The organism is Leifsonia sp. 1010 (assembly GCF_031455295.1).
GTDB lineage: Bacteria > Actinomycetota > Actinomycetes > Actinomycetales > Microbacteriaceae > Leifsonia.
The window spans coordinates 1,455,230-1,680,389 of record NZ_JAVDSL010000001.1; the positions used below are offsets into that span (position 1 = coordinate 1,455,230).

Here is a 225,160-nt window from a genome sequence, read left to right on the forward strand (position 1 = left end):
GCGCCGGCATCCGACCGAGTGGATGTTCCCCAACCTCGACCTGACCATCCACCTGTTCGCCCAACCCACAGGGGAGTGGGTCGGACTCGACACAACGGTCACCTGGGGATCGAGGGGCCAGGGCCTCACCAGCACGGTGCTCCACGACGTCTCCGGCCCGGTCGGACGGGCGGAGCAGATCCTCACCGTCCGGCCGTTGGCCGGGCGCACGCAGCGCCCCTGACATTGCCAACAGTGCCGCGAAGGGATAACGTGAGCGGCGCTCAAATGCAATGGCCCAGCGGCCGATCGCATCCATCAGCTTCACAAGGAGACCCACACGTGAGTGATTCCACCCTCCCCCCGAGTTACCCTGCCTCGTCGTCGCCGGCCCCCGCCGCAGGCGGGCCGGTCACCCCTCCGCAGCAGGTCAACACCGCGTTCTGGCTGTACATCGCCGGCGCGGCCTTGAGCCTCATCTCGCTCATCGTCTCGCTCGCGACGATCGGTTCGCTGAAGGAGGCGATCCAGCGTCAGCTCGTCGCGCAGGGGCAGCAGGTGCCGGACGGCGCCGTGGACGCCGGCGTAGCGGTCTCCGTCACGCTCACGGTCATCATCGGCATCCTCTTCATCGCCGCCTACGTGCTCTTCGCGTACTTCATGCGCCGCGGTGCGAACTGGGCGCGCATCGTCCTGCTCGTCGTGACCGTGCTGTCGCTGTTCGACATCCTCGGCGGCTTCGGCACCGGCGCCGCCCGCTTCGTGGTCGGCGTCATCGCCACCATCCTGATCTTCCTGAAGCCCGCGAACGACTACTTCCGCGAGGTCAAGGCGCGCAAGCTGCCGCGGGCCTGACCGCCGCTGCTCCGAAGGGCCCGGCGGGACGCGCTCACACGCTCCCGCCGGGCCCTTCGCCGTTCGCAGCACGTTACGGCGCCGCTCGTGCGGCGGTCGCTAGAGTCGACGGATGAACCGCACCGACCGGCTGTACGCCATCGTGGAGGCGCTGCGCGCCGTGGCGCCGCGTCCGCTCAGCGCGCGTCGGCTGGCCGAGCGGTTCGAGGTCAGCACCCGCACCATCGAGCGCGATCTGTCGTCTCTGCAGCAGACCGGCGTCCCCGTCTGGGCGGAACCCGGCCGGACCGGCGGTTACTGCCTCGACCCCGCGCACACGCTCCCTCCGCTGGGCCTGACGGTCGAGGAGGCGCTCGCCGTCACGATCGGGCTCGGGATGCTCGCGTCCAGCCCGTTCGGAGCCGAAGCGTCAGCGGCGCTCGGCAAAGTGCTGGCGGTGATGGACGGCAGCAGGGCCGAGGAGACGCGGGCTCTCGCGGCGCGCGTCCACCTGCTCCAGGGCGACCCGCCCGCGCCTGCGCCCGACGGGTTCTCAGACGTCCTGCGCGCCGGGACGGTGCTCCGCCTCCGCTACCGCGATCGTGCGGGCGCTCTGACGGAACGCGAGGTCGAGCCGCAGGGATACGTCGGCCGGGACGGGACCTGGTACCTGATCGCCTGGTGCCGCACGCGCGGCGCCATCCGGGCTTTCCGCGGCGATCGGATCGTCGCCGCCGAGCCGACGGGCGAGAGGCCGCCGCGGCGGGAGCTCACGGCCGCAAACCTCGACATCCCGTACGGAGACCTGCGCCCGGTGTTCCAGCCCTGATCCGGAAACACCGACAGGACGTTGTCGCCGGCGCGCGCGACCATGGATCTGCGCGGGCGGACGGCCCGCGCGGAGAGGTTCACCATGGCTTTCAGCTCGATCAGGATCATCACGCACGACGTCGATCGACTCGTGCGGTTCTACGAACTCGTCACCGGGAACACGGCGTCGCGCCCCGCCCCGGTCTTCGCCGAGTTTCGGGAGGGGAACGTGGCGCTCGCCATCGCCGACGTCGCGACGGTCGCCATGCTCGGCGATGACGCTCCCCGGCCGTCCAGCGGCGGACCCGCCATCGTCGAGTTCGAGGTCGACGACGTCGACGGCGAGTTCGGCCGGCTGCGGGACGCGCTCACCGACGTCGTGCTGGAGCCGACGACGATGCCGTGGGGCAACCGCTCCACGCTGTTCCGCGACCCGGACGGCACGCTCGTCAACCTGTTCTCGCGCCCGCAACCCGCTCCCTGAGCGAGGCACGTGGCAACGCGCTGTCACCGACGGCGGCCGCGCACCTTTCCGTGAAGCCGCATCAGCCGCGGGACGACCAGGTAGACGGCCGTCGGCACGACGATGAGGGTGAGGACGAATGCGCGCAGGATCGGGTGCCAGTCCTCGGCGAACGGCGCGATGGCGTAGAAGCCGAGTGTGACCAGCGGGAAGATGGCGATCCAGGTGATCAGCGCCCGGACGTGGATGGACGGCGGCGGTGCCGAAGGCGGGATGTGTGTCGGTGCCGTCGCGGGCTGAGACATGGTCTGGGGTCCTCTCGATTCGGGTCATGCGGTCGAGGACCACGATGTCAGCGCGGTCAACCCGCGACCGTGATTCGTTGCCGAAACAGGAACAGGCTGGTTGGATGACCGGATGAGCATCTCCCAGCGCATCGCGCGCGAATTGGGCAGCATTCCGTCCCGGCTGCGCCACGCCCGTCAGAAGCAGGACATGACGCTGGAGGAGCTCGCGCAGGCGACGGGAATCTCCAAGAGCACCCTCTCGCGGCTGGAATCCGGCCAGCGCAAGCCCAGTCTGGAACTGCTGCTGCCGGTCGTCGCCGCACTCGCGATCTCGCTGGATGACATCGTCAACGCCCCGACGATCGCCGACCCGCGCGTGCAGCGGAAGGCGAGCCACGCGGACGGCCGCGAGCTCACCCGCCTCTCGCAGCCGCACAGTGAGCCGCAGGCGTTCAAGATCGTCATCCCGGCCACCGAGCGGGAGCCCGCACTGCGCACCCACGACGGGTTCGAGTGGATCTACGTGCTCGACGGGCGACTCCGGGTCGTCCTGGGTGAGCACGACATCGTGATGGGTCCCGGCGAGGCCGCCGAGTTCGATACCAGGAATCCGCACTGGTTCGGTTCGGCGGGCAGCGGGCCGGTCGAGATCCTCAGCATGTTCGGCAAGAACGGCGAGCGGATCCATCTCCGGGCCCGCTCGCGAGGGGCGGCATCGACAGCGCCCGCTGACAAGCCCGCCCGCTAGGGGCGGTCCGCCTCTCTTGTGCGCTGCGGCCGCGGGGACTGTAATGACCGCAGCGGGGTTGTCACTCGAAGGAGAGAACGATGGACGACACTCAGGGATCCCGCGTCGCGCTGGTGACAGGCGGCTCCGGGGGCATCGGCCGAGCGACGGCGGAGCGCCTGGCGCGCGACGGGATGGCCGTCGCCGTCCATTACGCGGGCAACAGGCGACGGGCCGATGACATCGTCGCCGGCATCACCGCCGCCGGTGCGCGGGCGGTGGCCGTCGGCGGCGACGTAGCCAGCGAAGAGGAGATGGTCGCGGCCTTCGATGCCGTGGAGGCCGAGTTCGGCGGGATCGACGTGGTGGTGAACACAGCCGGGATCATGCTGCTCGGACCGCTCGAGTCCTTCAGCCTCGACGACCTCGACAGGATGCACCGCACGAACATTCGGGGGACGTTCGTGGTCTCGCAGCAGGCGGTGCGCCGCGTGCGGTCCGGCGGGGCGATCATCAACTTCTCCACCTCGGTGTCGAAGCTGCAGTTCCCGGGGTACACGGCCTACGCGGCCAGCAAGGGGGCGGTGAACGCGATGACCCTCATCCTGGCTCGCGAGATGCGAGGAAGGGATGTGACGGTCAACGCGATCGCGCCCGGCCCGACCGCCACCGATCTCTTCCTGGACGGCAAGAGCCAGGAGCAGATCGACGCGCTCGCGGCGGTGCCTCCCCTGGAGCGCCTGGGGACGCCGGAGGACATCGCCGAGGCGGTGGCGTTCCTCGCCGGTCCGGGGCGCTGGGTGAACGGCCAGATCATCTACGTCAATGGTGGAGCCATCTGACGCGACGATCCGCCGCCCACCCTGCGCCCACCCCGAGCCCGCGCGCCTACGGGAGGGCGACCACCTTGCCGCGCAGTGCGCCGGCGGCGGCCTGCTCGTGGATGCTCCGGAGCTCCGCAAGCGGCACCCGCTGGGCGACATCGACCCGGAGTTCACCGCTGTCCACAAGCGAGACCAGCTCGGCGAGCTGCGCCGCGTCGCTCCGCACGAAGACGACCACGCTGCGGACGTTGCGCTCCGCGTCGTCGGGGGCGGGCATCCACGCGGTCGTGCTGACCACCACGCCGCCGTCGCGCACCCGCGCGACGAGGGCGGCGAACTCGGTGGGCTCCAGCGGCGCCAGGTTGAGGAGGGCGTCGACCGGTTCGGCGACCGCGTCGAGCACCGAGTGCGTGGTGTGGTCGATGACCTCATCCGCCCCTGCCTCGCGGACGGCCGAGCTGCTGCGCGGGCTCGCCGTCGCGATGACGTACGCGCCGGCGCGCTTGGCGAGCTGCACGGCGTATCCGCCGACGGTCCCGCCCGCGCCCGTGATGAGGATGCGCTGGCCGGACTCGAGTCCCGCGTCGTCGAACAGCGCCTGCCACGCGGTCAGGGCGACCGAGGGGACCCCGGCCGCGTCGGCCAAGGGGATGGAGTGGGGGGCCCGGGCGAGCACCTCGGCGGGCGCGATGGCGTATTCCGCCGCTGAGCCGTCGGCGGTCATCGGCAGGAACCCGACGACCTCGTCGCCGACCGTGAGACCGTCGACGCCCGCGCCCACCGCGTCGACCGTTCCGGAAACGTCATAGCCGGGGATGTGCGGCAGCGTGATCGGGATGGGCAGGCTGCCCGCGCGGATGCCGTTGTCCGCGGGATTGAACCCCGAGCCGGCGACGCGGAGCCGCACCTCGCCCGCGCCGGGGACGGGGAGTTCGGCATCCTCGTAGCGGAGTACGTCCGGTCCGCCGGCCTCGTGGAAACGGATTGCCTTCATGGTCATGTCTTCCTCTCAGGATGGTCGCGGCACCCGTCCTCGGCGTCGCACTTCCATCAAGCGGAGGAAATCATCCGTTTATTCCCGAGTATCGGAAGAGATCCCGCGCAGGAAGATCGCCCGCTGCTCCTCGGCGGCCCGCGGCCAATCGGGGACGTTCGACATCGGCTGCGCGAGCATCGCCCCGAAACGAACCACGGTGCCGGCGTCGACCTCCGGCCGAACGGTGCCGTCCGCGTGCCCGCGCGCGACGATGGCGGCCATCGTCTGCTGCATCCGGCCGCGCAGCTCGGCCGACTCCGTCCCCTCGGTCATCGGGCCGCCGTGGAGGGGGAGCACCAGTTGCTCGCGGTGCTCGAACGACTGCCTCAGGAAGCGGGCGATCGCATCCAGTCCCGTCTCGCCCGACGCGAGCGCGTCCTCCGCTTCGGCGAGGATGAGGCGGTAGGCGCGCACGGCCATCGCCTCCAGCAGCGCCTCCCGGTTGGGGTAGCGGCGGTACAGCGTGCCGATTCCGACACCGGCGTCGGCCGCGATCTTCTCGAGCGGGACGAACCTGCCCTCGGCCAGCCCGGAGCGGATGGCCGCCGCGATCAGACGGTCGGCGTTCTCGGCCGCATCCCTCCTCAGCTTCTTCGGCTCGCTTCCCGCCATGACCTGCCCTCGGATCCACTCGACGTCGTCGCCCCACGATAGTTGCTCGGGGGCCGTCGAGCGGGGGCGTCAGACCCGCCCGGCGAACCGGTAGCGGAAACCCGTGCCCGTGCCCGCGGTCACGACCACGTCGTAGTAGCCCCACTGGTCGACCGGCCAGTCGATCGAACGGGATCCGCGCGGCGGCACCGTGACCTGCTCGGCATGGTCGGTGAAGTCGTTTCCCACCAGCCGGAACCGCACGGCGGCGCCACCGTCGTTCGTCAGGGTGAGGCGGAGGCTGCGCGACCCGATCGCTCCCACCGCGGCCGTCGCATGCGGGATGCCGATGTCGCGGCGGTCCCCACGCACGACCGTGCCGGCGAAGCGGCGCAGGAACCGGTCGGGGCCGTACACGCTGAAGTCGTAGAGGCCATCGGTCGCCGACGCGTCCCACACCCAGTCCGCCGTCGCACCGGCCGCCAGCGTGTGCGGGTCGGCCTGGAAGGGCAGCGCCACGTTCGGGAACACCTGGTGATTGACGCCCACCGTGCCCTGGTTGCGCATGGTCAGCGTGACCCGGCCGCTCGTGCGGTCGACCGCGACGTCTGCACTCTGCCGGTAGGGGAGCGTCCGGTGGCGGGGCGCGCCCGCATCCTGTCCCGGCATGGACTGGGCGCCGACCGGCGGCACGGCGACGGGCGGCTTGCTGCGGTCGGCGTCCGCCGCGGCGACCAGCTGCTGGGTCTGCGCGAGGCCGGGCACGACGTCCGTGCCCGGGATGCTGAAGTCGGGATGCGCGAAGTCGAAGCAGCTCAGCAGGTCGCCCGAGACGGTCCGCCGCCACTGCGAGATGTTGGGCTCGGTCACCCCGGTGATCGCCTCCAGGAAGCGGATGACCGAGGTGTGGTCCGAGGTCTGCGAGTTGACCCATCCACCGCGCGACCACGGCGAGACGACCGTGAGCGGCACCCGGGAGCCGAACCCGATGGGCAGGCCGTTGACGAACTCGTCCGCGGTCCCCGCCTCCGGGAACGGCGGCAGCACGTGGTCGAAGTAGCCGTCGTTCTCGTCGTAGTTGATGAGCAGGACGGTCGAGGCCCAGGTCTCCGGATTGCTGAACAGCGCCTGCACGACGGCGTTCGTGTAGTGCGCGCCGTAGTCGGGGCTGGCCGACGGGTGCTCGCACCAGCCGTACGGGGCGACGACGTACGAGACGGTAGGGAGCGAGTTCGTCGCGCAGTCCCGGCCGAAGTCGGACAGCAGGTAGGTGACGTCCAGGCCGCGCCCGGAGTCGGCCTTCCAGCCGTCGTGCAGCCCGCCGTTGAGCGCGAGCTGCCGGGTCGCCGGATCGGAGGAGGCGAGGGCGTCGTGGTACTGCTGGAACAGCCAGAGCGGGTTGTCGCCGTAGTCGCCGACGTACGGGTGGCTGCCGCTGTCGCCGACCTCGTCGTTGGCGTAGGTCTTCCAGCTCACGCCCGCCGCCTGAAGCCGTTCGGCGTAGGTGCCCCAGCGGTACACCGGGTTGTAGTCGGCCGGGTTGTCGATGGCCGGGCCGCCGAGACCGCCCGCCGGGTTGATCATCCCGGACCACTGGTACAGGCGGTTGGGCGTCGTCGGGCCGTTGAGCGAGCAGTGGTAGTCGTCGCACACGGTGAAGGCGCTGGCGAGGGCGTGCTGGTAGGGGATGTCGTCGCGGGTGAAGTAGCCCATGGTCTGCTCGCCCTTGGCGGCGACCCAGCGGTTCCAGGCGCCCTTGTTCCACGCGGTGTGCCCGCCGCTCCAACTGTGGTCGAGTCCGCCCGCGTTCTGCGAGTTGTACTTCGTCGAGTCCATGCGGAACGGCAGCATCACCTGCCCGTCGGCACGGGATGCATCCGGCTGGTGGAAGATGTCCCCGCCTCCGGGGTACTCCAGGATCTGCTTGTCGCCGAACCCGCGGACGCCCGGGAGGGTGCCGTAGTAGTGGTCGAACGACCGGTTCTCCTGCATCAGCACCACCACGTGCTTGATGTCTTTGTAGGTGCCGGTGAGTTTCGCGGCCGCGGCCGCGGGGAGGGCGGCCCGCCCGGCGGTTCCGTAGGCGACGCCGGCCATGATCGCCGCCGCACCGCCGAGGAGGAGGGTCCGGCGGCTCACTCCGCGCGGAACCGAGCTGACGTACGCGGCATGCTCGTCGAGCGGCGGCGCCGCGTCGAACGTGACATCGGGCGCGTGGCGCTCCGGCTTGGATCGGCTCATGGGTTCGCTTCCTCCGGGTGTGCGTTCGGTTCTGCTGCTGCGATGCCGGAGGGAGTGGATGCGTCCATCCGGCGGCGGATCAGGATGGTCAGGGCGCCGATCACGACGGCCGCCATCGCGAGGCCGGCCATCACCAGGCCGAGCACGTCGCCGGTGCGGGCCAGCGCTCCGGGCAGACCGGTGTGCGGGGCGGCGGCGCTCGTGCCCGGGTCGGATGGGCCGGCTCCGCCCCCGCTGCCCGCACCGCCCCCGCCGGCCGGGGGCGCTGCCAGCACGATGGTCGCCTCCACCGCCGCCCGATCCGACACCCAGCGGTTGGCGTTCGACGGCGACGCCTGCGGGAACCCGTCGATGACGAGGTTGGCGTCCTGCACGGTCATCGCGCCGGCGACGAAGGCGTAGTCGAGCCGGTCGAGGAGGGCGGGTCGTGCCGCCGCCGCACTCACCGTGCCGCCGAGGATACCGGCCGTCGCACCGGGGTCGGCGGCGGTGTCCGTCCGGGCCGTGCGGAACGCATCCACCAGGCCGGCCGCGTGGAGCTCCGACGTCACGGGCCACGCCACCGCGCCCGCTCCGCAGTTCGCTGCCGAGGGCGCGCCGGCCCAGTCGAGGTCCGACGGCGACTCCAGGTCGCCGAGCAGCAGCAGCCGGCCCTCCGGCGCCGAGGCATGAGCGGCGCCCGCGGCCCGGGCGATGGCCTGCGCCTGCGCATACCGTGCGCTCGCCTTCTCGGCGGAGACGGCGGCCGCTGCACCCTCGGTGCAGACCGCTGCCCGGTCGGGGCCGCCGGCGTCCAGGGCGACATCCCACACCGGCAGATCCGACCCGCTGACGGCGGCCGACACCGCGAGGACGGCCGCGGCCGGCGCGGGAAGCGCGGTCAGAGGGAAGGGCGCGATCACGGCGAGGCCGGTCGGGTCTTCGACCACGTTCCAGCCCAGCCGCTGCGCCACCGCGGTGGCGTTGCCGCCGGTCTCCTGCAGCGCGACCAGGTCGAAGCGGTTGACGAGCACCGACCGCGCCAGCTTGCCGACGGCGTCGTCGACGTGAGTTCCGCCATCCCACATGCTCAGCGTCGCGGCGTGCACGGCCTGCGGCGCACCGGGTTCGCTGATCGGCAGCTCGATCGTCAGGGTCGCGGTCAGGCCACCGGCCTCGGTGGCGAGCACCGTCAGCAACGGGGTCTGCGCCGGGATGGACGCAGGCGTCGTGCCCGTCACCGTCCCGTCGGGCGCGACCGCGAGCCAGTCCGGGCCGCCCTGCGCGGTGAACGCGGCCGCCGCGGGAGCCGCGCCGCGCACGCCGGTCCACATCCCGGCGATGGAGAAGCGCACCGCCGTCGACGGCGCGGTGGCGGGCCGGACGATGTCGTCGGTGAGGAAGTGGTCGACAGTCGGTTCGGTGGACCCGGTGAGCGGCGGTTCGGCCTTCAGGGCGAACGTGATGGGCGGTGCCAGGTTCACATAGCCGTCGTCGTAGAGCAGCACGGCCGCGACGGTGTGGCCGCCGGTGAGCGCCCCCGCCGGGATCGTGACCGTCCCCGACGTCGCGTTCGGCACGTACGCCCAGGTCGTCGATGCTCCGTGCGAGGCGCCGCCGCTCGGCGCCGTTGCGGGATCGTCGTAGATCCCGATCCAGTTCTTCGCGTTGGGCGTGGCGGTGGTGAACGAGAAGGTCAGCGGCTTCCCGGCCATCGGATCCTGTGTGAGAAGCGTCAGCGTCCCGCTGTCGGTCGGTCCGGAGGCCGCTGCGGCGAGCCGGAAGACGACGGGCTGCGCGAGCCAGGTGTAGCCGTCGTCGGCGAGCAGGTACGCGATCACGTCGTGACCCGACGTGAGTGCGCCCGCCGGGATGGTGACGGTGCCGGAGGTGCCGGAGACGTACGACCACGCCGTCGAGCCGGCTCCGGGGTAGGTCTGGTTCAGCGGGGATTTCTTGGGGTCGTTGTAGATGGCGACCCAGTCGGTGCCGGAGGCGTTCGCGTCACCGGTGGCGTACGAGAACGTCAGGTCGCCGCCGACCCGCGGGGTCGCCGTCGTGAGGGCGAGCGAACCCCCGGTGGCGTACCCGACGTGGAAGGTGACGGGCTGCGCGAGCCAGGTGTAGCCGTCCGCGTACAGGAAGTACGCGACGAGGTCGTGGCCGGGGGTGAGCCCCGTGCTCGCGACCGTGACCGATCCGCTGGAGGCCGCCGTCGTCGCGCTGACGTAGGCCCAGTCGGTCGAGGAGCCGTGGCTCTTCTCATCGGTCGGGCCGGTGGCCGGGTCGTTGTACACGGCGACCCAGTTCTTCGTGTTCGGCTTGTCCGTCGTGTAAGAGAACGTGAGCGGATCGCCGGGCGCCGGGGTGGTGTTCGTGAGCGTCAGGGTCCCGTTCGGAGCGGGCGCCGCGGCGGCCGGCTGGGCGACGACGCCGAGGGCGGCCGTCACGGCGACGACGGCGCCGATGAGGGCTGCGGCGACGGCCGACCGAGTGATCCTGCGCACGGGTGCTCCTTCGGGTGAGGCCGCGGGCGGGGCGGGATCCCGAACCCGCACCGCGCCCGTCGGCACAGGTCATCACCCAACCGACCGCAGCGGTCGCGCACCCTGCGGGCTCGCGACGTACGGGTGAACGCACGTCGAACCGGAGCCGTCCACCTGGCACCGTCTGCGCACTCAGCAGCGGGGCGTAGGGGCACGGACACGCGGGATGGCCGGGGAAGCGATCAGACTGGCTTGTACAAGTGATTGCGCCCGGGCGGCAGCACACGACCAGGATGAGCGGAAGGACCGAACATGCCGACGCTGTATCGAGAGATCGCCGAAGACCTGGGCGCCCGCATCCTCCAGGGCGAGTTCGGCGCGGGCACCTCGCTGCCGTCCGAGAACCGGCTGGCGGAGACCTACGGCGTCGCCCGCGGCACCGTGCGGCGCGCGCTCGCCCTGTTGCGCGCCCGGGGCGACCTGACCTCGCGCCAGGGCTCGTCCTGGATCGTCGCCGCGGCGCGTCAGGGTCAGGAGTTCGACGAGCTGCGCTCCTTCGCCCAGTGGGCGCGGAGCAGGGGGATGACGCCGGGCGGCCAGGTGATGTCACTCCAGACCGCGCCCGCCCCTGTCGCCGAACGCCGACGCCTCCACCTCGACGAGGGGGACGAGGTGCTGCGGGTGGTCCGCCTCCGCACGCTCGACGGTCGGCGCGTGATGCTCGAGCGGACCACGTACGCCACCTGGATGATCCCGATCATCCAGTCGCTCTCGCCGCGCGAGGCGTCGGTCGTGCAGGTGCTCTTCGACCGCTTCGGGATCGTCACAGGCCAGGCCGACAACACGCTGGACGCGACCGCCGCGACGAGCGAGGACGCGCAGCTGCTCGGTGTGCGCCGCTCATCCCCGCTGCTGCGGCTGCGCCGGGAGAGCTCCGACGCGGGAGGCCGCCCGATCGAGTACGGCGAGGACCGCTATGTCCCCGGGACGGTCGCCTTCCAGGTGCACACCCGGCTCACCGCCGCGGCCATGCGGCGGATGGGCGGCTGAGCCTGCCGAGGCTTTGCGATGGTTTCCTGGCGAGGCCGGTGCTACGCTTTCGGCGTCCGTGCAGCAGATCGAGGAGGTGATACCCATGAGCGAAACGACGTGGGTGCTCTTCTCTGAGGACACGGTCGGGCGATAGGTCGTCCGGGAGCGCCCTTCAGGCACTCCACGAAAGGCACGACCATGCACTTCGACTTCACTTCAGCACCACACCTCGTCGACGGCGTCACCGAGCGCCGCTTCACCCTCGGCGGAATCCCGGGCATCCTGTGGACGCCCGCCTCCGCATCGCCCTCTGCACCCGTCCCGCTGATCCTGCTGGGGCATCCCGGCGGTGTCGAGCAGATGTACCCGCGCCTGGCCGGGCGGGCGCGACAGGCCGCGGCCGACGGCTTCGCCTCGCTCACCATCGAGCTGCCCGGAACGGGTGACCGACCGCCGTCGGCGGTGACGGAGGAGGCGCGCGCCGAGCTCCGTCGCACGCTGGCCGCGGGGGAGCCGGTCGGCCCGGACCTCGTCGACCGGCTCGTCCTCCCGCTCGTCGAGGGGGCTGTCCCGGAATGGCGGTCGGCGGTGGATGCGGCGCTCGCGCTGCCGGAGATCGGCGGCCCGGTCGGGTACTCCGGCGGCTTCATCTCCGTCGGCGTCCGGCTGGCGCTCACCGAACCACGGGTGGTCGCGGCCGGCCTCTTCGCCGGCAGCTACATCCCGTCCGTCATCCAGGAGGAGGCGCGGCAGGTCACCATCCCGCTGCACGTGCTCCTGCAGTGGGATGATGAGGGCAACGACCGGCAGGCGGCGCTCGACCTGTTCGACGCGTTCGGCTCGGCGGAGAAGACGTTGCAGGCGAACCTCGGCGGCCACCGCGGAGTCCCCGCGTTCGCCGGCGAGGATGCGGCACGGTTCTTCGCCCGGCACCTGCGCTGACGAAACGGGCCACCCGTCGCACGGCGGGTGGCCCGGTCCGTCGCGTCGGCGGACGCTACGACTGGAGCCACTCCAGCAGGTCGGCGTTGATCGTCTCCGCCTGCGTGGTCGGCATCCCGTGCGGGAAGCCCGGGTACGACTTCAGCGTGCCGTTCTGCACGAGCTTCGCCGACAGGGGGCCCGAGTCGGCGTAGGGCACGATCTGGTCGTCCTCGCCGTGCATGACGAGCACCGGCACCGAGATCTTCTTGAGATCCTCGGTGAAGTCCGTCTGCGAGAACGCGACGATCCCGTCGTAGTGCGCCTTCGCGCCGCCCATCATGCCCTGGCGCCACCAGTTCTCGATGATCGCCTCGGACGACTCCACGCCGGGGCGGTTGAAGCCGTAGAACGGGCCCGACGGCAGTGCCCGGTAGAACTCCGACCGGTTCTTGGCGAGCTGCGCCTGCAGGTCGTCGAAGACGCTCTTCGGCAGACCCCCGGGGTTGTTCTCGGTCTGCACCATGATCGGCGGGACGGCGCTGATCAGCACCGCCCGGGCGACCCGGTCCTCGCCGTAGGTGGCGATGTAGTGCGCGACCTCGCCGCCGCCGGTTGAGTGGCCGACGTGGATGGCGTCGTGAAGGTCGAGCGCCTCGACCACGGCGCGCAGGTCGGCGGCGTAGTGGTCCATGTCGTGCCCGTCGCCGGTCTGCGTGGAACGCCCGTGCCCGCGGCGGTCATGGGCCACGACGCGGTAGCCGTGCTGCAGGAAGAACAGCAGCTGCGTGTCCCAGTCGTCGGCCGACAGCGGCCAGCCGTGGCTGAAGACGATGGGTTGACCGGTTCCCCAGTCCTTGTAGTAGATCTCGATGCCGTCTGACGTGGTGACAGTGCCCATGGTTCCCTCCGGGAGTGGCGAAGCGGGGTGCTGTGGGAACGGTGCTGCGGAACGGTCGGCGCTCTCTCAACCTAGCTGCCGAACGGGACGGATCGCCAGGGGGGTCACGCGGGTACCGTGGCGGGCGTGCAGACCTTCCTGCCCTATCCATCCTTCGCCCGGAGCGTCCGCGTGCTCGACCGCGCGCGTATGGGGAAGCAGCGCGTCGAGGCGCTGCAGGTGCTGCGCGCGATCACTGTGCCCGGGTACGGCTGGCGCCACCATCCCGTCGCGAAGATGTGGCGCGGATACCTCCCCGCTCTGACGAAGTACGCGCTCGAGTCGACGGACGCGTGGATCGAGCTGGGGCACGCCGACACCGTGCGGCCGCAGGTGCTGGCGTTCGCGCCGGAGGTCGAGGCGCTGTCGCAGGAGGACCTGGAGCTGCCGCCCTGGATCGGCGACCCGGAGTTCCACCGCAGTCATCAGTCCAACCTCGTCCGCAAGGATGCTGAGTTCTATGGGCCGCTCTTTCCGGGAGTGCCGGACGACCTGCCCTACGTCTGGCCGGGTCCGACGCGGGAGTAGTCGACGCGACCGGCTTCGAATCGGTTCGATTCCCCTCTCCGTGTGAGAATTGACACGGCGAACGGCTGGAGGGGCGATGGCGGCGACGATCCGGGATGTGGCACGGGTCGCGGGGGTGACCCCGAGCACGGTGTCGTACGCGCTGTCGGGCAAGCGCGCCATCTCCGAGGAGACGCGGGAGCGCATCCAGCGTGCCATCGTCGAGCTCGATTTCACGCCCAACGCCGGCGCCCGCGCCCTCGCGCTCTCGCAGACGAACGTGCTCGGGCTGTTCCTGCAGTTCCAGGAGGACGAGTTCGCACCTGCGATGCTGCAGTACGTGCTACCGGTATCGACGACGGCCCGCAATCACGGGTTCGACCTGCTGATGGTGACCGACCCGGACGTGGATGCGGCCATCCGCCGCACGACGTCGTCGGCCATGGTCGACGGGGTGGTCCTCCTCGACGTCACCTACGACGACCCGCGTCTGGAGCCGCTGCGGCAGACGCGTCAGCCCGCCGCCCTCATCGGCTACGCGAAGAACGCCGAGGGCTTCGATGCTGTGGACCTCGACTTCGGCGAGGCGGCACGGAACGCTCTCGATCACCTGCACGGACTCGGGCACAGGGAGGTCGTGCTCGTCACCCCGCCGCGGCACGTGTCGGAGCGCGGCGGCTCGTACGCCTGGCGGTTCAGCGATGCGGCGGCGGAGCGGGCCGCCCGCCACGGCATGCAGCTGCACATCGTGGAGGGCGAGTCGCGCCAGCCGGCTCTCGGGCAGGCCGTCATGGCCGCGCTCGACCGGTATCCGTCCGCGACGGCTCTCGTGGTGCACAACGACGCAACGATCGCCGCCCTGCCCTCGCTGCTGCACGAGCGCGGGATCTCGGTGCCGGACGACCTCTCCGTCGTCGGCATGTTCTCCGCCGAGTTCGGGACGGCGTTCTCGCTGCCGTACACCTCCGTCGACACGCGTCCGGAGCTGCTGGGGGAGTGGGCGGTGTCCCGCCTCGTGGAGCGCATCGCCGATCCCGAGGGCGCTGAGGCGCCGCAGGTGCGGCTGATCGAGCCGGGCTTCGTCGACTGGGGCAGCACGCGCGCGGTCTGAGCCGCATCCCGTCCCCTCCCGCCGCGCACATTCGTGCCGAATGTGCGCTTCGCGCGCCCCTTTCCGCACATTCGTGCCGAAACCCCGCCCCCGTCGTTCCTAACGATTTGCGCCAAATCTCGGTTATGGCGGCGGCTTTCCCGCGATTTGCGCCAAATCTTGCCGGGGCGCGGGGTGTCGAAGCGGTTCGGAAGCGTGACGGATCGGCCCCAGAGAGGGGGTGAGACGGCGGGTCGGGAGGCGGAATCGAGGGGTTTGAGTGGCGAATCGTGCCGTAGCGAAGCGGTTCGACTTGTGTCGCACGCCCGAGCGCGCTATCTTCATCGAAGCGGTTCGACAGCAGTGGAACCGGGGTCTTCCCGATGGAGCGAAGGAGGGGCGCGATGGCCGTCACCATCACCGACGTGGCACGTGCAGCGGGCGTCTCCACGAGCACCGTCTCATACGCCCTCTCCGGCAAGCGCTCGATCTCTCCGGACACCCGCCGCCGCATCGACGAGGCCATCACGAACCTCGGATTCATCGTCAACGCCGGCGCCCGCGCACTCGCCACCTCGCAGACGATGGTCATCGGCCTGCTCACCCAGTTCCACGCCGACGAGTTCGCCCCCGCCATGCTGGAGTACATCCTCCCGGTGTCCGACACGGCCCGCGAGCTCGGCTACGACATCCTGCTCGTCACGGAACTCGACAGCGTCGCCGCCCTGCGCCGGGTCACCAGCTCCGGGATGGTCGACGGCGTCGTGCTGCTCGACGTCGTCCACGAAGACCCGCGCCTCGCCACCCTCCGTGACGCCGCGCAGCCCGGAGCCCTGGTCGGCCTCCCGAAGCACACCGAGGGCCTTGATGTCTTCGACCTCGACTTCGGCGAGTCCGCCCGCATGCTGGTCGACCACCTGTACGCGCGCGGACACCGCGAGATCATCGTCGTGTCGCCCCCGCTCCACGTCTTCGAGCGCGGCGGCGCCTACGGCTGGCGGTTCCGGGATGCGGCCCTCGAGCGCGCCGCCCGTTACGGCCTGCAGATGCACCCGTACTACGGCGAGGCGCGGCAGCCCGAGATCGGCCGGAGCATCAACGCCATGCTCGACGCCCGGCCCACCGCCACCGCGCTCATCGTCCACAACGACGCGACGATCGCGGCGCTGCCCTCGGTGCTCACCGCGCGCGGCGTCAGCACGCCCGACGACCTCTCGGTCGTCAGCCTCTACGCGAAGGACTTCGGCCGAGCGTTCTCCCTGCCGTACACGGCAGTCGAGAGCTCACCCGATGAGCTGGGCCGCTCCGCGGTCCGGCAGCTCGTCCGGCGGATCACCTCCCCCGATCTCGCCGGTCCGGCGGTGACGAGATTCGTCGCCCCCGAAATAACCGACCGTGGGAGCACCCGATGAACCGCCCCACGCAGCACGCTCAGCGCCCCCGGCCGGACTCGCCCCAGTGCACGATTCAAGGAGGAATACTGTGATCACCAAGAAGACCTCGCGCCTGCTCGGCGCAGCGGTCGTCGCCGCGGCGGTCGTCGCCGGCGTCGCCGCCTGCTCGGGCTCGGGCTCCGGCTCGAGCGGAAGCGCCGGAGGAACCTACACGTTCTGGGACCCGTACCCGCAGTTCGACGCATCGGCCGACTGGACGAAGCTCGTCGAGCAGTGCGGAACGGAGGCTGGAGTCACCGTGAAGCGCACCGGCTACGACACCAGCGACCTGACCAACAAGGCGCTGCTCGCGGGGCAGCAGGGCAGCTCGCCCGACCTGCTGCTCGTCGACAACCCGGTCGTCTCGACGCTGGCCGAGGCCGGCATCCTGACCACCACGTCGGAGAACAAGCTCGACACGTCCGACATCCAGAAGAACATCCTGGCCGCCGGTCAGCTGGACGGGAAGACGTACGGCGTGCCGATCGGGGCCAACACCCTGGCGCTCTACTACAACAAGGCCGTGCTGTCGGCCGCCGGTGTGGACGCGAGCTCGATCAAGGACTGGTCGACGCTCACCGACGCTCTCGCCAAGGTCACCGCCGCCGGCAAGAAGGGCATCACCTTCTCGGCGATCGGGACGGAGGAGGGCAGCTTCCAGTTCCTCCCCTGGTTCTGGGGCTCCGGCGCCGACCTGAAGAAGCTGGATTCGGACAAGGCCGAACAGGCGCTCGCGCTGTGGACGGACTGGGTGAAGAAGGGGTACGCCCCCAACTCGGTCATCAACAACACGCAGACGACGTCGTGGCAGGAGTTCGCCACCGGCGACTTCGCGTTCGGTGAGAACGGGACCTGGCAGCTGGGCAACGTGAAGAAGGCCGGGATCGACTACGGCATCCTCAGCATCCCGGCGATGGACGGGGGAGCGGCTCCCGCTCCGACCGGCGGCGAGTTCATGACGCTGCCCGTCCAGAAGGACACCGCCCGCTACGCCACCTCGAAGAAGATCGCCGAGTGCCTCACCAGCACCAAGAGCTTCGTGAAGACCGACACCACGCTCTCCTACATCGCCCCCACGGAGGCGGCGCAGAAGGAGCAGGTCGCCGCGAACCCGGAGCTGCAGCCGTGGGTCGACGCCGTCGCCGCGGCGAAGGGCCGCACCAGCGACAACCTCGGAACGAAGTACCCGAAGATCTCCAAGGAGCTCTGGACCGCGGTCCAGAACGCCCTCAGCGGAGCGCAGTCGCCCGCGGACGCCCTGAAGGCGGCCCAGACGGCAGCGGCCGCAGCCACCAAGTAACCCGAGCACGACCAGCAACGCAACTGAGGAAACACCGATGACGACAACTCAGACAGCGTCGCGCGGCACGGCCACGGACGCGGGTGGGACGGTGCGAGCCGCCGTCCCACCCGCGCCCCGGCGCCGGCGCAGGCGCGGCTCGTGGACGGCGTGGGCGTTCCTCGCCCCCGTCGTGATCTACCTGGTCGTGTTCTACGCGTGGCCGCTCTACCGCAACGTCGAGCTCAGCGTCCGCGACTACACCGTCCGGTCGTTCGTGATGGGCGACGCCCCGTTCGTCGGCTTCGACAACTACATCAAGGTGCTGCAGGATCCGACCTTCGGGCCGGCGTTCTGGCACACCGCCGTCTTCACCCTGGTCTCGATCGCGTTCCAGTTCACGATCGGGCTGGCGCTGGCGGTCTTCTTCCACCAGAACTTCCGCCTCTCGGCAACGCTGCGCGCCCTCTTCCTGGTGCCGTGGCTGCTCCCGCTGATCGTCTCCGCCTCCACCTGGTCGTGGATGCTGAACAGCGACTCCGGCGTCGTCAACGCGGCGCTCGAAGCGTTCGGCCTCCCCGGGATCAACTGGCTGACCTCGCCGGACTGGGCGCTGACCAGCGTCATCATCGCGAACATCTGGATCGGCATCCCCTTCAACCTGGTCATCCTCTATTCGGGCCTGCAGAACATCCCGCAGGAGCTGTACGAGGCGGCGTCGATCGACGGGGCCAACGGGTGGCAGCGCTTCTGGCGCGTGACGTTCCCTCTGCTTCGCCCGGTGTCGGCGATCACCCTGCTGCTCGGGCTGATCTACACGCTCAAGGTGTTCGACATCATCTGGATCATGACGCGCGGCGGCCCCGGGACGGCGTCCACGACGTTCGCGACCTGGTCGTACCAGCTCGGGTTCGCCTCGACCCTGCCGGACTTCAGCCCGGCGGCGGCGGTCGGCAACATGCTGATCATCCTCGCGCTCGTCTTCGGCTTCGTGTACATCCGCACCCAGAGGAAGCAGGACCTCGCATGAACGGCAAGCGGCCCTGGTGGAAGACCGTCGTCGGCGTCGTGCTGACGCTGGTGATGCTCTTTCCCGTCTACTGGATGATCAACGTCTCGCTGACCCCGACGAGCCTGATGCGGAAGAGCCCGCCGGACCTGTTCCCCATCCACGCCACGTTCGAGGGCTACCAGGCCGTGCTCGACCAGCAGCTGCCGTACCTCGGCACGAGCCTGCTGGTGGGTCTCGGCACCGTGATCCTCACGGTCGCGATCTCGGCTCCCGCCGCTTACTCGCTGGCGAAGCTGCGTCCGCGCGGCCGCGGCGTGCTCAACTTCCTGCTGCTCATCGCGCAGATGATCCCGGGGATCATCATGGCGATGGGGTTCTACGCGATCTACCTCAACCTCGGCATCCTGAACACGCTGTGGGGCCTGATCATCGCGGACTCGACGCTGGCCGTGCCGTTCGGTGTGCTGATCTTCAGCGCATTCATGTCCGGCATCCCCGACGAGCTGATGAACGCCGCGAAGATCGACGGCGCGAGCACGTGGCGCACATTCCGCTCGATCGTTCTGCCGGTGAGCCGCAACTCCATCGTCACGGTGTCGCTGTTCGCGTTCCTCTGGGCGTGGTCCGACTTCGTGTTCTCGTCGACGCTGAACAGCGGCGGCGCGCTGCAGACGATCACGCTCGGCATCTACAAGTACATCGGCAACAACAACCAGGAGTGGAACGCCATCATGGCGACCGCCGTGGTCGCGTCGGTGCCCGCCGCCGTGCTGCTGGTGCTGGCGCAGCGCTACGTCGCCGCTGGCGTCACAGCCGGAGCCGTGAAGGACTGACCGTGACGAACCTCAGCACCATCATGTCGACCGACGTCGCCGTCGATCTGGCCGAGATCCCGTTCTCCTCGCGAGGCAGCTGGCTCGACATCTCGCCCGTCGTCGGCACCCACCGGGTCGCAGATGATCTCCATCTCGTCAGTCACGTCACCGGGATGCACGCCGTCCTGCGGCTCACGCCGGACGCGCGCGACGCTGCCGCGGCGCGCGTCGAGGCCACCGCATCCCGCGTCGCCTGGACGGCGGGCGACGGGCTCGTGGAGGCCGTGTTCGAGCATCCCGGAGCCGTACGCTTCCGCGGCCGGGGGCTCGGGATGCGGTTCTCCGCCTCCGACGACTTGACCCCGTTCACCGGCGGCTACCTGTTCACCGACCCGGTCGACGGCGCCATCACGCTGACCAGCTACGAGACCGGCCGGCGCTACCGGTTCACGGTCCTGACCGGTTCGGCGCGGGTCGTCGGCGACGGGCTGCTCGGCAGCGGAGCCCGGGAGGTCGCGTTCGGTGCGGACGACCCGTGGGAGGTCCGGCTGGAGCAGACCGAGGCGGGCCTCCGTCCACTCGATGCCACCACATCCTTCGACGACCTGGTGCGGCACCGCCGGGCGGAGTTCGCCGCATACTGCTCCGGGCTGCTGGCCGGGACGGAGGCGACGCCGACCGCCGTGAAGGCCGCGTACGTGCTCTGGTCGGCCACCGTCGGGCCCGGCGGCTTCGTCGGTCGCGAGGCGGTGCTCATGTCGAAGCACTGGATGGACAAGGTCTGGTCGTGGGACCACTGCTTCAACGCCCTCGCCCTCGCACCGCTCGACGCCGAGGCCGCCCTCGACCAGTTCCTCCTGCCCTTCGACCATCAGGACGCGGGCGGAGCGCTGCCCGACTCGGTCACGCACTCCGAGGTGCTCTACAACTTCGTCAAGCCGCCCATCCACGGCTGGGCGTTCCGGCTCCTGCGCGAGCGCGTCTCAACGCCCTTCGACGACGGCGCCCTGCGCCTGGTGTACCGGAGGCTCTCGGCGTGGACGCGGTTCTGGCTCGACAGCCGCCGCGCACCCGGTCACGCGCTCCCGTACTACCAGCACGGCAACGACAGCGGGTGGGACAACTCCACCCTGTTCGACCGGGATCGCGTGGTCGAGTCGCCCGACCTCGCCGCGTTCCTCATCCTGCAGCTGGATGAGCTGGGCCGTCTCGCGGTCGAGCTCGGAGAGTCCGCGACCGAGTGGGAGGAGGAGCGCATCGCGATCGAGCGGGCGCTGTTCGACCAGCTGTGGGCGGGCGACCACTTCGTCGCCCGATCGGTCGCCTCCGGGCGGCCGTCCACCTCCACGAGCCTGCTCGGCACGCTGCCGATCGTGCTCGGAGACCGCCTTCCCGCCGACATCGCGTCCGCGCTCGCCGCCGCCGTCGAGGCCCACCTCACACCGTGGGGACCGGCGACCGAACTGCCCGGCTCGCCGCACTACACCGCCGACGGCTACTGGCGCGGACCGGTCTGGGCGCCGAGCACCCACCTCATCGTCGACGGCCTGCGCCGCGCCGGACACGGCGAGCTGGCCGACCGGGTCGCGGACGCCTTCCTCGCCGCCTGCGAGCGCTCCGGATTCGCCGAGAACTTCGACGCGCTGACCGGCGACGGCCTGCGCGACCGCGCCTACACCTGGACGGCCGCGGTCTACCTGCTGCTCGCCGCCCGCCGATCCTCGGGAGAACGATGACCCTCACCTCGACCGCCCTGCTCACGGGAGGACCGGTGGTCCCCTCCCGCAGCCTCCTCCGGCCGCTCGGACCGGACGAGGTCCGGATCTCGGGCGGGTTCTGGGCCGACAAGCAGCAGCTGAACGCGACCGTCATCCTCGACCACTGCGAGACGTGGATGGAGCGGATCGGCTGGATCGGCAACTTCGACCGTGCCGCCGCGGGCACGGTCGCCGAGCACCACGACGGGATCGAGTTCGTCGACTCGGAGGTCTACAAGCTGCTCGAGGCGATGGCCTGGGAGCTCGGCCGTCGTCCCGATGCGGGGCTCGAGGCTCGCTACTCGGCCCTGGTCGCCCGGGTGGCCGCTGCGCAGGAACCCGACGGCTACCTGCACACCGCGTTCGGGCGTCCGGGTCAGCGTCCGCGATACAGCGACCTCGAGTGGGGGCACGAACTGTACTGTTTCGGTCACCTCCTCCAGGCCGCTGTCGCGCGTGCCAGGAGCGGACATCCCGACGACGTGCTCGTCCGGACCGCCCGGCGGCTGGCCGACCACGTCGAGCGCGAGTTCGGCGAGGGCGGCCGCGATGCGATATGCGGTCACCCGGAGATCGAGCCGGCGCTGGTCGAGCTGGGCCGTGCCCTCGGTGAGCAGCGCTACATCGAGCTGGCGCGCATCTTCGTGGAGCGCCGCGGCCGGAGGACCCTCGCCACGACCCTGTTCCAGGGCAGCGACTACTTCCTCGACGACGTGCCGGTGCGCGATGCGACGGTGCTGCGCGGGCATGCGGTCCGTGCCGCGTACTTCACGGCGGGTGCGGCTGACGTCGCTGTCGAGACCGGCGACGACGGCCTTCTCGCCGCGGTGAAGAACCAATGGCGGCGAACGGTCGCGCACCGCACCTACCTCACGGGCGGCATCGGCTCGCACCACCAGAACGAGGAGTTCGGCGCCGACGACGAGCTGCCGCCGGACCGCGCCTACGCCGAGACCTGTGCCGCCATCGGCTCCGTCATGGTCAGCTGGCGCCTGCTCCTGCAGACCGCCGACCCGGCTCACGCCGACCTCATCGAACGGACCCTCCTCAACGCGGTGCTCGTCTCTCCCCGCGAGGACGGCCGCGCGTTCTATTACGCCAACACTCTGCACCAGCGCGAGCTGGCGTCGGAGACGCACGACGACGAGCTGAGCGAGCGCGCAGAGGCGAACCTCCGCGCGCCCTGGTTCGAGGTGTCCTGCTGCCCGACGAACGTCGCCCGCACGCTCGCGAGCGTGGGCGCCTACTTCGCGACGGCCGACGACGACGGCGTTCAACTCCACCAGTATGCGGATCTGGACGTGGACACGGCCCTCCCGGACGGCAGGCACGTCGCGCTCGCCGTGCGCACCGGATACCCCTTCGACGGTCGAGTGGTCGTCTCGGTGGCAGAAGCGGCGGACTTCACCCTGAGCCTGCGCATCCCCGCCTGGTCCCGTGGCCGGGCGCGAGCGACCCTGAACGGCGAACCCCTCCCGGTCGACGGCGACACCCTCCGTCTGCGGCGCGCCTTCGCGCAAGGGGACGAGCTGGTGCTCGACCTCGACACCTCCCCGCGGTTCACCGTCGCGCCCGACGCGGTCGACGCGGTGCGCGGGACCGTCGCGGTCGAGCGCGGACCTCTCGTCCTCTGCCTCGAGTCGGTCGATCTCCCCGAGACGGCAGCGTTCGACCGCGTCAGGATCGACACGGGAACGGCGCCGGTTTCCAGCGCGGACGGTGCGTCCGTGCGGCTGATCGTGGAAGATGGGCGCAACGACGACCTCGACGCCGCCGACCGCGTCCCCACCGACGGCTGGCCGTACCTCCGCCTCGACTCCGCCGTGACCGCCCGGTCGGGCCAGGCGGTCACGGCGGGCCTCATCCCCTACGCCCACTGGGCGAACCGCGGACCGAGCCTGATGCGGGTGTGGATCCCCGCCGCAGGCTGACGACGCTCGGCTGCCGGCGAGTCATCGGGGCCGGCAGCCGAGTCCCTCTCACCCGGGTTCCGGATTTCCTTCGGACCCGGTGCATCCGATCGCCCCTCTTCAGCCGAATGAACCCGTGGGAGCACACACGGTTCTTCCGCGAAGACGAAGGGGTTCATCATGACGAGGACTCGGAAGTGGCGGATCGGCATCGCCATCGGCGCGGCGCTGGCCCTGATCGGCGTGGCGGCGCCCGCGAACGCGGCACCGCATCCATCCACCTGGCGCCCGTTCGGCATCTCACAGGTGTCGGTCTTCCACGGCGTCCCCGCGACGCCGGTGGACGTGTACGTGAACGGCCTGCGTGTGCTGAACGACTTCCAGCCCGGCACGTTCGCCGGCCCTTACCTGCTGCCGTCGGGCACCTACCGCCTGGCGATCACGGCGGCGGACGCCCGTAACGACCGGAATCCCGTCATCGGACCGCTGACGGTCTCGTTCGCGCGGAACACCAGCTACACGGTCGCAGCGCACCTCACGCCGGCCGGGGCGCCGACGGCGAGCGTCTTCACGAACGACCTGTCCGTCTCGCCGTCCGGCACCGGCCGGCTGATCGTGCGGCACACGGCGGCCGCTCCTGCGGTGGATGTGCTCGCCGGTGGTGCTCCGGTGATCACCGGGCTGACCAATCCCAACCAGGCGGCACTGGTGCTTCCCGCGGGCACGGTGAATGCGTCGGTGGCGCTCGCCGGAACGACGGCCCCGGTCATCGGGCCGGCGGCGGTCCCGGTGACGGCCAAGACCGACACGATCGTCTACGCCTGGGGGAGCGCCAGCGCGGGCACGCTGACGGTCGCCGTCCAGACGCTGCGGCAGGGACGCCTGTTCGACGTCCCGTGGATGCTGCATCGCTGATCGTCGAGGAGGAAGCTGTGCGAGTCGTGGAGGCCCACATCACTGCGACGGTGCACGAGTTCTTCTCCCAGCAGTGGGTCCTTCTTCTCGCCGGCCGCGTGACCACGCGCGGCCGGCGGGAGTTCCGGAGCCGGCTCACCGGCCCGGTCGCCCTGAAGGAGGGCAGCGCGCTCGACGTGAGCGCGCTGCCCGAGCGCGACGTTCACGCCCTGCTCGTCGCCCGCGGGGCGCCCGACACCTGCGTCCTGGTCAAGGACGGACTCGTGGAGGACGAGATCACGACCCTCTCCTCCGCCCTGCACCGCGTCTTCCTCTCCCGGGAGGGCGCGCTCATCTCGTGCATCCCCGGGCGCCTGGGCTTCCTGCAGTCCGACGGCGGCCGCACCCGGCTGCTGCTGGGCGCGGGACGCTCGACCGCGGCCGCCGCACCCGGCACCTCACAGAAACCACCCCAGTAGGAGAAATCATGTCTGCAGCCACCGCGGACGACATCGCGGCCGCACTCGGCGACCTCGCCGTCCGTCTCCCCGCCGCGCCGACCATCGAGCAGCTGGCTCCGATCGTCGCCCGCCTCAGCCGCCGTGAGCGCGCCGTGCTCGCGCTCGTGTTCGAGCGGCTGGCGGAGGAGCCGGGCGCGGAGCGGCTGAGCGCGTGATCGCTCGGTCGGCGGTGCGCTCCGTCAGCCAGACGTCGTTCCGAGGCGGACCGCTCTCGTCACGCCAGGGGCGGCCTCAGGTCGCGGAGCAGGCGCCCGATCCGCTGCCCGATCTCGGCCGGGTTCGCGGGGGAGGGGGCCGCCGCCGCCTCCGCCATGTACCGGAACGTCCCGGCGAGCATGTGGCTGACCAGCGCTGCCTGGTCGGCCAGATCGACGGGGTCGGCGTCGGGGCTCTCGTTCTCGAGCCGCAGCCGGAGGATCTCTGCCAGTTCGGACTGGATGGTTCCGAATTGCTCGAGTTGGCGCGCGACCAAGTCGGGGTGGCTCCCGACCGCGCGGAGCCGCGCGGCGCGGTCCGCGTCATCTGCCACCGCCGGTAGCGCGATCAGGCTCAGTGCCGACGGGAGCAGCGGCCCGCGTTCGATGATGAAGCGCCGGGCACGGCCCTGGTCGACGCGCGGGCCGTCCGTGCCGATGACGGCCGCATCCTTCGTCTTGAAATGGTTGAAGAAGGTGCGCTGCGAGATGCCGGCCCTCTCGCAGATCATGTCGACCGTGACGGCGTCGTAGCCCCGCTCGTTGACGAGGGCCACAGCGGCGGACTCGATGGCCGCCGTCGTCTCGGCGCGATTGCGGCGCCGCGCTCCGTCAGCGGTCGACATGGTCCTCCCGGTGTCCTACTCGTAGCGTAGCGAGTCGATCGGGTTCTGCCGGGCGGCTCGACGCGCAGGGAGGACGCCGGCCAGGAACGCGATGAGCATGATCGCGACGACCACGACGAGGACGGACTCCGGCCGGAACAGCAGGAGCGTGAGCCCGGGCAGCTGCGACAGCGGACCGGCCGCCGCGGCGGCGCTGATCCCGCTGCCGAGGAGGATCGCCACGACCGCCCCGAGCGCGCTGCCCAGCAGCCCGATGACGACGGCCTCGACGCTGAACAGGGCGAATACCCTCCGGCTCGGCATCCCCAGGGCTTTCATGAGCCCGATTTCTCGGGTGCGCTCCTGTACACCCATGAACAGGGTGTTCACGATCCCGAAGGCGGCGGCGATCAGGGCCACCACGGCGAAAGCGTTCAGCACGCCGATGATGCCGTTGATGACGGTCTGGATGGTGCCCAGCTGGTCCGCGATCGTCTGGCCGCTGAATCCCGCGTCCGCGAGTTCGTCCTTCAGGTCGTCGATTCGCTGCGCGTCAGGGTTTCCGTCGAGGTAGGCGATGGCGAGCGGATACCCGGCGCGGGTGTCCAGGCCGGCCCGCTGGGAGGTGACGAGGGCGTCAAGGAGGGCGTTGTTCGCGCCCGCGCCGCTGGCGAGCAGGCTGGTGCGAGCCACGCCGACGATCGTCGCGATGACCGTCTGAGGCCTGCCCATCGCGTCGGTCAGGCCGAGGGTGACCTCGGTACCGACGGCGTCGGCGGCCGACTTCAGGCCCAGCGGCTCCAGATACGACTCGGGCAGCACCAGCTGATGCGCGGAGGCGTTCTGATCAAGCTGGTCCCCGGCGGCGAGATCGGCCCGGGTGATGGACGAGGTGGGATTGATCGAGAGCTGGTACCGGTCGCCGTCGGCGGCCGCGATGTAGTCGACCGCGACACTCTGGATCGGGGCGACCCGCTCGATGCCGTCGATCTTCCCGATCGCGGCCACATCGGCGTCCGAGAGCGTGCCGCCGCTCGCTCCGAGCGGGTTCGGAGCACCGCCTGCGGCGGCCGCCGCGCCCCCCGCCTCCGGGTCGTACTTCTGCGGTCCGGTGCCCGTGGGTGCGGATCGCTGGACGAGGAGGACGTCCTGAGAGCCGAGCGACGCCAGCTGCTTGGTGACGTAGTCGGAGACCCCCGAACCGAGCGCCGTGGTCAGGGTGAGGGTGAACGCGCCGACGAAGAGCGACAGCACGGTGAGGATCGCCCGCGTCTTGGTCCGGAAGACGTTGCGCGCCGCTGTCCGGATGAGTTCGCCCGTTCTCATGCCGCCACCTCCGCGGCGATGCGGCCATCGGTGATGGTCACCCGGCGGTCGCATCGCGCCGCCAGGTCATCGTCGTGGGTGACGAGCACGAGGGTGATCCCGTCCGTCTCCCGCGACGACAGCAGTAAATCCTCCACGTGGGCTCCGGTGGTGCTGTCGAGGTTGCCGGTCGGTTCGTCGGCGAAGATGACGCTGGGATCTCCGACGAGAGCGCGGGCGATGACCACGCGCTGCTTCTGCCCTCCGGAAAGCGCCGTTGCCGCATTCTTCGCTTTGTCGGCGAGGTCGAGACGCTCGAGAACCTCCATCCCGCGCCGGGCTCGCTCCTTCCGCGATACCCCGCGGATCGCCAGCGGCAACGTCACGTTCTCGAGGACGGTCAGGTTCGGAATGAGGAAGAACTGCTGGAACACGAAGCCGAACCGTTCGTTCCGGAGGTTGTCGAGTTCCCGCCTTCCCAGGTGCGACGCGGGCCGACCATCGATGAGCATCTCCCCGTCGTCCGGACGATCCAGTAAGGCGAGCAGGTGCATCAGAGTCGACTTGCCCGACCCGCTCCTGCCGACGATCGCCACGCTCTCTCCCGGAGCGATGTCCAGATCCACTCCGCGCAGCGCCTCGAACCGGCTCTCTCCGGTCCCGTAGGTCTTCGAGAGACCCTTGGCGCTCAAGATCGCTTCCACCAGCACACCTCCATTTGTCGTTAGTGCAGTCACTGTAACATATGGTGCAGTGACTGCACATGACGCCCTATGGAGGCGCACGCCTCACGGCGCGATCGGGGTCCCCGTCACGATCACGTTGTTGCGGTAGTGGCCGGTGGAGTCGTCGAAGACGCCGCCGCAGGTGATGAGCACGAGCTTCGCCGGGCCGGTCTCGACGAAGAAGTCCTTCAGCGACCCGGGCGCCTTCTGCGGCTGGGCGACGCCGTCGACCCGGAAGCTGCGAGGGCCGGAGTCGCCGGTGAGCACGACCTCCGCGCCGGGCGCCACGTCCTTGAGGCGGCTGAACGGCCCGATGCCGTCCCAGGCATCCACGTGGGCGACGACCACGATCGAGCCCGTCGTGGCGGATACGCCTGACGAGTAGCGGTACCAACCGGCGGTGTGCGATTCGGACGGAATGGTGACGTCGCCCGTCGGATCGAGACCGACGGGGACGACCGGCATATCGATGCCGAGCGACGCGACAGCGACGCGCGCGGGCGGCTGCTCCGGCGCGACGGGCGGAGCCGACCGGGTGTCGATGGTCGTGCGCGGGATGTCGGGCGTCGGGGACGACGCAGCGGGCGGCGACGAAGTGGGGCCGACGCTCGGAGCCGTCGGCGTCGGTGCAACGCTCGCGCCTGTCGTGCACCCCGTGAGCACCACCAACGCGAGGGCGGCACCGAACACGGCGGCCGCCCTCGCGTGGGCTGTGGTGTGGGGACTCATCCCCGGGTGGACTCCGCACGGGTGCGGCGGACGACGAGACCGGCCGTGACGGCGGCCGTCAGCAGGAGCGCGATGGCGCCGACCCACAGCGCGGTCTGCTCCGACTGGGCTGCCTGGTCTGCACGGAACGCGGCACCGGTGGTGCCGGCCTGCACGCCGTTCGGCGGCGTCCCCAGGCCGTCGATGGTCTGGACCATCAGCGCCAGGTTCTTGTCGGTGGCGCTGCCGTAGGCGTAGACGATCGTGTTCGTTCCGTCGGCGATCGTCACGTCGGCCGGGCCGATCAGGGCGGGCTCGGTCGTTCCCGCGGCCGTCACCGAAGCGGAGACGGTGGATGCGGGCAGGTCGAGCTTCGCCTCGTTCGGGTTGGTCAGGTTGCTGACGACGGCCTTCCCTCCCGCGACGACGTCGACCGCGGGTGCGGCGGCGACGTGGCGGACGGTCAGACGGCCCTGCCCGGCAGCCGTGGCGGACATGTCGTTCGTGAACAACGTGGCCGTCGGCTTGCCCGACGCGTCGAGGTGGGCGACCGCCGAGTAGTTGCCTCCCGCCGCGAGCGGCAGGTCGACCGGGCCGATCACCGGGCTGTCCGTCGCCGAGGCGGCGCCCACCTTGGTGATCGAGACGCTGTAGGTCCCGGCCGGCAGGGTCAGCGGACCGGCCATCGTGCCCGGCTGGAAGTTCTTGATCGTGTCGGTGCCGTTCACCCACACGTCGACGGGCGTGCCGGGCACTCCGTGGATCACAGAGAGCTGGACGTCCGACTCGGCAGCCGTGGCGGGGGCGGCGCTCACCGCGAACGCGAGCGCGGCGATCACCACGGCCGAAGCGGAAACTGCTCTGATCTTCATCGATCCTCCTAGGGATGTCGGACGCGGGATCGCGTCGCATGCCCATACATTCCGGGCGGAGGGCGAATCGGATGCACCTCATCCCGATTCCCGGAGGAAATGGAGGAAACGGCGGCAGCGGACCTGGCCCGGTCAGCGTGCCGCGGACAGGGTTCCCCGGACGATGCTGTCGCCCGAGTGCGCCGGATCGCCGTTGAGCGGCTGCTGCGAGATGTCGACGACCGGATAGTCAGCCGCCGCGATGTTGGGCGGCATCACGAAGCGACCGGTGCCGCCATCCAACAGGCCCACACTGATCGACTTGGTGAGGTCGCTGTTCATCAGCCACACCTCGCGGTAAGCGGTGCCGGGGGAGTGCACGGCCGGGGAGTCCAGTTCGACCGCCAGGACCGTCGTGCCGTCGGGCTCTCGCTCCATGGTGGCCTGACCGTTGGAGGTCGACCACGCGGGCAGCCCGGCCAGCGTGGCCTGCGCCTCCACCTGGGGCGCCGGACGGATGAACACGACGAGAGCCACAGCGACGGCGACGAGCGCGACCGCCGCCGCGGAGACCAGGTACGGCCAGCGACGACGGCCGCCGCGTCCCCGGCGGCGCGGGGCGACATCCCGCGTCGGGGAAGCATCAGCCCGAGTGCCCGAAGGGATGCCGTCGTCGACCGCGACGGTGGAGGTCGCGGGCGGGTCGAGTGTCAGCTGCGCGCTGATGTTCTCCCACACGCGGGGAGCGGGCTCCTGAAGGGCGAAGTCGACCGGGCCGTTCTCACGCGCCGCACGCGTCACGCGCGTGAGGCGCTCCAGCTCCGTCCGGCACTCCGGGCAGGTCATCACGTGGTCGACGTCTCGCGCATCGATGTCCGTCTCGCCGAGGGCGAGCATGGCGAGGACGTCCGGGTCGCTATGCGTCATCCGCGTCCTCCAACCGTGCCCGCAGCCGGAGAAGGCTGCGCCGGATATGACTCTTGACCGTACCCAACGGAAGGTCGAGTTTCGCCGCGATCTGGGTATGGGTCAGCCGATCGTAGAAGGCGAGCCGCATGATCTGCTGCGCCACCGGCTCCAGCTGGTCGAGCTCCTGGCTCATGGCGACGCTGTCGGCGATCTCATCCGTCCAGCTCAGCGACTGGAGGTACACGCTCTCCATGAACGCCTCCAATTCGCGCTGCCGTTTCGCCCGCGCCTCGTAGGCGTCGACGATCTTGTGGCGGGTGATCGCCATCAGCCAGGTGCTGAGCTTCGCGCGCTCCGGATCGAAACCCGCGCGGCCCTGCCAGGCGGCGACGAACACCTGCTGCGTCACGTCCTCCGCGTCGGAGACGTTGCCGAGCGAGCGCAGCGCGAGCGTGTAGACCAGCCGTCCCCAGCGCTGGTACAACAGCTCGATCGCGGACACATCGCCGGCGTGCAGTGCGCCGACGAGTGAACGCTCCGTGTCATCCACGCAGTCATCATCGCTCGCAGGTCCTCAGAAAGCGAGCAAACGGCGGCTTTCTGGCGAAAAACGCCTCAGCGCCGTGCGCGTCTGGCCGCGCGGTTCCTCGCGAGCACCCAGCCGACGACCCCGCCGATCAGGAAGACGAGCACCACCAGCAGCCAGGTCGGCACCTGCACCTGCGTCCACAGCACGAAGATGGTCGCGCGATCGCCGCCGACGAGGTTCTGCACGGCGACGATCACCAGCAGCAGGATGAGCACGATCGCCAGCCACTTGCGTTTCAGGAACCGCGTCAGACGGTTCTCGTCATCCCGACCCGTGTTCCCCGCGCTGCTCATCCGGTCAGTATGGCGGCGGGGAGGGGCGGGTCGCCAGGGGCGTCAGTGCCGTGTGACGTTCTCGTTGACCCAGTCGCGCAGGTGGGCCAGCGGGGCACCGGCGCTCCGGCCGAGCGGGGTGAGGGAGTACTCGACGCGGGGTGGGACCTCGGCGAACACCGTGCGGTCGACCAGGCCCGCATCCCCCAAGCGCTTCAGCGTCGCCGACAGCACCTTCGGGCTGACGCCCTGCAGGTCGCGCTTGAGCTCGCCGAACCGGCGAGGCCCATCCTCCAGCGCGCCGATCGCCAGCGCCGTCCACTTGTTGGCGAGCAGGTCGAGCATCTCGCGGCACGGGCAGGCGGCGGCATAGACGTCGTTACGGTCGCAGGTGTCGGTATGGGCCGGGGCGAGGGGAGCTGCTGCGAGCGTCATGGCAGGGAGTATACGGGACGGTAACCAAAGGGAAGTGGCCTCCCACCTGCGCTTTCATGGTTACCTCGGGGTAACCAGGTGCCCTTGCGGGTAACCACATTGCTTCCCGGATGCTGATCGCATGACTTCCAACGACGTCCGCGCGGTCGTCCAGACCGGCGCGCTCCCCACCTCAGATTCCCGCAGCCTGGTCGACACCCGCATCCCCGCGCCCGAACCCCGCCCGCATGACCTGATCGTCGAGGTCACCGCCGTCTCGGTCAACCCGGTGGATGTGAAACTGCGGGGTGGGGCCGCCCCGGCCGGCGGACAGCGGGTGCTCGGCTTCGATGCGGCGGGCACAGTGCGCGCGGTCGGCAGTGACGTGACCCTGTTCCAGCCCGGAGACCACGTCTACTATGCCGGCGCCATCGACCGGCCGGGCAGCAACGCCGCCCTCCAGGCCGTCGACGAGCGGATCGTCGGCCGCCGCCCCGCCAGCCTGACCGCCGCACACGCGGCCGCCCTCCCGCTCACCGCCCTCACCGCGTGGGAGGCCCTGTTCGACAAGCTCCGCATCGACGAAGCGGCGACGGGGACGCTCCTCGTCGTGGGCGGAGCGGGTGGTGTCGGGTCGATGGCCATCCAGCTCGCGCGCGCCCTGCGGCCGGGCGTCCGCATCGTCGCCACCGCATCCCGACCGGAGAGCGACGCCTGGGTGCGTGATCTGGGCGCCCACGACGTCGTCGACCACCACGGCGATCTCGCCGCGCAGGTGCTCGCGACCGAGCCGGACGGAATCGAGTGGATTCTGACCACCAACTCCATCGGGCAGCTGCCGGTCTACGAGCGGATGCTGCGGCCGTTCGGTGAGATCGTCGCGATCGACGACCCCTCGCACCTCGATGTGGTGTCGCTGAAGTCGAAGGCATTGACCTGGCATTGGGAGTTCATGTTCGCGCGCTCACTTCACCAGGCGCCCGACCTCATTCGTCAGCACGAGATCCTCGACGCGATCACCGAACTGGTCGACACCGGCCGGCTGCGTTCGACCGCGACCACCGTGCTCCACCCGATCGACGCCGAGACCCTCCGACAGGCGCACGCGCTCGTCGAGAGCGGCCGTGTCATCGGCAAAGTCGTCCTCACGGACGAAGACGCCTGACTCCCTCTCCTCCTCCAACCCTGCAACGAAAGGAACACCCATGTCCATCACCCTGTCCCAGGCTCAGCGCATCATCGCCGCCGCCGACGCCAAGGCCGCCGAGCTCGGCGTGCCGTCGTCGTTCACCGTGCTCGACACGGGTGCGCGGATGGTCGCCTCGGTGCGTCAGGACGGCGCGCCGCTCGTCTCGATCGAGTCGAGCTTCGCGAAGGCCCGCACCACGATCTTCTTCGGAGGTGCGGCTTCCGGCGACCTCGCCGGGGCCGTGCAGCCGGGTGCGCCGCTGTTCACCCTGGGTGACGCGAGCGTCGAGCAGCTCACCTTCATCGCCGGTGGCGTGCCGATCGTGGATGCGGCGGGCGGCCTGATCGGCGCCCTCGGCTCCGGCGGTGGTACGCCCGAGCAGGATCTGGAGATCGCGACCGCGGCAGTGGCGGCGATCTGACGCCCGGCCGACGCGGCTAGCCTCGACCTGTGGATGAGGAAGAGGCGCTCGCCGGGGGAAACGCCGGCGGCACGGTGGTGCGCATCGGCGGCACCGTCCGCAAGCCGTGGACGGCGGCGACCTCGAGCGTCGTGTCGTTCGTGGAGCACCTGCGCGGGGCCGGTGTGGATGCGCCGGCCCCGCTAGGTCGCGACGACGAGGGGCGGCAGGTCCAGGAGTTCGTGCCGGGCCGTCTGGCGATGGATGCGGACCCGCTCTCCCTGTCCGAGTTGCGTCGGGTCGGGGCGATAGTCCGCTCCATCCACGACGCGAGTGCCGGGTTCGTCCCGCCGCCGGATGCGGTCTGGGAGACGGCGATCCCTGCACCGGGCGGCGACCTGGTCTGCCACAACGACCTGGCTCCCTGGAACCTCATTGTGGGCGACCGCTGGGTCTTCATCGACTGGGACGCCTCCGGCCCCAGCACCCGCCTCTGGGATCTGGCCTACGCGGCCCAGGCGTTCACGCTGAACGACCCGGCCCGCGCCCCCGGGGACTCCGCCCGGGCACTCGCGGCATTCGTCGACGGTTACGGCGCCGACGAGAGCCTGCGCGATGACCTCCCGACCGAGATGGGCCGCAGGACCCAGGCGATGTACGACCTGCTCCACTCGTCGAACCGCGCAGGTCGGGAACCGTGGGCGTCGATGTACGAGACCGGGCACGGAGCGCACTGGCAGGCGGTCACCCGCTACGTGACCGCGCACCGCGACATATGGGCACGCGCCCTGTAAAACCGGGGCGAGATTCGTGGGGGGGGGGGGGGGGGGGGGGGGGGGGGGCCGCGAACGGCACCCAACAACCCCCGGGGGCGGGGGGGGGGGGGGGCGGCGGCCCCCCCCCCCCCCTACCGCCGCCCCCCCCCTCCCACCCCGGGGGGCTGTGTCGCCCTTTGGTCGCCCCACCCCCCCCACACCCCCCAACCCCCCCCACGAATCTCGCGGGAGGTCAGGGTGCGGGGGCGAACCGCTCCACGCCCGCGACGCGCAGCAGGTCGAGCTTGGCCGCATCCTCGCTGCCGGGCACCGCGGTGTAGACGACGATGCGGAGGTCGCCGTCGGGCACGGTGAGCACGTCGCAGTCGACGGTGATCGGCCCGACGATCGTCTCGGTCATCGTCTTGCGGCTGGAGCGGTGCGCGGCCACGCGTGCGGTGGCCCAGCGGCGCTCGAAGTCGGGGGATGCGTCCCGCAGCCGCGCGATCAGACGGGCGAGGTCGCGGTCGGCCGGGTAGCGTCCGTGCGCCTGCCGGAGCTCCGCGACCAGGTCGGCGGAGAACTCCTCGGCGTGCACGTCGTCGAACTCGACGCCGGAATGGCCGTGCGTGAAGTGCCGCCACACCAGGTTGCGGTCGAGTCCCGTGACCTCCGACGGATCCTTCAGCAGCGCGGCCCACAGCTGGTTCCAGACGAGGAAGTCCCACGACGCCGTGAACACCGCGAGCGGCACATCCCCGATCCGGTCGAGGATGCGCTGTACGCCCGGCGTGAGATGCCTCGGGATGCTGCCCGCCGGCGACGACGCCGCACCGGCCACGCGGAACAGGTGGTCGCGTTCCTCGGCCGAGAGGCGGAGCGCGCGGGCGAGCGCGCTGAGGAGCTGCGGCGACGGATTCGTCGCGCGGCCCTGCTCCAGGCGCACGATGTAGTCGACGCTCACCCCGGCGAGCGCGGCGAGCTCTTCCCGGCGCAGCCCCGGCGTCCGTCTACCCGGGCCGGCCGGCAGCCCCACCTCGGCCGGGTCGACGCGGTCGCGCCACGACCGCAGCACCGCCGCGAACTCGCTCATGGCCTCATCGTACGTCCGGTGACGTGCCCGACCCTGGTACTGCCGGTACCCCCGAAGGCCGGTGCCTGGGCATCCCCGCGGCCGGAGCGCAGGATCGAGGACATGACGACGACACTGATCACAGGAGCCAACCGCAGCCTCGGCCTCGAGACCGCCCGCCGGCTCATCGAGGCGGGGCACACGGTCTACGCCGGGATGCGCGACATCGCGACGGGGGAGGAAGCGCGGGCGCTGGGTGCCATCCCGCTGGCCCTCGATGTCACCGACCAGGCCAGCGTGGATGCGGCGGTCGCCTCGCTGCCCGAATTGGATGTGCTGGTCAACAACGCCGGCGTGCTCGGCGGCCTGCGACAGGGCGCCGACGACCTCGACATCGAGGCGATGCGGCAGACGCTCGACACGAACGTCGTCGGCGTCGCCCGGGTGACCCAGGCCTGCCTCCCCTTGCTGCGCCGCTCGGCGGCGCCGGTCATCGTGAACGTCGCCTCGGGGGTGGGCTGGCCGCGGTGGCTGTCGACACCCGGGCACGACGAGCACCCCGTGCTCGGCATCGCCTACGCGGCATCCAAGGCGGCGGTCATCGCGCTCACGGTGCAGTACGCCAAGGGCCTGCCCGGCTTCCGGGTGAACGCAAGCGACCCGGGCTACACCGCCACGGAGTTCAACGGCTTCAGCGGGCACCAGACCGTACGGGAGGGGACCGACGCCACGGTCATGCTCGCCACCCTCGGGCCGGACGGCCCCACCGGCGAGTTCCACAGCCGCTCGGGGCGCATCGAGTACTGACCGGGCGGGGCCTCCGCGCGGTGTGGCTACACTTCATTCCATGAAACGCGCCACCATCTACGATGTGGCACGCCACGCGGGGGTCTCGCACCAGACTGTCACCCGGTTCCTCAACGGCTTCGAGGGGATCCGCCCGGCGACGCGCGAGAAGGTCCAGACCGCGATCGACGAACTGAACTACCGGCCGAACGGCGCCGCCCGCTGGCTGCGCTCCCGCCAGTCCAACCGCATCGGCATCCTCGCCCACCGGATGGAGCTCTCCGGGCCCGGCCGCATCATCGCCGGGGCCACGACCGCGGCGCGGAGCCGCGGCTATGTGCTCGATATCGCGTCCATGGACGGGGAGGACGCCGACTCGGTCGACGCCGCACTGGATGTGGTGATGGAGCACCAGATCGCCGGGGTCTTCGCGACGGCGCAGACGGACGTGGTCCGGGAGGCCGTCGCGAACCGTGGGCTCGACGTCCCGATCTCGATCGACTCGGGGGAGGGGCTCTCGTCCTCCGGCGCCAACCCGCGCGCGCATCCCGGTCGCCTCGCGGCGGCGCATCTCGCCGATCTCGGGCATCGCCGCGTCGCCTTCGTGAACGGGCCGGGTGTCTGGATCGCAGCGGGGGAGCGCCGCAGCGGCTTCTTCGCTGTCGCCGCTGAGCGGGGCCTCGACGTCGTGTGGGAGTACGAGGGCGACTGGTCCGCCGAGGCAGGCTATCGCGCCGCGCAGCAGCTGCCCGACGGCGTGACCGCGGTCGCCCTCGCGAACGACAGCATGGCGATCGGCCTGATCTTCGGGCTGGCCGAGCGCGGCCTGCGTGTGCCGGAGGACGTGAGCGTGATCGGGATGGACGACGCGCCGGAGTCGCGCTTCCACCTGCCGTCGCTGTCGACCATCCGCCTGGATTTCGAGGGCGAGGGCGCCTACCTGATGAACGTCCTGATCGCGAAGATCGAGGGCGGCGACGTGGCCGATGTGCCGGGATACCGCCTGCCGGAGCTGGTGCGGAGGGGCTCGACGGCCGAGGCGCGGACGGCCGGAAGGTAACCATCCGGTCTCGGTGGTTGTGCCCCGGGCACCGGTCTGTGTAGCATCGCGACCAGGTCATGTTGTCGACAACATCCGGACCATCCAAGTCCAAATGTTGTCGACAACACGCAAGCAAAGACGCGGAAGGTCGACGATGACGCAGAACCCCCCGTTCCCCGGTGTGCTCTTCGGAGCCGCCTACTACGCCGAGTACCAGCAGGAGGGGACGCTCGATCGCGACCTCGACCTGATGTCGGAGGCGGGGTTCACCGTCATCCGGGTCGGCGAGTCGGTGTGGTCCACCTGGGAGCCGCGGAACGGCGAGTTCGACCTCGACTGGTTGCAGCCGGTGCTCGACGGAGCCCACGCCCGCGGCATCGCGGTCATCCTCGGGACGCCGACCTACGCCATCCCGCCGTGGCTGCAGACGCTCCACCCGGAGATCGCGGCGATCGACGGGCGCGGGCACGCCATCGGCTGGGGAGCACGCCAGGAGATGGACCAGTCGTCGACCGTCTACCGCTGGTACGCCGAGCGCATCATCCGGAAGGTCGTCGCCCGCTACGCCGACCACCCGGCCGTGATCGGCTACCAGGTCGACAACGAGCCGGGCAACAACCTCCCGCACAACGAGTCGACCTTCCAGGCGTTCGTCTCCTGGCTCCGGAGGCGTTACGGCACCGTCGAGCGCCTCAACGACGAGTGGGGGCTCGTCTACTGGTCGCACCGCATCGCCGAGTGGTCGGAGCTGTGGCGCCCGGGTGGAAACCTCATGCCGCAGTACCAGCTGGAATGGCGCCGGTTCCAGGGCGAGCAGGCCACCGACCTCATCGCGTGGCAGGCCGAGATCGTGCGCGAATACGCCAGGGACGACCAGTTCGTGACGACCTGCATCTCCTACTCCCGGCCGCAGATCTCCGACGACGAGCTCGTCTCCTCCCTCGACATCACCGCGGGCAACCCGTATTACCTGATGCAGGACGGCCTCTCGGCCGACGTCGACCTCCCGCGTCGTGCGGAGTGGTGGCACACGGGTCCATGGGCGCTGTTCCAGTGGGGCGACCGCGCCTTCTCGTCGGCGCAGGAGCGGTTCCTCGTCACCGAGACCAACGCCCAGTCGATCGGCGGACCGTGGCAGAACCAGCCGCCGTTCCCCGGCCAGATCAAGCAGGCCGCGTACGCCCTGATCAGCCGCGGCGCCCGGATGATCGAGTACTGGCACTGGCACACCCTCCACTTCGGGGTGGAGACCTACTGGGGCGGGGTCCTCCCGCACAGCCAGGTTCCCGGCCGCATCTACCGGGAGGTGGCCGACCTGGGCGCGAGCCTGGGACGGCTGGGCGACTCCCTCGACGGCTTCCTCCCGGATGCGGACGTGCTCATGCTGCACTCCACCGACACCAAGTGGTCGTTCGAGACGTATCCGCCGCTCGCGACGGACGACGGCGGACCGGACAGCGCCTCCTACGGCCGCATCGCCGACGTCTTCTACCGCGGCTTCAGCGAGGTCGGCGCGCAGGTGCGGGTGCAGCACACGCGGCAGTTCGTGCAGCGGTCCGCGGCCGAACTCGTCGCCGAGCATCCGATCCTCGTCGCGGCCGCCGAGTACGTCGCCGACGACGCGACCCTGGATGCGCTCCGCGCCTACGCCGAAGCGGGCGGCCACCTCGTGCTGGGCATCCGGACCGGATACGGCGACGAGCTCGCCCGCGCCCGGCGGGCCGTCGCACCCGACCGGCTGCACGACGCAGCCGGCGTCTGGTACGACGAGTACAGCAACCTCGCCGAGCCGCTGGCGGTCACCGCATCCGATGAGGGCTTCGACCTCGAGCCGGGCGCGCAGGCGACGGCCTGGGTCGACGTGCTCACCGTGGAGGCGGCCACCACGCTCGTGTCGTACGAGCCCACCGAGCTCGGAGCCGACGCCGCCATCACGACCACGCCGTTCGGCGCGGGGCGCGTGACCTATGTCGGAACGGTCCCCAATCGCGAGCTCGCCCGCAGCCTCGCCCGCTGGCTCGTGCCCGAGACCGCCGCCGCGCGCTGGCGGACCGCTTCGCCGGTCACCGTCAACACCGGGCGCGCCGGCGACCACGACGTCGCCTTCGTGCACAACTGGTCCGCGGCCGAGCACGTCGTCACCGTGCCGGCGGACAGCATCCACCTGGACACCGGCGAGCGGTTCGCCGCCGGTTCCCGTTTCACCCTCGAACCGCGCGGCGTCGCCGTGTTCGAGGTCGCCGGTTCACAGGCGTGACCGGAACACCAAGAGAAAGAGAACGCTCATGAGGAAGAAAGCACCGAGAACAGCAGTGGCGCTGGGCACCGGCCTCCTGGCCGTCGCCCTCGCGCTGACCGGCTGCACCGGGGGTGGGGGCGGCACCGCCGACAACACCAAGCCGGTTTCGCAGTCCGACATCGACAAGGCGATGAAGACGCCGACCACCCTCACCTTCTGGACGTGGGTGCCCGATATCAAGAACGAGGTCGCGCTGTTCGAGAAGAAGTACCCCGCGATCAAGGTCAAGGTCGAGAACGTCGGCCAGGGAGCTCCGCACTACCAGAAGCTGCGCACGGCACTGAAGGCGGGCAAGGGCGCCCCGGATGTCGCGCAGATCGAGTTCCAGTACATCTCGTCGTTCACCGTCACCGACAGCCTCCTGAACCTCGCGCCGTACGGCGCGAACGACCTCGGCGACCAGTACGTGCCGTGGGTGTGGAACCAGGTGAAGCAGAACAACGGCGTCTACGCCGTGCCGCAGGACTCGGGCCCAATGGGCAACCTGTACCGCAAGGACATCCTCGACAAGGCCGGCGTCACGACTCCGCCGACCACGTGGGAGGAGTACGCGACCGACGCCGCGGCCGTGAAGGAGAAGACCGGCGTCTACATGTCGAACCTCGCGTCCAGCCAGGCCGGTCAGATGCTCGGTCTCCTCTGGCAGGCCGGCGTGAAGCCGTTCGGCTACGACGGGAAGAAGGGCGTCACGGTCGACGTCAATAGCGACGAGGCCAAGAAGGTGGCCTCGTATTGGCAGGGCCTCATCCAGAAGGGATATGTCTCCACCGATCCCGACTTCACCGACAGCTGGTACCAGGGGCTCGCCAACGGCAAGTACGCCGGCTGGCTGACCGCGGCGTGGGCTCCGGTGTTCCTCCAGGGCACTGCGGCCAAGACCTCCGGGTTGTGGCGTGCCGCCGAGCTGCCGCAGACGCCGGGAGCGAAGCCGGCCTCCGGCAACTGGGGAGGGTCCTCCGACGCGGTCCTGAAGACCACGAAGAACCCGATCGCGGCGTACGAGCTGGCCAAGTTCATCAACAACGACCCGGAGTCGACGCTGATGTTCGCCAACAAGCAGTTCCTGTTCCCGACGCTGAACTCCACGCTGAAGGATCCGGCGTTCGTCGACCAGAAGGCCGAGTTCTACGGCGGCCAGGAGGTCAACAAGCTGTTCGCGAACATCTCCACCACCGTCGACACCAAGTTCGACTGGCTGCCCTACATGGACTACGCCTACTCGAGCTACACCGAGACGATGGGCAAAGCTCTCGCCGCGAAGGGCGATCTCTCCGCCGGGCTCGACGCCTGGCAGAAGGCGCTCGTCAGCTACGGGACCCAGCAGGGCTTCTCCGTCAACAAGTAGGGCTCCGGGCCGGCGGTGGATGCGCATCCGCCGCCGGCCCGCACCCTCGGCTCGAACAAGGGAGTTCACCATGACCCAGTCCGTCGCACCCGGCCGGGTGCGCACGCGCGAGCACACGGAGAAGCGTCCGCGGAGGAACGCGAACCAGCGGCGGCTGAACATCGCCGCCTACCTGTTCGTGGCGCCCTTCATGATCGTCTTCATCGTCATGCTGCTGCTGCCGCTGTTCTACTCCGGCTACCTCAGCCTCTTCACGACGCAGCTGATCGGCGGTCAGACCTTCGCCGGCTTCGCCAACTACGTCCGGGCGTTCACCGACCCGGACTTTCTCGCGGGTGTGGGGCGCATGGCGCTCTTCCTCGTCATCCAGGTGCCGATCATGCTGGCACTGTCGCTGTTCTTCGCCCTCGCGCTCGACAGCGGACGCGTGCGCGGATCGGTCGCCCTCCGGCTCCTGATCTTCCTGCCGTTCGCCGTCCCCGGCGTGGTCGCGACGCTGATGTGGGGCTACCTGTACGGCAACGACTTCGGCCCGATCGCCCAGCTGTTCCGTGCGGTCGGCCTCGGTGCCCCCGACCTGCTGAGCGATCAGAACATGCTCGGCTCGATGATGAACATCGTCACGTGGGCCTTCGTCGGCTACAACATGATCATCATGTACGCGGCGCTCCGCTCGATCCCGACGGAGCTGTTCGAGGCGGCCGAGATCGACGGCGCCAGCCAGTGGCGGGTGGCGTGGAGCATCAAGATCCCCGGGATCCGGCCCGCGATCATCCTGACGGTGATCTTCTCGATCATCGGGACGTTCCAGCTGTTCAACGAGCCGAGCCTCCTGCACGCGCTCGCGCCGAACGTCATCGACAACGGCTACACGCCCAACTACTACGCGTACAACCTGGCGTTCACGAACCAGGACGTCAACTACGCCGCCGCCATCGCCTTCCTGCTCGGTCTGGTGATCGCGATCGTGTCGTACGTCGTCCAGCTCTCGACGCAGCGGAAGGAGGCCCGCAATGACTGAGACCGCCACCGGCAGCCCGCTGCCCGCCGTCGACGACGCATCGCCGCGTCGCCGGACCGCGCGCCGCGGCGCACGCGCCTACAACCGGGAGACGCAGCGCAGCACCCTGCTCACCGTGATGCTCTGGATCTGCGCGCTGTACTTCGTGCTCCCGATCGTCTGGCTGTTCATCGCATCGACGAAGAGCAACGCCGACCTGTTCACCACGTTCGGCTTCGCCTTCGGGCGCACCTTCGAGCTGTTCACCAATATCGGCGCGGTGTTCACGGCGCAGAACGGCATCTACCTGCACTGGGCGATCAACACGCTCGTCTACGCGCTGGTGAGCGCGGTCGGCGCCTCGCTGCTCGCGACCATGGCCGGGTACGCCTTCGCGAAGTACCGCTTCCCGGGATCCGTTCTGATGTTCAGCGTGGTGCTCGGCGCGATCATGATCCCGCTGACCGCTCTGGCCCTCCCGACCTACCTGATGTTCAGCCAGATCGGCATCACGAACACCCCGGCCGCGGTCATCGTGCCGTCGCTGGTCAGCCCGTTCGGCGTGTTCCTCATGCGGGTTTACGCGGCGGACGCCATCCCAGACTCCATGATCGAGGCCGGTCGGGTGGATGGGGCGGGCGAGTTCCGCATCTTCTGGCAGGTCGGTCTCCGCCTCCTCGGACCGGGCATCGTCACGGTGTTCCTGTTCGCGCTGGTCGGCACCTGGAACAACTACTTCCTGCCGCTGATCATGCTGAACAGCTCCGAGCTCTACCCGCTGACGGTGGGGCTCGCCCAGCAGCAGGCGACGAGCGCGGCGGGCGGGGGATCGCAGGCGCTGTTCTCCGTCGTCATCACGGGTTCGCTCGTGTCGATCATCCCTCTGGTCATCGCGTTCCTGTTCCTGCAGCGATACTGGACGACCGGACTAGCGAGCGGGAGTGTCAAAGAGTGAGTGGATTCTGGTACGGCGGCGACTACAACCCCGAGCAGTGGCCGGAGGAGGTGTGGCGCGAGGACGTGCGCCTGATGGACCGGGCGGGCGTGAACCTCGCGTCGGTCGGCATCTTCTCGTGGGCGCGCATCGAACCGAGGGACGGCGAGTTCGACTTCGCCTGGCTGGATGAGGTGCTCGACCTGCTGCACGCGGGCGGAGTGCGCGTCGACCTGGCCACGGCCACGGCCTCGCCTCCGCCGTGGTTGGCGCTGAAGCATCCCGAGATGCTGCCGGTGACCGTCGACGGCGTCACGCTCTCGTCGGGGAGCAGGCAGGCGTACTGCCCCAGCTCGCCGGTGTATCGCCGCTACGCCGCGCGGCTGGTCGAGCGGATCGTCGAACGCTACGCCGACCATCCCGCGCTCTCGCTGTGGCACGTCAACAACGAGTACGGCTGCCACGTCAGCCACTGCTACTGCGACGCGTCGGCCGCGGCGTTCCGGGTCTGGCTGGAGGAGAAGTACGGCACGATCGAGGCGCTCAACGACGCGTGGGGAACGGCCTTCTGGTCGCAGCACTACGCCGGCTTCGACGAGATCCTCCCGCCGCGCGCCGCGCCGACCTTCAAGAACCCGACCCAGGTGCTCGACTTCGACCGTTTCAGCTCGGACGAGCTGCTGGCCTGCTTCCGGGCCGAGGCGGCCATCATCCGCGCCCGGTCGGACGTGCCGATCACGACCAATTTCATGGGCTTCTTCAAGCCGGCCGACTACTGGACGTGGGCGCAGGAGGTCGACATCGTCTCCGACGACTCGTACCCCGACCCCGCCGATCCGCTCGCCCCGGCGTACGGGGCGATGCAGCGCGACCTGATGCGCTCCCTCGGCGGCGGCGCGCCCTGGCTGCTGATGGAGCAGTCACCCGGCGCGGTGAACTGGCGCGAGCGGAACGCCGCGAAGCTGCCCGGGCAGATGCGCGCCTGGTCGTACCAGAGCGTTGCGCGCGGAGCCGACGGCATCCTCTTCTTCCAGTGGCGGCAGGCGGTCGCGGGCGCGGAGAAGTTCCACGCCGGGATGCTGCCCCACGGGGGCACGGACACCCGCGTCTTCCGCGAGGTCGAGCAGCTCGGTGCCGAACTGGCGACGCTGTCGTCGGTCGACGGCCTGCTCGGGCAACCCGTCCCCGCACAGGTCGCCATCGTCTTCGACTGGGACTCCTGGTGGGCGATCGAGCAGAAGGCGTCGCCGACCACCATCTCGTACCTCGCCGACGTCCTGGGCTGGCACATCGCCCTGTCGGCGGCGGGCGTGACGGTGGACTTCGTCCAGGCCACGGGCGACCTGTCCGGCTATCGGGCCGTGGTCGTCCCGTCGCTGTTCGTCGCGAGCGACGCCCAGCTGGAGGCGCTCGACGCGTACGCGGCGGGCGGCGGATCGCTCGTCGTCGGGTACCTCACCGGCATCCTCGACCCCGACCTCCACGTGCGCACCGGCGGATACCTCGGAGTGCTTCGCGAGACGCTCGGCCTCTGGGTGGAGGAGTTCGCCCCGCCCGCCGCGCCGGACCTCGCCGCGCTCGGCGGTGGCGAGCCGCCCGCCGTCGGCGTCCGCGGCGAGCGCATCGGCGGCCGGGCCTCCGCGTCGCTCTGGTCGGAGTACGTGCGCGTCGATTCGGCCGACGTGGAGGCGGTCTTCGACGGCGGAGCGCCGGACGGGCATCCGGCGGTGACCCGTCACGCCCGTGGTTCCGGGCAGGCCTGGTACGTCGCCACTCGTCTGGACGCCGAACCGCTCGGGCTGCTGCTGGAGTCCATCCTCGCCGAGGCCGGTGTGGAGCGGCTGCCGCGCATCCCGGGCGTGGAGTTCGTCCGCCGCGGCGCGTTCCTCGCCGCGATCAATCACGGTCAGGAGCCGGTGGCGCTCGACCTGCCCGGCACCGACGTCCTCACGGGAGGGTCGGCGGCCGGTCTGCGACTGGAGCCGCAGGGGGTGGCGCTCATCCGGGAGGAGTGAGTCAGCTCGTCGCGACGGCGCCGAGCGTTCCCGGGGCGAGGCCGAGCGTCCACTCGGCGACGTCGGCGACGAAGTGCACGTGCGCCGGGTGGGTGAGGTCGTCGGTGCTGTTCACGTACGAGCCGCCGCCGTCGACCGCGATGAGGATGCGGATGCTCGCCGCCTCCGGGTCGACGGCGGCGAAGTCGCCGGACGCGACGCCGTCCTCGATGATCGCGCGCAGGCGGGCGCGGTCGAGCGAATCCTGCTCTTGCAGGGTGGCCTCGAGGCTCGGGATGAAGCGCGACAGGTGCCGGGCGTTGAGCCACAGGCGGGCGAGGGGCAGGGAGGCGCCCGTCTCGATGTGGTGGACGAAGTGCGCCAGGCGTTCCAGCGGCGAGCCGGCGTCGGGGAAGAACCGCTCGCGTTCGATCGTCGCCGCCCGCACGAACGCCTCGTCGACGAGGTCCTCCGCCGCCGGGAAGTAGTGCGAGATGAGCCCGGGGCGGACGCCGAGGCGGGTGGCGACGGCGCGCAGGGTGATGCGCTCGAGCCCCTCGTCGAGGGCGATGGATGCCGCCTCGGACAGGATCTCCTCCCGTCGCTCCTCCGGCGCTTTCCGGGAGCGGGGAGGGGATGCGCTTGACTCCATGGGTCCCATGCTATTGAATGACTGACCAACAGCTTATTGGGCACATGACCAACAGCAACGATGCTCGGTCAGGAAAGAGGCACCCATGTCCGGAACGCAAGCCCGCGAGGAGCAGTTCGTCGACGCCTCCACACAACCGGAGACGCGCGGCATCGAGGTCATCGGCGACGCCGAGCGGCACGGCCGGGCACGAGACCTCTTCTTCGTGTGGGCCGCCCCCGGCGTCAGCATCCTGAACTTCACCATCGGCGCGACCCTCATCCTGCTCGGGCTCGAGATCTGGCAAGCGATCGCGGTCATCGTCGCCGCGTCCCTGCTCTGGGTCTTCCCCGGACTCATCGCGGCGAGCGGGCCGGCCGCCGGAACCTCCGGTTCGGTCGTGACGCGCGCGATGTACGGCATCCTCGGCAACAAGCTCTTCGTCGCCTTCGTCGGCTGGTTCATCGGCGCCGTCTTCCTCTCGCTGACCTGGCTCGCGTCCTCCTTCATGGGCGCCGACCTGCTGCGCCGCGTCGGCCTGGACGACCCGGTGTGGGTGCCGATCGGCGTCACGATCGTGGTGTCGGCGGTGACCATCCTGGTGGCGATCTTCGGTCACGGGCTGATCCTCCGGATCTATCCGATCCTCGCGATCGTGCTGTTCGACATCTTCATCGTGGTGTCGGGCTTCATCCTCCCGACCGTGGACTGGCAGTACACCGCGCCCGAGCCGCTCGGGGGAGTGGAGCTGTGGTCGGCCGTCTCGATCGGCTTCACGATCCTCGCGTCCACACCGCTGTCGTTCATCAACAGCCCCGACATCGCGCGCTACCTGCCGCGCACGACCCGGCCCGCGAACATCGCCGCCGCGACCGCGCTGGGCGGCGCGCTCCCGTTCATCGTGTTCACCAGTGTCGGAGTGCTGCTGGCCACCGGGTTGAAGGCGAGCGCGTTCGACGCCGGCATCGACGTCGCCCTCTTCGACCTGCTGCCGGAATGGCTCGGGCCGGTGCTCGTCATCGGGGTCGTCCTCAACACGATCGCGCTGAACGCGATGACCACCTACACCTCGAGCATGGCGCTGCAGGCCATCGGATTCCGGCTCAAGCGCATCCCGGCCGCCATCATCGTGGGCGTGGTCGGGACGGCGCTGACCATCTACCTGGTGCTCTCGTCCAGCCTGCTCCAGGCCGCCAACCTGATGCTGCAGTTCCTCGTCATCGTGTCCGGCCCCGCCATGGCGATCTTCGTCGTCGACGTGCTTCGGCGCCGCTACGTGTACGACAGCGTCGACCTGTTCGACACCCGGCGCGGCGCGCCGTTCTGGTTCACGGGCGGGTGGAGCATTCCCGGTATCGCCGCCCTCGTCCTCGGCGGCTTCGTCACCGCCATCTGCCTGTCCACCGACGTGTGGACCGGCCCGATAGCTGCGTCGATCGGCTCCATCGACCTCTCGGTGCCGCTCGGAATGATCGTCGCCGCCACTGTGTACGCCCTGTTGAGCCGCACCCGGCTCGGGAAGGAGGGACGGCTGTGACCGACCCCGCCGAGACCATCCTGTACCGCAACGCCCGCGTCTTCACTGCGGACGCGGACCCGAGCCCCGCCTGGGCGGACGCCTTCACCGTCAGCGGCGACCGGATCGCCTGGGTCGGGCACGACGGCGACGCCACCCCGCCGGCCGACCGTGTCGTCGACCTCGGCGGCCGCCTCGTCCTGCCCGGGTTCACGGACGCGCACACCCACCTGCTGATGATGGGCGCCGCCCTCGGCCAGGTGTACCTGACCGGTGCTCGCGACCTGGACGGCATCCAATCGCTGCTGCGCGAGGCGCGCGCGGCCGACCCCGACGCGACGGTGCTCCGCGGACGCGGCTGGCTGTTCGACGCGGTGCCCGGCGGAGCGCCCACCGCCGGCATGATCGACGCGGCGGTGCGCGATATCCCGGTCTACCTGGATGCGAACGACTACCACTCCTGCTGGCTCAACACGGCGGCGCTGGCCGAGCTCGGCATCACCCGCGAGACGCCCGATCCGATCGGCGGCGAGATCGTGCGCGACGCCGACGGCGAACCGACCGGGCTGCTGCTCGAGACCGCCGCGACCCAGTACGCCTGGGCGCAGCGGGACGCCGCGACCACCGACGCCGACCGGGACGCCCAGGTGGAGCGGACCCTCGCGGCCTATGCGGCGGCCGGGGTGACGGGCGCGGTCGACATGGCGATGGACGCCTACGGCCTGGAGGCGCTCCGGCGTGCGCAGGAGCGTCGCGGAGGAGAGCTGCCGATCCGCATCGCCGCGCACTGGCTCGTGACCAACACGGGCGACGACGAGCAGAACCTCGCGCAGGTCGCGGAGGCAGCGCGCGTTGCGGCCGAGCCATCCTCTCCCCGGCTGCGTGTGATCGGGATCAAGCTGATCCTGGACGGCGTGATCGACGCCTGCACCGCGGCGATGCGCCAGCCGTACGCGAACGGCGAGAACGCCGACCCGATCTGGCCGCTGGAGCGTCTGACGCCCGTCGTGGTCGCCGCCGACGCCGCCGGCCTGCAGATCGCGCAGCACGCGATCGGAGACTACGCGAGCCAGATCGCACTCGACGCGCTGGAGCGCGCCGTCGCCGAGAACGGGGAGCTGCCGCGGCGTCACCGCATCGAGCACCTGGAGTACGCCGCACCCGGAACGGCCGAGCGGATGGCGCGCCTCGGTGTCACGGCGTCGATGCAGCCGGTCCACGCCGACCCGGCGATCTTCGACAACTGGATGCAGATGCTCGGCGACGACCGGGTCGAACGCGCCTTCCCGTGGCCGGAATACGAGGACGCCGGAGCGCTTCTCGCGTTCTCGACGGACTCGCCGACGGCCCCTCACGACGCCCTGGCCAACATGTACGTCGCCGCGACGCGCGCGTCGGCCCTGGTGCCCTCGGTGACCGCGGTGCAGCCGCAGTACGCCCTGCCTCTCGAGCGCGCCATCGCGCACGCCACGCGGGATGCCGCCGCCTCCGTCGGAGACGGCTCCTGGCGCGGGCGGATCGCGCCGGGCCACGCAGCGGACGTCATCGTGCTCGACGCGGATGTGTTCGCGCAAGACCCCTCGTCGCTGCTGAGCGCCCGGGTCGTCCAGACCATCGTCGGCGGACGGACGGTGTACTCGGGCTAGGCCCTCGAACCGAGGCCGCCGAGGCCATCGCCCTCCGGATATCCAACGTTGTAGAGTGGGACGATAGCCCACCAGGAGGACGAATGGCAGCGACGCTGCACGACGTGAGCCGGCTCGCCGGGGTGTCGATCAAGACGGTCTCGAACGTGATCAACGACTACCCGTACGTGCGGGACAGCACGCGTCAGCGCGTCCTCGCGGCCATCGCCGAACTCGACTACACGCCCAACCTGTCGGCACGCAGCCTGCGGTCCGGGCGCACCAACGTCATCAGCCTCATCATCCCGGAGCTGCGGAACGCGTACTTCGCCGAGCTCGCGGATTCGGTCATGCGGGCGGCACGCGAGCGCGGGCTGTCGGTGCTGATCGAGCAGTTCGGCAACGACCGCGCCAGCGAGCTGTCCGTGCTGCGCAACCGCAGCGGCCGCATGGTCGACGGCATCCTCTACAGCGTGCTCGGTCTGGATGAGTCGGACCGGGAGGCCATCGCCGAAGTCAGCACGCCCATGGTGCTGCTGGGCGAACGGATCTTCAACGGTCCCAAAGACCACGTGACGATGCAGAACGTCGAGGGATCCCGCGCCGCCACCGAACTCGTCCTGGCCGGCGGCCGCCGTCGGGTGCTCGCGCTCGGTGCGCACCCCGGCGAGGTGATCGGCTCCGCCGGGCTGCGCCTCGCGGGGTACCGGGAGGCGTTGGAGGCCGCGGGCGTCGCGTACGACGAGCGCTTCGTCGTGCCCGCCGGCACCTGGCACCGTGCCGACGGCGCGCGCGCCATGCGCGCCTTCCTGGAGACGGGCCTCGAGTTCGACGCCGTCGTGGCCTTCAACGACACCCTCGCACTCGGTGCCCTCCGCGTGCTGCAGGAGGCCGGCTACCGCGTGCCGGAGGACGTCGCCCTGATCGGCTTCGACGACATCGACGAGACGCACTACTCCATGCCGACCCTCTCGACGATCGACCCCGGACGCGACGACATCGCCCGCCGCGCCGTCGACCTGCTGATCCGGCGGATCGAAGAGGACGCGGACACCCTGGAGCCGGAGGAGATCGCGGTGCCGTTCCGCGTCATCCAGCGCGAGTCGACGCCGCCGGCGCCGGCCTTCGCGGACGCTGCTGCTCCCGACGAGGCGCCGGTACCCGCCGAGGCGTGAGTAAATAGTCGGCCGTGCTGCTCACCGCCGTCAGCTTGCTGGCTTTCCCGCTGAGAGTGCAGCCCGCGCGAGCGAGCAGCCGGCGATAGCAGGCGCGCCGTAGGTCAGAATGGTGATGCGGGGGGACGATTCGATGGAACACCAATTGCGTCGCGGGCGGCGGCAGCCGGGCAATGACCGCACGCCGATCGAAGGGGGACTGCCGTGAACGCGAAGTCGTACAGCAGGCTTCCTGGACTGGAGGCGATCTACCTCGAAGACAGCTGGGTGCTTTCCATCGAAGTCACGCCAGGACGGGTTGAGTTCCAGCTGGAGGCAGTTCTTCTGCGCCACCACCCCGAATACCACCCACCGAAGCCGGGCGAGGCGCACTGCTATCGACGAGCCACCCTCACCTTCGGGGATGTCGGCGGCGTCGAATGGAGCGGGATGAGACCTCCAGCCGTAGATGCATCGGGTGAAATCGACTATGGCAACATCGATTCCCTGACAGGCTCGGGTGAGCACTATGACCTCGAGGGCGACTGGGGCGAGATGCGCGTTCAGGCCCGCACGCTCGGCTTCACTCTTCGCTCGCTCCTCGGCTCGTGCCAGCCGGGCGAAGAGAACGAGAATGCTTATTGTCGAGTCTGTGGATACGAACCCCCAGAACCTCCCTGGGGCGACAGCGGCGTGGATCCGTTGTGGGAATCCTGTCCGTGCTGTGGCGTGGAGTATGGCTACCAAGACGCGACGGCGGAGGGCGTGCTGCGCTTTCGGGCACGGTGGCTGAACGCGGGCGCCCAGTGGGCCGATCCCTCCATTCCCGAAGACGGGCTCACGACCGGAATGCGGCTACGACGGGTGCCGAATCCGCTTGACTAGGACAGTGGGCGAAGTGGAACCCGAGGACGTGGTCGCGGAAGCGCACACCAGTGCGTCACGAGACCATTCGTCGCTGTGGATCGGGTTGATGCGGGTGCTCACTGCCCGACTCGAACAGCTTCCGGTACCCGCAGAAGTCGTCCCTGTCCGGGAGGTTGCCCACCGATACTGGTACGGGGCACGTGGCGACCCCGCTCAGCTGGTGGCGGCCAAGGAGCTCGCCTGGTCGTTTCTCAAGAAGTATCCTCCCGGCACGGATGTGACAACCCGCGAGGGTCGACTCGTGAGGGCCTGGCTCTGCGTACTCGAGCCGAACGGCGATGATGAAGAAATTTCGATGACAACCGAGTGGTTTTCTGCCATGCTCTCGGATCTCCCAGCCGACTAGTCTGTTGCGCTCGGCGCCCAAGCGCTCAGGTCACACCGGTTGCTCGGCCGCCGCTTCCTCAGCCCAGCGCCGCGTCGATCGCGGCGAGCACGTCGCCCGTCAACTCCGGCCCGTCGAGCGCGCCGAGGTTCTGTTCCAACTGCTGGACGCTGCTCGCGCCGATGATCGCCGAGACGACGACGGGGTTGCGGAGCACCCACTGCAGCGCGAGCTGGGCGAGCGTCTGTCCGCGCCCGGCGGCGATGTCGTTGAGCGCACGCACGCGGGTGAGCACGTCCTCGGTGAGGTCGGACTCGTGCAGGAAGGCGCTGGTGACCGCGCGCGATCCCTCCGGCACTCCGCCCAGATAGCGGTCGGTCAGGAGGCCCTGGGCGAGCGGCGAGAACACGATGGCCGCGGCGCCCGCCTGCTCCACCGCATCCAGCACGCCGTCTTCGGGCGAGCGGTCGAAGAGGGAGTAGCGCGGCTGGTGCAGCAGCAGCGGCGTGCCGGAGCCGGCCAGCAGGGCGGCAGCCGCGGTGGTGCGTTCTGCGCCGTAGTTCGAGATCGCGGGGTAGAGCGCTTTGCCTCGCTCGACGGCGGTAGTGAGCGCGCCCATCGACTCCTCGAGCGGTGTCTCGAGGTCGGGCCGGTGGTGGTAGAAGACGTCCACATAGTCGAGGCCGAGGCGCGCGAGGCTCTGGTCGAGGGACGACAGGAGGTACTTGCGCGATCCGTGGTCGCCGTACGGGCCGGGCCACATCAGGTAACCGGCTTTGGTGGAGACGACGATCTCGTCCCGGTGGGCCTTCAGATCGGTGGCGAGGATGCGGCCGAACACCTCCTCGGCAGCGCCGGGGGGAGGCCCGTAGTTGTTCGCCAGGTCGAAGTGCGTGATCCCGGCATCGAAGGCCCGGAGCACGATCGCGCGCTGCGTCTCGAAGGAGCGCGCGCTCCCGAAGTTCTGCCAGAGCCCCAGCGACAGCGGGGGCAGCAGCAGTCCGCTGCGGCCGGCGCGCCGGTAGGGCATCGAGTCGTATCGGGCGGGATCGGCGACGAAAGTCATGCGGCAGGCTCCTGATCGGCGGGGGTGCGGAGCAACGGTACCGCGGATGCGCTTCACCCGCGGTACCGCGCCGCCACGATGCGCGTGTCAGTATCGCGCGTCAGGAGGCGAGCGCCTCCACCAAAGCCTTCGCGACCGCCTCGCTCGACTGCGGGTTCTGGCCGCTGATCAGATTGCCGTCTCGCACGACGTGCGAGGTCCACGCGTCGCCGTCCTCGACGAGCGCACCGCGCTCGCGCAGGGTGGAGGAGACGAACCAGGGGGTGTTCTCGCCGAGACCGCCGGTGCGCTCCTCCTCGTCCGTGAAGACCGTCAGGCGTCGGTCGGCGAAGGTGAACGCGCCGGACGCGTCGACGGCGCTGAGCAGGCCGGCGGGCCCGTGGCAGAAGGGCGCGATCAGCGTCCCGCGCGCATCCGCCTCGCTCAGGAGGGAGCCAAGTGCGGCATCGAACGCCAGGTCGGCCATCGGGCCGTGGCCGCCCGGCAGCACGACCGCGTCGTAGTCGGCGGCGACCGCCGAGTCGAGCGCGAGAGGATGCGCCAGGTCGTCCGCGATCTGGGAGAGGTAGGCGCGGAAGTCGTCGACCTTCGCCTGGTCGCCGACGATCTCGGCCGTGAGCGAACCGGGGTCGACGGTCGGGATGCGGCCGCCGGGCGTCGCGATGGTGATCGTGTGCCCCGCAGCCGTCAGGTCGCGGTGCGCGACGACCAGCTCTTCGGCCCAGAAACCGGTGGGATGCGCGGAGCCGTCCGCGAGGGTCAGGGAGTCGGCCACGGTCACGACCATCAGGATGTTCGACATGGGGGTCCTTTCGACTCCCCGATTGTGGCGGCCCGCCGCGGTCGTTCCCGATCGGTGCGACCGCACCCGGGCATCGGAAATCTTGGGACGGTCAGCGCAGACAGCGGCGGAGGAACTCCGCGGCGGCGCCCAGCTGCGCATCCCGCTCCCACTCGCGACCGCGCGTCGCCAGGTACAGCGTGTTGAGTGGCGGCACCTCGGGGGAGTGGAGGGCGACCAGCGTTCCCTCGGCCAGGTCGCCCTCCACGAGGTAACGGGGGAGGACGGAGAGGCCGGCGCCTGCGAGCACGGCCGAGCGGATGCCGCGGAGGTCCGGGATGATCGCCGCGATCGTCGCGGGTTCCGGCCGCTTCCCGAACTCGCTGCGCCAGTAGCGCCGGATGATCGGCAGGTTCTCGGCGTACGCGACCACGGGCACCTCGTCGAGGGTCGCGCCCGTCCAGCGCGGCGCGGCGACGAGCACGAACTCCTCGTCGTACACGGGAACGCTGGTGATGCCGCGGCGGCGCGGGGGCACCGCGCTCACGACGATGTCGAGCGATCGGGCGGCCAGCTGGTCGAGCAGGTCGTCGGCGAGGCCGAACACGAACCGCAGGGTCGCATCCACCGCGTCCCGCGCCTCGGCGATGCGCGGCAGAACCATCAGCGAGAGGATGTCGGCAGCGCCGCCGATGTGCACCGATCGGCGCAGCGGGCCGGGCGTGCCGGCACCGGCCGTGGCATCCTCGATCGCGTCGAGATGCGCGGCCACCTCCCGGGCCAGCTCGGTGCCTTTGGGCGTGGCCGAGACGCCGGCCGGCCCTCGGGTGAAGACGGCGTATCCGAGCGACCGCTCCAGCGCATGGATGTGCGCGGAGACGGTCGGCTGCGAAATCCCCAGCAGGTCGGCGGCGCGGGTCAGCGAGCCGGTCCGCCACACCGTCACGAACGTGCGCAGGTGGTCGAGGCTCTGGCTGGTCACGGGGTCACCCTATGCGACGGCGGGTGTCATCCGATGCCGAACAGGGCTCTCGCGTTGCCGGATGCGAACGCGCCCCGGGCGGTCTCGTCGGGCAACGCATCGAGGAAGACCTCGATCTCGTCGGAGGTCGGAAGCTGGAACGGGTAGTCGGTGGAGAACAGGATGCGGTCCGGCGTCGTCACCGCGAGCGCATGGTGGAGCATGGCCGGGTCCAGCATCCCGGATGCCGTGATCCAGACGTTCTGCTGCAGGTATTCGGTGATCGACCGCTCGAGTCCCGCGGCGCGGGCGAGCCCGTCCGCCCGCTGGTGCCAGAACAGGAGCAGTTCACCCCAGTGGCCGAGAACGAGCTGCAGGTTCGGGTGCCGATCGAGCACGCCGCGTGTCATCAGCCGGAGGGCCGCCGTGCCCGCTTCGAGGTGCCAGCCCCACCCGAAGGTGGCGAGGGCGAGGTCGGCGAGGTCGCTGAAGCCGCTGTAGCTGGTGGCGCGAACCATGGCCGGCGGGATCTGCGGGTGGATGAAGATCGGCTGCCGCAGCCGGGCCGCGACCGCCCAGAGGTCGTCGAAGCGGGGGTCGTCGAGCAGGATGTCGCCGGCGCGGCCGTGAACCATCGCGCCGGTGAGGCCGAGTGCGGATGCCCGTTCGAGCTCCCCGGCCGCGTCCGCGGGGTCAGTCAGCGGCAGCGTCGCCATTGCCCGGAACCGGTCGGGATGGGTGCTCACGATCGAGGCCGCAGCATCGTTGGCCTCGCGGCTGAGCATCGCGGCATCCGCCCTCGAAAGACCCTGTGCTCCTGGGGGTGCCAGCGACAGCACCTGCAGCGCGACGCCCTGCGCATCCATCGTCGCGATCCTGTCGGCGTCCACGTCGGCGAGCCGGCTTCGCGCACCGCCGTGGTCGTTGAGTGCGAGGCTCTCGTCGCGGACTCCGGGCGGCTGCGCTCGGAGTGCTGCGTCGATGCCGTCGAAGGTCCAGTGCTCCTCGATGCCGACCAGACCCGGCGTCGTGGCCTGCGTGTTCTCGCTCATGGCATCTCCTGTCAGTTCTGGGAGGTCGATACAGAGGAATTCGCTCATCGGCCGTTGAGCGACGGTATCACAGTCGCTCAACAGCTGTAGAGTGAACGCATGGACGCCTCTCCCTCGCGCGCAGAACGCCGCGCCGCGACCGCCGCCCGGATCCTCGATGCCGCGCAGGCCGAGTTCGGTGCCCATGGCGCAGAAGGAGCGACCATCCGGGGCATCGCGCGACGCGCCGGCGTGGATCCGTCCCTCGTGCTCCAGCACTACGGCTCCAAGCAGGGGCTGTTCGCGCTCGCCGTCCGCCCGGCCGCCGATCTCACGGCCGAAGGGGTGCCGGCCCACCTGGCGGAGGTGCTCGAGGCCCGGTTGACGGACCTCTCGCCTGCGACCAAAGCGCTCATGCGGTCGATGCTCACCTCTGCTGAGGCTGCTGCGGTGATGCGCGAGTATCTCCAGGAGCGCACCGAGAACCTGGCCCGCACGTTCTCGGGTGACGACGCCGAGCTGCGCGCTGCGGCGATCGTCTCGAGCATCCTCGGCGTCACCATCGCCCGGCACTTCCTCGACCTCGCGCCGCTGAAGGATGCCGATGAGGCTCAGATCGCGGCCCTGACGACCACCTGGCTGTCACCGCTCACCTGACGGCGCGCCGGTCGATCCCGGCGCGGGCTGACCTGCTCGACTAGCCGACCGGCAGTCCGACTCGGCTGCTCTCCAGTGCCGCGCGCAGCCGCGCGAGGACCGGGCCCATCGCATCGATATCCGACGGCGTCATGTCGGGGGACACGAGTTCGGCGAGGCGCTCGCGGAACGTGCTCTCGGCTTCGGCGACGAGGTCCGCGCCCGCGGGCGTGAGGCTGACCAGGGACGAGCGCCCGTCTGCCGGATTCGGATGGCGGGTGACCCAGCCTCGGGTTTCGAGGCGGTCGACGCCTTTGCTGATCGCGCCGATCCCCGCGGCGAAGTTCGTGGCGACATCAGCGATGCGGGAGCCGGGGTGGTCGCGGAAGTAGCGGAGGAACTCGTATTGCGAGGTCGCGATGCCGTGCTCTCGGCGCAGTGTCTCGCCGATCGCGTTGTACAGCCGCGTCTCGCACCGGACCAGGTCGTCGAACAGCCGGACGAGGCCGTCGGTTGCACTTTTAGTTGCCACGGCATACATTCTACGAGATACTTGCCACGGCAAGTAATCGGAGACGAGGAGAGAACATGAGCAGGGAACAGCGACGAGCACTCGACAGGCAGCTGCGCGAGGCGCCGCAGCCGGACGGACCGGTCTCGGTCGAGAGCATGCGAGAGGGCTTCGCCCGGCTGATGAGCCAGTTCCCCATCCCCTCCTCCGTCCGCCGGACCCCTACCGAGGTCGCCGGCCGACCGGCGGTTCTCGTGGAGCCGTCCACGAACCAGCGCCCCGGCACGATGCTCTACTTCCACGGAGGCTCGTTCTCGCTCGGTTCGCCCGAGACGGCGATGGCGCTGACGGCGCATCTGGTCGAGCGGACCGGGGTACGGGCGCTCTCGCTCGACTACCGGCTCGCGCCCGAACACCCCTTCCCCGCCGCGATCGACGACTGTCTGGCCGCCTACCGGGCCCTGCTGGACGACGGCGTCGACGCCGCGTCGATCGTGCTGGCCGGCGACTCCGCGGGCGGAGGGCTGGCGGTCACGACGACCCTCGCGGCACGGGATGCGGGTCTCCCGGTCCCCGCGGGCATCGTCGCCTTCTCGCCAGGGCTCGACCACACGCGCTCCGGCGAGTCGATGACGACGAAGCAGGGGGTCGATCCCTTCTTCACCGCCGAAGGGATGCGTCGCACCGGCGAGCTCTACCTCGACGGTCAGGATCCGCACCAGCCGCTGCTCGCCCCCGCGGTCCTCGGCGACCTGAGCGGGTTCCCGCCGATGCTGCTGCAGGTCGGCACCAACGAGCTGCTGCTCGACGACTCCGTGCGGCTCGCCGACCGGGCGTGGGAGGCGGACGTCGACGTGATCCTCGATGTGGTCGCGGACGTCCCCCATGTGTTCCCCGCCTTCGTGGGGATGCTCGACGAAGCGGACGAGGCCGTCGACCGGGCGGTGTTGTTCATCACGCAGCGGCTGCGCACCCGCTGACCGTACCGAGAGCGGCCGGGATCAGGCCTGCCGGGGCTGCTCGGCTTCCTCGTCGGCGAGGATGTCGTCGGCGTTAGCCGCGATCCATGACATCAGGGGCAGCAGGTGCTCGGTCAGCTCGTGGCCGCGGGCGGTGAGGCTGTAGTCCACCCGCGGCGGGATGGTCGGCTGCGCCGTGCGGAGCACGAAGCCGTCGGCCTCGAGGGTGCGGAGCGTCTGCGCCAGCATCTTCTCGCTGATGCCCTGCACCGTTCGGCGCAGCTCGCCCCAGCGGAGGTCGCTCTGCGAGAGCGCCACGAGCACCAGCACACCCCAGGTGCTGGTGACGTGGTTGAGGACGATTCGGGTGGGGCACGCCGACGGGAGCACGCCGTCGGTGAAGCCGAAGCCGTTGAGTGACGCAAGACTGGTGTCCACGTCAGTAACTTACCAAAAAGTGGGTACCTGCGATGGGGAAGTAATGGATGCGGAGATGAGTTGCCTCCGATGTCCGATCGAAAGGAACCCATCATGACCATCGTCGTCACCGGCGCCACCGGCCACCTCGGCCGCCTCACCGTCGACTCCCTGCTCGCCCGCGGCGTCGCCGCCTCCGACATCCGCGCGGCCGGCCGTTCCGCCGAGCGGCTCGCCCCGCTCGCAGCGCGGGGCGTCCAGACCGCCGTCATCGACTTCGAGAAGCCCGAGACGCTCACGGAGGCCTTCGCCGGTGCGGACGCCGTGCTGATCGTGTCCGGCTCGGAGGTCGGCAAGCGGGTGCAGCAGCACCGCAACGCGATCGAAGCCGCCGAGGCCGCGGGCGTCGGCCGGCTCGTCTACACGAGCGCACCGCACGCGACCGACGGGGCGCTCGTGCTGGCCCCGGAGCACAAGGCGACCGAGGAGCTCCTCACCGCGTCGTCGCTGCCCGTGACGATCCTCCGCAACAACTGGTACACCGAGAACTACACCGGCCTGATCGACCAGGCCGCCGCGACCGGCGAGATCGTCGGCAGCGCCGGCGACGGACGGGTCGCGAGCGCCTCCCGCAAGGACTACGCCGAGGCCGCCGCCGTCGTGCTGACGACCCCGGGCCACGAGGATGCGGTCTACGAGCTGAGCGGCGACACCGCCTGGACGTTCGACGAGCTGGCATCCGTCCTCGGCGAACTGGTGGGCCGCGACGTCGTCTACCGGTCGGTCTCGCCGGAGGAGCACACGCGCATCCTCACCGACGCCGGACTCGACGAGGGCACGGCCGGATTCGTCGTCGCACTCGACGGCAACATCCGGGACGGCGAGCTCGCCGACGCCCACAGCACGCTCGCGGAGCTCATCGGCCGCCCGACGACGCCCCTCGCTCAGGGACTCGCGGAGTCGCGCTCCGAGGCCGCGGCCTAGTCGCACCCCTCACGAGAGCCCGTGTTCGTTCCGAATGCGGGCTCTCGCGCTTTTGCCGCGCCCACCGGTTCGCGTGCCCGCTCGCGTCGCTCGGAATCTCCAGGCGTGATGGGGAGCTATAACTAAAATTAGAAATCTAAATAAAGCACGGAAACCGAGAATGTATGTAAAACATGTCAAGTCCACTCTTTAGTGGACTGTGGTTCGTCTACATCCCTGCGAGGCTGCGAGAACGTACCGATATGGCCGCACGTCTGAAGGGAAACTCGATGCAGTCACGACGAAGAGGACGCATTGGGCTGGGAATCATCGCCTCAGGAGTTCTCACTCTTGGCGGCCTAGCGCCCGCCGCCAACGCCGATGCAGCGCGAGGCGCGGAAGATTCGACCGTGACCGCCCTCAGCAATCTGGGTCTACTAGCCCCGGTTGCAATGGCGCGATCCGTAGATTCACTCCCGGCGGGTAGCGGCGTTCTGACTTCCGCGGACGGGTTGACCGTCGTACTGGAAAACACCACTCTGTCGATGAAGCCTGCTACGCGGACCGAGCCGAGGCTAGCAAGTGGGGCACTCGTATACGACAGTTCTCATGGCTATTCATATGCGCTCACTGGACACTCAAGCGCAGCAGATGCTGGCTATGTCGTCATCGACCAAGAAAATGCGCCCCGCTCTTACGCTTTTGAGATCTCAGCCAACGGCCAGCCAGCGGTCTTGGAGCTGAAGGAGGGGCGCGTCCTCGTCAAGGACGTGTCGGGTGACGTCGTCAATGTCATTTCCCCTGCTTGGGCTGTCGACGCCGCAGGCAACGATGTTGCGACCACCTATAGCGTCAGCGGGTCCACGCTCACCCAATACGTTGAGCACCATGGAGCGGCTTACCCGGTGGTGGCGGACCCTCGGGTTGCGTGCAGTGGGCTCTTCTGCACGCTCGAGCTAACGAAGAGAGAAACAGGTCAGCTCGCCGACAACGCGCTGAACGCGAGCGTCGTATGCGGAATCACGGGCCCGGCCGTCGTCCTCTGTACCGCCGCGGTTCTTGCGGGATGGGCGCAGGCTAATGTGGCACGGAACACGGGACAGTGTTTCGGAACCCGCTGGGCGAATTACCCACTTCCAAACGGTTTTCACAATGTCTACGTCCGCTGCTACGCCTGACGAGGGAGGCTGACGATGTCGAGAAACGAGCAACGGCCGGCGGACGATCCGTTCCGTGACGTGGTAAGGAGTGGCCTGTTCGCATGGATCTACTGGTCGCTGACCCTCGCGGCCATCGTGGCGGTGGTCGTCGGCATCTTCGGTGATACGTCTCAACGTGTCATCACCGGCGTGGTCGTCTTCGTCGTGATCGTCGTGCTCGCGACGCTCCGCTTCATCCTCGCCGCGAGGCTTCGTCACCGGCGGTCGTAATCGGCCGGCCTGCGCAGGCTCAGATCTCGACGTCGCTGCCCATCGTCACCGTCCGGAGCGGCGGCAAGCCGAAGCGGGCGGCAGGGTCGGCGGCGTTGTGCGCCAGCGCCACGAACAGCGACCGCCGCCACGGCACCATGCCCTTCGTCCGCGTGGTGCGGATGGCGCCCCGCGAGATGAAGTACGACGCGCGCGGGAAGTCGGAGGGATCAAGCGGCAGTGCCCCTGCCCGGCAAGCGGCACGCAACGCGCGGGGGATGTCCGGCTTGTCCGAGAAGCCGAACCGGATGCTGAGGTGCTCGATGCCGTCATCGGCGTACCCGAGATCGTCGTACGTGAACGCCTCCGAGGTCGGCACGTGCGGCACCTGCGCGGTGCTGATCGAGACGATGATCACGTGCTCGTGGAGCACATGGTTGTGCTTGACGTTCGCCCGCAGAGCAAGCGGGGTCGTGTCCTTGTTCGGATGCGGGAACACGGCGACGCCGGGCACCCGGGGCAGGTTCTGCTCCCGCAGGTTGTCGATGAACTCGGAGAGCGACCCCTCCTTGCGCTTGCGGTCCTGCTGCACCAGCTGGCGTCCGCGACGCCACGTCGTCATGACCAGGATGACGGCCGCCGCGATGAGCAGCGGCACCCAGCCGCCGTTGATGATCTTCGAGAGGTTGCCGGCGAGGAACGCGAGCTCGAGACCGCCGAACGCGACGGCGGCGAGCACGATCTTCCACGGGGCCCAGTTCCACAACGGCCGGGCGACCAGGAGCAGCAGCAGGGTGTCGACGACCAGGGCTCCGGTCACCGAGATCCCGTACGCGGTGGACAGCCGGTCGGACGACCCGAAGGCGAGCATGACCGCCATCACGCCGAGGAACAGCAGGATGTTGACCGCCGGCAGGTAGATCTGCCCGCCTTCGCGCTCCGACGTCTGCCGGATGGTGAGCGGCGGCAGCAGTCCGAGCTGGACGGCCTGCCGCGACAGCGAGTAGGCGCCCGAGATGACGGCCTGGCTCGCGATCACGGTTGCGGCAGTGGCCAGGATGACGACGGGCAGCCTGCTCCACTCGGGGAAGAGCAGGAAGAACGGGTTGCTGCGCGCTGCGGGGTCGTGCAGGATCAGCGCGGCTTGCCCCAGGTAGTTGAGCGTCAGGGCCGGGAACACGAGCACGAACCAGGCGCGGCGGATGGGGGAGCGGCCGAAATGGCCCATGTCGGCATAGAGGGCTTCCGCGCCGGTGATCACGAGCACCACCGCTCCCAGGGCGATGAACGAGATCATCGGGTGGGAGACGATGAAGACGACGGCATAGGTCGGTGACAGCCCGAGGAGGACGGCCGGATACTGCACCAACATCACCACGCCGGCCACGGCCATCACGATGAACCAGAGCACCATGACCGGCCCGAACAGCACGCCGACCTTGCCCGTCCCGTACCGCTGCACCGCGAACAGCACGACGATGATCACCGCGGCGATCGGGATGACCAGGTGCGAGATCGCCGGGATCGTGACGTGCAGACCTTCGACGGCCGACAGCACCGAGATCGCCGGCGTGATGATCGAGTCGCCGTAGAACAGCGAGACCCCGACGATGCCGATCACGAGCAGGATCCCGGCTTTGCCCGCACGGCTCGCGTAGAGCCGCTGCGCCAAGGCGGCCAGTGCCATCACGCCGCCCTCGCCGTCGTTGTCGGCGCGCATCAGGATGCCCAGGTACTTGATCGAGACGATGATCGTGATGCTCCAGAACATCAGCGAGATCACGCCGAAGACGTCGTCCTGATTCGGCCGTACGGCACCTCCGTCGAGGAGGAACACCGTCTTCAACGCATACAGCGGGCTGGTGCCGATGTCGCCGAACACGACGCCGAGAGCCGCCAGCGCGGCGGCGGCCAGCGCGCGCGGATGATGGGGCGCACCCGCGGGCGCACCCGCCTGCGCCGTCGGCGGCGCTACGAACTCTCGCACTCCCGCTACGCTACGCCGATTCCGGCCGCTCGGCGGCCGGTCGGCCGCCGGTCTGTGGCGCGTCATCCGGGAGGCCGAATCCCGGATCGTTGGGGTGCCTCGTGAGTGGCGTCACGGTGTCGTGACGCCACTCACGGAGCGGCATGGACGCGAGCACGCGTTCCAGGGCATCGGGGTCCGGAGCCGAGAAGATCCCCCAACTGCGCCATTCGCCCTCGGCGAGCGGCGGCCGCCACAAGCGACGGAGGCTGCCGTTCCTGGCGAGCTGGCTGGAGCGCGCGGCCTCCCTCTCCCGCATGGCCGTCACGTCCTCCGGAGGGGTCCCGTCAGGAACGGTCGTCACCATCTCCACGAAGAATTCCATCGTTCTCCCTCCGGGCGCCGAGGCGCTAAGCGCCGATCTTCGACACGTGGTACTGCTGGATGAGCCACTCGCCGTCCTGGCGGACCAGCACGAGCGTGAGGTGGGTGGGGATGACTTCGCCCGACGGGCGGACGAAGTCGACGTCCACGAAGCCGACGAAGGCGTCGTCTCCGAGGCGGCGGACCTCCCGCACGCGGTACTCGGGGCTCAGGCCGACCGGCTGCTTGTCGTAATAGGCCACCACGGCGGGTCGGCCGACCGTGTGTTCGCGATCGAAACCCTGGAACACCGCGTCCACAGTGAAGTGCGTCGCGACGCGCTCTGCGCGGTGCGCACGGATGTCGTCCGCCCACTTCCGCATGGTCTCGGCGAGGACTGCTTCCTGATCGCTCATCGTCAGTGGCCCGCGCTCTGGCCGCCGTCGACGTGCAGGAACTCGCCCGTCACGAAAGGCGCCTGCTCGAGGTAGAGCACGCCGCGCACGACGTCGTCGATGGTCCCCATCCGCCCGACCGGGTGCAGCCCGGCGTAGGTGGCGTGGGTCTCGGGTGCGTGCATCGGCGTCTGGATGATGCCGGGCGACACGGCGTTGACACGGATCCCGCGGGCGCCAATTCGATGGCCAGCGACTTCACCACGGAGGCGAGGCCGCCCTTGGTGAGTGAGGCGAGGGCCGACGGCACGTTGGAGTCGGCGTTCTCGACCAGCGTCGTCGTGATGTTCACGACGTGACCGGCATTGCGCGTGAGCGTGTCCGCGACGGCCTTCTGGGTGACGTGGAAGAACCCGCGCAGATTCAACCCGAGTGCGGCGTCCAGATCCTCGGTGGTGTACTCGGTGAACGGCTTTGCGATGAAGACGCCTGCGTTGTTGACGAGCGCGTCGACGCGGCCGAAGCGGTCGACGGCGGTGGCGATGACGCGCTCCGCCACGTCGGGGTCGGAGATGTCTCCGGCCACGGTGACGAGGGAGTCGTCGGCGCGCGGAGCGATCGATCGCGAGTTGGCGACCACGGCGTAGCCGAGGCCGCGGTAGCCCTCGACCAGACCCGCGCCGATGCCCTGGGATGCGCCGGTGATGACGGCGACCTTACGAGTGTCCATTGTGCTGATTCCTTACTAGATGGTCGGTCTACTATTAATCGGGATCAGTTATAGACGACTGGTCGTATAATTGCAAGCATGGGACGGACATCAGACGCACGAGAGCGCATTCTGGCGGCGGGAGCGGACCTCTTCGGTCGCCGCTCGTACGCCAGCATCGGCGTGGCGGAGATCTGCGCGGAGGCCGGGGTGCCCAAGGGCAGCTTCTACTACTTCTTCCCGTCCAAGCAGGCGCTCGCTCTCGAGGTGATCGACCGGCATTGGGAGTGGCAGCGCGGGGAGTGGCAGCGCATCCTCTCCACCCCCGGGCCCATCGTCGACCGCCTCCGCGACCTGTTCGTGGCCACGGCGGAGATGCAGAACGAGGCGCTGCGGGGAAAGGGCGCCGTCGTCGGCTGCCTGTTCGGCAACCTGGCCCTGGAGGTGAGCGAGCAGGACGACCCGGTCCGCGCACGCCTCCAGCAGATCTTCGAGGAGCAGATCGACATCGTCGAGGCGGCGCTCGGCGAAGCGCAGGAGGCGGGGGAGCTCTCCGCTGTCGATGTCCGAGAGTCGGCGAAGGCGATCGTGGCGCAGATCGAAGGCCTGGTGCTCCTCGCCAAGCTCTACAACGACCCCGGCCAACTGGACAGCTTGTGGGCCAACAGCATGCGCCTGCTCGGGCTGACGGAGGCCGCGGGAGCGGTCTGACGCGCCGGGGCGTCAGCCGGTGCCCGGACGGCCCGGACGGCTCTGACGGCCCGGACGGCCCGGACGGCTCGTGTCAGCCGGGGACGCGCGGCGGCGCGGTGCTCTGCCGCACAACCAGTTGGGGGATCGGGTACTCCGCCGCGATCGCCGTCGGGTCCCCTCCTTCGAGCTGGGTGATCAGCACGTCGATCGCGTGCGCCCCCAGCCAGGCGAAGTCCTGCCGGATCGTGGTCAGCGGCGGCGCGAAGTGCTTCGCCTCCGGGATGTCGTCGAAACCGACGATGCTGAGGTCGCCCGGGATGGAGAGCCCGAGGTCGGCGGCGGCGTGCATGAGGCCGAGCGCCATCTGGTCGTTGGAGGCGAACACCGCGGTGAAGTCGGGGTGGTCGAGAAGCTTCAGGCCGACCTCGTAGCCGAGGTCGGCCGTCCAGTCGCCCAGGACCGGCGCGGTCGCCGGCAGATCGTGGTCGGAGAGCTCGGCGAGGAAGCCGTTCATACGATCCTCCGCCTCGTTCCAGTCCTGCGGGCCGGCGAGGTGGCGGATGCGCGTGTGCCCGAGCTCGATCAGGTGCCGTGTCGCCAGACGCGCGCCGGCCTCCTGGTCGAAGGCCGCCACCCGGCCGTCGCTGTCGTCCTTCCAGTGCATGCTCACGAAGGGCACGCGCACTGCCACTCGCTGCAGGGCCTCATGGGCGCGCTGCTGCGGTGCGATCACGACAACGCCGTCGACTCCCTGCGCCGAGAACGCGTCGAGTGCCTCCGAAATCGCGGCGTCGTCCTCACGGGCCAGCGTCGCCGAGAGGATGGCGTAGCCGCGCGCCCGCGCCGCCTCGTCGATCGCCGCGGCCGCGCTGAACGGTCCGTAGTGCGACCGGGCGGAGACCAGCAGTCCGATCGTCTTCGAGCGGGAGGTGGCCAGCGCCCGCGCCGCGCTGTTCGGCCGCCAGGAGTGCTCCTCGATGACCTTCCGCACCTGCGCTTCGGTCGACGGCTTGATGTAGCGCTCGCCGTTCAGCACCCGCGAGACCGTCTGGCGCGACACACCGGCCAGCCGTGCGATGTCCCGGATGGAGAGCGCGCGCTGCTCGTCGGGTGGGTGCTTGTCCATGCATCCTGTCTCGTCGGCGAGAGCGGCAGCGCTGCCACGCTCGGTGAACGTTTTCCATCATATTTTTTCGCGGACCACTTGACTGACGCCCGGCTCAGGTCATAACGTCTAACCCGTTCTGGGACCGGTCACATATATCGCGTACGGACCAGCATACGACGAGGGAGTCGCACATGACAGCAGCAATCGGACCGCACAGCAGCGGCCGTTCCTGCAGCTCCCGGTCGCACGCTGCGACGGGGGCGCGTGACAGTTCCGAGCTCGGCGAGCTCGTGCGCAGTGGGCGCACGGGTCGCCTCACCGCTCGAAAGGAATCACAGTGAAGTTCAGGAAAGTCGCACTCGCTGCGGCCGCGCTCGGCATCGCCGTCGCGCTCGCCGCGTGCACCGGAGGCCGCGGCGGCGGAACAGGGTCGAGCACCGACAACAAGGGCGCGCTGGTCGGCGTCGCGATGCCGACGAAGGTGTCCGAGCGCTGGATCGCGGACGGCAATGCGGTCAAGTCGGACCTGCAGAAGAACGGCTACAAGGTCGACCTCGAGTACGCCAACAACGACATCCCGACCCAGGTGCAGCAGGTCAACACGATGATCACCAAGGGCGCCAAGGTGCTCATCATCGCCTCCATCGACGGTGGATCGCTCACCGACCAGCTCGACGCGGCCGCCAAGGCGGGCATCAAGGTCATCTCCTACGACCGACTGCTCACCGGCGACAAGAACGTCGACTACTACGTGTCGTTCGACAACTACAAGGTCGGCGTCTACCAGGCCAACTCGCTCCTCACCGGCCTCGGCGTCATCGACAAGGACGGCAAGCCGACCGGACAGAAAGGCCCGTTCAACATCGAGGTCTTCGCCGGAAGCCCCGACGACAACAACGCGACCTTCTTCTACAACGGTGCGATGGACACCCTGAAGCCGTACATCGCCGACGGCACCCTGGTCGTCAAGAGCGGGCAGACCAACTTCAACCAGGTCGCCATCCTGCGCTGGGACCCGGCGACCGCCAAGGCGCGCATGCAGGACCTCATCGCCAAGTCGTACTCCACCGGCACCGCGGTGCAGGGCGTGCTCTCGCCCTACGACGGTCTGTCCGACGGCATCCTGAGCGCGCTCGAGGGCGCCGGCTACGGGTCGGGCGGCAAGAAGCTCCCGATCATCACCGGTCAGGACGCCGAGGTCGCCAGTGTGAAGCAGATCATCGCGGGGACGCAGTACTCGACGATCTACAAGGACACCCGCAAGCTGGCGAACGAGGCCGCCAAGATGGCGAACGACCTGCTCTCCGGCAAGAAGCCCGAGGTGAACGACACCAAGAGCTACGACAACAAGGTCAAGGTCGTCCCGAGCTACCTGTTCCAGCCGGTCGTCGTCACCAAGGAGAACTACAAGGAGATCCTGGTCGACAGCGGTTACTACAAGGAGTCCGACCTTCAGTAGGTCCGGCCTGACGGCCCGGGCCGGTCGGTGACAACGCCGCCGGCCCGGGCCTCATTCGCCAAGCAAGGGAGACCATGGCCAACACGATTCTCGAGATGCGAAACATCTCGAAGTCCTTCCCCGGCGTCAAGGCGCTGCAGGATGTCTCGATCAGCGTCGAGGAGGGATCCGTCCACGCGATCTGCGGCGAGAACGGAGCAGGCAAGTCCACGCTCATGAAGGTGCTGTCTGGGGTGTACCCGCACGGCACCTTCGAGGGCGAGATCGTCATGAACGGCGAACCCGTCGAGTTCCGGTCGATCAACGACTCCGAAGCGGCCGGCATCGTCATCATCCACCAGGAGCTGGCGCTGTCGCCCTACCTGTCGATCGCCGAGAACATCTATCTCGGCAACGAGCGGCAGAAGCGCGGGTTCATCGACTGGAACGAGACGAACCTGGAGGCGGCGAAGCTGCTCGCCCGGGTCGGTCTCCACGACAACCCGATCACCAAGATCAAGGACATCGGCGTCGGCAAGCAGCAGCTGGTCGAGATCGCCAAGGCGCTCTCGAAGGAGGTGAAGATCCTCATCCTCGACGAGCCGACGGCCGCGTTGAACGACGAGGACTCCGCGCACCTTCTCGACCTGATCCGTCAGCTCCAGTCGCACGGGATCACGGCGATCATCATCAGTCACAAGCTCAACGAGATCAAGGCGATCGCCGACCGGGTGACGATCATCCGCGACGGCCGCACGATCGAGACGCTCGAGATGGGCACGGAGGGCACCAGCGAGGAGCGCATCATCAAGGGGATGGTGGGCCGGGATGTGGCGAGCCGCTTCCCCGACCACGTCCCCCACATCGGCGAGGAGCTGCTGCGGGTCGAGGACTGGACCGTCCATCACCCGCTCGACCGCACCCGCACGGTCGTGGACAACGTCAGCTTCAACGTGCGCGCCGGCGAGATCGTCGGCATCGCGGGACTGATGGGTGCCGGACGAACCGAGCTCGCGATGAGCATCTTCGGCCGCAGCTACGGGGTCGGGATCAGCGGACGCGTCTACAAGCGCGGGCAGCAGATCTCGGTCAGCACGGTGTCGAAGGCGATCGCGAACGGCATCGCCTACTCGACCGAGGACCGCAAGCACTTCGGGCTCAACCTGATCGACAACATCCAGCGCAACATCTCCATCGCCGCGCTCGACAAGCTCGTCAACTGGTTCAAGTTCGTCAACGACCAGCGGGAGTCGCTGGTGGCGGAGGAGTACCGCCGGACGATGAACATCAAGACGCCCAATGTGCTGACGCTCACCGGGAAGCTGTCCGGCGGCAACCAGCAGAAGGTCGTGCTGTCGAAGTGGATGTACGCCGACCCGGATGTGCTCATCCTCGACGAGCCCACCCGCGGCATCGACGTCGGCGCGAAGTACGAGATCTACACGATCATCGACCGGCTCGCGGACCAGGGGAAGGGCATCATCGTCATCTCCTCCGAGCTGCCCGAGCTGCTCGGCATCTGCGACCGCATCTACACGCTGAGCGAGGGCCGGATCACCGCCGATGTCCCGCGCGAGAAGGCAACCGCCGAATACCTCATGCAATTCATGACCCAGGAACGCGAGAAGAACACCGCATGAAATCGCTCACGAAAGCCCTCAGCTACCTGACCAGTCAGCTGCGTCAGATCGGGCTCTTCATCACCCTGATCGCCATCGTGATCTTCTTCCAGATCGCGACAGGAGGCATCACCCTCGCGCCGATCAACGTGTCGAACCTGATCGTGCAGAACAGCTACATCCTCATCCTCGCGATCGGCATGGTGATGGTCATCATCGCCGGGCACATCGACCTGTCGGTGGGAAGTGTCGTTGCGTTCATCGGGGCGATGGCGGGCGTGTTCATCTCCGAATGGCATCTGCCGTGGCCGCTCGCGATCGTGTTCTGCCTGGTGCTCGGCGCCCTGGTGGGCGCGTGGCAGGGCTTCTGGATCGCCTACTTCGGCATCCCGGCATTCATCGTCACCCTGGCCGGCATGCTCGCATTCCGCGGTGCGGCGCAGATCGCTCTGGGAAACCAGCAGATCTCGTTCTTCCCGAAGGAGTTCCGCGCGATCGGTTCCGGTTTCCTTCCGGCGTTCGGCACGACGGGCTACGAGCCGCTGACGATGATCCTCGGCCTGCTCGCGAGCATCGCGATCCTCGTGTCGTCGCTTCGTCAGCGCGCCATCCGGCGCAAGTACGACCTCGAGGACGAGCCGCTGTGGTGGTTCGTGGTGAAGCTCGTCTTCCTGATCGCCCTGGTGCTCGTGATGACGGTCCTGCTCGCCAGCTACAACGGCACCCCGATCGTGCTGATCATCCTGGCCGTGCTGGTCGTCGGCTATTCGGCGATCATGAACCGCTCCGTGTTCGGCCGCCACATCTACGCGATCGGTGGCAACCTGGCCGCTGCGGCGCTCTCCGGCGTCAAGACCAAGCGGGTCACCTTCCTGCTGTTCGTCAACATGGGCGTGCTGTCGGCTGTCGCCGGTCTCGTGTTCACCGCGGGCCTGAACCTGGCGAGCCCCAGCGCGGGCAACGGGTTCGAGCTGGATGCGATCTCCGCCGTCTTCATCGGTGGCGCGGCGGTCACAGGCGGGATCGGAACGGTGACCGGCGCCATCATCGGTGGTCTGATCATCGGCGTGCTGAACAACGGCATGTCGATCCTCGGGATCGACAGCGACTACCAGCTGCTCATCAAGGGGTTGGTGCTGCTCGCCGCGGTCGCCTTGGACGTCTACAACAAGAGGCGGTCGGTGGGGCAGTAACCTTCCGGCATGAAGGCGATCACCGTCAGCGATCCCGCCGCTGGAGTCGCGGGAATGAGAGTGGAGGAACGCCCGGCGCCGCACGCGGCCGAGAACGATGTCATCGTCCGCGTGCACGCCGCCGGGTTCACCCCGGGCGAGCTGGAGTGGCCGGCCACCTGGACGGATCGGGCCGGCCACGACCGCACCCCGGCCATCCCCGGGCACGAGCTCGCGGGTGTCGTGACCGAGCTCGGGTACGGCACGACCGGGCTCACCGTCGGCCAGCGCGTGTTCGGGCTGGCCGACTGGGCGCGCGACGGCACGCTGGCCGAGTTCGTCGCGGTGGAGGCCAGGAACCTGGCCCCGCTGCCGGCGGATGTGGACTTCGTGACTGCGGCGAGCCTCCCAATCTCCGGTCTGACCGCCTGGCAGGCGCTGTTCCAGCACGGCGGCATCCAGGCCGGGCAGTCGGTGCTGGTCACCGGAGCCGCGGGCGGCGTCGGGTCGCTCGTCGTCCAGCTCGCTCGCGAGGCCGGTGCGGTCGTCGTCGGCGCCGGGCGGGCGGGCCACCGTGCTCGTGCGACAGAAGCGGGCGCCCACCTGTTCGTCGACACGGAGGAACTGGACGCGGCAGGGCCCGTCGACCTCGTCGTCGATGTGCTCGGCGGCGAGGTGGGGGCCCGATCGCTGGGCCTGGTGCGACCGGGTGGCCGGTTCGTCACGATCGCTGCTCCGCCCGCGTCGGAGCGGCCGGACATCACGGCACTGTTCTTCGTCGTGGAGCCGAGCCGCGTCGAACTGGAGCAGCTGGTCGCCCGCGTGCGGGCGGGCACGTTGCGCAGTTTCATCGGCGACGTGGTCGAGCTGGATGGCGCCCCCACCGCGTTCGCGGGCTCGGGCTCGCGGAACGGCAAGACGATCGTGAGGGTGGCGGAGTAGTCCCGTTCGCTGGCTGATCATGCAAGCAGCCTCGCAGCGGAGCCGCCGGCTCGAGCCCAGGGGCCGAGAACTGTGGAGAAACCGCGCGACAGCGCCGAAGGTGCAACGTAGGAGAAAGTGCCGCAAATCTCCGACGGACCGCGGTGCGGATGGAGATTCAGGGCGGGAGCGCCGAGATATCCGACGGAAGCGGGCGGATCTCCTGCGGGACGGGAAGCGGCGCGATCAGCCCTCGGCCGCGCCGAAGACCTCCTTGGCCATGGCCATGGCGGACATCGCCTTCGGCCAGCCCGCGTAGAACGCGAGGTGCGTGATCGCTTCGATCAGCTCCTGCTCGGTCACGCCGTTGTCGCGCGCGAAGGCGAGGTGGAAGCGCAGCTGCTCCACATTGCCGCCGGTCAGCAGGGCGGCCACCGTGACGAGGCTGCGGTCGCGCTTCGAGAGCTCCGGACGCTCCCACACCTCGTCGAAGAGCACGCGGTCGGTGTAGTGCGCGAGGCCGGGGGCGAAGTCGCCGAAGGCGCGCTGCCCGCCGGTCCAGCCGGTGGTCTCGTCGCTCATGCCCTCCGCCCCTCGTACTCGTCGTCGGTGATGTGCTCTTTCCACGTGGTGGTGTCCGCCGGGTCGTCGGCCGACTCCAGCATCGCGATGTGCTCCATGAAGCAGCCCGGCGCGGCGGCGTGCCAGTGGTCCTGGCCCGGCGGCGTGTAGAGGGTCTCGCCGGGATGCACCTCGATGATGTTGCCGTCGCGGTCGCCGAACCGGGCGACACCGGCGGTGACCCGGAGGTACTGCCCGCGGGCGTGGCTGTGCCAAGCCGTGCGGGCGCCCGGCGCGAACCGTACGAGGGCGACCGTCATGCGCTGGTCGGCCTCGTGCGGCCCGGCGATCGGATCGACCCAGACGTCGCCGGCGAACTGCTCGGGCGGGTTCTTGACCGTGGGGGTCCGTGGCTCGATGTTCATGTGGTTCCTTCCTCGGCGTTCGTGCTCAGAGGGTGAGCAGGACCTTGGTGGCGCGTCGCTCATCCATCGCCCGGTAGCCCTCCGCGGCGTCCTCGAGCGGGAGGGTGAGGTCGAAGACCGCGCCCGGGTCGATCTCACCGTCCATGATCAGCCCGACCAGCTCCGGGAGGAAGCGCCGCACGGGAGCCGGTCCGCCGTGCAGGTGGACACCGGAGAAGAACAGCTCCAGGCCGGGAAGCTCGACGTCGTGCGAGACGCCGACATAGCCGACGTGGCCGCTGGCGCGCGTGGCGCGGATGGCCTGCATCATCGACTCCTGGGTGCCGACCGCCTCGATGGTGGAGTGTGCGCCGAGGCCGTCGGTGAGCTCCTTGATGCGCTCGACGCCCGCATCGCCGCGCTCCTCCACGATGTCGGTCGCGCCGAAGCGGCGCGCCAGCGCCTGCCGGTCGGCGTGGCGGCTCATCGCGATGACCCGCTCCGCACCGAGTCGCCGGGCGGCGAGGATGCCGAGCAGCCCGACCGCGCCGTCACCGACCACGGCGACCGTCTTGCCCGGTCCGGCCTCTGCGGCGACGGCGGCGAACCATCCCGTGCCGAGCACATCGGAGGCGGCGAGCAGTCCGCGCAGCTGGCGGTCGTCGGGTTCGCCCGGCACGACGACGAGCGTGCCGTCGGCCAGCGGGACGCGCAAGCGCTCCGCCTGCGTGCCCAGCGATCCCATCGGGACGCGGTGGACGCAGTGCGACTCGTAGCCGGCCTGGCAGATCTCGCAGGTGCCGTCGGAGGCGAAGAACGATCCGACGACGACGTCGCCGACCTTGACGGAGGTCACGGCGTCGCCGATCTCCTCCACCACACCGACGTACTCGTGGCCCATCGGCGTCGGACCGTCCACCGGGTCCGTCCCACGGTAGGGCCACAGGTCCGAGCCGCAGATGCAGGCGGCGGAGACGCGGATGACCGCGTCCGTCGGCTGCTCGATGGTCGGGTCGTCGCGGTCCTCCACCCGGACGTCCCGCGGGGCGTGCATGACGACTCCACGCATATGGATGTTCCTTTCGATCGAGTACTCCTCCATCACAGTCCCGATACGAACCCCGAGGGAGTCCCTGCCGTGACGTGTACTGGGAGGGCACCCCTCGACGGGCCCGGGCGACGTAGCCTCGTTGTCATGGACAACCGAGCTGAGGTCCGCGAGTTCCTGATGAGCAGGCGTGCGCGGCTGCGACCCGAGATGGCTGGGCTCCCGGCCGGCGACGGCCGCCGGGTCAGCGGCCTGCGCCGCTCCGAGGTCGCCATGCTCGCGGGGGTCAGCGTCGAGTACTACGCGAAGCTGGAGCGCGGGATGATCTCCGGCGCCTCCGCGTCCGTCCTCGACGCGGTGTCGCAGGCGTTGCAGCTCGACGACGCGGAGCGCGCCCACCTGTTCGACCTCGCGCGCGCCGCCGACGGCATCCCGACCTCCGGGCGTTCCCGTCGCCGTGCCGTCACGCGCAACCCGGCGGCCCGGCCCAGTCTGCACTGGATGCTCGAGGCGGTGACCGAGGGCATCGCGGTCGTGCGCAACCCGCAGTCCGACGTCATCGCGTTCAACGCGCTCGCCCGCGCGTTCTACGCCCCGATGATCGGCGACGGCGGCCGCACCCCGAACTTCGCCCGCTTCCAGTTCCTCGACCCCGCGTCACGCGACTTCTACCCGGACTGGGACCTCTTCGCCGACATGTGCGTGGCCATGATGCGGGCGGAGGCAGGCCGCGACCCCCACAATCCGGCCCTCCAGGAGCTCGTGGGCGAGCTCTCCACCCGCAGCGACGAGTTCCGGCGGCTGTGGGGCGCCCACAATGTGCGCACCCACGGCACCGGGACGAAGCGCTTCCATCATCCGGTCGTGGGGGACGTCACCCTCGCTTTCGAGGAGCTGGCGGTCACCGCCGAGCCGGGTCATGTCGTGCTCGTCTACACCGCGGAGCCCGGATCGGAGTCGGCGCAGAAGCTCCGGCTGCTCGCGTCGTGGGCGGCCGAGCACCCGGCTGCGCAGGAGGGGATCGCCGCCGCTGCCACTAGCGGGCTATCCTCGCCCCGTGAGGGGGAGGGCCGGTAGGGCTCTCCAGCGCGTCCCATGAGGGGGAGCCGATGACGTTCCACGAACTCCACGACGGCGACCGGCCGCTCCTCCTTCCGAACGCGTGGGATGTCGGGTCGGCGATCGCCTTCGCCGCCGCGGGCTTCCCGGCGATCGGCACGACGAGCTTCGGCGTGAACGCTGCGTCGGGTCGCCCGGACGCGGAGGGCGCGAGCCGGGAGGCGACGCTCGCCCTCGTCGCCCGGATCACCGCACTCCCGGTGTACATCTCGGCCGACATCGAGGACGGTTTCAGCGACGACCCGGAGGAGGTCGCGGAGTTCGTCGCCGGCCTGGGCGTCGCCGGCGTGAACCTGGAGGACTCCGCCGGCGGTCATCTCGTCGACCCCGCCATCCCCGCGGCCAAAATCGCGGCGACCTCGCGGAGCGCGCCCGGGGTGTTCGTGAACGCCCGCGTCGACTCCTACTGGTTCCACGAGGAGGCGACCGTCGACGCCGTCGCCGAGCGTGCGAAGCGGTACGCCGACGCCGGAGCCGACGGCATCTTCGTGCCGGGCGTCTCGGACCCGGCGACGATCGAGCAGCTGGCGGCGGCCATCCCGCTTCCGCTCAACGTGCTCGTCGTTCCCGGGCTGAGCCTCGACCGCTTGGGCGAACTGGGCGTGCGGCGCGTCAGCACGGGCTCCTTGCCGTACCGGGTCGCGATCGACGCGGCGGTGGATGTCGCTGCCGCGGTGCGTGACGGCCGCGACCTCCCGACGGCGACCTCCTACGCGGAGGCGCAGCAGCGGCTGATCGACTTCGTGCAAGCGGCGCCGGAGCCGTGAGGCTCCGACGCCGCCCGTCGTCCGTTCCCGGTGTCGGCTACTTCGCGCCGAGCCCGGTCTGGCGCTTCGCGATCGACGGTGCCGCACCGACGAACTTCGCCAGTGTGACGGTGTCGACGTTCGGCCCGTACGCCGTGGCGTTGCCGAGGCTGAGCGCGCCGCTGTCGGTCGAGAGCGTCACCGGGACCGTCTTGTCCCAATAGCTGCTCCACGAGTAGTTGTGGCGGAAAGCGGCGCGGGTGGTGGCTCCGCCGGCCTCTGTCACATCCAGGAAACGGCTGATCACCTGCGGGTTGTAGTTGATCGCCGCCGACTTGTCGGCATTGGCTGCTCCGATGACGAGCTGGTAGTCGCCCGCCGCGAAGCCGCTCGGCCGCGGCACGGTCAGCGTGTTCGCCGGGCCGTTTCCGAGGTAGCCGACATGGCGGACCACGCCCTGCGCATCCGCGGATCCGTTCGAGCCGGCCGGATCGGTCTGCACGACCGCGGCGCCGGACAGGGGCAGAGCCTCGGCCTCGCTGCGGAAGACGAGAGCCGCATCCGCGTCGGACGCCTTCTGCGCCGCACCCCGGATCGTCGACACATCGCCGACCAGCACGGTGCCCGCCGCCGCACGGACGGTGAGCTCGTTCACTCCCTGCGGGAGGAACAGCCGCGCGGTCGCATCGAAGACACCCGGTCCGGTGGAGGCCGGAAGGGCCACCGTCCGGCCGTTCACGACCAGGGAGGGTGTCGCCCCGCGACCCGTCGACGCGAAGTGCGTCGTCACGTCGTAGTAGCCCGTCTCCGCAGTGGTCGCGTAGAAGGTGGCGGCGCCGTCGCCCGTCACCGAGGCGTAGCCCCGCGCGGCCGGCTGCTTCCAGGAGAGGGTCGCTCCGCCGGAGAGGCGGGCGTCGACGGCCGGATACGTCGCCCGCTCACCCGAGGTGACATCGTGGAGGTCGAACCGGTCGAGCGTGATGTCCGCACCGGGCAGCAGGGTCGTCCCGTCGACGCTCGCCCGCAGCGACAGCGCGTGAGTGCCCGCGGTCAGGTGGATCGTGGCATCCGCCGTCCCGCGGTATCCCCAGCCGAGATCGGCGGAGTACTTCACCAGCCGGCCGAAGGCGCCGTCGACGAACAGCGCGTGCTGCCCGGGCGACGCGTTCGTGCCGCTGAGCACCGACAGCCGGTAGTCGCCGGTCGTCGGCACGGTCACGTTCCAGGTCGCGGAGGAGCCGGCGCGGTTGAACGAGCCGACATCCTTGCCGCCGGACGCCATGAAGGACCACTCGCGCGACGGGTCCTGCGTGTAGACGGTCGCGTTCGCGAGAGTCGCGTTCTCGGCCTCGGTGCTGTTCACCAGGTCGGCCGACACGGGCTGCGGATCGGTGAGCCGCGGGGTGATCTCCAGCTGGTACGCCGAGTAGCGGTCACTGTTCGGGACGGTCACCGAGAGCCGGCCGTCTGTGACCTCCGCGGTCGTCGACAGGATCACCGGAGGCTGGAGCGAGGCGCCCTCCGCCCCGTTGAGGCGGTCGGCGCGGACGCGCACGTCGACGGTCGAGCCGAAGGTGGTTGCGTCGAGTCCCTTCACATCGACCGCCACGTCCGAGAATCCTCCGCCGAACAGCACGGTGGCCGTGCGAGCACCGGTGTCGATGGCGGCGAGGCCCTGGAGGGAGTCCGGCGTGTTCAGCTTCGGCGGGGTGACCTGCGCGGTCGTGGAGCCGGCGAGGTCGCCGTACCAGTTGAACATCCACCATCCGCCGTTCGCCCCGTTGTTGCGCGAGGAGTTGTCGGAGAGGTTGCCCGCGTAGTTCCAGTACGCCGTCTGCGCGTCGACCTTCTCACTCTCGAACATCGAGATCCATTGGATGAGCTGGCCGGGCACGCCCATGTCGCGCAGCATCCCGAACTCGGTGATGTTGACGGGGATGGGCGCGATCCCGAGCCGCTGGAGCAGCGCGGTGTACTCGTCGTGGTGGCCTCGGAACGTGGCCAGGTTGTAGGTGCCGAGCTCGTGCCAGATGAAGATGTCCGGGAGTTCGGAGTGGGCCTTGGCGTAAGCGAGGATGTCGGCGCTCCGGTCCGGGCGCCAGACGGCGTCGCCCGGGCCTCCGACGCGGGCGTGCCCGAGGCCGTGCTCGGCGTAGACGCCCTGGATCACCTGGTAGGCGGCCGACCAGTCGGCGAGGAACTGGTCCTTCTGCGTCGACCAGTTCGGGTACCAGTTGCCGCCGTCGGGTTCGTTGAACGGGATGAAGACGTACTTCTCGGGATGCTTCGACGTCGTCGCGACGTCCTCGACGACCTTCTTGAGGATGGGGAGGTAGTCCCAGACCCCGTCGCCGTTCGCGTCGCCCGGCCGTGTGCCGCCGTTGTAGGGCCAGTCCGGATACATGTCCTGCGCGTAGACGTAGAGGTCCTGGCCTCCGCCGGCGAAGAACGACGACTCGACCTGCAGCGCATCGCCGTTGGGATGCTGAGCACCGAAGGGCGGCTTCTGCGACGTGTTGGTGATGTGGGCGCCGTTCAGGACGGACTGGCTCGGAACCCCGTCGTCGCCGAGTCCGTAGAGCGTGCCGGTGGCGCCACCCCGGAAGGCGCCGGTGGTCTGAGAGAAGTCGACACCGAGGTGGTCGACGCCGGCGGCGCCGGCGGGAAGGGCGGAGAGGCCGCTCACCGCGAGGGCGAGCCCGGCAGTGATGGCGATCGAGGGCGGGAGGATGCTGCGCAGGCGGCGCCTGCGATGTGTTCCGTTCACGCGGTACTCCTTCGTACGGATCGGTTGGACGGTTCCGGGCTCGCGTCGGGTCTCCACCGTGGAGCGCCACTCTGAAACCGCTATCATGATAGCGATATCGCCGCGGCCCGCAAGTATTGGTATCGCCCAGTGACCGTGCCGCTGATAGCGCTATCAGAAAAGACTTGCGCAGTGGTCTGATAGCGCTATCATGAACCGACGCGGCAACCGACCGCCACCATCCACGATGACGAGGAGACCGATGACCGACCGCCTGAGCTGGGGCACCGAGAAGCTGACCGTCGAGATCGAATGGTCGGCCGACTCCGCGCCCCGAATCGCCGCGGTCGAGCACGACGGGCTGCGGCTCGAGATGCCCGCGGGGCTCCCGCTGGTGGACGTGCTCGCGGTCAACCAGGGTCACTCGCTCGCCAGCGACCGGCTGGTCCACACGGCGATCGGGCACGACCTCCGTTACGCCGGCCACGACGAGGCGGCCACCGGCGCCGGATCCGCATTGCGGGTCCGGCTCGACCACGCACAGACCGGCCTCCGCATCGAGTTGCTCCTCGAACTCACCGACGGCCTGTCGGTGCTCCGTTCGTCCGCCACCGTCCTCAATGACGGTCAGGAGCCGGTCGTGCTCCGCTCCATCCCATCGCTCGCGCTCTATCTCGGCGGCAACGGCCGCAGCAGCATCCGCGAGTGGGAGGTCTACCACGCGCTCAGCGACTGGCTGGGCGAGGGGCGGTGGGTGCGCGAGCCGCTCAACGGCGTCCGCTTCCCGCGCCTCGAACAGCAGCTGACCAACCACAACCCGCGCGGAGAGTTCAGCGTGATCTCCTCCGGCACCTGGTCCACCGGCAAGCACCTGCCCGTCGCGGCGGTGCGGTCGACGCGGCTCGGAGCCGCCTGGGCCTGGCAGATCGAGCACAACGGCGCCTGGCGCTGGGAGCTGGGGGAGGACACCGCGAGCGGCTACCTCGCCCTCTCCGGGCCCACCGACACCGACCACCAGTGGAGCGAGGAGCTCCGGCCGGGCGAGTCGTTCACCACGGTCACCGTCGCCCTGGCTCTCGCCCGCGATGTCACCTCGGCGATCGGCCAGCTGACCGCCTACCGGCGCGCACACCGGCGGCCCCATCCCGACAACAGCGCGATGCCCGTCGTCTTCAACGACTACATGAACACGTTGAACGGCGACCCGACGACCCAGAAGCTGCTCCCGCTCATCGACGCGGCCGCCCGCGTCGGCGCCGAGGTGTTCTGCATCGACGCGGGCTGGTACGACGACAGCGGCGAATGGTGGGACACCGTGGGGGAGTGGATGCCGAGCACCACGCGTTTCCCCGGCGGGCTCTCGGAGGTCATCGACCACATCCGAGACGCCGGGATGGTGCCCGGCCTCTGGCTCGAGCCCGAGGTCATCGGGGTGAACAGCCCGATGGCGGACCGTCTGCCCGACGGCGCCTTCCTGCAGCGCAAGGGCGAGCGCGTCGTCGAGCACCACCGCTACCACCTCGACCTCCGGCATCCCGCGGCGCGCGAGCACCTGGACTCCGTCGTCGACCGGCTCGTGCACGAGTTCGGGATCGGCTTCTTCAAGCTCGACTACAACATCAACCCGGGGCCGGGCACCGATCGGGATGCGGACAGCGTCGGGGCCGGACTGCTGGCCCACAACCGCGCCCACCTCGACTGGCTCGACGGCGTGCTCGACCGCCACCCCGGTCTCGTGCTCGAGAACTGCGGTTCCGGGGCGATGCGCTCCGACTACGCCATGCTCTCCCGGCTGCAGATGCAGTCCACCTCCGACCAGCAGGACTTCCTCAAGTACCCGCCGATCGCGGCGAGCGCGCCCGCGGCGATGCTGCCGGAGCAGGCGGCGAGCTGGGCGTATCCGCAGCCGGAGATGACGATGGAGGAGGTCGCCTTCTGCCTCGCCACGGGGCTCCTCGGCCGCTACTACGTCTCCGGGCATCTGGCGCGGATGGACGCCGATCGCCTGGCGCTCGTCTCCGACGCGGTCGGGGTCGCCAAGCAACTGCGCGGCGAGCTCACCGCATCCACCCCCTTCTGGCCGCTCGGCATCCCCACCTGGGACGCGGGGTGGACCTCGCTGGGGCTCGCGATCGACGACGGCGCCCTGGTGGCCGTCTGGAACCGCGACCCGGCGACCCCCGAGACCCGGCTCTCCCTTCCGGCGTTCGCCGGACGCGAGCTCACGGTCTCGACCGTCTTCCCGCGATCCCTTCCCGACTGGGAGACCCACTGGGACGCGGGGACAGGAGAACTCACCGTCACCAGCCGCACCGGCGAGGTCGGCGCGCGGGTCCTCCGCCTCCAGGCCGCGACGAACATCGCGTCCGCACCGCATTCCGCAACCCGAACCCAGTAGCGCTACCGTCGCTACGTCACTCAAGGAGAGCAGTTCAATGAAGATCGCTTGGAAGGGAGCCGCCTCGATCGCGGCCATCGCCGCCGCCGCGGCGCTCGTGCTGTCGGGGTGCAGCGACCCCGGATCCGGAGGCGGCAGCGCGGGCAGCGCGTCGTGGCCGGCGCAGGACACCAAACTCGACGGCGTCGACCTCACCATCTGGGCCGCGCAGAACTCGAACAAGACCCCCGAGAGCGTGATCACGGGCTTCGAGAAGCTGACCGGCGCGAAGGTGAAGGTCGTCACCATCCCCGACCCGTACGAGCAGGGCGTACAGACCAAGGTCGCGACGGGTGACAAGCCGGATCTCGCCTTCTGGCAGCCCACCGCGTCCGAGCTCACCGCGCTCAACGCGACGCAGAACCTGCAGTCGCTCGAAGGCGCTCCCTGGGTGAAGAACTACACGGGCAACCTCGCCGACATGACGGGCACGCTCGACGGCACGCGCTACGCCGCCCTGGTGACCACCCCGGCCGTCATCGGCGTCTACTACAACAAGGAGGTGTTCTCGCAGAACGGGATCACCACCACCCCGAAGAACTGGGACGAGTTCATCGCCCTCGCCGAGCAGCTGAAGGCCAAGGGAGTCGACCCCTTCTACGAGATGGGCGGCGACAAGTGGGCCACCCAGTGGTGGGTGCAGGCGCAGCTGGCCGACGCCGCCAAGGACGGCCTCTGGGACAAGGTGAACAAGAACGAGGAGAAGTTCACCGACCCGACCATCCAGGGCGCGATCGACAACTATCAGAAGCTGATCCAGCAGGGGCTGTTCAACTCCGACATCAAGACCGCGACATTCGTCGACCAGGGGAACGCCCTGCTCGGCGGCAAGGCGGCCATGGCGATGCAGGTCAACTCGTTCTTCGGCGAGCTGCAGGCCACCTCCAACACCGAGGAGCTGAACAAGAAGATCGGCTTCTTCCCGATCTCGCCGAAGGGCAACGTCGGCACGTACATCCCGGACCAGTCGAACGCCCTCGTCGCCTTCAAGACCGGTGACAGCAAGCGGGAGGCCGCCGCCCGCCAGTTCCTCAGCTACTGGCTCGGAGACGGGTACGCCGACTTCGTGAAGGCGCAGTCGACCGTGTCCCTGATCACAGGCGTCGACACCCCCAGCACCGTCCCCACCGCCCTCACCGATGTGGCCGCATCCCTCGACGGGTCGGTCGGTTCGATGCAGGCGCTCGCCGTCGCGAACCCCGACCTGTACCTGAACCTCGCCGACATGATCCAGGGGACGAAGACCCCGGTCCAGGTGGCAGAGGCGACACAGGCGCAGTTCGCACAGCTCGCGAAGGCGCAGGGAGTCAAGGGCTTCTAGCCGACGGGCGCCGGGGCGGGCCCCCCCCCCGCCCCGGCGCTTCCCGACCACTCGCAGAAAGGCAGACACCGTGACCGCCCAACTCGCCCCGCCCGCCCCCGCGGCCGCGCCGACGGCCCGCCCGAGTGCGCCGCGACCGCGAGGCCGCCGACGGCAGGACCACCCCGCTTGGTTCCTGGTGCCCGCGCTCCTCGTCCTGATCGTCTTCTTCTTCGTCCCGACGATCTTCAACTTCGTGTACGCGTTCACGAACTGGTCCAGCTTCCACAGCGACATCGGCTTCGTCGGCACCGACAACTTCGCCGCCCTCTTCACCAACGGCAGCCTGCTGAACGACCTGCGGATCACGCTCGTCTACGCCATCCTCGTCGCCGTGTTCCAGAACGTGTTCGGCCTGGTCCTCGCGCTCGTGCTGGAGCGCGACACCCCGATCAACCGCTTCGCGCGCGTCGCCTTCTTCGTCCCCGTCGTGATGTCGGCGCTCGCCGTCGGCTACATCTTCCAGGCGATGCTGAAGCCCGAGGGCGCGCTCAACCAGATCCTCGGCTTCGTCACCGGGCAGCACGTGTCCATCGCCTGGCTCGGCAGCACCACCTGGACCATCGTCGTCGTCGCCCTCATCCACGCGTGGAAGTGGATGGGCCTCTCCATGCTGATCTACCTTGCCGGCCTCAAGACCATCAACGAGGACATCCTGGAGGCCGCCCGCCTCGACGGCGCCGGCTGGTGGACGACGTTCCGCACCATCCGGTTCCCCCTCCTCGCCCCCGCCGTGACGTTCAACGTCGCGACCGCCTTGCTCGGCTCGATGAACGGCTTCGACATCGTCCAGGCGACGACGGGAGGCGGCCCGGGCGGCACGACGGAGCTGCTCAACATCTTCATCTTCCGCACGTTCGGGCAGGGGCTGTTCGCGCAGGCGACCACCATGAGCCTCACCCTGTTCCTCATGGTGACGGTCCTGGCCTTCCCGGTCATCTACTTCCTCCGCAGAAGGGAGAACGTGCTGTGAGCGCGCTCGCCTCCGCCACCCGCCGTCGCCGCCGGACCCTGAAGCCGTCGCGCGTCGTCCAGCCGATCGTCGCCATCCTGCTGGTCGTGCTCCTGCTCGGCATCCCCTTCTGGCTGGTCGTCGTGACCGCGGGAAAAGACCAGGCCGAGGCCCTCAACCCCAGCCTGGCGCTGCCGACCAGCTGGCACCTGCTGCAGAACTTCGCGACCGTCCTGGACCAGGGACGCATGGTCCCCGCCTTCTTCGGCAGCCTGCTCGTCATGGTGCCGTCGGTGTTCGGCGTCCTCCTCCTCGGCGCGATGGCGTCGTGGATCCTGGGCCGACGGCGCGGGCGCGCGATCTCGTTCGTCTACGCCCTCGGCATCAGCGGGATCGTGCTCCCGCCCGCGGTCGTGACCATCGTGCTCCTGCTCCGCCAGCTGGGGCTCGCGGGCACGGCCGTCGGGATGATCGGCGTCTACATGGGCATGTACATGTCGACCGTCATCTTCTTCGTGACGGGTTTCGTCCGCACCATCCCGGTCGAACTGGAGGAGGCGGCGCGCGTCGACGGCGCCGGCCCGGTGAAGGTGTTCTTCCGTGTCATCCTGCCGCTCCTGACCCCGACGCTCGCGACGGCGACGATCCTCATCTGCCTCTACATCTGGAACGACGTGTTCTACGCGCTGTTCGTTGTCGGGGGACGGCTCGACACCCTCCCGCTGAACCTCTACCAGGTCGCCAGCGCCGGTCTGTACCTGCAGAACTGGCACCTGATCTTCGCCTACATCATCCTGATGAGCCTTCCGCTGCTGATCACCTTCACGGTGATGCAGCGCCGCATCATCTCGGGCATCACCAGCGGGGCCGTGAAGTGACGGAGCGGGGCGCGTGGCTATGCTGAGGGCGATGCCGAACAACGCGCCGAAACCGCCCGTGATCAGCGACGTCGCGCGCCGCGCCGGCGTCTCGGTCCCGACGGTGTCGCGCGTCCTCAACGGCGCCGCGTACGTGTCCGACGAGAAGCGCTCACGCGTCATGGAGGCGATCCGGGAGCTCGACTTCCGTCCCTCCGCCGCGGCCCGCGCCTTGGTGGCCCGCCAGCCGCGGCTCATCGCCGTGATCGCCGGCAACACCTCCCGGTACGGGTACGCCGAGACGATCCGCGGCATCGAGGAGCGCGCCCGCGCGGCCGGCTACACCGTGAGCATCACCGTGGTGGAGTCCGCCGACGATGAGACCGTCGACGGGGCCGTGTCGCTCGTACTCGATCAGCCGATCGCCGGGGTCGTCGTGCTCAAATTCGACCCGCCGGGAGTGGCGGCGCTTCATCGGCTTCCGAAGTCCATCCCGACCGTGTCGATCTCCGGCGTCCGCGAGTCGGGGGTTCCCCAGGCGGTGCTCGCCGAGGCGGACGCCGCGGAAGAGGTCGTCGACTACCTCCTGGAGCTCGGCCACTCGACCGTCCATCACGTGCGCGTGCCGCCGTCACGCAAGGAGGACGGCCGCACGACCGGCTGGAAGCGGGCGCTGACCGCCCACGGAGCCCCGGTTCCCCCGCCGGTCGACGCGACGTGGGAGCCGGAGTCCGGGCGCGAGATCGGACGCGCCCTCGCCGACGACCCGTCCGTCACCGCCGTGTTCTGCGGAAACGACGAGATCGCGATGGGAGTCATCCGCGGTCTCGTGGAGAAGGGCAAACGCGTGCCGCAGGACGTCAGCGTGGTCGGGTTCGACGACCATCCGCTCGCCCGGATGTGGAGCCCGCCGCTGACCACGGTGGACCAGGACTTCGTCGGGCTCGGCTCCCGCGCCTACGACCTGCTCGAGGGCGTGATCGCGGGCGGCAAGGTACGGAAGTTCTCCTCGGAGCGCCCGACCGTCGTCATCCGCGAGAGCACGGCGCCGCCGCCCGCCTGACGGCCCGGCGATGCCGGTCGCGGCCCGACCAGATCCCGGGAGCGTATGACTGGAGCATGACGAACACTGCTGCCACCACCGACGGCTGGACGGGCGCCTGGGCCGGCGACCCCGGCGAGCTGGTGTACGGACTCGACCTGTCGCGGTTCGCGGACGGCGACGGCGACGGGTTCGGCGACTTCGCGGGGGCGATCGAGCACCTCGACTACGTCGCCTCGCTCGGGGTGACCTGGATCTGGCTGCTGCCGTTCTATCCCAGCGCCCGGCGGGACAACGGGTACGACGTGGACGACCATCTCGCGGTCGACCCGCGGTTCGGAGACCTCGACAGCCTGCGCGCCTTCCTCGACGCGGCGCACGAGCGGGGGATGCGCGTGCTCATCGACGCGGTGCTTCACCACACCTCCGACCGGCACGGCTGGTTCCGTGCGGCGGTCGACGCCCCGGACTCCACGGCGGGACGCTTCTTCATCTGGAGTGAGGACGACTCGGTCGAGCCGGGCGACCATCCGATGTTCCCGGGGGAGGACGACGCCGTCTGGGCGTACGAGCCCCGCGCCGGCAGGTACTACCACCACCAGTTCTACGCGTTCCAGCCGGACCTGAACGCGACGGACCCGGACGTGTTCGAGGAGATCGTGCGGGTGCTCGGCTACTGGCTGGGCATCGGCGTCGACGGCTTCCGCATCGACGCCGCCCTGCTGATCGTGCAGGGAAAAGGCCGGCCGGACACGGACGTGGACGACGGCTCGTTCTTCGATCGGCTGCGCGCGCGACTCCGCGAGGTCAAGGAGGATGTGGCGCTGATCGCCGAGGCGGACGAGTCGCCCGAACTCATGGCGGCCCTCGTCGAACGCGGCCGCTTCGAGGCGGTCATCGACTTCACACTGAACAACTCCCTCATCCTGGCGCTCACGCGCGGCCGGGCGCAGCCGCTCGTGGATGCGCTGCGACGGCTGGACGACACCATCCCGCCCGATGCGCGCCTCAACTTCGTGCACAACGCCGACGAACTCGACCTTCAGCAGTTGAGCGACGACGAGCGGAAGGAGGCGTTCGAGCACTTCGCGCCCGACCCCTCCATGTTGATCTACGGCCGCGGAATCCGGCGCGGCTGGGCTCCGATGATGCAGCCGGAGCAACGGGTGCGGATGACGCTGAGCCTGCTGTACGCGCTCCCGGGCGTCCCGCTGCTGCTCGCCGGGCAGGAGCTCGGGGTCGGCGACGACCTGAGCATCGAGGGGCGCGGGGCGGCGCGGACCACGATGCAGTGGGACGACTCCCGGTGGGGCGGGTTCACGAGCGCGGAGGAGTCGCCGCTCACCCTGCCGGCCCAGGTGGACGGGCCGTACGGGTTCCGGGAGGTCAACGTCCGGGCTCAGGAGGACGATCCGGCGTCGCTGCTGACCCTCGTGCGGAGGATCTCAGACCTCCGCCGGTCGAAGGGCGCGGGCGCGGCCGGATGGACCGCGCACGACATCGGCGCCCCCTCCGTCCTCGCCCTGCGCCGGGACGGGCTCCTCACCCTGCACAACCTGTCGGACGAGTCCGTCGAGCTCGATCTCGGCCGTCACCTCGACCTCGGGGGCGAGCCGGAGGCGCCGCTCGCGGAGGGATGGGACGGCCGGGTGCTCGGCCCGTACGGCTTCGCGTGGCTGTCCCTGTGAGCGCATCCGACGGAGTGTCGACGGCGGGATGACCCGCTCGACACCGCGTACAGCGTTGCCGACGGCCGGCTCCGCCTAGCATCGCAGTGCGCGCGGCCCGTCGTGGAAGGCCGCGCGCACCTTCTTCCCCTGGACGGCCTTCGCTAGACGGCGCGGATGGTCCAGGATGCGGTGGCCGATGCGCCCGGTTCGAGCACGATGAGGTCGGTGCCCGAGTTGTAGGCGTCCGGCGGGCACGTCATCGGCTCGACCGCCAGTCCGAGTCGGTTCAGCTCGGGGACGGGCTGGTCGGCCGTGTGGATCTGCACCCACGGGCAGTCCTCGCCCCAGGCGAGCTCCACTCCGGTGCCCTCCGCGGTCGTGACACGGACGACGGCCGCGCCGTCCGCCGAGCGGCTGAGGCCCGTGAAGGCGTGGTCGATGAACGTGTCGCCGATGGTCCGGGGCGTGCGGAAGTCCCAGTCGCCGTTCTGCTCGGTGGCGACGTCGGCCAGGCCGGTCGGGATCAGGCGGTCCTCGGTGACGGTGAGCACCTGGTCGGCGGGGAGCGACAGGGTCCAGTCGTCGACGCGCCCGTCGCCCGCGACGAGGTACGGGTGCGGGCCGGTGCCCCACGGTGCGCGCGTCGGGCCGGTGTTCGTCCCGGTCACCGTCGTGTGCAGGCCCTCCTCGTCGAGCGAGAACGCGACCGTCACCTCCACCCGGTGCGAGTAGCCGGCCTGCGCCTCGATGGTCGCCGCGAGCGTCACGCTGTCCGCGCCGCGATCGACGGCGACGAAGTCGAGCCACGCCGCCAGGCCGTGGAGGGCGTGGCCGCGGGACGGCTCGGTGAGCGCGAGCTGCTGCTCGTCGCCGTCGAACGTGTAGCGGCCGTCGACGACCCGGTTCGGCCAGGGTGCGAGGGTGGCGCCGCGGAACGCGGGTCGCACCTCGTCGGCCTCGAACGGGACGACGAGGTCGCGTCCGTCGAACTGGAGCGTCCGCAGGGTGGCGCCGACCGACGCGATGGTCGCGTGGTAGTCGCCCGCCGTGAGGCCGAAGTGGGTACCGGAGATGGGTGTGCTCATCCGCCCATTCTCTCCAACGATGCACCCAAGCCAACAGTTCCTGAGTTTTTCGGGCGAATGAGGCGCGAAAGGGCGAAAAACTCAGGAGCTGTCGGCTTGGGTCAGGCGGAGGCCCGGAGGGCGGCGTACAAGTCGGCGCGGGCGGCGAAGGAGGTCAGGTCGCGACCGAGCAGACGCTCCGCCTCGGCGACGCGCGCCCGCAGGGTGTGTCGGTGGATGCCGAGCTTGCGGGCGGCGACGTCGTACACGCCGTCCGAGTCGAGCCAGGTGCGCAGGACGCCCGGCAGCGTCGGGTCGGCCGCGGTCAGCGGCCGGAGTGCGCTCTGCGCCACCGCGCGGGCGTCCGGCGTGTGCAGCAGCGCCAGCATCCCGGCTCCCGCCACGTCTTCGAACGAGGGGATGGGGTCATCGGCGGTCGCTCGGCCCCGCGCCGCGTTCGCCTGCTCCAGCGCGGCGGGCAGCGCATCCAGTTCGGTCGGAGCCGACAGGCCACCGCGCAGGTCGAACCGCACCGCGATGGCCGAGGCCGCGTCGTCGTCGCCGAGCACCAGGAGGTCCGCGCCCTCCCGTGCGAAGAAGCCGGATGCGTTGGTCTCCAGCCAGTCGAGCGCGGCGGCGATCGCCGGGCCGGTCAGCACGGCGAGGCGCAGCGGTGCCGCGGGGAGCGCCCCCAGCACCGGCTCGGCGACGGACGCGGCGACCCCCAGATCGCCCGCGAGCAGGGCACGCCACACCGCCGTTCGAAGGCGCTCCCGCGCCGCATCGGCCGCCCGCGACTGCTCGAGCGCCAGCCCGGCGAGGGCGACGACGCCGGTCACCACCTGCTGGGCCGCGGCATCCAACCCGTCCGAACCGACGGCCAGGACGCCGCGGAGGCGCCCCGCGGCGCCGAGGGTCTGCAGGGCGAACGGTCCGGCGTCGGTCCCGACCGTGCCCGCCGCGCGACGGCCGCTCCGCAGCAGCGGGTCGGCGGCGTCCGCGAGGGCCCTGCGGGCCCGTGCGTCGAGTGCACCCGACGGGTAACTGCGCGCCACAGCGCCGTCGCCGCCGACGAGCGCCACCGGCCGCTCGATCTGCCGCGACAGTTCGGACAGCACCGCCCCGAGCGCGTCGGGCCGCAGCGCCGCGAGCGAGATCGCCCGCGACGCTCGCAGGGCCCACGTGCTGCGCGCGTACGCATCGGCGGCGACCCGGTCCGCCACGAACCGCGCCACGGCGATGAACGGCGTCCGATAGGGCACCTCGAAAAGCGGGAGGCCGTGACGGGTGCACGCGTCGACGAGCGCTGCCGGCGCCCCGTCACGGACCACCTCCGTGCCGAAGCCCAGCGCCGCGATGCCGTGCTCGGCCAGCCGGCCGACGTACGGGTCGGCGTCCTCCGGCGGCTCGGTCACCAGGAGCACCTGGCCGCGCGACAGGAAGGGCGTCGGGTCGGGCAGGTCCGAGCTGTGCGCCCACGCCAGCGGCGCATCCGGGTCGCCCACTCCGGCGGGGGTCAGCAGGCGCAGGCCGAGCTCGCCGCGCGCGAGCAGCTGGGTGAGGGTGGCGGGCATCGTGCTCCATCTGCCAGGGTGTCGATCCCTGACGCTGCGATTGTACGTCGCGTCCAGGTCGCGGTTCGCGCCGACTTCTTACATTCGACTCATGACCATCCTCGACACCGCCATCGACACCCCCGTCGGCGGACCCTCGCTCCCGCAGGAGCGCCGGCTCGTCACCCCGATCCCCGGCCCCGAGTCGCGTAAGCGCGCCGAGCGCAAGGCGCAGGCCGTCGCCGCCGGCGTCGGCACCACCATCCCCGTCTACACCGTCGCAGCGGGAGGCGGCGTGCTGGTGGATGTGGACGGCAACTCCCTCATCGACTTCGGCTCCGGCATCGCGGTGACGGGCGTGGGCAACGCCGCCCCGCGCGTCGTGGACGCCGTCACCGCCCAGGTCGCGGCCTTCACCCACACCTGCTTCACCGTCGCGCCGTACGACTCGTACGTCGACGTGGCCGAGGCGCTCAACCGGCTGACGCCCGGCGACTTCGCCAAGCGCAGCGCCCTCTTCAACTCGGGTGCGGAGGCCGTCGAGAACGCGGTCAAGATCGCCCGCCACTACACGGGCAAGCAGGCCGTCGTCGCGTTCGACCACGCGTATCACGGCCGCACGAACCTCACGATGGGCCTCACCGCCAAGAACCAGCCGTACAAGAACGGCTTCGGGCCGTTCGCCCCGGAGATCTACCGCGCACCGCTCAGCTACCCGCTGCGCGACGGCGGCCTCTCCGGCGCAGAGGCGGCCAAGCGCGCCATCACCATGATCGAGAAGCAGATCGGCGCATCCAACCTGGCCGCGCTCATCATCGAGCCCATCCAGGGCGAGGGCGGCTTCATCGTCCCGGCCGACGGCTTCCTCCCCGCCCTGCAGCACTGGGCGAACGCGAACGGCGTCGTCTTCATCGCGGATGAGGTGCAGACCGGCTTCGCTCGCACCGGCACCATGTTCGCGTCCGAGCAGTTCGGCATCGTCCCCGACCTCATCGTCACCGCGAAGGGGATCGCGGGCGGTCTCCCGCTGTCCGCCGTCACCGGCCGCGCCGAGATCATGGACGCCCCGCAGGTCGGTGGCCTCGGCGGCACCTACGGCGGCAACCCGCTCGCCTGCGTCGCCGCGCTCGCGGCCATCGAGACCTACGAGCAGGAGGACCTCGCAGCCCGCGCCCGGCAGATCGGCGACATCCTGTTCGAGAAGCTGGGCGCCCTGCGCGACGCGGACGCCCGCGTCGCCGAGGTGCGCGGCCGCGGTGCGATGGTCGCGATCGAGCTCGTCGACCCCGCCACGGGTGAGCCGGATGCCGCGCTCACCGCGAAGGTCGCCGCGGCCGCACACGCGGCGGGTGTCGTGCTGCTCACCTGCGGCACCTACGGCAACGTGATCCGCTTCCTCCCGCCGCTCAGCATCCCGGACCACCTCCTCATCGAGGGCCTGGACGTCGTTGCCGAGGCGGTGGCGGGCGCATGACCATCGTCGACACCACCGCTGAGCTGACCGCACGCGAGGCCGAGCTGCTCGCCCGCGTGCCCGACGGCCTGTTCATCGCGGGCCGCTGGGAGGCGGGCTCACGCGATCCGATCCAGGTGCAGGACCCGGCCACCGGACGCGTCATCAAGCGCATCGCCAACGCCGATCCCTCCGACGGGGTGCGCGCCCTGGATGCGGCGGTCGCGGCAGCCGACGAGTGGGCCGCCACCGCGCCCCGCGTCCGCGCCGAGATCCTCCGCCGCGCCTTCGACCTGCTGCAGGAGCGCCGCGACGACTTCGCCCTGCTGATGACGCTCGAGATGGGCAAGCCGCTCGCCGAGGCGAACGGCGAGGTCACCTACGGCGGCGAGTTCCTACGCTGGTTCTCGGAGGAGGCGGTGCGCATCTCCGGCCGCTTCGGCCAGAACCCCGAGGGCACCGGCACGATGGTCGTCTCGCAGCGCCCGGTCGGCCCGTGCTTTCTGATCACCCCGTGGAACTTCCCGCTCGCCATGGCCACCCGGAAGATCGCGCCGGCGCTCGCCGCCGGCTGCACGGTCGTGGTGAAGCCCGCCGAGCTGACGCCCCTGACCACGCTGTTCTTCGCGCAGCTGCTCGCCGACGCGGGAGTGCCCGCCGGCGTCGTGAACGTCATCCCGACGAGCACGGCGCGCACGGTCTCCGAGCCGATCATCGCCGACCCGCGGCTGCGGAAGCTGTCGTTCACGGGCTCCACCCCTGTGGGCCGGTCGTTGCTCGCCCAGGCCGGTCAGAACGTCCTGCGCACGTCGATGGAGCTCGGCGGAAACGCGCCGTTCGTCGTGTTCGGCGACGCCGACCTGGACAAGGCGGTCGAGGGCGCGATGCTCGCGAAGTTCCGCAACATCGGCCAGGCCTGCACCGCCGCGAACCGGTTCATCGTGCACGAGTCGGTCGCCGACGAGTTCGCCCGCCGGGTCACCGAGAAGGTGGAGGCGCTGCGGATCGGTCGCGGCACCGAGGAGGGCGTCACCATCGGGCCGCTGATCGACGACCGTGCCGTCGCATCCATGTCGGCCCTGGTCGAGGATGCGGTGGGCCGCGGTGCCCGCGTGCTCACCGGCGGTGCCGCGCCGGAGGGCGACGGCTGCTTCTTCGAGCCGACCGTGATCGTGGATGTGCAGCCTGGCAGCGAGATCCTCCGCGAGGAGATCTTCGGGCCGATCCTCGCGATCACCACCTTCTCGACCGAAGACGAGGCGGTGGCCGCGGCGAACTCCACCGAGTACGGCCTCGTCGGCTACGTGTTCACCCAGGACCTCGCCCGCGGCCAGCGGATGATCGACCGCATCGACACCGGGATGATGGGCCTCAACACGGGGCTGGTGTCGAACGCTGCGGCGCCGTTCGGCGGTGTGAAGCAGTCGGGCCTGGGCCGCGAGGGCGGCCTGGAGGGCATCCACGAGTACCTCAGCACGAAATACACGCTGATCCCGGCCTGACCTGGATGACGTGGGAGAGCGCGCCGATCAGTCGGCGCGCTCTTCTGCGTTCAGCTCCTGCTTGACGTCGTGCTCGATCAGGACAGGCACGAAGTCGCGGACCGGCGCCCCGTCGAACTCCTCGTGGTGCTTCTCGACCAGCTCGTCGATGCGCTCGCGCGGCACCTCGGGATAGCGTTCGGCGAGCCGCTCGGCGGCGTGCTCGACGGCGAGGTCCTCTTCGTTGGCGTTCTGGCGGTCGTCGATCGTCATGGCGCGATTATGCACCCGCCGGGTTAACGAAGTGGAGGCCTTCTGCCAGGCTGATGCCATGGATGAGACCATCGAAGTAGTCGTCGTTCGCGTGTTCACGAACGAGAGCGGCCGTAACGGCAACGAGCTCGGCATCATCACGAGCTCGCCGGCCACCGCGTCCCGCGAGCAGGACATCGCCAACGCGCTCGGGTTCAGCGAGACCGTGTTCGTGGATGCGCTGGATGAGGCGGGGCGCGCCGCCACGATCCGCATCTTCACGCCGGCGCGGGAGCTGCCGTTCGCGGGCCACCCGAGTGTCGGCACGGCCTGGTGGCTGTCCGATCAGCGGACCCCGGTCGATGTGCTGCGGGAGCCGGCGGGGGATGTCGAGGCCACCGTCGACGACGACACCGCGTGGATCACCGCCCGAGCCGAGTGGGCGCCCACCTTCGAGTGGCTCGAGTTGCAGTCGCCGGAGGACGTGGATGCGCTCGACCCGTTCGCGTTCACCTCCGGCCACCACTACGCCTACGCGTGGATCGACGAGGCCGCGGGCACGTTGCGCTCGCGGATGTTCGCGCCGGACATGGGCATCATCGAAGATGAAGCGACGGGCGCGGCGGCCATCGCGCTGACGGCGCGCCTGGGGCGGCCGCTCAGCATCCTGCAGGGCGAGGGGTCGCAGCTGGCGACCGAGCCGCTCGGCGACGGCCGCATCCGAGTCGGCGGGAGCACGGTCTATGACCGCACCATCGAGGCGACGCTCTAGCAGCGGTCTCCGAAACGCGGCACGCCGCCATCCCGAGCGGGATGACGGCGTGCCGCGCCTGTGGACGGGTCGTGCCTACTCGGCGACGCCCACGTACTCCGCAGCCTCGTCCGGGGTCTGCGCCGCCGAGTCGAGGCGGTCGCGCAGCGCACGGCCGAGGGATGCGTCCACGTTCGTCCAGTATTGGATGGCGCGCTCGCGGATGTCCTCGCGCTTCACCCCTCCGACGGCGCCGGCGATCGTGTCGAGGAACCGGGCGCGTGCCGCGTCGTCGAACACCTCGCGGTACAGCGTGCCGGCCTGGCCGAAGTCGTCGTCCTCCGCGTGCAGCGTCGCCGCCGAGCGGACGAGCGCGCCGTCGGACTCCCACGAGCCCTCGCCGGCGCGGTCCGCCTGGGCGGACGGGCCGCCGAACGAGTTGGGCGCGTACACCGGGGCGTCCGCCGGCTTGAAGCCGTGGCGCGCCGCGCCGTCCTGCGAGTAGTTGTGCACCGGGGCGACCGGGCGGTTAACCGGCAGCTCGTTGTAGTTGGTGCCGACGCGGTAGCGCTGGGCGTCAGGGTAGGAGAACACGCGGGCCATCAGCATCTTGTCGGGGCTGATGTCGATGCCGGGAACGGTGTTCGCCGGGGAGAACGCGGCCTGCTCGATCTCCGCGAAGAAGTTCTGCGGGTTCTCGTTGAGGGTGTGGATGCCGACCTCGATCAGCGGGTAGTCGCTGTGCGGCCACACCTTGGTCAGGTCGAACGGGTTGAAGCGGTACGTCTTGGCGTCCTCGTACGGCATGACCTGGACGGACACGCGCCACGCCGGGAAGTCGCCGCGCTCGATCGCCTCGTACAGGTCGCGGCGGTAGTAGTCCGCGTCGGCGCCGGCGAGCTGCTCCGCCTCGACGCCCGTGATCTCCTCGTTGCCCTGCAGCGAGTGGAAGTGGTACTTCACCCAGAAGCGCTCGCCCGCCGCGTTGATCCACTGGTAGGTGTGCGAGCCGTAGCCGGGCATGGTCCGCCACGAGCGGGGGAGTCCGCGGTCGCCCATGAGGTAGGTGACCTGGTGGGCCGACTCGGGCGACAGCGTCCAGAAGTCCCACTGCATGTCGGCGTCGCGGAGGCCGGAGCCGGGAAGGCGCTTCTGCGAGTGGATGAAGTCGGGGAACTTGATGCCGTCGCGGATGAAGAAGACGGGGGTGTTGTTGCCGACGATGTCGTAGTTGCCCTCGGTCGTGTAGAACTTCACCGAGAAGCCGCGCACGTCGCGCCAGGTGTCGGGTGAGCCCTGCTCGCCGGCGACCGACGAGAACCGCTGGAGGGTGCGGGTGGCGGTGCCGGGCTGGAACACCGCCGCCTTGGTGTAGGCCGTCACGTCGCCGGTGACGACGAACTCGCCGAAGGCTCCGCCGCCCTTCGCGTGGACGATGCGCTCGGGGATGCGTTCACGGTTGAACTGGGCGAGCTTCTCGACGAGGTAGCGGTCGTGCAGCGCGGTGACGCCGTCGCGTCCCGCCGTCAGCGAGTGGGCGTCGCTGGCGACGGGGGTTCCGGTCTGGGTCGTGGTGTAGTCGTCCGTCATAGTTCTCCCGGTGTCGGTGAGCGCTCGCGAGTCTGAGCGTTCAGGATTGCTGAGCGCGCGTGGCGCGCTCCTGGCAGGACGGGCACAGGCCCCAGAAGGTGACCTCGGCCGTGTCGATCGCGAAGCCTCCCGCATCCGAGGGATGCAGGCAGGGCGCGTGACCGACGACGCAGTCGACGTCGGCGACCGCGCCGCATCCGGTGCACACCACGTGGTGGTGGTTGTCACCGATGCGTCGCTCGTAGAGCGCGGCGGAGCCCGCCGGCTCGATCCGCCGCAGCAGTCCCGCCGCGGTCAGGTCGCCCAGAACGTTGTGCACGTTCTGGATCGACGTGCCCGGAAGCGACGGCAGCACCGTCCGGAAGACGGTCTCCGCGTCGGCGTGTGGTCGGTCCGTCAGCGCTTCCAGCACCGCTACCCGGCCGCGGGTCGCCTTCAGGCCGGCCTCGCGCAGTGCGCTCTCGAGCCGTGCCGTGTCCATGACTCGACCCTAGCCCGTCATTTTGAATTACTAAAAATACGTGATGACCCGGGCGTGGCGCCGCCCGAGTTCCCCGCGCGAGCGGCGGGTCGGCAGTTTCTCGTGTGCGATGGTGACCGGGCCGATGGCCTTGCTGATCGTGCGCAGGGCGTCGCCCTCGGTCTCGGCCTCGACGGCGACGACCATGCGACGTCGGTCGCGGCTGCGAATCACAGTGAGTTCCATGACGCTCCTCTCCTCCCGCCCCCTGCGGGTGTCACTCACTTGAGACGAAACGATGGAGCGGTCGTGACGCCGGAGCCGGGCGTTCGCAGACGTCTGTCAGGAATTGCTAGCGCGAGCGCGAACGGAGGCGGGTCTCCTCCAGGTCGAGCAGTGCCTGCGCCTCGGTGAGGACGCGCGACGGGTACGACCCGCGGGAGCGCTCGAGCAGCAGGCGCTCGCGCTCGGCGTCGACGACGGCGAGCCGCAGCGTCCGGTACACGTGGTGCGGGCGGCTGTCCTGCGGGGCATCGCTCAGCAAGGTGCGCTCCCACGCGGACTCCGCTCGCAGGTACGACGACTGCCGCACCCGCTCGACGACCTCCGGATCGATCGGCGTCGACGTCTGCAACGCGGTCTCCGGGTCGTCGAGCACAGAGAGCCCCGCCTCGCTCAGGTCGTCGAGGAGCTGCGCGAGCAGCCGACGGTCCTCGCGGGCATCCGCTCCCTGGAGGCCGAGGGTCCGGATCAGCCAGGGGAGCGTCCCGCCCTGCACGACGAGGCTCACGAAGGCCACGGTGAACGCGATGAGGATGAGCTGAGGGCGGTACGGGATCTCGCTGGGCAGCGACTGCGCCGCCGCGAGGGTCACGACGCCGCGCATCCCGGCCCAGCCGAGGACGACGCCGCCCTTCCAGTCGATCGCCTCCTGCCGGTACTCCTCGAGGTCCGTGCGATGCCGCTCGTACCGCTGCTCGGCTCGCTGTTTGCGCAGCGCCTGCCATCGGTAGCGGACGGGATGGTCGCGGAAGTAGCTGATCATCAACCACTCCCGCAGCACCGAGCGTTCGGCGAGCTCCGCGCGTCTTCGCAGGCCGTAGATGAGCGGGACGATCAGCACGAAGCGGATGATGATGAGCGACAGCACGGCGATGAGTCCGAGACCCACCGCGTTCCACACGCTCAGCACCTCCGGGTTCTCGACGTCGCCGACCAGCGTCCGCAGTTCGAGCCCGATCAGCAGGAAGACGCCGTTCTCGAGCAGGAACTGGATGGTTCGCCAGTTGATCTGGTCGCTGATCCTCGCCTGCGCGCTGAACTGACGCGGTGCGGCGTGACCGGTGTAGAGGCCGGTGATGACGACGGCGAGCACGCCGGAGCCGTGCAGCGCCTCGGTCGGCGCGAAGGCGGCGAACGGGACCACCACGGAGAGCGCCGTGTCGAGGACGGGGTCGCTGAGCTTCGACCGCACCCAGACCGAGACGAAGCCGACGACCAGCCCGACGACGAGCGCGATGACCACGGCGGAGATGAAGTCGACGACGCCCGCCCAGGGGGTCGCGAGGGCGCCGAGCGCAGCCGCGAGGGCCGTACGCAGGAGCACGAGGGCGGTGGCGTCGTTGACCAGGCCCTCACCCTCCAGCACGGTCAGAAGACGGGGCGGGAGGCCGAGCTTGCGGCCGATCGACGTGGCCGCCACGGCGTCGGGCGGGCTGATGATCGCGCCGAGCGCGATGGCGGCGGCGAGGTTGAGGTCCGGCAGCATCGTGAACAGGACGAAACCGGAGGCGAAGGCCGTGATCACGACCAGGACGACGGAGAGTCCGGCGATCGGGGCGAGGTTCCGCCGGAAGTCGGTCAGCGGGACGCTGATGGCCGCTGCGTACAGGATCGGCGGGAGGAGCCCGTCGAGGATGATCTCGGGCGGCACCTCGATCTCGGGCACGCCGGGCAGGAACGACAGGGTGACGCCGACGATGACGAGGATGATCGGAGCCGCGATGCCGAGTTTGCGCGAGAACGCGGCCACGCCGACGATGACCGCCACAGCGATCACCGCATAGACGCCCAGCTCCATCCTCTAAGCGTACGGGGCCGTCCGGCGGGGCGCCCGGGTCAGCGGGGGCGGAGGCCGTCGATGGCCATGGCGAGGACGCGGTCGCGCTGCTGGTCGTCGTCGAACGCGACCCCGGCGATCCCGGACACCATGCGGATCACATCCCCGATGGTCGCGTCGGAGCGCAACTCACCCGCCTGCTGCGCCCGGCGCACCAGCGGCTCGCCGGCGTCGTAGAGCGAGGTACGGCAGCTGAGCAGGACGGGGGAGTCCTTGTTGAGGCCCTCGATGAGCGCGCGCTTGGTGCCGACGTAGGCGATGAAGCGGCGGAGCCACGCCTGGACGGCCTCCCACGGCTCGAGCGATCCCGCCTCCTCCGCTGCGCGGACGACGGCGGCCACCTCGTCGATGTACACGGCCTCCACCAGCGAGTCGCGCGTGGGGAAGTTGCGGTACAGCGTCCCGATCCCGACCCCGGCGCGGCGGGCGATGTCCTCGAGCGAGGCATTCGGTCCCTGCTCGGCGAACGCCTCTCGCGCGGCGGCGAGCAGCGCGTCGAAGTTGCGTCGGGCATCCGCCCGCTGCGGTCGGGCGACGCTCGGTGCGGTGGTCTCGGTGCCGGTCACGGCAGCTGTCCTTTCGGGTCGGACCTCGGGGGTCGAAAACTCGAGGTTGCGAAGCGGAGGCACCCTCCGGTAATGTGATGACCGTAACCGGAGGAACCCTCCGAACGGAGCCTCCCTCCAATTCTACGCCTTTCGGCACCTCTCGAGAAACGGAAACCCCGGACAATGTCTCGATCCCATCCCGGACTGACCTTCGCCATCCTGGCGCTCAGCGTCGGTTCCTTCGCGACGCTCCAGTCGCTCGTCGTCCCCGTCCTCCCCGTCATCCAGTCCGACCTGCACACCACGACCGCAGGCGTCACCTGGACCATGACCGCGTGGCTCATCGCCGCCGCGGTCGCGACGCCCCTGCTCGGTCGCGTCGGCGACCTCGTCGGCAAGCGTCGCATCCTCGTCCTCGCGCTCCTGGCCGTCGCTCTCGGAAGCGTCGTGGCCGCCGTCGCTCCGTCGATCGGCGTCGTCATCGCCGGTCGCGTCATCCAGGGCCTCGGCGGGGCGATGTTCCCGCTCGCCTTCGGCATCATCCGCGACGAGTTCCCCGCGCGCCGCCTCCCGTCCGCGATCGGCGCCATCGCCTCGATCATCGCCATCGGCAGCGGGCTCGGGACGGTGCTCGCCGGACCCCTCGCCGACGCGCTCAGCTGGCGCGGCCTGTTCCTGCTCCCCGTCGCCCTGACGGTGACCGCCGCTGTTCTCGCGCTGATCTTCATCCCCGAGTCGCCCACCCGGGCGACCGGTGGCGTGAACCCGTGGGCCGCCGTGCTGCTCTCCAGCTGGCTCGTCGCCCTCCTCCTGCCGCTGAGCACCGGCGCGCAGTGGGGCTGGTCGTCGCCGGGCGTGATCGGGCTGTTCGTCGCGGCCGCGCTGCTCCTCGCCGGCTGGATCATCGTCGAGCTGCGCTCGCGGCATCCCCTCGTCGACATGCGGCTCATGCGCGAGCCGGGCGTCTGGTCCATGAACGCGGCGGCCGTCTTCATCGGCGCCTCGATGTTCGCGATCTTCGCCTTCTTCCCGCGGTTCGTGCAGACGCCCACCTCGACCGGCTACGGTCTGGGCGCATCCGTGGCGGAGTCGGGGATGCTGATGCTCCCGATGCTGGTGACCATGGCCGTGACCGGCTTCCTGAGCGGCCCGCTCGCCCGCTGGGTCGGCTTCCGCGCGCAGATCGTGGTCTCGGCTGTGCTCATGGGGGCAGCGGCCCTCTCACTCGCCTACCTCCACGGATCGCTCGTGGCCGTCGCAGCCGCGTCCGGCGTGTTCGGCATCGGACTCGGCCTCATCTACGCGGCCATCACGAGCGTGGTGGTGCAGAGCGTTCCGGCCACGCAGACCGGAATCGCGAGTGGGATGAACGCCAACCTGCGCACGGTCGGGTCGGCGGTCGGGGCGGCCGTGATGACCGCCCTCGTCACCGGCGCGATCGCCCCGGACGGGCTCCCCGCGGAGTCCGGCTACACCGAAGGGTTCACGACGGCGGGCGTGCTGGCGCTCGCGGCGGGGGTGGTGACCGTCGTGGCCGCGTTCCTGATGCGGGCGGCGCGGCGCCGCGTCGAGGCCGAGGCTGAGGAGATCGTCGCGACCGCGGTCGTGGAGACGGTCGATCCCGCCGGCGCGGTGGTGGACATCGCCGCGCTGTCCTCCGCCGAGGCCGAAGCGGCCGAGATGGCTCGCCTCGCCGCGAAGGTCGAGGGGGAGCTGTCCGTCACCCCGCGCGACGGACGCCGCGAAAGCCTCGAGGTCGCCTGACCCGTCGCGTCCCTGCACGGAGGCCCGGGCCCGAGTGGGTCCGGGCCTCCGTGCTGTCCGTACCGTCGGAGATCCGGCGCTCCCGCGCACGGATCTCCATCCGCGCCGCGGTGCGTCGGACTTTTGGGGCACTTTCTCCGACGCTGTTCTTGGGTCGGAGTCCTGCCGGCCACGGTCGGAGACCTGCCGGTTGTGCGCTCGGGTCTCCATCCGTACCGCGGTGCGTCGGAGACTTGGGGCACTTTCTCCGACGTTGGTCGCGGTCGGAGTTCTGGGGGCTGCGGTCGGTGGCCCGCCGGTCTTGTGCTCGATCTCCGTCCATACCGCGGTGCGTCGGGACTTGGGGCACTCTCTCCGACGTTGGTCGCGGTCGGAGTTCTGCCGGCTACGGTCGGAGACCTGCCGGTTGTGCGCTCGAATCTCCATCCGCGCCGCGGTGCGTCGGAGTTTTGGGGCCTTTTGTCCGACGCTGATCCCGGTCGGAGTTCTGGGGGCTGCGGTCGGAGACCTGCCGGTTGTGCGCTCGGATCTCCATCCGCGCCGCGGTGCGTCGGAGACTTGGGGCACTCTCTCCGACGCTGGGCGCGGTCGGAGTTCTGCCGGCTACCGTCGGAGACCTGCCGGTTGTGTGCTCGAATCTCCATCGGTACCGCGGTGGGTCGGAGTATTGGGGCCTTTTGTCCGACGCTGGGCGCCGGAGGCGGCCGTCCGACGCGAGCGCCGGTCAGACGCGGAGGGCCGCGGCCTCGCTGCGCCAGCGCGCGAGCACCGCCCACGGGTCGTCGGCGCCGGCGCGGACGAGCTCCACGTGGGCGAGCAGCGCCGGGTCGGTCTCGAACCACTCGGTGCCCGGGATGCGCAGGTGCGCGAACTGCTCGTGGCGGCGGTGCTCGACGGCCCGGTCCCCGCGCTCGAAGGCGAGCACCTCGTCGTGGGGGAGCGCCGAGAACCGCTGCGCCGGGTTCGCGGTCGTGCCGATCTTGATGCGGTCACGGAAGCGCAGGTAGTAGACCACATCCACCCGGGATGCGGCCGGCCCCTCCGGAGGCGGCTCGCCGACCCTCCACTCGCACACCGCGCACAGCCACCCCGACGGGTACCGGACGCCCAGCCGTGAACCGCAGAACGCGCACGGCGACGGCAGCACGTCCGTCACACCGAACTCGGCGTCGACAAGATCGTGCGCCTCCAGCAGGTGCGTGAGGCACAGCCGGAGGGTCGCGCCGGAATGCGCGCGATTACCGCAGAGCGCGCAGACGGTGTCCATGAGGTGAGAGTAGCCGCGCCCGCCGACAGTGGACCCACCCGGAAGAGCGCGCTGCGCCTCAGCGCGGCGGGCGGCACCGGATCAGGTCCAGGTCCCCGCTCACCCCGATCGGCCCGTCGGCGAACGCGGTGAGCACCGTCGCACCACGACCGAGCGGCACGGCCGCTCCGCCCTTCGTCTCCAGCGTCCCCTCTCCGCCGAGCACGACGAGCACGGAGAACCCGGGCTCGAGTTCGCGCGAGCCGGAGACGTGGATGCGCTCCGCCGAGAAGAACGGATCGGCATCGCCCGGGAACAGCGTCTCCGCACCGCGCCCCTGCCGCAGGTCGGCGATCCGCTCCTCGGGCGTGACCTCCCGGGTCAGTCCGTCGATCGCGGTCCGGAGGTCGAGGCCCAGCAGCGCGTCGTGCTCGGAGAGCATCCGTCGCTCCAGCAGGACCGAGAGGTCGGTGGGCTGCTGCAGCTCGACGAGGGTCACGCCGGGTCCGATCGCGTGCGCGAGCCCGGCCGGGACGAGCAGCGTGTCACCGGCGGCCAGCGGGACCGCGTTCATCGCATCGAGCATCGCGTCGGCGTCCTGGCCGTCCCACCAGCGGCGCACCTCGTCCGTCGACACGGGACGGCGGAATCCGAGGAACGCGGAGGCGCCCGTGTCGGCCTCGATGACCGCCCACGCCTCCGTCTTGCCGAGAGCGCTGTTCAGGTGGCGCGCGGCGAAGGCGTCGTCCGGGTGGTAGTGGACGAACAGCCGCTCTGCGGTGTAGAGCAGCTTCACGAGCAGCATCGTGCGTGCGCCGTAGCGGGCGACGTGCTCCTCGCCGAGGAAGGCCACGGGGTCGGCGGCGACCGCGTCGCGCAGTGTACGGCCGTCGGGCAGCACGGTGAGACCCACGCCGCCGCCCGCGAAGACCTCGGTGGTCGAGGCGACGAAGTCCTCGGGCGTGAACGGGCTCGGCTGCGGTGTGCCGCGGAATCGGGCGATGCCTGCACCACCCCGGTACGGCCGGTCGAGAGGCTGGTTCGGGCCGAGCAGCAGCGGCGTCGCAGTGGTCACCGACACAATGTAGTACCGCGTGCGCGGTGCCGGGACGGGCGCCCCGCTCGCGCTACGTTGGGACAATGCGTGCAGAGGACGGGCGGCTCGGTCGAGTCCGCCCGTTCTGGCTGCTGCGGAGCCGAGCGCAGCGCGGGACGCTCGTGTCCACCGGTCTCGTCGTGGTGGTGATCGCGTTCCTAGCGTCGCTGATGACCGGGCTGGCGCTCCGTTCTCCGGACACAGCGGTACGGGCCACGCTGCAGCACGAGCCGCCGGCGGCGACCTCGCTCGCGCTGCAGGCGTCGCAGGGCTCCGATCCGGCGGTTCAGGATGCCGCGGTGCGGTCGGTCGTGGCGCGGCAGTTCCGGGGGGTGCCGCTGCGGATCGCGCAGACGGCGTTCGTGCCGTCGGTCGGTGCGGCGGGCGGCGGCAGCGCGACCCTGCTGGTCGCCTCCGACGACCTGCGGGAGCGGGTGCGGCTGACGTCGGGACGCTGGCCCGCATCCACCTCCACGCCGTCGACGGGCGAGGCGGCGGTCGACGCCGAGTTCGCCCGCACGCACCGGCTGGCTCTCGGCGACACGGTCGTCTTCTCCGGCCCGGATGCCCCGGTCACCGTCACCGTGGTGGGCCTCTGGAGTCCGGTCGCCCCCGCGTCGCCGGCGTGGCTGGGCCTTGGGAGCGGTGCCGGCGGAACGGACGGCCGAGCGATCGTCCCGGACGCGGTGGCGGCCGAAGCGGGCGACGGCACGTCGGTGCAGTGGGTGCTCACCCCGGACGCCGACAGGGTCACCGCCGCACAACTCCCGAGGCTGCAGTCCGGGCTGGCCGCCGTCGCGGACGCCCTGAGCGAGGACTCGACCGCGGCCGCCAGCCCGTTCTCGTCGAACGGACGGGCGCTCGCGACGACGTCGGCCATGGAGCGTTCGGTCGTCGCCCTGCGCGCCGTCATCCCCATCCCGCTGAGCGTGCTCGCCGTGTGCGCGGTGATCGCGCTGGCGCTGCTCGGCCGTCTGCTGGCCGACGCGCGCCTCGTCGAGACGCGGCTCCTCCGGTCGCGCGGCGTGACCCTTCCATGGCTCGCCCGCGCGGCGGCTGTGGAGTCGGGCGCGGTCGCCCTCGTCGCGGTGATCGTGGGCACCGCTGCCGCCCAGCTGACGCTCCTCGCACTCACCGGAGGGCCCTCCGCGGGGCTCCCGGGAGCGGTGGATGTGCTGCTCCCGCCGCTCGCCGCCCTCGTCGCCGCCCTGGCCGCCGCCACGCTGACGACCGTGCTGTCGGCGCGTTCCCTCACCGACGCTCCTGGAGCCGTCGAGGCCGGCCGAGGCAGGACCGCCGTCTCCGCCGGCCTCGCGGTGCTGGCGATCATCGTCGCGGGCGTCGCCCTGTGGCGCTTCGTGGTGTTCAGCTCGTCGGCCGCCTCGGGCGGCGGGGGAGGGATCGACCCGGCCGGCGTCATCGCTCCGGCGGCGGTGCTCTGCGCCATCGCACTCCTCGGGCTGTCTCTGTTCGGTCCGGCGGCGGGTGCCGTCGAGCGGCTCGCGGGTCGCGGACGCGGCGTCGCCGGTGTGCTCCCCGCGCGCCAGGTCGGTCGCGGGATCGCGCTGTTCTCAGGACCCGTCGCCCTCATCGTCCTGACGGTCGGCGCGTTGACGTTCGCGGCGGGATACGCGGGCACGTTCTCCGGCTTCCTCCGTGACTCCACCCTGCTGACCACCGGAGGAGCGGTCCGCGCCGATCTCGGTGTCGGCGGCAGCCCGAATGACGGAAGCGACCTGTCCGGCGCCGAACGGCTCCAGAACACGGGTGTCACAGCGTCGCCCGCCATCGTCGAGGACGCCACCATCGGCGACACGGATGCCTCCGTGATCGTCATGGACACCGGTCGGCTCCCCGCTCTCGTTCCTGTGGGCGGATACCTGCTCGACACGGGGGCGCTCGCCGCATCCCTCCCCGACGGGGCCGGGCTGCCGGGAGCCGACCTGCCCGCCGACACCCGGTCGGTGGCGCTGCGCGTGACGGCGGTCTCGGGACAGGGCCCGAGCTCCGGCGCCGCGACGCCGACAGAGACGACGGTGTGGATGGCGACGGCAGCGGGCGAGGCCGTGCCGGTCACCGCGCGGCCGAGCGCCTCGGGCGACGTCGTCGTCGAGCTGCCGGAGAACCTCGGGCGGCGGCTCGTCGCCGTGGACGTCACGACCGAGTCCGCGGGGGCGACCGACGTGACGGTCGCCGTGACCGGCCTGCCCGTCGCGTCGAAGCCGGCCGGGGAGTGGTCGCTCGCGCCGGCGTCGTTCGGGTCGGAGACGCCGTTCCGAGCCGCCGGAGCCGGACGCGCGACCGCCGCCCTGCTGGAGGGGAGAGCGACGGTCCGCTTCGTTCCGGATGCCGAGCCGACGCTGCGGGTCGCCGTCACGTCGGCTCTCGCCGCCGACGACTCCCTCCGGGTGGGTCAGCAGATCGACGTGAACAGCCCGATCGGTGGACTGACCGCGACCGTCGCCCGTATCGTCCCGGCTTTGCCCGGGACGACGGCGGAGCGCGCCGTGCTCGCCGACTACTCCGCGGTGACCGCGCAGTTGCTCCGCACGACGCCCTCGGTGTCGCGGGCGACGTCGATCTGGGCCACCGGTGGGGACACGGAGGCCCTCGAGCGCGCTGCCGCAGGGGTCGCCGGACGGGATGCGGTGGTCACCACCGCGGAGGGGGACTTCGTGTCGCGCTTCCTCAGCGGGGCGGTGCTGAGCACCTGGCTGGGTGCGGCGGGCTGTGCGCTTCTGGCCGTCGCCGCGGTGGCGGCCGCGATCTCGTCGGCGCTGCGCCGTCGCCGGGGCGAGGTCGTCGTGCTCCGCGCTGTCGGCCTGTCGGCGAAGCAGCAGGCATGGACGCGACGGGCCGAGGTCATCGGGGTCTCGGCGGCAGCGGCCCTGTTCGGCCTGGCCGGTGGAGTGGTCGTCGTGCTGCTCGTCGGCAACACCCTTGCACGGCTCTCGGTCGTGACAGCGCCGTCGACGCTGTCAGTGCAGGGGCGCGTGGATCCGCTCGGGATGGGGATCGGCCTCGTCGCCCTCGTCGCTGCTCTCGCCGTCGCCGTCTGGGCGTACGGGCGGTCCGTGCGCCGGCAGGTGCACGACACGGCCTACCGGGAGGAGACCCGGTGAACGCGCGTCCCGTGTCGGACTTCCGGCTGTTCCTCCGCTCGCTCCGCGCGTTCGGCGGCGGCCTCGCCCTGCTCGGTGTCGTCGCGCTCGTGACGGCGACCGCTCTGGCGGCATGGCCCCGCGTGAGCAGCGAGATCCTGGGCGGCGAGCTCCGCCACGAACTCCAGCAGGCGGGGGCGGGCGGGCGCGACCTCACCACCGCGATCCGCACCGGCCTGATCTCCAACGGCCCTGCTGTCGATCCGGTCCAGCTGTGGAACGGCCTGCCCGGCATCGCGGAGAACGTCCGCGACCGGATGGCGCCGACGCTCCGGGCCGTGACCGCAGCGGGTGACGCCGCGGCGCGGAGCGACGAGCTGCCGACGCCCGCTCCCGCGGGCGCCGAGAGCAACAGCCACTACGCGGTCACCGTCGAGGCCTACCGGGACCTGCGGAAGACGGCGCGGCTCGTGGACGGCACGTGGCCGACAGCGACCGGGGCACCGACGGCTGCGCCGATCCCGGTGGTGCTCGCAGCCGATGCCGCACGGCTGCTCGGCTGGCGCGTCGGCGAGGACCGGCAGTCCTCGACCGCGCCGGGAGAGGCGCTCACCTTCCGCTTGACGGGAACGATCGCGCCGCGGGATGCGTCCGCCGACTTCTGGGATCTCGACGTCAGCCGGGCGCGCGGTCACTTCGTCGACCGGGGCGACGCCGGCAAGGACTTCGGAGCGGTCGCATGGGTCGATCCCGGAACGTGGACCGCGCTCGCACCGCGCCTCGACGCGACCTTCGCCTCCGTCTGGTTCCCCGTCGAGCCGCAGCGGTTCAGCTCCGAGACCCTCCCCGCCGTGCGGAGCGCACTGGGCGGGTTCCTGGCATCGCCCCTGTCGGCCACGGTGGGCGGCGCGGCCGTCCCGCTGGCGATCGCCACCGCGGTGCAGGGGCCGCTCGACGAGTTCGTGGCCCGCGCGCAGCCGGCTCAGACCCTGTTCGCGATCCTCGTCAGCGGCCCCCTGGTGGTCGCCCTGACCGTTCTCGCGCAGGGGGCTCGCCTGGTGCTGGACCGCCGGCGACCGGCGCTCGCCCTGATGACCGCGCGCGGCGCATCCCCGGTCCGCCTCCGCTCCGAGCTGGCGGCGCAGGGGTTGTTCGTGTCGCTCCCCGCCGCGGCGCTCGGACTGATCGCGGCGGTCGCGCTGACGCCCGGCGGCGTTCCGCTGGCACTCCCGGTCGCCCTCGCGGGCTTCTGCGCGGTGCTGCCCCCGATCGCGCTGGTGGTGGCTGCGGGGCCGCTGTCTCCGACGGTCGAGACGGGCGGGCGGTCGCGCTGGTCATGGGTGGCCGAGACCGTGGTGATCGGGCTGGCGGTGCTCAGCGTCGTACTGCTCACCCGACGCGGCCTCGCATCGCCGAGTGCCGGACTCGACGTCGACCCCCTCACCGCCGCCACCCCGGTGCTCGTGGCGCTCGCCGCCTGCGTGGTCGTCGTGCGGGTGATCCGGTACCCGATCGGCTGGATCGCGGCCGTCTTCCGGCGGGGCCGGGGACCGGTGGCATTCCTAGGCGCTTCGGCGGCCCGCCGATCGCGGTCCGGACTGCTCTGGCCGGTCTTCACCCTCGTCGCCGGTGTGAGCATCGCGCTCTTCTCCGTCAGCATGCTGGCCACGGCGACCGCCGGAGTGGCGGAGGGTGCGCGCATCCGGGTCGGGGCGGATCTGTCGCTCACCGCCGCATCCACTCTCAGCCAGCGGCAGGTGGATGCGGTCGCCGGCCTGTCGGGCGTCCAGCGCACCGCGACGGTGGAGTGGGCCGGAGGCCTGCGTCTGACGGCGGGCGGAGTGTCGTCGGACGTCTCCGGCTACCTCGTGGACCCCCGACGGCTGGACGCGGTGCAGGCGGACCTGCCGCCCGAGGCGCGGCTCTCCACCGCCCTGAAGGGCGGCATCCCCGGGCGCACCGCGGCCGCACTGGGCGGCTGGTCGAGCCAGATCCCCATCACCAGCGCGCTCGTCGTCACTGGCGGAACCAATGTGCACCTGGGGGTGAAGGAGCTCGACTTCGTTCCCGGTGTCTACGTACGCGATGCGGAATGGGTCTTCCTCGACTCCGCAGGGCTCCCGGCGTCGAGCGACATCTCGGGTCGTCCGCAGACCGTGCTGGTGAAGCTCGCTCCCGGCGCGGATGCGGCACGCATCCACGCCGAGCTCGCCCGGATCGGCGGGGAGGGAGCCGTGGTCGGCGACGCGATCGCCGAGCGCGACGCCCTGCGGTCGTCCCCGTTGGTCGCGGGCACCGAGCTGCTGGCCATGCTGTCCATCGGGCTGACCGTCCTGCTCTGCGTGGCCGCGTTGCTTCTCACGCTGGTCATCAACACGTCGGCGCGGGTGCGGCTCGTCGCGACGCTGCGGACCATCGGATACACCTCGCGCCAGACCGCCGGGGTGCTCGCCTGGGAGCTGGGGCCGGTGCTCGTCGTGGGCATCCTCGCCGGAGCCGTCGTCGGGCTCGTGCTGCCCGCCGTCGTGCTGGAGCCGCTCGACCTGCGCGGCTTCACCGGCAGTCCCGTCCAGCCGCCCGTCGTGCAGGACCCTCTGCTGGTCGCTGCGGCGCTGGCCGGATTCGTCGTCGTCGCCGTCGTGGCGACGCTCGTCGCCCTCGCGGCGGCACGTCGCCGTTCGGCGGCGGCCGTGCTGCGCATCGGAGGAGGAGAATGACCACCGTGACCGCCCCTGCCGACGCAGCCATCGACTGCACCGACCTGGTGCGCATCTTCACGGCCGACGGCATCGAGGTGCAGGCACTGCAAGGGCTCACCCTGCGCGTCGAGAGCGGTGGCCTGGTCGCCATCGTCGGGGCGTCCGGCTCCGGCAAGTCGACGCTGCTCGGCATCCTCTCCGGACTCGACAAGCCGACGGCCGGGTCGGTGACCGTGGCCGGCCGCGACCTGCTCGCGCTGCGCAGCCGCGAGCGCGTGGACTACCGGCGACGGACGGTCGGATTCGTCTGGCAGCAGACCTCCCGCAACCTCCTCGGCTACCTGACCGCCCGCGAGAACCTGGCCCTCGCGATGTCCGTCGCCGGAACCGGCGACCGCGACCGACGCGCCGCCGAACTGCTGGAGCTGCTCGAGGTCGGGCACTGCGCCGACCGCCGCCCGACCGAGATGTCCGGCGGGGAGCAGCAGCGCGTCGCGATCGCGGTCGCCCTGGCCAACGAGCCGCGGGTGCTGCTCGCCGACGAACCGACGGGCGAGCTGGATGAGGCCACCAGTGCCGAGGTGCTGGAGGCCATGCGCGGGGTCAACCGCGAACTCGGCGTCACCACGCTGATCGTCACGCACGACCCCACCGTCTCGGAGCATGTGGCGCGCACCGTCCAGATCCGCGACGGGCGCACGGCGACTGAGGTGCTGCGGCGCACGGGCGTCAACGCGGAGGGCCACGAGCACACCGTCGCCGAGGAGTACGCCGTGCTCGACCGGGTGGGGCGGCTGCAGCTGCCGCAGGAGTACCTCACCACCCTCGGGATGCGCGACCGCGTCCGCCTGGCGCTGGAGCAGGACCATGTGGGCGTCTGGCCGCATGCCGCAGAGGAGCCGCACGCAGCAGAAGAGGAGGGCAGGCCGTGACGATCGCAGAGACCCGGCCGGGTCGGCCGGACAGCGAGCAGGACGTCCCGCTGCTCGTGGCCGACGGGGTGACCCGCACCTTCGAAACGGCGGCGGGGACCGTGACGGCGCTCGCCGAAGCGAGCCTGACCGTCCGTCCCGGTGAGCTCGTCGTGGTGAAGGGCCCGTCGGGTTCCGGCAAGACGACCCTCCTGAACGTGCTGAGCGGCCTCGACCGGGCGAGCAGCGGTCGCGTGGTGCTCGACGGCGTCGATCTGTCGACGGCGTCGGAGGCGCAGCTGGTCGAGCTGCGGCGCCGCAGCACCGGATTCGTCTTCCAGTCGTTCGGACTCGTGCCGGTGCTGTCCGCGGCGGAGAACGTCGAGCTGCCGCTCCGCCTCCTCGGCATCGCCCCCGCGGAGCGGGACGCCCGGGTGGAGGCGCTGCTCGACAGCGTCGGGCTCGGCGGCCACGCGCGGCAGCGGCCGACCGAACTCTCCGGCGGTCAGCAGCAGCGCGTCGGCATCGCGCGTGCGCTGGCGGGTGAGCCGCGCATCCTGTTCGCCGACGAGCCGACCGGGCAGCTGGACAGCGTGACCGGCCGGGCGATCATGGACCTGCTGGTCGACCTCGTCCACGGTGAGGGGATCGCCGCGGTCGTGACCACGCACGATCCGTTGCTGATGGCCCGGGCCGACCGTGTCCTCGAACTGCACGACGGGCGGCTGGGCGCCGGGACGTCACGCCCGCGCGGCCGCCACGCGGCGCCCCTCGTGGGCGGCGAAGTGGCCGACGACGGCGGCGGCCGCGGTCACCACCGTGGCGAGTCCGAGCGGTAGGGCGATCCCGAATCGCAGCAGGAGCGCCCCGACCAGGGCGCCCAGCGCGATGAGCACGACCGCGCCCGCGCGCCGGCGCCACGGCTGGCCGGAGCCCCCGGCGAGCACCGAGTCGGCGGCGAGGCCGGTGATGGTGGAGGTCACGACGACCGTCGTCACGTCCTTCACCGCCAGGTGGCGGGCGACCGCGGCCTGGAACCCCATCGCCGCGGCGAGCAGGACGGTGATGCCGAGCTCCCACGGCTTCGGCGGGACGCCGCCGGTCGCGATCGTGACTCCGGTGAGTACCGCCAGAGCGGCGGCGACAGCGGTGAACGACCAGCTCGTCCGCGTGTTCCAGCCGATCGTCTCGCGCCGCAGCGTCCGCCCGCCGATCACGGCTCCTGCCATGAACGCGATCAGCGCGACCAGGGGCCCGACCCACGGCAGCCCTTCGGCGCCCACGATGGCCATTCCGAGGATCACCACGTTGCCGGTCATGTTGCCCGCGAACACCTTGTCGAGGCCCAGGTAACCGACCGCGTCGACGATCCCGGTCGAGAAGGTGAGCGCGAGCATCAGCACGAGGGTCATCTCGCTCTGCCGCTTGCTGTCGTCTGTCATCGGTCCGCCTTCCTGCCCCAGACAGGATCGCACGGGGGCGCGCGGAGGCCCGCATCGGGGTGCTCGATAACGACTTCGTAACGGCCGTTTGCGTCAACGCGTTTGACGCTCATAGCGTGACGTCAATCGATTGAAGTCAACCGATTGACGTACAGAGCAAGGGAGCGCCGATGCTGACGATGAAGGACATCGCCTCGCACGTCGGCGTCTCCGTGTCGAGCGTCAGCCTGGTGCTCAGCGGTCGTGGCGAGGGCCGCGTCAACGCGTCGGTCGCCCAGCGCATCAAGCAGGTCGCGGACGAGCTCGGGTACGTGCCCAATCAGCTGGCGCGGTCGCTCAAGACCAAGCAGAGCCGCACGATCGGGATGGTGTCCGACCAGGTCGCGACGGTGCCGTTCTCCGGTCACATGCTCGCGGGCGCGCAGCAGGCGGCGTGGGACAGCGGCTTCATGCTGATGCTCATCGACACCTACGGCAACGACGAGGTGCAGACGCCGGCGGTGCAGTCCCTCCTCCAGCGCAACATCGAGGGCCTGATCGTCGCGACCAACTTCCACAAGCTGGTGGAGCTGCCGCTCGTCCCGCCGACGATGCCGGTCGTCATCCTCGACGGGCGTCCCTCCGTGGAGGATGCGCATCCCACGGTCGACTACGTCGTGCCCGACGAGGAACTGGGCGCGTACACCTCGACCCGTCTGCTCATCGAGGCCGGCCACACCCGGATCGGCTTCTGCGACGTCCGCGCCTACCCGATCGCCTCGCGGCTGCGCGCCCGCGGCCACGAGCGCGCGCTGGCGGAGGCCGGCCTCCGCCGGGACGAGAGCCTCACCGTGGTCGCGGAGGACGCGGCCACGCGGTTCGCGGTCGAGCCTGCCCGGCAGCTGCTCGACCGGGAGGACAGGCCGACCGCCGTGTTCTGCTTCAGCGACCAGACCGCGATGGGCTTCTACCAGGTGGCGCGTCACCTCGGGCTCGACATCCCCGGTGACCTCTCGATCGCCGGCTTCGACAACCAGGAGTTCGTCGCGGAGGCGCTCGACCCGGGACTCACGACCGTGCAGCTGCCGCACCGCGACATGGGTGAATGGGCGGTGCGCCGCGTGGTCGGACGCCTCGACGGATCCCTCGACGGCGCCGAGCGCGAAGGGTTCCTCATGCCCTGTGCGCCCGTCCTCCGGCACTCGATCGGGCCGCCTTCCGGCACCTGACCGCGTCCCGGGCCACGCATCCGGCCCCCACATCCCGAAGCACCGACCGGAGACACCGGTGGCGGGAGCCTGCCCGCCCGCCCGCCGTCCTCCTCACCATGCCCACCATCCGCACCACCCGAACACCCGCACCCCGAACACCCGATGCAAAGGAGCAACGCAATGACAACACCCCGGAAACCGGGCGGCCGCACCGTCGCCCGCCTCGCCGCCGCAGCAGCGGCGGTCGCCGTGGCCGCCGCCGGCCTCGTCGGCTGCAGCAGCGGCAACGGCGGAGACGCCGGCAAGACGTTCACGATCCTCCAGTACGAGGACCCGAAGACGGCGCAGGGCCAGGGCTGGCAGCTGGCCCTCGAGATGTTCAAGAAGAAGCATCCCGACGTGAAGGTCGACTTCCAGACCACCAGCTTCGACGCCGTCCGCAAGAACGCCAAGCTCACCCTCGGCGGCAACAAGGTGCCCGACGTCGTCGAGTTCAACAAGGGCAACGCCGACGGCGGCCAGCTCGCCAGCCAGGGACTGCTCACGCCGCTGAACGACCAGGTGGAGAAGTACGGCTGGGACAAGAAGGTCACCGGCGGCATGCAGTCCTTCGCCAAGTACGACGAGCAGGGCAAGGCCGGCTCCGGCGACTGGTACGGCATCCCCAACATCGGCGAGTACGTCACCTTCTACTACAACAAGGACCTCTTCGCGAAGGCCGGCATCACCGCCGAGCCGAAGACCATGGACGAGTTCGTCGCGGCGATGCAGAAGCTGCAGGCCGCCGGGATCACGCCGGTGTCATCCTCGGCATCGACCAACCAGGGCTTCAACCAGATGTGGGTCTGGTACTCGCTCGTCTCCGCCTACGCCGACCGGAAGCAGATCGACGACTTCATGTTCCTGAAGGGCAAGGTCGACTTCTCCGCGGACCCGTGGAAGAAGGGCACCGAGCAGTTCCAGGACTGGATCGACAAGGGCTACCTCGGCACCGACCTCGCCGGCCTCACCTACGAGCAGGCGAACGTCAACTTCCTGAGCGGAAAGACCGGGATGCTCATCTGGAACAACGGCGTGTTCTCGCGGGTGAAGGACCAGAAGGACTTCGCCTGGGGCTACTTCACCCTGCCCGGCGCGAACATGTCGATGGGGTCGTCCGGCCACCTGTGGGGCGTGCCCGCCAAGGCGAAGAACAAGGACCTCGCCTACGACTGGATCGACACGACGCTGAGCCCGGAGGTCCAGAACAAGATCGGCGAACTCGGCGGCCTCCCGCTCGCGGGCGACTCCTCGAAGATCACCGACCCGGTGACCCGCGCGTACACCGAGCGCTTCGACGAGATCGTCAAGGCGGACACCCTGACCTTCTACCCGGACTACCCGGTTCCGGGATTCCTGGACTTCATCCAGACCAACATGGCCGCGATGTCCAACAAGAACGAGACGGCGGACGAGTACATCCAGAAGCTCCAGAAGTTCTACGACGACGGCAAGAAGGCGACCGACCAGGGCTGAGTGGATGGGCGGGGCCGCCGACGCGCGGCCCCGCCCCTCCCTCCGGACCCGGAGAGCATGACATGACGACAGCGACCTCCGCCGCGGCACCCCCGCTGCGGCGCCGACGCCCCGCACGACGCGCCGGCTACTGGATGTACCTCCTCCCGATGATCATCGGGACGGCGGTGATCGTCCTCCTCCCGTTCGCGATGAACGTGTTCATCAGCCTGTTCCGCTGGAAGGGCGGCATCGCGCCGATGCGGTGGAACGGCCTGCAGAACTACGTGGACCTGCTGCACGACTCGCAGTTCTGGCTGGCCTTCACCAACACGATCTTCATGATCGTCGGCATCGTGATCGTCCCCACCCTGCTCGGACTGCTGCTCGCAGCGATGCTCTTCGACTACATCGGCCGGGAGTTCGGCGGCAGGACCGCCGCGTTCCTCCGGGCCACCTACTATCTGCCGCAGATCCTCCCGATCGCGGTGGCCGGCTTCATCTGGAGCTGGGTGCTCGCCACCCAGAACGGCCTGCTCAACAGCGTGATCGAAGCGCTGGGCGTGAAGAGTCCGCCGGACTGGCTCGGCGACCCGAGCATCGCGATCTACGCCGTCATGCTCATGCTGATCTGGCTCCAGCTCGGCTACCCGGTCGTGATCTTCATGGCCGCCCTCCAGCGCGTCGACCCGGAGCTGTACGAAGCAGCCTCCCTCGACGGCGCCGGCTGGTGGCGGCGGTTCCGCGCGATCACGGTCCCGCAGATCCGGCCGGAAGTGTTCGTCGTGGTGATCACCGCGACCGTCGGGGCGCTCAAGGTCTTCGCGCCCATCCTCATCCTCACCGGAGGCGGGCCGGAGGGCTCGACCGTCGTGCCGTCCTACTACTCGTACCGGAACTTCTTCGAGCTCTCCAAGGTCGGCTACGGCTCCGCCATCGCGACTGCCATGTCCATCGTCATCTTCCTCGTCGCCGGCGTCATGCTCTGGCTCCAGCGGCGGGGCGCTCGAGAGGAGGCCGCCGGATGACCACGACGACCGCACCCACCGACTCCCGTCCGCGCCGGGTCGATGCGCCGCAGCGGACCGTCCGCGCGGGCACCCGTCGACGCCGCCCGCGCCGGCCGCTCCGGTGGCTCATCCTCGCCGCCGCCGTGCTGATCGCGCTGGTGATGCTCGCGCCGCTCGTCCTGCTCGTGCTCAATGCGTTCAAGACCGGCACCGACTACTCGGCGCACGGCCCGCTCGCGCTTCCGACCAGCTGGAGCCTGCAGTCGTTCCAGGACTACCTCGACCGCGTCGACTTCCTCCGCGCGCTGTGGAACTCGGTGGTCATCTCGACGCTGGTGGCCCTGCTGGGAACGCTCGTCTCGCTGCTCAGCGCCTACGCGATCGGCGTCGGCCGGGTGCGCGGGAGCACGGCGCTGCTCGCCGTCTTCCTGCTGGCGACGATGCTGCCGCAGGAGGCGCTGATCTACCCGCTGTTCTACGGGGCGCAGGCGACGGGCACCTTCAACACCGTGTGGAGCGTCATCATCGTCTTCACCGTGCTCCAGGCGGCCTTCGGCACCTACCTGCTGTCGAGCGTGATGTCGACGCTGCCGCCGTCGCTGCTGGAGGCCGCCGCGCTCGACGGCGCCGGACGCTGGCGCATCCTCTGGTCGGTGGTCTATCCGGTGATGCGGCCGACGCTCTCGGTGCTGATGGTGTTCTTCTTCGTCTGGACGTGGAACGAGTTCTACATCCCGCTCATCCTGCTCTCCGACCAGTCGGTGCAGACCGTGCCGATCGCCCTGGCGACCCTGCAGGGTCAGAACTCCATCGACATCACCTCGCTGAACGCCGGGTCGCTGCTCTCGCTGCTGCCGACCCTCGTGTTCTTCATCATCTTCCAGCGCACCCTGAGCCGCGGCGTGACCGTCGGCTCGGTCAAGTAGCGGCCCGACCCATCCATCCGATCCACTCATCAGACCTGAGGAGAACCGTGCTTCCCACCCTGTCCGACCTGCTCGCCGCCGACGGCGTGCGCTCCCGCTCCATCAACGCGGAGAACCCCACCGGCGCACCCGGCGCGGCTGCGGCGGCGAGCTCGCACCTCGGTCCCGGCCGGAAGGGCAGCGCGTACGCGGCGCTGCCCGCCGGCGGCAGCCTGACGCTCGCCGACATCGAGGGCCCCGGCGTCATCCGCCACATCTGGATCACGGTCCCCGACCGCACGGACGGCGGACCGTTCGTGCTGCGCGACCTGGTGCTGCGGATGTACTGGGACGACGAGGAGCAGCCCGCGGTCGAGGCGCCCCTCGGCGACTTCTTCTGCAACGGCTTCGCCGCGCGGGCGCTGGTCACGTCCGAGCCGATCGTGGTGGCGCCGACCGGTGGGATGAACTCCTACATCCCGATGCCGTTCCGGCGGCGCGCGCGCATCGTGCTCGACAGCGACCACGCGGCCTCCGTCGACCACGTCTTCTTCCAGGTCGACTACACCGTCGGCGACGACATCCCCGAAGGGACGCCGCTGTTCCACGCGCAGTGGCGGCGCTCCAACGCGACCACGGCACTGGGGGAGGACCACGTCATCCTCGACGGCGTCACCGGCCGCGGCCGCTACCTCGGCACCTACATCGGAGTGGCTTCGCTCTCGCGGTACTGGTGGGGCGAGGGCGAGGTGAAGTTCTTCGTCGATGGCGACACCGACCTCCCGACGCTGTGCAGCACCGGGCTCGAGGACTACGCGGGCGGCGCCTGGGCATTCCAGGACGAGTTGCGCCACGATCCCGAGCCCGTTCCGCTGACGTTCAGTGCGCCGTACTGCGGTTATCCGTTCTTCAGCACGCGTGACGAGACGCGCGGGGGTACGTTCATCACCTCCACGGCGCCGATGCACGCGGTGTACCGCTGGCACCTGCCCGACCCGATCTTCTTCGAGAGCGACCTGCGCGTGACCGTGCAGCAGATCGGCGTCTGGGACAAGGGCCTCTTCGAGCGCACCGACGACGTCTTCTCCGTCGCCTACTGGTACCAGTCCGGCCCGCAGCCGGAGGCGCCGGCCTTCCCGGACGCCGCGGCCCGCGTCCCGCGCTGATCGGCGTCAGTCGACGAGCAGGGGGCCGACCTCGTGCTCGTAGAGGGATGAGGCGAGCATCTCCATCCCGATGCCCGGCGCCAGCGGCGCGCGGTAGCGGCCGCCGGTCACCTCGGCCGGGGTGACGAAGTGCTCGTGCAGGTGCGTCGTGTACTCGATCATCCGGCCCTCCTGGCTGCCGGAGACGGCGACGAAGTCGAACATCGAGAAGTGCTGCACCGCCTCGCACAGGCCTACGCCGCCGGCATGCGGGCACACCGGGACGCCGAATTTCGCCGCGAGCAGCAGGATCGCGATGTTCTCGTTGACCCCGGCGACCCGGGTCGAGTCGATCTGGACGATGGAGGCGGCGCCCGCCTGCAGCAGCTGCTTGAACAGCACCCGGCTCATGCCGTGCTCGCCGGTCGCGATCGGGACGGGCGCCACGGCCTCGGCGATCGCCCCATGCGCGAGCACATCGTCCGGGCTGGTGGGCTCCTCGACCCAGGCGAGGTCGAACGGCTGGAGGGCGCGGATCCACTCGATGGCCTGGTCGCGGTCCCAGCGCTGGTTGGCGTCGATGGCGATCCGGATGTCGGGGCCGACCGTGTCGCGGGCCACGCGAAGACGGCGGAGGTCGTCGTCGAGCCGGTCGCCGACCTTGAGCTTGATCTGCGTGAAGCCGTCGTCGACGGCCTCGCGCGCCAGGCGCCGCAGCTTCTCGTCGGAGTAGCCGAGCCAGCCAGGCGTGGTCGTGTATCCGGGATACCCGTCGGCGAGCAGTTCGGCTTCGCGCGCGGCGCGGCCCGGCTCCGCCGCGCGAAGCAGCTCGAGCGCCTGCTCCGGGGTCAGGGCGTCGGTGAGGTACCGGAAGTCGACGAGCGAGACGAGCTCCTCCGGCGACATGCGGGAGAGCAGCTGCCACAACGGGAGGCCGGCGCGCTTGGCCTTGAGGTCCCAGAACGCATTGACGACGGCGCCGATGGCCATGTGCATGACGCCCTTCTCGGGGCCGAGCCAGCGCAGCTGCGAGTCGTGGACGAACTCGCGCCAGAACCCGCCGAGGTCGTCCAGGATCGCTTCGACGTTCCTGCCCTCCACGCGGTGGGCGATGGCCTCGATGGCGGCGACCTGGACGTCGTTGCCGCGTCCGATGGTGAACACGAAGGCGTGGCCCTCGTGGCCGTCCGGGGCGTCGGTCGTAACGCGCAGGTAGGCGGCGGAGTAGTCCGGGTCCGGGTTCATCGCGTCCGACCCGTCCAGCAGGGCGGATGTCTCGAACCGCACATCCAGGGTCTCGAAGCCCGTGACGATGCTCACGCCGTTGTCCTCTCGCTCGCCGTTGCTCAATATCCTATTGGATATAGCCCTACGAGCGCCAGCAGAAAGGGAAGCGACGGAGGGGGAGGGGCGCTAGCCGGCCTTCTCGGCCTCGGCGAGGCTGGCGGAGATGCGCGCGTACGACTTGGTGATGTGGTCGAGCATCGCCTTCTCGGCCGAAGCCGGCTTGCCGCTGCGCAGCGCTTCCAGGACGGCCTCGTGCTCGCCCGACGTCTCATCCACGACGCCGTGCTTGAAGTAGATGCGGTACTGGTGCATGTGCGAGCGGAGGCGCCCGATCGCGTCGGCCAACAGCGCGTTGCCCGAGTGCTCGGCGATGATGCGGTGGAACTCGGCGTCCTGGTTGGCGAAGTCCTTGTAGTCCTTGAAGCGGTCGCCGCCGGTCTGCGCCGCCTGGCCGCTGCGGTGCATGGCGTCGCAGAGGTCCTCCAGCTGCTTCAGGGTCTCCGCATCCAGCTCGCCCGCTGCGTTGCGGGTCGCGTACGGCTCCAGCAGCCGGCGCATCTCGAACAGCTGGCGCAGCCCGTCGCTGTCGAGCAGGGGCGCGGCTGTGTAGCCCTTCAGAGCCTTCTTGACGACGAGACCCTCCGACTCGAGACGCGCCAGCGCCTCGCGGACCGGCGTGGGGGAGACGTTGAGCTGACGCGCGATGCCGTCGATGCTGGCGCGGCTGCCCGGCTCGATCACCTGGTCCATCAGCAGGCCGAGGACGGCGTCGTACACATCGTCGGCCAGCGCCCGCCGCGCCGGAAGGAAGTGTTCCCCCGATTGGATCGTCATGTGCACATCCTAGGTCTGCGTCCGCGGAACCGAGAGGATAGAGGATGCAGGATCGTCACGGCAAGAGACCGTCCTCCCGCAGCTCCTCCCACACCGCATCGGGCACCGGGGGAGTGGACAGCCGGGCGTTGCGCTCGATCTGCGCCGGGGTGTCCGCGCCGAGCACCACGGTCGAGACGGCGGGATGCCGCAGCGGGAACTGCACCGCGAGCTGCGGCACCGTGGCGCCGTGCCGCTCCGCGACATCGGCGATGCGGTTCACCCGCCCGATGAGCTCCGGCGACGCCGCGCCGTAGACGAAGGTGGCATCGGCTGCCGGCCGGACGGTGGCGAGGATGCCGGAGTTGAAGACCGCCGCGACGGCGACCGACACCCCGCGTTCCTGCGCGGCCGGGAGCAGCTCCTGCTCGGCGGACGGGTCGAGCAACGTGTACCGGTTCGCGCACATCACGATGTCGAGGTCCGTCTCGCGGACGAATCGGGTGAGCATGGCGGTCTGATTCATCCCGGCCCCGTACGAGCGGATGACGCCCTGCGACCGCAGTTCGTCGAGCGCCGGGAAGGCGCCCTCCAGGGCCTCGCGCTCGTGCTCGTCCGGGTCGTGGACGAACAGGACGTCGATGCGGTCGACACCGAGGCGCCGCAGCGAGTCCTCCACCGAGCGGAGCACGCCGTCCCGCGAGTAGTCGAAGCGACGCCGCAGAGTCGCGGGCACGTCGAACAGGTTCGCGATGTCGGTGTCGCCCGGCCGGTATTCCGGGTTGGGATCGAGGACCCGGCCCACCTTGGTCGAGAGCACGTACTCGTCGCGCGGGAAGGCGCGCAGGCTCTCGCCCAGGCGCTCCTCGGCGAGCCCCAGGCCGTAGTGCGGCGCCGTGTCGAAGTAGCGGACACCGGCCTCCCAGGCGGCGGGGACGATGCCCGGCCACTCGTCTTCCGGCCGCGGCCGATAGAGGTTGCCGAGAGCGGCGGAGCCGTAGCCGATCGGGCCGACGGTCAGCCCGCCCCGCCCGAACGTACGCTGCGGTCCCATCAGGCGACCCGCAGATCGTCGACGGCGTCCAGGTCCCACTCGATGCCGAGCCCCGGTTCCGACGGCGCCAGGCCGTGGCCGTCGCGGATCGTCATCTCCGAGCGGGTCACCGCGCGCAACTGCGGGATGTGCTCCAGGTAGAGCGCGTTGGGCACCGCACAGCACAGCGACACGTGCAGCTCCATCAGGAAGTGCGGTGCGACAGCGACGTTGAACGCCTCGGCGAGGTGCGCGACCTTCAGCCACGGCGTGATGCCGCCCACCCGGGCGACATCGACCTGGACGATGGAGGCGGCCCCCGACTGCAGGTACTCGCGGAAGTGGCCGACCGAGTAGATCGATTCGCCGACCGCGACCGGGACGCTGGTCGACTCGGCGAGCCGGCGGTGCCCGGCGACGTCCTCGGCGGGGAGGGGCTCCTCGAACCAGAAGATGTCGAGCTTCTCGAACAGGGCTGCGCGGCGGATCGCCTCGGCAGCGGTCAGGGATTGGTTCGCATCCACCATGATGTCCATCCTGTCCCCGACGGCCTCGCGGACGGCGCTCAACCGCTCGAAGTCCTCGTGCGCGCGCGGCTTGCCGACCTTGATCTTCACGCCGCCGAGCCCGCGCCGCTGCGACTCGACCGCCTGCGCGACCAGCTCGTCCGTGCTGAAGTGCAGCCAGCCTCCCTCGGTGTCGTACAGCGGGATGCGCGGCTGCGCACCTCCCGCCGCCACCCAGAGCGGCAGGCCGGCCGCCTTGCAGCGCGCATCCCACACCGCGGTGTCGACGGCGGCGAGCGCGAGCGAGGTGATGAGGCCGACGGTCGTCGCGCGTGTGGAGGAGAACAGAGCGCGCCAGACGTCCTCCGGGCGGTTCACGTCCATCCCGACCACGACGTCGAGCAGGGTCTCGCGTAGGAGGCTGAGGACGGCCGCGCCGCCGGTCCCGATCGTGTAGCTGTAGCCGATGCCCTCGACCCCGCCGACCGTGCGCAGCCGGACGAAGATGGTCTCCTGCTTCAGGAACGACTGCACCGCGTCCGTGCGGACCGTCTCCACCTCCAGGTCGCTCAGCCACGCCTCGGCGCTGACGATCGTGCCGTCGACGGCGGTGAGGGCGGCGGGCGGGGCGAGGCTCATGGTGTTCTGCTTTCTGGTGAGGGACGGGGAGGTCAGCGGCCGCCGAAGCCGCCGAGGGCGACGCCCTTGATCAGCTGGCGCTGCAGCAGCGCGACGATGATCAGCGACGGGATGATCGCGATCGTGGATGCGGCCATCATCAGGCTCCACTGGGTGCCGTGCTCGCCCGTGAACATGGAGAGGCCGAGGGGCACGGTCGCCAGCTCCTGGCTGTTGATGATGATCAGCGGCCACAGGTAGGAGTTGTAGTAGCCGACGAACGAGAACACGCCCAGCACCGACAGCGGCGCGGTGAGCTGCGGGAGGAGCACCGACCACAGGGTGCGGAAGCGCGAGGCGCCGTCGATCAGCGCCGCCTCCTCGAACTCGATCGGGATCGTCAGGAAGAACTGACGGAGCAGGAACGTGCCGAACGCGGTGAACGCGAACGGGATGATCAGGGCCGTATACGTGTCGACGAGGCCGAGCTGATTCATCATGATGAACAGCGGGACGACCAGCACCTCCTGCGGAAGCACCAGCGTCAGCACGTAGAGCAGGAAGATGCGGTCGCGGTACTTGAAGCGCAGGCGCGAGAACGCGTACGCCGAGAGCACCGCGACGATGACCGAGAGCAGGGCGCCGCAGATCGAGACGAAGAAGCCGTTGAAGATGAACCGGCCGAACGGCACCAGGGTCCAGGCGTCCACGAAGTTCGACCACTTCACCTCGGACCCGATGAATGTCGGGTTGGGCGAGAACACCTCGGACTCCGGCTTGAGGGCCGAGAAGAACATCCAGATGAAGGGGAAGGTGAACAGCAGCGCGACGATGGCCATCAGGAGCGTGTTGAGCCAGGTCTTCGTCACGACGACGCGCTGGGCCGGGCGGAGCCGGTGACGGCGGCCGCTCGTGCGGCTCCGTTCGAGCGTGTCACTTGTCATAGTTGACCCACCTCTTCTGGCCCGCGAACTGCAGCGCGGTGATGATCATGACGACGATGAAGAGCATCCACGCCAGTGCCGACGCGTAGCCGAGCCGATCGAAGACGAATCCGTTGCGGTAGAGGTAGAGCACGAACGTGTTCGTCGACTCGCCCGGTCCGCCCTGGGTCAGGATCTGCGGCTGCACGAAGACCTGGAACGCGCCGATCATCGTCATCGTCATGGTGAAGAACAGTGACGGCGAGATCATCGGCAGGATGATCGACCGCAGCCGCTGCCACGCGTTCGTGCCGTCCATCCGGGAGGCCTCGAGGATCTCCTTCGGGATGCCGCCGAGGCCGGCCGAGAGCACGATCACGTTGTAGCCGAACGACTGCCACACCGACATCGCGATGACGGACGCCAGGGCGAAGCGGGAGTCGGACAGCCAGCTGGGCCCGTCGATGCCGATGCCGGCGAGGGCCGAGTTCACCAGGCCGTTGTCGCTGAGCAGCAGACGCCAGACCAGCGCGTTCGCGACCATCGGGGTGATGGCCGGGAGGAAGAAGATGACGCGCCAGAAGCCGGCGAACTTGATACGCGTGTTGAGCCACAGCGACACCGCCAGGGCAACGGCCAGATTCAGGGCCGTGTAGACGAAGGCGAAGATGATCGTGTTGATCAGGACGGTGTAGAACGTGGGGTCGCTGAACAGCTTCTGGTAGTTCGCCAGCCCGATGAAGGTGGGGGCGCCGAACAGCGGCCACTCGAACAGGCTGATGACGAGCGACCCGATCAGCGGGACGACGATGAAGAAGGTGAAGCCGGCGAGTCCCGGCCAGAGGTAGGCGAGGGCGACGAGGCCGTCCCCGCGGCGCTTGCGGCCGCCCCGGCGCGGAGGGGTGGGATGCGGCACGCCGAACGGGCGAGTGGGGGGCGCGGCGGGTGCCGCCGTCTCCTCGGAGACGACGGCACCCGTGACCAGGGGGGAGGTCATGCGCTACTGCCCGACCGACTTCTGGATCGTGCTCAGCACGTCCTTGGCCGTCTTGTCACCCCGGTACCCCTCGACGCCGTACTGGGTGAACAGGGTCTCCACCTGGTTCCAGGTGGGGGTGGTGATCTGCGCCGTCGCGTTCTTCAGCAGAGCCTGCACCGCGGCGTACGCCTCCGGCGACTTGCCCTCGGCCCAGGCCGACTGGGCGTCAGCACGGGAGGGCACGATGCCGCGCTTCTCCGCCTGACCCTTCAGGACGCTGGTGTCGGTCATCGCGACGATCGCCTTGAAGGCCGCGTCCGGGTTCTTGCAGTTCTTCGCGATGCCGAAGCCGGAGCCGGCCGTCATGCCGTGCGCCTCACCGGAGGTGCTCGGGACGATCGTCACGCCCATCGTGAACTTGGCGGCGTCGGCGAAGGTGCCGTACATCCACGGGCCCTCGATCAGCATGTCGACGGCGCCGCTGGTGAACGCCGACTGGGAGACGTCGGAGCCGTCCGCGGCCTCGGGGGCCTTCGCGATGCCCTCCTTGCCGACGAGGTCGAAGTAGGACTGCACCTGGTCCACCAGCTTGGAGTTGGTGAGGTCGAGCTTGGAGTCCTTCACGGCCTCCGCGCCGTCGGCGATGGCCCAGGCGTTCGGGATGAAGAAGCCGGGGGAGATCGCGAGCGCCTTGTGGTCGCCCGTCGTCAGCTTCTTCGCGTCGGCCAGGAACTGCTCCCGCGTGTAGGTGGTGCTCGGGAGCTGCAGGCCCGCCTTCGCGAAGGAGTCCGCGTTGTAGTAGAGGACGATCGGCTCGGCGTCGTAGGGGATCGCGCGGATCGTGCCGTCCACGGTCATGCCCTTCAGCATCGACTCGTCGAACTTCGAGGTGTCGAGCTTGTTCTTCTTGATCAGGTCGTTCAGCGGCATGAGCAGTCCCGAGAGCTCCTGGGCCCGCGCGGCCTGGGTGGTGAGCAGGCAGGGCGGGTTGGAGCCGCTGAGGCGGGTCTTGACCTTGGTCCAGTAGTCGTTGAAGCTCGGGCCCTCGATCGTGACGTCGAGGTCGGGGTCGACCTTCTTGCCGAGATCGATGAAGCCTTCCCACTGGTCGCGGTCGCTCTGACTGCTGACCCAGGTGTACATGCTGATCGGGCCGCCCTTGGCGTCGCCCCCGCTGCCGCCGGCGCAGCCGGCCAGTGCGGTGAGTGCTCCGGTCAGCAGGACGGCGGTTCCGATCCTGGCCGCCCTGCGCTTGCTTCGTGGTGTCACGTGCTGTGCCTCCTCCATTGGATTCATCCAGGTGATCGCCTTGCGTTGGTGGTGCCTGTCGTGCTGTCTTCGTGAGGATCGTCCGGGGCGTTCTCGCCCGGTCGGGTGGTTCACAATCCTATAGGGTCTACGATATAGGCCTCATGCGGAGCTTAGAGCCGGGCCCGGGCGCGGGTCAAGAGGTCGGCCCGGTCTACGCGAAATCGATCGCGATGACATCGACGACCGCGTCCGATGCTGCCGGCGCGGGGATGTGGAGCTCGCCCAGCGGGTCGACTCCGGGCGCCGGCTGCTCGTGCACCTCCAGGTTCACTTCGTAGGGGAGCTCCTCGCCGGTCGCCAGCAGGCGGACCCCGGTGACCCGGCCGACCGGGATGCCGCGCACGACGACCTCCTCGATCGGACGCATCACCAGGTGCAGGTACAGCGTCCCCGGCCGGGCGGTGGACGGACCGTAGAAATCGACTCCGACGGTGGGGGCGACGTCGACGACGCTCTCGGCGTGCACGTCCATCCACTCGCCGATCTCCCCCAGGGTGCGCACCTGCGACTCGTTGAGGCTGCCGTCGCCCTTCGGGCCGATGTTCAGCAGGAGGTTGCCGCCGCGCGACGCCACTTCGATCAGCGTCGTGATCAGGGAGGTGGTGCTCTTGCTCTTGGTGTCGCCGGGTCGCCACGCCCACATCTGCCCGATGGTCATGCACAGCTCCCACGGCCCGTCGGGCGCCGTGACAGGGAAGCCCTGCTCGGGCGTCTTGTAGTCCCCCTGGCCGAGCAGGCGGTCGTTGATGACGACATCCGGCTGCAGGGACTTGATGAGGGCGCGCAGGCCCGCGCTGTCCCACTCCTGCTCGGACCGCTCCCACTCGCCGTCGAACCAGAGCAGGTCGATGGTGCCGTAGCGGGTGAGCAGCTCGGTGAGCTGGCCGCGCAGATACGCCTGGTACCGCTGCCACTGCTCGGGCGTCGCGCGGCGGTGGCGGTCGTCGGCGACCGGCGTGCCGGCGTTGGCGGGGTCGCCGGCGGCCGGCCAGTGCTCGAGCGCGTACGGGCGGTCCTCCATGCGGAAGGCGGGGTAGTCCGGGTGGTTCCAGTCCGGGAGGCTGTAGTAGATGCCGACACGGATGCCCTCCGCGCGGATCGCCTCGACGAACTCGCGCGTGATGTCGCGACCGAAGGGCGAGTGCTCGATACCGAAGTCGGACTGCTCGGTGTGGAACATCGCGTAGCCCGCGTGGTGGCGGGCGGTGAAGACGACGTAGCGGGCGCCCGCGCGCTTCGCGAGACGGGCCAGAGCGACCGCATCCCACTCGACCGGGTTGAAGGTCGCCGCGGTGGACTGGTACTCGTCGACGGACACGGTGTCCTCGACGCCGTCGGAACCGGGGATGATGGAACGACCGACCAGCGGCCAGGAGATCTCGATCCCCTGCTGGCTGGCGTGGTCCCAGTGCACGAACAGGCCGAAGCCCGCTCCGATGAACCACTCGCCTCCGGGCAAACGGAAGTCGGTGGGCCGGACGAACGAGGCGGGGGGTGCGTCGAGCGCGGTGGTCACGGGAACTCTCCTTCGAGTGGGGGAATCGCATCGTTGAAGACGGATGCTATTGCCTATAGGATATGGATTCCGGACGCATCCCACAATCGCTCCGGCGCATCCATTCGACGACGAAGGAGACCACCCGTGGCCATGTTCACAGACGATCCCGTCCGCCCGGAGAACTACCGCCGGTTCGAGCGCGAGGTGCCGCAGTGGTTCACCGACGCCAAGCTCGGGATCTTCGTGCACTGGGGGCCGTACTCGGTGCCAGCGTGGGCCGAGCCGATCGGCGAGCTGGGCACGATCGAGAAGGGGTACTGGTTCGCGCACAACCCGTACGCCGAGTGGTACTACAACACCATCCGCATCCCCGGCAGCCCGGCCGCCGAGCACCAGCGGGAGGTCTACGGCGGGGCGCCCTACGACGACTTCATCGACCAGTGGGACCCGGTCGACTTCGACCCCGAGGCGTTCATCGCGCTCGTGAAGAGCACCGGCGCCCGCTACTTCGTGCCCACCACGAAGCATCACGACGGTGTGACCCTGTGGGACGCGCCCGGCACCGACGGCCGCAACACCGTCGCCCGCGGACCGCACCGCGACCTCGTCGGCGCTTTCGAGCAGGCGACCCGTGCGGCCGGCCTGCGATTCGGCGTCTACTACTCCGGCGGGCTCGACTGGCACTACTCCGAGCTGGAGCCGATCACCGACGACGGCCAGGCCTTCCGCCGTCCCGTCGACGCCGGCTACGCCGAGTACGCGTACGAGCACGTCGCCGACCTCATCGACCGCTACCGTCCGGATGTGCTCTGGGGCGACATCGAGTGGCCGGATGCGGGCAAGCCCAGCGGTCCGCACAGCATGGAGCGGCTGTTCGAGAAGTTCTACGCGGCCGCCCCCGACGGCGTCTCGAACGACCGCTGGGGCGAGACGCACTGGGACTTCCGCACCAGCGAGTACCAGAACGGCACCAACGTCGAGGGCGCCGGCGCGTGGGAGAACTGCCGCGGGATCGGGTACTCCTTCGGGTACAACACGCTCGAGGACGAGCGCCACATGCTGAGCGGCCCGGATGCGGTGAAGACGTTCGTCGACATCGTCTCGCGCGGCGGCAACCTGCTGCTCAACGTCGGGCTGACCGCGCGCGGGACCGTACCCGATCTGCAGCGGCGGACGCTGGAGCACCTGGCCGCGTGGAACGCGGTGAACGGGGATGCCGTGTTCGGCTCGCAGGTGTTGGACGCATCCGTCGCCCGTCCGTCGGACGAGCCGTGGGTGCGCTGGACGCGCGGCGGCGAGGGCGACTCGACCGACTCGATCGCGAACGCGTTCGTCGACGCGACCGGTTCGGTGCGCCTCGAGGGCGTGTCGGCTGCGGTGGATGCGGACAGCGCGCGGCTCGCGGACGGCACGCCGGTCGCCGCGACGCGGGACGGTGACGCGATCGCCCTGACCCTCCCGGAGCCGGCGGTCGCCGGGCCTTCCCTCGTCCGGTTCGACCTGGTCTGAGCCATGGCGATCGACGCGCACCTTCACCTGTGGGACCTCGAGCACGGGACCTACTCGTGGCTGTCCGACGCGGTCGCCCCGATCAACCGCACGTTCACGCTCGCCGAGGCGGAACCGCAGCTGCGGGAGGCCGGGGTGGACGGGGTCGTGCTCGTCCAGGCGGCGAGCACGACCGAGGACTCCGCGGCGATGTTCGCCGTCGCTGCGGAGTCGCCGCTGGTCGTCGGCGTGGTTGCGTGGGTCGACCTGCTCGACCCCGACCGGGTCGGAGAGCAGCTGGACCGGTGGGCTGGGGCGGGGCCGCTTGTCGGAATCCGGCACCTCATCCACGACGAACCCGACCCGGACTGGCTGGCGCAGGAGCCGGTGCGCCGGTCGCTCGGTGTGCTCGCCTCCCGCGGGCTGACGTTCGACGTGATCGGGGTTCTCCCGCGGCACCTGGAGCACGCGGTCGCGCTCGCCGACGAGCTGCCGGAGCTGCGGCTCGTCATCGACCACCTCGGAACGCCGCCGGTCGGCGCGGAACCCGGTGACTGGGGGAGGCTGATGGATTCGCTTGCGCGCCGCCCGAACGTCTTCGCGAAGCTGTCCGGCCTGACGACCCTCGGGCCGGCCGGGCGCGCGTCGGCCGCGGACCTGCGTCCGTACGTCGATCGTGCGCTCGCCGCATTCGGCCCGTCGCGCCTCCTCTACGGCGGCGACTGGCCGGTCTCGACCCTCGCGACGCCCTACGCAGAAACCATGGCGACCACGCGCGCCCTCCTGGAGCCGCTGACCCCCGCCGAGCGCGACGAGGTGCTCGCCGGCACCGCGGCTCGCGCCTACCGCCTCCCCTGACCCGCGAGATTCGTGCCGAATGTGCGGAATGCGGCGCGCAAAGCGCACATTCGGCACGAATGTGCGCGCCCTCTCCCCACCGCGGCGTGAGATTTGCGCCAAGTCGCGGTCCCGCGCCTCACGTCCCGGCGAGATTTGCGCCAAATCGCGGTTCTGGGCGCCGCATTCCCGCGATTTGGCGCAAGTCGTGGGGTGATCCGCCGTCTCCTTCGAGTGCACCCTCTCGCGGCTCCCCGCGAGATTCCTGCCGAATGTGCGGAATGCGCGCCGCAAAGCGCACATTCGGCACGAATCTGCGCAGGCTCTCACGGCGTTCGCCCGATCTCTGCGGCGCGAGATTTGCGCCAAATCGCGGTTCCGCCCATCGGGTTCCCGTGGAGACTTGCGCCAAATCGTGGTTTTGGGGGCCGCTTCCCGCGATTTGGCGCAAATCGCGGGGTGATCCGCCGTCGCCTCCGAGTACACACCTCTCGCTGCTCCCCGCGAGATTCGTGCCGAATGTGCGGTATGCGGCGCGCTAAGCGCACATTCGGCACGAATGTCGGCGCCCTCACGGCGTTCGCCCCGATCTCGCGGGGGGGCGGGGCCGCATTGCCGTGATTTGGCGCAAATCGTGCGCGGAGGGTTAGGCGTCGGCGTCCTCGCGCGCCGGGGCGGGGCGGAGGGGGTGGAGGCGGGTGAGTTGGGTGACGTGGTGGGGGGCGAGTTCGGCGAGCGACCGTACTTGGAGGAGTTTCATGGTGCGGGTGAGTTGGTCGGTGAGGATCTGGATGGTGCGGTCGACCCCGGCACGCCCGCCGGCCATGAGCCCGTAGAGGTATGCCCGTCCGATCAGGGTGAACTTGGCGCCGAGGGCGTACGCGGCGATGATGTCGGCGCCGTTCATGATGCCGGTGTCGATCGCGACCTCGGTGTGCTGCCCCACCTCGCGCACGACGGACGGGAGCAGGTGGAACGGGATGGGGGCGCGGTCGAGTTGGCGTCCGCCGTGGTTGGAGAGCACGATCCCATCCACCCCGTGATCGACCAGGGTGCGCGCGTCCTCGAGGGTTTGCACGCCTTTGATGACGAGTTTCCCGGGCCACATGTCGCGGATGATCTTCAGGTCGTCGTAGTTGATCGACGGATCCATCGCCGCGTTCAGCAGGTCCCCGACCGTCCCACCGGTTGAGGACAGGGACGCGAACTCGAGTTTCGGGGTGGTCAGGAAGTCATACCACCACCACGGGCGCGGGATCGCGTTCACGATGGTGCCGAGGGTGAGCTGGGGTGGGATGGAGAACCCGTTGCGCTTATCCCGCAACCTGGCCCCCGCGATCGGAGTGTCCACGGTGAAGAACAACGTGTCGAACCCCGCCGCCGCCGCCCGCTCCACCAGGCCATAACTGATCTCGCGTTGCCGCATCACATACAACTGGAACCAGTTCCGCCCGTGCGGGTTCGCCGCCTTCACATGCTCGATCGACGTCGTCCCCAGCGTGGACAGGGTGAACGGGATCCCCGCCGCCCCCGCAGCACCCGCCCCCGCGGTCTCACCCTCGGTCTGCATCAACCTCGTGAACCCGGTCGGCGCGATCCCGAACGGCAACGCCGACGGCCCACCCCAAATCTGGCACGACGTGTTCACCTGCGACACGTCCCGCAGGATCGACGGGTGGAACTCCACATCCTGAAACGCCTGCCGCGCCCTGGCCAACGACAGCTCCCCCTCGGCCGCGCCCTCGGTGTAATCGAACGCGGCCTTCGGGGTGCGGCGGCGGGCGATCCTGGCCAGATCCTCGATCGTCAACGCCGACTCCAGCCGCCGCTTCTTCAGATTCAGCTCCGGCCGCTTGAACCGCATCAACTCCAGCAACTCCGCCGGACGCGGCAACTGACGCTCGACCATCGGGTTACCTCCGCGGCCGCAGCGAGTACATCCCGCCGTCGACCGGCAGGATGACGCCGTTGCTCGACCCGGACGTCGGCGACGCGAGGTAGGCGACCGCCTCTGCGACCTCCTGCGGCTGCACCAGGCGTCCGCTCGGCTGGCGCGCTTCGAGCGCCGCGCGCTCCGCGTCCGGGTCGGCGGCGGAGTCAAGCAGGCGGCCGACCCAGGGCGTGTCGGCGGTGCCGGGGGCGACGGCGTTGACGCGGATGCCCAAAGGCAGGCAGTCGGCGGCGATCGCGAGGGTCATGGCCGAGATGGCGCCCTTGGATGCGGCGTACAGCACTCGCTGCGGGAGTCCGGCCCAGGCGACGATGGAGCTGGTGAGCACGACCGCGGGCGACGGCGACTCCTTGAGGTGCGGCATCGCGTGCCGGATGGTCCGGGCCGAGCCGATCACGTTGACGTTGAGCACGCGCATCCACTCGTCGTCGTCGTTCGCCTCGATGTCGCCCTGCGCGCCGATCCCGGCGTTCGCGATGACGATGTCGAGGCGCCCGGCGTCGGCAACGACCGCGGCGATGGCGTCCCGCACGCTGGCGTCGTCGCCGATGTCGCAGCGGATGCCGGTGTGCGGGGCGCTCACGGCGTCCGGGTCGAGGTCGAGCGCGAACACGCGCGCTCCCTGGGCGGCCAGCTCGTCGGCGATCGCCCGGCCGAGCCCGGACGCACCGCCGGTGACGGCGGCCACCAGGCCATCGAAGTGCGACATCCTTGTCTCCTTGCAGTGAGGGTGGGTGATGGATGCGGTCAGAGCGCCGGCCGCACGGTCGAACGCTGCGCGCCCAGGCCGTCGACTTCGACCTCGACCTCGTCGCCGACGGTGAGGTACGGGAAGCGACCGGAGAGGCCGACCCCCTCGGGGGTGCCCGTGTTGATGAGGTCGCCCGGTTCGAGCACGGTGAACCGGCTGAGCCGGTAGACGATCTCGGCGACGTTGAAGATGAGGTCGCTGGTGTTCGAGTCCTGGCGCGATTCGCCGTTGACGCGCGAACGGATGCCGAGCCCGCTCCCGTCGCCGACCTCGGCGGCGGGGACAAGCCACGGTCCCAGCGGGTTGAAGGTCTCGAAGCTCTTGCCCTTGCTCCACTGACCGAGGGAGCGCTGCAGCTGGTACTCGCGCTCGGACACATCGTTGGCGACCGCGAAGCCGGCGATGTGGTCGATGGCCTGCTCGGGGGAGTCGAGGTAGCGGGCGCGCTTGCCGATGACCACGGCGAGTTCGACCTCCCAGTCGGTGGTCGTGGACCCGGGCGGGAGCAGGATGTCGTCGTTCGGCCCGACGACGGTGTTGGGGTGCTTGTAGAAGACGACGATGTCGGTGGGCGGCTCGGAGCCTGACTCGCGGGCGTGCGCCGCGTAGTTCATCCCGATGCAGATGACCGCTTGCGGGCGGGCGATGGGGGCGCCGATGCGGAGCCCGGGCGGGTCGAGCTCGGGGAGGTCGCCGGCAGCCGCGGCGGCCTCAGCGCGCGCGAGGCCGTCGTCGGCGAGGAAGGCGCCGTCGATGTCGGCGGTGAGGGGGCGCAGGTCCCACGTGGTGGTTCCGTCGGTGACGACGGGGATCTCCGCTCCCGGCTCGCCGAGTCGCATGAATCGCATCGAGGGTCCTTTCGCTCGCCTTCCGGCATCGAGACTATTACTATTTCCTATAGGAATTCAAACCACGGAATGCAAACCACGGACGCAAAGGAGCACCCGGATGCGCGTCGCGCTTCACTCCATCATCCGCGACGGCCACGAGGCCGCCTACGACGCCGCGCACGCCGCCATCCCGGAAGACCTGGTCGCGTCGTTCGAACGCCTCGGCATCCACGACTGGCAGATCTGGCGCAGCGGGCGCGACCTGTTCCATCTGGTCGACTGCGACGACTTCGCCGCGGCGATGCGTGCGCTGGACGACGACCCCGCCAACCAGCGGTGGCAGGAGTCGATCAACCGCCATGTCGACCATTTCGCCGCGTCGGGCCCCGGCGCCGAGGGGATGGTGCTGCCGCAGGTCTGGAGCCTCGCGGCCCAGCGCGACGGCGCCTGAGACGGTCCGCCGTCAGGCACCCGCGAGCCCCAGGCGATCACGGAGCACAGCGAGCGCGCCTCGCCGGTCGGCCGTCGCCCCGGCCTCGTGCCCGGCGCCCGGCCACTCCCGCAGGGTCACCGGGGCCGCGTAGGCCTCCGCTGCCGCGCGCGCGGTCTCCGGCGGACAGATGTCGTCCTCGAGACCGTCGCTGATCCATCCCGGCGCCGACGCGTGCCGGGCAGACGTGACCCCGTCCACGTACGCCAGCGTCCGCGCCACCGCATCGGCCCGGTCGGGATGCTCGCTCAGGTAGGCGCGCAGCTCCAGCCAGGGCCCGTTGCGGGCCAGCCGGATGCCCTGCGGTGCGTCCGTGAGGAAGGGCGCCTGCGCCAGCACGGCGGAGAGGTCTGGCCGCAGGGCTCCGACACCGAGGGCGATCCCGCCGCCCTGGCTGTTCCCGATCGCCGCGATCCGGTCGCCGTCCACCTCGTCCAGCGAGCGCAGCGCGTCAACGGCGCGAGCCGCATCCACGAACACCCCACGGTAATAGGAGCGGTGCGGATCCTCGATCCCATCGAGCAGGTGCCCGGTGCTGCCGCCGCCCTGGCCGTGGGTGTTCATGACCAGCTGGGCGAAGCCCGCGACCGGCCAGGTGAGGTCGTCGATCGGGTCGAGCCGTCCGGCGCCGTAGCCGTTGAAGTGCACGACGCCCGGGAGCCGTCCCTCGCGGTGCCGCGGCAACCGGAGCCATCCGCTCACCCGCCGCCCGTCGGCCCCCGCGAACGAGATGTCGAACACCTCGATCGCGGCGAGGCCCGCATCCACCGGCTCCACGCGAACGGCGAGCGGATGCCGCGCGGCGTCATCGAGAGCGCTCGCCCAGTAGGCGTCGTAGTCGTCGGGAGTGGGGAGGGGTGCCGAGTCCAGGAGGGCGTCGGAGTCGGACATGCGGGGCCTTTCGGAGAGGGTGGGCCGGGAGGTGCTCCCGGCCCACCCGACGGATCAGCGGACGGAGTAGCGGACGGCGTCGGCGCGCATCACGGCACCCGACTCCTTCACGGCCATGATGGTGTGCTTCCCGTTGCGGAGGCCCGAGACGCTGAACACCTTCTGCTGGGTGCGGCGGGTGTCGCTGTGGGTGTCGAGCTGCTTCACCAGCTTGCCGTCCAGATAGATGTCGACCACGCCCTGGTCGGGGCCCGTCGGCGCGAGCCAGTCGACTCCCGTGCCGGTGAACGTGTACGACACCGAAGCGCCGGTCGCCGTCGTGGCGTGGACGTCGTCGAGGTAGTCGCCGCGGAAGGCCACGTTGAGGGTCGTCGTCCCGACGGGCAGCGTCGCGACGTACGACGGCTGCAGTGTGACGGTCGACCCGGAGACGGTGTAATCGGACCCCTTCTTCAGCGCCGTGCCGTTGGCGGTGATCCCGGTGAACTCGTCCGGGTCGCGCAGCACCGAGAAGGTCGCCGGGGCCGGCGCCTTCGTGTCGAACGACACGCTGGACGGGTCGATCAGGCTCGGCTGGATGACGTCGAGCCGGTCGAGCAGCATGAACTGCCCCGACTTCATCACCACCCGGAGCGTGTGCTTCCCGTCGGTGAGGTCGTTCGTCGTGAACACCGTCTGCTGCGGCGTGTGGGAGGCGGTCGGGATGTTGGCGCTGATCGTCTTCACGAACTGCCCGTCGATGTACACGTCCGCTTCGCCCTCCGAGGAGTCGAGTTCGGTCAGGTACGAGATCCCGGTACCGGTGAAGGTGTACGAGAACGAGTCGCTGCCAGGATGCTCCGCATAGTGCACGTCGTCCTGGTAGTCACCGAAGTTGCGCCCGTTGCTGTACCCCCACTGACCGGAGTACGCGATGCCCGGATCGGTGTCGTTGATGCTCGTGGTGCGGGTCGGCCCGGTCGACGTCGGCGGTGCCGGCGTGCCCGTGTCGGTGACGTTCACGGTCAGCGGCTGCGAGGTGGCGGCGACTTCGGCACCGCCGTTGCGCGTCCAGGTGCCTCCGTACGAGAAGCCCTGGGCGTCGTCGTTGACCGTGACCGTCGCGCCCTTGTCGGGCGTGACCTTGAGCAGCCGGACGCCGTGGATGGGCACATCGGTCGCCGTGAACGAGCCGTCCGCGCGACCCACGTTCTTGCGTGCCCACAGGTCGCGGACGGTCGCCGATCCGGTCAGCCCGATGTCCGACCACTTCGCGGTGATGTCGGACTCCGCCCGGCCCAGGTTGAACAGCGCGACCGTGTAGCTGCCGTCCTTGTTCAGCGCGTACCAGACCTGCTGCTTGGTGGTCGTCGAGACCGGACGTGCCGGCACGCCCGCCTGGTCGACGCCGACGACCTCCGGGTTGGTGAGCAGATCCACGCCCAGCTGGTCGAGCTTCGTGAGGTCGTTGCCGGTGTACATCGGTGCGGCGGAGATCGCCCACAGCGTGGTGGCGGTGCGGCGCTCGTCCGGCGTCAGGCCGTCCATCTTCCCGTTGCCCACGTTGAGCGAGTCGAAGTCGTTCCAGCCGCCCGGCCCGGCGTGACGCCACCAGTCCGCGGCGCGGGGGAAGAGCCGCGCGATGTTGTCCCACTGGGTGAGGGCCTCGCTGCCGCAGTAGCACTCGACGTCCCACTCCACGCGCCAGCCGTTCGCGTACTGCTTCCAGTAGTCGGCGTAGTTGATGTCGAGCGCCCAGGAGAGCTCGAACCAGATGCTGTGCTTCTTGAGGGCCTTCGACCAGGCGGCGACGTCGTCGCGCGCATCCACCGAGCCGTCGCTGATGCCGGAGCCGGGGGTGACGCTGTCGAACTTGACGAAGTTCACGCCCCACGCGGCGAGCTGGTCCGCGATCGAGTCGACGTACTTCTGCGAGCACGGGTTCGAGAAGTCGATGGCGTAGCCGATCTTCCAGTAGTCAGCCTGCGTCAGCGGCTGCTTCGCGATGTCGTGCGTGGTGCATCCGGGTGCGCCGGCGATCGGGTACGCCTTGTTGTAGACGTCGGGTCCGATGCCCGGGATGAGGTAGACGCCGAACTTCTGGCCGTTGGCGTGCACGTGGTCGATAACCTTCTTCAACCCCTGCGGGTAGAGAGTCCCGCTCGGAGTGGGGCGCCCGTTGGCGTCGACGCCATCGCTCCAGCCGGCGTCGACGTTGATGTGGTCGTAGCCGGCCTTCTGCAGCTTGGCGTGCATGGCGTCCGACTGGGCGATGAGCTGGTCGGCGGTGATCCACTTCCCGTTGCCCGAGTAGACCTGCATGCTGTAGCTGCTCCACCCCATGTAGGGCGTGACGGCCCACGGGTCCACGGCCGGGGCCGCAGGCGGGATGGGCGTCGGCACCGCGGCCGGCTTCGACTCGCTCTTCGGAGTCGCACTGGGAGCCGCTGTCGGCGTGCCCGTCGCGGTCGGCGTGGCGGTGGGCGTCGGTGTCCCGGTCGGGGTCGCGGATGGTGTCGATGTGGCCGTCGGTTCGGGCGTCGGCGTCGCGCCGGCAGGGACGGCGGCGGCGGCCACGATCCCCAGGGCCGCGACCGTCACGACCAGAGCACGCAGGCTCCGTCGTGCACGCGTCATGCGTGTCATGCGTTCTTCCTCTCTGAAGAGCCCTGCGCGCGTCGGTGCGCGAGGGGTGTTCGGTGCGGTGGGCCGTCTGGGTCAGACCCGCGTCCGGTGGCTCAGGCCAGCCGGACGAGGTCGAAGAGCATCGCCTGTTGCGGATTGAGGGTGGGCAGGGGGACGCCGGCGACGCCGAGCACCGAGCCGGGGAGGTCGACCCCGCTCGGCTCGAGGGCGGCGGTGATCCAGGACGGATCGGCGCCCTGGTGCCGGCTGGCCGGACCGAACTCGTCGCGGACGCGCACGGTGTACCGGGCATCGGGGTCGAGCCCGGGGAACCGGACCCGGCCGGACTGCCCGGGCGCTGAGGTCACGAGCCGCGCCCAGGTGTAGACGGCACGCGAGCCGTCCTGCGCGACGATGCCGGTGAGTGCGGTCGCGTCGTCCGCCAGATCGGCGTTGACGATCCGGCCGGAGTGGATCAGCCCCCGGAGCTCGCGGTAGACGTCCGCCCAGCGGGCGATCCGCTCCAGCTCGTCGTCGTCCGCCTCCTGGAGGTCCCATTCGATGCCCGCGTGGGCGGTGAGGGCGACGATCAGCCGGAACGACAGGTCCGTCCGGCGGGAGGTGGTGTGCGAGCGCTCGGCGCCGAGGTGCGAGCCGATGAGTTCCGGCGGGAGGAGCATGCGCGTCCAGCGCTCGATCTGCAGGCGCTCGACGGGGTCGTTGCAGTCGGAGGCCCAGACGCGGTCGGTCCGTTCCAGGATGCCGAGATCGACGCGGCCGCCGCCTCCCGAGCAGGTCTCGATCTCGAGGTGCGGGTGGCGGGCACGGAGGGTGTCGAGCATCCGGTAGAGCGCGAGCGTCTGCTCGTGGACGGCCGGCCGGTCGACACCGGGCGAACCGCTGACGGCTTCGGACAGATCGCGGTTGTGGTCCCACTTGATGTAGTCGACGGCGTACTCCTCGACGATCGCGCTGATCTGCTCGAGGACGTGGGAGTACGCGTCAGGGCGGGTCAGATCGAGCACGTACTGCGCGCGGGAGGTCGCTCCGAGCCCCTGGCGCGGGCCGAGCACCCAGTCGGGGTGCTCCCGGGCGAGGTCGGAGTCGAGGTTGACCATCTCGGGCTCGAACCAGAGCCCGAACTGCATCCCGCGCGACCGGACCAGGTCGACGAGCGGCCCGAGGCCGTCCGGCCACACGGTGCGGTCGACGAACCAGTCGCCGAGTCCGGCGTCGGCGGCGCGGCGGCCGTGGAACCAGCCGTCGTCGAGCACCACGCGCTCGACGCCGACCCGGGCGGCTCGCTCCACCAGGGCGGTCAGGCGAGGCAGGTCGTGATCGAAGTAAACCGCCTCCCACGAGTTCAGGGTGAGCGGACGCGGGGACCCTGGATGCGACGGCCGAGCGCGTAGGCGCCGGTGGAGTCGCTCCGCCAGCCCGTCCAGGCCGTTCGCCGACCACACGAAGAGAGCGGTGGGGGCGGTGTACCGGTCGCCGTCGGCGAGCACGATCTCGCCGGGCCGCAGCCCCTCCCCGACGCCCAGCACCGACGAGAACGCACCGGCGCCTTCCGTCAGCCGCTCGACGACGTACTCGCCGTCGCCGCTCCATGCGAGATGCGCAGCCCAGGCCTCACCTCGGCCGAAGCCGAGATCCTCGGTGCCGGCGACGACTAGGAACGGGGCATCGTGGCCGGGCTTGCCGCGGCGCGCACGGCGCACGTGGCTCCCGTAGAAGAGAGGACCCCGCTGCGGAGCACGCTCGCGGCACCACTTGCCGGTGAAGTCGAGGATGTCGACCGCGCGCTCCGGGACGGGCAGCATCACGCGCAGGGCGTCGAGGGTGTACGGGATGCCCGCATCGCCCAGGGCGGCCTCCCGGACGACGGTCGTGTCCACCGAGAGCACGCCGAAACGGTCGAGGGCCAGGGTCATCGTCGTCCGCAGAGCGGTGATCTGGTCGACGAGCTCGATCTCGATCGTCCCGCCCTGGTCGGCGTCGATGCGGTGCCGGACGGCCTCCGTCCGTGGCCGCGGGGTCGTGGCGGTGCCGGAGGCGTGGCCCTCTTGCGCCGGCGTCCCCGCCCATCCTTCGAACTCGGTCGGCCACAGACTGAAGGTGCGCGGCACATCGGGCGAATTGTTGAGCAGCGCCGGTCCGGCGGTCGTCCGTAGGGTCTCGGCGGCGGCCTCGTCGATGGGCCCGAGATCCGCGCCCCAATGCAGCACGCGAGGCACTCGACCCGCCGTATCGATGACGAGTGAGGTGCCTGCGGCTCGCAGGCTCAGAACGGCGCCATAGCCGTCGAGCATGAAGGACTCCTCGGGGGTTTCCGGTTACTTGACAGTGTCAATTAACCATGCCTAGTGTGTCGAGTGCAACCCCGAGAAGGAAGACCGATGACGATCTCCACCGATACTCTGCAGCTCGCCTGGAGCCGACCCGCGACCCAGTGGGAGGAGGCCGTCCCGATCGGCGACGGCTCTCTCGGTGCGATGGTCTTCGGCGGTTCCGAGGGCCGCTATCACGTCAACGATGCGACCGTGTGGTCCGGCACTCCGGAGACCGCCGCGGACGAGCTGCGTCGCGTGATCGCCGGAGGCGCGGGCCCGGAGCGCCTGCATGAGGTGCGTGAGGCGCTCGCCGCCGGGGACCTCGATGGCGCGGAGGAGTTGCTGCTCACTTTCGAGGGGCGGTACAGCCAGGAGTTCCTCCCGTTCGTGGACCTCTCGGTCGGCCTCCCAGGCGCAACGCCGGTCGACGGCGAGCCCGCGCGCGTCCTCGATCTCGACCGCCGGATCGTCGAGGAGGCACTGCAGGTCGGGGGAGCGCGCATCGAGCGGGTGTCGCGCGTCTCCGACGGCGCACTCCTCGTCTCGATCCGCTCGACGGAGCCGCTTGCCGAGGTGCGCATCTCCCTCAGCACGCCGCTCCGCGAACGGGGGCGCTCGTGGAGCGACGGGATGCTGACCCTCGACCTCGCCGTCCCGATCGACGGGGCGCCTCTGCACGAACAGTCCGTCGTCCCGCCGCTGCGCTACGCGGAAAGGGACGACGCACCCTACGACGGCTTCGCTACCGCGGCTCTCGCGGTGCGGAGCGACGGCACGACGGAGACCGCCGATGGCGACCTCGTCGTGCGTCATGCCCGTCGGCTGTCGATCGCCCTCTCGTCGTCGACCCGCGCTGAGTCGTGGTGGGCCGGCGCGGACGACGAGTGGCGGACCGTCTCCCGTGAGACGATCCGGGACCGCGCCGCTTCCCGTGTCCTCGGCGCCATCGCCGAGGACCCGGGTGCGCAGGATGACGCCGTGCGTCGCCCTGCGCCGGCGCGGTTCGCGATCGGCGGGCGGCGCGAGGGCCGGTGGGATGTCGAGACCGACATCCTGCGGGGCACCGACGATGGACTGCGGGCGACCGTTGCGGCCGAGTACGGACGCTACCTCCTCACGTCGTCGTCGCGCCCGGGCGGCCCTGCGGCGAACCTCCAAGGCATCTGGAACGGCGAGCTCCGCCCGGCGTGGTCGTCGAACTACACGATCAACATCAACACGGAGATGAACTACTGGGCGGCCGGACCGCTCGGCGTGATCGATCACGCCGAACCGCTGATCTCGCTCGTCGAGCGTCTGGCTTCCAACGGTCGTGACGTCGCGCGGGAGCTCTACGGCTGCCGCGGTTGGGTCGCCCACCACAACACCGACCTCTGGGGCTGGGCGCTCCCCGTCGGCATGGGTCATGGCGCGCCGAGCTGGGCGATCTGGATGATGGGCGGCGTGTGGTTGACCCACTCGCTCTGGGATCACTACGAGTTCAGCGCCGACGAGGCCCTCCTGCGCGACCGGATCTGGCCGCTGCTCCGTGGCGCGGCGGAGTTCTGCCTCGACTGGCTTCAGGTCGGGCCGGACGGCCGTGCCTACCTCGCTCCGTCGACATCGCCCGAGAACTCCTACCGGGACGCCGACGGCGATCCGCGCTCCCTGGGCCTTACGGCGACGATGGACCTCGAGCTCATCCGCTCGCTCTTCGAGCGCTGCCTGGACGCACTCGACATGCTCGGCGGGAGCGACCCCGTCCGGCGCGAGCTGGAGGCGGCGCTCGCCGTCATCCCAGACCCGCCGATCGGCCGCGACGGACGGCTGCAGGAATGGTCGGAGGAGGTGACCGAGCACGAGCCAGCCCACCGGCACCTGTCCGCGCTGGTCGGCCTCTACCCGCTCGACCTCATCACGCCGGAGGGCACCCCGGAGCTCGCGGACGCGGCTCGCCGGTTCCTCGACGCGAGGGGGCCGGGTGCGATGGGGTGGTCCTGGGCGTGGAAGATCGCGCTCCGTGCGCGGCTCGGAGACGGCGAGGCGGCGCACGACCTGCTGCAGCAGGCCCTCACGCCGTACGACGGCGACGCCCGCCGGCACGGGCCGGTCGACGGCTCGGAGTGGGGCGGCCTCCTGCCGAACCTGTTCAGCACGCATCCTCCGTTCCAGATCGACGGCAACCTCGGGTTCCCGGCGGGAATCGCCGAGCTGCTCCTGCAGAGCCACGGGGGAGTCATCCAGCTGCTGCCCGCGCTGCCCGCCGCCTGGCCCGACGGTCGGGTCCACGGGCTCAGGGCCCGCGGCGCGCTCAGCGTCGACCTGGAGTGGGCGGAAGGAAGGCTGACGACGGCCGTCATCCGCAACCTCCACAGTGAGCCGCGCACCGTCCGCATCCGCTCGGGAAGCACCGACGCCGTCGTCCGTCTCCAGCCGGGAGACGAGCATGTGCTGCAGGGGGAGCCCCGGCTCCCCGTCTCCACTCCGTAAGGTGGAAGCACCCCGACCGGAGAGGGCACCGCATGAACGACGAGCTGCGAGCACGCACAGCGCTGCTCGGGTCGTCATCGGAGGCGGCGACCCGGGTCTTCACCACCATCCTCACCCGGAGCCCGATCAGCCGCATCGAGGTGGCCCGGCTCACCGGGCTGTCGCAGGCCGCCGTCACCAAGGCCGTGACGCCGCTGGTCGCCGCCGGCCTCGTCGACGATTCGCTCGGTGTCACCCCCACCGGTCTGCCCGGCCGGCCCGCGAACCCGGTCGCGGTGGTCCCGGACGCGGTGATCGCGCTCGGGATCAAGGTCAACGTCGACGAGCTGATCGGCGTGGCGACCGATCTGACCACGCGGATCATCGCCTCCGATCGCGTCGAGCTGGTGTCTCACGATCCGGTCGCGGTGGTGGACGCCATCGTCGCGATGTGCGCGCGCCTGCAGGAGCCGCTCGGCGACCTCCGGTCGAGCGTCGCCTCCATCGGCGTCTCGGTCTCGGGCGACGTGGACACCGCGACCGGCGTCGTCCGCGACTCGGCCATCATGGGCTGGCACGGTGTGGAGCTCGCCGCCGCGCTGCGTGAGCACCTCGACGCCGAGATCGTGGTGGACAACGACGTGCGGGCGCTGACGATCGGCGAGCACTGGTTCGGCGTCGGGCTCGGTACGAGCTCGTTCGCCATCGTGACGATCGGCCGCGGCATAGGCAGCGGCCTGCACCTGAACGGCGAGGTCGTGGAGGGCGCCTACGGGGTCGCGGGCGAGATCGGCCACCTGCCGCTGACGTCGCCCGACCGGGTCTGCGGGTGCGGGCGCCGCGGTTGCGTCGAGGCGGTCGCCGCGACCAGCGCGATCGTCGCGACGGTCTCCGCGGCCCACGGCCGGCCCGTCACAGTCGAGGAGGCCGTCGCGCTGGCGCACGCGGGGGATCGGGCGGCCGTCGAAGCGTTCGGCGAGGCCGGTGCCGTCATCGGACTGGCGATCGCCAGCCTGGTCAACATGGTCGGACCGGAGCTCGTCATCATCGGCGGCGAGGGCGTCGTCGAGTTCGGGCTCTTCGAGGAGCGTCTTCGCGCTGCCTATGCCGAGCACGTGTTCGAGTCCGCCGGCCGCTGCCGCATCGTCGTGCGGCCGCACACCTTCGAGGACTGGGCGCGTGGAGCGGCCGCCTCGGCCATCCGCTCCCTCGTCCTCTGACTGAGCCTCCGCTGCCAGAGCCTCAGTCCGCGGCCTGCTGGGGCGAGACGGTGATGGATTCGCGCAGCGCGGCCACCGCGGCGCCGCGCGCCCAATCGGTGAAGGTGTGGCGGCGGACGACCAGGCGGCAGTTGGCCGCGGCGCCGAACGCGTGCGCAAGGAACTCCTCGCGGAACCGGCGCTCGTAGAGGTCGTAGTCCATGACCCCCTCCCCGGCGATCACGACCACCTCGGGCCCGAACAGGTTCACGGTGGCGGCCACCGCGGCACCGATGGCCGTGCCCGCCCGCTCGAAGGCGTCGACGGCTGCAGGATCGCCGTCGTGCGCAAGGCGGATGACGTCCGTCAGGGTGAGGTCAGGCTCCCCTCTCTCCAGGCTCACCGCGTCGCGGATGGCCCGGGAGGAGGCGACAGCCTCGACGCAGCCGCGACGGCCGCATACGCACAGGGCATCGGACGACGCGAGCGGGAGGTGCCCGATCTCGCCCGCGACGCCGTGGGCGCCGACGACGACGTCGTCGTTCACGTAGATGCCGCACCCGATGCCCGCACCGATCGTGATGATCGCGAACGACTCCGCGTCCCTGCCCGCGCCGAACCACTGCTCGGACTTCGCGAGTGCCCTCACGTCGTTCTCGACGGTGATGGGCAGGTCAAGTTCTTCCGCCAGGCGCGCGCCCAGGGGAAAGTGAGTCCAGCCGAGCAGGGGGGAGTCGCGGACAAGTCCGGTCGTGCTGTCGATGTCGCCGGAGACCGAGACGCCGACGCCGGTGAGATTCGCGGCCGTGTCGCCGAGCTGCGCGATGAGCGACGTCACCGAGGTCACGATGGCGGCGATCGTGCTCTCCGGGTCGTGGCTCTTGAGCCGTCGACGGGTGGAGCCGAGCACCTCGTTGCCCAGGCTGACGGTCACGGCGAAGATCTCGTCCGCATTCACCTTGACCCCGATCGCGATCATCGACCGCGAGACGACGCTGAGGGGGCGAACAGGGCGGCCGGGGAAGGAGTGCTCGGCGTGCTCGCCCACGGTCACGTAGCCGCCCTCGATGAGCGGATTGACCGTCTTGGTCACCTTCGCCTGCGACAGGCCGGTGAGACGGCCGATGTCGAGCCGGCTGACCGGTCCGTGCGTGATGATGCGCGTGAAGATCTCGGCCGACCGGGGAGTGCCCAGTTCCGGCCGCCGACGGGTGCCCACGTCATCGAGTGGCATGTCGAGAGAGTACCCCATTGCCCCCGCTTTCTTTCTTTCGTGTTCGAATGCGCGGCGCCCATGATTCGCACGAATCCCGGCGGGCAGCGGATGCGTACGACGGAGGGCGCCTGGCATCAGGATAGATTATTGACAACGGTAAGGAAATAGGTTTTGCTGTATCCAGTCCGGGCGGACCGAGCGTCCATCCGGCTCGATCTGTTCAGGAGTCTTCGATGACGAAGCGGCAACACCGTTGGCACGCGGCGGTGCGCGGATGACCAGCGCCCCGCCCATGACGACCACCACCACCCGGCAACCGGCTCGGACCACTCCGCCGCCGAAGGCACGCGTGACGACCCGGCGCAGGACCCTCGGTCAGCGCTGGCGCATCGCGCTCCGACGGCACTGGCAGCTGTACCTGCTGACGATCCTGCCGCTCGCCTACTTCGCGATCTTCAAGTACGTGCCGATCTCCAACGCGATCATCGCGTTCAAGGACTACAGCCCGGTGCTGGGCGTGTGGGGGAGCCCGTGGAACGACTTCGCGAACTTCCAGGCGATGCTGCAGAACCCGCAGTTCCCCACGCTCGTCTCCAACACCCTGATCCTCTCCGGATACGCGGTGCTGGCGAGCTTCCCCATCCCGATCATCCTGGCCCTCGCCCTCAACGAGGTGCGTCACCGCTGGTTCCAGAAGACCGTGCAGATGGTCACGTACGCCCCGTACTTCATCTCCACGGTGGTCGTCGTGTCGATGCTCATCCTGATCATGGCCCCACGTCTGGGCGTCATCAGCCAGGTGTTCGGGTTCTTCGGCGTCCCGTCTCCCGACCTCCTGGGCGACCCCGACTACTTCCGCAACATCTACGTCTGGTCGGACGTGTGGCAGACCGCGGGCTACTCCGCCGTCATCTACATGGCGGCGCTCTCCGGAATCGACCCGTCGCTGTATGAGGCGGCGCGGATGGACGGCGCCTCCCGGCTCCGGAAGATCTGGCACGTCGACATCCCCGGCATCATGCCGACCGCGATGATCGTGCTCATCCTGAGCGTCGGCAACATCATGGCGATCGGTTTCGAGAAGGTCTACCTGCTGCAGAACCCGCTGAACCTGGGGCAGTCCGAGATCATCGCCACCTACGTCTACAAGCTGGGCATCCTCAACGCCGACTTCGGGACGGCGACCGCCGTCGGCCTCTTCAATTCCGTCGTGAACCTCGTGCTCCTGCTGGTCGTCAACTGGGTGGCACGTCGAGTGAGTGGGAGCGGACTGTGGTGACCATCGATCTTCCGGCCGAGCGCGCGCGGCAGAAGGCGCGTGCGAAGCGCATCAAGAAGCCCCGTCGCATCAAGGAGTCGCCGGGAGACCGCGCGCTCCTCGTCGTCATCTATCTCGGGCTCACCCTGGCGGTCCTCGTCGTCCTCCTGCCCCTGCTGTTCATCCTCGCCAGCTCCTTCTCCTCACCGCATGCGGTGACGGCGGGCCAGGTCTTCCTCTGGCCGGTGGACTTCACGCTCAAGGGCTACCAGACGGTGCTCGCGGACCCGCAGGTGCTGATGGGCTACGCCAACTCGCTGTTCTACATGATCGCGGGCACCCTGATCAGCACCACCCTGACGGTCTGCATCGCGTGGCCGCTGTCGCGCCCGTCGTTCATGGGCCGCAACGTGATCATGTCGCTGCTGCTGTTCACCATGCTGTTCAGCGGTGGACTCATCCCGACCTACATGGTCGTGCAGAACCTCGGCCTCCTCGACACGCGCTGGGCACTCCTGCTGCCGCAGGCGGTCGCGGTGTGGCAGGTCATCATCGCCCGGACGTTCTTCCGCTCGGCGATCCCAGAAGAGCTCGTCGAGGCCGCGTCCCTCGACGGCGCGAGCGACTTCCGGTTCCTGTGGACCGTCGTGCTCCCGCTCTCGAAGCCGCTGATCGCCGTCATCGCGCTCATGTATGCGATCGGCCAGTGGAACGGCTACTTCGACGCGCTCCTCTATCTGAAGAGCTCCGACCTGTTCCCGCTCCAACTCGTCCTGCGCAACATCCTGGTCCTCAACGCGACCAACGGAGGCGTGAGCGACCTGGCGGCCCAGGCGCAGAACCAGGAGCTCGTGAACCTCCTCAAGTACGCGCTCATCGTGATCACGAGCGTCCCGGTGCTGATCATCTATCCGTTCGTCGCCCGGTACTTCAACAAAGGCGTGCTCATCGGTTCGGTCAAAGGCTGAGCCGGCCGATCGAGCGTCATCTCCCACCACACAGTGCACCATCCACATCCCTGACACACCCGAAGTTCCAAAGGAGGAACGCACCATGTTCTCGAAGACTGATCGACGACCCCGCCGGGTCCGGTCGCGGGCGCTCGTCGCCGCGGTGGGCGGCACCGCCGCGCTGCTCGCCCTCTCCGCCTGCACCCCCGCGAGCGGGTCGGCCGCTGACGACAAGATCGGCGGAACGGCCGCACTGAGCGTCTTCGCCCAGCAGGGCACCGGACAGGATCTCGCCACCAACGCCTTCACCAAGGAGGTGGAGAAGAAGTTCAACATCAAGTTCTCCTGGCAGACGACGACGCAGGATTCGTCGGTGGCGCCCGAGAAGCGGCAGATCCTGATGGCGAGCGGCGACTATCCCGACGCGTTCCTCCTCATCCCGTGGGTGGACCAGTTCAACCAGGTCGACGTCGAGAAGCTGGCCAAGCAGGGCGTCGCTCTGCCGCTCAACGACCTCATCAAGCAGTACGCGCCCGACATCCAGAAGGCGCTCGACAGCAACCCGGACTACAAGGCGATGGCGACCTCGCCCGACGGCAAGATCTACGGCCTGCCGCAGCTGGCCGAGACGCTGCACATCCAGTACCCGTCGAAGCTCTGGATGAACACGGAGTGGCTGAAGAAGCTCGGCCTCCAGATGCCGAAGACCACCGACGAGATGACGAAGGTGCTCGAGGCGTTCAAGAACGGCGACCCGAACGGCAACGGTCAGAAGGACGAGATCCCGCTCAGCGGCGACTCCCACGACACGCTGATCCCGTTCTTCATGAACGCGTTCATCTACGATCCGCAGAACCCGGACAAGGGCAACCAGTCGACGACGGTCCTCAACAAGGGCAAGGTCGACATCCAGGCGAACAAGGACGGCTGGCGCGAGGGTCTGAAGTACATCAAGTCGCTGTGGGATGCCGGCCTCATCGACAAGGGCGCCTTCACGCAGAACCCCGCGGCGCTCGCCCAGGAAGGCAACAACGCGGGACCCGTGCTGCTCGGCAGCGCGAGCGGGCTGCACCCGTACATCTTCGTCAGCCCCGGCGCGAAGGACGGCCGTGACAAGCAGTACGACGCCGTCCCGCCGCTGACCGGTCCGGACGGAGCCGACTACGCCACGTACGCCTTCGGCAGCACCCCGGGCGCGACGTTCATGCTGACGAACAAGGCGTCGAAGAACGACCAGGTCGCCGCGATCAAGCTGGTGAACTACCTGTTCACAGAGAAGGGCCAGCTCGACGGCAACTTCGGCCCGGAGGGCAAGGGATGGGACAAGGCGCCCGCGGGCTCCGAAGCGCTCAACCCCGACGTGAAGGCGCAGTTCGTCAACCTGCAGCTCTCTCAGGATGAGGCCAACGCCGTCCAGTGGGGCGCGCTGTCCACCTACAACCAGAACGCTGCGTTCCGTGAGTCGCAGGCCGTGCCGACGGACATCTACGACACATCCGGGTACGAGCGCCGGCTGTTCCAGGCGACGCAGCTCTACCAGGGCCACGAGGACAAGAGCCAGATCTACCCGAGCTGGAAGGTGTGGCCGGATCCCGCGAAGGCGACGCAGGTGGCCACGCAGCAGACGAACATCGACAACTACGTCACGCAGAACGCCCTGGCCTTCATCACGGGTTCCAAGAGCCTCGACAGCGACTGGGATTCCTACGTGAAGGGCTTCGACGGCCTCGGGCTGAAGGACTACCTCAGCACGCTGCAGAAGGCGTACGACGCGTCGAAGAAGTAGTGCCGCGGACGCCGGCGGGGACCTCCCCGCCGGCGTCCGTCATGCGCCGAGCAGGCGTTCCGTCTCGGCCCACAGCCGCTGCTGCCACTCCGGGTCTCCACCCGGATGCGCCGGCGTCAGCGGCTTCGCGCTGCGCACGGAGAAGTACTCGCCGGTCCTCCCTGCGAACGCGGGATCGGTGGCCAGCCGGACGATCAAGCCTGCGCCTCTGGCGGGGTCGCCGATGCGCAGCAGCCGCAACACGCGCTCGAGCGGCGCGGCGAAGCGCAGCTCCCGGCCCAGGCCCGTCACGTTGAACCCCGGGTCCAGGCAGTTCGCGGTGACGCCGGTGTCTTCGATCCGCCGGGCGAGCTCTCGGGTGAACATGATGTCGAGCAGTTTCGTCTTTCCGTAGACGGTGGAGGATCCCCGCGCGGTGAACGGCGTCGTGTCGGTCAGATCCTCGGGCAGCGCGAGCGTGCCGTGCCGACGGGAGGCTTCGGAGGCGACGTTCACGATCCGCGCTCCCGGCGTCTGCGTGAGCACGGGGAGCAGCTCCCGCGTGAGCAGCCAAGGAGCGAGGTAGTTCACGGCGACCATCTCGGGGAAGCCGTCGGCCGTCACCCGCTGCTCGAACGCGTGGATGCCGGCGTTGTTGACGAGGACATCGATGTGCTCGTAGGCGGCGGCGATCTCCTGTCCCACCCGGCGGACATCGTCGAGGCGGGTGAGGTCGGCCGAGAACACGCGGACCTCCGCGCCGGGCTTGACTTCTTCGATCGCGGCGCGCGTGGCATCGGCGCGGCCGGCATCCCGAGCGGTGATGGCCAGTCGGGCGCCCTGGCGTGCCAGCTCGATGGCGGCGAGCCGCCCGAGGCCGCTGGTGGCGCCGGTGATGACGATGGTCGGTGGATGCGCGGACGGGCCGGATAAAGTGGGCATTTCCACACCATAAGGAATTGATGGGGAAATGTCCACTAAATCCGGAGCGGACGCGGACCGCCGCGCAGCCGAACTCGCCCTCGGCGTCGAGCTCAACGCCCTGCTGAGCGCATCCCGTGCCCTCACCGAGCGCAGCGCCGCCGTCTTCCACCGGGGCGTCCAGCCGGCCGCCTTCCACGTCGCGCGCTGGCTGTACGCCTACGGCCCGGCGAACCCGAGCGCCGTGGCCGACGCGGTCGCAATGGACCGCAGCTCCACCAGCGCCCTCATCCGCCAGCTGAAGGCCGCCGGCCTCGTCGATAGCACCCCCGACCCGACCGACGGCCGCGCGGTCCGGGTCTCGCTGACGCCCACCGGCGCCGAGCGGGTGCGCGAGGCGCTCGACCTGCGCGGAACCGCCTTCTTCGAGCGCACCGCCGACTGGTCGGTCGCCGACCTCCGCACGCTCGCGCGCCTCCTGCGCGAGCTGACGGGGCCGCGCGGCGGCGGGAGCGCATCCACTCCGCAGGAATAGCACGCCCCGCCCGACGGTTTCGCCGAGCGTGACGATCACCGGGATGCGCGCCCCCGCCACACTGGACGAGCTGCTCTCCACGCTCGAGTGGCACGTGGATGCGTCGCGCCGCGAAGCGTTCGATCGCGGGATCCGGATCCGGTTGGAGGGCCCGACCTTCGTCTACGTCGTCGACGGATCCGTGCGCGTGCGCTCCACCGGCCCCCAGGCGGTGTCGTTCGCCTACGGCGCGGGCGACGTGGTCTTCCTGCCCGGCCGGAACGACGCCGAACTGACCGCCGACGGCCCCGGCGAGGTCGTTGTCACAGCACTTCGGCCGACAGCCGGATTCCACGCCATCGACCTGCTGCCCGACCATCTCGGCGTCCATCGGCTCGCCGACCTCGACCCCGGTGTCGCGCTGCTCGCCTCCCGGATGGGCTGCCAGACCGCGGTCCGTCGCGCGGGCGACCGCGTGATCTGCGGACGGATGGCGACCACGATCATCTCCGTCGCGATCCGCGCCTGGGCCGAGGGGGAGTGCGCGCCCGACAACTGGCCGGCCGCCGTCGAGGACCCCTTTCTCAGCCGTGTGCTCGACGCCATGCACACGAACCCGGGGCACCCGTGGACGCTTCGCGACCTCGCCGCCGTCGGCGCGATGTCGCGGACCACGTTCGCCGAGCGCTTCCGCGAGCAGGTCGGTCAGTCGCCGGCGAGCTACCTCGCGCAGGTGCGCATGGAGGCGGCCATGACCTACCTCTCGCAGGACGGCCTCAGCGTGAGCGAGACCGCCCGCCTCCTCGGCTACGAGTCGGATGCGGGCTTCAGCCGCGCGTTCCGCCGCCACACGGGGGCGGTCCCGTCCGTCTGGCGGCAGCGCGCGAGCTGAACGAAGCCGATGGCGGTGGATGGACTGCCGCGCTAGTGTCGCCTCATGCAGACGCCCCGATCGGGTCCACCTCGGCGCCTCCACGTTCCGCTCGTCGTCCTCCTCATCGTCGGCGTGCTCGTGACGGTCGCTGGCGAGGGGTGGTTCCTGACCGCGAAGGACACGGTCGCGAGCAGTGCGCAGCGGTCGAATTCCCTGCCGACTCTTCCGGTGCACGTCTACGCGCAGTACACCCAGCACCTGCCCGCGATCGACACCTCGGGTCTCTGGACCGGCCTGCTGATTGCCGGGTCGGGTATCGCAGTGCTCCTGGCGGCCGCGGCCGTCGCGATCAGGCGGTCATACGTCCGCTGATCGGGCGTGGGCCGAGTGGATGCGGCCCGCAGCCACTCGGCTCGCTCAGCGCAGAACCGCGCCGCGTCGCCCGGCGCTGCCGAACAGCACGACCCCGACCGCGACGACGGCCACGGCGACGAAGTAGGTGAACCGCACGTCGACCGTGTCGACGAGGAGGCCTCCCACGCCTGCGCCGAGCGTGATCGCCAGCTGGAACCCGGCGACGACCAGGCCGCCGGCCGCCTCCAGCCGATCCGGGATGTAGCGGCCGGCCCACGTGTTGATGACCGCGGGCCAAGCACCGAAGCCGAAGCCCCACACCACGACCGCCGCCGCCACGACGATGACCGACCCCTGCCCGACGATCGCGAGCAGGATGGCGCCGGCGATCAGCGACGGCTGCAGATAGCGCAGCAGCGCCAGGTGCCGATCGGCGAGCGCCCCGACGACCAGGTTGCCGATCACTCCGCCGACGCCGAAGGCCACGAGCAGCGCGGCCGCGAACGCCGTGTCCAGCCCGGGCACCTGGTCGAGGGCGAGACGGATGAACGTGTACGCCATGAAGTGGCCGAGGACGATCAGGATGTGACCGGCCAGCCCCTGGCGCACTCCCGGTCGCCGCAGGGTGTCGCCGAGGATGCGCAGGCTCGACGCTTCGGCCGGGGCGACCGGAGGCAGCGCCAGACGCAGCGCGACCGCGACCAGGGCCGTGAGGATCGCCGCTCCGACGAAGACGCCACGCCAATCCACGAGCGCGGTGAGATACACGCCGACCGGGACGCCGGCGACGACGGCGAGCGTCATGCCGGCGCTCACCGTGGTCAGCGCGCGGCCGAGCCGGTCGGGGGTCGCGAGCGATGCGGCCACGGTCAGTGACATCGACCAGAAGCCGCTGATGGCGACCCCGATGAGCAGCCGCGCGATCAGCAGGACCCACAGCGAGGGCGCCAGCGCCACGGCGAGGTTGGAGACGGCCGCGAGTGCCGCGACCAGCACCAGCAGAGTCCGGCGATCCATCCGCGGGATCAGGATGCCGATGGTCGGCGCCGCGAGGAACCCGACGAACGCGGTCACGGTCACCGTCTGTCCGGCCTGCCCCGGTGTCACCCCGAGTTCGGCGGCCATCGCGGTCAGCACACCGGAGGGCAGGAACTCGGCGGTCACCAGCACGAAGCTGGTCAGGAACATGACGATGAGGCCGGCCCAACGCGTGCGCGTGAGCGGCTGGGCGGCGGGAGAGGTGGCCCGGACGGGCGAGGTGTCTGTCGTCACCCTTCGACTCTGCCGGATCGCGGACGCCGGCACCTGACTCTGCGTCCGGCGTCGGGCGACCGGGCGTCCCGTGCCGGCGGTCACCGGTGCGCCGCCCGGAGCGCGGCGATCGCGACCTCATGCGAGACGACCGGCGCGTATCCCAGCTCCTCGACCGCCTTCGCCGTGCTCAGCGTGCAGGGCTGCCCCAGAAACCAGAGCACGGGGACGGGAACGACCTGATCGGCGGTGGCCGCGTCGATCTCCTGGTCGGGAACCGGCGCGCCGACGAGCTCCAGCTGGAGGCTGACGAAATCGCGCAGGTCGACCCGCTCCTGATCGGTCACGAAGTAGGCCTGGCCGCCTCGGCCGCGCGTCCAGCCGAGCAGGAGCCCCTCGACGGCGTTGTCGACGTGGGTCACATCGGTGAGGTGGTGGCCGCCCTCGATCCAGGGCAGTTGCCCGGCGCGAGCCGCATCGGCGAAGCTCGCGATCAGGCTGCTCTCCGGTCCCCAGACGAAGCGGGGCCGGACGACGACCGCGGTGAAATCGGGGCCGTCGGCGTCGAGCACGATCTGCTCTGCCATCGCCTTCGACGCGCTGTACGCGGCGGGCGAGTCGGGTCGCAGCGGTGCGCTCTCGTCCACATCCAGCAGCGGGTCGCCGGCCATCAGCGCCGCTTCGGTCCCGCAGTGCACGAAGCGAGGGACTCCGGCCGCTCGTGCGGCCTCGACGATCGAGCGCGTCCCGCCGACGGTCACCTGCTCGTGTCGTTCCCAGGGGGCGAGGATGTCGGTCTCCGCGGCGAGGTGGAAGACGACATCCATGCCGGCCAGGGCGCGGGTCAGGCCGGCCGTATCGTCCAGTTCGGCCAGCACGGCGCGGGCGCCGAGCCGGGTCACCGCCTCGGCCGACCGCTCGCTGCGGACGAGGGCCGTCACCTCATGACCCTCGTCGACGAGCCGGCCGACCAGCCGCCGTCCGATGAAACCCGATCCACCTGTCACGAATACCTTCATGGCAACTCCTTCTCTCGCTGGGTCCAGCAGTCTGGAGCGGGGATGTGTTCCCTCGGATACATCGAGGTATTGAGGTTCTGGCATAGATTTCTTCTATGCCGTCTCTCCGCGCCCTCGCCTGCCTCGTCGCGGTGGCGGATGCCGGTTCCATCACCGAAGCGGCGCGTTCGCTCTACCTGTCGCAGCCGGCCGTCTCGCATCATCTGCTCCAGCTCGAGCAGGAGGCCGGCGTCGCGCTCATCGTGCGGGAGACGCGGGGCGTGCGGCTCACTCCGGCGGGCCGCGCCGCGCTCGTGGAGGCCCGGCGTGCCGTCGACGCCGCTGACGCAGCGCTGCCGGCGGCAGCCGCGGCGGCGAGGGCGACGGGTGGCGCCATCCGGATCGGATGCGCCCAGAGCCTCGTGACGGTCCTCGCACCCGTGCTCGTCGACTGGCATCGGCGGAGGCCCGATGTCCTCCTCACGGTGCGCGAGTTCACCACGGTGGAAGAGGTGACCGCGCGCCTGGATGGCGACGAGGTCGACGTCGTCGTGATGCCCGGACCGGCACCGGCCCGCTTCGTGGGCACCGCCCTCGGGAACGAGGAGATCGTGCTTGTCACCTCCGCCGACCATTCCCTGGCGGGGACGGGCGCCGTCGAACGGCACGCGCTCGACGGCGCCTCGCTGGTGCACTACGCCCCCGAGAACAGCTTGAGCGGCTGGCTGGATCAGGCGTTCGCGCGATCGGGGGTGCGTCCGGTGGTGATCATGCGGACCGCGGTGACCGCCGCCGCTCCCCAGCTCGCGGCGGCCGGTCTGGGCGTCGCGGTCTGCCCCGCGAGCGCGGTGCCCGCGGGACTCCCCGGCGCGGTGCTCCCGTTCTCTCCGATCTGGACCCGCGAGCTCGTCGCCACGACACGCACAACGCCGCACGGTCTCGTCGCGCACCTCCTCGCGGACCTCCGCCACAGGTTAGCCACCTCGACCGCACACAGTGCCGCATCCCCGGCTGACGCGCCGTGATAGCGTGCTCTCGCTCGGCCGGCTGAGGGGAGGCGAGGATGGCGAGAAGCGCGACGGCCCGGAGAACGATCGACCCGCTGACCCGCCCGATCATGCTCGGCCGCGACATCGAGCCGCGCGTCGCGGCGGTGCTGCTTCGCCCGTTCGGCTATCTGCTGGTATCCATCGTCTGGGTGGTGCTGTTCCTCGCGGCCGTCGCCACTGCCGTCGTCGCCCTTCCGGCCGCACTGTCGGGCACCGTGGGCGACGCCGGGCTGGGGGCATCGCCGGCATTCCATCGCTACGACACATGGATGGCGTTCATCGTGATCCCGCTCGTCATGGCGGTCCTGGGCTGCGTCGGGTACCTCCTGATCCTGGCATCGCTCGGGAACATGCTGGCCGCCCTCACCCTGTTCGCCCGGAGCCTGCGGCCGTCGTTCCGGCACGAGCGGCTCTCGGCCAGCATCCGCGCGGCCGGCGGTGAGGCCGTCGGACCCTCGACCACCGCCGTGACGGGGGTCTCGCTCTCCCTTCTCCCGATGCGCCTCACCCGCTGGACCAAGCTCGTGATGATGGTCCAGTTCAACGGGTGGGTCGTCAACGGCCCGATGCTCAGCATCGGATCGGTGTGGGGAGCCCTCTACATCTTCACCGTCGGATGGATCCTGTGGCCCGCCACCGGCGTCGGTCTCGTCGTATGCGGCGTCGTCAGCGCGGCCCTCGCGGGCGTCCTGCTGTGGATGATCTGGCAGCGCCGGTCCGTGTTCCCCACCGTGATGCCCGGAGCGCTCGAGAACAGTCCGTACCGCTGGTCCTGGCCCAACAAGCCGCCGGTCGCGAAGAAGCGCGACCGGCGGACGATGCCGTCTTCCTGACCCGCCGCAGCGGCTGCCGGTCAGGCGTACTCGGGCCGACCGCCGACGCGGTATGTCAGGCCGACGATGCCGGTCGGGAACACGCGCGTGTCGGTGAGGTCGAGGGCGAAGTCGAGGCCGCGTTCGGGCAGCCAGCGCTCGCCCTCGCCCACGATCACCGGGAACTGGACGAGGTTCAGCTCGTCGACCAGCTCGTTCTCGAGAAGCCATCGTGCGAGCGCCGCGCTTCCCACCACCAGCAGCTCGCCGTCGCCCTCGGACTTCAGTTCGCGGACGCGGGCCGCGACATCCCCGGGGATGACCGTCGTGCCCTGCCAGGTCGGGTGGGTCAAAGTGCGCGAGACGACATACTTCGGCCGGGAGCTGATCGCCTCACCGAAACCGCCGTCATCGCTGCGCGCACCCCAGTAGGTCTCGAACAGCCCGTACGTCTTGCGGCCGAGCAGGAACGCGTCGGGACGCCGCCAGGTGTCGAGGATGTACTGCACGGCCTCGCCGTCGTTCAGCGGAAGCGCCCAGCCGCCGCGGGTGAAACCGGGGTCCATCTCCTCGTTATTGCCGCCGTTCGCCTGGGCGACGCCGTCGAGGGTGACCTGGAGACTGATCGTGAGCTTCATCGTGTGTGTTCCTCTCTCTCACCCCTGCAACGAAGGGCCTCCACCCATTTCGACAGCGTCGCGCGATTCGGCTTCGATTTCCACCGTGTGGATGTGTCGCGACACGCCGACACGCCGACACGCTCGACCGACGGGATGCGCCCGGGCGGTGACGGGGCGGCTCTCGGATCGCAGGTCGGTCGCCGGCCGCGCGCGTCAAAACTCGCGTCAATCTGCGGGAAAATCCGTCTCGGCGGAGCGCGGCCCTCGACGCGATCCAGCCTTCGAATGTCGGTGGTAGCCCCTACTCTGGGGGCAGCGAGAAAAAATCCCCAAAACACAACATGTAGTGGAATGACAATCGTGTCATTCGGGTTATATAGTGGGTGAACACCGCGGGAACGCGGATCACCAAGACTTCTAGGGGAGGCCATCATGGATTACGAAAACGACAGCGTTGGCGGCTACTCGGTTCCCGTCGACCCCATGGACCTGCTGCAGTGCGACAGCTGCCAGTAAGGCGCTAGCACCGAGCACGAAGACCCCGGAGGCCCACGGCCTCCGGGGTCTTCTGTCGTTCACGGCTGCCAGGGACCGGCGAGGAACGCGCCGGTAGAATCGTCGGGTGCCAGTGAATCCAGAGCTGCAGGGGCGTGAGTTCCCGCCCACCCGGCCGTACCTCGTCGGGCGAGAGAAAGTGCGCGAGTTCGCTCGGGCAGTCTTCGCGACCTCGCCGGTCTGTTTCGACGTCGACGCGGCGCGCGCGCAGGGATACCGCGACCTCGTGGCCCCGCCGACGTTCCCGGTCGTGGTTCAGGAGGCGACGCTCGCACAGCTGCTCTCCGAGCCCGATGCCGGAATCGACTTCAGCCGCGTGGTTCACGGCGACCAGCGCTTCTCGTTCTCCCGCCCGGTGTTCGCCGGCGACGAGCTGACCGCGACCCTCCGGGTGACCTCCGTGAAGTCGCTGGGCGCGCACTCGATGGTGACGGCCGAGTCGACCATCGTCGACGCCGACGGCGCGCACGTGGTGACCGCCACATCCACCCTGGTCGTGCGAGGAGACGAGTGATGGCCACCCCCGACTTCGACACCCTCACCGTCGGCGACGTGGTCGCCGAGCGCACGGTCGAACTGACCCGCGACTCCCTCGTGCGGTACGCGGGCGCCTCCGGCGACTTCAACCCCATCCACTACCGCGACGACATCGCCAACTCGGTCGGTCTGCCCGGCGTCATCGCGCACGGGATGCTCACCATGGGACTCTCCGTGCAACCGGTGGTCGACTGGGTCGGCGACCCCGCCCTCGTCGCGGACTACCAGGTGCGGTTCACCCGCCCGGTCGTGGTCGACCCCGCGGACGGGGCCACTGTGACCGTGACCGCCAAGGTCGGCCAACTGGATGCGGAAGCGCGAATCGCGCGCATCGACCTGACCACGACGTTCGGCGGCGAGACCGTGCTCGGCAAGGCGCAGGTCCGCGTCCGGTTGGCATGACCGACTCGACCATGACCGACTCGCCGATGGCCGACTCGACGCCGGCGCTCGCCGAGCTCACGACAATCCGCGTCGGCGGCGTGCCGCACCGCCTTGTAGCGGCCGACGACCGCGACGCCGTCGTGGATGCAGTCCGGGAAGCCCGTGACACCGCCGAGGACTGGCTGCTGATCGGCGGCGGCTCGAACACGGTGGCGAGCGATGAGGGCTTCGACGGGACCGTCATCCACATCCGCAGCCGCGGTGTCGAGCGTCTGCCCGCGCCCGAAGGCCGGATCCGGCTCCGCGTGCAGGCCGGCGAGCCGTGGGACGACCTCGTCGCCCTCACGGTGCGCAACGGCTGGTCCGGGATCGAGGCGCTGAGCGGCATCCCGGGGTCGACGGGCGCCGCGCCCGTGCAGAACATCGGCGCGTATGGCCAGGAGCTCGAGTCCGCGCTCGTCGGCGTGGAGTTCTTCGACGACGCCTCGGACGAGGTCGTGTACCTCACTCGGCACGAGTTGGGTCTCGGATATCGCACCTCCGTGCTGAAGCGGGGACGCATCGGTGTCGTGCTCTCGGTCGACCTGGAGCTTGCGGACGGCGCCGTTCCCGGTGCCGTCGGCGCGCCGCTGAGCGCACCCGTGGCGTACGCCCAGCTCGCGGACGCCCTGGGCGTGCCTCTCGGCGCCCGGGTTCCCGTGGCGGAACTGCGTCGCGCGGTGCTCGCCCTGCGGTCGTCGAAGGGCATGGTGCTGGACCCGGCCGACCCCGACTCGGTCAGCTCCGGATCGTTCTTCACCAACCCGATCGTGTCGGAGGGGTTCGCCCGCACCCTTCCCGCCAACGCCCCCCGCTGGCCGCAGGCGCCGCTGGAGGCCGACACGGTGATGGACATCCCGCTCGGCGGAGTGCACCCACTCGATGTCCCGCCTCTCGCGACAGCCGAGTACACGGTGAAGCTCAGCGCGGCGTGGTTGATCGAGAACGCGGGCATCCGTCGGGGATTCGCGTTGCCCGGCTCGGGTGCCGCCATCTCGTCCAAGCACACGCTCGCGATCGTCAACCGCGGGGGTGCGACGGCGGCGGACGTCGCCCAGCTGGCGTCGTTCATCCAGTCGCGGGTGCAGTCCGAGTTCGGCGTGGTGCTGCAGCCGGAGCCGATCATGGTCGGCCTCAGCCTCTGACGACGTTCGTGAGTCCGGCGGTCTCGCACCCGGTGGCCTCGCATGCGGCGCAGTGCTGACACCCATCCAACTCTGAGAGTTTTCTCACGCCGCGCTCCGTAGGCTGAACCCCAGACGGCGCGTTCGCGCCGGGAAGGACCGGAGGGGACGACATGGGATTCCTGGACCGCCTGCTCGGACGCGAGGAACCGCGCCCGAACGGCCAGCAGACGCAGAACACCGCCTACCAGCCGTACGGCGGAGGCCAGGGCCAGCCGCAGGGCCAGGCTCCCGGCCAGCCTGCCGGTCAGCCGCAGGGCCGCAGTGAGGACGAGATCGCCGTGGAGCGGTACCGGTATCTGCTCCGCACCGCTCCGCCGGAGACGATCGAGCAGGTGCACGAGGAGGCGTTCGCAAAGCTGACGCCCGACCAGCGGCGCCTGCTGTTCCAGCAGCTGAGCGAGAACGCTCCGGCGGGGGAGCAGCCGCGCGGCGACGACCCGCGGTCGCTCGCTCAGGCGGCGACCCGCTCCGAGCTCCGTCAGCCGGGCACCCTGGAGCGCGCTCTGGGCGGCAATGGCGCCGGCGGCGCCGGACGCCCCGGTTTCGGCGGAGCGGGTTTCGGCAGCATGTTCGCCAGTTCTCTGCTCGGAAGCGTGGCCGGTTACGTGATCGGCTCCGCTCTGGTCAGTGCGTTCCTTCCGGCGCCCGGCGCCGACCAGGCGGACGGCGGCGCCGGCGACCAGAACGGCGACAACCAGAACGGCGACAACCAGGACGGAAACGACCAGGGCAGCGACCAGAACGGCGGCGACCAGAACGGCGGCGACCAGGGCGGTGACGGGGGCGCCGGCGACGCCGGTTCGGTCGACGCGGCCGGCTGGGACGGGGGCGGCGACGCCTCCGGAGGCGGCGACTTCGGCGGCGGTGGCGACTGGGGCGGTGGCGGCGACTGGGGTGGCTTCGGCGGAGGCGACTTCGGTGGCGGCGACTTCGGTGGTGGCGGCGACTTCATCTGACCGGCTGGGGGAGGCGAGCGCCTGTTCGGCGCTCGCCTCCCGCAGCCGCGCTGGCAGCATCACGGGCGGCGTGGTGGAGCTCAGCTGCGCACAGCGGCCGCGAACGGCAGAACCGCCCCTGCTCCCGCGCGGAGGAGCTCCTGACCGGCGACCGTGATCGTCCAGCGACTATCGACCAGGTCGTCCACAAGGAGCACCGGAATGCCGAACGGCAGGTCGAGCCCGTCGGCGGAGAAGTGATTCCACACCGACGCCAGCCGAAAAGCGCTGTTGCCGCCGGGTGACCCGGCCGGCGGTCCGCCGCGCCACGCGAGCGTCCCCGCGAAGGGGAGACGCCCGATGCCTGCGAGCCCGCGAGCGAGGGACTCGATGAGCACCGGTCGCCGACGTGAGGGCATCGCGACGACGGCTCCCGGACGCGCATCCCAATCCCAGTCGGCGAGGACTCGCACGCACGCGTCGAGGACCGCAGTCGGCACCGGCTGGTCGGCCGCATCGTCCGCCAGCAGCTCGCGCAGTCGCCCGCCCCAGCCGAGGTCGGTCAGTCGGGCGAGCGCCCTCCCCGGCCGGAGCTGCTGGTCCGGCGCCAGCTTGCCCTTCACCGGCACCCCGAGGCGGTCTGCGCCTGTCGGCCAGAGTTTGCGCGGCTCGACCTCGACGCCGACCCGGTCGAGGATCGTGCCCACTTCGCCGGACGTGCTGCTGTCCACCTCCGTCGGGTACCAGACGCCCGCACAGTTGTCGCAGCGGCCGCAGGGGCCGGCATCCGGATCGTCGAGCGCACGCTGCAGGAACTCCATCCGGCACCCGGTCGTGGACTCGTAGTCGAGCATCGACTGCTGCTCGGCCTCGCGCGCGGCCGCGATGCGGGCGTACCGCTCCTCGTCGTACTCCCAGGGGGCGCCGGTCGAGACCCAGCCGCCGCTCACCCGCCGGACGGCGCCGTCGACATCCAGTACCTTCAGCAGCAGCTCCAGCGTGGACGCACGGAGGTCGACGCGGCTCTCCAGCACGCGCGTCGACAGGGGTTCCGACCCGAGCGCGTCGAGCACCGCGGCGGCCTTCTCGCGCGACGGCATCGAGGCGGTCGCGAAGTACTGCCAGATGGCGCGGTCCTCCGGACCCGGCAGCAGCAGCACGTCGGCGTTCTCCGTCGCCCTGCCGGCGCGACCCACCTGCTGGTAGTAGGCGACGGGAGACGACGGCGCCCCCAGGTGAACGACGAATCCGAGGTCCGGCTTGTCGAAGCCCATGCCCAGAGCACTCGTCGCCACGAGCACCTTGACCTCGTTGCGCTTGAGCCGACCCTCCAAGTCTTCGCGCTCAGCGGTGTCCGTCTGCCCGGTGTAGGCGTGCGCCTCGTGGCCGGCGCGGCGGAGCACCCGCGCGGTGTCCTCCGCAGCCGACACCGTCAGGGTGTACACGATGCCGCTGCCGGGCAGGTCGCCGAGGTGGCCGGCGAGCCACGCGAGCCGGGCGGTGGCGTCGGGCAGAGGGAGCACTCCCAATCGCAGCGATCGCCGGGCGAGTGGCCCGCGGATCGTCACGACCTCGGCTTCCCGGCCGACGCCGAGCTGCTCCACCACGTCGGCCACGACGCGCTCGTTGGCCGTCGCCGTGGTCGCGAGCACGGGCACGCCGTCGGGAAGCTGCCCGATCAGGTCGCGGAGCCGGCGATAGTCGGGCCGGAAGTCGTGGCCCCAGTCGGAGATACAGTGCGCTTCATCCACCACCAGCAGTCCGCTGCGCTCGACCAGGGCCGGCAGCTGCGTGTCGCGGAAGTCGGGATTGTTGAGCCGCTCCGGTGAGACGAGCAGCACGTCGACCGAGTCTTCCCGGAGCCTCGCCGCCACATCATCCCACTCGTGCCGATTGGACGAGTTGATGGTCACGGCGCGCACGCCCGCCCGCTCGGCTGCCGCCACCTGGTCGCGCATGAGCGCCAGCAGCGGCGAGACCAGGATGGTCGGCCCCGCTCCGCGGGCGCGCAGCAGCATGGTCGCCACGAAGTAGACGGCGGACTTGCCCCATCCCGTGCGCTGCACGACCAGGGCTCGTCGATGATCGTCGACCAGAGCGCTGATGGCCTCGAACTGCCCGTCGTGGAACTCGGCTTCCGGGCGCCCGACGAGGGCCCGGAGGCTGGAGAGGGCATCTGTTGCGGTGGTCATGAAGCCATCGTGTCAGGGACGCCTGACGCCCGCTCCCCTCCGAGGACATCGGTGGAGAACGGGCGTCGAAGCTGTTCTGTGGACGGAACCGGTCAGATCCGCACGCGCTCACGTCTGCGCTGGGAGGCTCGGATGCCGCCGAGCAAGGCGGAGACGACGATGACGAGTCCGATGACAGCGGCTCCGAGCGCCCAGGCGGAACCGGGGGTGAGTGCCGCGAGCCAGTCGCCGACCTCACGGACGCGTCCCGACGACGCCAGCACGTAGAGGGTGGCGCCGGCGAACAGTGTCAGCAGCAGCCCCCAGATCACGCCGCCCCAGCGCACCGGTGCTTCGCCGGTCGGCGCGGTGAACGGTGGTCCCGTGAGGGGCGCCGTCTCGGAGATCGAGCCCTCGTGCGGTGCGTTCTGCGGCTTCTGGTCGGTCATGGTCGTCTCTCCCGGTCGATTCTCGGCCAGCACGGGATCAGTGCTGGAGGAGCGCGGGCAGCCCGACGCTCGTCAGGTGGATGCCGGCGACGTTGTCGCCCGCGAGGAACAGTGCGGCCGTCGTGAGCACGGCCAGCAGGATCCCGAGGAAGATCAGGAATCCGCTGCGACGCCGCGCCAGCCCGGCGATGAGCACGACGACACCGACGACGAGCGTGGCGGCGGCGAGCCCGGCAGCCGTCGTGAAGCGCGTGACGTCCGCCAGTTGCGGCCACACGATGGCTACCAGGGATCCGGCGACCAGAGCGAGCCCGACGGTCAGCCAGCCGATCGCCGCGCCGACGCGCGGATTCGCCGCCCGGTAGGCCTCTCGGCGCGCAGCCGCCTCGGCTGTCGCGGTGGCGACCTGGGTCCGGAGCTCGGCCGCGCGTTGCGCCTTCACTGCGCGCATATCCGCGGCGAGACGCTGCTTCCACGCTGCATGCTCCGCGCGCCACTGCGCCTGACGCTGCTGCCAGTCGGCGACCTCGTCGGCGGAGGCGCCCAGTCGCGGTGCGGGTGGGGCCGTCGGCTCGGCAGCGGTGTCCAGCTGCGGTGCGGGGATGGATGCGGCGCTCGCCGCCGGCACGGTCGAGGATGACGCCGCCGCAGAATCGCTTGCCGAGGGAGGGGTACCGGCGTCCGCGGACTCGTTAGTCGAGCCGGCGGCACTCGTGTCCGCCGTGAAGGCGCTCGCCGCAGCCGTGTCGGCGCCGGTAGGGCCGGTCGTCCCGGACGCACCGGAACCGGCAGCGGGCGCCGCCCGCGTCGCCGCCCGGGCATCCGAGTTCCGCACGGCGATGACGATGAGCGCGACCACCGCGCCGATGACCACCAGCGTCCAGATGACGCGGCCGATCACATCGCCCCAGTCCGGAACGTTCCAGAACGGCCCGTCGGCCCACCAGACGCCGCTCGTCCACGGCAGCAGTGAGAGCAGCGCCATGACGCCGATCGCGACGATCGGCGGCTGGAAGTCGCCCTCGAAGAGCTGCTGGAGGTGGATGCGGCCGTCACGGTCCGGCAGGAGCGCCCACGCCGCCGCGTACAGCAGCAGCACGGGTGCGCCGAGGATGCCGGCCACGACGATGATGCCGCGCACGATGAGCGGGTCGATGCCCAGGCGGTACGCGACGCCGGCGCTCACTCCGCCGAGCCAGCCGTCGGCCCGGACGATGCCGAGACCGCGCATCCAATCGAAGAAGCGCGTTCCGCGGCCGGAGAATCCGGTCTGCGGACCGCCGTAGGGGTTCGCGGGCGTCCCCACCGGGGGAGTCGAGTCGTTCTGTGACATGTTCCCCATCCTGGCGTCGGGCTTCGCGCCCGGGTATCGGGTGAACCCCTGAGCGGACCCTGATTAGGGCGGCCATCGGGTGCGGGTCCCCTCGGGGTCTGCTTGGATTCTGACTATGTCCTCCACAGCGCCCGCCGGTTCGCGCGCCGGCCTGCCGCGGCCCCCGTTGGCCCGGCCGCGCACGTGCGCCGTGAGCGGGGTGAGCGTCGCGCTCGCCGACCACCTCGGCTGGCCGGTCGCGGCCGTGCGCTGGGCGTTCGTGGGCGCCACGTTCCTGGGCGGCGCCGGCATCCTGCTGTACCTCTGGCTGTGGGCGTTCACGCCGTTGCGTGCCCCGTCGGGAGTCGACCCCGCGGACGGCGTGCGCCGCCGGGTGAACCTGCCCTGGCTGCTCGCCGGCGCCGGTGCGGCGGCGGGCATCACGGCCGTGGTCCTCGCTGCAGGTGGAGCACTCGGCCCCGGCTTCGGGGCGCTGGTCGCCTGCGCCGCCCTGCTGGTGCTCGCCGTGGCCTGGGAGCAGTTGGCGGACGAGGAGCCGGTCGCCTTCGCACCTCTCTCTCCTGCCGCCTTCCGCATCGTCTGCGGTGCTTTCCTCGTGCTGGTCGCAGTGGCGATCGCCCTCACGCAGAACGTCGCAGGCTCCGGGATGCTGTGGCTCGGCATCCTGATCGCCACTTTCGCCGGCGCGGCCGTGCTGGTCGCTCCATGGGGGCTGCGGCTGTGGCGGGAGCTGATCACGGAGCGGACCGCACGCATCAAGGAGGAGCAGCGGGCGGAGATGGCAGCGCACCTGCACGACTCCGTCCTGCAGACGCTCGCGCTCATCCAGAACCGCGCAGGCGCGTCCAGCGAGGTCGGGCGCATCGCCCGTGCGCAGGAGCGGGAACTGCGCGAATGGCTGTTCACCGAGGGCGCGGCCGCGTCCGCCGCGGAGGAGCGGGACCTCGCCGCCGAGCTCCGCGATGTCGCTGCCGCTCTGGAGGTGGAGCATGCCGTCACCTTCGACGTGGTGTCGGTCGGCGAGCCGGTGACGCAGGCCCCCTCCGAGCTGGGAGCGGCCGCGCGCGAGGCGATGCTGAACGCCGCGCGGCACGCGGGCGGCGACGTCTCCGTCTACGTCGAGCACGCGTCCGGACGAGTGGATGTGTTCATCCGCGACCGCGGACCGGGCTTCGACCTCGGGGCGCTTCCCGAAGGGCGCCTCGGTGTCAGAGAATCGATCATCGGCCGCATGCGCCGTGCTGGCGGTCAGGCGACCGTGGTGGCGCGCGAGACCGGCACCGAGATCCAGCTGACCATCGACATCGCGAACGAGGCCGTATGACCGAGAGCACCGCCACCGGCCGACCTGTCACGGTGGTGATCGTGGACGACCACTCCATCTTCCGCTCAGGGCTCCGCGCCGACCTCGACCACCGCCTGCACGTCGTCGGAGAGGCGGCTGATGTGGATGCGGCGGTCGCCGTGGTCCTGGAGACCCGGCCCGACGTCGTGCTGCTCGACGTGCATCTGCCGGGCGGCGCGGGCGGCGGGGGAGCCGAGGTGGTCCGCAGGACCGCGGCCGAGACGCCATCCACGCGATTCCTGGCGCTCAGCGTGTCGGATGCGGCCGAGGACGTGGTGGGCGTCATCCGCGCCGGAGCCCGCGGCTATCTCACCAAGGGCAGCTCGGGTGGCCAGGTGAGCGATGCGGTCGTCGCGGTGGCGGGCGGCGACGCCGTCTTCTCGCCCCGCCTGGCCGGCTTCGTGCTCGACGCTTTCGGAGCCGCGTCCGGCGAGCAGGCGGAGTCGACCGACGAACTCGACCGCCTGTCGGCGCGAGAGCGCGAGGTGATGCGGTTGATCGCCCGGGGCTACGCCTACAAAGAGGTGGCGGCCGAGCTGTTCATCTCGATCAAGACGGTCGAGACCCACGTCTCCGCCGTGCTCCGGAAGCTGCAGCTGTCGTCCCGGCACGAGCTCACCGCGTGGGCGCTGGAGCGCAAACTCCTGTAGTCGGGTGACCGCTTTGCGGCCGACCTGTCGCGTCCCGTACACTTGACGCGGTGGTTGAATCTGCCAAGCTTTTTTGCGCCCTTTTTCTGGTGTAGCGACGGCAGTACTGCCCCGCTCCGGCCGGGCATCCGCAGCACGTTCGGATGTTCGATCGGTTAGCCTGGAACAGCCAGCGCAGGAAGTCGGCGATTCGGTTCCCTAGGGCGGTAGCTCAATTGGCAGAGCAGCGGTCTCCAAAACCGCAGGTTGCAGGTTCGATTCCTGTCCGCCCTGCAAGTCGGCACTCTGGTGCCGATCCACGAAAGGTGTAACGAGGTGGCCCGAAAGGTAATCGACGAGCCGAGCGAGGAGATCGTCGCCAACGCGAAGAAGGATCGCGCCGCACGGCGCAACCCCTTCGCGCGGATCGCCCTGTTCATCCGGCAGGTCATCGGCGAGCTGAAGAAGGTCGTCACGCCGACCCGCAAGGAGCTCTTCAGCTACACCGGCGTCGTGCTCGTGTTCGTGGTGATCATGATGGCTCTCGTGTCACTCCTTGACTGGGTGTTCGGCATGGGTGTCGTCTGGGTCTTCGGAAACCCGAAGTAGACGACGTCGATCGGGCCGCACCGGCCCTCCCGACAAGAAATGGAATGAATTCAGTGTCTGAGACGAATCGCGACGACGTGGACTGGGCGCCCGCTGCGGAGCAGTCCTCCGAGGACGACGAGGCGCAGACCGGCAACGTTCTCGCCAGCGAGGACGAGGCGTCCGACTCCGCCGAGCACGAGGCGCTGCACGTCGTCGCCGACGACGGCACCGAGATCGACCTCGACGCCGTGCTCGACGCCATGGCGGAGGCAGTCGACCCCGAGGCCGACCGCGCCGTCGACGAGGCGCTCGAGGTCGACAGCGAGGACGAGGCCGAGGCGGCTCTCGAGGCCGTCGAGGACGAGGAGGAGGAGACCTCCGCCGACCCGTACGAGGAGTTCCGCGCAGAGCTCCGCTCCAAGCTCGGCAAGTGGTACGTCATCCACTCGTACGCCGGCTTCGAGCGTCGCGTGAAGTCCAACATCGAGAACCGCATGGTCTCGATGAACATGGAGGACTACATCTACGAGGTGCAGGTCCCCATGGAGGACGTGGTCGAGATCAAGAACGGCCAGCGCAAGATGGTCAACCGCGTGCGCATCCCCGGCTACGTGCTGGTGCGCATGGACCTCAACGAGGACAGCTGGTCGGTCGTCCGCCACACTCCGGGCGTCACCGGCTTCGTCGGCAACGCCCACAACCCGACGCCGCTGCGCTTCGAAGAGGCCTTCTCGATGCTGAAGAGCCTCGTCCAGGTCGAGGCTGCTCCGGCCAAGGGCGCCGCTAAGGGCCAGAAGGCCGCCGCGCGCGTCATCCCCGCCGAGGTCGACTTCGAGATCGGCGAGACCATCACCATCAAGGAGGGCTCGTTCGCGGGCCTCCCCGGCTCCATCAGCGAGATCAAGCCGGAGAGCGGCAAGCTCACCGTGCTCGTCTCCCTGTTCGAGCGCGAGACCCCGGTCGAGCTCAGCTTCGACCAGGTCACGAAGCTCTAGGGAACATCCAGAGCCTCCCCACTGTTTTTCAGAACACCGGGTCTCGGAAGGGCCGAGAAACCGGGAGAGCGATGCGGACTGCGGTCCGGCTCGCTCGAATACACAAAGAAGGAAGAGACATGGCACCGAAGAAGAAGGTCACCGGTCTGATCAAGCTTCAGATCAACGCCGGCGCCGCCAACCCCGCCCCGCCTATCGGCCCGGCGCTCGGTCAGCACGGCGTGAACATCATGGAGTTCTGCAAGGCGTACAACGCGGCGACCGAGTCGCAGCGCGGCAACGTCATCCCCGTCGAGATCACCGTCTACGAGGACCGTTCGTTCACGTTCGTCCTGAAGACCCCGCCGGCGGCAGAGCTCATCAAGAAGGCGGCAGGCGTCGCCAAGGGCTCGGGCGTTCCCCACACCAACAAGGTCGGCAAGCTGACCCAGGAGCAGGTGCGCCAGATCGCCGAGCAGAAGATGGTCGACCTCAACGCCAACGACATCGACGCGGCGTCGAAGATCATCGCAGGCACCGCCCGCTCGATGGGCATCACGGTCGAGGCGTAAGCCCCACCCCCTCAAGACATCTCGTGGAAGAGCCGGCCAGGCTCGCACCACATTCTCGTAAGGAGAAATCACATGGCACAGAAGTCCAAGGCCTACCGGGCCGCGGCCGAGAAGATCGAGGCCGGAAAGTTCTACACCCCCGCTGAGGCCGTCGCCCTGGCGAAGGAGACCGGCTCCGCCAAGTTCAACTCGACCGTCGAGGTCGCGCTGAAGCTGGGCGTCGACCCGCGCAAGGCGGACCAGATGGTCCGCGGTACCGTCATTCTTCCTCACGGTACGGGCAAGACCGCCCGCGTCATCGTGTTCGCGACCGGTCCGGCCGCCGAGGCGGCCATCGCCGCCGGTGCGGACGAGGTCGGCGGCGCGGACCTGATCGAGAAGGTGGCCGGCGGCTACACCGACTTCGACGCGGCCGTCTCCACCCCGGAGCTCATGGGCCAGGTCGGTCGTCTCGGTAAGGTCCTCGGCCCGCGCGGCCTCATGCCGAACCCGAAGACCGGTACGGTCACGCCGGATGTGGCGAAGGCCGTCTCCGACATCAAGGGCGGAAAGATCGAGTTCCGCGTCGACAAGCACGCCAACGTGCACTTCGTCGTGGGCAAGGCGGGCTTCACCGCCGAGCAGCTGAACGACAACATCAAGACCGCTCTCGAGGAGGTCGTGCGTCTCAAGCCGTCCGCCGCGAAGGGCCGTTACATCCAGAAGGGTGCCGTGTCGACCACGTTCGGCCCGGGCATCCCGCTGGACGTCAACGCCATCTGAGTTCGTTCCGCGAACACCTCCGACGGGGTCGGGGCCGCTTGCCGGTCCCGGCCCCTTCGTGGTTTTCGGGGCGGGAGGATGTGGCCGTCGCGTGAGGATGCTTCACCTCTAGCAACAATCGCGACAGAACTGTCTACCCCTCGTTGCGGTGGTAGAACGATGAGGTCTAGTGTCGCTCCTGTCGCGCGCCGTGCGCGACGGCTCGAAGTTGAGTCCGTCCGAGCTAAGGATGACATTCATGGCACATCGCACCACGGGATCCCTCCACAAGAGGGCGCTCGGAATCATCGCCACCACGTCTGCCGTGGTGGCTTTGTCATTGGCGGGGGCATCGGCGGCGAACGCAGCCGACCGGGTGACCTACGCCGGCTCCGTCCCCTCCTGGGCGACCGCGGCGAACGACGCCGGCGCCGCACCGGCCGATGAGACAGTGGAGGGTGAGATCTACCTTCCGCTCCGCGACCAGGCGGGCGCGGAGGCTCTCGCCAAGGCCGTCTCGAACCCGCTTGATCGCGGATACCGCAAGGCCCTCAACCCCAAGCAGTGGATCGACCGCTTCGCGCCCTCGCAGGCTGACTCCGACGCCGTGGTCAGCTTCCTGAAGGCCGCCGGCCTGACCATCTCGGCCGTTCCTGCCAGCCGCCAGTACGTCGTCTTCCGCGGCACTCCGGACCAGCTCGGCTCGATCTTCGGCACGTCGCTCCACGCGTTCAACTACGCGGGGCGCCAGCTCGTGGCCCCGGCTGCGGCGCCGTCGCTGCCGACCTCGATCGGCGGCAAGGTGTCGGGCGTGAGCATCGAGCAGTCGCGCACGTTGACGCGTCCCGACTCGATCAAGCAGGGCGACCTCGGTCCGTCCGGCGCTCCGCAGGTCGCTCGCAAGGCTGCTGCAGCGCCCGTGATCCAGACGCCGTGCTCGCACTACTACGGCGAGCACACGGTGACGGTCCCGCCCGCGTACAACGGGAACACGCAGTACAGCACCTACAACTGCGGCTACACCCCGCAGCAGCTGCGCAGCGCGTACGGCCTGAACGACCTCGGCAAGCGCGGCATCAACGGCTCCGGCCAGACGGTCGCGATCATCGACGCGTACGCCAGCCCGACGATCGTCAAGGACGTCAACAGCTACTCGCAGCAGAACGGCGAGCCCGGCCTGACCAACAGCAGCTACCAGCAGCTGGTGCCGAGCCCGAGCGAGTTCGTCGACCAGGAGCTGTGCCAGTACCCGAGTGGATGGCAGGGCGAGCAGACGCTCGACGTCGAGTCCGTGCACGCCATCGCACCCGGAGCCCGCATCCTCTACGTCGGCGGTTTCAACTGCGGCGGCGGACTCGATGTGGCCATGTCGAAGATCCTCGACAACAAGCTCGCGAACATCGTCAGCAACAGCTACGGCAACGTGGGCGAGGCCGTCCCGGCCGACGTGATCCAGGGCGAGGTGAACCTGCAGCTCCAGGCTGCGGGCGAGGGCATCGGCCTGTACTTCTCGAGCGGTGACAACGGCGACGAGGTCGCGAACCTCGGCTACCCGTCGCCGGACTTCCCGGCGTCCTCCCCGTGGGTGACCTCGGTCGGTGGAACCAGCACCGGCATCGACAAGAACGGCAAGATCGCGTGGGAGACGGGCTGGGGCGACCAGTTCGACCAGATCGTCAAGAACGCCGACGGCACGCTCAGCTACGCTCAGCCCCTTCCGGGCACGCGGTTCGTCGGCGGCGCCGGCGGCGGCACGAGCGCAGTGTTCGCTCAGCCGGACTACCAGCGCGGGATCGTGCCGGCGGCTCTGGCGAACGGCAAGCGCGTCTCGCCGGACGTCGCGGCCCTGGCCGACCCGTACACCGGGTTCCTGATCGGCATCCGTCCGATCATCGACGACACGACGCTGGAGACCGGCGACTACGTCAACGAGACCTACGGCGGAACGTCGCTGGCCTCGCCGATCGTCGCGGCGCAGATCGCGATCGTGCAGCAGGCGACGCGCTCCACGATCGGGTTCGCGAACCCGACGCTGTACGGCGTGAAGCGCATCCTGCCGAACGCGTTCCGCGACGTGCTGCCGCAGAACCCGACGCAGGCGCTGGTCTACACGAGTGCGATCAGCGGCAACACCTACCTGGTGTCGATGGATCAGGACACGTCGCTGAAGACGGCCAAGGGCTACGACCCGGTGACCGGCCTCGGCGGTGTCTCCTTCGACCTGCTCAGCTGGGTGGCGCAGGGGCGGCACTAACGACCCTGCGGCTCGGGCCGCACGCACCACGGACCGGCCGTCTCCCGATCGGAGGCGGCCGGTCCGCTGTGTGTCGGGGGTCCTGCGCTGGCTAGGCTGGCGGGGTGACTGTCACCATCCGCCCCGCCGTCGCCGGAGACGCCGCCGCCCTCGCCGCGGTCGCCGCCGCGACCTTCCCGCTCGCCTGCCCGCCGCACACGACCGAGGAGGCGAAGGCGGCGTTCATCCGGGCCGTGCTCTCGGAGGAGCGGTTCGTCGAGTACCTCGCCGACGCATCCCGCCGCCTGCTCATCGCGGAGGACGACGAGGGCAACGCGGTCGGCTACACGATGATCAACCTGGGCGAGCCGGCCGACGCCGATGTGCGCGGCTCCCTGCGCATCCATCCCACCGCCGAGCTGAGCAAGTGCTACGTCCTCCCCGGCCATCACGGCGAGGGCGTCGCGAGCCGGCTGATGACCGAGAGCCTGCGGGCCGGCGGCGAAGCGGGAGCCGAGGGGATGTGGCTGGGCGTCAACGAGGAGAACGCCCGCGCCCAGCGCTTCTACGGCAAGCACGGCTTCGAGCGGGTCGGGGCGAAGCGGTTCCTGGTCGGCGACCGTTACGAGGACGACTGGGTGATGGAGCGGCCGCTGACCCCGGTCGGCTAGCTCAGCCCTCCGCGATCTTCAGCACGACCTTGCCGCGCGTGTGGCCGCCTTCAACGGCGCGGTGTGCCTCGGCGATCTGCTCGAGGGCGAAGATCTGGTCGACGTGCACGCGCACGTTCCCCGACTCCAGCAGGCGGGCGATGACCGCGAGCGTGCTGCCGTCCGGCGCGACCTTGTAGTCGGTGCCGCGAACTCCGGCGGCGGCCGCGTCCTCCGCGAAGGTGGGCCAGCTCCCGGTCGGCACGTTGACGATGAGGCCGCCGGGGCGCAGAACGGAGAGGGAGCGGGTGCCGGTGTCGTCGTGCACATTGCCGACCAGGTCGATCACCACGTCGGCGTCGTGCACGACGTCCTCGAAGCGGGTCGTCGAGTAGTCGATCACCTCGGCCGCGCCCAGGGAGCGCATCCAGGACGCGTTCGACCCGGAGGCGGTAGCGATGACGTGCGCGCCGAAATACGAGGCGAACTGCACCGCGAAGTGACCGACGCCTCCGCTGCCCGCGTGGATGAGCATCCGCTGGCCCTCGTGCGCCTTGGCGACCTCGACGACCAAGCCCCACGCCGTCAGAGCGGCCAGGGGCGCCCCCGCGGCCTCGATATGGCTGAGCGTCGCCGGCTTGCGCACGACGCTCAGCGACGGCACCGAGATGTACTCGGCGAAGCTGCCGCCGAGGCGCGGCACCATGACCATGCCGAAGACCTCATCGCCCGGACGGATGGGATGCGCGCTGTACGGCGACTCCACGACGACACCGCTGAAGTCGTGGCCGAGCACGGCGGGGAACGCGTGGATGGCGTCGTAGATCCCGCGACCGGCCCGCGTCTTCGCGTCGATCGGGTTCACACTCGAGGCGACCACCTTGACCAGGAACTCGGCGTTCACGCGATCCGGGTAGGCGGTCTCCCCGATGCGGAGTGCCTCCGGGGCTCCCGCGGCGTCCAGAAGTGCGGCCCGCATGGTCTTCGGCATTCGTCATCCCCTCGTCGGTCTGCCGCTGCGTCGGCGCGGCGTCCCCTCAGTCAATCCTGCGCGTGCTTCACCGGTGTTACGGTCGGGTCACCAGATGTGAACAGTCTGTTTCGGATACCCCCAGGCCGTTTCCCAGCGTCGCGCCGGTTAGGATGCTGCGACCCGGGGCGTGCGTCGCCCGCGGGTGCGGAACGACGACGGCCAGACCCGAGGAGCGACAGGTGCGACAACTGCTGCGGATCGCTCGCGAGCCCTTCGCCGTCCCCGTGCTTGCGCGCGGATGGCAGCGCGCCGTCCCCATCCTGCTCGCCATCGGCACCCTCTGCGTGCTCGGCGGGCTCGTCGTCATCTGGGCTGCCAGGCTGACGGTGCCGTATCCGGTCTACGTGAGTGAGCTGGGCGCGAAGGGCGCGGCGACGTCCGGCGCCTTCGCCGTCGCATTGCTCCTCATCGCGGGTGGCGGCTTCGCGATCGCCGTGGCGAGCGGCCACATCCGCTCGTCCGCACGAGTGCTCGACCGCTGGGCGCCTGCCGTGACGCTCGGGTTCGCGGCGGTGTGCTTCGTCCTCGCGTCGCAGGTCACGTGCACGGCGTACTGCCCGGTGCCGATCGTCGACCCGAAGTCGACCGTGCAGGATCTGGTGCACACGGTGTCCGCCGTCATCGGCTTCGCGGCGGCGTGCTTCGCCATGCTGCAGGTGGGCTTCAGCCGGAAGCTCCCCCGCCTCTCCCGGCTGTCGCGGCTGAGCTGCGGGGCGGTCGCCGTGATCACGATCGTCGGCGGGCTGCTCGCCATCGTGCGCGTCGGCGCCGACGTCGGTGCGTGGCTCGAACTGATCGGCACCACCGTCGCCGTCGGGTGGATCGCCGTCTACGCGGTGGCGCTGACCCGCATCCCGGTCGGAGTGGATGCGGAGGCCGAGCCGGACACGGCGGTCGCGGCGGGCACCGACACCGGCGCGGGCGCTCCGGCCGAAGTCGCCTGACGCAGGAGCTCGATCAGATCGGCCGCAAGGGCGACCAGCTTCGCGATCTCGGCCTCATCGCGGTCGACCCAGCGGCACTCCGGCTCGTCGCGCAGCGGGACGAAGCCGTCGTGCTGCTCCCAGACGAAGAGCGTGCGCTCGGCGCCGAGCACGTACTGCTGCCACCAGATCTGGCGGAGATACGGGCGGGGGATGCTGCGGAACGGCTTGTTCGTCGTCTTGATCTCGGCGAGTTCGAGCTTGCCGCCCGAGCGGGCGATCAGACCGTCGGGCGTCGCCAGATGCCGGCGGTCGCGTTCGGCGTGGAAGAGCAGATCGGAGGGCTCGATCCCGTGCGTCGCGGCCACCCAGGCGGCGATCTCCGGCTCGCGCGAGCGGCCGTGCTGCGTGAAGACGTTGCCGCTGAACCCGGTGCCGTGCAGCTTGTCGTACGCGGCGGCACGGATGGATCGCGGGCTCGACAGTTTGGCGACGTCGGTGGCGGTGATGCCGCGGCTGCGCGCCCGCAGCCAACTCACGCGGTCGCTGGAACGCGCCACCACGCGTGCAAGATGCCCGGTCTGACCGGGGACGGCCGGGACCACCGGGACGGGAGCGGGCCGTGCCGGGCTCAGGTCCGCGAGGACGCCCGGCCGGTACAGGTCGGCGGTGCGGTACGGAGCGGAGTCGAGCACCTCTCCATTGTGCCGCGTCACGCCGACGCTCGCCGTCACTCCACGCGCGTCGCCCCGAGTTGCCTCCGCGCTTCGTCGATCGTGGCCAGTGTGTCGACCGCCTCCGCGAGCGGGTGGAGCGGCGACTCCGTCCGGCCCTCGGCGACGAAGCGGGCGAGCGCTGCGGCCTCGTACGACATCCCGTCGCGGTGCGGCCGGCCGTACGGGTCGCGCCAGTGCGCGGCGAGGGTGCCGTCGCCGCGGAACACCCGCAGGCCGCTCGGTCCCCAGAACGGGCTGTCCGTCTCTACGCGGCCTTCGCTGCCGCTGATCGTCGCGAGCGACGGTGTGCCCGCCAGCAACGTGGTGCTCAGCAGTGCCTGACCGCCGCTCGCGGACGACAGCACCAGCGCCGCCTGCTCGTCCACGCCGGTTTCGGAAAGCGTTCCCGAGGCGATGATCCCGGCCGGGGCGCCGAGCGCGAACGAGGCCCACGACACCGTGTAGACGCCGAGGTCGAGCAGCGCTCCGCCCGCGAGCGCAGGGTGCCACAGCCGACTCGACGGATCGAACGGCGCCCGGCCCCCGAAATCCGCCGTGGCGATACGGATGTCTCCGAGCGCGCCGTCTTCCAGCAACTGGCGCACGATGTCCGTCTGCGGCAGGTAGCGCGTCCACATCGCCTCCATCGCGAAGACGCCGGCATCTCGTGCCGCCGCGACGATGCGTCTCGCCTGGTCGGCGGTGACGGCCATCGGCTTCTCGATGAGGACGTTCTTGCCCGCCGCAATCGCGAGCAGGGAGTGCTCGAGGTGCTCGCTGTGCGGGGTCGCGACGTACACGACGTCGACGTCCGGGTCGCCGACGAGCTGCTCGTAGGAGCCGTACGCGCGCTCCACCCCGTGGGCGTCGGCGAACGCCTGCGCCCGCTCCGCAGACCGCGACCCCGCCGCCACCACCCGCTGGCGGGTGTGCCGATGAAGTGCGTCGGTGAAGTCGGCGGCGATCACGCCGGGACCGAGCACGCCCCACCGCAGCGGCGGGGCGTCGGCGGGGTCGGGATGGCGCGGCTGGGGAAGCGTGGACATCACGTCGGTCATGGAGGGCTCCTCGTGTTCGTACTTCGATGCTGCGGTCTCGATGTGCTCGGCGCCAGGCCGTGGGATCCGATGCTTCCGTAGGAGAAAAGGCTCAGGATCTCCGACGGACCGCGGCCTGGACGGAGATGCGAAGCGGATACGGCTGATTCTCCGACGGGAGGCCGCGGATCTCCGACCGTTGCCGGGCTCGGCCTAGACCGGCTGCGGATTCGACACCTCGGGCGACTGGCGGGCGCCCTCCACCGGGGCCGCCCACTTCACGCCGTTGGCGAGCACGCGGCGCACCTGGGGGTGGAAGTACACCGGGTACTCCTGGTCGCCGGGGCTGAAGTAGAAGATCTTCCCGCGCCCGCGAGTGAAGGTGACGCCGGAGCGGAACACCTCGCCGCCGGTGAAGGAGCTGATGAAGACCAGGTCGTCGGGCGTCGGGATGTCAAAGAACTCGCCGTACATCTCCTGGGCGTCGATGACGATGGGCTGCTCGACGCCCGCGGCGATGGGATGGGTCGGGTTCACGTTCCAGACCAGCTCCCGCTCGCCGCCCTCCGGGTTGCGCCAGCGCAGCGAGCAGGTCGTGCCGAGCATCCGGATGAAGATCTTCGAGAAATGGCCGGAGTGGAGGACGATCAGCCCCATCCCGCCGAGGACGTGACGGCGGACGCGCTCCACCACCTCGTCCGAGACGCGGTCGTGCGCGATGTGGCCCCACCAGAGCAGGACGTCGGTCTCGCCGAGCGCCTGCTCACTGAGCCCGTGCTCGGGGTCGTCGAGGGTGGCTGTGCGGACGGCGACCTCGTCGCCGAGCAGGTCGGACAGCCCCTCGGCGATGGCTCCGTGGATGCCGTGCGGGTAGATCGCGGCGATCTCGGGCTGGGTCGCCTCGTGGACGCCCTCGTTCCAGACGGTGACGCGCAGTGTCATGGTCATGCTCCCTTCAGGGCGGTGTCGGCGGTTGCCGGGTTGGTCGCCGGGGACAGCCGGACCTCGGCACCGATGCGAGCGGATTCGTAGGCGGCGTCGATGACGCGCGCGCGGTCGAGGGCGAGCGAGCCGTCCCAGTTCGACCAGTTCGCCTGGTCGGCGACGTGCTCCAGGAAGGTCTCGACCACCGCGAGGTGGCCGCGGCCGGGGTCGGCCGTGACCGTGATGTCCTCGCTCTGCTCGCCGTCGCCGGTGAAGATCGTCAGCTCGCCGGACGGGGCGTAGTCGACGACGCGCAGGTCAGCGCCGCCCTCGGTGCCGTAGAGGGTGATGCCGAACTCGTCGCCCGCGGGGCGGTATGCGGCCCAGCTGGTCTCGATGACGATGGAGCCGCCGCCCTCCAGCCGGAGCAGGAGGCTCGCGAGATCTTCGACCTCGTACTCCGACCCGACGTGCTGCTTGGACGCGGCGGCGCCGCCACGACCGCGGACACCCAGCTCGGAATGCGTGACGGCCGAGACCGCCTCGACGCGCGGCTCGCCGAACAGATGGAGGGCGTAGTCGAGGACATGCACGCCGATGTCGATCAGCGGGCCGCCGCCGGCCATCTCGCGGTTCGTGAACCAGCTTCCGAGCGCGGGGATGCCGGCCCGGCGCAGCCAGACGGCGCGCGCGTGATACGGCCGGCCGATCTGCCCGTCGTCGATCGCGGCCTTCAGCGCCTCGATGTCTCCGCGACGGCGGTGGTTGAAGGCGACCTCCAGCACGCGGCCGGCGCGATGGGCCGCATCCACCATCGTCTGCGCCTCCGCCGCGGTGCGGGCGATCGGCTTCTCGCTGAGCACGTGGATTCCGGCGTCGAGGGCCCCGACGGCGATCGGCGCGTGAAGGAAGGTCGGCACGGCGACGCTGACGACGTCGAGGTCGCCCTCGGCGACGAGGTCCTTCCAATCGCGGTGCAGCCGCCTCACGCCGTATGTCTCGCCGAGCTCGGCACGGGGGCCGTCCTCCATGCCGGCGATGGCGACGAGCTCGACGCCGGGCAGGGCGGAGTAGGCCGCCATGTGCTGCTGTCCGGCCCAGCCGAGGCCGACCACTCCGGCGCGGAGGGGACGGTCGAGGGGTTCGCTCTGGGTGCTCACGGCACTCCTTTCAGTGTGACCTTCGGGGGATTCGAATCGATTCGAGGTTGTGGGGGAGGCGGTGGATGTTTCGCCGCGGCGTCAGCGGAAGAGGGAGCGCGGCGTGCCCGCGTCGGGATCGAGCGCGCGCTGGATGACCATGATGGCCGCCCCGATCGCGCCGCCGGTCTCGCCGGAGCGCGACTGCGTGATGGTCAGATGCTGCGTCGCCAACGGCGTGGACCGCTGGTAGACGACCTCGCGCATCCCGGCGAGGAGCTGCTCGCCGACGCGGGAGAGGCTGCCGCCGACGACGATCATCGACGGGTTCAGGAGGTTGACGCAGGTGGCGACGACCGCGCCGAGGTCGCGTCCGGCCTGCCGGATCGCGTTCTGAACGGCCGGGTTGCCCGTGCGCGCCAGGGCGACGACGTCGTCGCTGGTCTCGGCGGCGAGACCGGCTTCGGAGAGTGCCCGCGCGATGGCGGGCCCGCTCACCAGCGACTCGAGGTCCGCATCCTGCTCGCCGTGGCTCGGGGTGTCGCTGCCGAAGGGGACGCGGACGTGACCCAGGTCTCCGGCCGAGCCGAGCGCCCCACGCTGCAGGCGGCCCCCGCTGATGATCCCGGCGCCGACGCCCGTCGCGACCTTGATGAAGAGCAGGTCGGTCTCATCCGGCCACATCAGTGCCTGCTCGCCGAGGGCGAGGAGGTTGACGTCGTTGTCGACGAGGACGGGCACGTCGAAGACGCGACGGATGTATGCGGGGATGTCGAAGCGGTCCCAGCCGGGCATGATCGGCGGGTTCACCGGCAGCCCGGTGGAGTGCTCGACCGGGCCGGGGACCCCGACGCCGACGCCGATCAGTTCCTCCGGCTGCCGCCCGCTCGCGATGTAGAGCTCGGACGCCGTCTCGAGCGCCCAGTCGAGCACCGGCTGCGGGCCGTCGGCGATATCGAGCCGACGCGACACGCTCGCCGTGATGTTGCCGGCGAGGTCGGCGAGGGCGACGACGCCATGCGTCGCGCCGAGGTCGATCGCGACGACGACGCGCGACTCGGGGTTGAAGCGGATGCGCGACGGAGGGCGCCCGCCGGACGACACGTCGTCGCCCGCTGGCGCGACGAGTCCCGCCGCCGTGAGCGTGTCGATCCGGGAGGCGATGGTCGAGCGCGCCATGCCGGTCAGCTCGGCGAGCTGCGCGCGGGTGCGCGGGATGCCGTCGCGCAGGATCGCCAGCAGCTCCGCGGCGTCTGCGGCGACGAGCACCGAGTCTCGCGCGCTGTCGGTCATAGAGGGTATTGAACCACAGTGCCGGTGGACTGCTCAAAGATCGTCTGCATTTGATCGACTTTTGATTGACATCCGGCAGAAGTGGCACTTGAATAGACCCACGCCATCCGGCGCCCTTCCACTCCATGAACTCGACGAGGAGAACAGTGTCGACGTCAAAAGTCTCCGTGCAGCTGTACACGGTCCGGGAGCTCCTGACCGAGGACACGGTCGGTACCCTCAAGCGGATCGCCGATATCGGGTTCACCCAGGTCGAGCCCTTCGCCTTCCTCACCTTCGGTGACGCGCTCCGGGAGGGCCTCGCCGAAGCCGGCCTCTCCGCTCCTACGACCCACCAGGGCTTCATCGGCGGAGACCTGGACGAGGTGTTCGGAGCCGCGAAGGAGCTGGGCGTCCAGACCGTCATCGACCCGTTCGTGGCGCCGGAGCGCTGGCAGACCGCGTACGACGTCGCGCAGATCGCCGACCAGCTGAACGCGGCGGCCGAGGTCGCGGCCCGCCACGGCGTCCGTGTCGGCTATCACAACCACGCGCACGAGCTCGAGAGCACGATCGAAGGCGTGACCGCGCTCGAGTTCTTCGCGGGCAAGCTCGCTCCGGAGGTCGTGCTCGAGGTCGACACCTACTGGGTCGCCGTCGGCGGAGTCGACCCCGTCGCGCTTCTCCCCAAGCTCGGCGACCGCGTCGTCGCCCTCCACATCAAGGACGGCCCCGGCACTACCGAGACCAAGGATCAGGTCGCTGTCGGTCAGGGTTCCCTCCCGATCGAGCAGATCATCGCCGCGGCGCCCGACGCGCTCCGTGTCATCGAGCTCGACGACTCGCGCGGTGACCGCTTCCAGGCGGTTGCCGACAGCTTCGCCTTCCTGACCTCGAAGGGCCTCGCATGAGCGGCGGGCGCGTGGGAGTCGGCGTCATCGGCGCCGGCGTCATCAGCAACCAGTACCTCGAGAACCTCACCTCGTTCCCCGACCTCGACGTGCGCTTCGTCGCCGACATCGATCTCGAGCGCGCGAAGGCGCAGGCGGACAAGTACGGCGTGCCGGGTTCCGGCACGGTGGAGGAGCTGCTCGCCGACGACGCCATCGAGATCGTGGTGAACCTGACGATCCCCAAGGTGCACGTCGAGGTGGCGCTGCAGGCGCTCGCCGCCGGCAAGAACGTCTGGAGCGAGAAGCCCTTCGCGCTCGACCGCTCCAGCGGTCGCGAGCTGCTCGAGGCCGCGCACGCGGCCGGGCTGCGGGTCGCCACGGCGCCGGACACGTTCCTCGGCTCCGGCATCCAGTCGGCCCGCCGTCTGATCGAGAACGGCGACATCGGCGCACCACTGACCGCGCTCACGCTGATGCAGAGCCCGGGCCCGGAGTCGTGGCACCCCAACCCGGACTTCCTGTTCCAGGAGGGCGCGGGTCCGCTGTTCGACATCGGCCCGTACTACCTGACCGCCCTCGTGCAGATGTTCGGGCCGGTCGCCCGGGTGAGCGCCAGCGCATCCCGCGCCAAGGAGACCCGCGTCATCGGCTCCGGACCTCGCGCAGGCGAGAAGTTCGCCGTCACCGTGCCGACCCACGTCAGCGCTCTCTATGAGTTCGAGAGCGGCCAGACGGCGCAGGCCGTGTTCAGCTTCGACTCCAAGCTCGGCCGCACCCAGTTCGAGGTGGCCGGTGTCGACGGCACGCTCGTCGTGCCCGATCCCAATACCTTCGAGGGTGAGCTCCTGGTTCACGGGGCCGACGGCATCGAGACGTTCCCCTCAACCGGAACGACCGACACGCGGGGTATCGGCGTGGTGGAGCTCGCCCGAGCCATCCGCGCCGGGGTCCCCGAACGCGCCTCCGGCGAGCAGGCCTACCACGTACTCGACATCATGGTCTCGACCATCGAGGCGGGGGAGTCCCGCACTCCGGTCGAGGTCGAGAGCACGGTGGAGGTGGCGCCGGCTCTCCCGGAGGACTGGGACCCGCGAGCGGCGACCCTGGCGTGACGGGAGCGGAGCGATGACGGACGGAAACCGGGCCGCAGCATCGGCCGCCAGCGCTGCGACCAGCGGCGGGCTCACCCGGCGCGACGGCGGTTCCGCCGGAGCCCGGCTCCGCGTCGCGATCGTCGGCGGTGGCTTCATGGCCGAGGTTCACTCGCGAGCGGCTCGTTCAGCACGCGCCGAGCTCGCCGGGATCGTCTCCTCGACGCCGGAGCGCTCGGCAGCGGCGGCCGAGCGGCTCGGCATCGGCCGTTCGTACGGATCGCTCGATGAACTGCTTGCCGACGACTCGGTCGACGTCGTCCATGTCACGACGCCGAACGCTCTCCACGCAGAGCAGGCGGCGGCCGTGCTGGCCGCGGGCAAGGACGTCATCTGCGAGAAGCCGCTCGCCACATCGGTCGCCGATGCCGAGAGCCTGGTGGCTGCGGCGGAGGGCCGCACCGCGACCGTTCCGTTCGTCTACCGCTTCCACCCGCTCGTGCGTGAGGCCCGCGCCCGCTTCGCCTCCGGCGAGGCCGGGCGCGTCCTGAGCATCAACGCCTCCTACCTGCAGGACTGGCTCCTGGGGTCCGACGACGACAACTGGCGGGTGGATGCGGCGCAGGGCGGCCGCTCGCGTGCCTTCGCCGACATCGGGTCGCACCTCGTCGACCTCGTCGAGTTCGTCAGCGGCGACCGCGTGAGTCGCGTATCCGCCACGAAGCGAACGGTGTTCGCCGAGCGCGCCTCCCACGCGGCGATCACGACGGAGGACGCCGTCGCCGTGGTCATCGAGACGCGTTCCGGAGCGCTGGGCACCCTGCTGGTGTCGCAGGTCGCGCCAGGCCGCAAGAATCGGCTCTGGCTCGAGATCTCCGGCAGCGCCGAGAGCATCGGCTTCGACCAGGAGCAGCCCGAGACGCTGTGGGTGGGCCGCCGCAAGGGCAGCCTGATCATCCCGCGCGACGCCGACCAGCTCAGCGAAGACGCCGCCCGCCTGTGCGTCGTGCCCTCCGGGCACCCGCAGGGCTATCAGGACGCGTTCAACGCGTTCGTCGCCGACAGTTACGCGGCAGTCGCGGGGGAGAACCCCGACGGCCTGCCGCGCTTCACCGACGGCCTTCGCGCCGTGCGGGTCACGGATGCGGTGATCGACTCGGCCGAGTCGGGCACCTGGATCGAGATGGGAACGAACAATGACTGACGCCACCAGCGCGGGCGGCTCGGAGACCACCGAGTCGGGCCGGACGCACCCGGTCACCCTCTTCACCGGCCAGTGGGCCGACCTCACGCTCGAAGAGGTCGCGAAGTACGCGAGCGAGTGGGGCTACGACGGCCTCGAGATCGCGTGCTCGGGCGAGCACCTCGACGTCTGGCGCGCCGCCGAAGACGACGCGTACCTGCAGGGGCGCCTCGACATCCTCGACCGCTACGGCCTCAAGGTGTGGGCCATCTCCAACCACCTCAAGGGCCAGGCGGTCTGCGACGACCCGATCGATTTCCGCCACCAGGCGATCGTCGGTTCCAAGGTGTGGGGCGACGGCGACCCGGAGGGCGTGCGCCAGCGCGCTGCCGAAGAGCTCAAGCTCACAGCGAAAGTCGCTCGCAAGCTCGGCGTCGACACGGTCGTCGGGTTCACGGGCTCGAGCATCTGGCCGTACGTCGCGCAGTTCCCGCCGGTTCCGGCCGAGGTGTTCGACCGCGGTTACCAGGAGTTCGCCGACCGCTGGAACCCCATCCTCGACGTCTTCGACGGCGAGGGCGTCCGGTTCGCGCACGAGGTGCACCCGTCGGAGATCGCGTACGACTACTGGACGAGCGTGCGGTCCCTCGAGGCGATCAACCACCGCGAGGCCTTCGGTTTCAACTGGGACCCGTCCCACATGATGTGGCAGGACATCGACCCCGTCGGATTCATCATCGACTTCCAGGACCGCATCTACCACGTCGACTGCAAGGACACGCGTCTCCGGCCGAAGAACGGCCGCGCCGGCGTCCTCGGCTCGCACCTGTCGTGGGGCGACCCGCGTCGCGGCTGGGACTTCGTCTCCACCGGCCACGGTGACGTGCCGTGGGAGGACGCCTTCCGCGCGCTCGAGTCCATCGGCTACACCGGCCCGATCTCGATCGAGTGGGAGGACGCCGGGATGGATCGCCTTCACGGGGCCAAGGAGGCCGTCGGCTACATCCGCTCGCTGCTCTGGAAGCAGCCGACCGCCTCCTTCGACGCGGCGTTCAGCAACCAGGACTGAGCGCCGCGTCGCCGGTCGTCAGGCGACGTCGAGCACCCAGGTGACGCCGAACCGGTCCGTCAACATCCCGAACCCCGCCGACCAGGCGGAGGCCGCCAGCGGCTCGACGACGCTGGCGCCCTCCGCGAGGCGATCCCAGTAGCCGGTCAGTTCGTCCAGCGACCCGGCCCGCACGGAGACGAAGAACGGCTGCCCGGTGATGGTCATCCCGTTCTCCCGTCGTGTCGACGCCTCCGCCCCCGTTCCGACCTCAACGCCCGAGCCCGGAACGTCGTAGGCCATCACGCGGAACCCTTCAGGCGAGGCGACCGGCCCGAAGACGATGTGTTGCGCGCCGGGCACGTCGGCGGGCATGCCGAAATCGGCATACGTCGCAGCAGTGACCTCTCCGCCGAACCCTCCGGCGTAGAACTCGAGGGCGGCGCGCGCCTCGCCGCCGCGGAAGTTCAGGTGCGTGGTGGTGATGATGCTCATGGTTTTTCCTCTCGGTGACATCGCCGGGTCTTCCCAGCGATGCCACACTCGCAGTGGTAGCGGACAGTTCCCGTCCGCTACTTCGACGAGAATCGAGCCATGAACGCACCGTCCTCGCGCATGCTCACGATGCTCTCGTTGTTGCAGGCGCGACGGGACTGGCCCGGGCAGGCGCTCGCGGATCGGCTCGACGTGAGCATCCGGACGGTCCGCCGGGATGTGGACCGTCTCCGCGAGCTCGGCTACCGCATCGACGCGCTGAAAGGCCCCGACGGCGGGTACCGACTCGCCGCGGGCTCGGAGCTGCCTCCGCTCCTCTTCGACGAAGAGCAGGCCGTCGCCCTCTCCATCTCGCTTCAGAACGCGGGCGCGGCCGGGGCCGGAGTCGAGGAGGCGGCCGCCCGCGCGCTCGCGACCGTCCGCCAGGTGATGCCGTCGCGTCTGAGGCACCGCGTCGACGGCATCCGCTTCGACCGGCCGAACGCGGGACCGGCGGTCGAGCCGGCCGTGCTGGGCGCGGTGAGCGACGCCGTCCGGGAGAGGAAGGTGCTCCGGTTCGACTACGCAGGCGCGGACGGACCGCCGCGTCGCACTGAGCCGCACGGCCTCGTGGCTCGGGATGCGCGCTGGTATCTAGTGGCATGGGACCTCGACCGGGATGACTGGCGGGTGTTCCGGCTCGATCGGCTGGCGCCGCGGATCCCCGCCGGTCCCGTGTTCCGTCCGCGGCGGATCCCCACCGGTGACGCGACGTCGTACGTGGCTGCGCGCTTCAAAGGCAGCGACAGCCAAGATCGCTGGCCGTGCGTAGGCGAGGTCGTCATCGACCTGCCGCCGCGCGACGTGATCCCGTGGGTGACCGATGGGCACGTGGAGCCCGTGGGCGACACCCGGAGTCGTCTCACCGTCGGCTCGTGGTCGTGGATCGGCGTGCTGGCGTCTCTCACGCGGTTCGACGTCGCGTTCGAGATCGTCGGCCCGCCCGCACTGGCAGAGGCCGCGGCGACGCTCGCCGACCGACTGGTCGCGGCGCGCCCGTCGTCCGGACCGTCGGGACCGCCCGAACGGGGGAGGGTCGCGAGGCCGCCCATGGAGGCATCCAGCCGGTAGTCAGTAGGTATCCTCAGATTCACTGGGGACACCTGGGCGAACGGAGGAGCTGTGGCCAGAGGAGCCAACCTCCCCGCCATCGCGGCGTTCAACGAGACGGTCGTGCTGGATGCCGTCCGGCGATCCCCGGACGGCCTCAGTCGGGTGGAGCTCGCCGCGCGCACGGACCTCTCGGCGCAGACCGTCACCAACGTGACACGCCGGCTCCTCCAGCAGGGACTGATCCGCGAGGCCGGAAAACAGAGCGAGGGCAGCCCCGGCAAACCGCGCACCATCCTGCGCCTGAACCCGGCGGGCGCCTACGCGGTCGGCGTCCACCTCGACCCCACCGTGATCGCCTGCGTGCTGCTCGATCTGGAGGGTGGCGTCGTCGCCCATGTCCACCGTCCGTCCCCGCCCGATGGCGATGCGGTCTCGACGCTCGCCGCCGCCGTCGACGCCATCCGCGAGGTGCTCGCGACGCCGGGCATCGACGCCGAGCGCGTGATCGGCGTGGGTGTCGCCGCCCCTGGTCCCATCGACGCGGAGCGGGGCGTGGTGGTCCGGCCCCCGCTGATCCCGAGCTGGAACGACTTCCACCTCCGCGACGAGCTGACGGCCGCGACCGGTCTGCCCTCGCTGGTCGCGAAGGATGTGACCTGCGCCGCCGTCGCCGAGCGGTGGAGCGACCCGGCCGGAGCATCCCGGCACTACGCCTTCGTCTACTACGGCACCGGTGTCGGGGTGGGTCTGGTGCTAGGCGGAGAGGTGTACACGGGATCCACCGACAACGCCGGAGATGTCGGCCACGTGCTCGTCGACCCCGGCGGGACACTGTGCGCCTGCGGTCGGCGCGGCTGCTACGGCGAGTCCGTGCGCCCGTACCGGCTGGTCATGCAGGGTCTGTGGTCGGGTGTGCTGACGCCGCCGGCCGGCATGAAGGTCGTTCCGGAAGAGGATCTGCATCTGGATGTGGAGGCCGTCGACGAGCTCTTCACGCGGCTGACGTCGGCGGCGGAGGCGGGGGATGCCGGGGCGCAGGAGATCGTCGACCGGAGCATCCGCAACTCGGCCTTCTACCTGTCCAATCTGACGTCCCTCCTCGATCTCGACCGCGTCGTGTACGGCGGCCCGTCGTGGTCGCGCGTCGAGCGCCGCTACCTGGACCAGCTGCCGACGCGGCTGGCCGAATTCGACACCGGCATCCTCACGCACGGCATCGCGATCGCCTCCAGCGCGATCGGCGAGGACGTCGCCGCCGTCGGGGCCGCCGCGCTCGTCCTGGACGGCACGTTCTCGCCTCGCGCCGTCGTCCGCTGACGGTCGGCCCGCCCTCGTCGAGCCGGCGGGGGACAATATCGCCGCTGCCCTTGCGCTCGTAAATCAAATTGATTTATAAATTACGCAGGTCCGGCGGCGTCGCGCCACGGACGTCAATGCAAAGGAGCATCGATGAAGCGAAGCAGGATCCTGGCCGCCACTGTGGCCACTGCGGCCCTCGTCGCACTGGCGGGATGTTCGTCCTCGTCCGGCGGCAGCGACGGCAAGACCATCAAGGTCGCCTTCCAGGACTTCGGGTCCGACATCATGGCCAACTTCATGACCAAGGCGAAGGCCGATTTCGAGAAAGCGAACCCCGGCAAGAAGATCACGCTCGTCCCGATCAAGGCGGCCGAGAACGACTACTACACGAAGCTCTCCCTCATGAACCGCGCGGCCACCACCGCGCCCGACGTGATGTCGGAGGACACCTTCCTCATCCGCGCCGACGCCCAGGCCGGCTATCTGGCCCCGCTCGACTCGTACGTCGACAAATGGTCGGACTGGTCGAACTTCTTCGACAATGCCAAGGACGCGGGCAAGGGAGACGACGGCAAGGTCTACGGCATCCCGACCGGCACCGACACCCGGGGCCTCTGGTACAACAAGGACATCTTCGCGAAGGCCGGCATCCCGACCCCGTGGCAGCCGAAGAGCTGGGACGACGTGATCGGCGCCGCGAAGAAGATCAAGGCGGCCGTGCCCGGTGTCATCCCGCTCAACATCTTCTCGGGAAAAGCCGCTGGCGAGGCGAGCTCGATGCAGGGCTTCGAGATGCTGTTGTACGGAGCCGACGAGAAGGGCCTCTACGACGACTCGAAGGCCAAGTGGATCGTCGGCTCGAAGGCGTTCACGGAGGCGCTCGACGTGATCAAGGAGGTCTACCAGGGCGGCCTCGGCCCGAGCCAGGAGGTCACCAGCGACACCAATTACCAGAACACGATCAACAACCAGCTCATGCCGCAGGGCAAGCTCGCGATCAACCTCGACGGCTCCTGGGCCTCGAACGCCTGGCTTCCGACCGGCGCGACGCCGTGGGCGGACTGGTCGAAAGTCATGGGCACCGCGGCCATGCCGACGAAAGAGGGGCAGGACCCCGGGAAGATCAGCCTCTCCGGCGGCTGGACGTTCTCGATGGGCGCCAAGAGCAAGGCCAAGGACCTGGCGTGGAAGTTCATCACCTTCCTGACCGACAAGCAGCGTTCGCTCGAGTACAACATCAACACCGCCGGCATCCCGGTGCGCAAGGACGTCGCCGACGACGCGAAGTACAAGACGTCGAACCCGACCTCGGAGTTCTTCTCGTCGCTCGTCGCGGTGACCAAGTTCCGGCCGGCCACACCCGACTATCCGAAGATCTCGAACGGCATCCAGGTCGCGATGGAGTCGGTGATGACCGGGCAGGCGACGCCCGCGGAGGCCGCCAAGACCTACGACGACACCGTCGTGGGGATCGTCGGTGAGGGCAAGACGGAGTCGAAGTAGTGACCTCCACCGTCCCCGCCGTCTCGGACGCGCGCGGCCGGGCCTCGTCGGCCCGGCCGCCGCGCCAGCGGGACACGGCACGTTCGCGCGCACACACCCGGCGGTCCCTCGCCCGCTCGGTCCCTCTCCTCCCGGCCATCGGTCTGCTCGTCGTGTTCCTGCTCGGGCCGATCCTGTCGTCGTTCTACGGCTCGTTCACCGACATGTCGCTGACGGGCTCCGCCGCCGCATCCAGCCAATGGGTCGGGCTGCAGAACTACATCGACCTGTTCAAGAGCCCGGACTTCCCGGTCTCGGTGTGGCTGACCCTGGTCTTCCTCCTCGGGTCGGCGGTGATCGGCCAGAATGTCGCCGGGATGGTGCTCGCCCTGCTGATGCGGAGCGGAAGCCGCTGGGTCGGCGCGATCGTCTCGACCTTCGTCGTCGGCGCGTGGGTCCTTCCGGAGATCGTCGCGGCGTTCGCGTCGTACGCCTTCTTCAGTCAGCACGGGACGCTGAACGCCATCCTCGCGATGTTCGGCGTGACGGGTCCGTCCTGGCTGTTCGCCTTCCCGATGCTGTCGGTCATCCTGGCCAACACGTGGCGCGGCACGGCCTTCTCGATGCTCGTCTACTCGGCGGCGCTGCAGGAGGTGCCGCCGGAGATCACCGAGGCGGCGGAGGTCGACGGCGCCAACGGCGTCAAGCGGTTCTTCCTCGTCACACTGCCGATGATCCGGCGCAGCATCTCCACCAACCTGATGCTCATCACGCTTCAGACCCTGTCCGTCTTCACCCTCATCTACGTGATGACCGGAGGCGGCCCGGGCAACAAGAGCATGACGCTCCCCGTGCTGGCATACCAGGAGGCGTTCAAGTTCTCGGAGCTCGGCTACGGCACGGCGATCGCGACCATCCTGCTGCTGGTCGGGGCGGTGTTCGCCGTGATCTATGTGCGGGCCCTCAAGACGGAGGTGGACTGATGAAGCTGTCGTCACCCAACGGGGTCGCCCTGCGCTGGACGTCGAATGTCGTCCTGCTCCTCATCGGCGCGGTCTTCGTGCTCCCGCTGGTGTGGGTGGTGCTCGCGTCGTTCGACGGCGGGGCCACGCTCTCGGTCGCGTGGCCGAAGCAGTGGTCGCTGGAGAACTTCCGCAAGGTGCTCACGCCCGAGCTGTCGTTCCTGCCGCTGTGGAACAGCCTGCTGCTGTCGGCGGGATGCGCGATCGTCACGGTGATCGTCGCCATCCTGGCCGCCTATCCGCTGTCGCGCTACCGCAACCGGTTCAACCGGCCGTTCCTGTACGCGATCCTGTTCGGCACGTGCCTGCCGATCACCGCGATGATGGTGCCGGTCTACAGTCTGTTCGTGTCGCTGAACCTGATCGACTCGCTCGGCGGGACCATCCTGTTCCTCGCCGCTTCGTCGCTCCCGATGGCGATCTGGATGACGAAGAACTTCGTCGACTCGGTGCCCGTGCAGCTGGAGGAGGCGGCGTGGGTGGATGGCGCATCCAGCATGAAGACGCTGTGGACGGTGGTGGTCCCGCTCGTCCGCCCCGGAATCGCGGTGGTGTTCATCTACGTGTTCGTGGCAGCGTGGGGCAACTTCTTCGTCCCCTTCGTGCTGCTGCTGAGCCCGGAGAATCAGCCGGCGGCCGTGAGCATCTTCACGTTCTTCGGCCAGTACGGTGCGGTCGCCTACGGCCAGCTCGCCGCGTACTCGCTCATCTACTCCGTTCCCGTGATCGCCCTCTACGTCATCGTGTCGCGCGCGCTCGGCGGTTCGTCCGCGCTCGCCGGCGCCGTCAAGGGATAGCCCGTCCCCCTGCTCCGCCCCCATCCCCTCACCCAAGGAGAACCGTTGTACCAGCAGAACCAGCTCGCCGAGATGCGCATCGACCGCTTCGTCCGCGAACGCCTCACGCCCGCCCTCGAGCGTGCGGCCGCGCCCGCGTCGATCGAGGTGTGGGAGGCGCCCGGCGAGCCGGTGCCCTTCGCGGACGCCGTCGTAAACGACTTCCGTCCGTTCGCGGCGGGGGAGGCGTGGGGCCGTCCGTGGGGGACCGTGTGGTTCCGCGTGACGGGCACCGTCCCGGCGGAGTGGGATGCGGCGGCCGAGGATGTCGAGCTCCTCGTCGACCTCGGGTTCACGCTGAGCCAGGTGGGGTTCCAGGCGGAGGGCCTGGTGTGGACGCCCGAGGGCACCATCCTGAAGGCGCTCGAGCCGTACAACGCCTACGTGCGTCTCCAGGCCCGGCCGGGCGAGTCGTTCGAACTGTACGTGGAGGCCGCGGCCAACCCGGACGTCGGCTCGAACTGGACCTTCGCCCCGACCGGGATGGGCCGGGTGTCGACCGCGCCGCGAACCCCGATCTATACGCTGCGGCGCGTGGACATCGTGCATCGCGACCGCGAGGTGTGGGAGCTGGTGCAGGACATCTTCACCGCGAAGGGGCTCGCGCTCGTGCTCCCCGAGACGTCGCCGCGCCGGGCGGCTCTGTTCGCCGCGCTGGAGGCCGCCGTCACCGCGGTCGATCCCTTCGACGTCGCGGGGACGGTCTCGCGCGGGCGGGAGGCGCTCGCCGGGGTGCTCGCGTCACCCGCGTCCGCGACCGCGCACCGGGTCTTCGCGGTCGGGCACGCGCACATCGACTCGGCCTGGCTGTGGCCGGTGCGCGAGACCATCCGCAAGTGCGCCCGCACCTTCTCCAACGTGCTCGACCTGATGGACCAGGACCCGGACTTCGTGTTCGCCTGCTCGTCCGCCCAGCAGTTCGCCTGGATGAAGCAGTTCTATCCGGAGCTGTTCGAGCGCATCCGGGCACGCGTCGCCGAGGGCCGGTTCGTCCCGGTGGGCGGCATGTGGGTCGAATCGGACACCAACATGCCGGGATCGGAGGCGATGGCCCGGCAGTTCGTCGAGGGCAAGCGGTTCTTCCTGGAGGAGTTCGGATACGAGCCGCGCGAGGTGTGGCTCCCCGACTCCTTCGGCTACTCGGGCGCGCTGCCCCAGATCGCGCGCGAAGCGGGGATGGACAACTTCCTCACGCAGAAGATCTCGTGGAACGAGGTGAACCTGTTCCCGCACCACACGTTCCAGTGGGAGGGCATCGACGGGTCGCGCATCTTCACGCACTTCCCGCCGGTCGACACGTACAACTCGATCCTCTCGGGCCAGGAGCTGGCACGCGCCGAGCGGAACTTCGCCGACAAGGGCCGGGCGAACACCTCGCTCGTGCCCTTCGGCTTCGGCGACGGCGGCGGCGGGCCGACCCGCGAGATGCTCGCGGCGGCGGAGCGCACCGCCGACCTCGAGGGGTCGCCGACGGTGCACGTCGCATCGCCCGCCACCTTCTTCGAGGCGGCGCGCGCCGAGTTCGACCCCGCGCCGGTGTGGGTGGGGGAGCTCTACCTCGAGTTCCACCGCGGCACGTACACCTCCCAGGCGCGGACCAAGCGCGGCAACCGCCGCAGCGAGGCGCTGCTGCACGAGGCCGAGCTCTGGGCGGCCACCGCCGCGGTCCGAGCCGGAGCAAAGTACCCGGAGCGCGAGCTGCGCGAGGCGTGGCAGACGGTGCTGCTGCAGCAGTTCCACGACATCCTCCCCGGTTCGTCGATCGGCTGGGTGCACGACCAGGCGGTCGAGAACTACGCCCGGGTGGCGGAGTCGCTGGAGGCGGTCATCGCCCGCTCGCTGGCCGCACTCGGTGAGGGAGTCGCGGGTGGAGCGGATGGAGCGGTGGATCGGCCAGGCACCGGTCTCGTCGCCAACGCCTCCCCGTTCGCGGTCGACGGCGTACCGGCCGGCGGAGTGGCGGTCCCGCAGCGGACCGGCGACGCGCGCATCGAACGCGACGGCGACGGCATCCGGCTGTCGAACGGCCGCGTCAGCGTCCTCGTCGATGCCGACGGTCTGATCGCGTCCCTGGTGGATGCGGCCACGGGCCGCGACGCGGTGCCCCCGGGCACGCGCGCCAACGTGCTCCAGCTGTTCCGCGACACCCCCGCCCAGTGGGACGCCTGGGACGTCGACATCGAGTACCGGCTCTCCGGCGAGAACCTCAGCGGTGTCGACTCCGTGGAGGTCGTATCCGAGTCGCCGGAGCGGGTCGCGCTGCGCGTGGTCCGCCGGTTCGGGGCGTCCACCGTCACGCAGACGCTCGCGCTCGCCGCCGGGTCCCCGGCCCTCGACATCGAGACGAACGTCGACTGGCACGAGCGCCAGCGCATGCTGAAACTCGCCTTCCCCGTGGATGTGCACACCGCCTCCGCGCGGTCCGAGATCCAGTTCGGCCACATCGAGCGCCCGACGCACACGAACACGAGCTGGGATGTCGCCCGGTTCGAGACGAGCGCGCACCGCTGGGTCCACGTGGGCGAGCCGGGGTTCGGCGTCGGAGTCGCCAACGACTCCACCTACGGCCACGATGTGACCCGACACCCGCGGGACGGCGGCGGGACCTACTCCCTGGTGCGGCAGACGCTGCTGCGCGCCCCGCTCTTCCCCGACCCGGAGGCCGACCAGGGCGAGCACGTGCTGCGCACCTCCCTCGTGGTAGGCGGAGTGGACGCGGCGATCGAGGCGGGTTACCGGCTCAATCTGCCCCTGCGTCCCGCGCCTGCGGCGGTCGATCCGCTGATCGTGTCGAGCGATCCTGCCGTCGTCGTGGAGACCGTGAAGCTGGCCGAGGACGGCTCGGGCGACGTCGTCGTCCGGCTGTACGAATCGCTCGGCTCGCGAGCCACGACCACGTTGGCGGCGGCGTTCCCGTACCAGCGCATCCAGAGGACGGATCTGCTCGAGCGGGAGACCGGCGACGGCACGCTCGACCTGCAGCTGCGTCCCTTCGAGCTCGTCACGCTGCGGTTCGTCCGCGGCTGACGCCGGATCGCCCGCCCCGGGCCGCGCGAACCCCGGGGCGGGTACAGGTCAGTCTGCGAGGGTGCGTCGCGCGCGCCGGTCGAGAACCCAGGCGCGGACACCCGCGACGAGGGAGGCGAGGATGACGACCCCTGCCACGATGTAGGCGACCGGTCGCACGCTCGGGTTGACGGCCGCGAAGTAGCCGATCACGGTGATCAGCACGCCCCAGCTGAGGGCTCCGACGATGTTTGCGCTGAGGAACCGCCAATAGCTCATCGCGCTGATCCCGGCGATCGGCGGGATGAAGACGCGACCCCAGGGGATGTACCGGCTGATGACCACGGACCACCAGCCGAAGAGTTCGTAGAACCGTTCGGCCCGCTTGACCCCGGCCTGCACCCAGCGGCCGCCGCGGCGGGTCAGATACGGTCGGCCGAGCCTGCGGCCGAGCAGGAACCCGACCTGGTCGCCCAGGACGGCGGCGATCCCCACGCCGATGGCGAGCACCCAGATGTTCAGCTCCGGGTTGGTGCCCGTGAGGATGCCGGCGCCGAACAGCAGGGAGTCGCCCGTGATGAACGGGATGAAGACGCCGACGAACAGGGCGGTGCCGGCGAACACGAGCCCCCACACCGCCAGGTAGAACACGAGCGGCCCGACGTCGCCGAGGAAGTCAGCGAGATCGTGGGCCATCCCACGAGCGTATCGGACCCCCTGCGCCCCCCCTCCGCCCCGCCGTCGAGTCCGCACACTTTGCACACGAAGCGCCGCGGCGGCGTGCAAAGTTTGCGGACTCGACGGTGGGTGGGGAGGGGGAATGTGACGAAAGGTGTATTGGGTTGGGGCGGGGATGCGATTACTTTCAATGTGCGCCTTCGGGGGAACGGCGCTGGTGGTGGCGGGAGCGGGGGCCTGCCACCGCCCCAAACTCTTGAGCGGACGGCGTCAGTCGAGCAGCCCGAGGCGCGCGGCCTTCCGGACGGCATCGATCCGGGACGTGGCTCCCAGCTTCTCGTACATGTTCGTCGTGTGCCGCTTGACCGTCCCCTCGGCGATCGACAGAGACGTCGCGATGTCGCGGTTCGAGTACGCCTGCGCGATCATCCGGAGCACCTCTTGCTCGCGCACGGTGAGGATGGCGTCGGCGGCTTCCGCGTCCGCGCCCGCCTCCGCCGGTTCTCCTGCCGGCGGGGTCGCGCGGGCGATCACCGCGATCAGCTGCTCGCTGCCCACGGTCTTGGTGACGAAGGCCGCGGCTCCGGCGCGCAGCAACTGCCGTTCGAGCACCGCATCGCTGTGCATCGTGAGGATGACGACCGCCGTCTCCGGGTGATGCCGCCGGATGCGCGCGATCGTCTGCTCCGCCGGCGCCCCCGGGATCTCGACGTCGAGGAGCAGCACGTCGGGGGAGTGCTCGCCGACGAGCGCCCACGCCTCCTCGCTGGACCCGCCCTCCCCGACGATCCGGAACCGGTCCTCGATGAGCGCCCGGATGCCCTGGCGGAACATACCGTGGTCGTCGATGAGGACGACGGTGCGCGTTTCGTCGGTCATTCGGATTCCCGTCCTCTCGGAATGGTGAGCGTCAGCGTGGTGCCTGTGCCGAGGCCCGGAGCGATGTGCAGGTCGGCGCCGATCAGCTCGGCACGTTCCTGCGCCGCGATGAGGCCGAGCGCTCCCGACCGGACCGACTCATGGGCGAACCCGCGTCCGTTGTCGCTCACCACGATGGTGAGACCGCGGCGGTCCCAGTGCGAGTGGACCCGGATGAGCGCGGCGCCGGAGTGCCGCCGCGCGTTGTGGACGGCTTCGCGGACGATGATGAACGCCTCCTCCTGAACTCCGGTCGAGAAGCGGTACGGCGTCCCCTCAACCGTGGTCTCGACCGGCGGGCCGGAGTCGTCGAGGTCGCCGACGTAGTCCCGCAGGGCTTCGTCGAGCCGCTTGTCGCCGACCGCGTGGCGGAGGTCGAGGGCGATCGCGCGGGTCTCGTCGAGCGCGGCGCCGAACAGCTGCAGGCCTTCCCGCAGCCGTGGATCCGACGCGTCGTCGACACCGCCGAGCTGGAATCGCTGGAGGCCTGCGGCGATGCTGTGCGCTACGCGGTCGTGCAGCTCGCGGGAGATGCCGAGCCGCTCCTCGCTGTGGGCGACGGCCAGGCGCTCCAGCAGCACGTTCACGTAGCCGACGGAGGCCGGGACGACGGCGTCCATGATGGAGGCGTTCAGCGCCCGCGCGAGGTCGGCGAGGCTGACCTCCGAGTGCTGGTCGGCGCTGATGATCGAGAATGCGACGTCGAAGAGTTCGGTCGCGGCGCTCAGGCTGTCGACCGGGTGGATGTTCTGCCGCGCCCGAGCTTCGCCCACGCCGGACCCGTGCTGGGCCGGGGTCGCGAGCCGTTCCGCGCCGGCCGGCCGGCCGAGCCGGTCGAAGGTGCGGTCGAGGATCCAGTCGACCTGGGCGACGAGCTGGTCGCTCACGTCGGGGTCGGTGACCAGGGTGCTCTCCGAGGCCCGGAGCCGCTCGAACAGGGCGTCCACGATGCGGTCGCGCAGCGCGACTCCGTCGTTACCGATCACCACGTCCGACCCTCAGCTCTCGAGCGCGTTCAGAAGCGCTGCGACGTTCAGAGCGTACTGACCCGCCATGAAGGACCGGTACGGCCGCTTGGCGCGGCGCCGGTCCGTGCCCTCGACCAGCAGGGTGAGGGCGATCACGACCGGGCCGGCGACGCCGAGTACGAGCAGGGCCCGCAGCTGGTGGACCACCGCGCCGAGCGCCATCGCCGTCGCCGACACGATGCCCGTTCCGGCAGCGACCAGAATCCGGGCGCGCTCGACGCCGAGCATCACCGGCAGGGTCCGTCGCCCTTCCGCCGCGTCACCCGCGACATCGCCGAAGTCCTTCGTGTGCCCGGCCACCGCGATCCAGCAGGACGCGACCGTTGCGAAGACCAGCGCGGATGCCGGCACCGTTCCGGCCGCGACGAGCGCCGCGGAGAGATACGTCAGGAACACTCCTGCAGCCGCGACCAGGAGGGCTGCGATCGCCGCCTTCTTGGCCGCCCACGGGCCGACCGAGTACGCCAGCCCGAAACACACGAACGCCACCACCGCGCCCAGGAACGCGCGGGGGAGGAGGGATGCGCACAGCAGCGACAGTGCGAGGAGGATTGCCGCGATCGCGGACGCCGATCGCACATCCAGGCGGCCGACGGCGATGGGACGGGACGAGCCGTTGAGCCGGTCACCCTCGAGGTCGCTGATCCCGTTGATCAGATAGACGGCCCAGACCGCGAGGAGCCAGGAGGCGGCGGCGAGCGAGAGCCTCGGAGACGACCAGTCGGCGCCGCCGACCAGCAGCGTGCCGACGATGAAGCGGAGGGCGAAGACGCCCAGCACCACCGGCCGGCCCTCGAGGAACGCCAGTCCCACCCGGGACGCGCAGGACGCGAGGGCGGCCCGGCTCGGGTGGACCGCGCTGCTCATGCGCTCATTGTCGAGTGCTCCTCACCATTTCGGGCGCTCCGAGGGATACAACGAAAGTCACATTCTGCGCGGTCGGTGGCCGCCGCGTGCCGGTCAGCGCCCGGCTAGGCTCGCCTCATGACGGACGCCGAGGACACCATCGCGGGCGAGGACTGGTACGGGCGCGAGCTCGACTCGGTCGAGTACACCGGGGTCGTGTTCGACGACGTCGACTTCACCGAGCTGCGCAGCTCGGGGGCGACCTTCACCGAGTGCGTGTTCCGCAGGGTCCGCTTCAACGTGAGCGAGCACGACGATTCCGCCTTCGTGAACTGCCGGTTCGAGTTCTGCAACTTCTTCGACGCGAGCTTCCGGCGGTGCAAGGTGACCGGCAGCTCGTTCTCCGGCTGCGAGTTCTCGCTGCTGAAGGTCGACCGCGGCAATTGGTCGTTCGTGAGCCTCCGGCGCGCCGAGCTGCGGGGTGCGTCGTTCGAGGGCGTCCGGCTGCGCGAGGCCGACCTCTCCGAGGCGCGCTGTCAGGAGGCGCGGTTCGAGGGATGCGACCTCAGCGCCGCGACGCTGACCGGCGCCGATCTCACCGCGGCGAGCATCGCGGGCAGCGACCTGACCGGCGTCGACCCGTCGGAGGTCGTGCTGCGCGGCACGGTCATCGACGAGCGTCAGGCGGTCGTCCTGGCCGAGGCGCTCGGGATGGTCGTCGTGCCGACCGCTCGCGCCTAGCGTGAGGGAGCGGCCGTCGTCCCCCGGACGATGAGCTGCGAGCCGAGCGTCGCGGCTTCCGCGACCGTCGCTCCGGCCATGACCTGCAGCAGGAGCTCGACCGCCAGCGCTCCGCACCGCTCGATCGGCATCTTGACCGTCGTCAGTCCCGGGTTCACCGCGCTCGCCATGTCGATGTCGTCGATTCCGATGATGCTGATGTCGGCCGGGCACGACCTCCCCATCTCCGACATGCCGGCCTCCAGGCCGAGCGCGACGAGGTCGTTGTAGGCGATGACGGCGGTCGCCCCGCTCGCGATCACGGGCGCGGCCGCGGCCCGGCCGCCTTCGATCGACGCCGCCTGGTGGCTCAAGTGCGTGAGGCGGATTCCGAACCGCTCGCACGCCTTCGTGATCGTGGCGGCGCGCCGGCCGTCGGCCCAGGATCCCAGCGGTCCTGCGGCATACGCGATGTGTGTGTGTCCGAGCGCGGCGAGGTGCTCCACCGCCTGCTGCGGCCCGTTCTCCATGTCCATGAGCACGCAGGGGGCGCCCTCGATGTACCGGTTGACGATGACGAAGGGCGTGTCGCCGGCGAGGGCGAGCACGTCGTCGTCCGGCAGGCGGGGGGAGCACAGCAGCATGCCGTCGAGCTTGCGCGCCTGTTCGATCTGCTCGCGCTCGCGCCAGCGGTCCTCGTCGGTGTCGAACAGGACGGTGCGATGGCGTCCGTGCCACGCCTGGGAGTGGATGGCCTTGAGAAGCGTCGCATAGACCGGGTTGGCGACATCCGGTACGACGACGCCGAACGAGCGGGTCGCGGTCGCGGCCTGCGGGCTGTCGTAACCGAGGGCGTTGGCGGCCTGGAGCACGCGATCCCGGGTTGCGGCCGCGAGGCGATCGGGTTCTCCGAAGGCCCGGGATGCCGTCGCGATCGAGACGCCCGCGCGTCGCGCCACGTCAGTCAGCGTCGCACCCATTGCCGCCTCTCCGGTGTTGCGGGAACAGTTGTTCCATCATGGCTCATCCTGCAACATGGAATGCGTCTTGACAATTTTGTACAAATCATTCACACTCTTTTCCATGCCGATCATCGAAGATCCCAGGACCCGTCGACGGGCAGTTCGAACGGGGCGGTGCTCGTGAACGCCACCCCGCAGCGTCTGTCGCGGTCGCACCACGGCACCGTCTCGGTGCCCGCGGCGCCTGCTCGCGCCGGGATCGTCCATCTCGGACTCGGCAACTTCCATCGCGCACATCAGGCGGTCTACACGGCTGCAGCCATTGCGGCCGATGGCGGCGACTGGGGCATCGTCGGGGTCGCGTCGCGATCGCGGACCGTCGTCGACGCGATGCGCGCACAGGACCTGCTCTCCTCCGTCGCGACGATCTCGCCCGAAGGGACGTCGCTGAGCGTTCCGGGCGTGCACACCGACGTCTTCGTCGCCGCGGACGACCCCCAGCGCGTCGTCGAGAGCATCGCCGAGCCCGGCACCCGGATCGTCACGCTCACCGTCACCGAGAACGGCTACAGCTTCTCGCCGGCCACGGGCCGCCTCGACACCTCTGACCAGACGGTCGCCGCCGACCTGCGAGGGGGTCACCCTCGCTCGACCATCGGGCAGCTCGCGCGCGGCATCCAGCGGCGGGCCGCGGCATCCGGAGCACCTCTCACGGTGCTCAGCTGCGACAATCTCGCCGCCAACGGCGCCCGCACGAAGGCTCTCGTCCGCGAGTTCCTGGAGGCGCTGCCCGCCGCCGAGGGCGCCGAAGCGCTCGCGTTCCTCGAGTCGTCGGTGTCGTTCCCCTCGAGCATGGTCGACCGCATCGTCCCGTCGACGACGCCGGCGCTCCGCGGCCAGGTGTCGTCGCTGCTCGGAGCGTGGGATGAGATCCCCGTCCCCGCCGAGCCCTTCACGATGTGGGCGATCGAGGACGACTTCGCCGCCGGCCGGCCCGCGTGGGAGGCCGGGGGAGCGGTCTTGAGTTCGGAGGTCGGCCGCTACGAGGACATGAAGGTGCGGCTCCTCAACGGAACGCACTCCCTCATCGCGTACCTGGGCGCACTGCAGAACGTCGAGACGATCCCGGATGCCGTCGGCCGGCCGGCGATCGAGCGCGCCGCGCGCGCCGTGCTCGCCCACGAGTACACGCCGTCCATCCGGGTCCCGTCGGGTGTCGACATCGCCGAGTACGAGCGCCAGCTGTTCCTCCGCTGGGGCAACACGGCGCTCGGCCACAAGACGAGCCAGGTGGGCACGGACGGCTCCGTCAAGCTGAGGCAGCGCATCCCCGCGCCGGCGCTCCGCCTGCTCGACCGCGGCGAGATGCCCCACATGATCGCCCTCACCGTCGCGGCCTACCTCTCCTGCATCGCGCCCCGGCCCGGATTCGATCCCGGCCCCTTCGCCGCCGCGATGAAGGATGCCGCCCGCGAGCGGCTGGTCCCCCTCGCGGGGTCGGCCCGCACCGGTGCCGACCTCGCCGAGGCATCGATCACGGAGCTCCAGCTCTTCGGTGCCGACCTCGCCGACCGTCCGGCGTTCATCGACCGGGTCGGCGACCTCGTCGACACCATCACGCGCGACGGCGTCGCGGCGGCGATCACGGAGAGCACCACGGCGGCAGAGACCGACATCAGGTCACGAGCATCGGAGGTCCCGGCATGAGCACGGTGAACCCGGCCCACGATCACGAGGAGGGCGCGACGATGAAGGCGCTCGCCATCCACGGCAGAGAAGACATCCGCTGGGAGGACCGGGAGGTGCCGCAGCCCGCGTCGGGCGAGGTGCGGCTCCGCGTCCACTACGTCGGCATCTGCGGTTCCGACCTGCACTACTACTTCCACGGCGCGAACGGCGAGTACACCATCCGGGAGCCGTTGACCCCGGGCCATGAGCTCTCCGCCGTCGTCGACCTCGACCCGTCGGGACGCCTCGCCGAAGGGACGCCCGTGACGGTTCACCCGGCGCGTTACGGCGCCGAGGTGCCCGGCCTCGAGGACAGGCCGCACCTGCGGCCCGGCGGCGACTACTTCGGCAGCGCCGCCACCATGCCGCATCGCCAGGGCGGCGCCGCGGAGTACCTGATCGTCGAAGAGCAGATGATCCGTGTGCTCCCGGACGGCCTCCCACTGGAGCGCGCAGCCCTGGCCGAGCCGCTCGCGGTCGCCCTCCACGCCGTGCACCTGGCGGGCGACATCACGGGCAAGCGCGTGCTCGTCATCGGCGCGGGCCCCATCGGGCTTCTCGTCGTCTCGGCGGCCGCGCACGCCGGGGCCGCCACCGTCGGAGCGAGCGACGTGCGCACCGAGCCGCTCGATCGCGCGGCGGCGCTGGGCGCGAGCGAGCTCGTGCTCGTCGGCCGCGACTCCATCGCGGACGAGTCGTACGATGTCGTCTTCGAGTGCTCCGGCGTCCCCGTCTCGGTCACCCAGGCCGTCCGGGCGGCCCGCCGGGCCGGAACGGTCGTGCAGGTCGGGATGCTCGCCGACGCCGAGATCGGCGTCAATCTCGCGCCGATGCTCGCCAAGGAGCTGACCCTCCGCGGCGCATTCCGCTTCTCGACCGAGATCGACGACGCCGTCGCGATGCTCGCCGAGTCGGACGCCCTCGACTCCGTCATCTCCCACACCATCGACGCCGCCGAGGCCGTCGACGCCTTCCGGATCGCTCGCGACTCGTCCGCGTCGGCCAAGGTCCTCCTGCGGCTCTGACCCTCCACCATCCCTCCCCCCCCACTCATTTACGAAGGAGTAACGATGAGCACTTCCAACGTCCCCGGTGTGGACGCCTCCGCGCCGCCCCAGACCGTCCAGAGGTCGACGGGCGACCTCGTCCGCGCCGCGGTCTCGGGCTGGCTGGGCACAGCGCTGGAGTTCATGGACTTCCAGCTCTACTCCCTGGCCGCTGCCCTCGTCTTCAGCCAGCTCTTCTTCGCCGGGGAGGAGCCGGGCATGGCCGTCGTCCTCGCCATGGCGACCTACGGCGTCGGCTACATCGCCCGCCCGCTCGGCGCCTGGTACTTCGGCCGGATGGGCGACAAGGTCGGTCGCCGCAAGGTCCTGTTCTACACGATCCTGCTCATGGGCCTAGCGACGACGCTCATCGGCTTCCTCCCCACCTACGCACAGGCCGGCATCCTCGCGCCGATCATGCTCGTCGTGCTGCGTCTCGCGCAGGGCTTCGGCGCCGGCGCGGAGATCTCGGGTGCCGGCGTCATGCTCGCCGAGTACGCTCCCGCCCGTCGCCGCGGCATCATCGCCTCCCTCGTCGCGCTCGGCACCAACTGCGGAACGCTCTTCGCCTCGGCGATCTGGGCTCTCCTCCTCGCCGTCATGATGGAGGACGACGTCATCGCCTGGGGATGGCGGATCCCGTTCATCGCGAGCTCCATCGTCATGGTGTTCGCCGTCTGGGTGCGCTTCCGCCTCAAGGAGAGCCCCGTCTTCGAGGAGCGCACCGACGTCGTCGACGGCAAGGCGCTGTCGCGTGACGAGATGGTCGACCTCGCGACGAAGAGCAACGACCTCCGTTCGCTCGAGGCGCTGCGGAAGAAGCCCGTCAAGGCGACGCTCGTCTCCTTCTTCCTCCGCTTCGGCCAGGCCGGCAACTCGGGCCTCATCCAGACCTACATGATCTCCTTCATCACGATCACGCTCGCCGTCCAGAAGGGCGTCGGCCCCGAGATCGTGATCGTCTCCTCGCTCATCGGCTTCGGGACGATCCCGCTCGTCGGCTGGCTCGGCGACCTGTTCGGCCGCCGGCGGATGTACATCATCATGACGTCGCTCTCGCTCGTGCTGATCATCCCGACGATGCTCGCGATCAACACGAAGGAGGTCGGCTGGATCTTCGTCGGCTACGCCGTGATCCACAACGTCTCGGTTCTCGGCCTCGCCTCCATGGAGAACATCTCGCTCCCCGAGATCTTCGGGGCGCGGAACCGCTACACGCTGACAGCCATCGTCCGCGAGATCGCCGCCATCATCGCCACCGGCATCGGCCCGATCATCGCCGCCGCCTGGGTCGCAGCGACGACCGGCAGCATCATCCCGGTCATGGTCCTGCTCGGCATCTACACCGTGTGCGCGCTGGTCGCCGCTATCGTGGCGCCCGAATGGACGGGGCGCGACCTCACCGACCCGCGCGCCGCGATGTGACAAGGAAGGACGATCAATGACCATCGACCGTGTCGACACCATCATCACCAGCCCGGGACGCAACTTCGTCACCCTCAAGATCACGACCTCGGACGGCATCGTCGGCTGGGGGGACGCCACCCTGAACGGTCGCGAGCTGTCGGTCGCCTCCTACCTGGAGGACCACGTCGCCTCCACACTCATCGGCCGCGACGAGGACCGCATCGAGGACACCTGGCAGTACCTCTACCGCGGGCCCTACTGGCGGCGCGGACCGGTCACCATGGCGGCCATCGCCGCCGTCGACATGGCCCTGTGGGACATCAAGGCCAAGAAGGCCGGGATGCCGCTCTACCAGCTGCTCGGCGGTGCGAGCCGCTCGGGCGTCCGCGTCTACGCCCACGCCTCCGGCACAGACTACGAGGCGCTCGCGAACGCGATCACGGGGTACCGCGAGCTCGGCTTCACCGCCGTGCGGGTGCAGACCGGCGTGCCGGGGCTCGGCCAGATCTACGGCGTCTCGGCGGCCGGACCGGGCGTCCGCTACGACTACGAGCCGGCCAAGCGGGCCGAGAACGGCCGTCCGAGCGAAGAGACGTGGGACACCCGCAACTACCTCAACCACATGCCGGGGATCTTCGCCAGGATCCGCGAGGACTTCGGCACCGACCTGCGGATCCTTCACGACGGTCATCATCGGATGACGCCGATCGAGGCCGCGCGCTTCGCGAAGGAGATCGAGCCGTACGACCTGTTCTGGCTCGAGGACTGCACCCCGGGCGAGGACCAGACGGCGCTCCGCCTGGTGCGCCAGCACTCGACGACGCCACTGGCGATCGGCGAGGTCTTCAACTCCGTCTTCGACTATCAGACGCTCATCACCGAGCGCCTCATCGACTACGTCCGCTCCGCCGTCACGCACACCGGCGGCATCACCGCGATGAAGAAGCTCCTCGACTTCGCCGCCATCTACGGCATCAAGTCCGGCATCCACGGCCCGACCGACATCTCGCCCGTCGGGATGGCGGCGGCGCTCCACCTCGACCTCGCGATCCACAACTTCGGCATCCAGGAGTACATGCCGCACAACGAGCAGACGCTGGAGGTGTTCCAGACCTCCTTCACGTTCGACCGCGGATTCCTTCACCCGGGGGAGCAGCCCGGGCTCGGTGTCGAACTCGACGAGGACGCGGCAGCCTCCTTCGACTACGCGAAGGCCTACCTCCCGGTGAACCGGCTCACGGACGGGACCGTCCATGACTGGTGACGGCACGCGGCTTCCACTCCCGCAGAAGACCGCGCGGTCGCGGCTCATCGTCGTCGCGAGAGCACGGCGCGCCGAGGACTACGACCCCGTGCTCGAGGCGCTCATCGATGCCGGCATCCGGAGCGTGGAGCTGACTCTCACGACCCCGGGGACGATCGAGCACCTGCCGCGGCTGGTCGAGCGATTCGGTGACGACGCCGACATCGGCATCGGCACCGTGACCGACACCGACCAGCTCCGGCGCGCGGTGGATGCGGGCGCACGCTACCTCGTCACACCGATCACCCGGTCCGAGCTCGTCTCCGCGGCGGTGGAGGCCGGTGTGCCGTTCGTGCCGGGCGGGTTCACCCCGACGGAGCTGTTCGCCTCGTGGTCGGCCGGGGCGTCAGCCGTCAAGGTGTTCCCGGCCGGACGGCTCGGCGCGGGCTACGTCAAGGATCTGCGGGGACCGTTCCCCGACATCGAGGTGGTGCCCTCCGGGGGCATCGGCCTGGAGAGCGCCGAGGACTGGCTCGCAACCGGTGCCGCGGCCGTGAGCGTGGGCGGCCCGCTGCTGGGCGACGCGTTCCAGGGCGGCGACCTCGGCGCCCTGCGCGAGCGGGCCGGCGCGTTCGTCGCTGTCGCCGCGGGCGGCAGGCCATGACCACCGTCTCCGGCCGCCGACGGGTCGCGACGCTCGGCGAGACGATGGCTCTCGTGCGCAGCCGTGACATCGGCAGCCTCCGGCATGCGTCCGACCTCGCTCTCGGCATCGGCGGTGCCGAGAGCAACGTCGCGATCGCCCTGAGCCGGCTCGGGCTCGACGTCAGCTGGCTCGGTCGCGTCGGCGACGATTCTCTGGGGGAGCGCGTGGTGCGCGAGATCCGCGCCGAGGGGGTCGACGCGCGCGCCGTCATCGATGCGGGCGCGCCGACGGGGCTCATGCTCAAGGAGCGCCCCCGCCCGACGTCGACCCGTGTCCTGTACTACCGGTCCGGTTCGGCCGGGTCGCGGCTGGTTCCCTCCGACCTGCCCGACGGCTGGATCGAACAGGCCGACCTGCTGCACCTCACCGGGATCACGGCCCTCATCTCCAAGTCGGCCCGCGAGACCCTCTCGGTCGCGATCGACCGCGCGCACGCGGCCGGTGCAACTGTCACCTTCGACATCAACTACCGATCGTCTCTCGCGTCGCCGGCCGTCGCCGGGCCGTGGCTCCGGGAGCTGGCCGAACGCGCGGACATCGTGTTCGGCGGGCCGGAGGAGTTCGAACTGCTCTACCCGGGCACGGACGCCGCGGTCGCGTGCGCGCGGCTCCTCGAGCATCGGCCCGCCGAGGTCGTGCTCAAGCGCGGCGCCGACGGCGCGACGACCGTGCTCGCGACGCGAGTGGTCGAGGCCCCGGGTCTCGTCATCGAGGTCGTCGACACGGTCGGGGCCGGCGACGCGTTCGTCGCCGGGTACCTCAGCGGCGTCCTGGACGGTTCCGACCTCCCGGCGCGCCTGCATCGCGCCAATGTGTGCGGAGCGATGCTCTGCATGACGCCCGGCGACTGGGAGTCGAGCCCCACGCTGCGAGACATCGAACAGTTCACCGCCGCTTCGGACCGCGACCCCGTCCTGCGCTGACGCCTCCCGCGGCGGCTTGCCGAGCCGCTCGGTTCACGTTACGATACGGTACGTGTCGTATTCAGAGAATGTCTCCCGCCGAACGGGCCGCCCGCGGGACGACAGCCGCGAGTCCCACATCCTCGCCGTCGTCAACGCGCTCCTCGCCGAGCGCGGTTACGACGGCGTCTCGTTCGAGGAGGTCGCCCGCCGGGCCGGTGCCTCCAAGCCGACGCTGTACCGCCGCTGGGCGAACAAGCGCGAGATGGTCGTCGCCGCACTGAAGGTCGGTCCGGCCCGGCGGGACGACGCCGACGCGATCGACACGGGATCGCTGCGTGGCGACCTGCTGGCGCTGTGCCGGCGCCTGCTCACCACCCTCCGCTCGGCCGACGGTCAGACCGCGCTCGCGCTCCTGCAGGCCGGGTTCGAGGACCCGGAGCTCGGCGAGACGATCGAGCAGACGGTCGGCCCGACCGGCGCGCGCCTTCCGGCGGACGTCGTCGCGGCCGCGGTCCGCCGGGGTGAGCTGCCCGAGGGCGTCGACCCCTTCCCGTTCGAGGAGGTCACCGGCTCCGTGCTCCTGCTCCGCCGCCTCAACGGCCTCGCCGTCACCGACGGCTACCTGGAGGCGCTGGTCGACACCATCCTCATCCCCGCGCTCCGGGCGACGGCAGCCGGCACACGCGCTCTTCCCGCGGGCATCTTCTCCGGTCACCCGGCGACCGTCGACGACTGACGTCCCACTCCACCATCCTCAGCACCCCACCACCCTCAGCACCCCACCGCCCAGGAGGCAGATCCACCATGGCCACGATCGACGGCTTCAGCTACCAGACCATCCCCGGCAGCGACGGGACTCCGCTCCACGTCGCGGTCGGCGGGACCGGCCCGGCGGTGGTGCTGCTTCACGGCTTCCCGCAGACCCACTACATGTGGCGCGAGGTCGCCCGGCGGCTCGCCGACGATCACACCGTGATCGTCCCCGACCTGCGCGGCTACGGCGAGAGCGGCAAGCCGGCGGAGGGCGGCCCGGACACCTACTCCAAGCGCACGATGGGCGACGACGTCGTAGCGGTCGCGTCCGCCCTCGGACACGAACGTTTCGGGCTCGTCGGCCATGACCGCGGAGCGCTCGTCGGCGTCCGCGCCGCGCTCGACCACCCGGAGCGCGTCCCGTACCTCGGCATCCTGGACGTGCTCCCCACCCTCGACACCTGGGAGGTGCTCCATGGAGTGGATGCGAAGATCGCCTGGCATCTCTACCTGATGGCCCAGCCGGTGGGACTGCCCGAGCGCATGATCGCCGCGGTCGCCGACGACTTCTTCGCCTCGTTCCTCGACGCGTGGGACACCGACGGCACCACGTTCACGCCGGAGGTGCGCAGGTACTACATCGACAGCTCGGTGGCCGCGGTGCCGTCGATCGTCGCCGACTATCGGGCGAGCGCCGGAATCGACCTCGACCTCGACCGCGCCGATCGCGCCGCGGGCCGACGGCTGGCCATGCCCGTCGGAGTCCTCTCGCAGGACTGGGGATCGCAGCTCGGCTTCGACCCGCGCGCGATCTGGGGCGCCTGGTCGGACGACCTGGTCTACGAGCCGATCGACGCCGGCCACTTCATGGCCGAGGAGAAGCCGGATGACGTGGCCGGCTTCATCCGCTCGCTCGCCGCACGCGCCCGCTCCTAGCCCTGGTCAGTCGACCTCGCGCACCTGTCCGTGCTTGATGTGCAGGCGTCGCTGGGCGCGCTTCGCGACCGCGGTGTCATGCGTCACGATCACGACCGTGAGACCGCGGTCGCGCCACAGTCCTTCGAGCAGGTCCATGATCTCGTCCCGCGTCTCCTCGTCCAGGTTGCCCGTCGGCTCGTCCGCCAGCAGCACCTCCGGATCCTTGACCAGCGCCCGCGCGATCGCGACACGCTGCTGCTGGCCGCCGGAGAGCTCCGACGGCAGGTGGTTGCCGCGGTCGGCGAGCCCGACCGACGCGAGGGCTTCCGCCGCGCGGCGCTTGCGGTCGGCGGCGCTGACCTTGAGCGGCGCGAGAGCCGTCTCCACGTTCTCCTGAGCCGTGAGGGTCGGGATGAGGTTGAACCCCTGGAAGACGAACCCGATCTCCTTCGCTCGGATCTTCGCGAGCCGTCCGTCGTGCTGCTTCGAGAGGCTGTCGGCCCCGAGCTCGACCGAGCCGGAGGTCGGCCGGTCGAGGGCCCCGAGCATCTGCAGCAGGGTCGACTTGCCTCCACCGGTCGGGCCCTGGATGGCGACCAGCTGGCCGTCCGGGATCTCCAAGGTCACGTCGTTGAGTGCGACGACCTGGCGCTTGGACTGGCTGTAGGTCTTGGTGACGTCGGTCAGGGTGTACATGTGAGCTCCTTCGAGGGCGGGATGACCGGGTTCAGGCGACCGAGCGGAGAGCCGCGGCCGGGCGGAGTCGAGAGGCACGCCATCCGCCGATGGCCCCGGCGATCAGGCCGCCGAGAATGGCGAGGCCGACCGCGCCGACGATGATCCACAGGGTCACTGGGGCGTGCAGGGCGATGTTCGCGGAGGTCGTCGCGGCCTCCCTGGCCGCTCCGAAGGCGCCGCCGAAGCCGCGGGCCGCGCCTTCGCCGGTCGCCCCCGTCGTCGCACCGGAGCGCTCGGCGGCGGCGCCGGTGGTGCCGTGGCTGATGCTGCCGGTCAGCGTCGGCGAGATCAGGTTGACGACGAGTACCCCGAGGAGGCCGACCGCGACGCCGATCACGCCCCCGATGACGCCCTGCACCACGGACTCGCCGGCGACCTGCCCGACGATGCGCCGGTTGGACCAGCCGATCGCCTTGAGGGTGCCGAATTCGCGGGTGCGCCGGGTGACGCCGGAGATGGTGAACAGGATGGCGATGAGGAAGGCCGCCGCGAGCACGATCACCGACAGCCAGGTGCCGAGGTTGGCGATGAGCTGGCCGGCGCTGCCGAGAGACCCGGAGACGGTCGAGGCGAGGTCGGCCTGCGTGCTGACCGTCGCCCCGGAGACGGCCTTCGTCAGGTCGGACTTGATCTGGTCGATGTCGCCGGAGGATGCCGCCTTCACGTACACGGACGAGATCTTTCCGCTCTGCCCGGAGAGCGTCTGGGCGACATCGAGCGGGATGTACGCGTTCGCCGCGGTGGTCGCGTCGGAGCCGGTCGCCGCGACGATCCCGATCACCGAGAAGTCCGTGCCGCCGATGGTGACGGTGTCGCCGACCGCCTTGCTCGCCGTCTTGGCGTAGCTCGCGTCGAGCACCACCACATCCTTGCCCGCGTCCGCCGCCGTGAAGCTCCGGCCGCCGGTGAGGGTCACCGACGCGAGGGGGCCGACCGACTTGCCGGCGGGGTCGAGGCCGAGCACCGAGAACGAGTCGACCGTGAAGGAGCTGCCGCCCGCGCCGTCGGAGCCGCCCGTCGGAGGCGCGGTCGGCTGCGCCGCCTGGCCGCTCTCGCGCTCCTGGCGGAGCTGCTGGAAGTTCGGCAGCGTCCCGCTGAAACTGGTGTTGGTGAGTGAGAGCACGGCGGCGGCCGACTCGACGTTCTGCACCTTCTTCACCGTGGTGAGGGTGGATGCGTCCATGACCGTCGCGCCGCGGGTCGGTTCGAGGCGGGAGGTGTTGACCTGCCGGGCGCCGCCGGTGTCCGTCCCGGCGTTGGCGCCGAAATCGAAGCGCGGGCCGCCTCCCGCGCCCTGCAGCCCGGTCGCGTTCTGCGCGGTCGCGGGCTGGCTCACCGTGATGTCCGTCCCCACCCCGTAGACCGACTGGAGCACGCTCTCCTGCGCCTGGCGCACCCCCGCCGAGACCGCGTCCACGATGATGACCAGCGCGATCGCCAGGGCCATCCCGATCGCGATGATGATCGTCTGCTTGCGGCGGTTGAGCAACTCGCGCCGCAGATAGGTTCCGAACATGGGCTCCCAAACTGTGCTGTCGGATGAACGTCTGGCGTGAGGTTAGGAACGGCCGTTTTCGGGTCGCTATGGCGAAGCTATGCATCCACCGAGTGACCGGTTTCCTGCGGATTGTCACATCTGAAGCCCTTGCCGTGTCGTACGGGTGAAGGCAATCAGAAGGAGGAATCCCATGCAGCAGAAGGTCGATGTCGTGGTGATCGGAGGCGGATACGCCGGAGTGGCGGCGGCCAACCGGCTGAGCGGTCGGGACGGCGTCTCGGTGACGCTGGTGAACGCGCGGCCGGTCTTCGTCGAGCGCATCCGTCTCCACCAGCTGGCGGCGGGCACGGACGACGCGATCGTCGAGTTCCCGAAGGTCCTGGCACCGTCCGTCCACCTCGTCGTCGACGCCGTCGAGCGCATCGACGCGTCGGCCCGGCGCTTGGAGCTCGCCTCCGGCGAGCAGCTCGGTTACGACTACCTCGTGTACGCCGCGGGCAGCGTCCGCGCCTTCGCCGATGTCCCCGGCGCTGCCGAGCACGCCCTTCCGATCGCGCAGCTCGGAGACGCGGACCGGCTGCGCGAGGAGCTCGCGGCACTGGGCTCGACGGACCCCGTCGCCGTCGTCGGGGGCGGTCCGCTCGGCATCGAGGTCGCGTCGGAACTCGCCGAGCAGGGTCGTACCGTCACGCTGTACTGCGGCGGGCTCCTCGGGCCGTCGCTCCATCCGCACGGACGCCGGTCCGTCGCTCGGCGGCTCGCGGCGCTCGGCGTCGCGGTCGAGGACGGCCCCGGCTCCCGCGTGGCTGCGGTGAAGCAGGATGCGGTGGTGCTGGCGGACGGCAGCACGCGCCCCAGCGCGCTCACCATCTGGGCGGCGGGTTTCGCCGCAGCCGACCTCGCGCGCCGCAGCGGACTGACCGTGGACACCGCCGGCCGGCTCCTGACCGACGAGACGCTGACCAGCGTCGACGACGACCGCATCGTCGCGGCGGGCGACTCGGCCGCCCCCTCCGGGCAGCCGCTCCGAATGAGCTGCCAGGCGGCGGAGCCGCTCGGCGGCCACGCGGCCGACACCGTCCTCCGCCGGATCGACGGTCGCGAGGCCGAACCGTTCGTGATGGGATTCGTCGGTCTCTGCATCAGCCTGGGACGGCGTCACGGCATCTTCCAGTTCGAGCACAAGAACGACACGGCGACGCGCGCGCTCATCGGTGGCCGCGCGGGCGCGGTCGTGAAGGAGATTGTCTGCCGGAGTACCGTGCAGCAGCTGACGCTCGAGGCCCGGCATCCCGGCGCGACGCGGCTCCCCGCAGCATTCGGCGACCGCGAGCGCCGCCGTATGCTCGCAGTGAACGGGTCGGCCGCGGTGGTGGCGGGCGCGACCCCGGGACGGGAGGGCGCATGAGCTCGAACCGGACGGATGCGGCGACGTCGCTCTTCGTGGCGCACCGCAACCTCCTCTTCACGGTGGCGTACGAGATGCTCGGCTCGGCGGCGGATGCCGAGGACGTGCTGCAGGAGACCTGGCTGCGCTGGAGCACCGTCGACCAGGCGGAGGTGCGGGAGCCCCGCGCCTACCTGGTGCGGATCACGACACGGCTCGCCCTCAACCGCCTCCGCAGCGCGCAGCACCGCCGTGAGGCGTACGTCGGGCCGTGGCTTCCCGAGCCGCTGCTGACCTCGCCCGATGTCGCCGACGATGCCGAGCTCGCCGACAGCATCTCCATGGCGTTGATGGTGGTGCTGGAGACCCTGGGGCCCACGGAGCGCGCGGTGTTCGTGCTGCGCGAGATCTTCGGCTTCGAGTTCGACGAGATCGCGGCAGCCGTGGAGAAGACGCCCGCGACCGTCCGGCAGATCGCGCACCGGGCCCGGCAGCACGTGGAGGCGCGGCGACCGCGGGTCAGTGTCAGCCCCGGTGAGGCGCGCGCCGCGCTGGACGCCTTCCGCATCGCGGTCGAGACAGGAGATGTGCAGGCGATGCTCAACGTGCTCGCCCCCGACGTCGTGCTCATCAGCGACGCTGGTGGAGTGAAGCAGGCCGCCCTCCGGCCGATCCTCGGCGCCGACAAGGTGACGCGCTTCATCGCCGGCGGGTTGCGGAAGGCTCCGGACTTCGCGATCGAGCCGACGGTCGTCAACGGAAGCCCGGCGCTGGCGCTCTTCGTGGCGGGCGAATTCGACGGTGTCCTGGCCGCGCACACCCAGGACGGGCGGATCACGGGGATGTACATCGTCCGCAACCCGCAGAAGCTGTCGTGGCTGGGGGAGGAGCTCACGCTGTCGTTGCGATGACGGCGGCCCCGGACGGTCGGCGCGCTGTGGAGCCGTACAAAGTACAATGGCGGCGTGGCCCGAAGTCAGACACCCGCAGCGACTCGCAGCCGTCGTGGCGCCGCCGCGGGCGCGGGTCTGTCTCGGGCTGCGATCACCGCGGCGGCTGTCGGAATCGCCGACGCGGAGGGGATCGACGCGGTCACGATCCGACGCGTCGCGGAATCCTTGCACGTGAGTCCGATGGCGCTCTACTGGCACTATGACGGCAAGGACGCGCTCTTCGAGAGCATGGGAGATGCGATCCTGGACGCGCTGGCGTTGCCGGAACCTGCATCGAGCTGGGATCGCGACCTCGCTGCCGCGCTCACGGCATTCAGCGACATCCTTCGCCCCCACCCCGAGGTCGCTCGCCTCGCCGCGGCCCGCGTCCTGAATCACCCCCGGGGGCTTGCGCTCTCAGACCGCGTCCTGCGTGCCCTGGAGGGTGCCGAGCTACCCGACGCGTCCATCGCGTGGCTGGGTTCGATGGCTTTCAACGTCATCATGGCGGCGGTGACCGGCGAGCTGAACGCCCCGGCGACAGCGGAAGGCGCGCTCGGGGCGGATGCTCGTCGGATGGCGCTCGAGGCTGTCGACGAGCGCGAGTACCCCGCCGTGGCCCGCCACCGTGCACTCCTCGCGTCGTGCGATGAGCCTGATTCGTACTTCCGGCTCGTCATCGAGCACTTCGTCGGGGGAGTGCGGTTCATGGCCACGTCGTCGGCGAACTGAAGGACCCGTTCGACTCACACATCGAAGCCGTTCTTCCGGGCGAGATCGCCGGTGATCCGGGTCACCGCCGTCCGGGGCAGGATGCGCGCGGCCCAGGTCTGCGGCCGGTTCGATCGTCGGCCGGGGTACGAGGCCGTACGTCCGGCAGCGAAGTCGTCCAGGATGTCGCGGGCGACCGTGTCCGCGGAGTCGAGCGACCGCACGGCCGGGTCGACCTCCGAGTCGGCGAAGAATTCCGTAGCCGTCGGACCCGGCGACGCGATCATCACCCGCACGCCTCGGGCGCGCAGCTCCTCGGCCAAGGCCTCAGTGAACATGAGGACGAACGCCTTGGTCGATGAGTAGACGTTCTGGAACGGCATCGGCTGAAACGCTCCGGTCGACCCGATGTTGATGATCCCGCCGCGGCCGTCGTTCGCCATACGACCGGCAACCGCGTGGGTCAACCGGACGAGGCCGATGACGTTCACCGCGATCGGGGCGATGGCCTCATCGAGGGGGCGATCGACGAACGACCCGACGCCGCCGAGGCCGGCGTTGTTGACCAGTAGATCGATTGCCGGAAGCGCGGCCGTCGCCGCGAGGACGGTCTGCACCCCCTCATCCGACCCGAGGTCTGCGCTGATGGGGTTGACCTGAACGCCGTACTGCGCCCTGAGCTCGTCGGCGAGGTGCTCCAATCGACTCGCGGAGCGAGCGACGAGAACCAGGTGCGAACCCCGCGAAGCAAGGTCGCGGGCGAGCGCGGTTCCGAGGCCCTTGGAGGCCCCCGTCACGAGCGCGGTGCGGTTGCGGTATTCGTTCATCGATGTCCTGACTCGTACGCTGTACATGTACAACGTACAGTACAGCACGAGCGGTACTCAGAGAGTTCATAGGTTGTGCAAAGTCAGCATCCATCGCGCTCCTCATAATGAGAAAGGTGACCATCAATGCGCGCGCCGCCTCCGGCCCCTCCAGCCAGCCCCGTACCCTCCTGCGCCGCGCGGACGGCAGCGCCATCCGCGTGCTCGTCGTCGACGATGAGGCGACGCTGACGGACCTCCTCGCGATGGCCCTCCACTACGAGGACTGGGAGGTCAAGACCGCGTCGAACGGCCAGCAGGCTCTGCAGCTCTCGCGCGAGTTCAAGCCGGATGTCGTGGTGCTCGACATCATGCTCCCCGACATCGACGGCCTCCAGGTGCTGTCGCGGATGCGCGCCGACGGCAACGAGGCGCCCGTCCTCTTCCTCACCGCGAAGGACTCCCTCGACGACCGCATCGCCGGCCTCACCGCGGGCGGCGACGACTACGTGACCAAGCCGTTCAGCCTGGAGGAGCTCGTCGCGCGCCTGCGCGGTCTGCTTCGCCGGTCGCGCGCGGCGGTCGCCGACCACGACGACCCCGTGCTGATCGTCGGCGACCTCGTGCTCGACGAGGACAGCTACGAGGTCCACCGCGACGGCGAGCCCATCCAGCTGACCGCCACCGAGTTCGAGCTGCTGCGCTTCCTGATGCGCAACCCGCGCCGCGTGCTCAGCAAGGCCCAGATCCTCGACCGGGTCTGGAGCTACGACTTCGGCGGCTCGTCCAGCGTGGTCGAGCTCTACATCTCGTACCTGCGCAAGAAGATCGACGCCGGTCGCGCCCCGATGATCCACACGGTCCGCGGCGCCGGGTACATGGTGAAGGCCGCGCAATGACCTCCGCCCGCGTCGCGGGCTCCCCGACCACCGAGCCGGGCGGAACCGGTCGCGCGGGCGGCCGATCCTGGCGCATCCGGCCCTTCCGCTCGTGGACGCTGCGGAGCCGCGTCGTGCTCGTCGTCGTGGCGATGCTCGCGGTGCTGGGTGCCGTGATCGGGACGGTCAGCGTCTTCGCGCTCCAGAACTACCTGATGCAGCGGCTGGATGGGCAGCTCACTTCTGCGCTCGACCGCGGCCAGCGGGCCGCGGATCGCATCTACGGCGACCAGCCGACGGGACCGGACGTCATCGGAATCGTCCAGACGCCGGGTCAGCAGACCGGCACCTTCGGTGTCATCCGCAGCGGCGACATGCTGCTCTACCCCGTCATCCTCTCCGAGAGGCCGCCCGGAAGCACGCCCGATCAGCCGGTGGCGCCGAAGCGCGTGCTCATCTCGACCACCGCTCTGCTCAGTCTGCCGTCGGACGGCCACCCCCGCACCATCGACCTCGGCGCGTCCCTGGGGGAGTACCGCGTGGCGGCTGTCCAGCTGACGAACGGCGACAGCGTCATCATCGGCCTCCCGCTCAGCGACGTGAACGCGACCGTCGCCCGGCTCACGCTCGTCATCGTGCTGGTCACCCTCGCCGGGCTGGTGTTCGCCTTCCTTCTCGCGAGCGTCGTGGTCCGGCTGGCGATGCGTCCGCTGGAGCGGGTGGCGGACACCGCGGAACAGGTCTCGTCCCTGCCGCTCGATCGAGGAGACGTCGCGCTCTCCGTCCGCGTCCCGGAAGCCGACACCGACCAGCACACGGAGGTCGGAAAAGTCGGTTCAGCACTGAACCGGATGCTCGGCCACGTCGCCTCCGCCCTGACCGCACGCCAGGCGAGCGAACAGAAGGTACGGCAATTCGTCGCCGACGCCAGCCACGAGCTGCGCACACCGCTCGCCTCCATCCGCGGTTACGCCGAGCTGACCCGGCGAGCCCCGCACGAACTCCCGCCGGACGTCACGCACTCGCTCGGCCGCATCGAGTCGGAGGCCACCCGGATGACCTCCCTCGTGGAGGACCTGCTGCTGCTCGCCCGGCTCGACGAGGGCCGCGAGCTCGACCGCGATCCCGTGGACCTCTCCCTGCTGCTGGTGGATGCGCTGAGCGACGCCCACGCGGCCGGACCCGACCACGAGTGGGCCCTCGACCTGCCCGACGAGCCCGTCGAGGTCGTCGGCGACGCCCCGAGACTGCACCAGGTGCTCATGAACCTGCTCGCGAACGCGCGGGTGCACACGCCGGAGGGCACGAAGGTGACGGCCGGCCTGCGAGTGGATGAGGACGCGCACCGCGCCGTCATCACCGTCGCGGACGACGGCCCGGGCATTCCGGAGGACATGCAGGCGACGCTGTTCGAGCGCTTCGCCCGCGGCGACAGCTCCCGCAACCGCGCCACCGGATCCACCGGGCTGGGCCTCGCCATCGTGCAGGCGGTCGTGCAGGCGCACGAGGGAGACGTGACGGTCACGAGCGAGCCGGGCCGGACCGTGTTCACGGTGTCGCTGCCGCTCGTGCCGGCCGCCGTCTGAACCCGATTTGCAGACCGGGGTGCGCATCCCGTACCCTGTACGAAGCCAAAGACCGCTGGTTGTCGTGCTCGCATGACCGAAGATCCACTCAGGTGGGGGCCCGCGCAGGTGTATGAAGCAAGTTCCGCATTCTCTGCGTCGCCAGCTCCGTGCCTCTGCGCCGGAGCTTTTTTCTTTGTCCGGTGACGGTGTCGTCCAGCGACTTTGGCGGGCACACCGCTTCCGCGGTGTGCGACGAAGAAGATTGAGGAGTAGGCCATGGCGAACAAGGAAGCCACGGTCGCCGAGCTCACGAACCTGTTCGAGAGCTCGACCGCCGTTCTGCTGACCGAGTACCGCGGTCTCACTGTCGCTCAGCTCAAGCAGCTGCGCACGTCGATCAGTGAGCACGCGACCTACGCCGTGGTGAAGAACACGCTGACCAAGATCGCGGCCAACAACACGGGCATCTCGTCGTTCGACGAGGAGCTCGCTGGGCCGTCCGCGATCGCGTTCGTGCACGGTGACCCTGTCGCCGTCGCGAAGTCGCTGCGTGACTTCGCCAAGGCAAACCCTCTGCTTGTGGTCAAGGGCGGTTACTTCGACGGTAACCCGCTGACCGCAGAAGAGGTAGGCAAGCTCGCCGACCTCGAGTCCCGTGAGGTTCTGCTGGCCAAGCTGGCCGGCGCCTTCAAGGCCTCGCTGTTCGGAGCCGCATATCTGTTCAACGCACCGCTGTCGCAGGCCGTTCGCACGGTCGACGCGCTGCGTGAGAAGCAGGAGTCCGCTGCCTGAGTCCTCACGGACCAGGCCAGCGGTGAGTAACCACACACACTAAGGAGAGAACAATGGCAAAGCTTTCGACTGAGGAGCTGCTCGACGCGTTCAAGGAGCTCACGCTCATTGAGCTCAGCGAGTTCGTGAAGAAGTTCGAGGAGACCTTCGAGGTCACCGCCGCCGCCCCCGTCGCCGTGGCCGCTCCGGCCGCCGGTGGTGCGGGCGCCGCTGCTGAAGAGGTCGAGGAGAAGGACTCCTTCGACGTCGTCCTCGAGGCCGCCGGTGACAAGAAGATCCAGGTCATCAAGGAGGTGCGCGCCCTCACCAGCCTCGGCCTCGGTGAGGCGAAGGCCCTCGTTGACGGCGCTCCGAGCACCGTGCTCGAGGGTGCCAACAAGGAGACCGCAGACAAGGCGAAGGCCCAGCTCGAAGAGGCTGGCGCCACCGTCACCCTGAAGTAATCAGGGCCCCATCGGGGCTCTTCTTACCGACGGCTGACAGCCGCTGTGTCGTAGACACAGGCGCGACGCGGACTCCTCCTTTCAGAGAGTGTCCGCGTTGCGGAGGGCGTCGCCCCCGTAACGGGGCGACGCCCTCCGTGCGTTAAGCGACGCGCGGGCGCGGATGCTCACCCATCCACGCGTCCGATCGCGCCCGCCAGCGGGCATCGGTGTGCAAGGACGCACAACCGGAAGTAGAACCACGATGAATACCAGTTCTTGGCGTGCATACGCCTCGCGACTGCGTGACTTCGGTCACGCGATGCTCCACGGTGAGGACCGCGACAGCGGTTGCCACCCGCCGGATCTGTGCCGCAGGACCCTCCTCTACGACAGGTACCTGCGGTAACACCCACCACGAAGCGCCTCCGGCCACCCGGCCGGGGGCGCTTCGCCGTCCCACCCCCTCCACATTCGTGCCGAATGTGCGTTCAGGGCCTGCGATACCGCACATTCGGCACGAATCACTGCCCCTAGACTCGCGGGATGACCGACGAGCCCGCCGATGTGACCGCCACCCGACTCGCGTACGACACCGTCGCCCAGGACTACGCGGACCTGCTCCGCGACCACCTCGCGGGGAGCGAGTTCGACCGCGCCATGCTCGGCGTCTTCGCGGAGCAGGTGGCGCGCGGCGGGGGCGGCCCGGTCGGCGACCTGGGATGCGGACCCGGCCGCATCGCCGGATACCTCGCGGGACTCGGAATGGATGTCGTCGGCATCGACCTGTCGCCCGGGATGATCGAGGTGGCCCGGCGCGAGCATCCCGCTGTTCGGTTCGAGGTCGGGACGATGGCCCAGCTGCCCTTCGAAGACGGCGCTCTCGCCGGAGCGCTCGCCTGGTACTCCGTCATCCACACGCCCGATGAGCGCCAGGGCGAGTTGTACGCCGAGTTCGCGCGTGTCATCCGTCCGGGCGGGGTGCTGCTCCTCGCCTTCCAGGCGGGGGAGGACGTCGTGCACCTCACGCACGCGTACGGGCACGACCTCGACCTGCACACCCGGCGACAGCATCCCGAGCGGGTCAGGGAGCGGTTGGTCGAGGCGGGGTTCGCGCCGACCGCCGAGCTCATCCGGCAGGCGGTGCCGCCGGAGAAGTCGCCGCAGGGATACGTGCTCGCGCAACGCGCCGTTTGATAAACATAGGCAAGCTATATATAATTGGTCTCATGCCCGAGACCCCCGAACTCCACCAGATCCTCGGCGACCTCGTCGTCGCCGCGCACCGCCTCGCCCGGCTCGCCGCACGAGTGACCGGCAGCACCGAGTCGCCCGCCACCTGGCGCACCCTCAGCGTGCTGCAGACCGTCGGCCCGATGCGCCTCGGCGAGCTCGCCGAACACAGTCGGGTGTCGCAGCCGACGATGACCAAGATCGTGCGCAACCTCGTCGAGGCCGAGTGGGTCAAACGGATCGCCGACACGACCGACGCGCGAGCCTGGCAGATCGCCATCACGGCGAAGGGCGCCGACGCGCTTCAGACCTGGCGTGACGAGTTGTCCACCGCGCTCGTCCCGATGTTCTCCGACCTCAGCGACGACGAGCTCGCCGCCATGCGCGCCACCGTCGAGATCATCGGGTCGCGCGCCGACCTCTCCACCGCGACGTCGGCCGCTCTGGCCGGCCGCGGCTGAGCCGCACATCCCGTCGCCACCTCCCTCCCTCCGCACCACCGATCGGCAAGGAGCCGTCTCCCCTTCATGTCCCACGAACGCCCCACCAGCATCCTGAAGCAGCCGACCGCCGTCTGGGCCGTCGCCTTCGCCTCCGTCATCGCCTTCATGGGCATCGGTCTCGTCGACCCGATCCTGCCCGCGATCGCGAAGAGCCTGGAGGCGACACCGACCGAGACGGAGATGCTGTTCACCAGCTACCTGCTCATCACCGGCGCCGCCATGTTCTTCACCAGCTGGATCTCCAGCCGCATCGGGGCGAAGAGGACACTGCTCATCGGTCTCGCCCTGATCGTCGTCTTCGCGCTCGCCGCCGGGCTGTCGCAGAACGTCGAGTCGATCATCGGCTTCCGCGCCGGCTGGGGACTCGGCAACGCGCTGTTCATCTCCACCGCCCTTGCGACCATCGTCGGAGCCGCGTCCGGCGGTACGTCCGCGGCGATCATCCTGTACGAGGCCGCCCTGGGACTCGGCATCGCGATCGGACCGCTGCTCGGCGGCCTGCTCGGCAGCTGGAGCTGGCGCGGACCGTTCTTCGGAACCGCGACCCTGATGGCGATCGGGTTCATCGCGATCGTCGCGCTCCTCAAGAAGAACCCTGAGAAGCCGCAGCCCACGAAGCTGTCCGCGCCGTTCCGCGCACTCGGCCGTCCCGCGCTCGGCTTCCTCGCCGGCGCCGCGCTGTTCTACAACATCGGCTTCTTCGTGCTGCTCGCGTACACGCCGTTCGCGCTCGTGCCGTTGGGCGTGGAGGATGCCATCACCCTGGGTCTGATCTTCTTCGGCTGGGGCGTCGCTCTCGCCGTCACCTCGGTCTGGGTCGCCCCGCTGCTGACCGCCCGGCTGCCGCGCACGCGCGTGCTGTGGCTCGTCATGCCCCTGCTCGCCCTCGACCTCCTGGCCGCGGGACTCTTCGTCGGCTCGCTGGTCGCGCTCATCGTCTGCGTCGTCGTCGGCGGACTGCTGCTCGGCATCCTGAACACCGTGCTCACCGAGTGCGTGATGGAGGCGACCGACCTGCCGCGATCCGTTGCCTCGAGCGCCTACTCGGGTGTCCGCTTCCTCGGCGGCGCTGTCGCCCCGCCGGCTGCGACGCTCCTCGCCGGCACGGTCGGTCCGGCCATGCCGTTCTACGCGGGAGCCATCTCCGTGCTGATCGCGGCGGCGCTGATCATGATCGGGCACAAGCACCTGAAGCGCGTGGATGCGCCCGCCGAGACGCCGCAGCAGGAAGCCGAGGTGCTGTCCTTCGCCGACGCCGACTGAGGAAGCCGTCGGTGCGGGAACGTTCCCACCGAATTCGAAGAGCCGCCCTGTCCTAGTCAGGGCGGCTCTTCCCGTCATGTGGGCCCCGATAGCCCGACGGGCGACCCCGTCAGCTGATCGTGCCTACCCGAAAGGCGCGCTCAGCCGGATGGCCGCCTCACCATTCTTTCAGACAGCGGGGGCCGCACGGGACATCAGCGCGGCGGTGCGGTGGACGATCGGACCACCAGACTGACCGGCGAGCTCACCGAGCCGGAGCGCGGTTCGGCGCCCGCGAGCTCGTCCAGCAGGATGCGCGCGGCGGTCGCCCCCTGCTCGAACGGATCCTGCGCCATCGTCGTCAGCCCGAACCCGGCGGCGTAGTCGTGGTCGTCGATGCCGATCACGGACAGGTCGTCCGGCACCCGCAGGCCGTGGTCGCCCGCCGCGAGGATCGCGCCGAACGCCATCTCGTCCGAGCCCGCGAACACCGCGGTCGGCCGAGGCCCGGGCGCATCCAGCAGCCGGTTCATCGCCGCGCGGCTCTCGGGCAGCGAGAACCCGCCGGGGATGACCCACTCGGGACGTACCGGGAGCCCGGCGTCGCGCATCGCATCCTTGAAGCCGTGGAGGCGGCCGATCGGCACCTGGCTATTGAGGCCCTCCTCGTCCTCACCGCCCAGGTGCGCGATCGCGGTGTGACCGAGGGAGATGAGGTGGGAGGTCGCCGTGTAGGCGGTCGAGGTCTCGTCGATGCCGACGCTGCGGAGCCCCTTGACCGGTCCGCCGACGACGATGGTCGGATGTCCGAGCGTCGCCAGCTGCTCCCTCTCCTCCGTCGTGAAGTCGAGGCACAGCGCGAGCAGGGCGTCGGTGCGTTTGCGCAGGATGCTGCGGTGGAAGACGCGCTCCCGATCGCCGCGGTGACCCCCGAGGTTGAAGAGGATCATGTCGTAGCTCGCCGACCGCAGCTCCGCATCCACCCCCTCCAGCACCTGCGTGTAGAACCACCGGCTCACCGACGGGACCACGACCCCCATCGCGAGGGTGCGGCCGCTGGCGAGGCCCGAAGCGCTCGACGACGCGACGTAGCCGAGCTCGTCCGCCGCGCGGCGGACGGCGGCACGCGTCTTGTCCGAGACGTTGGGCAGGCCGCGCAGCGCCCGGGAGACGGTGGCGGTGGAGACCCCGGTCGCGCGCGCGACCTCCTCGATCCCTGGCATCGCCCGGCTCCGTTCAGGAGTCCTGGTGCTCGAGCTGCGCCTCCTCGGCCTCCTGCCGCCGCGCGATGATGCGACGGCGCAGCTGCAGGAGGCCGATGAAGGCGAGGACGAGCACGAGGAGGGTGAGCGCCCAGCCGAGGGCCGGTTCGCCGGTCAGTTCGCAGAAGACCGTGATCCCGAGGAACGCGACCGCGAAGAACCCGACGAAGCCGAGGCCGACGTCGACGACCTCGCGGGAGTCGCTCCAGCGCATGTGATCAGCCCTTCACGCCACCGGCCGTGAGTCCGGCCACGATGCGCCGCTGGAAGATCAGCACCAGGATGATCAGCGGCACGGTCACGATCGTACCGGCCGCCATGACCGCCGTGTACGGCTCCTGGTGCGGCTGGCTGCCGGTGAAGGAGGCGATGGCCACGGTGACCGGCTGCGTCGCGTCGCTCGACAGCTGGCTGGAGATCAGGAACTCGTTCCACGACGAGATGAACGCCAGGATCGCCGTCGTGAACACGGCAGGAGCCGCCAGCGGGAGGATGATCTTCCGGAACGCCTGCGCCTGGGTGCACCCGTCGATCCGCGCGGCCTCCTCCAGGTCCCACGGCATCTCGCGGAAGAACGAGTTGAGCGTGTAGACGGTCAGGGGGAGGGCGAAGGAGATCTCCGGGATGATCAGCGCCTGGTAGGTGCCCATCCAGCCGATGTTGGTGAACAACTGGAACAGCGGGGTGATCAGCGCGACGCCCGGGAACATCGAGGCGGCGAGGATGATCCCCAGCACGATGCCCTTGAACTTGAAGTCCAGGCGGGCGAGGGCGTACGAGGCGAAGATGCCGACGACCAGGGAGATCACGGTGACGCAGACACCGATGAACAGCGAGTTCAGCAGCGCCTGCCCGAGGTGGTTGCCCAGGTTGGTCGAGAGGGCGGTGACGTAGTTGTCCCAGGTGAAGTGCGTGATCCACGGGGTGTTGTCGTTGGTGAAGCCGACATCCCGGAACGAGGTCACGACCATCCAGTAGAAGGGCAGCAAGCACCACAGCACGATCACGATCGCCTGGATGCCGGTGCGGAGACCGGCGTTGCGGCGGCGCTGCTTGCTGCGGTTCTTGGTCTGGGTACGAGGGAGAGCTCCCGCCTCGGCGGTCGCTGCTGCCTGGCCGGCGACGGCGGTCATCGCTTCGCCCCCTTCTGCTGGTCCTCCTGCGTTCGCACGACGTTCGTTCCGAGGAGCCGGACGAAGATGAAGGCGATCAGGAAGATGATGATGAACGTGATGGTGGACAGGGCGGCCGCGCTGTTGAAGCCCTGCCTGATCTGATCGACCACCAGGATGGACAACGTGGTCGTGGCATGGCCTGTACCACCTCCGCCGCCGGTGAGGATCTGCGGCAGGTCGTAGATGCGGAGGGCGTCGAGCACACGGAACAGGATCGCGACCATGAGCGCCGGCTTCAGCAGCGGCATGGTCACGCGCCAGAAGCGCTGCCAGGTGGTCGCGCCGTCGACCTTCGCGGCCTCGTAGACCTCCTCCGGGATGATCTGCAGACCGGCGAGGATCAGCAGCGCCATGAACGGCGTGGTCTTCCAGGTGTCGGCGATGATGACCGCGAACCGGGACGCCCACTCATCCGACGTCCACAGGATGTGGGCGCCGAGGACCGCGTTGGCGACGCCGGCGACCGAGAAGATGAAGAACCACAGCTTCGCGGTGACCGCGGTGGGGATCGCCCACGGGATCAGGATGGCCGCGCGGACGAGGCCGCGGCCGCGGAACGCGCGGTTCATGATCAGCGCGAACCAGAGGCCCAGGCCGGTCTCGAGGATGACGGTCGTCACCGTGAAGAAGAAGGTGACGAACACGGCGCTCCAGAAGCTGGAGCCGAGGTTGCCGGGCGGGCAGGAGATCGTGGTGCCGTTGGGGCCCTGACACTGCTGGAGCAGCCAGTGGGCGTAGTTCTGGAAGCCGGCGAACCCGCCCTGCACGAACAGGCCGGTCGCCGGGTCGAGACCCGCGTCCTTCTGGAAGGACATCACGATCGCCGAGACGACCGGGTACCCGATCACGACCGCGAGCAGGATCAGGGTGGGGATGATCAGGTAGAAGGCCCAGCGACTCTGCTGGGCACGCTGCCGCTTCGCGCCGGCGCGGATCGGCGGCTTGCCGTTCTTACCGGTCGTGGTGGATGAGGGGGCGACGACGTTCGACGTTGACATGTGTGCCTCCGGATGCTTGTCGGAAGGAGAGGGGCCGGGCGGCGGGAGAGGTCCCGCCGCCCGGCAACCGTTTCAGGCCGGGGTCAGCCGGCGCTGGCGGTGTTGATCGCCGAAGCCATGTCCTTCAGGGCTTCATCGACCGTCTTGTCGCCCTTGAGGGCGGCGTACGCGTTGTCCTGCACGGCCTTGGTGATGGCCGGGTAGAACGGCGACACCGGACGCGGGACCGCGTTCTCGATCGACGTCTTCAGCGTCGACAGGTACGGCAGCTGGCTGTTCAGCGCCGCGTCGTCATACAGCGAGGCCACCACCGGTGCCAGCGAGCCCTGGGTCACGAAGAACTTCTGCGTCTCTTCGCTCTGCAGGAACTTCAGGAACTCGAAGGCGGTCGCCTTGTGCTTGGAGTACACGCTGATCGCGGCATTGTGGCCACCGAGGCTGGAGACGCCCGGCTTGTCCGCGCTGATGCCCGGCAGCGGCGCGATGCCGAAGGTGTCCTTCACCGTCGAGGAGCCGTCGGTCTTCGCCAGGTTGTACACGTACGGCCAGTTGCGCAGGAACATCAGCTTGCCGGCCTCGAACGCCTGCCGGCCCTGCTCCTCCTGGTAGGTGATGGCCTCGGCGGGGATCTGCCCGTTCTTGAAGCCGTCCACCAGTCGGGTCAGGCCCGCCTTCGCCTCGTCGCTGTCGACGGTGACCTTCTTGCCGTCCTCACCGACGATCGTGCCGCCGTTGGTGTTGATCGCCTCGGCGACGTTCACCGTGAGGCCCTCGTACTGGGCGAACTGACCGGCGTAGCAGCCGATGCCCTTCGCCTTGGCGATGTCGCAGTCCTTGAGCATGTCGTCCCACGTCTTCGGGGGCTCCGGGACCAGGTCCTTGCGGTAGTACAGGATGCCGCCGTCAGAGGTCTGCGGCGCCGCGTACTGGGTGCCGTTGTACGTTCCCGACTTCACCGTCGGCTCCAGGAGGGCCGAGTTGTCCATCTTGAACTTGCCGGTCAGCGGCTGGAGCCAGCCCTTCGCGGCGAACTCACCCGTCCACACCACGTCCACGTCGACGACGTCGTAGTTGGTGTCCTTGGCCTGGAAGTGCTGCACGAGGTCGTCGTGCTGCTGGTCCGCCTGGTCGGTCTGCTCCTTGAAGGTGACCTTCTCGTCCGGGTGGGCCTTGTTCCACTTCTCGATCAGCGGGCGGACGACATTCGAGTTGTCCTTGCCCTGCACGTAGGTGATCGGACCCTTGCTGTCGAGATTCGAGTTGGCGTCGCCGCCACCGCTTCCCGACCCGCCGCCACCGGTGCATCCCGCCAGCGCGAGGCCTGCGAGGGCCACCCCGGCGATCACGGAGAGACGTGCTGCTTTCATTTCACTCCTCGTTGAGCTCTTGGTGCGGGCACAGGTGTGCGCCCGCCGATCACCGTACCCCTACGCTCTCGCGAGATGCAAGCGTTTACGTCAAGCGCTTGCATCACGGTTGCGTCACGCCGGAGGGGTCTCCTGCGGGGGTTACGCTGAGACCATGAGCGGGATGCGCGGCATGGCTGCGGCCGGAGGCGGCGGCGGTCGCGGGCGCGTCAGCGGCGGGGACGCGGAAGCCCAGCGGGCCATCAACGCCGAGGCCCCGAAGATCCCGCACCTGTTCCGTCGGATCGTCTCGCTCTTCTCGGCTCATCGCATGGCGATCGTGTTCACGATGGTGCTCGTGCTGATCGGCGCCGCACTGTCGGTCGTGCCGCCGCTGCTCACCGAGCGGGCCTTCGACGACGGGCTGTTCCCGCCCGGTGGACCGAACATCCCGGTGCTCGTCGAGATCGTCGTGTTCATGCTCGTCGTGTACATCGCGTCGGCTCTGCTTGGCGTGTGGCAGACGTACCTGACGGCGTCCGTCGGCAACAAGGTGATGGGCGCCCTCCGCGTCCGGCTGTTCTCGCACCTGCAGTCGATGGAGCTCAGCTTCTTCACGCACACCAAGACGGGCATCATCCAGTCGCGGCTCCAGAACGATGTCGGCGGGGTCGCCAGCGTCCTCACCAACACGATCTCGAGCATCCTCGGCAACACGGTGACGGTGATCGCCGCGCTCGTCGCGATGCTGCTGCTCAACTGGCAGCTGACCATCGTCGCCGTCGTGCTCATGCCGATCCTCGTGATCGCCCAGCGCCGGGTCGGCCAGGTGCGTGCCCGCATCGCGACCAAGACGCAGGAGTCGCTGTCGGACATGACGGCGATCACCCAGGAGACGCTGAGCGTCAGCGGCATCCTGCTGTCGAAGAGCTTCAACCGGCAGAGCACCGAAGTCGGTCGCTATTCCGCCGAGAACGAGAACCAGATCCGCCTCCAGGTGTCGCAGGCGATGAGCGGCCAGTGGTTCTTCGCGATGGTCAACATCTTCCTGTCGTCGATCCCGGCCATCGTCTACCTGGTGTCCGGGTGGCTGATCGTGGGCGGCGCGACGGACATCTCGGCCGGAACGATCGTCGCGTTCACCACCGTGCAGGCGCGACTACTGTTCCCGCTGCTCGCGCTGATGCGGGTGGCGCTCGACCTGCAGACCTCGGGCGCGCTGTTCGCCCGCATCTTCGAGTACCTCGATCTGAAGCCGGCGATCGCGGACCGCCCGGACGCCGTGCCGGTCGATCCGGCCGACGACCTCGGGAGGATCGAGTTCGACCACGTGGTCTTCCGCTACCCGGACGCGCGCGACGGGGAGGGCAACACCCTCGACGACGTGTCGTTCGTCATCGAGCCCGGCGAGTTCGCCGCGTTCGTCGGCCCGAGCGGCGCGGGCAAGACGACGGTCTCGTACCTGATCCCACGCTTCTACGACGCGACGAGCGGCACGATCCGGTTCGGCGAGACGGATGTGCGTGAGCTGCAGCAGGACTCGCTGGTCTCGCACATCGGGGTGGTCAGCCAGGAGACCTACCTGTTCCACGCGACCATCGCCGAGAACCTGCGCTACGCCCGGCCGGACGCGACGCAGGAACAGCTGGAGGATGCGGCCAAGCGCGCCAACATCCACGACACGATCGCGCGCTTCCCGGACGGCTACGCGACGATCGTGGGGGAGCGCGGCTACCGGCTCTCCGGCGGCGAGAAGCAGCGGATCGCGATCGCCCGCGTGCTGCTGAAGGACCCGGAGGTGCTCATCCTCGACGAGGCGACGAGCGCCCTCGACACCATCTCCGAACGGGTCGTGCAGCAGGCGCTCGACACCGCATCCAGCGGCCGCACCACCATCGCCATCGCCCACCGGCTGTCGACCATCGTCTCGGCGGACGTCATCTTCGTGATCGACCACGGGCAGGTCGTCGAGCGCGGGACGCACCGCGAGCTGCTGGAGCTCGGCGGTGTCTATTCGCGCCTGTACCGCGAGCAGACCGAGAGCGCGGTCCTCGAGGAGTAGCGTCCACATCCATCCGACGAAAGGGCTTCCCGTGCCGACGATCACCGAACTGCTGTCCGCCAACCTCCGCGAGGTCTTCGGCAACAGGGACGCCACCTCGCGCCGCGCCGCCATCGAGCGCACCTACACCGAGGACGTCGTGTTCGCCGACCCCGAGGGCGAGGTGACCGGATGGGATGCGCTGGAGGCGAAGGCCGCCGGCCTCATCGACGGCGCCCCGGCCGCATTCGCCTTCGCGGACGCCGGCCCCGTCTACCTCGGGCAGGACACCGGCGCTCTCGCGTGGACGTTCGGTCCGGAGGGCGCGCCCGTCGCCCGCGGCATCGACGTCATCGAGGTGCGCGACGGCCGCATCGCCGCGCTCCGCACCCTCCTCGCCTGACGCTCGCTCCCATCCGCCCCGCCGTCGAGTCCGCAAACTTTGCACGCTCCGGGAGTGCTCGGCGTGCAAAGTTCGTGGACTCGACGGTGGGGGGAGGGGGAGAGTTAGACTGGGCTAACTTTTGAGGTAGGCGGGGTGAAGGATGAGCGTCGAGGTCGAGGAGCGGGTGCCGCGGGCCGCGCCCGCGCGGCTCCTGCTGCTGCTCGGGCCGGCGTTCGTCGCGGCCATCGCGTATGTCGATCCGGGCAACGTCGCCGCCAATCTGACCGCAGGCGCGCGGTACGGCTACCTGCTCGTCTGGGTGCTCGTCGCCGCGAACGCGATCGCGGTCTTCGTGCAGTACCAGTCGGCCAAGCTCGGCATCGTCACCGGCCGCAGCCTTCCCGAACTCCTCGGCGAGCGGCTCGGCACGGGCGCGCGCCGGGCGTACTGGGTGCAGGCCGAGCTCGTCGCAGCGGCGACCGACATCGCCGAGGTGATCGGCGGCGCCATCGCGCTGAACCTGTTGTTCGGGCTGCCGCTGCCCATCGGCGGGCTGATCGTCGGCATCGTCGCGATCGGCATCCTCGCCATTCAGTCGCGCCGCGGCCAGCGGCCGTTCGAGGCCGTCATCCTCGGACTGCTCGCCGTGATCGCGGCCGGGTTCCTCGCCGGACTGTTCGTCAGCCCGGTCGACTGGGGCCAGGCGGTCGGCGGGCTTGTGCCGCGATTCGACGGCGCCCAGACCGTGCTGCTCGCGGCCAGCATGCTGGGCGCGACGGTCATGCCGCACGCGATCTACCTGCACTCGGCGCTGGCCCGCGACCGGCACGGCACCACCGCCGACCCCGGCCGCATCCGCCGGCTGCTGCACGCCACCCGAGTGGATGTGGTGCTCGCGCTCGTGCTCGCCGGCGCCGTCAACATCGCCATGCTGCTCGTCGCGGCGTCCGCCCTGCGCGGCGTCGACGGGACGGACACCATCGAGGGCGCCTACGACGCGATCTCCTCCGCCCTCGGCCCGGCGATCGGCGTGATCTTCGCCATCGGTCTACTCGCCTCCGGCCTCGCCTCCACCTCCGTCGGCAGTTACGCGGGCGCGACGATCATGGGCGGACTGCTGAAGCTGCGCGTGCCGCTCCTCGTCCGCCGGATCGTCACCCTGATCCCCGCCGTGATCATCCTCGCCGCGGGCGTCGACCCGACCTGGGCCCTGGTGCTGTCGCAGGTGTTCCTCAGCCTCGGCATCCCGTTCGCCATGATCCCGCTGCTGCGGCTCACCGGCTCGCGGGCTGTGATGGGCGCGTCGGCCGACCGGCTGTGGGTGCGCCTGCTGGGCGGTGTCGTCGCGGGCCTCGTGGTGCTCCTGAACCTCGCCCTGGTGGTGCTCACCGTCGCGGGGGCGTAGCCGCGTCGGCAGGCGCTCAGCCCCGCGGGGCCACCCACACGGCCGCAGCGGCCGTCGCCCCGAGCACGACGTGCTGCGCGTCGACCGTCACCGTCACATCGCCCGCGAAGGCGCGATGCTCCTCCACGCTGAGCGCCGTGTCGAGTCCGATGCCGCGCTCGCCCAGGTAGCGGAGCACCGCCGGGTCGGCGTCCGAGATGCGCACGACCGTCACGGGCCTTCCGGTCTCGGCGTCGAGCAGAGGCACGGCCTCGGGGCGACGCGGCGTGCCGTCGGCGGTCGGGATCGGGTCTCCGTGCGGGTCGCGGGCCGGGAAGCCGAGACGCCGGTCCAAGCGTTCGACCAGTTCGTCCGAGACGGCGTGCTCCAGCACCTCGGCCTCGTCGTGCACCTCGTCCCAGCCATAGCCGAGCTCCTCCACGAGGAAGGTCTCGATCAGCCGGTGACGCCGCACCATGGCGACCGCGTGCCGACGTCCCAGGTCGGTCAGCTCGACGCCGCCGTACCGCTCGTGGGCGACCAGCCCCTGCTCCGCCAGCCGGCGGACGCCGTCGGACACGGTCGCAGCGCGCACGCCCATCCGCTCGGACAACTGCTTGACGGTCACCGGGTCGTCCGACCATTCGGTCGCCGACCAGATGATCTTCAGGTAGTCCTGCGCGACGGACGACAGGTCGGACACGGGCATGAGGCGATTCTAGGGCGGTCGTCACACTCTGCCAGCGGTGCATCCGCGCTGTTAAGGTGGGTCGGGTGAAGTACGCAGAGACCATCATCGACTTGGTCGGCGACACCCCGCTCGTGAAGCTCAACAGGCTGACCGAGGGGATCGCGGCGACGGTGCTCGTCAAACTCGAGTACCTGAACCCCGGAGGTTCGTCGAAGGACCGCATCGCCTCCCGCATCATCGACGCTGCGGAGCGCGACGGGCTGTTGAAGCCCGGCGGCACCATCGTGGAACCGACGAGCGGCAACACCGGAGTCGGGCTCGCCCTGGTCGCGCAGCAGCGCGGCTACCGGTGCGTGTTCGTGCTCCCCGACAAGGTGGGCGAGGACAAGATCAACGTCCTCACCGCCTATGGAGCGGAGGTGGTGGTGACGCCGACGTCAGTGCCGCCGGACCATCCCGACTCCTATTACTCCGTCTCCGACCGCCTGACGGCCGAGATCCCGGGCGCGTTCAAGCCCAACCAGTACTTCAACCCGAACGGTCCGCGCAGCCACTACGAGACCACCGGTCCGGAGATCTGGCGCGACACCGACGGCCGCATCACGCACCTCGTCGCCGGTGTGGGCACCGGTGGGACGATCAGCGGCACCGGGCGGTACCTCAAGGAGGTCTCCGAGGGGCGCGTCCGCATCGTCGGCGCCGACCCGGAAGGGTCCGTCTACTCCGGCGGCACCGGGCGGCCGTACCTGGTCGAAGGCGTCGGCGAGGACTTCTGGCCGGGCGCCTACGACCCCAGCGTCGTCGACGAGGTGATCGCGATCAGCGACGCCGAGGCCTTCCGGATGACCCGGCGGCTCGCCCGCGAGGAGGGCATCCTCGTCGGCGGGTCGAGCGGCATGGCCGTTGCGGCGGCCCTGCGCGCGGCGAAGGACCTCGGCCCGGACGACGTGGTCGTCGTCATCCTGCCCGACGGCGGCCGAGGCTATCTCGCCAAGATCTTCAACGACCGGTGGATGCAGTCCTACGGCTTCAGCGAGGTGCCCGACGAATCCACGGTGCACGACATCATCAAGACGAAGAGCGGCGCGCTGCCGGACCTGGTGCACACGCACCCGTCCGAGACGGTGCGCGACGCCATCCAGACGATGAACACCTACGGCGTCTCGCAGCTCGTCGTCCTCACCGCCGAGCCGCCCGTCGTCATGGGCGAGGTCGCGGGCGCGCTCGACGAGCGTTCGCTGGTGGATGCCGTCTTCAGCGGGCACGCCGAGATGAGCGACTCCGTCGGCACCCACCTCGGGGAGCCGCTGGAGCTCATCGGCGTCAACGAGCCGGTCACGGCCGCCCGCGCCGCGCTCGCCACGACGAACGCCCTCCTGGTCACCGACGGCGGCAAGCCCGTCGCGGTGCTCACCCGCCAGGACCTCCTCAACTACTTCAGCGACTGACCCGCACCGGGCCGACCCACACAGGAACAGAGACAATGACACACGGTTTCGCCACGCGCGCCATCCACGAGGGTCAGGAATTCGACCCGACGACCGGCGCCATCATCCCGCCGATCTACCAGACCTCGACCTTCGTCCAGGACGGCATCGGCGGGCTCCGCAACGGCTACGAGTACGGTCGCGCCGGCAACCCGACGCGCACGTCGCTCGAGACCCTGCTCGCCTCGCTGGAGGGCGGCGTCCGCGCGCTGTCGTTCGCCTCGGGACTGGCGGCCGAGGACGCCCTGCTGCGGGCGGCGCTCCGCCCAGGTGACCACATCGTGCTCGGCAACGACGCGTACGGCGGCACCCACCGGCTGATCGACCGCATCCACAGCGAGTGGGGGATCCGCAACACCACCGTCGACCTCGCCGACCTGGACGCCGTGCGCGCCGCGCTCGGGACGGACGGCACCCGCATGCTGTGGATCGAGACGCCGAGCAACCCGCTGATGAAGATCAGCGACATCGCTGCGCTGGTGGAGCTCGGCCACGCCGTCGGCGCGGTCGTCGTCGTCGACAACACGTTCGCGTCGCCCGCGCTGCAGCAGCCGCTGTCGTTCGGCGCCGATGTCGTCGTGCACTCGACCACGAAGTACCTGGGCGGACACTCCGACGTCATCGGCGGCGCGCTGATCTTCGCCGACGAGGAGCTCGCCGAGAAGGCGCAGTTCATCCAGTTCGCCGCGGGGGCCGTGTCGTCGCCGATGGATGCGTGGCTCACCACGCGCGGTATCAAGACGCTGCAGGTGCGCGTGCGGCAGCACAGTGCCAACGCGCAGGCGATCGCGGAGGCGCTGGTCGGCCACGCGGGCATCGAGACCGTCTACTACCCGGGCCTGCCGACGCATCCCGGCCATGAGCTCGCGGCGCGCCAGATGAGTGGATTCGGCGGCATGCTGTCCGTCGCGCTGGCCGGCGGAGCAGCGGCAGCGCGTCGGTTCGCGGAGTCGACGCAGGTGTTCCAGCTGGCGGAGTCCCTCGGCGGCGTGGAGTCGCTGATCGGGTACCCGTCCGAGATGACCCATGCCTCCGTGCGCGGGACCGCGCTCGAGGTGCCGGACAACATCGTGCGCCTCTCCGTGGGCATCGAGGACGTCGACGACCTCCTGGCGGACGTGGAGCAGGCGCTCGGTCGCTAGGCCCGGCGTCGGCGGTCGCGGCTAACCTCGGGCGCATGGACCAACGCATCAGTCTTGTGACGCTCGGGGTGGCCGACCTGGCGAGGAGCCGGGCCTTCTACGAGGAGGGGCTCGGCTGGACGCCGGCCGATGCTCCCGAGGGTGTCGTCTTCTATCAGCTCCCCGGGATGGCGTTCGCACTGTTCGGCCGGGATGAGCTGGCCGAGGACGCTCGGCACCCGGTCG

Annotated in this window: 211 protein-coding genes, 1 tRNA gene and 1 pseudogene (2 of these 213 cut by a window edge); 127 read left to right on the forward strand and 86 right to left on the reverse strand. The window is 70.0% G+C overall.

What is annotated here, in order from left to right; translation table 11 throughout:
• The 4 genes from J2Y42_RS07120 to J2Y42_RS07135 form a co-directional block, all read left to right on the forward strand.
• Positions 1 to 223: the final stretch of a thioesterase family protein gene (locus tag J2Y42_RS07120; protein ID WP_309856222.1), read on the forward strand. The gene continues 575 nt to the left of window position 1, outside the view; the window shows 223 of its 798 coding nt (coding positions 576-798); its start codon lies beyond the left edge, outside the window; it ends in the stop codon at positions 221 to 223.
• A 98-nt stretch (positions 224 to 321) separates the two neighbouring features.
• Complete coding sequence (locus J2Y42_RS07125; protein ID WP_309856225.1) at positions 322 to 834, forward strand: hypothetical protein; 513 nt, start codon at positions 322 to 324, stop codon at positions 832 to 834.
• 112 nt (positions 835 to 946) lie between these two features.
• Positions 947 to 1,642 (forward strand): YafY family protein, encoded by a 696-nt coding sequence (locus J2Y42_RS07130; protein WP_309856227.1) that lies wholly within the window; start codon positions 947 to 949, stop codon positions 1,640 to 1,642.
• 84 nt (positions 1,643 to 1,726) lie between these two features.
• A complete protein-coding gene (locus J2Y42_RS07135) occupies positions 1,727 to 2,107 on the forward strand; it encodes a VOC family protein (protein ID WP_309856230.1) in 381 nt (126 codons plus the stop codon).
• Positions 2,108 to 2,130: 23 nt separating this feature from the next.
• On the opposite strand, the gene J2Y42_RS07140 is transcribed toward J2Y42_RS07135, so the two are convergent.
• The gene (locus J2Y42_RS07140; protein WP_309856233.1) at positions 2,131 to 2,391 is read right to left on the reverse strand and encodes a hypothetical protein; all 261 of its coding nucleotides are present in this window, start codon (positions 2,389 to 2,391) and stop codon (positions 2,131 to 2,133) included.
• A gap of 112 nt (positions 2,392 to 2,503) precedes the next feature.
• On the opposite strand from J2Y42_RS07140, the gene J2Y42_RS07145 reads away from it, so the two are divergent.
• Positions 2,504 to 3,121 carry an XRE family transcriptional regulator gene (locus tag J2Y42_RS07145; protein ID WP_309856236.1) on the forward strand — a complete coding sequence of 206 codons (618 nt, stop codon included), beginning with the start codon at positions 2,504 to 2,506 and terminating at the stop codon, positions 3,119 to 3,121.
• A gap of 80 nt (positions 3,122 to 3,201) precedes the next feature.
• Positions 3,202 to 3,942: an SDR family oxidoreductase gene (locus J2Y42_RS07150; RefSeq protein WP_309856238.1), complete on the forward strand. Its 741-nt coding sequence runs from the start codon at positions 3,202 to 3,204 to the stop codon at positions 3,940 to 3,942.
• Positions 3,943 to 3,988: 46 nt separating this feature from the next.
• Here the strand turns inward: J2Y42_RS07150 and J2Y42_RS07155 are convergent, their stop codons facing one another.
• The 4 genes from J2Y42_RS07155 to J2Y42_RS07170 all read right to left on the reverse strand — a co-directional run bounded on the left by J2Y42_RS07155 (position 3,989) and on the right by J2Y42_RS07170 (position 10,278).
• Positions 3,989 to 4,924 (reverse strand): NADP-dependent oxidoreductase, encoded by a 936-nt coding sequence (locus J2Y42_RS07155; protein ID WP_309856241.1) that lies wholly within the window; start codon positions 4,922 to 4,924, stop codon positions 3,989 to 3,991.
• Between the two features lie 72 nt (positions 4,925 to 4,996).
• Positions 4,997 to 5,572, reverse strand: coding sequence for a TetR/AcrR family transcriptional regulator (locus J2Y42_RS07160; RefSeq protein WP_309856244.1), 576 nt, complete (start codon positions 5,570 to 5,572; stop codon positions 4,997 to 4,999).
• A 69-nt stretch (positions 5,573 to 5,641) separates the two neighbouring features.
• Positions 5,642 to 7,792, reverse strand: coding sequence for a phosphocholine-specific phospholipase C (locus tag J2Y42_RS07165; protein WP_309856248.1), 2,151 nt, complete (start codon positions 7,790 to 7,792; stop codon positions 5,642 to 5,644).
• The gene (locus J2Y42_RS07170; RefSeq protein WP_309856251.1) at positions 7,789 to 10,278 is read right to left on the reverse strand and encodes a hypothetical protein; all 2,490 of its coding nucleotides are present in this window, start codon (positions 10,276 to 10,278) and stop codon (positions 7,789 to 7,791) included. Before J2Y42_RS07170 ends, J2Y42_RS07165 begins: the two co-directional genes overlap by 4 nt.
• A gap of 291 nt (positions 10,279 to 10,569) precedes the next feature.
• Here J2Y42_RS07170 and J2Y42_RS07175 point away from each other — a divergent pair, with 291 nt between their 5' ends.
• Together J2Y42_RS07175 and J2Y42_RS07180 are read left to right on the forward strand one after the other, a co-directional pair.
• Positions 10,570 to 11,307 (forward strand): GntR family transcriptional regulator, encoded by a 738-nt coding sequence (locus J2Y42_RS07175; protein WP_309856254.1) that lies wholly within the window; start codon positions 10,570 to 10,572, stop codon positions 11,305 to 11,307.
• A gap of 180 nt (positions 11,308 to 11,487) precedes the next feature.
• Complete coding sequence (locus tag J2Y42_RS07180) at positions 11,488 to 12,231, forward strand: alpha/beta hydrolase (RefSeq protein WP_309856257.1); 744 nt, start codon at positions 11,488 to 11,490, stop codon at positions 12,229 to 12,231.
• A gap of 55 nt (positions 12,232 to 12,286) precedes the next feature.
• Here the strand turns inward: J2Y42_RS07180 and J2Y42_RS07185 are convergent, their stop codons facing one another.
• The gene (locus tag J2Y42_RS07185; protein ID WP_309856260.1) at positions 12,287 to 13,111 is read right to left on the reverse strand and encodes an alpha/beta hydrolase; all 825 of its coding nucleotides are present in this window, start codon (positions 13,109 to 13,111) and stop codon (positions 12,287 to 12,289) included.
• Between the two features lie 117 nt (positions 13,112 to 13,228).
• Here J2Y42_RS07185 and J2Y42_RS07190 point away from each other — a divergent pair, with 117 nt between their 5' ends.
• From J2Y42_RS07190 to J2Y42_RS07240, 11 genes are all read left to right on the forward strand, one after another.
• Entirely contained in the window at positions 13,229 to 13,678 is a 450-nt protein-coding gene (locus J2Y42_RS07190) for an MSMEG_6728 family protein (RefSeq protein ID WP_309856263.1), read from the forward strand.
• A gap of 97 nt (positions 13,679 to 13,775) precedes the next feature.
• A complete protein-coding gene (locus J2Y42_RS07195) occupies positions 13,776 to 14,768 on the forward strand; it encodes a LacI family DNA-binding transcriptional regulator (RefSeq protein ID WP_309856267.1) in 993 nt (330 codons plus the stop codon).
• Between the two features lie 383 nt (positions 14,769 to 15,151).
• Entirely contained in the window at positions 15,152 to 16,159 is a 1,008-nt protein-coding gene (locus J2Y42_RS07200; protein WP_018189608.1) for a LacI family DNA-binding transcriptional regulator, read from the forward strand.
• A 70-nt stretch (positions 16,160 to 16,229) separates the two neighbouring features.
• Positions 16,230 to 17,480, forward strand: coding sequence for an extracellular solute-binding protein (locus tag J2Y42_RS07205; protein ID WP_309856271.1), 1,251 nt, complete (start codon positions 16,230 to 16,232; stop codon positions 17,478 to 17,480).
• 37 nt (positions 17,481 to 17,517) lie between these two features.
• A complete protein-coding gene (locus J2Y42_RS07210; protein WP_309856272.1) occupies positions 17,518 to 18,489 on the forward strand; it encodes a sugar ABC transporter permease in 972 nt (323 codons plus the stop codon).
• Positions 18,486 to 19,304 carry a carbohydrate ABC transporter permease gene (locus J2Y42_RS07215; RefSeq protein ID WP_309856274.1) on the forward strand — a complete coding sequence of 273 codons (819 nt, stop codon included), beginning with the start codon at positions 18,486 to 18,488 and terminating at the stop codon, positions 19,302 to 19,304. The genes J2Y42_RS07210 and J2Y42_RS07215 overlap by 4 nt, the downstream gene beginning before the upstream one ends.
• 2 nt (positions 19,305 to 19,306) lie before the next feature.
• Positions 19,307 to 21,022 carry an MGH1-like glycoside hydrolase domain-containing protein gene (locus J2Y42_RS07220; RefSeq protein ID WP_309856277.1) on the forward strand — a complete coding sequence of 572 codons (1,716 nt, stop codon included), beginning with the start codon at positions 19,307 to 19,309 and terminating at the stop codon, positions 21,020 to 21,022.
• Positions 21,019 to 22,974: a beta-L-arabinofuranosidase domain-containing protein gene (locus J2Y42_RS07225; protein ID WP_309856279.1), complete on the forward strand. Its 1,956-nt coding sequence runs from the start codon at positions 21,019 to 21,021 to the stop codon at positions 22,972 to 22,974. Before J2Y42_RS07220 ends, J2Y42_RS07225 begins: the two co-directional genes overlap by 4 nt.
• Before the next feature lie 159 nt (positions 22,975 to 23,133).
• Entirely contained in the window at positions 23,134 to 23,868 is a 735-nt protein-coding gene (locus J2Y42_RS07230) for a DUF4397 domain-containing protein (protein WP_309856280.1), read from the forward strand.
• Between the two features lie 17 nt (positions 23,869 to 23,885).
• Positions 23,886 to 24,326: a hypothetical protein gene (locus tag J2Y42_RS07235; RefSeq protein ID WP_309856283.1), complete on the forward strand. Its 441-nt coding sequence runs from the start codon at positions 23,886 to 23,888 to the stop codon at positions 24,324 to 24,326.
• Positions 24,327 to 24,334: 8 nt separating this feature from the next.
• Complete coding sequence (locus tag J2Y42_RS07240; RefSeq protein WP_309856285.1) at positions 24,335 to 24,523, forward strand: hypothetical protein; 189 nt, start codon at positions 24,335 to 24,337, stop codon at positions 24,521 to 24,523.
• A 59-nt stretch (positions 24,524 to 24,582) separates the two neighbouring features.
• Here the strand turns inward: J2Y42_RS07240 and J2Y42_RS07245 are convergent, their stop codons facing one another.
• The 9 genes from J2Y42_RS07245 to J2Y42_RS07285 all read right to left on the reverse strand — a co-directional run bounded on the left by J2Y42_RS07245 (position 24,583) and on the right by J2Y42_RS07285 (position 30,961).
• Positions 24,583 to 25,188 (reverse strand): helix-turn-helix domain-containing protein, encoded by a 606-nt coding sequence (locus J2Y42_RS07245; protein ID WP_309856288.1) that lies wholly within the window; start codon positions 25,186 to 25,188, stop codon positions 24,583 to 24,585.
• A gap of 15 nt (positions 25,189 to 25,203) precedes the next feature.
• Positions 25,204 to 26,493 carry an ABC transporter permease gene (locus J2Y42_RS07250; RefSeq protein WP_309856290.1) on the reverse strand — a complete coding sequence of 430 codons (1,290 nt, stop codon included), beginning with the start codon at positions 26,491 to 26,493 and terminating at the stop codon, positions 25,204 to 25,206.
• Positions 26,490 to 27,167 carry an ABC transporter ATP-binding protein gene (locus J2Y42_RS07255; RefSeq protein ID WP_309858061.1) on the reverse strand — a complete coding sequence of 226 codons (678 nt, stop codon included), beginning with the start codon at positions 27,165 to 27,167 and terminating at the stop codon, positions 26,490 to 26,492. The genes J2Y42_RS07250 and J2Y42_RS07255 overlap by 4 nt, the downstream gene beginning before the upstream one ends.
• 93 nt (positions 27,168 to 27,260) lie before the next feature.
• Positions 27,261 to 27,926, reverse strand: coding sequence for a class F sortase (locus J2Y42_RS07260; protein ID WP_309856291.1), 666 nt, complete (start codon positions 27,924 to 27,926; stop codon positions 27,261 to 27,263).
• Positions 27,923 to 28,777 carry a DUF4397 domain-containing protein gene (locus J2Y42_RS07265; protein ID WP_309856294.1) on the reverse strand — a complete coding sequence of 285 codons (855 nt, stop codon included), beginning with the start codon at positions 28,775 to 28,777 and terminating at the stop codon, positions 27,923 to 27,925. The genes J2Y42_RS07260 and J2Y42_RS07265 overlap by 4 nt, the downstream gene beginning before the upstream one ends.
• A 132-nt stretch (positions 28,778 to 28,909) precedes the next feature.
• Positions 28,910 to 29,683 carry an anti-sigma factor gene (locus J2Y42_RS07270; RefSeq protein ID WP_309856297.1) on the reverse strand — a complete coding sequence of 258 codons (774 nt, stop codon included), beginning with the start codon at positions 29,681 to 29,683 and terminating at the stop codon, positions 28,910 to 28,912.
• A complete protein-coding gene (locus tag J2Y42_RS07275; RefSeq protein ID WP_309856299.1) occupies positions 29,673 to 30,215 on the reverse strand; it encodes a sigma-70 family RNA polymerase sigma factor in 543 nt (180 codons plus the stop codon). Before J2Y42_RS07275 ends, J2Y42_RS07270 begins: the two co-directional genes overlap by 11 nt.
• Positions 30,216 to 30,280: 65 nt before the next feature.
• Positions 30,281 to 30,547: a lipopolysaccharide assembly protein LapA domain-containing protein gene (locus J2Y42_RS07280; RefSeq protein WP_018189624.1), complete on the reverse strand. Its 267-nt coding sequence runs from the start codon at positions 30,545 to 30,547 to the stop codon at positions 30,281 to 30,283.
• A 42-nt stretch (positions 30,548 to 30,589) separates the two neighbouring features.
• Positions 30,590 to 30,961 (reverse strand): helix-turn-helix domain-containing protein, encoded by a 372-nt coding sequence (locus tag J2Y42_RS07285; RefSeq protein ID WP_309856303.1) that lies wholly within the window; start codon positions 30,959 to 30,961, stop codon positions 30,590 to 30,592.
• A gap of 121 nt (positions 30,962 to 31,082) precedes the next feature.
• Here J2Y42_RS07285 and J2Y42_RS07290 point away from each other — a divergent pair, with 121 nt between their 5' ends.
• From J2Y42_RS07290 to J2Y42_RS07300, 3 genes are read left to right on the forward strand one after another with little or no spacing between them, the layout of a single operon-like run.
• Positions 31,083 to 32,105, forward strand: a complete 1,023-nt coding sequence (locus tag J2Y42_RS07290; protein ID WP_309856306.1) for a zinc-binding alcohol dehydrogenase family protein — start codon at positions 31,083 to 31,085, stop codon at positions 32,103 to 32,105.
• A 40-nt stretch (positions 32,106 to 32,145) separates the two neighbouring features.
• Positions 32,146 to 32,550: a heme-binding protein gene (locus J2Y42_RS07295; protein WP_309856309.1), complete on the forward strand. Its 405-nt coding sequence runs from the start codon at positions 32,146 to 32,148 to the stop codon at positions 32,548 to 32,550.
• Between the two features lie 29 nt (positions 32,551 to 32,579).
• Positions 32,580 to 33,323 (forward strand): phosphotransferase, encoded by a 744-nt coding sequence (locus tag J2Y42_RS07300; protein ID WP_309856312.1) that lies wholly within the window; start codon positions 32,580 to 32,582, stop codon positions 33,321 to 33,323.
• Between the two features lie 214 nt (positions 33,324 to 33,537).
• Here the strand turns inward: J2Y42_RS07300 and J2Y42_RS07305 are convergent, their stop codons facing one another.
• A complete protein-coding gene (locus J2Y42_RS07305) occupies positions 33,538 to 34,377 on the reverse strand; it encodes a helix-turn-helix transcriptional regulator (protein ID WP_309856316.1) in 840 nt (279 codons plus the stop codon).
• 102 nt (positions 34,378 to 34,479) lie between these two features.
• Between J2Y42_RS07305 and J2Y42_RS07310 the strand changes: the two genes are divergently transcribed.
• The 7 genes from J2Y42_RS07310 (at position 34,480) to J2Y42_RS07340 (ending at position 43,777) form a co-directional block, all read left to right on the forward strand.
• On the forward strand, positions 34,480 to 35,163 hold the full coding sequence (locus J2Y42_RS07310; protein ID WP_309856319.1) for an SDR family NAD(P)-dependent oxidoreductase: 684 nt from the start codon (positions 34,480 to 34,482) through the stop codon (positions 35,161 to 35,163).
• Between the two features lie 40 nt (positions 35,164 to 35,203).
• Positions 35,204 to 36,202: a LacI family DNA-binding transcriptional regulator gene (locus tag J2Y42_RS07315; RefSeq protein WP_309856322.1), complete on the forward strand. Its 999-nt coding sequence runs from the start codon at positions 35,204 to 35,206 to the stop codon at positions 36,200 to 36,202.
• Between the two features lie 136 nt (positions 36,203 to 36,338).
• The gene (locus J2Y42_RS07320; protein ID WP_309856324.1) at positions 36,339 to 38,441 is read left to right on the forward strand and encodes a beta-galactosidase; all 2,103 of its coding nucleotides are present in this window, start codon (positions 36,339 to 36,341) and stop codon (positions 38,439 to 38,441) included.
• A gap of 28 nt (positions 38,442 to 38,469) precedes the next feature.
• On the forward strand, positions 38,470 to 39,828 hold the full coding sequence (locus J2Y42_RS07325; protein ID WP_309856327.1) for an extracellular solute-binding protein: 1,359 nt from the start codon (positions 38,470 to 38,472) through the stop codon (positions 39,826 to 39,828).
• A 70-nt stretch (positions 39,829 to 39,898) separates the two neighbouring features.
• Positions 39,899 to 40,849, forward strand: a complete 951-nt coding sequence (locus J2Y42_RS07330) for a sugar ABC transporter permease (protein WP_309856330.1) — start codon at positions 39,899 to 39,901, stop codon at positions 40,847 to 40,849.
• Positions 40,842 to 41,783: a carbohydrate ABC transporter permease gene (locus J2Y42_RS07335; RefSeq protein WP_309856333.1), complete on the forward strand. Its 942-nt coding sequence runs from the start codon at positions 40,842 to 40,844 to the stop codon at positions 41,781 to 41,783. Before J2Y42_RS07330 ends, J2Y42_RS07335 begins: the two co-directional genes overlap by 8 nt.
• The gene (locus J2Y42_RS07340; RefSeq protein WP_309856336.1) at positions 41,780 to 43,777 is read left to right on the forward strand and encodes a beta-galactosidase; all 1,998 of its coding nucleotides are present in this window, start codon (positions 41,780 to 41,782) and stop codon (positions 43,775 to 43,777) included. Before J2Y42_RS07335 ends, J2Y42_RS07340 begins: the two co-directional genes overlap by 4 nt.
• A gap of 1 nt (position 43,778) precedes the next feature.
• On the opposite strand, the gene J2Y42_RS07345 is transcribed toward J2Y42_RS07340, so the two are convergent.
• Positions 43,779 to 44,408, reverse strand: coding sequence for a TetR family transcriptional regulator (locus tag J2Y42_RS07345; protein ID WP_309856338.1), 630 nt, complete (start codon positions 44,406 to 44,408; stop codon positions 43,779 to 43,781).
• A gap of 85 nt (positions 44,409 to 44,493) precedes the next feature.
• On the opposite strand from J2Y42_RS07345, the gene J2Y42_RS07350 reads away from it, so the two are divergent.
• The 5 genes from J2Y42_RS07350 to J2Y42_RS07370 all read left to right on the forward strand — a co-directional run bounded on the left by J2Y42_RS07350 (position 44,494) and on the right by J2Y42_RS07370 (position 49,955).
• Complete coding sequence (locus J2Y42_RS07350; RefSeq protein WP_309856340.1) at positions 44,494 to 45,924, forward strand: cytosine permease; 1,431 nt, start codon at positions 44,494 to 44,496, stop codon at positions 45,922 to 45,924.
• Positions 45,921 to 47,549 (forward strand): amidohydrolase, encoded by a 1,629-nt coding sequence (locus tag J2Y42_RS07355; protein WP_309856343.1) that lies wholly within the window; start codon positions 45,921 to 45,923, stop codon positions 47,547 to 47,549. The genes J2Y42_RS07350 and J2Y42_RS07355 overlap by 4 nt, the downstream gene beginning before the upstream one ends.
• 83 nt (positions 47,550 to 47,632) lie before the next feature.
• Positions 47,633 to 48,703: a LacI family DNA-binding transcriptional regulator gene (locus J2Y42_RS07360; RefSeq protein ID WP_309856345.1), complete on the forward strand. Its 1,071-nt coding sequence runs from the start codon at positions 47,633 to 47,635 to the stop codon at positions 48,701 to 48,703.
• A 204-nt stretch (positions 48,704 to 48,907) separates the two neighbouring features.
• Positions 48,908 to 49,567: a hypothetical protein gene (locus J2Y42_RS07365; RefSeq protein ID WP_309856347.1), complete on the forward strand. Its 660-nt coding sequence runs from the start codon at positions 48,908 to 48,910 to the stop codon at positions 49,565 to 49,567.
• Between the two features lie 4 nt (positions 49,568 to 49,571).
• The gene (locus J2Y42_RS07370) at positions 49,572 to 49,955 is read left to right on the forward strand and encodes a hypothetical protein (protein ID WP_309856349.1); all 384 of its coding nucleotides are present in this window, start codon (positions 49,572 to 49,574) and stop codon (positions 49,953 to 49,955) included.
• Positions 49,956 to 50,013: 58 nt separating this feature from the next.
• On the opposite strand, the gene J2Y42_RS07375 is transcribed toward J2Y42_RS07370, so the two are convergent.
• From J2Y42_RS07375 to J2Y42_RS07390, 4 genes are all read right to left on the reverse strand, one after another.
• A complete protein-coding gene (locus tag J2Y42_RS07375) occupies positions 50,014 to 51,000 on the reverse strand; it encodes an aldo/keto reductase (RefSeq protein ID WP_309856352.1) in 987 nt (328 codons plus the stop codon).
• 100 nt (positions 51,001 to 51,100) lie between these two features.
• On the reverse strand, positions 51,101 to 51,802 hold the full coding sequence (locus tag J2Y42_RS07380) for a type 1 glutamine amidotransferase domain-containing protein (RefSeq protein ID WP_309856354.1): 702 nt from the start codon (positions 51,800 to 51,802) through the stop codon (positions 51,101 to 51,103).
• 91 nt (positions 51,803 to 51,893) lie between these two features.
• Positions 51,894 to 52,763 (reverse strand): LysR family transcriptional regulator, encoded by an 870-nt coding sequence (locus J2Y42_RS07385; protein WP_309856357.1) that lies wholly within the window; start codon positions 52,761 to 52,763, stop codon positions 51,894 to 51,896.
• A 26-nt stretch (positions 52,764 to 52,789) separates the two neighbouring features.
• Positions 52,790 to 53,794 carry an amidohydrolase family protein gene (locus tag J2Y42_RS07390; RefSeq protein WP_309856359.1) on the reverse strand — a complete coding sequence of 335 codons (1,005 nt, stop codon included), beginning with the start codon at positions 53,792 to 53,794 and terminating at the stop codon, positions 52,790 to 52,792.
• A 99-nt stretch (positions 53,795 to 53,893) separates the two neighbouring features.
• Here J2Y42_RS07390 and J2Y42_RS07395 point away from each other — a divergent pair, with 99 nt between their 5' ends.
• The gene (locus J2Y42_RS07395) at positions 53,894 to 54,430 is read left to right on the forward strand and encodes a TetR family transcriptional regulator (protein WP_309856362.1); all 537 of its coding nucleotides are present in this window, start codon (positions 53,894 to 53,896) and stop codon (positions 54,428 to 54,430) included.
• A gap of 40 nt (positions 54,431 to 54,470) precedes the next feature.
• Here J2Y42_RS07395 and J2Y42_RS07400 read toward each other — a convergent pair whose 3' ends face one another.
• Positions 54,471 to 54,941: a MarR family transcriptional regulator gene (locus J2Y42_RS07400; protein ID WP_309856364.1), complete on the reverse strand. Its 471-nt coding sequence runs from the start codon at positions 54,939 to 54,941 to the stop codon at positions 54,471 to 54,473.
• Positions 54,942 to 54,997: 56 nt separating this feature from the next.
• Between J2Y42_RS07400 and J2Y42_RS07405 the strand changes: the two genes are divergently transcribed.
• Positions 54,998 to 55,900 carry an alpha/beta hydrolase gene (locus J2Y42_RS07405; RefSeq protein ID WP_309856367.1) on the forward strand — a complete coding sequence of 301 codons (903 nt, stop codon included), beginning with the start codon at positions 54,998 to 55,000 and terminating at the stop codon, positions 55,898 to 55,900.
• Positions 55,901 to 55,921: 21 nt separating this feature from the next.
• Here the strand turns inward: J2Y42_RS07405 and J2Y42_RS07410 are convergent, their stop codons facing one another.
• Positions 55,922 to 56,317 (reverse strand): helix-turn-helix domain-containing protein, encoded by a 396-nt coding sequence (locus J2Y42_RS07410; RefSeq protein ID WP_309856370.1) that lies wholly within the window; start codon positions 56,315 to 56,317, stop codon positions 55,922 to 55,924.
• A gap of 93 nt (positions 56,318 to 56,410) precedes the next feature.
• On the opposite strand from J2Y42_RS07410, the gene J2Y42_RS07415 reads away from it, so the two are divergent.
• From J2Y42_RS07415 to J2Y42_RS07425, 3 genes are all read left to right on the forward strand, one after another.
• A complete protein-coding gene (locus J2Y42_RS07415) occupies positions 56,411 to 57,280 on the forward strand; it encodes an SDR family oxidoreductase (protein WP_309856372.1) in 870 nt (289 codons plus the stop codon).
• A 389-nt stretch (positions 57,281 to 57,669) separates the two neighbouring features.
• Positions 57,670 to 58,437 (forward strand): hypothetical protein, encoded by a 768-nt coding sequence (locus J2Y42_RS07420; protein WP_309856375.1) that lies wholly within the window; start codon positions 57,670 to 57,672, stop codon positions 58,435 to 58,437.
• Positions 58,438 to 58,452: 15 nt separating this feature from the next.
• Complete coding sequence (locus tag J2Y42_RS07425) at positions 58,453 to 58,689, forward strand: hypothetical protein (protein ID WP_309856377.1); 237 nt, start codon at positions 58,453 to 58,455, stop codon at positions 58,687 to 58,689.
• A gap of 19 nt (positions 58,690 to 58,708) precedes the next feature.
• Here the strand turns inward: J2Y42_RS07425 and J2Y42_RS07430 are convergent, their stop codons facing one another.
• From J2Y42_RS07430 to J2Y42_RS07445, 4 genes and pseudogenes are all read right to left on the reverse strand, one after another.
• A complete protein-coding gene (locus tag J2Y42_RS07430; RefSeq protein ID WP_309856378.1) occupies positions 58,709 to 60,655 on the reverse strand; it encodes a potassium transporter Kup in 1,947 nt (648 codons plus the stop codon).
• 10 nt (positions 60,656 to 60,665) lie between these two features.
• A complete protein-coding gene (locus J2Y42_RS07435) occupies positions 60,666 to 61,019 on the reverse strand; it encodes a muconolactone Delta-isomerase family protein (protein WP_309856380.1) in 354 nt (117 codons plus the stop codon).
• A gap of 25 nt (positions 61,020 to 61,044) precedes the next feature.
• Positions 61,045 to 61,413, reverse strand: coding sequence for an SgcJ/EcaC family oxidoreductase (locus tag J2Y42_RS07440; protein ID WP_309856382.1), 369 nt, complete (start codon positions 61,411 to 61,413; stop codon positions 61,045 to 61,047).
• A gap of 2 nt (positions 61,414 to 61,415) precedes the next feature.
• A pseudogene (locus J2Y42_RS07445) lies at positions 61,416 to 62,122 on the reverse strand (SDR family NAD(P)-dependent oxidoreductase).
• Positions 62,123 to 62,200: 78 nt separating this feature from the next.
• On the opposite strand from J2Y42_RS07445, the gene J2Y42_RS07450 reads away from it, so the two are divergent.
• Complete coding sequence (locus tag J2Y42_RS07450) at positions 62,201 to 62,812, forward strand: TetR/AcrR family transcriptional regulator (RefSeq protein ID WP_309856388.1); 612 nt, start codon at positions 62,201 to 62,203, stop codon at positions 62,810 to 62,812.
• A gap of 73 nt (positions 62,813 to 62,885) precedes the next feature.
• Here the strand turns inward: J2Y42_RS07450 and J2Y42_RS07455 are convergent, their stop codons facing one another.
• Positions 62,886 to 63,920 carry a LacI family DNA-binding transcriptional regulator gene (locus J2Y42_RS07455; protein WP_309856391.1) on the reverse strand — a complete coding sequence of 345 codons (1,035 nt, stop codon included), beginning with the start codon at positions 63,918 to 63,920 and terminating at the stop codon, positions 62,886 to 62,888.
• 319 nt (positions 63,921 to 64,239) lie between these two features.
• Here J2Y42_RS07455 and chvE point away from each other — a divergent pair, with 319 nt between their 5' ends.
• The 4 genes from chvE (at position 64,240) to J2Y42_RS07475 (ending at position 69,073) form a co-directional block, all read left to right on the forward strand.
• The gene (gene chvE, locus J2Y42_RS07460; RefSeq protein ID WP_309856392.1) at positions 64,240 to 65,361 is read left to right on the forward strand and encodes a multiple monosaccharide ABC transporter substrate-binding protein; all 1,122 of its coding nucleotides are present in this window, start codon (positions 64,240 to 64,242) and stop codon (positions 65,359 to 65,361) included.
• A 74-nt stretch (positions 65,362 to 65,435) separates the two neighbouring features.
• On the forward strand, positions 65,436 to 66,980 hold the full coding sequence (gene mmsA / locus J2Y42_RS07465; protein WP_309856395.1) for a multiple monosaccharide ABC transporter ATP-binding protein: 1,545 nt from the start codon (positions 65,436 to 65,438) through the stop codon (positions 66,978 to 66,980).
• Positions 66,977 to 68,152 (forward strand): multiple monosaccharide ABC transporter permease, encoded by a 1,176-nt coding sequence (gene mmsB / locus J2Y42_RS07470; RefSeq protein ID WP_309856399.1) that lies wholly within the window; start codon positions 66,977 to 66,979, stop codon positions 68,150 to 68,152. The genes mmsA and mmsB overlap by 4 nt, the downstream gene beginning before the upstream one ends.
• A gap of 9 nt (positions 68,153 to 68,161) precedes the next feature.
• On the forward strand, positions 68,162 to 69,073 hold the full coding sequence (locus tag J2Y42_RS07475) for an NADP-dependent oxidoreductase (protein ID WP_309856401.1): 912 nt from the start codon (positions 68,162 to 68,164) through the stop codon (positions 69,071 to 69,073).
• 225 nt (positions 69,074 to 69,298) lie between these two features.
• On the opposite strand, the gene J2Y42_RS07480 is transcribed toward J2Y42_RS07475, so the two are convergent.
• Genes J2Y42_RS07480 through J2Y42_RS07490 form a run of 3 tightly spaced genes read right to left on the reverse strand, consistent with a single transcriptional unit; the run spans position 69,299 to position 71,086 of the window.
• A complete protein-coding gene (locus J2Y42_RS07480; RefSeq protein ID WP_309856403.1) occupies positions 69,299 to 69,634 on the reverse strand; it encodes a carboxymuconolactone decarboxylase family protein in 336 nt (111 codons plus the stop codon).
• Positions 69,631 to 70,038, reverse strand: a complete 408-nt coding sequence (locus tag J2Y42_RS07485; RefSeq protein WP_309856406.1) for a cupin domain-containing protein — start codon at positions 70,036 to 70,038, stop codon at positions 69,631 to 69,633. The genes J2Y42_RS07480 and J2Y42_RS07485 overlap by 4 nt, the downstream gene beginning before the upstream one ends.
• A gap of 25 nt (positions 70,039 to 70,063) precedes the next feature.
• The gene (locus J2Y42_RS07490; protein ID WP_309856409.1) at positions 70,064 to 71,086 is read right to left on the reverse strand and encodes a zinc-dependent alcohol dehydrogenase family protein; all 1,023 of its coding nucleotides are present in this window, start codon (positions 71,084 to 71,086) and stop codon (positions 70,064 to 70,066) included.
• 126 nt (positions 71,087 to 71,212) lie between these two features.
• Between J2Y42_RS07490 and J2Y42_RS07495 the strand changes: the two genes are divergently transcribed.
• Together J2Y42_RS07495 and J2Y42_RS07500 are read left to right on the forward strand one after the other, a co-directional pair.
• Positions 71,213 to 72,142 carry a helix-turn-helix transcriptional regulator gene (locus J2Y42_RS07495; protein ID WP_309856410.1) on the forward strand — a complete coding sequence of 310 codons (930 nt, stop codon included), beginning with the start codon at positions 71,213 to 71,215 and terminating at the stop codon, positions 72,140 to 72,142.
• A gap of 32 nt (positions 72,143 to 72,174) precedes the next feature.
• Complete coding sequence (locus tag J2Y42_RS07500; protein WP_309856413.1) at positions 72,175 to 72,951, forward strand: isocitrate lyase/phosphoenolpyruvate mutase family protein; 777 nt, start codon at positions 72,175 to 72,177, stop codon at positions 72,949 to 72,951.
• Between the two features lie 37 nt (positions 72,952 to 72,988).
• Here the strand turns inward: J2Y42_RS07500 and J2Y42_RS07505 are convergent, their stop codons facing one another.
• The gene (locus tag J2Y42_RS07505; RefSeq protein WP_309856415.1) at positions 72,989 to 75,697 is read right to left on the reverse strand and encodes a CBM35 domain-containing protein; all 2,709 of its coding nucleotides are present in this window, start codon (positions 75,695 to 75,697) and stop codon (positions 72,989 to 72,991) included.
• 241 nt (positions 75,698 to 75,938) lie between these two features.
• On the opposite strand from J2Y42_RS07505, the gene J2Y42_RS07510 reads away from it, so the two are divergent.
• From J2Y42_RS07510 to J2Y42_RS07535, 6 genes are all read left to right on the forward strand, one after another.
• Positions 75,939 to 78,074: an alpha-galactosidase gene (locus tag J2Y42_RS07510; RefSeq protein ID WP_309856418.1), complete on the forward strand. Its 2,136-nt coding sequence runs from the start codon at positions 75,939 to 75,941 to the stop codon at positions 78,072 to 78,074.
• A 37-nt stretch (positions 78,075 to 78,111) separates the two neighbouring features.
• Positions 78,112 to 79,434, forward strand: coding sequence for an ABC transporter substrate-binding protein (locus J2Y42_RS07515; RefSeq protein WP_309856421.1), 1,323 nt, complete (start codon positions 78,112 to 78,114; stop codon positions 79,432 to 79,434).
• Positions 79,435 to 79,504: 70 nt separating this feature from the next.
• A complete protein-coding gene (locus J2Y42_RS07520) occupies positions 79,505 to 80,446 on the forward strand; it encodes a carbohydrate ABC transporter permease (RefSeq protein WP_231918941.1) in 942 nt (313 codons plus the stop codon).
• A complete protein-coding gene (locus J2Y42_RS07525) occupies positions 80,443 to 81,303 on the forward strand; it encodes a carbohydrate ABC transporter permease (protein ID WP_309856426.1) in 861 nt (286 codons plus the stop codon). Before J2Y42_RS07520 ends, J2Y42_RS07525 begins: the two co-directional genes overlap by 4 nt.
• 31 nt (positions 81,304 to 81,334) lie before the next feature.
• Positions 81,335 to 82,345 (forward strand): LacI family DNA-binding transcriptional regulator, encoded by a 1,011-nt coding sequence (locus J2Y42_RS07530; RefSeq protein ID WP_309856428.1) that lies wholly within the window; start codon positions 81,335 to 81,337, stop codon positions 82,343 to 82,345.
• 56 nt (positions 82,346 to 82,401) lie between these two features.
• Positions 82,402 to 84,012: an alpha-amylase family glycosyl hydrolase gene (locus tag J2Y42_RS07535; RefSeq protein ID WP_309856430.1), complete on the forward strand. Its 1,611-nt coding sequence runs from the start codon at positions 82,402 to 82,404 to the stop codon at positions 84,010 to 84,012.
• Positions 84,013 to 84,155: 143 nt separating this feature from the next.
• On the opposite strand, the gene J2Y42_RS07540 is transcribed toward J2Y42_RS07535, so the two are convergent.
• Together J2Y42_RS07540 and J2Y42_RS07545 are read right to left on the reverse strand one after the other, a co-directional pair.
• Positions 84,156 to 85,079, reverse strand: a complete 924-nt coding sequence (locus J2Y42_RS07540) for an aldose 1-epimerase family protein (RefSeq protein WP_309856432.1) — start codon at positions 85,077 to 85,079, stop codon at positions 84,156 to 84,158.
• A 101-nt stretch (positions 85,080 to 85,180) separates the two neighbouring features.
• Positions 85,181 to 86,632 carry a PucR family transcriptional regulator gene (locus tag J2Y42_RS07545; RefSeq protein WP_309856434.1) on the reverse strand — a complete coding sequence of 484 codons (1,452 nt, stop codon included), beginning with the start codon at positions 86,630 to 86,632 and terminating at the stop codon, positions 85,181 to 85,183.
• 91 nt (positions 86,633 to 86,723) lie between these two features.
• Here J2Y42_RS07545 and gabT point away from each other — a divergent pair, with 91 nt between their 5' ends.
• Positions 86,724 to 88,085 (forward strand): 4-aminobutyrate--2-oxoglutarate transaminase, encoded by a 1,362-nt coding sequence (gene gabT, locus J2Y42_RS07550; RefSeq protein WP_309856438.1) that lies wholly within the window; start codon positions 86,724 to 86,726, stop codon positions 88,083 to 88,085.
• On the forward strand, positions 88,082 to 89,566 hold the full coding sequence (locus J2Y42_RS07555) for an NAD-dependent succinate-semialdehyde dehydrogenase (RefSeq protein ID WP_309856441.1): 1,485 nt from the start codon (positions 88,082 to 88,084) through the stop codon (positions 89,564 to 89,566). The genes gabT and J2Y42_RS07555 overlap by 4 nt, the downstream gene beginning before the upstream one ends.
• A gap of 27 nt (positions 89,567 to 89,593) precedes the next feature.
• Here the strand turns inward: J2Y42_RS07555 and J2Y42_RS07560 are convergent, their stop codons facing one another.
• Entirely contained in the window at positions 89,594 to 89,818 is a 225-nt protein-coding gene (locus tag J2Y42_RS07560; RefSeq protein WP_309856444.1) for a three-helix bundle dimerization domain-containing protein, read from the reverse strand.
• A 58-nt stretch (positions 89,819 to 89,876) separates the two neighbouring features.
• Here J2Y42_RS07560 and J2Y42_RS07565 point away from each other — a divergent pair, with 58 nt between their 5' ends.
• A complete protein-coding gene (locus J2Y42_RS07565; protein ID WP_020075710.1) occupies positions 89,877 to 90,569 on the forward strand; it encodes a PhzF family phenazine biosynthesis protein in 693 nt (230 codons plus the stop codon).
• 75 nt (positions 90,570 to 90,644) lie between these two features.
• Here the strand turns inward: J2Y42_RS07565 and J2Y42_RS07570 are convergent, their stop codons facing one another.
• From J2Y42_RS07570 to J2Y42_RS07590, 5 genes are all read right to left on the reverse strand, one after another.
• Positions 90,645 to 92,138 (reverse strand): catalase, encoded by a 1,494-nt coding sequence (locus J2Y42_RS07570; RefSeq protein ID WP_309856450.1) that lies wholly within the window; start codon positions 92,136 to 92,138, stop codon positions 90,645 to 90,647.
• Positions 92,139 to 92,178: 40 nt separating this feature from the next.
• The gene (locus J2Y42_RS07575) at positions 92,179 to 92,619 is read right to left on the reverse strand and encodes a Fur family transcriptional regulator (RefSeq protein ID WP_309856453.1); all 441 of its coding nucleotides are present in this window, start codon (positions 92,617 to 92,619) and stop codon (positions 92,179 to 92,181) included.
• Positions 92,620 to 92,649: 30 nt separating this feature from the next.
• Positions 92,650 to 92,844, reverse strand: a complete 195-nt coding sequence (locus J2Y42_RS07580) for a hypothetical protein (RefSeq protein ID WP_309856456.1) — start codon at positions 92,842 to 92,844, stop codon at positions 92,650 to 92,652.
• 106 nt (positions 92,845 to 92,950) lie between these two features.
• Entirely contained in the window at positions 92,951 to 94,678 is a 1,728-nt protein-coding gene (locus J2Y42_RS07585) for a sodium:proton antiporter (RefSeq protein WP_309856459.1), read from the reverse strand.
• A 38-nt stretch (positions 94,679 to 94,716) separates the two neighbouring features.
• Positions 94,717 to 95,283 (reverse strand): TetR/AcrR family transcriptional regulator, encoded by a 567-nt coding sequence (locus tag J2Y42_RS07590; RefSeq protein ID WP_018189674.1) that lies wholly within the window; start codon positions 95,281 to 95,283, stop codon positions 94,717 to 94,719.
• A gap of 165 nt (positions 95,284 to 95,448) precedes the next feature.
• Between J2Y42_RS07590 and J2Y42_RS07595 the strand changes: the two genes are divergently transcribed.
• A complete protein-coding gene (locus tag J2Y42_RS07595; RefSeq protein WP_309856461.1) occupies positions 95,449 to 97,029 on the forward strand; it encodes an MFS transporter in 1,581 nt (526 codons plus the stop codon).
• 724 nt (positions 97,030 to 97,753) lie between these two features.
• On the opposite strand, the gene J2Y42_RS07600 is transcribed toward J2Y42_RS07595, so the two are convergent.
• The gene (locus J2Y42_RS07600) at positions 97,754 to 98,296 is read right to left on the reverse strand and encodes a GIY-YIG nuclease family protein (RefSeq protein WP_309856463.1); all 543 of its coding nucleotides are present in this window, start codon (positions 98,294 to 98,296) and stop codon (positions 97,754 to 97,756) included.
• Positions 98,297 to 98,354: 58 nt separating this feature from the next.
• Positions 98,355 to 99,350: a hypothetical protein gene (locus tag J2Y42_RS07605; protein ID WP_309856465.1), complete on the reverse strand. Its 996-nt coding sequence runs from the start codon at positions 99,348 to 99,350 to the stop codon at positions 98,355 to 98,357.
• A 65-nt stretch (positions 99,351 to 99,415) separates the two neighbouring features.
• On the opposite strand from J2Y42_RS07605, the gene J2Y42_RS07610 reads away from it, so the two are divergent.
• The 4 genes from J2Y42_RS07610 to J2Y42_RS07625 are packed head-to-tail and all read left to right on the forward strand — an operon-like array spanning position 99,416 to position 106,921.
• Complete coding sequence (locus J2Y42_RS07610) at positions 99,416 to 102,493, forward strand: FtsX-like permease family protein (protein ID WP_309856467.1); 3,078 nt, start codon at positions 99,416 to 99,418, stop codon at positions 102,491 to 102,493.
• Positions 102,490 to 105,189 carry an FtsX-like permease family protein gene (locus J2Y42_RS07615; protein WP_309856469.1) on the forward strand — a complete coding sequence of 900 codons (2,700 nt, stop codon included), beginning with the start codon at positions 102,490 to 102,492 and terminating at the stop codon, positions 105,187 to 105,189. Before J2Y42_RS07610 ends, J2Y42_RS07615 begins: the two co-directional genes overlap by 4 nt.
• Complete coding sequence (locus J2Y42_RS07620; RefSeq protein ID WP_309856471.1) at positions 105,186 to 106,103, forward strand: ABC transporter ATP-binding protein; 918 nt, start codon at positions 105,186 to 105,188, stop codon at positions 106,101 to 106,103. Before J2Y42_RS07615 ends, J2Y42_RS07620 begins: the two co-directional genes overlap by 4 nt.
• A complete protein-coding gene (locus J2Y42_RS07625) occupies positions 106,100 to 106,921 on the forward strand; it encodes an ABC transporter ATP-binding protein (protein WP_309856473.1) in 822 nt (273 codons plus the stop codon). Before J2Y42_RS07620 ends, J2Y42_RS07625 begins: the two co-directional genes overlap by 4 nt.
• Here J2Y42_RS07625 and J2Y42_RS07630 read toward each other — a convergent pair.
• Positions 106,823 to 107,524 (reverse strand): YoaK family protein, encoded by a 702-nt coding sequence (locus J2Y42_RS07630; protein WP_309856474.1) that lies wholly within the window; start codon positions 107,522 to 107,524, stop codon positions 106,823 to 106,825. The genes J2Y42_RS07625 and J2Y42_RS07630 overlap by 99 nt on opposite strands.
• Before the next feature lie 170 nt (positions 107,525 to 107,694).
• Here J2Y42_RS07630 and J2Y42_RS07635 point away from each other — a divergent pair, with 170 nt between their 5' ends.
• From J2Y42_RS07635 to J2Y42_RS07655, 5 genes are all read left to right on the forward strand, one after another.
• Positions 107,695 to 108,732, forward strand: coding sequence for a LacI family DNA-binding transcriptional regulator (locus tag J2Y42_RS07635; protein WP_309856476.1), 1,038 nt, complete (start codon positions 107,695 to 107,697; stop codon positions 108,730 to 108,732).
• A gap of 162 nt (positions 108,733 to 108,894) precedes the next feature.
• On the forward strand, positions 108,895 to 110,229 hold the full coding sequence (locus J2Y42_RS07640; protein WP_309856478.1) for an extracellular solute-binding protein: 1,335 nt from the start codon (positions 108,895 to 108,897) through the stop codon (positions 110,227 to 110,229).
• A gap of 149 nt (positions 110,230 to 110,378) precedes the next feature.
• Positions 110,379 to 111,236: a carbohydrate ABC transporter permease gene (locus J2Y42_RS07645; protein ID WP_396427150.1), complete on the forward strand. Its 858-nt coding sequence runs from the start codon at positions 110,379 to 110,381 to the stop codon at positions 111,234 to 111,236.
• Entirely contained in the window at positions 111,233 to 112,144 is a 912-nt protein-coding gene (locus J2Y42_RS07650) for a carbohydrate ABC transporter permease (RefSeq protein ID WP_309856481.1), read from the forward strand. Before J2Y42_RS07645 ends, J2Y42_RS07650 begins: the two co-directional genes overlap by 4 nt.
• 47 nt (positions 112,145 to 112,191) lie before the next feature.
• Entirely contained in the window at positions 112,192 to 113,289 is a 1,098-nt protein-coding gene (locus J2Y42_RS07655; protein ID WP_309856484.1) for a glycoside hydrolase family 172 protein, read from the forward strand.
• 6 nt (positions 113,290 to 113,295) lie between these two features.
• Here J2Y42_RS07655 and J2Y42_RS07660 read toward each other — a convergent pair whose 3' ends face one another.
• From J2Y42_RS07660 to J2Y42_RS07695, 8 genes are all read right to left on the reverse strand, one after another.
• Positions 113,296 to 114,588 carry an enolase C-terminal domain-like protein gene (locus J2Y42_RS07660; RefSeq protein WP_309856486.1) on the reverse strand — a complete coding sequence of 431 codons (1,293 nt, stop codon included), beginning with the start codon at positions 114,586 to 114,588 and terminating at the stop codon, positions 113,296 to 113,298.
• Between the two features lie 93 nt (positions 114,589 to 114,681).
• Complete coding sequence (locus J2Y42_RS07665) at positions 114,682 to 115,389, reverse strand: GntR family transcriptional regulator (protein ID WP_309856489.1); 708 nt, start codon at positions 115,387 to 115,389, stop codon at positions 114,682 to 114,684.
• A gap of 55 nt (positions 115,390 to 115,444) precedes the next feature.
• A complete protein-coding gene (locus J2Y42_RS07670) occupies positions 115,445 to 116,422 on the reverse strand; it encodes an aldo/keto reductase (RefSeq protein WP_309856492.1) in 978 nt (325 codons plus the stop codon).
• Positions 116,422 to 117,546, reverse strand: coding sequence for a mandelate racemase/muconate lactonizing enzyme family protein (locus J2Y42_RS07675; protein WP_309856495.1), 1,125 nt, complete (start codon positions 117,544 to 117,546; stop codon positions 116,422 to 116,424). Before J2Y42_RS07675 ends, J2Y42_RS07670 begins: the two co-directional genes overlap by 1 nt.
• A gap of 32 nt (positions 117,547 to 117,578) precedes the next feature.
• Positions 117,579 to 118,469 (reverse strand): carbohydrate ABC transporter permease, encoded by an 891-nt coding sequence (locus J2Y42_RS07680; RefSeq protein ID WP_309856498.1) that lies wholly within the window; start codon positions 118,467 to 118,469, stop codon positions 117,579 to 117,581.
• Complete coding sequence (locus tag J2Y42_RS07685; RefSeq protein ID WP_309856499.1) at positions 118,459 to 119,445, reverse strand: sugar ABC transporter permease; 987 nt, start codon at positions 119,443 to 119,445, stop codon at positions 118,459 to 118,461. Before J2Y42_RS07685 ends, J2Y42_RS07680 begins: the two co-directional genes overlap by 11 nt.
• A 3-nt stretch (positions 119,446 to 119,448) precedes the next feature.
• Complete coding sequence (locus tag J2Y42_RS07690; RefSeq protein WP_309856502.1) at positions 119,449 to 120,696, reverse strand: extracellular solute-binding protein; 1,248 nt, start codon at positions 120,694 to 120,696, stop codon at positions 119,449 to 119,451.
• Positions 120,697 to 120,889: 193 nt separating this feature from the next.
• Entirely contained in the window at positions 120,890 to 122,254 is a 1,365-nt protein-coding gene (locus J2Y42_RS07695) for an alpha-L-fucosidase (protein WP_309856505.1), read from the reverse strand.
• 132 nt (positions 122,255 to 122,386) lie between these two features.
• On the opposite strand from J2Y42_RS07695, the gene J2Y42_RS07700 reads away from it, so the two are divergent.
• The gene (locus J2Y42_RS07700; protein WP_309858064.1) at positions 122,387 to 123,745 is read left to right on the forward strand and encodes an alpha-L-fucosidase; all 1,359 of its coding nucleotides are present in this window, start codon (positions 122,387 to 122,389) and stop codon (positions 123,743 to 123,745) included.
• Positions 123,746 to 123,748: 3 nt separating this feature from the next.
• Positions 123,749 to 124,582 carry an amidohydrolase family protein gene (locus J2Y42_RS07705; protein WP_309856508.1) on the forward strand — a complete coding sequence of 278 codons (834 nt, stop codon included), beginning with the start codon at positions 123,749 to 123,751 and terminating at the stop codon, positions 124,580 to 124,582.
• 625 nt (positions 124,583 to 125,207) lie between these two features.
• On the opposite strand, the gene J2Y42_RS07710 is transcribed toward J2Y42_RS07705, so the two are convergent.
• Genes J2Y42_RS07710 through J2Y42_RS07720 form a run of 3 tightly spaced genes read right to left on the reverse strand, consistent with a single transcriptional unit; the run spans position 125,208 to position 128,111 of the window.
• Positions 125,208 to 126,470 (reverse strand): alpha-hydroxy acid oxidase, encoded by a 1,263-nt coding sequence (locus tag J2Y42_RS07710; RefSeq protein ID WP_309856510.1) that lies wholly within the window; start codon positions 126,468 to 126,470, stop codon positions 125,208 to 125,210.
• A gap of 4 nt (positions 126,471 to 126,474) precedes the next feature.
• Positions 126,475 to 127,221: an SDR family oxidoreductase gene (locus tag J2Y42_RS07715; RefSeq protein WP_309856512.1), complete on the reverse strand. Its 747-nt coding sequence runs from the start codon at positions 127,219 to 127,221 to the stop codon at positions 126,475 to 126,477.
• A 38-nt stretch (positions 127,222 to 127,259) separates the two neighbouring features.
• Positions 127,260 to 128,111, reverse strand: a complete 852-nt coding sequence (locus tag J2Y42_RS07720; protein WP_309856515.1) for a fumarylacetoacetate hydrolase family protein — start codon at positions 128,109 to 128,111, stop codon at positions 127,260 to 127,262.
• Positions 128,112 to 128,211: 100 nt separating this feature from the next.
• On the opposite strand from J2Y42_RS07720, the gene J2Y42_RS07725 reads away from it, so the two are divergent.
• On the forward strand, positions 128,212 to 128,544 hold the full coding sequence (locus J2Y42_RS07725; protein ID WP_309856517.1) for an L-rhamnose mutarotase: 333 nt from the start codon (positions 128,212 to 128,214) through the stop codon (positions 128,542 to 128,544).
• 12 nt (positions 128,545 to 128,556) lie between these two features.
• Here J2Y42_RS07725 and J2Y42_RS07730 read toward each other — a convergent pair whose 3' ends face one another.
• The 3 genes from J2Y42_RS07730 to J2Y42_RS07740 form a co-directional block, all read right to left on the reverse strand.
• Positions 128,557 to 129,474 (reverse strand): acetylxylan esterase, encoded by a 918-nt coding sequence (locus tag J2Y42_RS07730; protein ID WP_309856519.1) that lies wholly within the window; start codon positions 129,472 to 129,474, stop codon positions 128,557 to 128,559.
• Between the two features lie 54 nt (positions 129,475 to 129,528).
• Positions 129,529 to 132,099: a X2-like carbohydrate binding domain-containing protein gene (locus J2Y42_RS07735; protein ID WP_309856521.1), complete on the reverse strand. Its 2,571-nt coding sequence runs from the start codon at positions 132,097 to 132,099 to the stop codon at positions 129,529 to 129,531.
• Between the two features lie 92 nt (positions 132,100 to 132,191).
• Positions 132,192 to 134,390, reverse strand: a complete 2,199-nt coding sequence (locus tag J2Y42_RS07740) for an alpha-galactosidase (RefSeq protein WP_309856522.1) — start codon at positions 134,388 to 134,390, stop codon at positions 132,192 to 132,194.
• Between the two features lie 87 nt (positions 134,391 to 134,477).
• Here J2Y42_RS07740 and J2Y42_RS07745 point away from each other — a divergent pair, with 87 nt between their 5' ends.
• Together J2Y42_RS07745 and J2Y42_RS07750 are read left to right on the forward strand one after the other, a co-directional pair.
• Positions 134,478 to 136,880 carry a glycosyl hydrolase family 95 catalytic domain-containing protein gene (locus J2Y42_RS07745; protein ID WP_309856526.1) on the forward strand — a complete coding sequence of 801 codons (2,403 nt, stop codon included), beginning with the start codon at positions 134,478 to 134,480 and terminating at the stop codon, positions 136,878 to 136,880.
• Positions 136,881 to 136,912: 32 nt separating this feature from the next.
• Positions 136,913 to 138,079, forward strand: coding sequence for an ROK family protein (locus tag J2Y42_RS07750; RefSeq protein ID WP_309856529.1), 1,167 nt, complete (start codon positions 136,913 to 136,915; stop codon positions 138,077 to 138,079).
• 22 nt (positions 138,080 to 138,101) lie between these two features.
• Here J2Y42_RS07750 and J2Y42_RS07755 read toward each other — a convergent pair whose 3' ends face one another.
• Positions 138,102 to 139,292 (reverse strand): ROK family protein, encoded by a 1,191-nt coding sequence (locus J2Y42_RS07755; protein ID WP_309856532.1) that lies wholly within the window; start codon positions 139,290 to 139,292, stop codon positions 138,102 to 138,104.
• 274 nt (positions 139,293 to 139,566) lie between these two features.
• Between J2Y42_RS07755 and J2Y42_RS07760 the strand changes: the two genes are divergently transcribed.
• The 3 genes from J2Y42_RS07760 (at position 139,567) to J2Y42_RS07770 (ending at position 143,268) form a co-directional block, all read left to right on the forward strand.
• Positions 139,567 to 140,553 (forward strand): ABC transporter permease subunit, encoded by a 987-nt coding sequence (locus J2Y42_RS07760; protein ID WP_309856535.1) that lies wholly within the window; start codon positions 139,567 to 139,569, stop codon positions 140,551 to 140,553.
• Positions 140,550 to 141,500 carry a carbohydrate ABC transporter permease gene (locus J2Y42_RS07765; protein ID WP_309856538.1) on the forward strand — a complete coding sequence of 317 codons (951 nt, stop codon included), beginning with the start codon at positions 140,550 to 140,552 and terminating at the stop codon, positions 141,498 to 141,500. The genes J2Y42_RS07760 and J2Y42_RS07765 overlap by 4 nt, the downstream gene beginning before the upstream one ends.
• A gap of 85 nt (positions 141,501 to 141,585) precedes the next feature.
• The gene (locus tag J2Y42_RS07770) at positions 141,586 to 143,268 is read left to right on the forward strand and encodes an ABC transporter substrate-binding protein (RefSeq protein ID WP_309856540.1); all 1,683 of its coding nucleotides are present in this window, start codon (positions 141,586 to 141,588) and stop codon (positions 143,266 to 143,268) included.
• Between the two features lie 39 nt (positions 143,269 to 143,307).
• Here J2Y42_RS07770 and J2Y42_RS07775 read toward each other — a convergent pair whose 3' ends face one another.
• On the reverse strand, positions 143,308 to 144,189 hold the full coding sequence (locus J2Y42_RS07775) for an SDR family NAD(P)-dependent oxidoreductase (protein WP_309856542.1): 882 nt from the start codon (positions 144,187 to 144,189) through the stop codon (positions 143,308 to 143,310).
• A 28-nt stretch (positions 144,190 to 144,217) separates the two neighbouring features.
• Between J2Y42_RS07775 and J2Y42_RS07780 the strand changes: the two genes are divergently transcribed.
• From J2Y42_RS07780 to J2Y42_RS07790, 3 genes are read left to right on the forward strand one after another with little or no spacing between them, the layout of a single operon-like run.
• Positions 144,218 to 144,703, forward strand: coding sequence for a MarR family transcriptional regulator (locus J2Y42_RS07780; protein WP_309856545.1), 486 nt, complete (start codon positions 144,218 to 144,220; stop codon positions 144,701 to 144,703).
• A 28-nt stretch (positions 144,704 to 144,731) separates the two neighbouring features.
• On the forward strand, positions 144,732 to 145,574 hold the full coding sequence (locus J2Y42_RS07785) for an AraC family transcriptional regulator (protein WP_309856547.1): 843 nt from the start codon (positions 144,732 to 144,734) through the stop codon (positions 145,572 to 145,574).
• A gap of 45 nt (positions 145,575 to 145,619) precedes the next feature.
• Positions 145,620 to 145,928, forward strand: a complete 309-nt coding sequence (locus J2Y42_RS07790; protein WP_309856550.1) for a hypothetical protein — start codon at positions 145,620 to 145,622, stop codon at positions 145,926 to 145,928.
• A 45-nt stretch (positions 145,929 to 145,973) separates the two neighbouring features.
• Here J2Y42_RS07790 and J2Y42_RS07795 read toward each other — a convergent pair whose 3' ends face one another.
• Both J2Y42_RS07795 and J2Y42_RS07800 read right to left on the reverse strand, forming a co-directional pair.
• Positions 145,974 to 147,182 carry an MFS transporter gene (locus tag J2Y42_RS07795; RefSeq protein ID WP_309856553.1) on the reverse strand — a complete coding sequence of 403 codons (1,209 nt, stop codon included), beginning with the start codon at positions 147,180 to 147,182 and terminating at the stop codon, positions 145,974 to 145,976.
• A gap of 80 nt (positions 147,183 to 147,262) precedes the next feature.
• Complete coding sequence (locus tag J2Y42_RS07800) at positions 147,263 to 148,180, reverse strand: NAD(P)-dependent oxidoreductase (protein ID WP_309856556.1); 918 nt, start codon at positions 148,178 to 148,180, stop codon at positions 147,263 to 147,265.
• A 95-nt stretch (positions 148,181 to 148,275) separates the two neighbouring features.
• On the opposite strand from J2Y42_RS07800, the gene J2Y42_RS07805 reads away from it, so the two are divergent.
• On the forward strand, positions 148,276 to 149,184 hold the full coding sequence (locus tag J2Y42_RS07805) for a LysR family transcriptional regulator (protein WP_309856558.1): 909 nt from the start codon (positions 148,276 to 148,278) through the stop codon (positions 149,182 to 149,184).
• A 38-nt stretch (positions 149,185 to 149,222) separates the two neighbouring features.
• Positions 149,223 to 150,041 (forward strand): hypothetical protein, encoded by an 819-nt coding sequence (locus J2Y42_RS07810; RefSeq protein ID WP_309856561.1) that lies wholly within the window; start codon positions 149,223 to 149,225, stop codon positions 150,039 to 150,041.
• A gap of 20 nt (positions 150,042 to 150,061) precedes the next feature.
• Here the strand turns inward: J2Y42_RS07810 and J2Y42_RS07815 are convergent, their stop codons facing one another.
• On the reverse strand, positions 150,062 to 150,658 hold the full coding sequence (locus J2Y42_RS07815) for a dihydrofolate reductase family protein (protein ID WP_309856563.1): 597 nt from the start codon (positions 150,656 to 150,658) through the stop codon (positions 150,062 to 150,064).
• Positions 150,659 to 151,262: 604 nt separating this feature from the next.
• Here J2Y42_RS07815 and J2Y42_RS07820 point away from each other — a divergent pair.
• The 4 genes from J2Y42_RS07820 (at position 151,263) to J2Y42_RS07835 (ending at position 154,298) form a co-directional block, all read left to right on the forward strand.
• On the forward strand, positions 151,263 to 151,709 hold the full coding sequence (locus J2Y42_RS07820; RefSeq protein ID WP_309856566.1) for a MaoC family dehydratase N-terminal domain-containing protein: 447 nt from the start codon (positions 151,263 to 151,265) through the stop codon (positions 151,707 to 151,709).
• Positions 151,709 to 152,134, forward strand: coding sequence for a MaoC family dehydratase (locus J2Y42_RS07825; RefSeq protein WP_309856569.1), 426 nt, complete (start codon positions 151,709 to 151,711; stop codon positions 152,132 to 152,134). The genes J2Y42_RS07820 and J2Y42_RS07825 overlap by 1 nt, the downstream gene beginning before the upstream one ends.
• 26 nt (positions 152,135 to 152,160) lie before the next feature.
• Complete coding sequence (locus J2Y42_RS07830; RefSeq protein ID WP_309858067.1) at positions 152,161 to 153,300, forward strand: UDP-N-acetylmuramate dehydrogenase; 1,140 nt, start codon at positions 152,161 to 152,163, stop codon at positions 153,298 to 153,300.
• A gap of 152 nt (positions 153,301 to 153,452) precedes the next feature.
• Positions 153,453 to 154,298, forward strand: coding sequence for a hypothetical protein (locus J2Y42_RS07835; RefSeq protein WP_309856572.1), 846 nt, complete (start codon positions 153,453 to 153,455; stop codon positions 154,296 to 154,298).
• 80 nt (positions 154,299 to 154,378) lie between these two features.
• On the opposite strand, the gene J2Y42_RS07840 is transcribed toward J2Y42_RS07835, so the two are convergent.
• From J2Y42_RS07840 to J2Y42_RS07850, 3 genes are all read right to left on the reverse strand, one after another.
• Complete coding sequence (locus tag J2Y42_RS07840) at positions 154,379 to 156,469, reverse strand: RecQ family ATP-dependent DNA helicase (protein ID WP_309856576.1); 2,091 nt, start codon at positions 156,467 to 156,469, stop codon at positions 154,379 to 154,381.
• 92 nt (positions 156,470 to 156,561) lie between these two features.
• Positions 156,562 to 156,897: a hypothetical protein gene (locus J2Y42_RS07845; protein ID WP_309856578.1), complete on the reverse strand. Its 336-nt coding sequence runs from the start codon at positions 156,895 to 156,897 to the stop codon at positions 156,562 to 156,564.
• A gap of 37 nt (positions 156,898 to 156,934) precedes the next feature.
• Entirely contained in the window at positions 156,935 to 158,230 is a 1,296-nt protein-coding gene (locus J2Y42_RS07850) for a PspC domain-containing protein (RefSeq protein ID WP_309856580.1), read from the reverse strand.
• Positions 158,231 to 158,345: 115 nt separating this feature from the next.
• Between J2Y42_RS07850 and J2Y42_RS07855 the strand changes: the two genes are divergently transcribed.
• The 9 genes from J2Y42_RS07855 (at position 158,346) to J2Y42_RS07895 (ending at position 165,986) form a co-directional block, all read left to right on the forward strand.
• A complete protein-coding gene (locus tag J2Y42_RS07855) occupies positions 158,346 to 159,554 on the forward strand; it encodes a PspC domain-containing protein (RefSeq protein WP_309856583.1) in 1,209 nt (402 codons plus the stop codon).
• Positions 159,551 to 160,225 carry a response regulator transcription factor gene (locus J2Y42_RS07860; protein WP_309856586.1) on the forward strand — a complete coding sequence of 225 codons (675 nt, stop codon included), beginning with the start codon at positions 159,551 to 159,553 and terminating at the stop codon, positions 160,223 to 160,225. The genes J2Y42_RS07855 and J2Y42_RS07860 overlap by 4 nt, the downstream gene beginning before the upstream one ends.
• 200 nt (positions 160,226 to 160,425) lie before the next feature.
• Positions 160,426 to 160,498: transfer RNA gene (locus tag J2Y42_RS07865), tRNA-Trp, on the forward strand.
• Between the two features lie 42 nt (positions 160,499 to 160,540).
• Positions 160,541 to 160,813: a preprotein translocase subunit SecE gene (gene secE / locus J2Y42_RS07870; protein WP_018189749.1), complete on the forward strand. Its 273-nt coding sequence runs from the start codon at positions 160,541 to 160,543 to the stop codon at positions 160,811 to 160,813.
• Between the two features lie 53 nt (positions 160,814 to 160,866).
• Entirely contained in the window at positions 160,867 to 161,790 is a 924-nt protein-coding gene (gene nusG, locus J2Y42_RS07875; protein WP_309856593.1) for a transcription termination/antitermination protein NusG, read from the forward strand.
• Positions 161,791 to 161,909: 119 nt separating this feature from the next.
• A complete protein-coding gene (gene rplK, locus J2Y42_RS07880; protein ID WP_018189751.1) occupies positions 161,910 to 162,341 on the forward strand; it encodes a 50S ribosomal protein L11 in 432 nt (143 codons plus the stop codon).
• Positions 162,342 to 162,413: 72 nt separating this feature from the next.
• On the forward strand, positions 162,414 to 163,103 hold the full coding sequence (gene rplA, locus J2Y42_RS07885; protein ID WP_309856596.1) for a 50S ribosomal protein L1: 690 nt from the start codon (positions 162,414 to 162,416) through the stop codon (positions 163,101 to 163,103).
• Between the two features lie 238 nt (positions 163,104 to 163,341).
• Complete coding sequence (locus tag J2Y42_RS07890; RefSeq protein ID WP_309856599.1) at positions 163,342 to 165,336, forward strand: S53 family peptidase; 1,995 nt, start codon at positions 163,342 to 163,344, stop codon at positions 165,334 to 165,336.
• A gap of 104 nt (positions 165,337 to 165,440) precedes the next feature.
• Positions 165,441 to 165,986 carry a GNAT family N-acetyltransferase gene (locus J2Y42_RS07895; RefSeq protein WP_309856602.1) on the forward strand — a complete coding sequence of 182 codons (546 nt, stop codon included), beginning with the start codon at positions 165,441 to 165,443 and terminating at the stop codon, positions 165,984 to 165,986.
• A gap of 1 nt (position 165,987) precedes the next feature.
• On the opposite strand, the gene J2Y42_RS07900 is transcribed toward J2Y42_RS07895, so the two are convergent.
• Entirely contained in the window at positions 165,988 to 166,956 is a 969-nt protein-coding gene (locus tag J2Y42_RS07900; protein WP_309856604.1) for an NADP-dependent oxidoreductase, read from the reverse strand.
• Between the two features lie 221 nt (positions 166,957 to 167,177).
• Here J2Y42_RS07900 and J2Y42_RS07905 point away from each other — a divergent pair, with 221 nt between their 5' ends.
• Complete coding sequence (locus tag J2Y42_RS07905) at positions 167,178 to 167,942, forward strand: DUF998 domain-containing protein (protein ID WP_309856607.1); 765 nt, start codon at positions 167,178 to 167,180, stop codon at positions 167,940 to 167,942.
• Here J2Y42_RS07905 and J2Y42_RS07910 read toward each other — a convergent pair.
• The 5 genes from J2Y42_RS07910 to J2Y42_RS07930 all read right to left on the reverse strand — a co-directional run bounded on the left by J2Y42_RS07910 (position 167,828) and on the right by J2Y42_RS07930 (position 173,030).
• Complete coding sequence (locus tag J2Y42_RS07910; RefSeq protein ID WP_309856609.1) at positions 167,828 to 168,655, reverse strand: YqaJ viral recombinase family protein; 828 nt, start codon at positions 168,653 to 168,655, stop codon at positions 167,828 to 167,830. The genes J2Y42_RS07905 and J2Y42_RS07910 overlap by 115 nt on opposite strands.
• The gene (locus J2Y42_RS07915) at positions 168,652 to 169,695 is read right to left on the reverse strand and encodes a Gfo/Idh/MocA family oxidoreductase (protein ID WP_309856612.1); all 1,044 of its coding nucleotides are present in this window, start codon (positions 169,693 to 169,695) and stop codon (positions 168,652 to 168,654) included. The genes J2Y42_RS07910 and J2Y42_RS07915 overlap by 4 nt, the downstream gene beginning before the upstream one ends.
• Before the next feature lie 192 nt (positions 169,696 to 169,887).
• Positions 169,888 to 170,622, reverse strand: coding sequence for a ThuA domain-containing protein (locus J2Y42_RS07920; RefSeq protein ID WP_309856615.1), 735 nt, complete (start codon positions 170,620 to 170,622; stop codon positions 169,888 to 169,890).
• Positions 170,619 to 171,758: a Gfo/Idh/MocA family oxidoreductase gene (locus J2Y42_RS07925; RefSeq protein ID WP_309856618.1), complete on the reverse strand. Its 1,140-nt coding sequence runs from the start codon at positions 171,756 to 171,758 to the stop codon at positions 170,619 to 170,621. The genes J2Y42_RS07920 and J2Y42_RS07925 overlap by 4 nt, the downstream gene beginning before the upstream one ends.
• Before the next feature lie 81 nt (positions 171,759 to 171,839).
• Positions 171,840 to 173,030, reverse strand: a complete 1,191-nt coding sequence (locus tag J2Y42_RS07930) for an ROK family transcriptional regulator (protein ID WP_309856622.1) — start codon at positions 173,028 to 173,030, stop codon at positions 171,840 to 171,842.
• Positions 173,031 to 173,197: 167 nt separating this feature from the next.
• Here J2Y42_RS07930 and J2Y42_RS07935 point away from each other — a divergent pair, with 167 nt between their 5' ends.
• The 4 genes from J2Y42_RS07935 to J2Y42_RS07950 are packed head-to-tail and all read left to right on the forward strand — an operon-like array spanning position 173,198 to position 177,245.
• Positions 173,198 to 173,920, forward strand: a complete 723-nt coding sequence (locus tag J2Y42_RS07935) for a sugar phosphate isomerase/epimerase (RefSeq protein WP_309858071.1) — start codon at positions 173,198 to 173,200, stop codon at positions 173,918 to 173,920.
• Positions 173,917 to 175,014, forward strand: a complete 1,098-nt coding sequence (locus J2Y42_RS07940; RefSeq protein ID WP_309856625.1) for a Gfo/Idh/MocA family oxidoreductase — start codon at positions 173,917 to 173,919, stop codon at positions 175,012 to 175,014. Before J2Y42_RS07935 ends, J2Y42_RS07940 begins: the two co-directional genes overlap by 4 nt.
• A 13-nt stretch (positions 175,015 to 175,027) precedes the next feature.
• The gene (locus tag J2Y42_RS07945; RefSeq protein ID WP_309856629.1) at positions 175,028 to 176,197 is read left to right on the forward strand and encodes a Gfo/Idh/MocA family oxidoreductase; all 1,170 of its coding nucleotides are present in this window, start codon (positions 175,028 to 175,030) and stop codon (positions 176,195 to 176,197) included.
• The gene (locus tag J2Y42_RS07950) at positions 176,190 to 177,245 is read left to right on the forward strand and encodes a sugar phosphate isomerase/epimerase family protein (RefSeq protein WP_309856630.1); all 1,056 of its coding nucleotides are present in this window, start codon (positions 176,190 to 176,192) and stop codon (positions 177,243 to 177,245) included. The genes J2Y42_RS07945 and J2Y42_RS07950 overlap by 8 nt, the downstream gene beginning before the upstream one ends.
• An 18-nt stretch (positions 177,246 to 177,263) precedes the next feature.
• Here J2Y42_RS07950 and J2Y42_RS07955 read toward each other — a convergent pair whose 3' ends face one another.
• Positions 177,264 to 177,719 (reverse strand): VOC family protein, encoded by a 456-nt coding sequence (locus tag J2Y42_RS07955; RefSeq protein WP_309856633.1) that lies wholly within the window; start codon positions 177,717 to 177,719, stop codon positions 177,264 to 177,266.
• 99 nt (positions 177,720 to 177,818) lie between these two features.
• Between J2Y42_RS07955 and J2Y42_RS07960 the strand changes: the two genes are divergently transcribed.
• From J2Y42_RS07960 to J2Y42_RS07985, 6 genes are all read left to right on the forward strand, one after another.
• Positions 177,819 to 178,829: a WYL domain-containing protein gene (locus tag J2Y42_RS07960; RefSeq protein WP_309856635.1), complete on the forward strand. Its 1,011-nt coding sequence runs from the start codon at positions 177,819 to 177,821 to the stop codon at positions 178,827 to 178,829.
• Positions 178,830 to 178,880: 51 nt separating this feature from the next.
• Complete coding sequence (locus J2Y42_RS07965; RefSeq protein WP_309856636.1) at positions 178,881 to 180,128, forward strand: ROK family transcriptional regulator; 1,248 nt, start codon at positions 178,881 to 178,883, stop codon at positions 180,126 to 180,128.
• 132 nt (positions 180,129 to 180,260) lie between these two features.
• Entirely contained in the window at positions 180,261 to 181,613 is a 1,353-nt protein-coding gene (locus J2Y42_RS07970; protein WP_309856638.1) for an extracellular solute-binding protein, read from the forward strand.
• Entirely contained in the window at positions 181,613 to 182,575 is a 963-nt protein-coding gene (locus J2Y42_RS07975) for a sugar ABC transporter permease (protein WP_309856641.1), read from the forward strand. Before J2Y42_RS07970 ends, J2Y42_RS07975 begins: the two co-directional genes overlap by 1 nt.
• Positions 182,575 to 183,411, forward strand: a complete 837-nt coding sequence (locus J2Y42_RS07980) for a carbohydrate ABC transporter permease (RefSeq protein WP_309856644.1) — start codon at positions 182,575 to 182,577, stop codon at positions 183,409 to 183,411. Before J2Y42_RS07975 ends, J2Y42_RS07980 begins: the two co-directional genes overlap by 1 nt.
• A gap of 45 nt (positions 183,412 to 183,456) precedes the next feature.
• Entirely contained in the window at positions 183,457 to 186,477 is a 3,021-nt protein-coding gene (locus J2Y42_RS07985) for a glycoside hydrolase family 38 C-terminal domain-containing protein (protein WP_309856647.1), read from the forward strand.
• Positions 186,478 to 186,525: 48 nt separating this feature from the next.
• Here J2Y42_RS07985 and J2Y42_RS07990 read toward each other — a convergent pair whose 3' ends face one another.
• From J2Y42_RS07990 to J2Y42_RS08005, 4 genes are all read right to left on the reverse strand, one after another.
• A complete protein-coding gene (locus J2Y42_RS07990; protein ID WP_309856650.1) occupies positions 186,526 to 187,152 on the reverse strand; it encodes a DedA family protein in 627 nt (208 codons plus the stop codon).
• A 252-nt stretch (positions 187,153 to 187,404) separates the two neighbouring features.
• A complete protein-coding gene (locus J2Y42_RS07995; protein ID WP_309856654.1) occupies positions 187,405 to 188,013 on the reverse strand; it encodes a response regulator transcription factor in 609 nt (202 codons plus the stop codon).
• Positions 188,010 to 189,041, reverse strand: coding sequence for an ATP-binding protein (locus tag J2Y42_RS08000; RefSeq protein WP_309856655.1), 1,032 nt, complete (start codon positions 189,039 to 189,041; stop codon positions 188,010 to 188,012). The genes J2Y42_RS07995 and J2Y42_RS08000 overlap by 4 nt, the downstream gene beginning before the upstream one ends.
• Positions 189,042 to 189,050: 9 nt before the next feature.
• Entirely contained in the window at positions 189,051 to 189,947 is an 897-nt protein-coding gene (locus J2Y42_RS08005; protein WP_309856656.1) for a UbiA family prenyltransferase, read from the reverse strand.
• 117 nt (positions 189,948 to 190,064) lie between these two features.
• Between J2Y42_RS08005 and J2Y42_RS08010 the strand changes: the two genes are divergently transcribed.
• A complete protein-coding gene (locus J2Y42_RS08010; RefSeq protein WP_309856659.1) occupies positions 190,065 to 190,667 on the forward strand; it encodes a pentapeptide repeat-containing protein in 603 nt (200 codons plus the stop codon).
• Here J2Y42_RS08010 and J2Y42_RS08015 read toward each other — a convergent pair.
• Positions 190,664 to 191,605, reverse strand: a complete 942-nt coding sequence (locus tag J2Y42_RS08015; RefSeq protein WP_309856662.1) for a LacI family DNA-binding transcriptional regulator — start codon at positions 191,603 to 191,605, stop codon at positions 190,664 to 190,666. The genes J2Y42_RS08010 and J2Y42_RS08015 overlap by 4 nt on opposite strands.
• A 183-nt stretch (positions 191,606 to 191,788) precedes the next feature.
• Between J2Y42_RS08015 and J2Y42_RS08020 the strand changes: the two genes are divergently transcribed.
• The 8 genes from J2Y42_RS08020 (at position 191,789) to J2Y42_RS08055 (ending at position 200,332) form a co-directional block, all read left to right on the forward strand.
• On the forward strand, positions 191,789 to 193,315 hold the full coding sequence (locus J2Y42_RS08020) for a mannitol dehydrogenase family protein (RefSeq protein ID WP_309856665.1): 1,527 nt from the start codon (positions 191,789 to 191,791) through the stop codon (positions 193,313 to 193,315).
• A complete protein-coding gene (locus tag J2Y42_RS08025; RefSeq protein ID WP_309856667.1) occupies positions 193,312 to 194,361 on the forward strand; it encodes an L-idonate 5-dehydrogenase in 1,050 nt (349 codons plus the stop codon). The genes J2Y42_RS08020 and J2Y42_RS08025 overlap by 4 nt, the downstream gene beginning before the upstream one ends.
• 45 nt (positions 194,362 to 194,406) lie before the next feature.
• Entirely contained in the window at positions 194,407 to 195,807 is a 1,401-nt protein-coding gene (locus J2Y42_RS08030; protein ID WP_309856668.1) for an MFS transporter, read from the forward strand.
• Positions 195,808 to 195,823: 16 nt separating this feature from the next.
• On the forward strand, positions 195,824 to 197,053 hold the full coding sequence (gene manD / locus J2Y42_RS08035) for a D-mannonate dehydratase ManD (RefSeq protein WP_309856670.1): 1,230 nt from the start codon (positions 195,824 to 195,826) through the stop codon (positions 197,051 to 197,053).
• A complete protein-coding gene (locus J2Y42_RS08040) occupies positions 197,043 to 197,696 on the forward strand; it encodes a bifunctional 4-hydroxy-2-oxoglutarate aldolase/2-dehydro-3-deoxy-phosphogluconate aldolase (RefSeq protein WP_309856675.1) in 654 nt (217 codons plus the stop codon). Before manD ends, J2Y42_RS08040 begins: the two co-directional genes overlap by 11 nt.
• Complete coding sequence (locus J2Y42_RS08045; RefSeq protein ID WP_309856678.1) at positions 197,693 to 198,661, forward strand: sugar kinase; 969 nt, start codon at positions 197,693 to 197,695, stop codon at positions 198,659 to 198,661. The genes J2Y42_RS08040 and J2Y42_RS08045 overlap by 4 nt, the downstream gene beginning before the upstream one ends.
• Before the next feature lie 52 nt (positions 198,662 to 198,713).
• Positions 198,714 to 199,379 (forward strand): TetR/AcrR family transcriptional regulator, encoded by a 666-nt coding sequence (locus J2Y42_RS08050; RefSeq protein WP_309856681.1) that lies wholly within the window; start codon positions 198,714 to 198,716, stop codon positions 199,377 to 199,379.
• A 68-nt stretch (positions 199,380 to 199,447) separates the two neighbouring features.
• Complete coding sequence (locus tag J2Y42_RS08055) at positions 199,448 to 200,332, forward strand: alpha/beta hydrolase (protein WP_309856684.1); 885 nt, start codon at positions 199,448 to 199,450, stop codon at positions 200,330 to 200,332.
• Between the two features lie 6 nt (positions 200,333 to 200,338).
• Here J2Y42_RS08055 and J2Y42_RS08060 read toward each other — a convergent pair whose 3' ends face one another.
• Both J2Y42_RS08060 and J2Y42_RS08065 read right to left on the reverse strand, forming a co-directional pair.
• Positions 200,339 to 201,010: an ABC transporter ATP-binding protein gene (locus J2Y42_RS08060; RefSeq protein WP_309856686.1), complete on the reverse strand. Its 672-nt coding sequence runs from the start codon at positions 201,008 to 201,010 to the stop codon at positions 200,339 to 200,341.
• 31 nt (positions 201,011 to 201,041) lie between these two features.
• On the reverse strand, positions 201,042 to 202,568 hold the full coding sequence (locus J2Y42_RS08065) for an ABC transporter permease (RefSeq protein ID WP_309856688.1): 1,527 nt from the start codon (positions 202,566 to 202,568) through the stop codon (positions 201,042 to 201,044).
• A gap of 172 nt (positions 202,569 to 202,740) precedes the next feature.
• Here J2Y42_RS08065 and J2Y42_RS08070 point away from each other — a divergent pair, with 172 nt between their 5' ends.
• From J2Y42_RS08070 to J2Y42_RS08080, 3 genes are read left to right on the forward strand one after another with little or no spacing between them, the layout of a single operon-like run.
• Positions 202,741 to 203,958 carry an FAD-dependent oxidoreductase gene (locus J2Y42_RS08070; protein WP_309856690.1) on the forward strand — a complete coding sequence of 406 codons (1,218 nt, stop codon included), beginning with the start codon at positions 202,741 to 202,743 and terminating at the stop codon, positions 203,956 to 203,958.
• Entirely contained in the window at positions 203,955 to 204,848 is an 894-nt protein-coding gene (locus tag J2Y42_RS08075; protein ID WP_309856692.1) for an RNA polymerase sigma-70 factor, read from the forward strand. The genes J2Y42_RS08070 and J2Y42_RS08075 overlap by 4 nt, the downstream gene beginning before the upstream one ends.
• Positions 204,849 to 204,902: 54 nt before the next feature.
• Positions 204,903 to 205,601 (forward strand): TetR/AcrR family transcriptional regulator, encoded by a 699-nt coding sequence (locus tag J2Y42_RS08080; protein ID WP_309856696.1) that lies wholly within the window; start codon positions 204,903 to 204,905, stop codon positions 205,599 to 205,601.
• A 14-nt stretch (positions 205,602 to 205,615) separates the two neighbouring features.
• On the opposite strand, the gene J2Y42_RS08085 is transcribed toward J2Y42_RS08080, so the two are convergent.
• A complete protein-coding gene (locus tag J2Y42_RS08085; protein WP_309856698.1) occupies positions 205,616 to 206,407 on the reverse strand; it encodes an SDR family oxidoreductase in 792 nt (263 codons plus the stop codon).
• Between the two features lie 107 nt (positions 206,408 to 206,514).
• Between J2Y42_RS08085 and J2Y42_RS08090 the strand changes: the two genes are divergently transcribed.
• The 7 genes from J2Y42_RS08090 (at position 206,515) to J2Y42_RS08120 (ending at position 213,045) form a co-directional block, all read left to right on the forward strand.
• Positions 206,515 to 207,285 carry a response regulator transcription factor gene (locus J2Y42_RS08090; RefSeq protein WP_269209383.1) on the forward strand — a complete coding sequence of 257 codons (771 nt, stop codon included), beginning with the start codon at positions 206,515 to 206,517 and terminating at the stop codon, positions 207,283 to 207,285.
• The gene (locus tag J2Y42_RS08095; RefSeq protein ID WP_309856704.1) at positions 207,282 to 208,850 is read left to right on the forward strand and encodes a HAMP domain-containing sensor histidine kinase; all 1,569 of its coding nucleotides are present in this window, start codon (positions 207,282 to 207,284) and stop codon (positions 208,848 to 208,850) included. The genes J2Y42_RS08090 and J2Y42_RS08095 overlap by 4 nt, the downstream gene beginning before the upstream one ends.
• A 258-nt stretch (positions 208,851 to 209,108) precedes the next feature.
• Positions 209,109 to 209,624 carry a 50S ribosomal protein L10 gene (gene rplJ, locus J2Y42_RS08100; protein ID WP_018189799.1) on the forward strand — a complete coding sequence of 172 codons (516 nt, stop codon included), beginning with the start codon at positions 209,109 to 209,111 and terminating at the stop codon, positions 209,622 to 209,624.
• A gap of 53 nt (positions 209,625 to 209,677) precedes the next feature.
• Positions 209,678 to 210,067, forward strand: coding sequence for a 50S ribosomal protein L7/L12 (gene rplL, locus J2Y42_RS08105; RefSeq protein WP_018189800.1), 390 nt, complete (start codon positions 209,678 to 209,680; stop codon positions 210,065 to 210,067).
• Positions 210,068 to 210,592: 525 nt separating this feature from the next.
• Positions 210,593 to 211,243, forward strand: a complete 651-nt coding sequence (locus tag J2Y42_RS08110) for a methyltransferase domain-containing protein (protein ID WP_309856707.1) — start codon at positions 210,593 to 210,595, stop codon at positions 211,241 to 211,243.
• A 32-nt stretch (positions 211,244 to 211,275) separates the two neighbouring features.
• Entirely contained in the window at positions 211,276 to 211,740 is a 465-nt protein-coding gene (locus J2Y42_RS08115) for a MarR family transcriptional regulator (protein WP_309856709.1), read from the forward strand.
• Positions 211,741 to 211,806: 66 nt separating this feature from the next.
• Positions 211,807 to 213,045 (forward strand): MFS transporter, encoded by a 1,239-nt coding sequence (locus tag J2Y42_RS08120; RefSeq protein WP_309856713.1) that lies wholly within the window; start codon positions 211,807 to 211,809, stop codon positions 213,043 to 213,045.
• Between the two features lie 194 nt (positions 213,046 to 213,239).
• Here the strand turns inward: J2Y42_RS08120 and J2Y42_RS08125 are convergent, their stop codons facing one another.
• The 5 genes from J2Y42_RS08125 to J2Y42_RS08145 form a co-directional block, all read right to left on the reverse strand.
• Entirely contained in the window at positions 213,240 to 214,247 is a 1,008-nt protein-coding gene (locus tag J2Y42_RS08125) for a LacI family DNA-binding transcriptional regulator (protein ID WP_309856716.1), read from the reverse strand.
• A 13-nt stretch (positions 214,248 to 214,260) separates the two neighbouring features.
• A complete protein-coding gene (locus tag J2Y42_RS08130) occupies positions 214,261 to 214,500 on the reverse strand; it encodes a hypothetical protein (RefSeq protein WP_309856719.1) in 240 nt (79 codons plus the stop codon).
• A 4-nt stretch (positions 214,501 to 214,504) separates the two neighbouring features.
• On the reverse strand, positions 214,505 to 215,419 hold the full coding sequence (locus J2Y42_RS08135) for a carbohydrate ABC transporter permease (RefSeq protein ID WP_309856722.1): 915 nt from the start codon (positions 215,417 to 215,419) through the stop codon (positions 214,505 to 214,507).
• Positions 215,416 to 216,459 (reverse strand): sugar ABC transporter permease, encoded by a 1,044-nt coding sequence (locus tag J2Y42_RS08140; RefSeq protein WP_309856725.1) that lies wholly within the window; start codon positions 216,457 to 216,459, stop codon positions 215,416 to 215,418. Before J2Y42_RS08140 ends, J2Y42_RS08135 begins: the two co-directional genes overlap by 4 nt.
• Before the next feature lie 83 nt (positions 216,460 to 216,542).
• Positions 216,543 to 217,826 (reverse strand): ABC transporter substrate-binding protein, encoded by a 1,284-nt coding sequence (locus J2Y42_RS08145; RefSeq protein ID WP_309856729.1) that lies wholly within the window; start codon positions 217,824 to 217,826, stop codon positions 216,543 to 216,545.
• A gap of 154 nt (positions 217,827 to 217,980) precedes the next feature.
• Between J2Y42_RS08145 and J2Y42_RS08150 the strand changes: the two genes are divergently transcribed.
• The 3 genes from J2Y42_RS08150 to J2Y42_RS08160 all read left to right on the forward strand — a co-directional run bounded on the left by J2Y42_RS08150 (position 217,981) and on the right by J2Y42_RS08160 (position 221,636).
• Entirely contained in the window at positions 217,981 to 219,867 is a 1,887-nt protein-coding gene (locus J2Y42_RS08150; protein WP_309856731.1) for an ABC transporter ATP-binding protein, read from the forward strand.
• A 31-nt stretch (positions 219,868 to 219,898) separates the two neighbouring features.
• The gene (locus J2Y42_RS08155) at positions 219,899 to 220,249 is read left to right on the forward strand and encodes a nuclear transport factor 2 family protein (protein ID WP_309856734.1); all 351 of its coding nucleotides are present in this window, start codon (positions 219,899 to 219,901) and stop codon (positions 220,247 to 220,249) included.
• Positions 220,250 to 220,391: 142 nt separating this feature from the next.
• A complete protein-coding gene (locus J2Y42_RS08160; protein ID WP_309856737.1) occupies positions 220,392 to 221,636 on the forward strand; it encodes an Nramp family divalent metal transporter in 1,245 nt (414 codons plus the stop codon).
• A gap of 16 nt (positions 221,637 to 221,652) precedes the next feature.
• Here J2Y42_RS08160 and J2Y42_RS08165 read toward each other — a convergent pair whose 3' ends face one another.
• A complete protein-coding gene (locus tag J2Y42_RS08165; protein WP_309856739.1) occupies positions 221,653 to 222,324 on the reverse strand; it encodes a metal-dependent transcriptional regulator in 672 nt (223 codons plus the stop codon).
• A gap of 65 nt (positions 222,325 to 222,389) precedes the next feature.
• On the opposite strand from J2Y42_RS08165, the gene J2Y42_RS08170 reads away from it, so the two are divergent.
• The 3 genes in view from J2Y42_RS08170 to J2Y42_RS08180 are tightly spaced (at most 35 nt apart) and all read left to right on the forward strand, a layout consistent with a single transcriptional unit that may run on beyond the window.
• A complete protein-coding gene (locus tag J2Y42_RS08170) occupies positions 222,390 to 223,754 on the forward strand; it encodes a cystathionine beta-synthase (protein WP_309856742.1) in 1,365 nt (454 codons plus the stop codon).
• Between the two features lie 35 nt (positions 223,755 to 223,789).
• Entirely contained in the window at positions 223,790 to 224,935 is a 1,146-nt protein-coding gene (locus J2Y42_RS08175; protein ID WP_309856745.1) for a cystathionine gamma-synthase, read from the forward strand.
• A 35-nt stretch (positions 224,936 to 224,970) separates the two neighbouring features.
• Positions 224,971 to 225,160, forward strand: the 5' end (the start) of a protein-coding gene (locus tag J2Y42_RS08180; RefSeq protein WP_309856748.1) for a VOC family protein. The gene runs 230 nt beyond the window's last position; the window shows 190 of its 420 coding nt (coding positions 1-190); it begins with the start codon at positions 224,971 to 224,973; its stop codon lies off the right edge, out of view.

Excerpts from the sequence above, each read along its gene's own strand:
- J2Y42_RS07725 (WP_309856517.1), top strand. The coding sequence starts at position 128,212 with ATGCGCGTCGCGCTTCACTCCATCATCCGCGACGGCCACGAGGCCGCC.
- J2Y42_RS07180 (WP_309856257.1), top strand. The coding sequence starts at position 11,488 with ATGCACTTCGACTTCACTTCAGCACCACACCTCGTCGACGGCGTCACC.
- J2Y42_RS08135 (WP_309856722.1), bottom strand. The coding sequence starts at position 215,419 with ATGACCGCCGTCGCCGGCCAGGCAGCAGCGACCGCCGAGGCGGGAGCT.
- J2Y42_RS07705 (WP_309856508.1), top strand. The coding sequence starts at position 123,749 with ATGGCGATCGACGCGCACCTTCACCTGTGGGACCTCGAGCACGGGACC.
- J2Y42_RS07825 (WP_309856569.1), top strand. The coding sequence starts at position 151,709 with ATGGCCACCCCCGACTTCGACACCCTCACCGTCGGCGACGTGGTCGCC.
- J2Y42_RS07485 (WP_309856406.1), bottom strand. The coding sequence starts at position 70,038 with ATGAACATCGAGCCACGGACCCCCACGGTCAAGAACCCGCCCGAGCAG.
- J2Y42_RS07320 (WP_309856324.1), top strand. The coding sequence starts at position 36,339 with ATGACGCAGAACCCCCCGTTCCCCGGTGTGCTCTTCGGAGCCGCCTAC.
- gabT (WP_309856438.1), top strand. The coding sequence starts at position 86,724 with ATGACCATCCTCGACACCGCCATCGACACCCCCGTCGGCGGACCCTCG.
- J2Y42_RS07845 (WP_309856578.1), bottom strand. The coding sequence starts at position 156,897 with ATGACCGACCAGAAGCCGCAGAACGCACCGCACGAGGGCTCGATCTCC.
- J2Y42_RS07535 (WP_309856430.1), top strand. The coding sequence starts at position 82,402 with ATGACGAACACTGCTGCCACCACCGACGGCTGGACGGGCGCCTGGGCC.
- J2Y42_RS07555 (WP_309856441.1), top strand. The coding sequence starts at position 88,082 with ATGACCATCGTCGACACCACCGCTGAGCTGACCGCACGCGAGGCCGAG.
- J2Y42_RS07425 (WP_309856377.1), top strand. The coding sequence starts at position 58,453 with ATGTCGAGAAACGAGCAACGGCCGGCGGACGATCCGTTCCGTGACGTG.
- J2Y42_RS07560 (WP_309856444.1), bottom strand. The coding sequence starts at position 89,818 with ATGACGATCGACGACCGCCAGAACGCCAACGAAGAGGACCTCGCCGTC.
- J2Y42_RS07680 (WP_309856498.1), bottom strand. The coding sequence starts at position 118,469 with ATGACAAGTGACACGCTCGAACGGAGCCGCACGAGCGGCCGCCGTCAC.
- J2Y42_RS07790 (WP_309856550.1), top strand. The coding sequence starts at position 145,620 with ATGCAGACGCCCCGATCGGGTCCACCTCGGCGCCTCCACGTTCCGCTC.
- J2Y42_RS07855 (WP_309856583.1), top strand. The coding sequence starts at position 158,346 with ATGTCCTCCACAGCGCCCGCCGGTTCGCGCGCCGGCCTGCCGCGGCCC.
- J2Y42_RS08075 (WP_309856692.1), top strand. The coding sequence starts at position 203,955 with ATGAGCTCGAACCGGACGGATGCGGCGACGTCGCTCTTCGTGGCGCAC.
- J2Y42_RS07960 (WP_309856635.1), top strand. The coding sequence starts at position 177,819 with ATGAACGCACCGTCCTCGCGCATGCTCACGATGCTCTCGTTGTTGCAG.
- J2Y42_RS08110 (WP_309856707.1), top strand. The coding sequence starts at position 210,593 with ATGACCGACGAGCCCGCCGATGTGACCGCCACCCGACTCGCGTACGAC.
- J2Y42_RS07600 (WP_309856463.1), bottom strand. The coding sequence starts at position 98,296 with ATGGACACCGTCTGCGCGCTCTGCGGTAATCGCGCGCATTCCGGCGCG.
- J2Y42_RS07640 (WP_309856478.1), top strand. The coding sequence starts at position 108,895 with ATGACAACACCCCGGAAACCGGGCGGCCGCACCGTCGCCCGCCTCGCC.
- J2Y42_RS07280 (WP_018189624.1), bottom strand. The coding sequence starts at position 30,547 with ATGAGCAGCGCGGGGAACACGGGTCGGGATGACGAGAACCGTCTGACG.
- J2Y42_RS07950 (WP_309856630.1), top strand. The coding sequence starts at position 176,190 with ATGACTGACGCCACCAGCGCGGGCGGCTCGGAGACCACCGAGTCGGGC.
- J2Y42_RS07380 (WP_309856354.1), bottom strand. The coding sequence starts at position 51,802 with ATGTCGAACATCCTGATGGTCGTGACCGTGGCCGACTCCCTGACCCTC.
- J2Y42_RS07330 (WP_309856330.1), top strand. The coding sequence starts at position 39,899 with ATGACCCAGTCCGTCGCACCCGGCCGGGTGCGCACGCGCGAGCACACG.
- J2Y42_RS07450 (WP_309856388.1), top strand. The coding sequence starts at position 62,201 with ATGGGACGGACATCAGACGCACGAGAGCGCATTCTGGCGGCGGGAGCG.
- J2Y42_RS08115 (WP_309856709.1), top strand. The coding sequence starts at position 211,276 with ATGCCCGAGACCCCCGAACTCCACCAGATCCTCGGCGACCTCGTCGTC.
- J2Y42_RS07735 (WP_309856521.1), bottom strand. The coding sequence starts at position 132,099 with ATGACACGCATGACGCGTGCACGACGGAGCCTGCGTGCTCTGGTCGTG.
- J2Y42_RS07290 (WP_309856306.1), top strand. The coding sequence starts at position 31,083 with ATGACTTCCAACGACGTCCGCGCGGTCGTCCAGACCGGCGCGCTCCCC.
- J2Y42_RS07345 (WP_309856338.1), bottom strand. The coding sequence starts at position 44,408 with ATGGAGTCAAGCGCATCCCCTCCCCGCTCCCGGAAAGCGCCGGAGGAG.
- J2Y42_RS07245 (WP_309856288.1), bottom strand. The coding sequence starts at position 25,188 with ATGTCGACCGCTGACGGAGCGCGGCGCCGCAATCGCGCCGAGACGACG.
- J2Y42_RS07260 (WP_309856291.1), bottom strand. The coding sequence starts at position 27,926 with ATGAGTCCCCACACCACAGCCCACGCGAGGGCGGCCGCCGTGTTCGGT.
- J2Y42_RS08120 (WP_309856713.1), top strand. The coding sequence starts at position 211,807 with ATGTCCCACGAACGCCCCACCAGCATCCTGAAGCAGCCGACCGCCGTC.
- J2Y42_RS07745 (WP_309856526.1), top strand. The coding sequence starts at position 134,478 with ATGACGATCTCCACCGATACTCTGCAGCTCGCCTGGAGCCGACCCGCG.
- J2Y42_RS07270 (WP_309856297.1), bottom strand. The coding sequence starts at position 29,683 with ATGACGCATAGCGACCCGGACGTCCTCGCCATGCTCGCCCTCGGCGAG.
- J2Y42_RS08160 (WP_309856737.1), top strand. The coding sequence starts at position 220,392 with ATGAGCGTCGAGGTCGAGGAGCGGGTGCCGCGGGCCGCGCCCGCGCGG.
- J2Y42_RS07455 (WP_309856391.1), bottom strand. The coding sequence starts at position 63,920 with ATGGACAAGCACCCACCCGACGAGCAGCGCGCGCTCTCCATCCGGGAC.
- J2Y42_RS07375 (WP_309856352.1), bottom strand. The coding sequence starts at position 51,000 with ATGACTTTCGTCGCCGATCCCGCCCGATACGACTCGATGCCCTACCGG.
- J2Y42_RS08130 (WP_309856719.1), bottom strand. The coding sequence starts at position 214,500 with ATGCGCTGGAGCGACTCCCGCGAGGTCGTCGACGTCGGCCTCGGCTTC.
- J2Y42_RS07440 (WP_309856382.1), bottom strand. The coding sequence starts at position 61,413 with ATGAGCGATCAGGAAGCAGTCCTCGCCGAGACCATGCGGAAGTGGGCG.
- J2Y42_RS08175 (WP_309856745.1), top strand. The coding sequence starts at position 223,790 with ATGACACACGGTTTCGCCACGCGCGCCATCCACGAGGGTCAGGAATTC.
- J2Y42_RS07675 (WP_309856495.1), bottom strand. The coding sequence starts at position 117,546 with ATGAGCCTCGCCCCGCCCGCCGCCCTCACCGCCGTCGACGGCACGATC.
- J2Y42_RS08070 (WP_309856690.1), top strand. The coding sequence starts at position 202,741 with ATGCAGCAGAAGGTCGATGTCGTGGTGATCGGAGGCGGATACGCCGGA.
- J2Y42_RS07150 (WP_309856238.1), top strand. The coding sequence starts at position 3,202 with ATGGACGACACTCAGGGATCCCGCGTCGCGCTGGTGACAGGCGGCTCC.
- J2Y42_RS07990 (WP_309856650.1), bottom strand. The coding sequence starts at position 187,152 with ATGGCCCACGATCTCGCTGACTTCCTCGGCGACGTCGGGCCGCTCGTG.
- J2Y42_RS07495 (WP_309856410.1), top strand. The coding sequence starts at position 71,213 with ATGGACAACCGAGCTGAGGTCCGCGAGTTCCTGATGAGCAGGCGTGCG.
- J2Y42_RS07335 (WP_309856333.1), top strand. The coding sequence starts at position 40,842 with ATGACTGAGACCGCCACCGGCAGCCCGCTGCCCGCCGTCGACGACGCA.
- J2Y42_RS08045 (WP_309856678.1), top strand. The coding sequence starts at position 197,693 with ATGACCACCGTCTCCGGCCGCCGACGGGTCGCGACGCTCGGCGAGACG.
- J2Y42_RS07710 (WP_309856510.1), bottom strand. The coding sequence starts at position 126,470 with ATGGTCGAGCGTCAGTTGCCGCGTCCGGCGGAGTTGCTGGAGTTGATG.
- J2Y42_RS07475 (WP_309856401.1), top strand. The coding sequence starts at position 68,162 with ATGAAGGCGATCACCGTCAGCGATCCCGCCGCTGGAGTCGCGGGAATG.
- J2Y42_RS07490 (WP_309856409.1), bottom strand. The coding sequence starts at position 71,086 with ATGCGTGGAGTCGTCATGCACGCCCCGCGGGACGTCCGGGTGGAGGAC.
- J2Y42_RS07920 (WP_309856615.1), bottom strand. The coding sequence starts at position 170,622 with ATGACCATGACACTGCGCGTCACCGTCTGGAACGAGGGCGTCCACGAG.
- J2Y42_RS07140 (WP_309856233.1), bottom strand. The coding sequence starts at position 2,391 with ATGTCTCAGCCCGCGACGGCACCGACACACATCCCGCCTTCGGCACCG.
- rplA (WP_309856596.1), top strand. The coding sequence starts at position 162,414 with ATGGCACAGAAGTCCAAGGCCTACCGGGCCGCGGCCGAGAAGATCGAG.
- J2Y42_RS07415 (WP_309856372.1), top strand. The coding sequence starts at position 56,411 with ATGACCATCGTCGTCACCGGCGCCACCGGCCACCTCGGCCGCCTCACC.
- J2Y42_RS07390 (WP_309856359.1), bottom strand. The coding sequence starts at position 53,794 with ATGAGCGAGAACACGCAGGCCACGACGCCGGGTCTGGTCGGCATCGAG.
- J2Y42_RS07405 (WP_309856367.1), top strand. The coding sequence starts at position 54,998 with ATGAGCAGGGAACAGCGACGAGCACTCGACAGGCAGCTGCGCGAGGCG.
- J2Y42_RS07760 (WP_309856535.1), top strand. The coding sequence starts at position 139,567 with ATGACGACCACCACCACCCGGCAACCGGCTCGGACCACTCCGCCGCCG.
- J2Y42_RS07755 (WP_309856532.1), bottom strand. The coding sequence starts at position 139,292 with ATGCCACTCGATGACGTGGGCACCCGTCGGCGGCCGGAACTGGGCACT.
- J2Y42_RS07130 (WP_309856227.1), top strand. The coding sequence starts at position 947 with ATGAACCGCACCGACCGGCTGTACGCCATCGTGGAGGCGCTGCGCGCC.
- J2Y42_RS07215 (WP_309856274.1), top strand. The coding sequence starts at position 18,486 with ATGAACGGCAAGCGGCCCTGGTGGAAGACCGTCGTCGGCGTCGTGCTG.
- J2Y42_RS07730 (WP_309856519.1), bottom strand. The coding sequence starts at position 129,474 with ATGTCCGACTCCGACGCCCTCCTGGACTCGGCACCCCTCCCCACTCCC.
- J2Y42_RS07545 (WP_309856434.1), bottom strand. The coding sequence starts at position 86,632 with ATGCCCGCCACCCTCACCCAGCTGCTCGCGCGCGGCGAGCTCGGCCTG.
- J2Y42_RS08090 (WP_269209383.1), top strand. The coding sequence starts at position 206,515 with ATGAGAAAGGTGACCATCAATGCGCGCGCCGCCTCCGGCCCCTCCAGC.
- J2Y42_RS07510 (WP_309856418.1), top strand. The coding sequence starts at position 75,939 with ATGACCGACCGCCTGAGCTGGGGCACCGAGAAGCTGACCGTCGAGATC.
- rplJ (WP_018189799.1), top strand. The coding sequence starts at position 209,109 with ATGGCGAACAAGGAAGCCACGGTCGCCGAGCTCACGAACCTGTTCGAG.
- J2Y42_RS07830 (WP_309858067.1), top strand. The coding sequence starts at position 152,161 with ATGGCCGACTCGACGCCGGCGCTCGCCGAGCTCACGACAATCCGCGTC.
- J2Y42_RS07665 (WP_309856489.1), bottom strand. The coding sequence starts at position 115,389 with ATGACGATCCAATCGGGGGAACACTTCCTTCCGGCGCGGCGGGCGCTG.
- J2Y42_RS07840 (WP_309856576.1), bottom strand. The coding sequence starts at position 156,469 with ATGACCACCGCAACAGATGCCCTCTCCAGCCTCCGGGCCCTCGTCGGG.
- J2Y42_RS07850 (WP_309856580.1), bottom strand. The coding sequence starts at position 158,230 with ATGTCACAGAACGACTCGACTCCCCCGGTGGGGACGCCCGCGAACCCC.
- J2Y42_RS07175 (WP_309856254.1), top strand. The coding sequence starts at position 10,570 with ATGCCGACGCTGTATCGAGAGATCGCCGAAGACCTGGGCGCCCGCATC.
- J2Y42_RS07930 (WP_309856622.1), bottom strand. The coding sequence starts at position 173,030 with ATGACCGACAGCGCGCGAGACTCGGTGCTCGTCGCCGCAGACGCCGCG.
- J2Y42_RS07225 (WP_309856279.1), top strand. The coding sequence starts at position 21,019 with ATGACCCTCACCTCGACCGCCCTGCTCACGGGAGGACCGGTGGTCCCC.
- J2Y42_RS07780 (WP_309856545.1), top strand. The coding sequence starts at position 144,218 with ATGTCCACTAAATCCGGAGCGGACGCGGACCGCCGCGCAGCCGAACTC.
- J2Y42_RS07325 (WP_309856327.1), top strand. The coding sequence starts at position 38,470 with ATGAGGAAGAAAGCACCGAGAACAGCAGTGGCGCTGGGCACCGGCCTC.
- J2Y42_RS07580 (WP_309856456.1), bottom strand. The coding sequence starts at position 92,844 with ATGGAACTCACTGTGATTCGCAGCCGCGACCGACGTCGCATGGTCGTC.
- mmsB (WP_309856399.1), top strand. The coding sequence starts at position 66,977 with ATGAAATCGCTCACGAAAGCCCTCAGCTACCTGACCAGTCAGCTGCGT.
- J2Y42_RS07750 (WP_309856529.1), top strand. The coding sequence starts at position 136,913 with ATGAACGACGAGCTGCGAGCACGCACAGCGCTGCTCGGGTCGTCATCG.
- J2Y42_RS07740 (WP_309856522.1), bottom strand. The coding sequence starts at position 134,390 with ATGCTCGACGGCTATGGCGCCGTTCTGAGCCTGCGAGCCGCAGGCACC.
- J2Y42_RS07350 (WP_309856340.1), top strand. The coding sequence starts at position 44,494 with ATGTCCGGAACGCAAGCCCGCGAGGAGCAGTTCGTCGACGCCTCCACA.
- J2Y42_RS07160 (WP_309856244.1), bottom strand. The coding sequence starts at position 5,572 with ATGGCGGGAAGCGAGCCGAAGAAGCTGAGGAGGGATGCGGCCGAGAAC.
- J2Y42_RS08145 (WP_309856729.1), bottom strand. The coding sequence starts at position 217,826 with ATGAAAGCAGCACGTCTCTCCGTGATCGCCGGGGTGGCCCTCGCAGGC.
- J2Y42_RS07435 (WP_309856380.1), bottom strand. The coding sequence starts at position 61,019 with ATGGAATTCTTCGTGGAGATGGTGACGACCGTTCCTGACGGGACCCCT.
- J2Y42_RS07955 (WP_309856633.1), bottom strand. The coding sequence starts at position 177,719 with ATGAGCATCATCACCACCACGCACCTGAACTTCCGCGGCGGCGAGGCG.
- J2Y42_RS07500 (WP_309856413.1), top strand. The coding sequence starts at position 72,175 with ATGACGTTCCACGAACTCCACGACGGCGACCGGCCGCTCCTCCTTCCG.
- J2Y42_RS07530 (WP_309856428.1), top strand. The coding sequence starts at position 81,335 with ATGCCGAACAACGCGCCGAAACCGCCCGTGATCAGCGACGTCGCGCGC.
- J2Y42_RS07360 (WP_309856345.1), top strand. The coding sequence starts at position 47,633 with ATGGCAGCGACGCTGCACGACGTGAGCCGGCTCGCCGGGGTGTCGATC.
- J2Y42_RS07265 (WP_309856294.1), bottom strand. The coding sequence starts at position 28,777 with ATGAAGATCAGAGCAGTTTCCGCTTCGGCCGTGGTGATCGCCGCGCTC.
- J2Y42_RS07630 (WP_309856474.1), bottom strand. The coding sequence starts at position 107,524 with ATGACAGACGACAGCAAGCGGCAGAGCGAGATGACCCTCGTGCTGATG.
- rplK (WP_018189751.1), top strand. The coding sequence starts at position 161,910 with ATGGCACCGAAGAAGAAGGTCACCGGTCTGATCAAGCTTCAGATCAAC.
- J2Y42_RS07165 (WP_309856248.1), bottom strand. The coding sequence starts at position 7,792 with ATGAGCCGATCCAAGCCGGAGCGCCACGCGCCCGATGTCACGTTCGAC.
- J2Y42_RS07570 (WP_309856450.1), bottom strand. The coding sequence starts at position 92,138 with ATGACGGACGACTACACCACGACCCAGACCGGAACCCCCGTCGCCAGC.
- J2Y42_RS07620 (WP_309856471.1), top strand. The coding sequence starts at position 105,186 with ATGACCACCGTGACCGCCCCTGCCGACGCAGCCATCGACTGCACCGAC.
- J2Y42_RS07200 (WP_018189608.1), top strand. The coding sequence starts at position 15,152 with ATGGCCGTCACCATCACCGACGTGGCACGTGCAGCGGGCGTCTCCACG.
- J2Y42_RS07995 (WP_309856654.1), bottom strand. The coding sequence starts at position 188,013 with ATGACCGACGAAACGCGCACCGTCGTCCTCATCGACGACCACGGTATG.
- J2Y42_RS07800 (WP_309856556.1), bottom strand. The coding sequence starts at position 148,180 with ATGAAGGTATTCGTGACAGGTGGATCGGGTTTCATCGGACGGCGGCTG.
- J2Y42_RS07700 (WP_309858064.1), top strand. The coding sequence starts at position 122,387 with ATGTTCACAGACGATCCCGTCCGCCCGGAGAACTACCGCCGGTTCGAG.
- J2Y42_RS07900 (WP_309856604.1), bottom strand. The coding sequence starts at position 166,956 with ATGCCGAAGACCATGCGGGCCGCACTTCTGGACGCCGCGGGAGCCCCG.
- J2Y42_RS07250 (WP_309856290.1), bottom strand. The coding sequence starts at position 26,493 with ATGAGAACGGGCGAACTCATCCGGACAGCGGCGCGCAACGTCTTCCGG.
- J2Y42_RS07835 (WP_309856572.1), top strand. The coding sequence starts at position 153,453 with ATGGGATTCCTGGACCGCCTGCTCGGACGCGAGGAACCGCGCCCGAAC.
- J2Y42_RS07940 (WP_309856625.1), top strand. The coding sequence starts at position 173,917 with ATGAGCGGCGGGCGCGTGGGAGTCGGCGTCATCGGCGCCGGCGTCATC.
- J2Y42_RS07915 (WP_309856612.1), bottom strand. The coding sequence starts at position 169,695 with ATGACCGACGTGATGTCCACGCTTCCCCAGCCGCGCCATCCCGACCCC.
- J2Y42_RS07315 (WP_309856322.1), top strand. The coding sequence starts at position 35,204 with ATGAAACGCGCCACCATCTACGATGTGGCACGCCACGCGGGGGTCTCG.
- J2Y42_RS07890 (WP_309856599.1), top strand. The coding sequence starts at position 163,342 with ATGGCACATCGCACCACGGGATCCCTCCACAAGAGGGCGCTCGGAATC.
- J2Y42_RS08150 (WP_309856731.1), top strand. The coding sequence starts at position 217,981 with ATGAGCGGGATGCGCGGCATGGCTGCGGCCGGAGGCGGCGGCGGTCGC.
- J2Y42_RS07310 (WP_309856319.1), top strand. The coding sequence starts at position 34,480 with ATGACGACGACACTGATCACAGGAGCCAACCGCAGCCTCGGCCTCGAG.
- J2Y42_RS07970 (WP_309856638.1), top strand. The coding sequence starts at position 180,261 with ATGAAGCGAAGCAGGATCCTGGCCGCCACTGTGGCCACTGCGGCCCTC.
- mmsA (WP_309856395.1), top strand. The coding sequence starts at position 65,436 with ATGGCCAACACGATTCTCGAGATGCGAAACATCTCGAAGTCCTTCCCC.
- J2Y42_RS08085 (WP_309856698.1), bottom strand. The coding sequence starts at position 206,407 with ATGAACGAATACCGCAACCGCACCGCGCTCGTGACGGGGGCCTCCAAG.
- J2Y42_RS07515 (WP_309856421.1), top strand. The coding sequence starts at position 78,112 with ATGAAGATCGCTTGGAAGGGAGCCGCCTCGATCGCGGCCATCGCCGCC.
- J2Y42_RS07480 (WP_309856403.1), bottom strand. The coding sequence starts at position 69,634 with ATGAGCGACGAGACCACCGGCTGGACCGGCGGGCAGCGCGCCTTCGGC.
- J2Y42_RS07185 (WP_309856260.1), bottom strand. The coding sequence starts at position 13,111 with ATGGGCACTGTCACCACGTCAGACGGCATCGAGATCTACTACAAGGAC.
- J2Y42_RS07285 (WP_309856303.1), bottom strand. The coding sequence starts at position 30,961 with ATGACGCTCGCAGCAGCTCCCCTCGCCCCGGCCCATACCGACACCTGC.
- manD (WP_309856670.1), top strand. The coding sequence starts at position 195,824 with ATGACCATCGACCGTGTCGACACCATCATCACCAGCCCGGGACGCAAC.
- J2Y42_RS07635 (WP_309856476.1), top strand. The coding sequence starts at position 107,695 with ATGCTGACGATGAAGGACATCGCCTCGCACGTCGGCGTCTCCGTGTCG.
- J2Y42_RS07645 (WP_396427150.1), top strand. The coding sequence starts at position 110,379 with ATGATCATCGGGACGGCGGTGATCGTCCTCCTCCCGTTCGCGATGAAC.
- J2Y42_RS08030 (WP_309856668.1), top strand. The coding sequence starts at position 194,407 with ATGAGCACTTCCAACGTCCCCGGTGTGGACGCCTCCGCGCCGCCCCAG.
- J2Y42_RS07135 (WP_309856230.1), top strand. The coding sequence starts at position 1,727 with ATGGCTTTCAGCTCGATCAGGATCATCACGCACGACGTCGATCGACTC.
- J2Y42_RS07685 (WP_309856499.1), bottom strand. The coding sequence starts at position 119,445 with ATGACCTCCCCCCTGGTCACGGGTGCCGTCGTCTCCGAGGAGACGGCG.
- J2Y42_RS08025 (WP_309856667.1), top strand. The coding sequence starts at position 193,312 with ATGAGCACGGTGAACCCGGCCCACGATCACGAGGAGGGCGCGACGATG.
- J2Y42_RS07775 (WP_309856542.1), bottom strand. The coding sequence starts at position 144,189 with ATGCCCACTTTATCCGGCCCGTCCGCGCATCCACCGACCATCGTCATC.
- J2Y42_RS07585 (WP_309856459.1), bottom strand. The coding sequence starts at position 94,678 with ATGGAGCTGGGCGTCTATGCGGTGATCGCTGTGGCGGTCATCGTCGGC.
- J2Y42_RS08125 (WP_309856716.1), bottom strand. The coding sequence starts at position 214,247 with ATGCCAGGGATCGAGGAGGTCGCGCGCGCGACCGGGGTCTCCACCGCC.
- J2Y42_RS07815 (WP_309856563.1), bottom strand. The coding sequence starts at position 150,658 with ATGAAGCTCACGATCAGTCTCCAGGTCACCCTCGACGGCGTCGCCCAG.
- J2Y42_RS07230 (WP_309856280.1), top strand. The coding sequence starts at position 23,134 with ATGACGAGGACTCGGAAGTGGCGGATCGGCATCGCCATCGGCGCGGCG.
- J2Y42_RS07155 (WP_309856241.1), bottom strand. The coding sequence starts at position 4,924 with ATGACCATGAAGGCAATCCGTTTCCACGAGGCCGGCGGACCGGACGTA.
- J2Y42_RS07810 (WP_309856561.1), top strand. The coding sequence starts at position 149,223 with ATGGCGAGAAGCGCGACGGCCCGGAGAACGATCGACCCGCTGACCCGC.
- J2Y42_RS07980 (WP_309856644.1), top strand. The coding sequence starts at position 182,575 with ATGAAGCTGTCGTCACCCAACGGGGTCGCCCTGCGCTGGACGTCGAAT.
- J2Y42_RS07305 (WP_309856316.1), bottom strand. The coding sequence starts at position 34,377 with ATGAGCGAGTTCGCGGCGGTGCTGCGGTCGTGGCGCGACCGCGTCGAC.
- J2Y42_RS07575 (WP_309856453.1), bottom strand. The coding sequence starts at position 92,619 with ATGGACACGGCACGGCTCGAGAGCGCACTGCGCGAGGCCGGCCTGAAG.
- J2Y42_RS07610 (WP_309856467.1), top strand. The coding sequence starts at position 99,416 with ATGCGTGCAGAGGACGGGCGGCTCGGTCGAGTCCGCCCGTTCTGGCTG.
- J2Y42_RS07395 (WP_309856362.1), top strand. The coding sequence starts at position 53,894 with ATGGACGCCTCTCCCTCGCGCGCAGAACGCCGCGCCGCGACCGCCGCC.
- J2Y42_RS08165 (WP_309856739.1), bottom strand. The coding sequence starts at position 222,324 with ATGCCCGTGTCCGACCTGTCGTCCGTCGCGCAGGACTACCTGAAGATC.
- J2Y42_RS08140 (WP_309856725.1), bottom strand. The coding sequence starts at position 216,459 with ATGTCAACGTCGAACGTCGTCGCCCCCTCATCCACCACGACCGGTAAG.
- J2Y42_RS07860 (WP_309856586.1), top strand. The coding sequence starts at position 159,551 with ATGACCGAGAGCACCGCCACCGGCCGACCTGTCACGGTGGTGATCGTG.
- J2Y42_RS07670 (WP_309856492.1), bottom strand. The coding sequence starts at position 116,422 with ATGGGACCGCAGCGTACGTTCGGGCGGGGCGGGCTGACCGTCGGCCCG.
- J2Y42_RS07565 (WP_020075710.1), top strand. The coding sequence starts at position 89,877 with ATGGATGAGACCATCGAAGTAGTCGTCGTTCGCGTGTTCACGAACGAG.
- J2Y42_RS07945 (WP_309856629.1), top strand. The coding sequence starts at position 175,028 with ATGACGGACGGAAACCGGGCCGCAGCATCGGCCGCCAGCGCTGCGACC.
- J2Y42_RS08060 (WP_309856686.1), bottom strand. The coding sequence starts at position 201,010 with ATGTACACCCTGACCGACGTCACCAAGACCTACAGCCAGTCCAAGCGC.
- J2Y42_RS07805 (WP_309856558.1), top strand. The coding sequence starts at position 148,276 with ATGCCGTCTCTCCGCGCCCTCGCCTGCCTCGTCGCGGTGGCGGATGCC.
- rplL (WP_018189800.1), top strand. The coding sequence starts at position 209,678 with ATGGCAAAGCTTTCGACTGAGGAGCTGCTCGACGCGTTCAAGGAGCTC.
- J2Y42_RS08065 (WP_309856688.1), bottom strand. The coding sequence starts at position 202,568 with ATGTTCGGAACCTATCTGCGGCGCGAGTTGCTCAACCGCCGCAAGCAG.
- J2Y42_RS07240 (WP_309856285.1), top strand. The coding sequence starts at position 24,335 with ATGTCTGCAGCCACCGCGGACGACATCGCGGCCGCACTCGGCGACCTC.
- J2Y42_RS07540 (WP_309856432.1), bottom strand. The coding sequence starts at position 85,079 with ATGAGCACACCCATCTCCGGTACCCACTTCGGCCTCACGGCGGGCGAC.
- J2Y42_RS08095 (WP_309856704.1), top strand. The coding sequence starts at position 207,282 with ATGACCTCCGCCCGCGTCGCGGGCTCCCCGACCACCGAGCCGGGCGGA.
- J2Y42_RS07650 (WP_309856481.1), top strand. The coding sequence starts at position 111,233 with ATGACCACGACGACCGCACCCACCGACTCCCGTCCGCGCCGGGTCGAT.
- J2Y42_RS08055 (WP_309856684.1), top strand. The coding sequence starts at position 199,448 with ATGGCCACGATCGACGGCTTCAGCTACCAGACCATCCCCGGCAGCGAC.
- J2Y42_RS07715 (WP_309856512.1), bottom strand. The coding sequence starts at position 127,221 with ATGTCGCACTTCGATGGCCTGGTGGCCGCCGTCACCGGCGGTGCGTCC.
- J2Y42_RS07770 (WP_309856540.1), top strand. The coding sequence starts at position 141,586 with ATGTTCTCGAAGACTGATCGACGACCCCGCCGGGTCCGGTCGCGGGCG.
- J2Y42_RS07720 (WP_309856515.1), bottom strand. The coding sequence starts at position 128,111 with ATGCGATTCATGCGACTCGGCGAGCCGGGAGCGGAGATCCCCGTCGTC.
- J2Y42_RS07295 (WP_309856309.1), top strand. The coding sequence starts at position 32,146 with ATGTCCATCACCCTGTCCCAGGCTCAGCGCATCATCGCCGCCGCCGAC.
- J2Y42_RS07145 (WP_309856236.1), top strand. The coding sequence starts at position 2,504 with ATGAGCATCTCCCAGCGCATCGCGCGCGAATTGGGCAGCATTCCGTCC.
- J2Y42_RS08040 (WP_309856675.1), top strand. The coding sequence starts at position 197,043 with ATGACTGGTGACGGCACGCGGCTTCCACTCCCGCAGAAGACCGCGCGG.
- J2Y42_RS08005 (WP_309856656.1), bottom strand. The coding sequence starts at position 189,947 with ATGAGCAGCGCGGTCCACCCGAGCCGGGCCGCCCTCGCGTCCTGCGCG.
- J2Y42_RS08010 (WP_309856659.1), top strand. The coding sequence starts at position 190,065 with ATGACGGACGCCGAGGACACCATCGCGGGCGAGGACTGGTACGGGCGC.
- J2Y42_RS07210 (WP_309856272.1), top strand. The coding sequence starts at position 17,518 with ATGACGACAACTCAGACAGCGTCGCGCGGCACGGCCACGGACGCGGGT.
- J2Y42_RS07595 (WP_309856461.1), top strand. The coding sequence starts at position 95,449 with ATGTCTCGATCCCATCCCGGACTGACCTTCGCCATCCTGGCGCTCAGC.